Source organism: Bradyrhizobium betae (genome assembly GCF_050632175.1).
GTDB classification, from domain to species: domain Bacteria; phylum Pseudomonadota; class Alphaproteobacteria; order Rhizobiales; family Xanthobacteraceae; genus Bradyrhizobium; species Bradyrhizobium betae_B.
The window spans coordinates 2,550,130-2,774,842 of sequence record NZ_CP192576.1 but is presented as its reverse complement, the minus strand read 5'-3'; the positions used below and the strand labels follow the sequence as shown (position 1 = coordinate 2,774,842).

Here is a 224,713-nt window from a genome sequence, read left to right as displayed (position 1 = left end):
GGCACACGATCCAGATCGGCAGCTTCGGCATCATGCTCGCGATCGCTGGTACGTTCGGCGCATGGCTCGGTGGCAAGCTCGACGATTTCCTGGGGCCGAGGCGCGTGATCGCCGGCAGCTTGCTGCTGCTCCTGCTCGCGGTGGCGGCGATCCTTCTGGTCGACAAGGACAGCGTGCTGTTCGTCAAGGTCGCGCCGCCGCAGCCGGGCGCTCCCCTGTTCTCGAGCGCGGCCGAGCGCGCCTATCTCGTGCTGGGCTGTCTGATCGGTGCCGCCGGTGGGCCATTGCAGGCGGCTTCGCGCACGCTGCTGATCCGGCTCGCGCCGAAGGATCGCATCGCGCAGTATTTTGGGCTGTTTGCGCTGACGGGGAAAGTGACGTCCTTCATCGGTCCGCTGTTGATCGGCATGATTACCGCGGTGACGGCGAGCCAGAAGGCCGGCATGGCCGTGCTTGTGGTGTTCTTCGTCGCGGGGCTGGGACTGCTGATGCGGGTGCGGGAGGAGCAAAGCTCCGCCGTCGTCCCGTAGCCCGGATGGAGCGCAGCGCAATCCGGGACAGTCATCGTGAGGTGACGAGCTCCCGGATTTCGCTTCGCTCCATCCGGGCTACTCTGTCGTCGAGAAATCAATGCCTGAAGTGCCGTGTCCCCGTGAACACCATGGCGATGCCGTGCTCGTCGGCGGCCTTGATCACCTCGTCGTCGCGCATCGAGCCGCCGGGCTGCACCACGGCGGTGGCGCCGGCTTCGATGCAGGCGAGCATGCCGTCGGCGAACGGGAAGAATGCATCCGACGCCACCACCGAGCCCTTGGTGAGCGGCTCGGCGAGCTTCAGCTCGGCCGCCGCATCCTGGGCCTTGCGCGCCGCGATCCGGGCTGAATCCACCCGGCTCATCTGGCCCGCGCCGATGCCGACGGTAGCGAGATCCTTGGCGTAGATGATGGTGTTGGACTTGACGTGTTTTGCGACACGGAACGCGAATTTGAGGTCGCGCATCTCGGCTTCGGTCGGCGCGCGCTTGGTCACGACCTTGAAGGTCATGTCGTCGACCACGGCGTTGTCGCGGCTCTGCACCAGCAGGCCGCCGGCCACCGTCTTGGCGGTGAGGCCGGGCGCGCGCGGATCTGGCAGGCTGCCGGCGAGAAGCAGCCGCAGGTTCTTTTTCCCGCCGATGATGGCGATCGCCTCCTCGCTGGCATCCGGCGCGATGATCACCTCGGTGAAGATCTTCGTGATCTCGCGCGCGGTGTCGGCATCCAGTGCACGGTTCATCGCGATGATTCCGCCGAAGGCCGAGGTGGAATCGCAAGCCAGCGCCTTGCGATACGCGCTGACGAGGTCGGCCCCCTCCGCGACGCCGCAGGGATTGGCGTGCTTGACGATCACGCAGGCCGCAGTGCGCTTGGCGTCGAACTCGCCGATGCATTCATAAGCCGCATCGGTGTCGTTGATGTTGTTGTAGGAGAGCTCCTTGCCCTGCAGCTGCCGCGCGGTGGAGACGCCCGGGCGCTTGTCCGGCGTCGCATAGAATGCGGCGGTCTGGTGCGGATTCTCGCCATAGCGCAGCGACTGGATCAGCTTGCCGCCGAACGCACGGAAGTCGGGCGCGTCAATCTCGAGCTGGCGATTGAACCAGTTCGAGATCGCGGCATCATAAGCGCCGGTGCGCGCATAGGCCTTTGCGGCAAGCCGTCTGCGCAGTTTTAGCGTGGTTGCGCCGTTGTTGGCAGCGAGCTCGTCGAGCACGGCCTGATAGTCCTGCGCCTCGACCACGACGGCGACGTCGTCGTGGTTCTTGGCGGCGGCGCGGATCATCGCGGGGCCGCCGATGTCGATGTTCTCGATGCAATCCTCGAAGCCGGCGCCTTTGTCGACGGTCGCTTCGAATGGGTAGAGATTGACGACGAGGAGATCGATCGGCGCGATGCCGTGCGTCTTCATCGCTTCCGCATGCTCCTTGTTGTCGCGGATAGCGAGCAGGCCGCCATGCACTTTCGGATGCAGCGTCTTGACGCGGCCATCCATCATTTCGGGGAAGCCGGTGAGGTCGGAAACGTCTTTCACCTTCAAGCCTGCCGCGGCGATCGCCTTGGCGGTGCCGCCGGTCGAGATCAGCTCGACATCATGCGCGGCAAGTGCCTTGGCGAACTCGATCAGGCCGGTTTTGTCGGAGACGGAAAGCAGAGCACGGGTGACGCGGCGGGGATGGTCAGTCATGAGCAAGATCCTCTGTCTTAGGAGTGTCTATGCCCAGGCGCGCGGCAGATATGTGTCGCGCTTCCCGATGGTGCTCCATCCAAGGTCGCCAGTCGCGCGAACGAGGGCTCGATAGCAGCTTTTGGCCGTTTTCACAACGACGAGATGGGGCCGGATCGAGCGCGTCTACAGCGGAAGTTCCGGCTCGCGACGGGCGTTGCGGCGGGCGTTGGTGATCGCCGGCGACGCGGTGGAGCGGACAAAGCTCCAGCGGATCGAGGGCGCCTGGCGGGCATCCTGCCGGATCACGATCTGCGCGGTGCGGCGCGGCCCGTCGTTACCGGCCAGGAACACGCTGTCCTCGAGGTCGACCTTGTCGTCCAATGCTTCGAAAGTCCAGACGTCGCGGTTCGGCAGCACCAGCATGACGCCGCGGGCATCCGACAGCCGGCTCGCCTTCACCGCGGGATGCAGATGGAAGCGCAGGGCGAAATCGGCGTCCGCGCCCTTGAAACGTCCGCCCTGCGGCGGCGACAGCGTATCCTCGCCGTCGATCCGCGCACCGTCATTGGCGATCATCAGCACGCGGCGATGGATTGCGCCGAACTTGGCGAGATAACCGTCATGCGACGTCGTGAGCAGCGTGCCGTTCTGCACGATCTCGCGATAGCTCTCGACCTCGACCGGGCCGCTGGTGACCGGCGAGCCGTGCAACAGGCGCTTCATCGCCGACATCTCGACGAACTGGCATGAGGACGTCTCGTGATAGGTCAGCGTCGAATGCGCCGCGGTGCCGCGCGCGAACGGACGCCAATTGTCCCGGCCGGTGGTGGGCATGCCGCAATTGGTGACGATGCGGCTGATGCCGGAGGACAGTTCGAACGACAGGCAGCCGGCATGGGCGTCGTGGCTGACACCGGCCGGCGGCGGTGGGCCCGTGTCGATGATCACGGTGGTCTGGCCGGCATCGAGGCGCTGGAAACCGGTATGCGGCATGTTCGCCATTGGCGCGCCGTGAGTGTCGTCATAGGCGAGCAGCGTCGCGAGCAGATCCGAGGGCGTCGCGCTCATGCCGTTGAACAGCGCAAAATTGCCGTCGCCGTGCCGGAAAAAACGCAGCATCGGCATCATGCGGTCGATCGCGTTGAGCAGCGCCGGCGGCGGCGCGATGTTGCGTGCGGCGAAGGTCTGCCGCAGCGGCAACAGGTCGATCAGGAGCTCGATCAGCGCACCGGGATTGCGCGATATGTGTCCGCCATCGGGCAGGATCTGCCGCTGCAACTCGTCCGAAAGCTTTTTCGACGCGCTGCGGATCTGGCCCGCCTGGTTGGCAAGGCACAGTGAAGCATAGCACAGCGCGATCAGAACCTGCAGCTTCGGCACACCATCGGGAATGTCGACCATGGTGTAGCGCAGAAGGCGGATTTCGCGTGCCAGCGCGCGCAGATAACGGCGGTAGAATTTGTTGTCGGTGTCGTTGAGCACCAGGGGTGCCTGCGATAGCAGCGAGATCACGCGCCGCGCCAGCACGTCGGCGCGCCGCGCGACAGCGCGGCGTTTGTTGCTCGGATTGGCGATCCAGTCCTCGACCAGCGCGCGCGCATTGGCGCGCGTCAGCGCGGTGTCGGCGGCACGCAAATGGCGCAGCCAGCCGAAGCCGAGCAGCGCGACTTCCCAGTCCTCCGACGGCGGTTCGAGATCGAAGATCGAGCGGCCGTGGCAATTGACGATCTTGCCGGCGAAGACGAAGCGGCCGGCATAGATCTCGGCGGCCCGCGTCGCATCCGCGGTGCGCAAATCATGCGGCGCGATGATCAGCCGATCAGTGCGGCCGGGCCAGACCCGCGACAGCGCAACGGAACCGCCGCTCGCGCGCGCGAGCATGTTCCGCGCGAAGCGGTTCATCACCAGCGTCGAGATACGTCTGCGTTGAGCGACCGACACGCCTTGCCTTGAAGGGGGAGAGGATGAGCGACGAATCCTTATTAATCCCAAAATCGGACGGCTGACACCACCTTGAAAGGGTGCGAATCAGCGCCGCCGCAAAAACCGGTGCAAAATCAGGATTTAACGAGCCGGGCCGCGTAGAATCCGTCGAGCCCGCCGAGCTTGGGATCTGCGTTCGGCAAGTGGCTGGGCAGGGTGCGCAGGTCGCCGTCAGCGGTGATGATCTCGCCGAGCCCAAACACCTCGGAAGCGTCGATCGGGACGCGTCGCAGGCCGGGCTCCGCTTGCAGCAGCGCGGCGATCGCCTGCTCACCCTCTTCGGGTTCCAGCGAACAGGTGCAATAGATCAATGTTCCGCCGGGCTTGAGCAGCGAGACGGATTTCTTCAGCAGCCGCTGCTGGAGCGTGCTCAAAGCGGCGATGTCCGATTCCTGCCGGAGCCATGCGACGTCGGGATGTCGTCGGATCGTGCCGGTCGAGGTGCAGGGCGCGTCGATCAGGACGCCGTCGAAACCCTCGGCCGGGCCGGCCCAGTCCACAGCGTCAGCGACGACGGTCTCGGCCTGGAGCGACAACCGCGCCAGATTCTCGCGCAGACGTGCCACCCGGGCAGGTGAGCGGTCGATCGCCGTGACATGCGCGCCTGCCAGCGCCAGTTGCGCGGTCTTGCCACCGGGGGCAGCGCACAGATCGGCGATGGACTTGCCTTTGATGTCGCCGAACAGTCGCGCCGGCAGCGCTGCGGCGGCGTCCTGCACCCACCATTGTCCCTCGGCAAAGCCGGGCAGCACCGTCACCGAACCGTGCAGCACCGTACGCACCGATCCGGTCGGCAGCACCTCGCCATGCAGCCGGCTCGCCCATTGTGCGGCGTCCGACTTCACGGTGAGATCGAGCGAAGGTTCATGGCCGAGCGCCATCGCCATGTCTCTAGCGGTAGCCTCGCCGTAATGCGCGCTCCAGCGCGCGACCATCCAGGGCGGCAGGTCCAGCGATTGCCCGGCGACTTCATCGACCAGCGCCTTGCCCTCGCGCGCGCAGCGGCGCAGCACGGCATTGACGAGGCCGGCATAGCGCGCGGCGCGCCGGTCGGATTGCACGAGGCGGACGGAGAGATCGACCGCGGCGTGATCGGGAACATCCATCCAGAGAATCTGCGCGGCGCCGATCAGGAGTGCGCTTTGCGCGCGCGGCGCGTCGGAGGGAACGCCCTTGTCGAGCAGGCGGGACAGCACATGGCCGAGCGTGCCGAGCCGGCGCAGCACCGTCGCGACCATGCGCCGCATCAGCGCGCGGTCGCGGTCGGCGAGTGTCTTCAGCGCGGGATGGGCACCGCTGCCGTCGAGCTGGTCGTCGAGCGTGCGGTGCTTGTGCAGCACGCCGTCGACGATGTCGGCGGCAATCCGCCGCGCCGCGAGACCGGGCACTTCGGACGGAGGAGCGAAACGTTGAGATGGCATGCGGCTTAAGGTTCTTAGCGAGCGGCAGTTCCGCCGATGGGGCGCATGCCTTAACAAACAAGCTGTGGCACGCGAATATGCCAAATGTAAGAATGGCCTGCCGCGTTTACATCCCGTCGGGACCATTTCAGCAATGCGTTATTGGACGTCGCAGGCCTTCCGATCCTGCGCTAGGAACCCGGACGATGAGTGACGAGCCCTCCGTTCCCGATCGCAAGCAGCTCCCGCCAGCCGCCCAGCGCGCGCTGGCCGAAGCCGAGGCGCGCCGGCAGGCCGCGGCGGCGCATGCCGAAGCGGCACCGAAGGAATTACAGGGACCGAAGGGCCCCGAACCCACGCGCTATGGCGACTGGGAACGCAAGGGCATCGCCTCGGACTTTTGAGGCACCGGCTCTCGGCACCCTTGCCGGCCCGGCCGACTCAGCCCTAGCGTGCGCGGATGCCGCGTTTCGACCCCAGCCATCCCTATCGTCCCTCCTATGGTGGTTCGCCATTCGGCCGACATTTCTCGGGGCTGTTGCCGTGGATGTTCGTCGTCGGGGTCATTGTGGCGAGCGTGCTGGTCTGCCGGCACGGGGCCGGTTGGCCCATTCCGCATGCCAATTACGGACAATCGCGCGATGCCGAGATCATTCTGCAGCAGTCCGGCAGCTCCGACATGCGTCACCCGGTCGACGTCGTCCGCACCATCGATGGCGACACTTTCCTCGCGCGTGTGCACCAGCGCGACGGCCGCGACCTGATCGCGCGTGTCAGGCTGCGGGGCATCGATGCGCCCGAGATGAAAGCATCCTGCCAGGATGAGCTGGACAAGGCCGAAGCCGCCAGCGACGCGCTGCGCAATTTGCTCGGCCAGGGCGGCGTCACGATCACCAATCTAGGCCAGGACAAATACGGTCGCGTTCTCGCCGACGTCGCGACCAGACGCACCGCCAATGTCTCGGCGGCGCTGCTCGCGGGCGGTCATGTGCGCAGCTACAATGGCGGTCACCGCGACGGCTGGTGTGCCCGGGGCTGGCGCTTCTGGTGACAAAAAAGCCGCGTCGTCGGACGCGGCTTTTGCAACTCCGTGCCGATGTTGGCGATCAGCGCGTCACGACCACCGTCGTGCCGACGGAAACGCGGCCGTAGAGGTCGGTGATGTCGTCGTTGAGCATGCGGATGCAGCCGTAGGAGACGAAGCCGCCGATCGAGCCCGGCACGTTGGTGCCGTGGATCGCATATTCGCCGCCGGCCAGCGTCATCGCCGCGACGCCCATCGGATTGCGCGGCGAACCGCCGGGAATGACATCGGGAATGCTCGGCTTGTCGCGCTTCACCTCGGCGGGCGGTGACCAGGCCGGGTTGCGATATTTGCCGTCGATGCGGGTGGTCCCGGCCCACTGCTTGCCGGACTTGCCGACACCGACCGGATAGCGCACCGCGTGGCCGCTATCGAGGATGAGATAGAGCCGCCGCTCGTTGGTTTTCACCACGATGGTGCCCGGCGAATAATCGGCCAGGTGCGCCCCCACCATTTCCGGCCGCGCCTGCGCCGCCGTCGACATCAAGATCCCGGCCCCGATGGTGGCGGCAAGCGCCACTGCAATCCTCATCGACATCAATTTTCCCCCTCGCCCCGAACGGGTCGTCCAAATTCACGCAAAACCGGCAATTGCCAGCTTGCCCAGACATTCTTAACCGCGCCTGTTAACCGGATGGTTTCCACACACAGCTGCCAAGGGCCAGCCAGCAGGGGGAACAAAGGAAAAGTTCGAAATAAAGTAAATGACCTGAAAACAACACTCGGCGGGAAAGGTGCGGCCGTGACGGTGCGCGCCCTGACAAATGCGTGAGGGTGTGAACGGCTGTTATTCTTGAAGGCGCGAAACGCAGTGTCGTGTCCCGGACGCAGATCCGAGACCCAGCTCTTCTTTCTACCGATCGGTGAGCCCCGGCCCTGCAGCGCGCCGCGACTGGACGATGCTTCGCATCGCCAGGAGTGCGCGCTGCGCTACGTCCGGGGGACGAGGCTCGGGCTTATGCCGGCTTCTTGTTCTGCCGGTGCTTGACGAGATCATCGACCACGCCAGGATCGGCCAGGGTCGAGGTGTCGCCGAGGCTGCCCGGCTCGTCTTCGGCGATCTTGCGCAGGATGCGGCGCATGATCTTGCCGGAGCGCGTTTTGGGCAGGCCGGGTGCGAACTGGATCTGGTCGGGCGAGGCGATCGGTCCGATCTCCTTGCGCACCCAGGTGACGAGCTCCTTGCGCAGTTCGTCGGTCGGCTCGATGCCGGACATCAGGGTGACGTAGGCGTAGATGCCCTGGCCCTTGATGTCGTGCGGGAAGCCGACCACGGCGGCTTCCGACACCTTCTCATGCGCGACCAGCGCGCTCTCGACTTCGGCCGTTCCCATGCGATGGCCGGAGACGTTGATGACGTCGTCGACGCGGCCGGTGATCCAGTAATAGCCGTCGGCATCGCGCCGGCAGCCGTCGCCGGTGAAATACTTGCCCGGGTATGTCGAGAAGTAGGTCTGCTCGAAACGGGCGTGATCACCATAGACCGTGCGCATCTGACCCGGCCAGGAACGCGTGAGACAGAGATTTCCGGTGGTCGCGCCTTCCAGCGTCTTGCCGTCGGCATCGACGATTTCAGGCACCACGCCGAAGAACGGCTGCGTCGCCGAGCCCGGCTTGAGTTTGGTCGCACCCGGCAGCGGCGTGATCAGGATGCCGCCGGTTTCGGTCTGCCACCAGGTATCGACGATCGGGCAGCGGTCGTCGCCGACGACGCGGTGATACCACTCCCACGCTTCGGGATTGATGGGTTCGCCGACCGAGCCGAGCAGGCGCAAGCTCGCGCGCGAGGTCTTCTTCACGGGTTCGTCGCCGCTCTGCATCAGCGCGCGGATCGCGGTCGGTGCGGTGTAGAAGATGTTGACCTTGTGCTTGTCGATCACGTTCCAGAACCGCGAATTGTCCGGGTAGTTCGGCACGCCTTCGAACATCAGCGTGGTCGCGCCGTTGGCGAGCGGTCCGTACAGAATGTAGCTGTGGCCGGTGACCCAGCCGACGTCGGCGGTGCACCAGTAGATGTCGCCGTCATGATAGTCGAACACGTATTGATGCGTCATCGACGCGAACACGAGGTAGCCACCCGAGGTGTGCAGCACGCCCTTGGGCTGGCCGGTCGAGCCCGAGGTGTAGAGGATGAACAGCGGATCCTCGGCGTGCATATGCTCGGCCGGGCATTCCGTCGTCACCATCGCAGCGGCCTCGTGATACCAGAGGTCGCGGGTGGGGTTCATGTCGACCTTGCCGCCGGTGCGCTTGACCACGACGACCCAGTCGACGCCGTCGGCCTTGGCGAGCGCCGCATCCACATTGGCCTTCAGCGGCACCTTCTTGCCGCCGCGCAGGCCTTCGTCCGCCGTGATGACGATCTTGGATTGGCAGTCGTTGATGCGCTGGGCGAGGCTGTCGGGCGAGAAGCCCGCGAACACCACGGAATGGATCGCGCCGATCCGTGCGCAGGCCAGCATCGCGTAGGCCGCTTCCGGGATCATCGGCAGGTAGATGGTGACGCGGTCGCCCTTCTTGACGTTGCGGGTGCGCAGGATGTTGGCCATCCGGCAGACCTCGTCGTGAAGCTCCTGATAGGTGATGTGCTTCGACTGCGAGGGATCGTCGCCTTCCCAGATGATCGCGGTCTGGTTGGCGCGCGTGTGCAAATGCCGGTCGATGCAGTTATGGGCGACGTTGAGGACTCCGTCCTCGAACCATTTGATCGAGATGTTGCCGGGCGCGAAGGAGACGTTCTCGATCTTGGTCGGCGCGTGCATCCAGTCGATGCGCTTGGCCTGCTCCGCCCAGAAGGCGTTCGGGTCCGAGATCGAGCGCGCGTACATGTCCTTGTACTTGGCCTGGTCGATCCAGGCGCGCTTGGCCCATTCCGCGGGGACGTCGTAGATCTTCTCGGACATATCTTCCCTCCACCTGCGGCAAGCCGGGGCAAAGGCCGCCAGCCAGCCCGCTTGATCGTTGAACCGATTATGCGTCGGGCTAACCGGACCCGACAAGGAGCACAAGCTGGACCTTCGGCGAGCGGCCGGCCATGCGGAGGATCAAGGCACCGGGTGTGGCTGTCGTAAATCTGAAGCAGCCTGAGGGGAGGGCCTCGAGGGTCTTTACCGAGATCCTGGGAATGGGCCGGCGCAGGACGCCCATGCTCCCTCGACGGTATCCAGGGACCGGCTGTCACTGATTCGGGACTCGCAATGCCGTTCGGAACACCCTAAGTGGCTAATCCGGGTCCCAAAGAGACCCTCCAAGGGCTCCTTGGAACAAACATCAGAACAGCGGCATTACCGACAACGGACAGGGCTAAGGCTTAAGACCATGATGGATCAGCAGAATCTCGGGACGATACGGCCCGCTTCGGCCGATCCGACTGCTGTTGCTCTAGCCAAAGCCCTCGGACAATGGCCGAAGCCCGCCGTTTCGGGGCGCCCCAGCCCGAAAAAGACCTTCGACACGGCCTCCCCAACCTCGGTTGAGGAGATCGCCAAGGAGCTGGGCTTGCGGCTCGGCGACCAGAACGAGCTGAAGATCCGGCGCATCAAGCGCGGCAAGGGCTACTCCTTCGTCCGCCCCAACGGCGCGCATATTCGTGACGCCCGCACCATCCGACGGCTGCATGCCATGGCGGTGCCGCCCGCCTATCGGGAGGTGCGCTACTCGGCCGATCCGAGCTCGCATCTCCAGGCCGTGGGGCGCGATGCCGCGGGACGGCTGCAATATCGCTATCACGCCGATTGGGAGAAGGTCCGCGAGCACCGCAAGGCGCATCGACTGGAAAAGCTCGTTGGTGCGCTGCCGAAGATCCGGCGCAAGGTTTCCGCGTTTCTCTCCGGCGACGAGCCGACGCGCGAGTTCGCGCTCTCGGCCGTGATCGAGCTGATCGCGCGCACCGCGATCCGCCCCGGCAATGAATCCTACGCTCGCCTCAACGGCACCCGCGGCGCGACCACGCTGCTGAAATCCAACGTCTCGCTGGAAGACGATTGCTTCGTGCTGACGTTCAAGGCGAAGGGCGGCAAGGCAGTGCGGAAGGAATGCGACGCGGCCAAGCTGGTGCGCGCCATCGGCATTCTGCAGGGCGTACCGGGAAAGCGCATGTTCCAGTACCGCGACGCCTACGGCATCGTGCGCGCGGTCAGCACCACGCAGGTGAACGCGTTCCTGCGCGAGATCGCAGGCATCAAGATTTCACTGAAGGATTTCCGCACCCTGATGGCCTCCGCCGTCGTCGTCGAATCGCTGTCGCGGATCACGCCGGCGACCAGCCAGCGCGGCCGCAAGAAGCAGGTGCTGGATGCGATCCGCGCCGCTGCCGACAAACTCTCGAATACGCCGGCAATCTGCCGCAAGAGCTACGTCCACGACACCATCGTCACCGCCTTCGAGGACGGCATTCTGGAGCGCTTTGCAGCCACGATGAAGGGCCAGCGTTCGCAGGCGCGGCGTGAGCAGTTGTTGCAGCAGGTGGTTGCGACCGCGGCGGTGTGAGCAAGCTTCAGCAGCGGCGAGCTACAGCCCGCCCATCTTGCAGACGAGCTTCCACTCCTCCGCGGTCACCGGCTGCACCGACAGCCGCGAATATTTCACCAGCGCCATGTCGGCGAGCTTCTTCTCCGCCTTGATCGCGGCCATCGTCACCGGCGTCTTCAAGGGCTTGTCGGCCTTGATGTCGACGCAGACGAACTTCTCGGTCTTGTCGGTCGGATCGGGATAGGCTTCCTTGATGATCTCCGCGATGCCGACGATCTCCTTGCCCTCGTTGGAATGATAGAAGAACGCCTTGTCGCCCTTCTTCATGTTCACGAGGTTGATGCGCGCGGTGTAGTTCCGCACGCCGGTCCAGGCCTCGCCCTTGGCACCCTTCGCCACCTGCTGGTCCCAGGACCACACCGACGGTTCGGATTTCACCAGCCAATAGTTCATCGCGCGCCCCGTCTGTTCGTCATGGCCGGGCTCGTCCCGGCCATCCACGCCTTCTTCGATCGTCCAATATCAAGACGTGGATGCCCGCGACAAGCGCGGGCATGACGAAAGTCCGTCATTCCTCTGCCTTGAAGGGCCGCATCAGCAACCCCGAGATCGCGGCGTCGATCGTGCTCCTGCCGCTCAGGATCGAAGCGACCGCCTCCGAGACCGGCATCTCGATGTTGTGCGAAGCCGCGAGCTCGATCAGCACCGGCGCGGTGAACTCACCCTCGGCAAGCTTGCCGGCTGGCGGCTGCTCGCCACGGCCGAGTGCGAGGCCGAGTGCGAAATTGCGTGATTGCGGGCTCGCGCAGGTCAGGATCAAGTCGCCGAGACCGGACAGGCCGGTGAGTGTTTCGCTGCGCGCACCCAGCGCGCGGCCGAGCCGCGTCAGCTCGGCAAAGCCGCGGGTCGTGAGCGCGGCCTGGGCGGAGGCGCCGAGCTTGCGCCCGGCAGCGATGCCGACCGCGATCGCCAGCACGTTCTTGGCGGCGCCGCCGATCTCTACGCCGCGGATGTCGGTGGAATGATAGGGCCGAAACGTCGGCGAGCCCAATGCCTTCACCATCGCGCTTGCCAGCGCGTCGTCCTTCGCCGCCAGCGTCACCGCCGTCGGCAAGCCGCGCGCGACGTCGTCGGCAAAGCTTGGGCCAGACAGGATCGCCGGCTGCGCATGCGGCGCGGCTTCGGCGATCACGTCGGTCATGAACTTGTGGGTGCCGTGCTCGATGCCCTTGGCGCAGGCGACGATCGGGACCGACTTTGCCAGATGCGAGGCCAGCATGTTGACCGCGCCGCGCAGATGCTGCGCCGGCGTCGCGATCAGCAGCATGTCCGCGCCCGCGGCTTCCGCGAGCTCGTGCGTGACGACGATCTCCGGCGCCAGCCGAACGCCAGGCAGCCGTGGATTATCGCGGGTCGATGCGATCCGCGTCGCATGCTCCGTATTGCGCGCCCACAGCGTCACGCTCCGCCCGGCGCGCGCCGCCATCGTCGCCAGCGCCGTGCCCCAGGCACCCGCCCCGATCACCCCGACCGAGTCGAACGCAGCCATCGTCAATATCCCGCCCGCGTCTTGCCGTAGCCCGCCGGCGCGGTGGCGTTCGCGTCGAGCATCCAGCGCGCGCGGGGCTGCGCTTCCATCGTATCGGTCAGGCCGAGTGCGAGGCGTTCGGCGCCGGCCCATGCGATCATCGCGCCGTTGTCGGTGCAGAGCGCGGGCGGCGGCATGATCAATTGCGTCCCGGCCTGCCGCGCCACGTCATGCAGCGCGCCACGGATCGCCTGATTGGCGGCGACGCCGCCGGCCGCCACCAGCGCATGCGGCGCGCCGAACCGTTCGCGGAAAAGCCTCAAGCCAACCCGCAGCCGGTCGGCGGTGGAGTCCAGCACGGCAGCCTGGAAGCTTGCGCAGAGGTCGCTGATGTCCTGCGGCGTGATCTCGGCGAGCCGGCTCGCTTCGTTGCGCACCGCCGTCTTCAATCCTGATAGCGAGAAGTTGGCATCGGGGCGCCCCTGCATCGGCCGCGGAAACGCAAAGCGCGTAGCATCGCCATGGGCCGCGGCGCGTTCGACCTGCGGCCCGCCCGGGTAGGGCAGGCCCAGCATCTTCGCGACCTTGTCGAAGGCCTCGCCGATGGCGTCGTCGACCGTGGTGCCGAGTCGCACATACTGGCCGACGCCGGTGACCGCGACGATCTGGGTATGGCCGCCGGAGGCGAGGAACAGGCAGTAGGGAAATTCAACCCCGTCGGTCAGGCGCGGCGTCAGCGCGTGTGCTTCGAGATGGTTTACCGCGACCAGCGGCGTGTCATGAACCATTGCGATCGCTTTCGCGGTGGTGAGCCCCACGATGACGCCGCCGATCAGCCCCGGCCCCGCGGCCGCCGCGACCCCGTCGAGCTGGGCGAAGCCGATGCCGGCCTCGCGCATCGCGCGGTCGATGATGCCGTCGAGCAGGTCGACATGTGCGCGTGCGGCGATCTCGGGCACGACGCCGCCGAAGCGGGCGTGCTCCTCGACCTGCGACCGGACGATGTTGGACAAAATCTTCCCGCTGCCGTCAGGCGCGCGCTCGATCACGGCCGCGGCGGTCTCGTCACAGGTGGTCTCGATGCCCAGTACCAGCATTGGCGAATTGTTATCCAATTTGCGCCCTTCTCACCCCCTTGCGCTCATCCGCAAAGCAGAGTTCTGGTACGTCCGGTAGCATTCCGGGGTCGGCCTGCGCAATCGTCACGCGCATCCATCCTCGTCAATGCGTCACCGCCACGTGATTCGGGAACACCTGCGATGTCCATTCTTGTCACACGGCCGCATCCCGACAACGAGGCGACGGCGGAGAATTTGCGCGCGCGGGGTCACGTGGTGCTGCTCGCGCCGGTGCTCAAGTTCGAGCCGGTCGCCTTCCATGACGAGAGTGAAGCGAACTACAGCGCCATCATCGTCACATCGGGAAATGCGATCCGGGCCGTTGCGCCGCAATTGCAGGACCATGGCTTGAAGAACCTTGGGCTGCTGAAGCTGCCGCTGTTCGCGGTCGGCGAGCACACGGCTGCCGCGGCGCGCGCCGCCGGTTTTGCCGAGGTGATCGTCGCGGCCGGCGATGCCGCAGCCTTGCGCGACAGAGTGATGCAGAGCGCGCGCGACAAGATGCTGAAGAAGAAAAGCACGCTGCTGTATCTGGCGGGTGCTGATCTGTCGCGCGATCTCGGCGCGGAACTTGGCGCCGAAGGATTCAACGTGGTGACGCAGACGACCTATCGCATGGCTCCGGTCACGGTGCTGCCGCGCGAGGTATGCGACGGCTTTGCCATCCATGGGATCGAGGCGGTGCTGCATTACTCCCGGCGCAGCGCGCGAGCTTTCCTGGATGCCGCGCGGGACGAAGGCGTCGAAATCTCGGCGCTGGCGATTCCGCAATGTTGCCTGTCCGAGACGGTCGCCAGCGTGCTGCGCGATGCCGGCGCGTCACAGGTTCTGGTGGCCGCAAGCCCGGACGAAAATGCCTTGTTTGACGCCTTGGAGCGTGCTTTGCGCACCCGTTTGGCGTAAGAGGTCGGGCCGAATCCGACGCAATCGGGTCCGTTTAGGGCATGTAAGTGTGAGGAACCGTCACGATGGCCGACGACAAGCCTGAAGACGCAGGGAAGCCTGAAGACTTACAATTGGCTCCCGAATCCGGCCGCGCCAAGCGCCCGCCGCCCACCATCGAGCTTGAGGCGACCGAAGTCTCCACCCAGCCGCGGGCGGTGGCGGGCGAGCCCGAGGCTCAGCCGTCGCCCGAGCAGGCCGCGCATGAGCAGGCCAGCGTCGACGAGGCCAAGCCTGACCTGGCCGAGCCTGACCAGCAACCGGAACCTGCCGAGGTGCAGGCCTCAGCTGCGGTCGTACCCCCGTCCGCGCCGGTGTCACCATGGGTCGTCGCTCCATTCGCCGGAGCGGCCGGAGCTGCGATCGTGATCGCGGTCGGCTGGATGCTGGGCTGGCCTTCTGTGCAGGCGCCGCCCGACGCGCCGCAGGTGACGAGCACGACGGTGGACGCGCTGAGTGGACGCGTTGCAGCGATCGAAACCAGAATTGGCAAGCCCGCGGCCGATCCGGCCATGGCGGCGCGGATCGATGCTCTGGAAAAATCGGTCGGCGCGTTGCGCGGCGACATCGCCAATCTGCGGGCGCAATCCGACAAGACCGCGAGCGCGTTGAACGATGCGAAATCCGCGCCGCGCGATGTTGCAGCATCTTCCGATCTCGCCAACCGCGTCGCGCAGCTCGAGCGCGCAAGCAAGACCGAACGCGCCGAGCTCGCACAACAGGGCGAGAAGATGGACGACAAGCCGCTGCGGCATGTGGTGGCGGCGACCCTGCTCGACGTTGCCGTTCGCCATGGCGACCCCTATCAGTCGCAGCTGTCCGCAGCGCGGTCGCTGGCGAGCAAGCCGGATGTGCTGAAGCCCCTCGACGCGTTCGCATCGTCGGGCATCCCGACGCCGGTCGCGCTGAGCCGCGAACTGCTCAACATCGTGCCGAAGCTCTCTCCGCCGGCAGAGGCTCCCGCCGCTGGTGCCGGCATCGTCGAGCGTCTCCAGGCAGGGGCATCGAAACTCGTCCGCATCGAGCGTACCGATGGTGTCGGCAACGACCGCGGCGCCATCGTCGCGCGGTTGACGGCCTCCGCACTGCGCAATGACTTTGTCGAAGCGCGGCGCGAGCTCAAGACGTTGCCCGAGGCCGATCGCGCGCCGGCGCAGGCCTGGCTCGACAAGGCCGATGCCCGCGATGCCGCGCTCGCCGCGTCCCGCAAATTCGCCGACGAAGCCATGGCGGATCTCGTCAAGCCCGCTCAATAAAGGTTCGCGCAACAATCTGCGCGTATAGGGATCGTCATGCTTCGCATCGTCCTCTTTCTCGTTCTGATCGCGCTGGCGGGCGCCGGCGCGGCCTGGGTTGCCGATCAGCCCGGCGATCTCGTCCTGACGGCTGGCAATCTCCGCGTATCGACGACGCTTCCCAGGTTCGTCTTCCTGCTCGGCATCTTTGCCGCGGCCGTCGTGCTGGCCTGGAGCATCCTGACGACGCTCTGGCGCACGCCGGGCCGTCTGCGCCGTCGTCGTCATGAGAAGCGCCATGCGCGCGGGCGCCACGCCATCACCCACGGCCTGCTTGCGATCGGTCACGGCGATACGGCGCTCGCCCGTCGGCACGCCGACACCGCGCGGCGGCTTGCCGCAAACGATCCGCTCGCGCTGCTGCTCCATGCACAGTCGGCGCAGCTCGAAGGCAATCGCGACGAGGCGCAGCGCGCCTTCCGCGCCATGGCCGAGCGCGAGGATACCCGCCTGCTCGGCCTGCGTGGCCTGTTCATCGAAGCGCAGCGCTCCGACGATGCGGTCGGCGCCGTGATGATCGCCGAGGAAGCCATCAAGTTGTCGCCGTCCTCGACCTGGGCTTCTCATGCCGTGCTCGGCTTCCGCTGCGCGCGCGGCGACTGGAGCGGCGCGCTTGCGATCCTCGATTCGAACCTGTCCGCGGGACTGATCGACAGGCAGGCCTATCGCCGTCAGCGCGGCGTGCTGCTCACCGCGCGGGCCCTGCAGCTGGAGACCATGGACCGCGACGTCGCGCGCGAGAGCGTGATGGAAGCGATCAAGCTCGCACCGACCCTGGTGCCGGCCGCGGTGCTTGCCGCGAAATTCGAGAGCGAGGCGCATCAGGTGCGCCGCGCGATGAAACTGGTCGAAACCGCTTGGCTCGCTAACCCGCATCCCGATCTCGCGGATGCCTATGCGCATGTGAAGCTCGGCGATTCCGCGCGGCAGCGCTTGCAGCGGGTGGAGACGCTTGCCGCCAAGACGCCTGCCGACAAGGCCGGCCATGTCGAGGGCCAGCTCGCGATCGCGCGCGCCGCGATCGATGCCTCCGAGTTCGACCGTGCGCGCGCGGTGCTGGCGCCTTACGTCAACGATCCGACCCAGCGCGTTGCGCTCTTGATGGCCGAAATCGAGCGCACCGAACATGGCGATGGCGGCCGCGCACGCGCCTGGACCTTGCGGGCGGTGCGCGCCCGCCACGATCCGGCCTGGACCGCGGACGGCTATGTCAGCGACCGCTGGCGTCCGGTCTCGCCGGTCACCGGCCGGCTCGATGCCTTCCAGTGGCAGACGCCGGTCGCGAGCCTGCCCTCCGACAGGGGGACGACAATCGAATCCTCGGCGTTCGAGGAAGCCATGCTGGCAGCCCCGCCGCCCAAGCGGGTGACGGCCGCGCCGAGCGAAAATCCGGAACCGGCTCCGGCTGCGACGCTCCCTGCCGCACAGGACAATTCGCCTGCGGCCGCGCTGGAAGAGCCGTCGGTCACGCCCGCCGAGCCGGTCGATCCGGCCCCCGCGCCCTCCGAATCACCGCCCGTGGCGGCAACTCCTGTCTTCAGGACCCGAGCCGACCTCGGCAAGCCTGCCCCCTCCCCGATCCCTGCCGTCGTCCCGATCATCCGCGCTCCTGATGATCCGGGGATCGACGACGAGGGTCCGAGCGATGAATTTACGGAACAAATCGGCACGCCCAAAGCCCAGGCCGGCGGCTGGCGCGGATTCTGGTCCCGCTGGGGCGCGTGAGGCGCATTTCGCGCCCCGCTTGTCCTTGCCAATTCGGGCCATGCCCGATATCAGAAGCGCGCGTATCGGGGCCGGCATCGCCCGGGCCCCGGCAGGGTTAGCCGCAATAGCTCAGTTGGTAGAGCACGTCATTCGTAATGACGGGGTCGGGGGTTCGAATCCCTCTTGCGGCACCAGCGCTCCAATTCATCCAATCGTCATAAGCCGGCATGTGCAGCCGCGTTGCACGCGCTGACGGTGTCACTACGATGCGCTGGCGACGAACTGCGCGTGATGGGGCAAGTGGTGGGCACCGACAACAGGGACGGGACAACGGGCCGGAACGCATGGTTGCGACTGTCTGGTCTCGCCATTCTCGCCTTGGGCATCACCGCCATCGTCGCTTCGCGGTCGATCGAAGCCTCGCAGTTGCACGGCCGGCTATCCGTTCCTCCGCTCTATGATGACATTTCATATTTTCTCGACGCCGTGCAGTGGATGAATGCTGCAAAAGATCAGAGTATCTTCGCCAGCTTCTGGGACTTGCTGCGTCAGCACGCGCCTTTCTCGTCGCTGGTGGCCATCATCGGCCTCGGGCTTTTTCCCGGCAGCTTCATTGGCCCCTATCTGGTCCACGCCGTGGTCGTCCTTGCATTCCTGCCCGGGATCGTCTGCCTGATCTGGCGCAGACCCGTGCTAGAAATCGCGGCGGGCTTGATTGCGGCATCTTGCGTGCCGGTCGTGTGGCACACGGTCACCGAAGCACGCCCCGATCTGCCCTCGGGTCTTGCCATTGGCCTTGCCGCCGGAGCGATCGTTCATCGCGGCGTGCTCGATCGCAGCGTACGGTCGCTCGCCGCCCTTGGCGTCGCCTGTGGGCTGGCCGCCAGCATCAAGCCGACGGCGTTCCCCGCCGCACTCGCATTGCTCGGCAGCGCATTTGCGATTCGGCTGTTCGTCGATTGCATCCAGGCCGGGGGATTGCGGTTATCGAGCCGTGCTGCGTTCAGCGCGCTGCTGTGGTTCGTGGTGCTATTGATTGCAACCACGGCGGCGTTGATCGGGCCCGCTTTGGTCGAGACCGTCACCTACATCTTCAATGTATTCGTCGGTCAGCGTGACCTCTGGGCTACGGGCGAAAGCTTCTGGACCGGATTGCTACGCTTCTCGATCGGTGGCGAAGGACAGTTCGGCCTGCACTATTGGTTCGCCATCGGGCTGATCTTGATGCTGCTGCGCCTCGTGCTCGCGGCCATTCACGGTAAGGCCGCACTGCTGGATGCAATCGTTCTGCTCGCGGCTGTTCTGATCTCCTACGCCATTCCCTCGGTGGCGGAGATCAAGACCTATTATTTCGGCGCGATGTTCTATGGCCTGTTCATCGTCGCAATAGTGCTCAATGGCTGCGTGAGTTTCGCGCTTGTTGAAGAGCTCCTTGCCCGTTTCGGTTTCGGAAACGACATCCGCCGCACCACGCTCACGGTTGCTCGGGTGCTGGTGCTGGTAATTGCTGCCCAGTTTTTTGTCCGGCACGTGGTCATCGGCCAGATCAGTACGGCGACGCGGCTGAGCGCGCAGCAGCAGGAGAGCATACGCGCTGCGACCGAGCGTCTGTGGTCGCTGCTGCGCGACATGAAGTCGGAGCAGCCCGGTCCTCTCATCGTCGGCTTCTCGAGCCCCTATCCGGTCACGTCAGCGACCATTCACCTCTATGCGGCCCAGGCGAAAATGAATCTCGTCATACGTAACGAGCTGTTTCACCGGAACGCGCAGGCGACCGGGGATGCGCTGTTGAAGTCGGAGGTCCTCGTGCTCTCAAGCTCGATTCCGCACACACTGGTCGGGCCGCGCGTCGGCGACGAACTCATTGCCCGCATGGATGCGCAAAAGGGGCTCTGCCTGCTCGACTCCATGACATTTCCGGACGTGACCCTGCGGGTCTACCGGCGCGGATGTTGACCGCGGCCGGGCCGGTTCGAACGGACTGGCAGTTCGTGTGAGGCTGATCACATAATCCCGGCCGCATCTCCCGTAATGTCCCGGTTACGCAAACACGGGGAGATTTCACATGCGCAAGATCATTCTGGTTGCCGCCATGGTCCTGGCTTCCGCGTCTGCCCATGCGGGCGACCGCAGCCTGTCGACCTCCGCGGCGACGGACCACAGCGCCGCTTCGCAAGCTGCGTCGACATCGGGCACCACGACGCAGATCAGCGAAGTCGCGCCTGCCGCCGAGGCTCCGAAATATGTCGATCGTCCGCCGGCAATCCCGGCTCCTCCGGCCGCGACTCCCGCCGCTGCCCCTGCGCCCGCTGCAACGGCCGCTCCTGCCGTGACGACGACGGCTTCAGCGCCGACCACAACTCAGCCTGCGACGAAGGCATCGGCGAAATCCAGCAAGCCTAAGCACCAGCGCGCCTGGACCGAGCGCCGAATCATCAGCGAGCTGCATCGCCACGGCATCTATTGGTAAGTCGCCACTTCCTCCCAAAGCAAATGGCCGGGCGAAAGCCCGGCCATGCGCGTGTCGAAGCGGTGGTCTCGTTACTGCGAAACCGTCTGCACAACGCTTGAGATCGGACGCGTGGTCGTGTTTGCGGTCGGCACCTTCATATCCTTCAGCACCGCCTCGTCATATTCCGGCAGCGACTGGAAGGTCGTCTTGGCCTTGATCTGCACGATCTTGTAACCGCCGGCCTTCAGCCGCGCGAGCAGCGTCGGCAGCGCCTCGCCCGTGTGCTTCTGGAAGTCGTGCATCAGGATAATTCCCTTGCCGCGCTTGTCGAGCTTGGTCATCACCGTCTCGACGATCTTTTCCGGGGTGGCGCCCTTCCTGAAGTCGAAGGAATCCAGATCGGTCGACCACATCGCGACGTTGCGGGTGCCGAGATAGCTCACCATGGCCGGATTGTGCTGAAGCTGCGGGAAGCGGAAGAACGGCGCGGGGTTGGTGCCGAGTGCGAGCTTCACGGCGCTGAACCCCTTCTCGATCTCGTCCTTGGCCTGCTGCTCCGTCAGCTTCTTGCTGTTGAGATTGAGATGCGACCAGGTGTGCGTGCCGACCGTATGGCCCTGGGCCAGCACCTGGCGCAGGATTTCCGGATGCCAGGACGCGTGCTTGCCGACCGAGAAGAACAGGCCCTTGGTGCATTCATCCGCGAGCGCCTTCAGCACCGCAGGCGTGTTCACCGGCCAGGGGCTGTCGTCGAAGGTCAGCACGACCTCCTTGTCGGTCAGGAAGTCGAATTGCTTGAAAGTTTCGAAGCCGAAGCCGGGGCCGCCGGTGGTGTCGATCTCGACCACGCGGGAAACGCCCAGCGCGTTCGGATTGGCGCAGGCCTGCTTCGGCTGCACCGGCATGGCCGGAGCGGGCGCAGGGACCGCTGCCTGAGCCATTGCCGTCGGTTTGGCCGCGATCGTCGCGGTGGTTGAGACGTCATCCTTGGCGGCGAGCTTGGCCGGTGCCGGCAATGGATCGGCGGCACGGGCGGCAATTGTCTTGGGAGCGCCCTGATCGGCGATCGAGGAATAATAAAACCAACCGCCGGCGGCGATCACGACCGCCGCAACTACACTGGCCAGCATCAGGCCCAACGCATTACGCATCGCTACTCTTTCCAATTACGCAACCAAACCGGCGGATTTTCCCGCGCGCCCGGTTATTAATGCGAAGGAACAGTTAACGTGACACCAACACGACACCGTTTGCGCCGGTTTTTCAGCAGGGTGCGCCAACGTGACCGATGTCACAGTTGAACGGTGGCCCGTGACCGTCATCACAGTCGAAAGTGTTTTGCTGGAGCATCGTCAGTCCCATCAACAACGGGCGTTCGCCACGGCGGCGCCAATGGGAGCTTCAAATGACCACCTCGCTGAACACCAAGTCGTTCTCTACCAAGTCCCTGACCAGCAAGATCCGCGATACCAGCCTGGCTCTGGGTTTTGCCGCCATCGTCTCGATCGTCGCGACGACCTCGAGCTTCGCCTTCTCGGCCGAAGCGCAGCAGCAGTGCACGGGCGATGCCTTCCGCCTGTGTTCGGCGGAAATCCCCAACATCCCGAAGATTACGGCGTGCATGATGAAGCACCGCTCGGATCTGAGCGCCGGCTGCCGCGCCGTGATGGACAAGGATCTCGCCAAGGGCGCCTCACGCAAGGTCGCTGACGCCCAGGACAGTCAGTAAGAGACAGTCAGTAAGACACAGTCAGTAGAAGACAGCCAATAAGCGCGCGCGACGCATCGCGCATCGTCATCGAGCTCCCCTCGCGATGTGCCCCGGCGTCAAGCCGGAGCCACGCGGCGGCGCCACGCAGCCTGCCAATAAAGCCGTTGCGGCTGACAGATCGTCGCACTAGCTTCGCCCGCACATCTTCCGGGTAAGAGGCATTACGCGATGACCAGATTTCTTTTCATTGTTTCTTTGCTCCTGTGCGCATCGGGCGCATCGGCGCAGCACCAGCCAGGACAGGACGCCTGCGCGCGCGATGTCACGCGCTTCTGCCGTGCCGTGATGAACAATGGCGATGGCGCCGTGCTCGCCTGCCTGAAGCAGAATCGCGCGAAGCTGAGCAAGGGCTGCGAAAAGGTGCTGACCGATCACGGGCAGTGATCGTCATTTCGGGCTCGCGCCTGACGGCGCGCCCCGGAGTGGCAAGACCTACGTGCTGCTGCCCGCCGCGGTCGCGACCACGGGCAGCACCTCGGCGCTGGCGCGATCCGGCGTCTCTTCCTTCCAGCGCACCGATCCAAACGGACGCTCCAGCATGCGGCGGATCCGCACCGGATCGGGGCCGACGTGGAAATCGATCGCCTGCTGATGCAGCGCGCGCTCGGATTGGGTCGAGCGATTGCGCTGGCGCAGATAGTCGAACCAGGTCGGGCAGTGATAGCGCTCGGTCCACAATTCGGGATCTGCGATGTCGCGTGCGATCGACCAGCCATAGGCGCCGTTGCGCTGCCGGGAGAGCTGCACGTCCTGCATCACGTTGTGGAAGGCGCGCGCGTTCTCCTGGGCGACCCGGTATTCGATCTCGACCACCAGGGGGCCGCTGCGGCCGGTGAGCGACAGCTTCACCTCTGGATCGGCCAGCACATCGGCGTCCTCGTTGCGGGCGCCGACGCGCGGCATCGTGAGCCAGAGTCCGAGCAGCGGCGAGATCAGCATCAGGCCGGCGGCCGTCAGGAGCGCGATTTCGACGCCGGCATAGTCGGTGAGATGGCCCCAGCCCCAGGCGCCGATCGCGATGCCGCCGGAGATCGAGGCCTGGAACGCCGCGAGCGAGCGGCCTGCGACCCAGCGCGGCGCCGAGAGCTGCACGCCGATATTGAACAGTGCGATCGCGGCCATCCAGACCGCGCCCGCGAGCACCAGCGCCGCTGCGGTGAGCACCGGCTCGTTGCTGACCGCGAGCGCTGCCATCGCGAACGCCATCGAGATGGTGCAGGCGCGGATCGCGGCCTCGCCGCTCATGCGCTTGCGCAGTTCGTGAATGTTGAGCGCGCCGATGACGGCGCCCATGCCGAAGGCGCCGAGCATGATGCCGTAAGTCTGCGCGCCGCCATGGAGCAGGTCGCGCGCGACCAGCGGCATCAGCGCCATCACGGCGCCGCCGATCAGCCCCATCACCAATGTGCGCAACAGCACGATCTTGATCGGCGGCGAATTGGTGATGTAGCGGAAGCCCGAGACCATGGCGCGGTTGAGCTTTTCCCGCGGCAGGCGCGACGGCTCGGTGTTGCGCCGCCACAGCAGCAACACCACCAGCAGCGGCAAATAGAGGATCGCATTGCAGGCGAAGGCGGCCACCGCGCCGAGCGAGGCGACGATGACGCCGCCGACCGCGGGACCGAAGCTGCGCGCGATATTGTAGCTGATGCCGTTCAGCGCGACGGCCGACGGCAAGGCTTCGGGCGGAACCTGCTCGCTGACCGAGGATTGCCACGCGGGTCCGAACAGCGCATTGCCGCTGCCCACCACGAAGCAGAAGACGAGCAGCGTTTCCGGGGTGGTCAGTTGGAACCAGGCCAGCACCGTCAGCGCGGTCGCACCGATCAGCGCGATCGCGAGCGAAATCAAGGTCACGATACGGCGGTCATACATGTCGGCGATGGCGCCGGCCGGCATCGAGATCAGCATGATCGGCAGCATCAGCGCGGTCTGCACCAGTGCGACCTTGTCGGCTGAGGCCGCCATCTGCGTCATCGCCCAGGCCGCGCCCACGCCCTGGATCAGCAGGCCGAGATTGGAGAGCAGGCTGGCGAGCCAGATGCGCCGGAACAAGGTGTACCGCAGCGGGGCGGTGATGCCGTCGGCCGCAATTTTCTGACGGTTCGTCTGCTCGGTCATATCCCCTTCCATATCGGATGGCAGAAGTGCTCTGGGAGCGGTCCTTGGGTGATTCCGGCAGGTTCAGTGATGCCTGTGAAAGTCCTTCGCTGTCCAGTGGTTAGGCCGGTATAAGCGGTGCAAAGACTCGAGCTTTCCCGGGAGGAACACATGAAGCTGTCGCGACGCACAATTCTGCAGGGAGCGGGCAGCTTGCCCTTCGCAATTGCGAGCTTGCGGACAGGCGCGCTGGCCCAGACCGCGCCCGCCGCGCAAAGCGCCGAGGTGCCGCCCATCCTGTTCGTTCACGGCAATGGCGACTACGACGCGCTCTGGATGACGACGCTGTGGCGGATGGAATCCAACGGCATTGCGCGCGATCGCATGATGGCGATCAATTTCACCGATCCCAATGCGCGCAGCGACGACAAGGTCGAGCAGGCGAACCGCTCCTCGACCGAGGACCAGCGCCGCGAGCTCGCCGCCGCCATCGCCGAGTTGAAGCGGCGCACGGGCGCGTCCCGCGTGGCGCTGGTTGGCAGTTCGCGCGGCGGCTATGCCATCCGCAATGTCATCAAGAACGGCGGTGCCGCGGATGTCAGCCACGCCGTCCTGTGCGGCACGCCCAATCACGGGGTGTTCGCGACCGACGACCAGCCCAACAGCGAATTCAACGGCCGCGGTGCGTTCCTGCGCGGTTTGAACGAGGGCGAGAGCGAGGTCACGCCGGGCACGGCCTTCCTCACCCTGCGCAGTGACGGCATGGACAAGTACGCGCAAGCCGACGGCCGCTTCATCGGCAAGCCCGGCACATCGACCGGCGTCACCGTTGAAGGCCCCGAACTGAAGGGCGCGACCAATCTGGTGCTCGGCGCTCTCGATCATCGCGAGGTGGCGTTCCACCCCAGAGCCTTCCGCGAGATCTACAAGTTCATCGTGGGGCGCGAGCCCGCACGGATCGCGATTGTGCCGGCGCAGAGCGTCGGGTTGAGCGGTCTCGTCACGGGCACGCCGGGCGGCGTGCCGACCAATCGGCCGGTGGCGGGCGCAACCGTCGACATCTTCCGCGTCGACCCCGAAACCGGTGAGCGCAAGGGCAATGCCGTGCATAGCGCGAAGACCGGCGCGGACGGCCGCTGGGGTCCTGCGCAGGTCGAGCCGTCGTGGTCGCTCGAATTCGTCCTGACGTCGCCGGATGCGCCGATCACGCATATCTACCGCTCGCCCTTCGCGCGCTCGTCGGACGTTGTCCATCTGCGCGCCGCGCGCCCGCTCGGGACGGCGGACAAGGACGCCGGGGCGGTCGTGATCATGTCGCGGCCGCGCGGCTATTTCGGGCTGCCGCGGGACGTCGTGCTGCTGGACGGCAAGGAGCCCAAGGACGTCAAGCCGGGCGTGCCCACGGATTCGGCAACGACCCTGCGCCTTCCGGCGAGCGAGATCGGGCGTAACATCGTGGCCCAGTTCGGTGAAGAACGAATTGTGGCACGTCCCTGGCCTGCCTCCGAGAACAGGATTGCGATTGCCGAACTGACTTATTAGCTATTTAACTGCGTCACATCCCTCGGGAGGGAGCCATGAATATCGCCAGTGTGCGCCGGCCCATCGTCCCTCCGACCCCGCCGCGTGCGCCCGATGACATGTCGTTCCTCGGCCGGATCGCGCTCCTCCGGCAGAACATGATCGCGACCTGGGGGCAGCGCGCCTATGAGGAAGACGTCATCAAGGGACGCTTCTTCCTGCAACACAGCTTCATCCTGAATCGTCCGGATGCGATCCGGCACGTGCTGCTCGGCAACTATGAGAACTACACGCGCACGCCGGCCGGCATCCGCATGCTGCGTCCCGTGCTCGGCGAAGGCCTCCTGATCGCGGAAGGCCAGGCCTGGACATTTCAGCGCCGCACGCTCGCGCCGGCCTTCACGCCGCGCGCGACCGCGAACCTCGTTCCGCACATGACGGCGGTGCTGGACGAGACCATTGTGAAGCTCGATGCGCAGTCGGGCGCGCCGGTCGACCTGCGCGAAATCATGCAACGCATGACGCTCGAGATCGCCGGGCGTACGATGTTCTCGTTCGGCATGGACCGGCACGGCCCGACCTTGCGCAACTTCGTCGTGGAATATGGCGAGCGGCTGGGACGGCCGTATTTCCTCGACATGCTGCTGCCGGTGTCCTGGCCGAGCCCGATGGATTTTCCGCGCGCTCGTTTCCGCAAGCGCTGGACCGAATTCGTTGCGATGCTGATCGCCGAGCGGCGGGCCGCGGGCAAGAAGGACGGCGCGCCGCCGCGCGATCTGTTCGATCTCATGGACGCGGCGCGTGACCCCGAAACCGGCAAGGGCTTTTCCGACGACCAGCTCGTCGACGAGGTCGCGACCATGATTCTCGCCGGTCACGAGACCACCGCGACGGCGCTGTTCTGGGCGCTCTATCTGCTCGCGCTCGATCCGGACACGCAGGAAGAGGTGGCGTCCGAGACAGGCGGCGAACATCTCGACAGCATGGCCGACATCGATCGTCAGAAATTCACCCGTGCGGTGATCGACGAGACGATGCGGCTCTATCCGCCCGCCTTCCTGGTCGCGCGGGCCGCGCGGGAGAAAGACAACGCGGCCGGCGTCGAGATCGGCAAGGGCGACATCGTCATGATCGCACCCTGGCTTCTGCACCGGCACGAGAAGCTGTGGGACCAGCCGAACGCGTTCATTCCGAAGCGTTTCATGTCGAAAGAGGCGCCCGATCGTTTTGCCTATTTGCCGTTCGGCGCCGGCCCGCGCGTCTGCATCGGCGCGCCGTTCGCACAGGCCGAATCCGTGCTGGCGCTGGCGCGTCTGATCGGCGCGTTCCGCGTCGAGCTTGCCGACAGCATTCCCGTGATCCCGCATGGCGTCGTCACGACCCAGCCGGATCGTTCACCCCTCTTTCGCATCACGCGTCGGTGACGGACGTTGGTCTGGCCGACGGCGTGATCCATCTTGATAGAGTTACGCCATGAGCGACATCCAGGCCCAGTTCTCCGTTCTGAAGCAGACCGCCGACGCGAAGGTGGTCGATGCGATCGCGCGTCTTATCGACGATGGCGAGGATCACGAGCTCAACCGCGTCAATGTCCTCGATTTTTCCAGGAAGCACGATCTGGACGAGGAGCGGGCGATCTCGGGCTTCCTGCATTCGGCGCGGCTCGGGCTGTTCGATCTCGGCTGGAATGTGCTGTGCCCGGGCTGCGGGGGCGTGCTGGGAGCGCATTCGACCCTGAAGGCGCTCAAGCCCGACGACTATCACTGCGCGCTCTGCGCCTGTGGCTACAAGGCCTCGGTCGACGATCAGGTCGAGGTCTCCTTCACCGTGAACCCGCGCGTGCGGCGCATCGCGGCGCACGATCCTGATACGCTTCCCGTGTGGGATTATTTCAGGCAGGTGTTCTGGAGTTCCGGCGTCGATTTCAACAAGGACTCGTTCGCGACGCTCGCCAACGAGGTGACGCTCGATACGATGGAGCTGCCGGCGGGCGAAAAGGCGACCATGTCGCTGCAGCTGCCGAACGATTTCATCATCATCTTCGAGCCGGTGACGCACGCCGCTCATTTCATCGACATTCAGGGGGAGCCGACCAAGGACCGTCAGCAGCTCGCCATCATGTACAACAAGGTGCAGGCCCCGACGGGGACCACGACCATGCGGCCGGGACCGTTGCGGCTGTCGCTGGAGAACCAGGCCGGCGTGCGCGTGCTGCCGTCGGTGTTCATCGCGGCCGAGGCGCTTCATCATCTCATCGGCAAGCGCAAGCCGTTCCTCACCGCCAAGCGGATGCTGTCGAACCAGACCTTTCGCGACGTCTTCAAGGCGGACAATCTCAGCCTCGACCAGCGCCTGCAGATCACGTCGCTCACCTTCCTGTTCACCGATCTGAAGGGCTCGACCGCGCTCTACGAGCGCGTCGGTGATCTTGCCGCCTTCGATCTCGTGCGCGCGCATTTCCACGCGCTGCTCGAGATCATCTCTTCCGAGAAGGGCGCGGTGGTGAAGACGATCGGCGATGCCGTGATGGCGACCTTCGTTCGCCCCGAGCACGCGATCGTCGCCGGCTTGCGGATGCGCGCGGCGATGGACGAGCTCAACAAGAAGCGCGGCACCGACGATCTCATCGTCAAGATCGGCATCCATGAAGGCCCGTGCCTTGCTGTGATGCTCAACGAGCGGCAGGATTATTTCGGTCAGACCGTCAACATCGCCGCCCGCGTGCAGAGCCTGTCGACTGCGCAGGAAATCCACATCACCGGCCCGGTGCTGGATGCACCGGCCGTGGCGGAGGTGCTGAAGCAGCACGAAATCAGGCCGATCCAGAAGCAGGCCGCGCTACGCGGCATCGCCGACAAGATGGTGGTGTACGAGATCCCGTGAGCCTTAACCGGTCATTCCGGGTTCGCGCTTCGCGCGCCCCGGGATGGCGGTGCCCGGATTGCCGAAACGTAATGCAGCGCGCGGAACTGACGCACGTTGCGCCGGTTGAGTTTCCTGCTCATATAATGCTGGTAACGCCGCACTCCAGCGGCTTCATCGATTTCGGGTGGACCCCATGCTCGACGGCCTGCGCCAATTCATCGCCGACATTGTTGCGCCCCAGGACGGGGACCGCGCATTCGGCGACAGCGACTACCGGCTGGCGGCGACCGCGTTGCTGGTTCACGTGGTCTCGCTGGACGGTCAGCCGACGGCGGCCGAGCAGCGCAAGCTGCACAATTTGATCGAAAGCCATTTCGGGCTCGATCGCGGCACTGCGGATCGGCTGATCGCGGATGCGACCCAGGTCGAGGGCGAGGCGGTCGACCTCTATCACTTCACCAGCGTCATCATGCGCTCGCTCGACGAAGACGGCCGCAAGCGCATCGTCCAGATGATGTGGGAGCTGGTCTATGCCGACGGCCAGGTCACGGAGTTCGAGGACAACGTGGTCTGGCGGGCCTCCGACCTGCTCGGGATTTCGCAGCGCGACCGGATCGACCTGAAGCATGCGGTCGCGGACCGGGTCGGTGGCCAGGTCAAGGACGGCGCTGTCGGCGGCTGAACCGCGCCACCCCGGCCATATTGCCGGTTGTGCAGACCACATGACGAAACTTTAATGTAGCTCGGGCCGCGGGGGTTCCGGATTCGCTTCCGAATCCGCCGTTTTCCTGCTTTCCCTGTCGCCCGCTCAAGCCGCCATGCTGTCAGCGCCGCTTGCCTGTCGCGCACGGCCTATGCTCTCGTTCCGTCATTGCCGGGCCAAAAAACTTCAATTCAAGAGACTTGGATCAAGAGACTTCGATCGTGACTGAACGGGTAACATTGATCACTGGTGCCTCTGCGGGCATAGGCACGGAGCTGGCGCGTGTGTTCGCCGCGAACGGACACCGACTGGCGCTGACGGCGCGGCGGGCGGACCGACTGGAGACGCTCGCGAACGAGCTCGCTGCCAAGGGCGGCAAGAAGCCGATCGTGATCGCCTGCGATCTCCAGCAAGCCGACGCCGGCGAGAAGATCGCCGCCGCGCTCGCCGCCGAAGGCGTCGAGCTCGATCATCTCGTCAACAATGCCGGCTTCGGCGTGTTCGGCGATGCGATCGAGTGCGATCGCGCCGAACAGGTTGGCATCGTCGATGTCAACGTCCGGGCTCTGACGGATCTGTCGCTGCGATTTGCCGATCAGCTTATCAGGAACAAGGGCGGTCTTCTCAACGTCGGATCTGTCGCCGGCTTTCTGCCCGGCCCCGGCATGGCCGTCTACTACGCGTCCAAGGCCTATGTGATTTCTCTCACCGAGGCTTTGCGGGCGGAGCTCGCGCCGCGCGGCGTTCGTGTCACGGTGCTTTGCCCGGGTCCGGTGCCCACCGAATTCCAGGCGCGCGCCCGGGTCGGGTCCGGACACAATACGGCGCTTCTCAATGTTTCCGCCGCCGATGTTGCGCGCGAGGCCTATCGTGGGCTGATGGCCAACAAACGGGCAGTGCTGCCCGGCCTCGGCATCAAAATCGTGCCGTTCGCGCTGCGTTTCTTCCCGCGCGGCTTCATCCTGTCCGCCACCAGTCGGTTCCAGCGGCAGAGGCACTGAAGCGTCCGGCGTGGCCCGGAGCTTGCTTCGTATCGAGCGTGTGTGCGCGAACTCACACGTTGTTAACCATCGCTTAGCTATGCTGATGGTCTGAACCGATAGCACTCGCAGAGGCCATGTCGTTCCGGACGGACAGGTTTGTTGGCGCAGAGGTGGTGCCCTTCGCGAAAAGGACGCCGGGCACGGCCGCCTCCGAAACGAAGTTGCCGGTTCTCATCATTCTGCATCAGGAATCTTCGACGCCCGGCCGCGTGGGCAATGCGCTCCGCGCGCTCGGCCATCGCCTCGACATCCGCCGTCCCCGCTTCGGCGATCCCCTGCCCGAGACGCTCGACCGGCATGCCGGCGCCGTGGTCTTCGGCGGCCCGATGAGCGCGAACGATCCCGACGACTACGTCCGCCGGGAGATCGACTGGATCGAAATTCCGCTTCGCGAGCAGCGCCTGTTCCTCGGCATCTGCCTTGGCGCGCAGATGCTGGCGATGCAGTTAGGGGCCCGCGTCGCGCCGCATGCGCAGGCGCTGACCCAGATCGGCTACTACCCGATCCGCCCGACCGCCGCGGGGCACGCGCTCTGCCCGGCCTGGCCGGCGCAGGTCTACCACTGGCATCGCGAAGGCTTCGAGCTGCCCGCTGGCACTGAGCTGCTTGCGGAAGGCGATGATTTTCCGGTTCAGGCGTTCCGAACGAGCAATGCCTTTGGCGTGCAGTTTCATCCTGATGTGACCTACGCGATGATGCATCGCTGGACCACGCGCGGCTATGACGGTCTGAGCGCGCCGGGCGCGCGGCAGCGGCATCATCATTTCGCAGATCGTGCCGTCTACGATGCCGCCGAACGCGCCTGGCTCGCCCATTTCATCGACGGCTGGCTGGCGTGCCGGCCGGTGCTGGCCCAAGCCGCCGAGTGATCGCGGCTTCGCGCAGATCCTTCGCCCAAGTCCTACGCATAAGTCCTTGGCGCAAGCCCTTGCCTCATCCCTGGATATGCTAGGCTCGCTGCCAACGAGCGCGCGCGAACGCGTGCCGGCAGGCAAAGGGAGAGCGTCATGGCCTATGAACACATTCTCTATGAGGTGAGCGACAAGATCGCGACCATCACGCTCAACCGTCCCGACCGCATGAATGCGTGGACGCCGATCATGGAGCGCGACGTGCGCCATGCGATGGAGTCGTCAAGTGCCGACGACAATGTCCGCGTCATCGTGCTCACCGGCGCGGGCCGCGCCTTCTGCGCCGGCGCCGACATGGATGCGCTGAAGGGACTCGATCCCAATGACGTCAGGCGCGCGTCGAATTTGCCGCCCTTCGACATGAACCGCCGTCCGGACTGGCAGACGCGCTACGGCTTCTATCCGTCGATTGGAAAACCGGTCATCGCCATGCTCAACGGCGCCACCGCCGGCATCGGCCTCGTCCACGCGCTCTATTGTGACCTGCGCTTTGCCGCCGACAACACCGTGTTCACGACGGCCTTCGCGCGGCGCGGCCTGATTGCCGAACACGGCATGTCCTGGATGCTGCCGCACATCGTCGGCCACGCCAATGCGATGGACCTGTTGCTCTCGGCCCGCCGCGTGGGAAGCGACGAGGCGCTGCGGATCGGCCTGGTCAACCGGCTCTGCTCGCCCGAGAAACTGCGCGAGGAGACCTATGCCTATGCGCGTGACCTCGCGGACATGGTTTCCCCGAGCGCGATGGCCGTGATCAAGCGGCAGCTCTACGAGGTGCCGTTCCAAACCCTGGCCGAGGCGACGATCGAGGCCAACCGGGAGATGATGGTGGCGCTGAACGGCAGCGATTTCCGGGAGGGCGTCGCCAGCTTCATGGAGAAGCGGCCGCCGAGGTTCACGGGGAAGTAGAGGGGAACTTCGAACAGTCCGTCTTTGCCCTTTGGGCTTCGCCGGACACCACGCTTCGCCCTTCAGGCTCCGTCGTGGCTGCGCCACGCGTAGCCCGAAGGGCGAAGCGTGGTGGAGCCAGGCGGGATCGAACCGCCGACCTCGTCATTGCGAACGACGCGCTCTCCCAGCTGAGCTATGGCCCCTTTGCTGGCCGCTCTGGTTAATGCGGCCGACAACCGGGCGCCATTTAAGTCCCCGGCAAGGTCAAGTCAAGGACGGGTGTAAGGGCGGTTTTAGCCCTCCCGGCACCGACTTCCCTTGTTTGGGTCGGGGGGAACCGATATCTAGCAAAAGGCGTCAATCCTGACCGCAGCCAGAGTTTTCAAAAGCCAGAGTCTGCAAAAATCATGCGTGCCGTTCTCGACATCGTCATCATCGTGCTCGACCTCTATGTCTGGCTGCTGATCGCCTCCGCGATCCTGTCCTGGCTGATCGCCTTCAACGTGGTGAACACCCGCAACCAGTTCGTTTCGGCGGTGGCGGAGTTCCTGTACCGGATCACCGAGCCGGTGCTGGCGCCGATTCGCAACTTCCTGCCCAGCCTCGGCGGCCTCGACATCTCGCCGATCATCCTGATCCTGCTCATCATGTTCATCGAGCGGGTGATCCTGTATTACATCTACCCGAACGTGATCTAAGCAGGCGGGAGCGCCTTGGTTGCGAAAGAAGCTTTCAAGGAGCCCTGGCGCTATGCGGCCTCAGGAATCAGCATCGCGCTGCGGGTGACGCCGCGCGGCGGCCGGGACGCCATCGACGGGATCGAGCAGTTGGCCGACGGCCGCAGCGTGCTCAAGGTGCGGGTGCGCGCAATCGCCGATGGCGGCGAGGCCAACAAGGCCGTTCTGGTGCTGCTGGCGAAATCGCTTGGCGTGCCCAAGGCCGCTGTAAGACTGCTATCCGGAGCGACATCGCGGCTGAAGCAGATCGCGGTCGACGGAGATCCGGCGCGGCTCGGCGAAGCCCTGCGCCAGCTCGCATCAGCCAAATCGACCGACTGAGGGAACCGCCATGGCCGCCAAGATCATCGATGGAAAAGTCATTGCCGCGGAGCTCCGTGGCCGCGTCGCCGACGAGGTCGCCCGCGTCAACCGCGAGCACAATCTGGTGCCGGGTCTGGCGGTGGTCCTGGTCGGCAATGATCCCGCCAGCGAGGTCTATGTCCGCTCCAAGCACACCCAGACCCAGGCCGCGGGTATGGCCTCGTTCGAGCACAAGCTGCCGGCCGACGTATCGCAGGCCGACCTGCTGGCCCTCGTTGCAAAGCTCAACCGTGATCCCGCCGTGCACGGCATCCTGGTGCAGTTGCCGCTGCCGAAGGGGCTGAACACCGAGGCCGTCATCAACGCCATCGACCCCGCCAAGGATGTCGATGGCCTGCATCCGAACAACGCCGGCCGGCTGGCGGGCGGCTTCGAGGCGCTGTCACCCTGCACGCCGCTCGGCTCGATCATCCTGACCAAGAGCGTTCACGCTTCGCTCGAAGGCATGAACGCGATCGTCATCGGCCGCTCCAATCTGGTCGGCCGCCCCTTGGTGCAATTGCTGCTGAACGAGAACGCCACGGTGACCATCGCGCATTCGCGTTCACGCGATCTGCCCGGGCTCGTGAAGCGCGCCGACCTCGTCTATGCCGCTGTCGGCAAGCCGGAGATGGTGCGTGGCGACTGGCTGAAGCCGGGCGCGACCGTGATCGACATCGGCATCAACCGGATTCCGAAGGAGGATGGCAAGACCCGCCTCGTCGGCGACGTCGCCTATCAGGAAGCACTCGCTGTCGCCGGCGCGATCACGCCGGTGCCGGGCGGCGTCGGCCAGATGACCGTGGCGTGCCTGCTGGTGAATACGCTGCGCGCGGCCTGCGCGATCGCCGGGCTGCCGAAGCCGACGGTGTAGGTTTTTCCCCTCGCCCCGCAAGCGGGGCGAGGAAGCAGGCCTCAGCCCTTCTTTTTCTTCTCGCGCTCGATGCCTTCGAGGATCAGCTTCTGCGCGTCTTCCGGGCCGCCCCAGCGCAGGATCTTGACCCACTTGCCTGGCTCGAGATCCTTGTAGTGCTCGAAGAAATGCTGGATCTGCTGCAGCGTGATGTCGGGCAGATCGGAGTACGACTTCACCTTGTCGTAGCGCTGCGTCAGCTTCGACGACGGCACCGCCAGGATCTTCTCGTCGCCGCCGGCTTCGTCCTCCATGAACAGCACGCCGACCGGGCGCACGCTCATGACGGCGCCGGGAATGATGGCGCGGGTGTTGATGATCAGCACGTCGCAGGGGTCGCCGTCATCGGACAGCGTGTGCGGGATGAAGCCGTAGTTACCGGGGTAACGCATCGGCGTGTAGAGGAAGCGGTCGACCACCAGCGTACCGGCTTCCTTGTCCATCTCGTATTTGATCGGTTCGCCGCCCACGGGGACTTCGATGATCACGTTGACGTCGTGGGGGACATTTTTCCCGATCGAGACCGCATCGATACGCATTCAAGGCTCCGTTGTTGCCGAGGTTAAATCGCGCCCGGCAGCGATTTTGGCGCTGTCATACGCGGGCTTGGCCCGCCGATCCATCGCGTTTTTGTGAAATAATGAATCCGGCGATCACCGGCTCAAGAGGCAACGGTGTCGACAGATGGGGAACGCTGCCGGCCAGAGTTTCAGCAGCTCAATTGGTCCAGGCGAAGGCAACCTTGTCGAGCGGCTTCGTCCCGAACCGCTCCGACGAGCGCGCCACCATGCGGCCGCCCAGCGCCCGATAAAACTCGGTGGCGGGATCGTTGTCCGAGAGCGCCCACACCACCATGCTCTTGAGGCCGCTCTGCATCAGGTCGCGGCGCGCGGCGGTGAACAGACGACGGCCGAAGCCGAGGCCCTGAAATTCGGGACGCAAGTACAGCTCGTAGATCTCGCCGTCGAAATGCAGGCTGCGGGCGCGGTTGCGGCCGTAATTGGCGTAGCCGGCGATCTTGTCTCCGAATACGAGCACGCTGACGCGGCTGCCCTTGCGGATGGCGCTGTCCCACCACTGCGGACCGCGGCGATTGATCAGCTTCTCCAGCTCCCCGCCGGGAATGATGCCCTGATAGGCGGAACGCCAGGCTTCGTCATGGGTGGACGCCACCGCAGTTGCATCTGCAGCTTTGGCCGGCCGGACCTCGATCAGGGTTGTGCTCATGGGCGTGATCAAACCAAGTCGCCGCGCCGGCGGCAAGACCTATCGTTAATTATCGGTTAACCTGTGGACTTTCTGCATCAGTCTCTGGTCTTTGTGTACCGAAAAAAGACAAGGCGCCATTTCGAATGGTACCGGCCTGCCATGCGTCGGTCCAAAACGGCCTTGCCGCAACGAATGAACGGCGATGACGACGCAGAAAGTCCGCCCGGAATGATTCGTTCCGACTAGTCTGGATGTCGCGTCCATATTCGCCCTTCGGCAATTCATGCGGCTCTTCAACGCACTTCCACTCCTGCCTCTGCTGTTCCTGCTGAATGCGCCGCCTCTGTGCGCACAGGTCACGCTTGGGTCATCGGGAGCGGAGGGCGAACCGTTTCGCCGGCAAGAGTGGCGTGTGCCGTCACCTGATGCCGACACCGCCGCGCATGCGCTGCTGTTCCGACCGCCCGGCACGGGTCCGTTTCGGCTCGCGGTCATCGCGCATGCCACGACGCAGAACGTGCTCCGTCGCGCGCAAATGCCGCAGCCGGAATACCGTGCGCTTGCGGCGTTTCTGGTCACGCGCGGCTTCGCCGTGCTGGTGCCGGAGCGGCTCGGCCATGGCGCAACCGGCGGGCGCTATGTCGAGGACCAGGGCGGCTGCGACGACGCGGATTATGCGCGTTCTGCGCGCGCCACCGCCGACGCGATTTCGCGCGCACTGGAGTTTTTGCAAAAGCAGGATTTTGTTCGCAAGGATGCCGCCGTCGTGATCGGCCATTCCGCCGGCGGCTGGGGCGCGCTGGCGCTGGCCGGCGCCGATCCAAAGATGATCTCCGCGATCATCGCGTTTGCGCCGGGGCGCGGCGGCCATGCCAATGATGAAGCAAACCGGATCTGCGCGCCGCAAACGCTGCTTGCGGCCGCGGCCGGGTTCGGCAAGGCGGCGCGCATTCCGGTCACATGGCTCGTTGCGGCCAATGACAGTTATTTTGCGCCGGTGTTTTCGCAAAAATTGGCGGATGCGTTTCGCAGCGCTGGCGGCAAGGTCGATTTCCGTACGCTCCCAGCCGCGGGCAGCGAAGGCCATTGGATGATCGAACTCGAGGCCGGCGTCAAAGCCGCCACCGGCGCGCTCGACGCCGCTCTTAGCCAAGCCACGTCTGCGAGGTCGAACAAGCCGTGATGCCAAAATGGCCCGACGATGACGTGATCCTGTTCGACGGTGTCTGCATCTTCTGCTCGCGCTGGGTTCGGTTCGTCGCGAAGCGCGATAAAGCCAAGCAGTTTCGTTTCACGCCGATCCAGTCGGACTACGGCGCGAAGCTCGCGCGCAATCTCGGTATCGATCCCGATGACCCCGACACCAATGCCGTGGTCCATGGCGGCGAGGTGTACATGAAGTCGGACGCTGCGCTGACGGTGTTGTCGCAGCTCCCCGGTTGGGGTTGGGTACGCACGCTGTTCGCCGTGCCAAAATCGCTGCGGGACCCCGTCTACAGCCTCATCGCGCGCAACCGCTACCGCATCTTTGGAAAGTACGATGCGTGCCTCATTCCCGATGCAGATTTGCGGGCGCGAGTGATCGAGTAACCCGCCATTGCGAGCGCTGCACTCGCAATGACGGAGTGTGTGGCTACGGCCTGCTCAGAGCGGCGAGCACTTCCTGTGCCGCCCGCTCCCCGCTATCCTTCGCCCCATGCGCCGTCGTGAAAAAATTCGGCGACGTCGCTTCTCCCGCGAAGAACAATCGCCCCTCCACCGGCGCAGCCAGCACCGCGCGATTCCCCGCATGCCCGGGCAGCGCGTGCGAATACGAGCCTCTCGCAAACGGATCATGGGCCCAGCGTGACTCGTAGAGCGGCTTCAGCTTGCGGCGGATGTCGTTGCCGAGAAAGCCGGCGATCTCGTCGATGCTGTGTGCCGCGATGGCGCCTTCGCCGGCGTCTTCGAGTTGGCGGGCAAAACTTCCGCCGAAAAAGCCTTCGATGCAGGGCTGGCCGAACGGGCGGATGTGATAGGTGCCCATCTCGGTGCGCATGGTGGCACCGCGCAGGTTTCCTTCTTTCGGGAAAGCCTCGGCGTCGCTGAGCGCCAGCGTCACCTTGTCGTCGACGCCGAGCGGTAGGCCGGCCGCCGCGTCGACCTTGGCGGGCAGTGGCGGCGAAAAGCGGATTGCCTCTCCCGCAATGAGATTCGTGGGCACCGTGACGATCACCTTGTTGGCCGCGAGCGTGCCTTGCGATGTCTCGAGACGGACGCGCTGGCCAGAATGATCGATCAGCGTGACGTTGCAGTTGAGCGCCACCGGGCAGCGTGCGCCATAGGCCGTAACAAGCGCGCCGTAGCCGCGGCGGACGCGCCAGTTGAGGTCGGTGTCCTCATAGGCGTCCCAGTCCAGCGTCGACATGTCCTTCAGTTCGCAGCCGTTGATGTAGGTGGAGACCGCGTCGATCATCGGATTCCAGCGATTGCCGGGCTCCAGGCTCCGGCTCGCGGGCTCGTCCATGCCCTTTTGCGCGGTCTGCCAGAGACGCTGATAGAAGGCGTCCATGGCGCGCATGAAATCGTCGCGCTCGCCTTTCGGAAACGCATTGCCGAAAGCGCGCTCACGCCAGGGCGGCAGGTCCTTGTTGATCTCGAAATCAAGCTCGCGCGCGATCGCGACGAAGGAGTTCTTGTCGGCCGAGTGTAGCCAGCCGCAGCCGACGTCGAAAGTGACTTCCGGAGAGGCCTGTACGGTCCAGGCCCGGCCGCCGAGACGGTCGCGCGCCTCCAGCACGATCACGGAGAGGCCGGTGTCTCGCAGCGCATGCGCTGCGCCGAGGCCGGCGGCACCGGCGCCGATGATGGCGACGTCAACGGATGACGGGAGGGAGCCCATGGGCGGGCTCTAGCACGTTCGCGGAGAGTGCTGAAGTCACCACAAGGCGAACTGTCAGCGCCCGCCTTGTGCGCTTTTGCACACTGGGGCGGGCGATCCAGTATCCAGAGGCAGTTACTATAGAAGCGAGAGGCCGCGGCGTACTGGATTCCCGGCTTGCGCGGGGAATCCAGAGAGCGAGAACCGCAGCTTAAGCCACCGCTTCCTTGGACTTCTCCGCGCGCTTGCGCTCGTTCGGATCGAGGTGCTTCTTGCGAAGGCGGATCGACTTCGGGGTGATCTCCACCAGCTCGTCGTCCTCGATATAGGCCAGCGCCTTTTCCAGCGTCATCCGGATCGGCGGGGTCAGCCTGACGGCTTCGTCCTTCGAGGTGGTGCGGATGTTGGTGAGCTGCTTGCCCTTCAGCACGTTGATCTCGAGGTCGTTGTCGCGGGTGTGCTCGCCGACGATCATGCCCTTGTAGACCTTCCAGCCCGGCTCGATCATCATCGGGCCGCGGTCTTCCAGTTTGAACATGGCATAGGCCACCGCCTCGCCCTGGTCGTTGGAGATCAGCACGCCGTTGCGGCGGCCCTGGATCGCGCCCTTGTAAGGCAGGTAGTTGTGGAACAGGCGGTTCATGATCGCCGTGCCCTTGGTATCGGTCATCAGCTCGCCCTGGTAGCCGATCAGGCCACGGGTCGGCGAGTAGAACACCAGCCGCAGGCGGTTGCCGCCGGACGGACGCATCTCGATCAGCTCGGCCTTGCGTTCGCTCATCTTCTGCACGACGACGCCGGAGTGCTCCTCGTCGACGTCGATCACGACTTCCTCGATCGGCTCCAGGGTCTGCCCGGTCTCCGGGTCCTTCTGGAACACGACGCGCGGACGCGACACGGAGAGCTCAAAGCCCTCGCGGCGCATGGTCTCGATCAGGATCGCGAGCTGCAATTCGCCGCGGCCGGACACTTCCATCGCGTCCTTGTCCTGGGCTTCGACCACGCGCAGCGCGACGTTGCCCTCGGCCTCGCGCAGCAGACGGTCACGGATCAGGCGGCTGGTGACCTTGTCGCCTTCGGTGCCGGCGAGCGGTGAGTTGTTGACGATGAACGACATCGACACCGTCGGCGGATCGATCGGCTGGGCCTGGATCGGGGTCTCGACCGTGGGATCGCAGAAGGTGTCGGCCACGGTGCCCTTGGGCAGGCCGGCGATGGCGACGATGTCGCCGGCTTCCGCGATCTCGACCGGCTGACGCTCAAGGCCGCGGAACGCCAGAATCTTGGAGATGCGGCCGGTTTCCACCAGCTTGCCGTCACGCGACAGCACCTTCACGGCCTGGTTCGGCTTCACGGTGCCGGACGCGATACGTCCGGTGATGATGCGGCCGAGATAGGGGTTGGCTTCGAGAATGGTGCCGAGCAGCCGGAACGGGCCTTCCTCGACCACCGGCGGCGCCACGTGCTTGATGACGAGATCGAACAGCGGCTGCATGCCGACGTCGTGGGAGGCGTCGGGCGATTCGGCCATCCAGCCGTTCTTGCCCGACCCGTAGAGGATCGGGAAATCGAGCTGCTCGTCGGTGGCGTCGAGCGCCGCGAACAGGTCGAACACCTCGTTGACGACTTCGGAGATGCGCGCGTCGGGGCGGTCGACCTTGTTGATGGCGACGATCGGCTTCAGGCCGAGCTTGAGCGCCTTGCCGACCACGAATTTGGTCTGTGGCATTGGGCCTTCAGCGGCGTCGACCAGCACGATCACGCCGTCGACCATCGACAGGATGCGCTCGACCTCGCCGCCGAAATCGGCGTGGCCGGGGGTGTCGACGATGTTGATCTGGGTGTCTTTCCATTGCACCGAGGTGCATTTTGCCAGAATGGTGATGCCGCGCTCGCGTTCCAGATCGTTGGAATCCATGGCGCGCTCAACCTGGCGCTGGTTGTCGCGATAGGTGCCGGATTGCTGTAGCAGCTTGTCGACCAGTGTCGTCTTGCCGTGGTCGACGTGGGCGATGATGGCGATGTTGCGGAGGTTCATGCGTGAGCTTCTTTGCGGTCGGACAATGGGTTAAGCGCGATCTCGCCGGTCAAGCCGGGACCTCTTCACGGACAACGCTGAAACGTGGAAAACGGGGCCTATTACGCCCAAAAGGGCCGCTCGGCTAGATCAGCCGGGCACCCTGTACGTTTGCAGCGCAATATAGGCAAAAACCGCCAAAAAACAATGCGTTCTTTCGGGGTTGGTTGATCGAATTTTGCCCGGGAATCCCCGGGACTTAAGGGCAAACCCGTCCGAAACCGGCCATTCCACCGGGGACGGGCACCTCGATCAGCCCTATACCGGGCTGGGGGCCGCTCCCTCCGTCGGGTAGACCCCGCGCAGCACTTCCTCGAAATGCAGCTTCACGGCGTCGTTGCAGAGGCAGGCGCGCAGGCGCAGGCCATCGTGGTTGCGGACCAGGATCGAACCGCGCCGGGTGTCGAGCACACCCTCGGCCTTGAACGACTGCAGCACGCGGCTGGCATAGCTGCGGCCGACGCCGAGCAATGTCGCGAGCTGCTCATGCGTCAGCGGCACGCTGCTCTCGTCGCCGGTCCGTTCCATTGCCGCGAGGATCCACTTCGCCGTGCGCTGCTCGATCGAGTGAATGGCGTTGCAGGCGGTGGACTGGAAGATCTGCGCCAGCATGCAGTCCGCGTAGCGGGCGAAGATGTTGCGCAGCGACGGGGAGCGGAGCTTGGCCGCTTCCAGCTTGGCGACGTTGATGCGCGCAAACGGCCCGCCGAACTTCACGCAGATGCGGGTGTAGGCCGGCAAAAAGCCTTCGCTGACGATGCCGCCCACCGCGCCTTCGCGGCCGACAAGAATGGTCTCGACATCGCGGCCGTCTTCATTGGGGACGAGAAATGTCGCGAGCGCCGGTCCGCATGGAAAGTGCACGACCTGGACATCGTCGCCGGGACTGTAGAGCAGCTCGTTGGCCGCAGTGTCGTCCACGATGATATGCGGCGCGAGCAGCGCGTAGTCCGCCGGGTTCAAACGCCGCAGCAGATTGTTGGCCGGACGGCTGCCGACCTCGGTTGTCTTGCTGGTACGCACGTCCATCGTCATCCTCTGCTCTCCTTGCGACAGTAGCGAGTTCCGTTCTTCGGCTGTGTGCACAAGTGGACAGACGGGGAAACTGTTGTGTGGTGAGTTTCGTTCCGGGAACCCTCCGATGCGCCGGTCTCGGGCGTCGGAGCGAGGCTGTCCTGATCGGAAAATGATGCAGACCTCGATAGCCAGGATCATGATACCTGCTTCCCCGGACGGCTTGGCCGATGTCCCCGCCGATGTTCTCATCGTCGAGGACGATCCGATCATTGCGATCGATTTCGAGGATCGCCTGCTCGGATTTGGCGTGACGAGTGTGCGCACCGTGGGATCGGTGGCGCAGGCGCTGGCCGCGATTGCGGCCCGTGCGCCGGACTTCGCGCTGCTCGACGTCGAGCTTGGTCGCGAGAAGAGCTTTGCCGTCGCCGAGCGGTTGACGGCGGCGCAAATTCCCTTCGTCTTCGTGACTGGCTACGGCGCCGAGACCAGCATCCCGGCCCCCTTCAAGGCGCGATCGCGGCTGCAGAAGCCCTGTTCGAGTGACGCCCTGGAGACCGCGCTCCGCACGCGCGGCGCCTGATCACCCGTTGCGAGCGGCCGGGTTCCCTCGAAGCTTCAGGCCAATTTTGGATCGAGCGTGGTCGACCACAGCGCGACGTCGGCGCGGTCGCGCAGTGTCACCGTCATCTGGCCCGAAGCGCCGTCGATCTTGACGTGACCGAAGAACTGCATGCCGGCGGACGGCGGCAGGTTCTGGTTGTCCTTGCCTGGGGCTTTGACGAACCGCACCTCAGGCCCAAAGGTGTTGTCGAGCGCGTTCGGGCCGAACGTGCCCGCATGCAGCGGGCCCGAGACGAACTCCCAGAACGGCTCGAAATCCTGGAATTGCGCCTTGTTGGGATCGTAATAATGCGCGGCGGCGTAGTGTACGTCCGCGGTCAGCCATACCGTGTTGCTGATCGGCGCCATCTTGATGAAGCGCAGGAGGTCGGCGATCTCGAACTCGCGGCCGCGCACCGGGCCGTCGCCCTGCGCCAACGCTTCAGATCCGCCCTTCGGCGTGTCTGAGACGACGAGGCTGAGCGGCATGTCGGAGGCGATCACCTTCCATGTCGCGCGCGAATTCAGCAAGCCGCGCTTGAGCCAGGCGATCTGGTCCGGGCCGAGGAAATAGCTCGCGGGACCGTAAGTGGTTTCGAGATTGGGGCCGTTCGGGCCGCGATAGCTGCGCTCGTCGAGCATGAACACGTCGAGATGCGGGCCGTAGGAAATCTGGCGGTAAACGCGGCCCGGCTCATTGATGCTCTCGCGCATCGGATACATCTCGTGGAAGGCGCGGGCGCCGCGCGCGGCGAGCAGCGCGATGTCGCGCTCCTTGTAGGTCGCCGGCAGCTCCTTCGACAGCGACCAGTTGTTGGTCACCTCGTGGTCGTCCCACTGCACGAAGATCGGCACGTCGGCATTGAAGGCGCGCAGATTGTCGTCGGTGAGATTGTATTTGTGCGCGGCGCGGTACTCGTCCAGCGTCTCGGCGACCTTGGCCTTCTCCGGGATCGTGACGTTCTTCCAGATCTTGCCGTCGGCGAGCTTCACCTCGGATGCAATCGGGCCGTCGGCGTAGATCGTGTCGCCGGAGTGCAGGAAGAAATCCGGACGATGCTTGCGCATCGCGGAGAAGGTGAACATGCCGCCGTCATCCGGATTGATGCCCCAGCCTTGTCCGGCAACGTCGCCGCCCCAGACGAAGCTGACATCGCGGCGGTCGGCGGGCGCAGTGCGGAAGCGGCCGATCACCGGCTCGCCCTCGACCGCGGTGTGCGAGAGGTCGCGGAAGCGGATTCGGTAGAAGATGTCCTGTCCGGCCGGCAGGTTCTCGATGAGCATCTTTGCGGTGAAGTCGCTTTCGGGCAGCGCGGCGATCGGCGGCAGCGCGCGGGCGTCCTTGAACGACTCGGTCGTCGCCACGTCGACCAGCATCTGCGCGGGTCTGTCGGTGCGCGCCCACACCACGCCGCCATCGACGGTGACATCGCCCGACTGAACGCCATGCGTCACCGCCGGCCGGTCTGCCGCGCGCGACAGATGCGGCATCGCGATCGCGCCAAGTGCCCCGGCGCTGGTGGTGAGGAAGCGGCGGCGGGAGAATTTGATCTTCATGGAGGCGGTCTCGATATCGCGTGGAGCGGCCGCCGAGGCGGCAGCCAGCTAAACGCTATAATGAGGCAGTGTGACGCAGCAATTACGCGCAAGCCGTCACGCGTTGCCGGCGGCGCGGAATTGCGGGCCTGTGCGCTGCGGGTTCTGCGGCATCGTGAACAGCACCGCCTTGCGATCGGCAACGGCCGCGTGGAACTGGTCCAGCACGATGTTGAAGGCTGTGAGCGCACCCTCCTCAATCGCGCCGTGATCGTAGCAGCGCAGCGTGTCGCGCAAGATCTCGTCGGCTTCGGTCTGCATCTGGTCGAGATCTTCGGTCGTATCGCTCCTGCGCGCCGCCGCGATCATGTCGAACAGGCGTTCGCGCAGGTGACTGTTGTTGTCGCGCTCGTCCTTCTTGAGGTAACCGGCGAACCACGCGCCGATCGAGCCCATGGCCGAGAGGGCCATCAGGCTCCACCAGATGTAATCGCTGTACTTGTCGAGGAATGTCTTTTCTTCGCCGTCGACGAAGGCGGCGGCGCCGGGATGCACGGGGATCACCGCATCCTTGTCGGTGTCGGGCGTCTCGATCTTCGCCGCCAGCGGGAATTCCGCCACCAGTTGCTGCCGCACGGCAAAGAGCTGGCGCGTGAACGCCGCGATGGTGGTTTCGGGTACGCCTTTGCGCGCCACGATGTGGTGCGCGAAGCTGATGGTCTTGACCTCATCCTCCGGCCGGGCGGGCGAGCCGCCATAGGTGCCGGCGGGAATTTCCGAGGCTTCGTAGATCGGATGGTTCTGCGCGATGGCGTCGGCGGAATCGATGGCGAGGAAGATCGGCGAGCCGCCATCCTTGGCGGAAGCCGCGATCGCCTCCGATGTAATCTTGCTGTTGACCGGACCTGCCGCGAGATACGCATCGGCCTTCTGAGCCTTGATCGCCTCGGCGGCCTCACTGGCCGGGAACTGGATGATCTCGACCTTGGCGGGGTCGACGCCGTATTGCTGCAGGATCACCTTGAGCAAATTGACGTTGGCCTGCGTCTTGCCCACCACGCCGACGCGATGGCCGGCGAGTTGCGGGATCTTGGAGATCTTCGCGCCCTTCTTCTTGCCTTTGCCAGGCACCGACCACAGCACCACGACGTTCTTGCGCAGGGTCGCAACCGCCTGCGCATTCTTTGGCACGTCGACGTCGCCTCGCACGATGGCGAGATCGACCTTGCCTTCCGCGAGTGCCTCCGCACTGGCGGTGGCACCGTCGGTCTGGATCGGCCGCAGCCGCACGAAGCTCTTGTTCTGAGCGAACGCCTGCGTCAGCGCCTGCACCACCTTGAGGTCATCGCTGTTGGCCGGACCGACCGCGATCTTCAGCGCCACAGGCCGCATCGCGAAATAATAGCCGCCGGTCATCGCGCCGATGATGGCGAGCACCAATGCGAGCGAGACGAGCGCGGTCCGCCGCGCCGCGGATCGCGGCGACGTCGGGACGGGCGTTTCGGCCAGGTCCAATCCCCCGGTCATCGATCTCCCAAACAGGCGCTTCAGGCTCAGTTTCATCTTGGCCGGCGATTTACGCCCGCAATTGTAGCAAATTTCTTGTCCGGCGGGGTTACATCTCCGTCATGGTTAGCGGATGGGGCAAATCCCGGTTGAACCCGGGCCCTACGCACGGTGTTAGGGTAAAGTTCCCCCAGAAATGGAGGCCATCATGGCAGAGCGGCTGACGGCGGACGCACGCAAGCAGGCGCTGGTCGCCATCCCGGGCTGGGCTGAAGTCCAGGGCCGGGACGCCATCGGGAAAACCTTCGTCTTCAAGGATTTCAACGAGGCTTTCGGCTTCATGACCCGTGCGGCGCTGGTCGCCGAGAAGATGGACCATCACCCCGAATGGCGTAACGTCTACAAGACGGTGGAAGTGGTGCTGTCGACCCATGACGCCGGCGGCGTCACCAGGCGCGACATCGAACTCGCCAAAGCCATGGACGCCTTCGCCAGGCGGACACCCGCAAGCTGACATCCGGCTGACATCTTGCGGAGACCGGTGGCATCCCCATGTTGTGATCGACACCGGATGCGGCCACCGGCCACGCCGGGTCAATGGAGAGTTTTGGACCATGGCTGCCGAACACAGCGTCGGTTTCGAGCCGGCCGATCGGCTCGCGGAAGATCGCGAGAGCGTTCGCCGCCGCTTCTGGCGCAAGTTGAAGCGCGTCGCCGCGCACCTGCCCTTCGCGGAAGATCTGCTCGCTGCCTATTATTGTGCATTCGATCGGCAGACGCCGCGTCATGTCCAGGCGTCGCTGCTGGGTGCGATCGCCTATTTCATCCTGCCGTTCGATTTCGTCCCCGACGTGATGCCGATCCTCGGCTTCACCGATGACGCCGCCGTGCTCGCCACCGCGCTCCGCATGGTCGCCAGCCACATCACGTCGGAGCACCGCGAAGCCGCCCGCGCCGCGCTGAAGCGCGGGGTGGATGAGGACGTCTCGGAAGGGGACGCGGAAGCCGCGTAGTGCGCTGTTGGCCGCTTCGCGGCCACACCCACCGCTGTCATGCCCCGGCTTGACCGGGGCATGCAGTACGCCGAGGCCTCTCAATCAACAACAACTGTCCCTGGAATACTGAATCGCCCGGCCAAGCCGGGCGATGACAGCTGAGTGTGTGGTGGCGAACTCGCGACACCATTCGCCACGGCTTCAGATTACGGATGCAGGATCACCTTGCCCATGGCCTGGCGACCCGCCAGCACCTTCAGCGCGTCGGCGGTCTGCGCCAGCGGGAACGTGCGGTCGACATGCGATGAAATCTTTCCTTCCGCGGTCCACTTCACGAGCTTCTCGAGATTGGCGCGGTTCTTCTCCGGATTCTGCCGGGTCCAGGCGCCCCAGAACACGCCGCGGATGTCGCAGCCCTTCAAGAGCGCGAGGTTGAGCGGCATCTTCGGAATGTCGCCGGCGGCAAAGCCGATCACGAGGAAGCGCCCTTCCCAGGCGATCGAGCGCAGCGCCTGCTCGGCATACGCGCCGCCCACGGGATCGAAGATGATGTCGACGCCCTTGCCGCCGGTGAGCTTGCGCAGGCCTTCCTTCAGATCTTCCTTGCCGTAGTTCAGAGTCAGCTCGGCGCCATGTGCTTTCGCGAATTCGAGCTTCTCGTCCGACGAGGCGCAGGCAATGACTTTCAAGCCCATCAGCTTGCCGAGCTCGCAGGCGGCAAGTCCGGTGCCGCCGGCAGCGCCGAGCACTGCGAGCGTCTCGCCGGGCTTGGGACTGGCGCGATCTTCCAGCGCATGCAGCGCGGTGCCATAGATGATGATGATGCCGGCCGCGCGGTCATAGTCGAGATTGTCGGGGATTTTCACGATCGACGCCGCCGGCAGCGCGATCTTCTCGCGCGCGCCGTTGTGGCCGCAGGAGGCGACGACGCGGTCGCCGACCTTCACCTCGGTCACGCCGGGACCGACGCTCTCGATCACGCCGGCGACTTCGGCGGCCGGCGAGAACGGGAACGGCGGCTTGATCTGGTACTTGCCCTGAATCATCAGGATGTCGAAGAAGTTCAGCGCCGCCGCCTTGATCGCGATCACCGCTTCGCCTGGGCCTGCCACCGGATCCGGAATGTCGGCGAGCACGAGGTCGTCGGGCTGGCAATATTGCGAGCAGAGGATGGCTTTCATGGTGACACCTAAGCGTTTCGAGGCAGAATTATAGTTGGCCCGTTTCTGCCGGATTTAGGCACGGGCGACAATCCAGATTCTTTGTCTAAGGCTACACGCCGGCCTATCCTCGTCATTGCGAGCGAAGCGAAGCAATCCAGACTATTTCCGCAGGACGGACTCTGGATTGCTTCGCTGCGCTAGGAAGAAACAGTTGGTGATTTAGGGTCAGGCGGCCTCCGCGGTTTGCTGGAGTTGGACGGTGAAGCCGAGCTTTTTGAGGCGCGCGACCAAGCGGCTTGCCTTGACCTCGGTGGGCCGGCGGTCGAAGTAGTCGGCGCCGAGGTCGTGGTGCTCCGTGCCATTTTTGAGGATGTGGTAGATGGCGGTGAGGATCGAAGCGGCGACAGCGCAGATGGCTTTTTGAGGTCCGCGTCTGGCCTGCAGGCGGAAGAACTGCGCTCGGTAGTAACTGTTCTTTGAACGCTTGGCGGCCCAGGCGCATTGAACGAGCATCGTCTTGAGCCATGGCGCCCCCTTGCGCAGGCGGGAGGATTTGCGCTTGCCAGCGCTCTCGTTCTGTCCGGGGCAAAGGCCCGACCAGGCGACGAGATGGCCGGCAGTCTGGAAGCGGCTCATATCGGCACCGATCTCGGACAAAATTGCCGGCGCTGCCACCGCGCTGATCCCAGGGATCGTGGTCAGCAATCCGATCAAGTGGCGAAAGGGGGTCTTGCCACCACCTGCCTCCGCTTCCATGGCCTCGATCCGCTGAGCGATTTCGACATCAAGCTTGCGAATCGTCTCATCCAGACCATCCCGTTGCTTCAGGTGAAGCGCCAGCAGAAAGCGATGGTGATCCGTCAGGCGCCCATGCAACGCGTCGTAAAGCTCCTTTGGCGACGCCTTGATCTGCTTGCCGGCAAGCTCGGCCAGCTTGTTCGGCTGCCGGACGCCCTCGATCATCGCCTGGATGATCCGCCGCCCGCTCGCGCCCATGATGTCGGAGATCACTGAACCGAGCTTGATGTTGGCCTCCGCCAGCGTCTTGTCGATCCGCTGCACGTGCCGCGTCTGCTCGCGAACCAGTTGCTTGCGCGTCCGCGTCAGCGCGCGCAGCTCCTGAACCTTCTCCTCCGGAATGAAGCTGCCCTTGATCAGCCCGCAGGCCAACAGATCGGCGATCCACATCGCATCGTTCATGTCGGTCTTGCGCCCCGGCACATTCTTGATATGCGCCGCATTGGCGACGATCAATTCGAAGGCGCCTTCGCCCAAAATCCGGAACACCGGCATCCAGTAGACGCCCGTCGCCTCCATCGCCACATGCGTGCACCTGCTTTCTTCCAGCCACCTTCTCAGCTCAACAAGCTGCTCCGTCGTGGCCGCAAAAGTCCGGCACTCCCGCTGCGCCTTGCCATCGGCCATGATCCGTACACAGGCCACGACCGTGTCTCTGTGCACATCCAGTCCCGCCACCCTCTCGTACAAAATATCCATGTTCTCCTCCTCAACAGTGGCGCCGGCGGCGTAGGCGCCTGTCAGAAAAGAATGCTAGGAAGCGTGCTCCAGGGCCATAAATACCCCTCCGCGCCAGTGTGGGTCATCCAGGCAACCCGGGTCCAACTCGCAACCGGGCTCTCGCGCACCAGAGAGCAATCGACCTCTTTGCCGACGGCCCCCCAAAATACCGCACTTGCCCACGCGCTGAAAGTTTCATTCAGCGCGCGTCGGCCCCTCGAGGCCGGTCCCAACTCGCAATGACGGAGCAAGAACAACAAGAAAGGATTCAAACGATGTTTGAAACAGGTCTGCTCAGGAACAAGCGCATCCTCGTCACCGGCGGCGGCTCGGGTCTCGGCGCGGCGATGGGAACGCGGTTTCTCGCGCTTGGCGCCGAACTCGTGATCTGCGGTCGCAAACTCGATCGGCTCGAGGCCACGGCGAGCGAGATGCGCGCGCAGACCGGCGGCAAGGTCGCCACCATCGCCTGTGATGTTCGCGACGGGGCTGCGGTCGAGAACATGATGGACACGATCTGGCGCGAGGCGCCGCTCGATATCCTCGTCAACAATGCTGCGGCGACCTTCATCGCGCAGAGCGAGCACCTGTCTTTCCGCGCGGCCGACGCGATCCTCGCGCCGACGCTGCACGGCGCGATGTACTGCACGCTCGCCGCCGGCAAGCGCTGGATCGACGGCGGGCACAACGGCGTCGTGCTCTCGATCCTCTCGACCTCGACCATCACCGGCCGCGCCTTCACCGTGCCGTCGGCAATGGCGAAGTCGGCGGTGCTGGCGATGACGAAGAGCCTCGCGGTCGAGTGGGGTCCGAAGGGCATCCGCACCGTTGCGATCGCGCCGGGTCCGTTCCCGACAGCCGGCGCATCTGGACAGCTTCGCCCGGAGGGCCGCGACGAAGGCTGGACCGCGCGTAACCCGATGGGCCGTACCGGCGAGCACGGCGAACTCGCCGACCTCGCCAGTTTCCTGGTTTCGGACCGCGCCGGCTACATCAATGGCGAGATGGTGGTGATCGACGGTGGCGCGCATTTGCGCAGTTCCGGCGCCGAGGATCTGTTGCGCTGGACCGACGCGCAATGGTCCGAGCAGCGCGCCGCGCGATCCAAGGGCTGACGAACTGCTGACCCGCTAACTGCCTTCCCAAATTGGGCTTTCCCGGCTATCCCTGCTGTGGGGACAACGCGCGACCGAGCCATCTTCCAGTCACAATATTGAGGGAACCACTCCAGCATGTGGCGGGCGCTTTTTTGGGCTTTGATGATTGGCGTGACGGCGTGGGGAATCACTGATTCCGCGCGGGCTCAGACGGCGCAACCGGCGCCCAAAGCTGCACCGAAAGCAGCAGCGCCGGCCCATACGACGGCCAAATCGGCAGCAAAGCCCGAGAGCAAACCGGTGGCCCCGCCCGCGACGGTTGCGGGCGGCGCGGAGCCGACCCTGATCGGCCAGTTCGGCACCTGGGGCGCCTATTCGGCCGCGCCCAACGGCAAGAAAGTCTGCTTTGCGCTGGCCAAGCCGTCGTCCTCGAAGACCAACCCGCCGAACCGGCCGCGCGATCCCGCCTATGCCTTCGTTTCGACCCGGCCGTCGGAGAAGGTGAACAATGAAGTGTCGGTCATGATCGGCTACGCGCTGAAGCCGGGCTCGGAATCGTCGGTCGAGGTCGGCGGCGCCGCCTTCGCGATGTACACGCAGGGCGACGGGCTCTGGATCAAGAACGCGGCCGAGGAGGACCGCATGGTCGAAGCCATGCGCAAATCCGCCGATCTCGTGGTCAAGGGCGTTTCGGCCAAGGGCACGGAGACGACCGATACGTTTTCGCTGAAGGGTCTCGCCCAGGCGCTGGACCGGATCTCGCAGGATTGCCGGCGTTAAGGCTGCGCGCGGGATCACGGTCGCAATCGGCGGTTTCGGTTGCTATATAGGGCAGGTTCCAGATTTTCTTCCGTCTCGGCCGGGCTAAAGCGCGAAGCGCGTCTTCGTACCAGATGTCCCGGCCATCCACGTGCTAACCACGGGCGAAAAAGAACGTGGATGCCGGGAACAAGCCCGGACATGACGAACAGCAGCAATCTCAGGCAACCAATGCAACCGACGACCGAGCCGCACAACGCAATCCTGGTGGAGAAGACTCCGCTCGAAACCTATGTGCCGCCGGCCAAGCCGTCGCTGGTCGGCCTGTCGCGCGCCGAGCTTGCCGACCGCCTCGGCGAGATCGGCGTCGCCCCGGCGCAGCGCAAGATGCGGGTGCAGCAGCTGTGGCACTGGATGTATTTCCGCGGGGCCCAGAATTTCGACGAGATGTCGTCGGTCTCGAAGGGCATTCGCGGCGAGCTCGCGCAGCACTTCACGGTCGACCGCCCCGAAGTCGTGGCCGAGCAGATCTCCAACGACGGCACCCGCAAATGGCTGCTGCGGCTGCCGAGCGGCGACAATGTCCAGAAGGCGCATGAAGTCGAGTGCGTCTACATCCCCGAGACCGATCGCGGCACGCTGTGTGTGTCCTCGCAGGTCGGCTGCACGCTGAACTGTTCGTTCTGCCACACCGGCACGCAGCGGCTGGTGCGCAACCTCACGGCGGGCGAGATCGTGGGTCAGATCATGGTCGCGCGGGATCGTCTCAACGATTGGGCCGATCGCGAGGACGGTACGCGCCGCGTCACCAATGTCGTGATGATGGGAATGGGCGAGCCGCTCTACAATTTCGACGCGGTGCGCGACGCGTTGCTCATCGTCGGCGACAATGAAGGCATCGGCATCTCCCGCCGTCGCATCACGCTGTCGACCTCGGGCGTGGTGCCGAACATCGTGCGCGCCGGCGAGGAGATCGGCGTCATGCTCGCGATCTCGCTGCATGCCGTGCGCGACGAATTGCGCAACGAGCTGGTGCCGCTCAACCGCAAATATCCGATCAAGGAACTGCTGCAGGCCTGCCGCGACTATCCCGGTGCCTCGAACGCCCGCCGCATCACCTTCGAATATGTGATGCTCAAGGGCGTCAACGATTCTGCTCGACGATGCCAAGCTGCTGGTGAAGATGCTCAAGGGCATTCACGCCAAGATCAACCTGATTCCGTTCAATCCCTGGCCCGGCACGGCCTATGAATGCTCGGACTGGGACCAGATCGAGAAGTTCTCCGAATACATCTTCAATGCCGGCTATTCCTCGCCGGTGCGCACCCCGCGCGGCCGCGACATCCTCGCCGCCTGCGGCCAGCTCAAATCGGAGACCGAAAAGCTCAGCGTCCGCGAACGCGAGGCGCTGCGCGCCATGGCGATGACGGATTGATCATGGCGACGCCCTCAAGGTTCGTCATGGCCGGGTCAAGCCCGGACAGGACGGTTGATAGCGTGGCGATGCCATCGAGCGACAATCTGCTAAAGTCATGTCCCTGATCGGTCGCCTCATCGTCATCTTCTTCGGCTTTCTCGCCGCCTGCTTCGTCGGCGGTATGATCGTGGTCGTCGCGCTGCTGTTTCCGGAGTTCGCCGATCTCGGCGCAGGTCCCGTCGACCGGGGCACGATCGACATCCTGCTCGGCTTTGGCTTCATCTTCGTCTCTGGCTTCGCGCTGGTGCCGGCGGCGGTGATCGTCGCGATCACCGAAGCGCTCTACATCCGCAGTGCGCTCGCTTATGCTCTCGGTGGCGGCCTTGTCGGGCTCGCCTGTTATCTCGGCCTCGTCCCCTTCCACTCCGACACGTTCCAGTTCGAAGGCATCGTGCGGCGTCACCTGGAGATCATGACCGGTGCCGGCATCGTCGCGGGCGTCGTCTACTGGATGATTGCCGGCCGCAACGCCGGCGCCTGGCGCAATCCGCCGCCCCCGCGCAATCCGCCCCCGCCGCTGCCGTCGAACTCAAGGCCGGAGGCGCGGTGATTTCTTGCCCTGCCCTCGAGGGGAGGATGGGCACTTCGCCCGGGGTTTTCATCCCCTCTCCACTCCGCTAAACCGCGCGCCATGAACCGTACCGGACTTTTCATCGCCCTCGCGCTGTGGCTCGTGATCGGCGTCGTTTTCGGCCTCTATCCCGAGCTGGACCTCAAGCTCGCCGCGCTGTTCTTCGACCCTGATACGAAGACGTTTCCGCTCAAGCTGAACGGCTGGGCGGCCTTCGCGCGTGACGCTGCGATGTGGGTGGCCTGGGCGTTCGTGCTGCCGCCGTTGGTCGCGCTCGTGGTCAAGATGATCCGGCCCGACCGTCCGCTGATGGTATCGGGGCGCGCGATCGTGTTCCTGCTGGTCACGATCATCCTGTCGGCTGGCATTCTCACCAACCTCACCTTCAAGACCTATTGGGGCCGGCCGCGGCCGGTGGTGGTGACGCAGTTCGCCGGCGACCAGCAATTCGTGCCGTGGTGGGACCCGCGCGGCGACTGTGCACGCAACTGCTCGTTCTTCTCGGGCGAGGGCGCGACCGCGTTCTGGACGCTGGCGCCGGCCGCGCTGGCGCCGCCGGCCTGGCGGCCACTCGCCCATGCGGCAGCCGTGGTGTTCGGTCTCGTCACCAGCGGGCTCCGCATGGCGTTCGGCGGGCACTTCTTCACCGACGTGTCGATCGCCGGCCTCGTCACCTTCGTCGTGATCTGGTTTGCCTACGCGCTGATTTACCGCTGGCCGCGGACCCGGTTCTCGGACGCTGCGGTCGATGCCGCCCTGACCCGGCTGAACATGCCGGCCTACCGGCTCCGCCAGCGGCTGTTCGGCCGCAAGACGGACCCCGAGCCCTCGGCTTGAGGCATTAAATGCGTGCCGAGCCCCGCGAAATTTGATATTCGCGCGGTCAAACCCGCCCCGACCTCAGCCCTTAGAGACCCGATTGGAAGCGCCATGACCACGATCCTGAAAAGCCTGCCCAAGGGTGAGAAAGTCGGCATCGCTTTTTCCGGCGGTCTCGATACCAGCGCGGCGCTGCTCTGGATGAAGCAGAAAGGCGCGCGCTGCTACGCTTATACCGCCAATCTCGGCCAGCCTGACGAGGCCGATTACAACGAGATCCCGCGCAAGGCGATGGAGTTCGGTGCCGAGAAAGCCCGTCTCGTCGATTGCCGCACGCAGCTCGTCCACGAAGGCATCGCCGCGATCCAGTCCGGCGCCTTCCACATCTCGACCGGCGGCATCACCTATTTCAACACCACGCCGCTCGGGCGCGCGGTCACGGGCACGATGCTGGTCGCGGCGATGAAGGAAGATGGCGTCAACATCTGGGGCGACGGCTCGACCTTCAAGGGCAACGACATCGAGCGCTTCTACCGCTACGGCCTGCTCACCAATCCGGGCCTGAAGATCTACAAGCCCTGGCTCGACCAGCAGTTCATCGACGAACTCGGCGGCCGCGCCGAGATGTCGGCCTTCATGACCGCGCAGGGCTTTGCTTACAAGATGAGCGCCGAGAAGGCCTATTCAACCGACAGCAATCTGCTCGGCGCTACGCACGAGGCGAAGGATCTCGAAAGCCTCGACAGCGGCATCAAGATCGTCAACCCGATCATGGGCGTGCCGTTCTGGCGCGACGACTGCAACGTCAAGGCCGAGACCGTCGTGGTGCGTTTCGAGGAAGGCCAGCCCGTCGCGCTGAACGGGCAGACCTTCGCCGATCCCGTCGCGCTGTTCCTCGAAGCCAACGCCATCGGCGGTCGGCACGGCCTCGGCATGAGCGACCAGATCGAGAACCGCATCATCGAGGCCAAGAGCCGCGGCATCTATGAAGCGCCGGGCATGGCGCTGCTGCACATCGCCTATGAGCGCCTCGTCACGGGTATCCACAACGAGGACACCATCGAGCAGTACCGCATCAGCGGCATGCGCCTCGGCCGCCTGCTCTACCAGGGCCGCTGGTTCGATTCGCAGGCCTTGATGCTGCGTGAAACCGCGCAGCGCTGGGTCGCGCGCGCCGTCACCGGCGAGGTCACGCTCGAGCTGCGCCGCGGCAACGACTACTCGATCCTCAACACCGAGAGCCCCAACCTCACCTATGCGCCTGAAAGGCTCAGCATGGAGAAGGTTGAAGACGCCGCCTTCTCGCCGGCCGACCGCATCGGCCAGCTCACGATGCGCAACCTCGACATCGCCGACACGCGCACCAAGCTGAAGCTCTACACCGACACCGGCCTGTTGTCGGGCAGCGAAGGCTCGCAGATCTTCCGGCTCGAGAACGACAAGGGCTGATGGTCCTGCAGCCCGGATGGAGCGCAGCGAAATCCGGGACGTCTCGCCAAGCCGATAGATTCCCGGATTACGCTGCGCTCCATCCGGGCTACTCGTTTAATGACGGTGTCATGCGCGATCGCTAGGCTTCCGCTCCCATCCGGAATGAAATTGCGGAGCATCGCGCATGGTCAAGGGATCGGCACTCGCCTCTCTCATCGTCCTCTGTTGGACGTCGTCATTGTCGGCGCAGACGATCTATCCCATCGATCGCGCCGAGATTCTGGCCGGTGCCCAATTCGACTTCAAGGTTGAACTTCCGGGGCTGGTCGATCCGGCCAGGCTGAAGGTGACGGTGAACGGCGCGGACTATGCCGAAACGTTCGGCCGTGCCGGGACCTTCGTCGCGCGCGAGGATGGCAAGGACCAGTCGGCGCTGATCCTGCGCGACGTCACGCTGGCCAGGCCGGGCAGCGTCACGGTGGACGTGAGCGACGGCACCAACCAGCGCAGCATCGCATGGACGGTTTACGAGACCGGGCCGCGCAAGGCGAAGAACGTCATCCTGTTCATCGGTGACGGCATGTCCCCAGCGCATCGGGTCGCGGCGCGAATCCTGTCCAAGGGCATTGCGGAGGGCAAGAGCCGCGGCAAGCTCGCGATCGACGACATGCCTCATATGGCGCTGGTGGCGACCGCCGGCTCGGACTCGATCATCACGGACTCCGCGAACTCGGCCAGCGCCTACGCGACCGGCCACAAGAGCGCCGTCAACGCGCTCGGCGTCTATGCGGACCGCACTGCCAGCCCGTTCGACGACCCCCGGGTCGAAACCATCACCAGCCTCGCCAGGCGGCGGCACGGCATGGCGATCGGCATCGTCACCAACACCGAGATTGAAGACGCGACGCCGGCCGCGATGGTCGGGCACACGCGCCGGCGCGCCGCCTATGACGAGATCGTCGAACAGTACTTCGCCGCGAAGCCGGATGTGCTGATGGGCGGCGGCAGCGCGAATTTCCTGCCGAAGTCAGCGACGGGCTCCAAACGCAAGGACGAAGCCGACTACATCGTGAAGTTTCACGAAGCCGGCTACCAGATCGCGACCACCGCAAGCGAGCTCAGCGCTTCCGCCGCGAAGTCGGAGACGGGCAGGCTGCTCGGGCTGTTCGCCACCGGAAACATGGATGGCGTGCTCGATCGCAAATTTCTTGGGGGCGGCGGCGTGAAGAAGTTTCCGGAACAGCCCGACCTGACCGAGCAGGTGCAGGCGGCGCTGAACATCCTTTCGAAGAACGAGACCGGCTTCTTCCTGATGGTCGAATCCGGGCTGATCGACAAATACGCGCATCTGCTCGACATGGAGCGCGCGGTCTACGACACGATCATGCTCGACAATGCAGTGCGCCAGACCCGCGAGTGGGCGCGTGCGCGCGGCGACGATACTCTGATCCTGGTGCTGGCCGACCACAACCATCCCAACAGCCTTGTCGGCACCGTCAACGACGACATGGGCTCGACGCCCAACGTGCCGCTGCGCGAGCGCGTCGGCGTTTATGAGCAGGCCGGATTTCCCAATTATCCGGCTCCGGATGCGGAGGGCTATCCTTCGCGCGTCGATGTGAGCCGGCGGCTCGCCATCTTCTCGGCCAGTCTGCCGGACCACTACGAAACCTTCCGCCCCAAGCTCGACAATCCGAACGAGCCGACCGTCAAGGCCGCTGACGGCGGGACGTTCAAGGCCAACGAGAAATACCGGGATGTCCCGGGCGCGGTGCTGCGTCCCGGCAATCTGTCGGCGATGATCGGCGCCAGCGTGCATTCGGGCGAGGATGTCATCCTGACGGCGACCGGGCCGGGCAGCGAGCGGGTGCACGGCTCGATGGACAATACCGAAGTCTTCCGCGTCATGGTCGAAGCGCTCGGCCTCGCCGCCGGGCAATAGCGCGCCGCGCCGCTCAAACGAAAATGGCCGGGATCGCTCCCGGCCATTTTGCAGTCGTGTGCTTCGACTCAGCGCGGCGGCGCGGTGCCGGGCGGGGGCGGCGGCAGCGAGGCCTGACCGCCGTTGAGCAGCGGCGTGATATTTCGCACGGTAACGCGCCGGTTGATCGCGCTCGGTCCCTGCGTCTGCTCCTTCAGATACTGCTCGCCATAGCCCTGCGACGTCAGGTTCTCGGCGGGCACACCGAATTGCTGGGTCAGCAATTCGGCCGCGGACTGCGCACGACGGTCCGACAATGACAGATTGTCGACGTCGTTGCCGACCGCGTCGGTGTGACCTTCGATCAGGAACACCACGCGCGGGTTGGCCTGGATCGCACGGTTGAGGCCGTCGGCGATCGACTGCAGCTTCGCCGCCTGGTCCGGCGGAATGGCCCACGATCCCGTTTCGAAGTTGATCGTGTCGAGATCGATGCTCGGCATCTGCATGCGAACATTGGGGCTGTAGCGGATCTCGTCGAGCGTATAGCGACGATTGATCCGTTGCACCGGCGGCGCCACCATCGTCTGGTAGATCACGTCCGGCGACGCTTCCTGCGCGTCGACGATATAGCGATCGTAGGGAATGTTCACGACCGGAGGCGGCGCGTCGACATAGAAGCCGCCGACCGACTGCGGATCACGATAGCTGTTGTCGATGATGATGATCTCGCGCCCGGCGGGATCCCTGCGGATACGCCGCAGCAACCGGCCGTCCGGACCGACCACGGTGATGATCTCGCTGCCGTCGGGGCGGATCACGACGGTGCGGGTGTCGCCGCCGACGGTGTCGGTGCGGATGTCGCGGGCGCCATAGCGGAAGCGATAGAGATCATTGCCGCGGACATAGGTCTGCCCGCCCGGATCGCGGATGATGATGCGATCCGGCTCGGTGTAGACGGTGCGGCCGCCTTCGACGGTCTCGCGGCGCTGGTTGCGGTAGTCGGCGATGGTCGCGCCGATCACGGCGCCGGCGACGACACCTGCACCGATCGCGAGCGGCGTCAGGTCACGCTGCGGCGGCCGCGGCGGCGGCGGCAGCGGTGCGGAAACCGTGGGCGCCGCGCGGAAGGCCGGTGCGACCGTCGGCGGAGTAAATTGAGCCTTGCCGGGCGGCGGCGTTGCGGCCGCCGAACCCGGGACCGTGCTTGGAGCTGCGACACCTGCGGGAGGCGCTGGCGGCCGGGGCGGGAGGCCCGCAGCAGGTCCGGTTGCGGGGGCACCGGCGGCGGGTCCGCCGGGCGGCGGCGCGCCAGGGCCACCCTGGCGTCCCGGAGGCGGGGTCGGAGCACCACCAGCAGGCGGCGTGCCCGCGGGCACGGGTGTTGCGCTGGGCGCAGGCGTCGGTGATCCCGCCGGAGCAGGCGGTTGGCCTGGACGTCCGCCAGCCGGGGGCGTGCCGGTCGGCAAAGGCGTCGCGCCCGGAACGGTTTTCGGTGCGCCGGCCGGCGGCGGGCCGGAGCGGCCCGGCGGCGTGGTTCCCGGAGCCGGCGTTGCCGTCGGAGCGGGCGCGGCACTCGGCGCCGGCGTCGGCGCCGGCGGCGTTCGTCCTGGCGGCGGTGAAGCCGGGGGCGGCGGCGGGGTCGGAGTTGCGTGCGTGGTCGGAGGCGGCGGAGCAACACGCGCGGGCGGTGCCGCTGAAGGCGGCGGCGCCGGAGGCGGCGAATGCTGCTGCGGAGCGGCGGCCGGAGGCGGAGTTTGCGCCTTCGGTGCAGCCGGAGGTGGAGGCGGCGGAGGTGTCGGGCGCGTCGCCGCCGGCGGGGGAGGCGGCGTCGGACGTGACGGTGCAGGGGGCGGCGGAGGCGGCGCGGCCGGGCGCGGGGGCGGCGGTGGAGCAGCCGTGGGCGGCGGCGCGGTCGGACGTTGCGGCGGAGCTGCCGCGGGCGGCGGAGCGGGAGGCTTGGCTGCGGGCGGCGGCGGCGCCGCAGGTCCCTTCGGCGCCTGTTTCGGTTTTCCGTCAGGGCCGACTTCGCCTGCCGGCCCGCCCTGCGCGATCACGATGGGTGCTGCGGTGCTTTGTGCATGCGACGAGGAGCTTGCGAATGGCATCGCGGTGAGAGCCGTCGTGGCAAGCAGCACGAAGCGAAGATGAGTCATGAGAATGAATCCCCGGAAGGTTCTTGAACGAAGTCGGGTGAATGGTCGTTCGACGATGAACGGATATGCGTTAGGCCGGATTGTGGCGGTGGGGCGCGGCGCTGCTCGATTTATTTCTTCACGCGAAGCGATTCAAAACATCACCGTTCATTACGCATTCACATGATCTTGCAATCGCTTCACGCGCGCGCCTGCGACATTTCGGAGTCCGTGGCAGGATTCGGCGTCAGCGGCCCGTTCGGGCCGCGCGACGGAATCTCCTCTGGGACACGTCCCGGCAGTTCGTCGGGCTGCGGTGATTCGCCGGGCTCGCGCACCGGCGACGGGATTTCCGGCTGCGGATTGCCCGGCGGAATTGCAGGTGGCGGCTCGGTCGGTGTGCCGGGCGTCGAGGGCGGAATCTCGGGCGGTTCGATCGGCATTACAGCGACACCTTGCGGTTCTCGCCAAGATCGGGACGCGTGTTCGTCACCGCCGCAGCCGCCATCTTGACGTAGGAAATCACCGTTCCCGGCGAATCCCAATATTCAGCGTCGTCAGGCGTGATCTCGAGCACGCGGATGTTGGGATCTTCGGCGCTGTCCCACCAGGCCTTCGCCGGTGTCGAGAACAGCTCCTTGATCTTGGCGCGGTCGTCGGACACCACCGCCGTGCCCGTCAGCGACACATATTTCTGACTGCCGGCATCTGCGAATGACAGATTGATCGAGGGATTGCGTTCGATCTCCTCGTCCTTGTGTCGCCGTGCGTCCGTGAGGAAGAAAATCGTGTTGGCGTCGCGGTCGAGATGGGCGCTCATCGGTCGCGCGCGCAACTTGTCGCCGTCGCGCGTCACCAGCATCGCGAACCCGATCTTTTTCATCAAATCCCAGACGCGATCCGTGTCGCGCGCATTGTCGTTGGCCATATCGTTCTCCTTCACTCAGGGAAAGATAACCGCCTGCGCGGAACGATGTTCCTGACGAGCGACGGAACCCGTCTATTCCGGGGCGTGGCAGACGGCCTCGATGTTGTGGCCATCGGGGTCGCGCACGAAGGCGCCGTAATAGTTCGGATGATAATGCGGGCGGATGCCTGGTGCGCCATTGTCGCTTCCGCCCGCCGCCATGGCCGCCTTGTAGAAGGCGTCGACCGTGGCGCGATCCCTGGCGAGAATCGCGACATGCACCGGCTTGTTCATCGCGCCTTCGCCGCCGATCCAGAAATCGGGCTTGCCGTCGGCACCGAAGCCGGCTGCCGCGGCGTGGCCGGTCTGCTCCGCGGTGACCTCCATGATCAGGCTGTAGCCGAGCGGTGCCAGCGCCGCGATGTAGAACGCTTTCGCGCGCTCATAGTCGGAGACGGAGAAGCCCATGTGATCGATCATCGCAAACCTCCGTAGGTGTTCTCGTCAGCGCGACAGAAATGTATTGCTCCGCGTCTTGCGCGCGATCGCAAAGCCGCGCCCGATCATGTCGGCAATACAATCCTGTTGCCACTCGTTTTGTGACAGATGCTCGATCACCACCGCGCGCGGCCACAGCGCTTGCGGGACATCGCGGAAGAAGCCGATCAGCACGCGGTCCTCGAACCCCTCGACGTCGATCTTGAGCGAATCGACATGACCGACGCCGGCCTCGTCGAGGATGCGCGTCAGCCGCAGTGACGGGACCTTGATGGCTTCCGCGCTCGCCGTGCCGGTGACGACGTGGGTGGCGCCGAGATTGCCGCCGCCGCTTTCGATCATCAACTCGCCGTCGCTGTCGCCGGCCGCGGCCTGCACCAGGCGCACCTGAATTGCCTTTGATGCGGCGTGATTGAACGCGAGCCGTCCAAAGGTCAGCGGGTGCGGCTCGATCGCGACCACCTTGCCTGATGGCCCGACATGCCGTGCCATCACCAGTGCAAAAGTCCCCACATTGGCGCCGACGTCGACGAACGTGCCGCCCGCCGGAGTGTGCTGGCGCAGGAAGTCGAGTTCGTCGAGATTGTAGTCGGGGTTGAGCAACGCGCCGCGCTCGGTCGCGCTGCCCTGGTGATAGAAGCGAAACGAGGCGCCCTGGTACTGCGCGTCGACGGGGCCGCCGCGCAAGCGATCGACCAGCCGCGACATCCACGGACGAAACGCGCCCCGCTTCAGACCCGACCGCTGCGCAAGGCGGATGATCGCAGCCTGCGCCGCGTTCGGCGCAAACGCGCCGAACGGCGCGGACGATGGGGCGGTGTCGGGCGTCAACCAAGGGTCCTCATGGCAAGCGGCGCATGCATAGCCGGTTTTGCAGGGGACTCCAACGGGCTACAGAGTCACGCCGCCTTCTTCGGCGGCGCCTTGCGCTGCCGCAGGAATCGCCCGAGCAGCTTGCGCTTGCCCTTGCGCGGGATCAGCTCGATGTCGCTGACGAGCTTGGCGCCGCCTTTGCGGCGCTCCAGCACGATCTTTCGGCTGTGGAAGGCTTCCAGCTCGACGCGGTGCGCGACGCTGACGATGGTCGCCTTCGGCAGCTCGTCGGTGACCATCTGCATCATTTTGTCCTGGCTCTTCTCGTCGAGCGCGGAGGTCGCTTCATCCAGCACGACGATATCGGGGTTGTGCAAGAGCAGCCGCGCAAAGGCGAGGCGCTGCTTCTCGCCGCCGGACAGCGTCTGGTCCCACGGCGCTTCTTCCTCGATCTTTTCCTTGAGATGATCGAGCCCGACCTTGTGCAAGGCCTCGCCGATCTCGTCGATGGTCCAGTCGTCTTCGGCGCCGGGATAGGCGACGGCTCGGCGTAAGGATCCGGACGGCACGTAGGGCCGCTGCGGCAGCATGAACAGCCGCCGGTCCGGATGGAAATTGACGCTGCCGCCGCCCCATGGCCAGAGACCGGCGATGGCGCGCACCAGCGTGCTCTTGCCGGTACCGGATTCGCCGGCGACCAGCAGGCGTTCACCGGGCGCGATCGCGACCTCGGTCTCGCCGACCACGGCCGTGCCGTCGTCAAGCGTGACCGAGAGGTCCTTCAGTTCAAGCATCGTCTCATTGCTGGTCTCGCCGCGCTTGATGCGGCCGAGGCCATCGCCCCGCTCGGCGCGCTCGAGACCGTCGAGCGACATCATCAGCGAGGCGATGCGGCGCGCGCAGGCGTTCCAGTCCGCCAGCCGCGGATAATTGTCGACCAGCCAGCCGAACGCGCTCTGCACGATGGTGAAGGCCGAGGCCGCTTGCATCACCTGTCCGAGCGTCATGCTGCCGTCGAGGAATTTGGGTGCGCAGAGCAACAGCGGCACCACCGGCGCAACCAGGCTCGATCCCTGCGACACCAGCGTGGTGCGCATGTGTTGCCCGGCGAGCCGCGCCCATTGCCGCAGCACGCCGGTGAAATTGCGGTCGATGCCGTCGCGCTCTTCCTCCTCGCCGCCGAGCAGCGCGATGCTCTCGCCGTTCTCGCGCACGCGCGTCAGCGTGTAGCGGAAATCCGCCTCGGCCTGGTTCTTGTCCTCGGAGACCTGCACGAATTGGCGGCCGATCACCAGGATCGAGCCGGAGGCGATCGCGGCATAGAGAATCGCGGCAATCACGAGAAAGCCGGGAATGGTGACGGCCGATCCACCGAGCGTGACGGTGAGCGCGCCGCCGATCGTCCAGAGCACCACGATGAAGGTCGCGGCCGACAGCAGTGCCGAGGTGACGCCGGCGAGAAAATCGACCGGCGAGTCGGTCGCGATGCGCAGATCCTCGGCAATCCGGTATTCGGGGTTCTTGTGGTCGCCGCCAACGAGGTTGAGCTGGTAGTAGCGCCCGTTCGCGAGCCAGCGCGTCAACACGCTGTTGGTCAGCCACGCGCGCCAGCGCCGCTGGATGCCCATCCGCGCGAACACTTGCGCGACGCCGAGCACGATGCTGCCGATCGCGAGCGGGAAGAACACCGCTGTGAGATGAAACACGGTGGCCGCATCGCGCTTCTCGATCGCGTCGAAGATCGCGCGGTTCCAGACATTGATGCCGTATTGGAAGGCGACGGTGAGGACGATCAGCACGACGAGGCCGATCGAGAACGGCCAGGCCAACCGATCACCATTGCGGCCCCAGAAACCGCGTGCGCTGATCCAGAACCGCGTCAGCAGATAATTCTTGCGCGCCTGCTCGGCCTCCTCGGGCGACAGCTCCGGGTCAGGCTCGACCAGCTCGGGCGGCGGCGGTGTGATCTCGTCGCCGTCCTCACCCTTGATTTCGACGATGGGCGGCTTCTTGCCCCCTGTTCGCGCTTTCCGGCCGGCTTTTGCATGGCCGGATAACGCGTGGGAAATCAACCGGTTCCCTTGTGGTTCCAGGGCGAGCCGTCCCCTTGCATCATTGGGCAAGGGGCGGCAATTCGCAAGACATGCCGAGAGAAGGAATGGACGCCGGCGCATCCTCTGTCTGCCGCGCTAGCGGCGGTCAGATGCCGTGTTCGTCGCGGAGCGCGCGGGCCGCGTTCTCTCCGATGATGACGCATGGCGCCATCGTGTTTCCCGTGGTGATCCGCGGCATGACCGAGCCGTCGGCGATGCGAAGCCGATCGATGCCGTACACCCTGAGCTTGCTGTCGACCACGGACATTGCATCGCGGCCCATCTTCGCCGAGCAGGTCTGGTGCCAGTAGGTCACTGCGGAGTCGCGCACGAAGCGCTCCATCTCGGCGGCGCCGAGAGGGCCAGGCATTGACTCGCGCGCCACCAGCGGCTCGAAGGCACGGGTATTGCCGAGCGCACGGCAAACATCGACGCAGGCGATCGCTGTCTTCACATCGTCAGGATGTGACAGCATGTTGGCTTCGATCCGCGGCGTTGCAAGCGGCTCGGCGTTTCGAAGCCTTACCCTGCCTCGGCTCTTCGGCAAAGCGAGGCCGGCGAACATAGTCCAGCCGTGCGCCGGCGCCCGGTCAGCCGTCTCGGGGCTCGGCACCGGAAATTCGACCTGGCAGAACAGCAGGTCGGGGGAGCGGAGAGCGGCATCGGATTTCCAGTACAGCGTCGCCGCGTTGCCGGTGTTGCGCGGCGCAATCGGCTCGCGATATTCCCAAATGCATCCGAACGACACGTGATCCTGCAGGTTACGACCGACACCCGGCAGGTGCTGGACCACGGGGATATCAAACGGTCGAAGCTCGTTCTCATCGCCAATGCCGGAGCGCATCAGCACCGATGGCGTCTGGATTGCCCCGAGCGAGAGGACAACTTCCCGGGACGCGTTGAACCGCAGCGTCCGACCGTCGCGCAAAGCCTCGACGCCGACGGCCCTTCCGCGGCTCGAGCAGAATGCGGGAGACCTGCGTGCCGGTCAGCAGAGTGAGATTGGGCCGATCGAGAAATGGATAGGCATAGGCGCGGAAGATGGAGTGGCGCCTGCCGTTACGGACAAGGATATCTGTGATGGCGCAGCCACCTTCGCCCTCCATCATCTCGCCGTTGGGGCTTTCGAAAGTCGGAATCCCTATCTCTTTCGCTGCGCCGAGCATCGCCATCGCGGCGGGTCCGGGATCGGGTGACGGCTGCACGAAGACCGGGCCTCCGGTGCCGCGATGGCGCGGATCGGGCGTGCCTTGCCAGTTCTCGATCTCCTGGAAGATCTTCGAGACGGCATCATAACCCCAGGATTCGTCGCCGGCCTCCTGGGCGAAGAAGTCCCAATCGCTGCGGTGCCCGCGCGCCCACAGCATCACGTTGATGCTCGATCCGCCGCCGAGAACCTTGCCCATCGACATCGGAAGCGCGCGCCCGTTCAGATGCGGGTTGGGTTCCGCAACAAAGCCCCAGTCGGTCGCGCTGCCGAGGTTGCCGGGCCACGCCGCCGGCTCCATGACGGTCGGCACATCGTCTCCGCCGCCGGCTTCGATCAGCAGGACCTCGACCGACGGATTTTCGGCAAGGCGCCGTGCGACGACCGAGCCGGAGCTGCCGGCGCCGCAGACGATGAAGTCGTAGCTGCTGCGGGGGTTTTCGCTGAGCCGGTGCTGATTGGCGGCAACGCGATCGGCAAACTCCGGAAGATCAGAAGGCAGGACGTCGTTCATAAGATTGCTCCATGAAAATGCGTTGCTGGAACGCGACGTTCCGGCAGACGCGGGTGAGGAAGGGGAATGGGGCCGTCGGCGGTCCTTCCGGGACCGGTAGAGAAGAGGTCTTGGCTCGCGTCGGTCCTTCAGCTGGAGACCCGCGCGCTGGTTGGTCGTGGCGGGCTCATGCTTGTGAGAGGACGGCTCTCCGTTTGGGCGGGAAGGACGGGCGGTTGGGCCGTCGGACCATGGTTTGCTCCTTCGAGAGGGATGGGCCTTGGCATGGCGCATCTGCCAGGCAGTACGCAGCCACACTATCAGATTTATCAAATCTATCATTATCATCAGATTTATCAAAATAGGAGCAGCCGCCCCTTGTCAACGGTAGCCGGAGCACGACATTGTGAGGTCGGGGACGGGCTCGGCCGCTGAGCGGCCGTGGGGCAAAGATGGACTCTATGGTCAAGGACATCCTGACGACGGCGGAGGCTGCCAAGATTTTGGGGGTCTCGGTCCGCACGGCGCAGCTGCTGATCGAAGGCGGTTCGATCCCCTCCTGGAAAACTCCGGGCGGGCATCGACGTGTCTACCGCCGCGACGTTCTCGCACAGATCACCGGGCCCGGACCGACAGCGATGTCTGCTTCCGCGCGGGTGATCGTCATTGCGCGCCCGGAACGCATGGCGGCCTACGAGACAGCTCTCGCGAAGGTCGAATACTGCGTCGTCGAGCGCTACACGGACGTCAACGCGGCGCTGCTTGCGATCGGCTCCCGGTTGCCGGCGGCCGTTGTCATCGAAGCCGAACCATCGGATTCCGACAGGTTGGCCGTCGTCGAGAGCTTGCGCTCCGATCCAGCGCTCGGAGGTACCCGGATTCTGGTTGTCGGCAGCGCGGCAGCAGAACAGCCGATCGGCACGGTCGGGCTCGACATCGGGACGACGCGCTTCATCGACGGATTGCCCGCTCTACCCGAGGCGATCGAATCCGCGATCAGGGGCGTCGTCGAGCCTCCTGCCCCGTTCGAGACGCCGCCGTCTTTTCCATTTCCGGCAAACGAGGGCCAGCGGCTTCTAGCACTCGAACGCTCCGGCCTTGTCGACACGCCTCCGGAGGATTCCTTCGATCGCCTGACGTGGTTGGCGGCGCGCAGCCTGGATGCTCCTGTCGCATTGCTGACGCTGCTCACGCCGACCCGGCAATGGTTCAAGTCGCGCTACGGGCTCGATATGGCCGATACGCCGCGCGGCTGGGCGTTCTGCAATTACACAATTCTACAGAGGGATCTCATGGTCGCCGAGAACCTGGCGACCGACCAGCGCTTCGCGGAGAATCCGGCCGTGACAGGTGAGCTTGGATTTCGGTTTTACGCAGGCTGTCCGGTGCTCGATCCCGACGGCTTCACGCTCGGCTCGCTCTGCGTCATCGACACCAAGCCCCGCACGCTCGACGATATCCAGAAGCGGATCCTCGCCAGTCTCGCCGCGCTTGCCTCGGACGAGATCAAGCTGCGCGTCACCGACCGTCAATTGCGCCGGGCGGTCGATAAAGGCACTTCGAGGGCAAGCGCGCCGGCAACGCCTGCTCGGCCCGACGACAAGCGTGGCGCCGAGCCTCGGCAGGGCATCGCGAAACACAAGGCGGGCGTCACCCAAGATTAGGTGAGTGTCACCTCAGGCCAATCAGATCTGCCGCTCGACCATCTTGAGCTTGAGCTCGGCGATGGCTTCCGCCGGGTTCAGGCCCTTCGGGCAGGCCTTGGCGCAGTTCATGATGGTGTGGCAGCGATAGAGGCGGAACGGGTCCTCAAGATTGTCGAGGCGCTCGCCGGTGGCTTCGTCGCGCGAATCCGAGACCCATCGGTTGGCCTGGAGCAGCGCGGCGGGGCCGAGATAACGGTCGCTGTTCCACCAGTAGCTCGGGCATGAGGTCGAGCAGCAGGCGCAGAGGATGCACTCGTAGAGGCCGTCGAGCTTCTCGCGGTCCTCGTGGCTCTGGCGCCATTCCTTCTGCGGCGTCGGCGATGTCGTCTTCAGCCACGGCTCGATCGAAGCATACTGCGCGTAGAAATTGGTGAGGTCGGGGACGAGGTCCTTCACGACGGGCTGATGCGGCAGCGGGTTGACCTTGACCGCGCCGTCCTTGACGTCGTGCATCGAGCGGGTGCAGGCCAGCGTGTTCTGGCCGTCGATGTTCATGGCGCAGGAGCCGCAGACGCCTTCGCGGCAGGAGCGGCGGAACGTCAGCGACGGATCGATGTGGTTCTTGATCCAGATCAGGCCGTCCAGGACCATCGGGCCGCAATCGTTGGTGTCGACGTAATAGGTGTCGACGCTCGGATTCTTGCCGTCGTCCGGATTCCAGCGATAGACGCGAAATTCGCGAGTCTCGGTCGCGCCCGCAGGCTTCGGCCAGGTCTTGCCGCCTGATATCTTGGAGTTCTTCGGAAGTGCGAATTCAACCATTAGTCCTGCCTCTGGTTTTCCGCGTCATTGCCGGGCTTGACCCGGCAATCCATCGCCTTGGAAAGATGGATGCGCGGGTCAAGCCCGCGCATGACGAATCCTGATCAGTACACGCGCGCTTTCGGCGGAATGTACTGCACGTCGTTGGTCATGGTGTAGTCGTGAACCGGGCGGTACTCGATCTTGACCTTGCAGGCATCATCCAGCCAGGCCAGCGTGTGCTTCATCCAGTTCTTGTCGTCGCGATCGGAGAAGTCCTCGCGCGCATGCGCGCCGCGGCTCTCGGTGCGGTTGGCGGCGGAGTTCATCGTCACCACCGCCTGCGCGATCAGATTGTCGAATTCCAGCGTCTCGACGAGGTCTGAATTCCACACCAGCGAGCGGTCTGAGACCCCGATGTCCGTGATGCCGCTATGGACCTTCTCGATCAGGTTCTGGCCTTCGCTCAGGATGTCGCCGGTGCGGAACACCGCGCAATTGTTCTGCATCACGTGCTGCATGCCTTCGCGCAGCTTCGCGGTCGGCGTGCCGCCGGAGGCGTAGCGGTAACGGTCGAGACGGCCGAGCGCGAGCTCGGACGAGTTCGCCGGCAGCTCCGGCTGCTTGGCATTGGGCGTGAGCTTTTCGGCGAGGCGCAGCGCCGCGGCGCGGCCGAACACGACGAGGTCGATCAGCGAGTTGGAGCCGAGGCGGTTGGCGCCGTGCACGGACACGCAGGCGGCTTCGCCGATCGCCATCAGGCCGGGGATCGTGGCGTTGTCGTCGCCGTCCCTCTTGGTCAGCACTTCGCCGTGATAATTCGTCGGGATGCCGCCCATGTTGTAGTGGACCGTCGGCACGATCGGGATCGGCTCGCGCGTCACGTCGACATTGGCGAAGATCTTCGCGGATTCGGAGATGCCCGGCAGGCGCTCGGCGAGCACCGCGGGATCGAGATGGTCGAGGTGAAGGAAGATGTGGTCCTTCTTCTTGCCGACGCCGCGTCCTTCGCGGATCTCGATGGTCATCGCGCGCGAGACGACGTCGCGCGATGCCAGATCCTTCGCGGAGGGCGCATAACGCTCCATGAAGCGCTCGCCCTCGGCGTTGACGAGATAGCCGCCTTCGCCGCGGGCGCCTTCGGTGACGAGACAGCCCGAGCCGTAGATGCCGGTCGGGTGGAACTGCACGAACTCCATGTCCTGCATCGGCAGGCCGGCGCGCAGCACCATGCCGCCACCGTCGCCGGTGCAGGTATGCGCCGAGGTGCAGGAGGCGTAGGCGCGGCCGTAGCCGCCGGTGGCGAGAATCACGGTCTGGGCGCGGAAGCGGTGCAGCGTGCCGTCGTCGAGCTTGAGCGCGATGACGCCGCGGCAGGTGCCCTGGTCGTCCATGATCAGGTCGATGGCGAAGAACTCGATGAAGAACTCGGCCGCGTGGCGCAGCGACTGGCCGTACATCGTGTGCAGCATGGCGTGGCCGGTGCGGTCGGCGGCGGCGCAGGTGCGCTGCGCCTGGCCCTTGCCGAAGTCCATGGTCATGCCGCCGAACGGACGCTGGTAGATCTTGCCGTCCTCGGTGCGCGAGAACGGCACGCCCCAATGCTCGAGCTCGTAGACCGCGTCGGGCGCGTTGCGCACCATGTATTCGATCGCGTCCTGGTCGCCGAGCCAGTCCGACCCCTTCACGGTGTCGTACATGTGCCAGCGCCAGTCGTCCTTGTGCATGTTGCCGAGCGAGGCGGAAATGCCGCCCTGCGCCGCAACCGTGTGCGAGCGGGTCGGAAACACCTTGGTGATGCAGGCGGTTTTCAGGCCGGCCTCGCTGCAGCCGACGGTGGCGCGCAGGCCCGCACCGCCGGCGCCGACCACGACGACGTCATAGGTGTGGTCTTCGATCGGATAGGCTTTTCCGTTGGTGGCGGGAGCGCCGTTGCCCTTGCCATTTGTCTCAGCGGCCATGGCTTACACTCCGGAAGAAAGCTTCACGATCGCGTAAGTCGAGGCGAGCGCGACGGCGACCGAGAAGAAATTGTTGAGCATGATCGAGACGAGCTTCAGCTTCTCGTTGTGGACGTAGTCCTCGATCACGACCTGCATGCCGATCTTCATGTGCCAGGTGCTGGCGACGATGAAGAGCAGCATGATGATCGCGATCGGCAGCGAACCGAGGGTCTGCGCCGCGAAGGCCTGGTTGCGGCCGAACAGCATCATGATGACCACGATCACCGGGATCATCAGCAGCGTCATCGCGACCGCGGTGAGGCGCTGGCGCCAGAAATCGGAGGTGCCGGAATGGGCGGCGCCGAGACTGCGGACGCGGCCAAGCGGGGTGCGCATGCTGCGCTTCGGCGTATCGGCTGCGCTCATTTTCCACCTCCGACCGCGTAGGCGATGATCCAGACCAGCACCGTCAGCGCGATGCCGCCGACCGCTGCGCCCCAGGTCAATGCCTCCCGCTCGTTGGCCTTGAAGCCGTAGCCGAGGTCCCACACGAAGTGGCGGATGCCGCTCAACATATGGTGCATCAGCGCCCAGGTGTAGCCGAACACGATCAGGCGCCCGATGATGCTGCCGGTGAAGGCCTGGACATGGGCATAGGCGGCGGGACCGGAGGCCGCCGCAACCAGCCACCAGACCAACAGCAGGGTTCCGACGTAAAGGGCGATACCGGTGGCGCGATGGACGATGGACAGCGCCATCGTCAGCGTCCAGCGGTAGACTTGCATGTGGGGTGAGAGCGGTCGTTCGATCCGTGCGGTCATGGGCTTTTGATGTTTATTGCGGCCCAGCGAGGGGCACATGGGGATCGCGGAAGGTCGGCTCTATTTACGGAGTCGATTTCGCCTGCGCAATCACCAATTCGCCATAAATCGAACGAGGGTTCAGCACTAGAGCCTTGACGAACCAAGCCCAATCAGAGGCTTGGTATACCAGCAGGTCCGCCGGTCAACCAAGCAAGGAATTCAAATTCATATGTTCCAGCAGTGTGCGATGCATTGAAATTACTGTTGGAACGCCTCTAAGCCGACCCTGCCGTCCAAGCCGGTCGAGCGGCCCGTCCCCCCGCCGGTGGGCGCTGGGTTTGCCTCCTGCCAATCCCGTCCGCTCGCCGGGGGATATGCGCGTCCTGCAATCCACCCCAGCCGGGAGGTGGAGCGTGTCGACCGCGGGAGTCAGATCGCCTAAAGCTCCGCACGCAGCCCCCGGCATCGACGAATCGGAGAGGCTGCGGCCAGTCGCCGGGGCAGGTCAGGGGTGATTGCAGGTCTTGATATCAGGGAGATCGTCGAGCTCGCGCTGTTGCTGATCGCAACCGGCGCGCTCTCCGGATTCCTGGCCGGCGTGTTCGGCATCGGCGGCGGCGCGATCCTGGTGCCGGTGTTCTACGAATGCTTCCGAATCGCCGGCGTGCCGCTCGAGGTGCGCATGCCGCTCTGTATCGGCACCTCGCTCGCGGTGATCATCCCGACCTCGATCCGTTCGTTCCAGGCGCACTACAAGCGCGGCGCCGTCGACATCACGATCCTGCGCGTGTGGTGGCTGCCGATCGTGATCGGCGTCGTCGCCGGCAGCGTGATCGCACGCTACGCGCCGGAGCGCCTGTTCAAGATCGTCTTCGTCTGCGTCGCCTGGTTGGCCGCTGCGCGGCTCATCTTCGCCCGCGACACCTGGAAGCTCGGCGATGATCTGCCGAAGGGGCCGCTGATGCGAATCTACGGCTTCTGCGTCGGCATTCTCTCGACGCTGATGGGCATCGGCGGCGGCCTGTTCTCGAATCTGCTGATGACCTTCTACGGCCGCCCGATCCACCAGGCGGTCGCGACCTCGTCGGCGCTGGCCGTGCTGATCTCGATCCCCGGTGCGCTCGGCTACATCTATGCCGGCTGGCCGGCGGCCGCGAGCTATCCCGGCGTCGCCGCGCTGCAAGTCCCGTTCGCGCTGGGCTATGTGTCGCTGATCGGCGCCGTGTTGGTGATGCCGATGAGCCTCGTCACCGCACCGCTCGGCGTGAGAGCCGCGCATGCAATGTCGAAGCGGACGCTGGAGGTCGCGTTTGGGTGTTATCTGTTTATCGTGGGGAGCAGGTTCGTGATGAGTTTGGTGGGTGGGCAATAGTCGCTCGTCCAAGCCTCTGATTATCAAACCACTAGTTCGAAAAGACCAGCCTCGGCCGACTCCCGTCTTTCAGGCGCACCTCACTATGGCGCCAACAACGCAGGTCGCCCTGGCCTTCCAACCGATCGGCTTCGACCAAGGCGTGGATACGAGCCGCAAACATAGCATCGCTGATGGGCAGGGCGGCCTTATCTGACGCTTTGATAGAGTCCCACAGGATCTTGGCCATCTTCTGCCATCTCGGTGTCATCTGGGCAAAGATGATTTGATCGAGGTCATTCTCAGACACCAAAGGGGGAAGCGAAACGGCTTCCCAGCGAAGCGTACTGCTGATGGCGGGAAATTCCTTGTAAGGCATCAAGTCAGCAAATCGCTCAAACATCCCGTCGAGGAGCTCGGAGTTCAACCTGACGAGCAATTGTTCAAGTGAACCAGCGTCCTCGTCTTGTTCTCCCAACACAGAAGCGGCTGCTCTAGCTTCGTCGAGCTCGCGTGCAGCTTCGAGCAAATAGTCGAGAATTTCCTCTGATTGCTCTCGGTTCATGTCCCCCCAGCCCGGAGCAGTTGCGCCCCTACTTCTTCGCATAAATATCCTTGTACGTATCCCGCAGCACGTTCTTCTGCACCTTGCCCATGGTGTTGCGCGGCAGCTCGTCGACAACGAACACTCGCTTCGGCATCTTGAATTTGGCGAGCCGGCCATCGAGCGCCTTCAGCACCGCGGCTTCGCTCACATCGGCGCCCTTGTTGCAGACCAGCACCGCCGTGACGCCCTCGCCGAAATCGGCATGGGGCACGCCGATCACGGCGGATTCGATCACGCCCGGCATGGCGTCGATCTCGCTCTCGATTTCCTTGGGGTAAACGTTGAAGCCGCCGGAGATCACGAGATCCTTGCCGCGGCCGAGAATGTGGACGTAGCCCTTGCCGTCGATCTTGCCGAGATCGCCGGTGATGAAGAAACCGTCGTCGCGGAATTCCGACTTGGTCTTCTCCGGCATGCGCCAATAACCCCTAAATACGTTGGGGCCCTTGACCTCGATCATGCCGATCTCCTCGCGCGGCAATTCCTTGCCCGTCTCGGGCTCGGTCACGCGCACGGAGACGCCCGGCAGCGGAAAGCCGACCGCGCCGGGCACGCGCTCGCCGTCATAGGGGTTCGACGTGTTCATGTTGGTCTCGGTCATGCCGTAGCGGCTCGAGCACGGCATGGCCCGTGCGCGCGGACCATTCACGATGGGTCTCGGCGAGCAGCGGCGCCGAGCCGGAGATGAACAGCCGCATGTGTTTCGCGGTGTCGCGCGACAGCGCGGGGTTTTGCAGGAGTCGCGTGTAGAAGGTCGGCACGCCCATCAGCACGGTGGCGCGCGCCATCAGCTTGATGATGAGATCCGGATCGAGCTTCGGCAGGAAGATCATCGACGCACGCGAAAACAGCGTCACGTTGGTGGCCACGAACAGACCGTGGGTGTGGTAGATCGGCAGTGCGTGGATCAGCACGTCCTTGTCGGTGAAGCGCCAGTAGCCAACGAGGCTGAGCGAGTTCGACGCCAGATTATCGTGCGTCAGCATCGCGCCCTTGGAGCGCCCCGTCGTGCCGGAGGTGTAGAGGATTGCGGCGAGATCATCGTTCGCCCGCGCCACGGTCGCGAATTCAGGGCTGGCCTTGTCGGCGGCGTCCGTGAGCGAGCCCTTGCCGACGGGCCCCAGCGTCTCGACCTTGGCCTTCACCTTGGCGGCGATCGGGGCGAGGCCCTCGGCCCTGGAGGGATCGCAGACCACCAGCGACGGCTCGGCATCGCCGATGAAATAGTCGAGCTCGTTGAGCGTATAGGCCGTGTTGAGCGGCAGATAGACCGCGCCGGCCCTGACAGTGCCGAGATACAGCACGATGTTGGCCGCGGATTTCTCGACCTGCACCGCAACGCGATCACCAGGCTTGACGCCGCGCGCGACCAGCACGTTCGCCATTTGCCCGGCCCGCGCGATCAGCTCGCCGTAGCTGATATGGACGCCGTCCTGCGTCTCGATCGCGAGGCGCGCAGGGTCATCGAGGCCGTCGAACAGGCGGGAAAACAAATTGGCGTTGGCAGCTTGGTTCATGCAAGATTTCCTCGACCGCAAGGCTTGTACTTCATGGCTTGGAGGACAAGGCCGGTCAAAACCGAGGGCTGGATTAGCAAAAACCGCCCCGATGAAGCAACGGAGACAGTTTGCATGACCAAGAACGGGAAACGCGTGGCCTGGGTCACCGGCGGTGGCAGCGGGATCGGGGAGGCCGGCGCTGAGGCGTTGGCTGCCGAAGGCTGGACGGTGGTGGTGTCGGGCCGCCGCAAGGATGCCCTGGATACCGTGGTTGCGAAGATCAACGGGGCGGGCGGGGTGGCCGAGGCCATCGCGCTGGACGTCTCCAACGCCGCCGAGGCCCAGAAGGCGGCCGATCAGATCGTCGCCAGGCACGGCCGGATCGACCTCCTCGTCAACAATGCCGGCATCAACGTCCCCAAACGCAGCTGGAAGGACATGGAGCTGGAGGGCTGGGACAAGCTCGTCCAGGTCAATCTCAATGGCGTGCTCTATTGCATGCGCGCGGTGCTGCCGACGATGCGCAAGCAGCAGGACGGCTCGATCATCAACGTCTCGTCCTGGGCCGGCCGCCACGTCTCGAAGATGCCGGGCCCGGCCTACACCACCACCAAACATGCGGTGCTCGCACTGACCCATTCCTTCAACATGGACGAATGCGTCAACGGCCTGCGCGCCTGCTGCCTGATGCCGGGCGAGGTGGCGACGCCGATCCTGAAACTCCGCCCGGTGGTGCCGAGCGAGGCGGAACAGGCCAGGATGCTACAGTCCGAAGATCTCGGCCGCACCATCGCCTTCATCGCGTCGATGCCGCCGCGCGTCTGCATCAACGAGCTGCTGATCAGCCCGACGCATAATCGCGGCTTCATCCAGACGCCGAACAACAGGGATTAGCCCGGGTTGTCGCCGCGGGTTCGTCATTGCGAGCGAAGCGAAGCAATCCAGAGATGTATCCTCGGAGACAGACTGGATTGCTTCGTCGCTCCGCTCCTCGCAATGACGCGGGCGAGGGACCGCACGGACGCGCCGTCCCATAGTTTCACGCATCACAAAGAATTTTTGTCCGAAACCACTTCGCAAACCCTCCCGTAGTTCGATCAACGACGCGCCATTGCTTCACGTCAAACTGTCGCAGGCGCCGTTGTTGTCCAACGCAAACACCGGCCGTCGCCGGTCATAATCCAATCGGGAGTTTCTCCATGTCGAAGCGCATTGCCTATCTCACCGCCGCTGCCTTCAGCGCCCTGGCCATCACCGCGACCGTCGTCGCGCCCGCGCGTGCCGAGGAAAAGACCGTCATGGTTGGCGGCGCCGCGATGTTCCCGTCGAAGAACATCGTCCAGAACGCGGTCAACTCGAAGGACCACACCACGCTGGTGGCGGCGGTGAAGGCGGCCGGTCTCGTCCCGACGCTGGAAGGCAAGGGCCCGTTCACGGTGTTCGCGCCGACCAACGCCGCCTTCGGCAAGCTGCCGGCCGGCACCGTCGACAACCTGGTCAAGCCTGAGAACAAGGCGACGCTCACCAAGATCCTCACCTACCATGTCGTGCCCGGCAAGCTCGAGGCTTCCGACCTCACCGACGGCAAGAAGCTGAAGACCGTCGAGGGCGAGGAGTTGACCGTCAAGAAGTCCGGCAGCTCCGTGATGATCGTCGACGCCAAGGGCGGCTCCTCGACCGTGACGATCCCCAACGTCAACCAGTCGAACGGCGTCATTCACGTCGTCGACACAGTGTTGATGCCGGCGACCTGACACCGCGAAGACCGGTTTCATCCCCACACCGGATGCGACGAAACTGCGAGCCGGGGGTGCCCGGCTCGCTTTATTGTTACCACGATAGCCCGCGGGCATCGATTCGATGGCCGGCCGGGCGTAACGAAAGCGGAAACATCGGCGTATAATGGCTGTCACACGACGTTCAGGACGGAACCGCCATGTCGAGCCTCTCAGTCACCGACGAACAGGTCAGCGCCACACCGGCCAAAGTGATCCAGCCGGTCTGGGTCCGGGTCATGCACTGGACCAACGCCGTCGCCATGGTCCTGATGATCCTGTCGGGCTGGCAGATCTACAATGCCTCGCCCTTGTTCGGCTTCAGCTTCCCGCGCGAGTACACGCTGGGCGGCTGGCTCGGCGGCGGGCTGCTCTGGCATTTTGCCGCGATGTGGCTGCTCATGATCAACGGCCTGGCCTATCTCGTCACCGGCTTTGCCACCGGCCGCTTCCGCAAGAAGCTGCTCCCGATCACGCCCTCTGGCGTGCTGCATGACGTCAGGGCGGCGCTGACCTTCAAGCTCGGCCATGACGATCTCAGCGTCTACAATTACGTGCAGCGCACGCTCTACGCCGGCATCATCCTGGTCGGCGTGCTGATCGTGCTGTCGGGCCTCGGGATGTGGAAACCGGTTCAGCTGCATTGGCTCGTCATGCTGTTCGGCGATTATCCCACCGCGCGCTACGTCCACTTCTTCTGCATGGCCGCGATCTGCGCCTTCCTCGTCATTCATGTGATCCTTGCGCTGCTTGTGCCGAAGAGCCTGCGCGCGATGATCATCGGCCGTTGAGCAGGAGAACCGTCATGGCCAAGCGCTCATTCCTGATCCCCAGCGTCGACAAGCGGCTGCTGATCAAGGACTCCATCAAGACCATGCCCGATTTCACCCGTCGCCGCTTCATCGCCGGCGGCGCCAGCCTCGGCGCGCTGACGCTGCTGACCGGCTGCGATGTGGTCGATTCGTCCTCGGCCGAGACGCTGCTGGCGAAGATCTCGAAATTCAACGACGCGGTGCAGTCCTTCATCTTCAATCCCGACGCGCTGGCGCCGACATTTTCCGAGCGCGACATCACAAAGCCGTTTCCGTTCAACGCCTATTACGATCTCGACGACGCGCCGGAGGTCTCGGCGGCGGATTGGAAACTCGAGGTGCGCGGCCTCGTCGACAACAAGAAGTCCTGGACACTGGACGAACTCTACAAGCTGCCGCAGGTGACGCAGATCACCCGCCACATCTGCGTCGAGGGCTGGAGTGCGATCGGCAGCTGGACCGGCACGCCCCTGCGCGATTTCCTCAAGCTGATCGGCGCCGACACCCGCGCGAAATATGTCTGGTTCCAGTGCGCCGACAAGGACGGCTATAATTCGCCGCTCGACATGCGCACCGCACTGCATCCGCAGACCCAGATGACGTTCAAATATGCGAACGAGATCCTGCCGCGCGCCTATGGTTTCCCGATGAAGATCCGCGTGCCGACCAAGCTCGGCTTCAAGAACCCGAAATACGTGGTGTCGATGGAAGTCACCAACGACTACAAGGGCGGCTATTGGGAAGACCAGGGCTACAATTCGTTCAGCGGGAGCTGACGAATAGCTCCGCTGCCGCAGGGTGGATTAGCGAAGCGTAATCCACCTCTTTGATTTCCGTCGTGACAGAAGTGGTGGGTTACGCCTACGGCTAACCCACCCTACAGCACCGATGATTTCGCCGGCCCGACCTTCCGCTGGCACAACGCCAGCACGGCCCCGAGCGCCAGCAGCGCCGCCGAGACGTTCAACGCGTAGCTCAAGCTCCCGAGCGCATCGGTGATCGCGCCGACCACGATCGGACCCAGCGTCTGGCCGATACCGAACGAGATCGTCATTGCCGCGATCGCCGTCGGCCACACCTCGTGCGGATAGTTGAAGCGGACGAAGGCGGTGGTCGAGTTGACCACGGCGAAGAAGCCGATGCCGAAGACGACCGCGGAGACGGCCAGCCATGCGGTCGAATGTCCCAGCATCGGCAGGCCGGCGCCGATGGCGTTGGTGCCGAGGATGATGGCGGTGGCGAGCCCGCCGCGGTCGAGCGCCAGCACGCCGCGCCAGACCCAGGGTGTGACGAAGGCGCTGACGCCGATCAGGCCCCAGAACGCGGCCTGTGCCGTCGCATCGCCGCCGCCGTCGCGGACATAGGCGATCATGAAGGTCATGTAGGCGATGTAGCCTGCGCCAAACAGGAAGTAGCCGGCCAGATAGATCAGCACCGGGAGAATCGAAAATGAGGCGCGGCTTGCTTCGGCGAAGCGCGCCTGGCTCTCGATGCGGATCATGAACAGCGGCGCCGCCATCACCAGTGACAGCAATGTCAGCGCCCACCACACGATCCACCACGAGCCCGGCCCGAACCATTGCAGCGTGAACGGTGCGATCAGCCCGGAGGAGAGAATGCCGACGCCCGGACCGGCATAGAACAGGCTGAGCAGGAAATTGGCGCGCTCGGGATAGGATTGCGCGATGGTCGCGGCCAGGGCGCCGCCGGCAACGAAGGCGACCGCGGCGCCGATGCCCAGCACCAGCCGCGCCAGGCTGAGCGCGACAAAATTTCCGGTCAGTGCGCAAGTAGCGAGCGCGGCCAGGCAAACCAGGGTTCCGCCGCGGATGGCGACAGACCAGCCGAGCCGCCGGATCAGCCGGGACGCGACCAGCGCGCCCGCGAGGTAGCCGACGGCATTGATGGTGTTCATGAAACCGGCCGCGGAGTAGGACCAGCCGAGGTCCTCCCGCATGTCGGGCAGCACCAGCGCATAGGCAAAGCGGCCGATGCCGAGCCCGACCGTCGCGGCCAGCGACAGGGTCAGGATCATCCGCGCGGGATGGGCGTCGGGCGGGGGGCGACGGTCTCGAGTGGAAGAATCTTGGGCGTGCAAGGGATACTCCGGCACGCGCAGTGTGGCAGGCCCTGCCCGTCTTGCACAGCCGCGAGGCGGCAATGGTGTCTTGCCAAGCGCGCAACGCCGCTCTAGCACTCCGCCCGAAATCACGAGACGCCGTCATGCCCGGCCTTGTGCGGGCATCCACGTCTTCTGAGTTGTTGAGCCAAGACGTGGATGGCCGGATCAAGCCCGGCCATGTCGAAACGGAGGAATAAGGAAAATGGCGACCCACAAACTGCTTCTGCTCCCCGGCGACGGTATCGGCCCCGAGGTGATGGGCGAGGTGAAGCGGCTAATCGACTGGCTCAATACGGCCGGGATCGCCAAGCTCGAGACCGACACCGGCCTCGTCGGCGGCTCCGCCTATGACGCGCACAAGGTGTCGATCTCCGAGGGCGACATGGCCAAGGCGCTTGCCGCCGACGCTATCATCTTCGGCGCGGTCGGCGGTCCCAAATGGGATGCCGTGCCTTACGAGGTGCGTCCCGAAGCCGGCCTCCTGCGCCTGCGCAAGGACCTCGCCTTGTTTGCCAATCTCCGTCCCGCCGTGTGCTATCCGGCGCTCGCGGACGCCTCGAGCCTGAAGCGCGAGGCGGTCGAGGGTCTCGACATCATGATCGTGCGCGAGCTCACCGGCGGCGTCTATTTCGGCGAGCCCAAGACCATCACCGATCTCGGCAACGGCCAGAAGCGCGCCATCGATACCCAGGTCTACGACACCTATGAGATCGAGCGCATCGGCCGCGTCGCCTTCGAGCTTGCCAGGAAGCGCAAGAACAAGGTGACGTCGATGGAGAAGCGCAACGTCATGAAGTCGGGCGTGCTCTGGAACGAGGTCATGACGGCGGTTCACAAGCGCGAATACCCCGATGTCACGCTCGAGCATCAGCTCGCAGATTCCGGCGGCATGATGCTGGTGAAGGCGCCGAAGCAGTTCGACGTCATCGTCACCGACAATCTGTTCGGCGACATGCTGTCCGACATTGCGGCGATGCTGACCGGATCGCTCGGCATGCTGCCCTCGGCCTCGCTGGGCGAGGTCGACGTCAAGAGCAAGAAGCGCAAGGCGCTGTACGAGCCGGTGCACGGCTCGGCGCCCGACATCGCCGGCCAGGGCCTCGCCAATCCGATCGCGATGATCTCGTCCTTCGGCATGGCGCTGCGCTATTCCTTCGACATGGGCGCGCTCGCCGACAAGGTGGATGCCGCGATCGCCGCCGTGCTCGCCAGTGGCCTTCGTACCGCCGACATCAAGTCGGAAGGCACCACGGCCGCCTCGACCACGCAGATGGGCGAAGCGATCCTGAAGGAATTGCAGAAGCTGCACGCGTAAGGCTTGCACGGCTCTCGTAGGGTGGGCAAAGCGAAGCGTGCCCACCACTTCCGGGCTATTGGATAAAGATGGTGGGCACGGCGCGTTGCGCCTTTGCCCACCCTACGGCACGACCCGTAAGGAGCCACCTCATGGATGCCTCGCCCCGCCCCAAGATCGCGGAAACCATCATCCATGACACGGTCCGCCAGCGCGAAGCGCAGATCGGACGCCGCTGCGAAATCCTGAGCAACACGCGCATCGAATATGCCGCGCTCGGCGATTACTCGTATCTCGGTGAGAATTGCGACGTCGCCGATGCGGTGATCGGAAAATTCACGGCCATCGCGAATTCGGTACGGATCGGCGCGCCGAACCATCCGATGGGCCGGCCGTCCCAGCATCGCTTCACCTATTGCCCTGAATATTATGATGCGAGCGCGACCCGTGACCGCGACTTCTTCGCGGATCGCCGTGGCGACCGGGTGATCGTCGGCAATGATGTCTGGATCGGGCACGCCGCGATCCTGCTGCCGGGCGTCACCGTCGGCGACGGTGCGGTGATCGCCGCGGGCGCTGTCGTCAGCCGCGATGTGCCGCCCTACACGATCGTCGGTGGCGTTCCCGCGCGCGCCATCCGCAAGCGCTTTGACGATTCCGTCGCGGAAAGCCTGCGCCGCATTGCCTGGTGGGATTGGCCCGACGAGCTCATCTTCGAGCGCCTCTCCGATTTCCGCTCCGAGGCGATCGAGGACTTTTGCAGGCGCTATGATCCGGCAGCCAACGCGTAAGGCGGACGCATCTCTCTCGAACAAAAATGGCCGGGCGTGAGCCCGGCCATTTTGATTCGGTCTATAGCTCCGCGCTCAGTACAGCGGGAAATTCTGCGGATAGCCGCCGACGTCGGACGGCGGGCTCAGCGGCTGGCGATCGATCGGGCGATTGAGGTTTTCGCGCGCGAAGGACGGATAGCCGACGGCCGGCGGGAAGGCGTAGTCGGAGAACTTGCGGTCGCCCGGATTGACCTCGGTGCCGCCATCGAGCCATGAGCGCTTGCTCACATAGAGGCGGGTGCGGCCCTGCTGATAGACCGCGTTGGGACCGCTCGGGCCGTAATAGTGCCGGCCGCTGTCGTTGCGCTGCTTCTTGGTGTCGGCCGAAGCCGATGTCGCCAGGCCCAAAGAAGCGGTCATGGCAATCGCGGCGCCCGCCGCAAGCCAGGTCGCCAATTTGTTCGCGGCAGAGAAATTCGAGCTCATCACGTCCCCTTCAGGCGGCACGCCGCCAGTCGATATCGTCCCATACTAGCCCGGCCGGGGTCTCCGCAACTAGGTCAATTGGGTCACACCAGCTCGGAATAATCGTGCGCGCCGGCAAAAGTTGCATGAATACCAGCTACTTGAGCTTGATGCGGATCAAAGCGCGCCGCGCAATTGCGCGTTCGCGGCGCCCAGCAGCCAGTCTGGCGAGCCCACAGGCGCGCAACCGCTGCGCCTGAGCTCGGCATGGGCGAACAATTCCGCCAGCTTCGGCTCGTTGCCGGAGGCCAGCAGCGTCAGCCGGTTCAGCGTGCAGGCGATCGCCGTGCGTCGCGCAGGCAGGGTCTCGCCCTGACAGGTGAACCCGGAGATCTGGAGCGGCGGCTCCTCGCTGCGCTTGAGGTAGCCGAGGCAAGCCTGGGTCCCTTCCGCTGCACCCGTTGGCCGGAACAGGGCGACGGGGCCAAATTTGGTGTCGATCAGGCCGGCCTGCTCGAGCGGGGTGGCCGGACTCAGTCCCATCCGGACGGCCAGATCCGCTGTCGCCGGACGGGTCACGTCAAATTCGCCGCCCTCCCGGTAAATCTCGAGCTCGGCAACGGGCCTGTTGGTCTCGCCCGCCCAGCGCATCACATCCCTGCGGCCGCCTTCGGGATGCCGAAGAATGAGGTAAGAGGTTGTTTTTTCGGATGAATCGGGACGACTGAGGGCGAAGGCCGGGTGCGAACGGGCGGCGACACTCCACCCCGGCTTGTCCGCGGGGTCATCGTCGCGCAGGCTGGGCAGCTGGCCGAGCGCCGCAACCGCGAGGATGGCAAACAGCGCGAGCGCCCCCACATAGGCGAACAGGCGCGCCAGCGTTCCGACGACCTCGTCGGCGAAGGCTGCAAGCGCCAGATGGATCTGGGTGGGGCTAACGGCCGTGCCGGCCTCAGGCGATTGCATCCACGTCCCTAAGGCAGGGTCCAACGTTGTCTTGAGCCCGGTTCTCGCATAGAAGCGCTGCTCTTCCTGTTTAAGCATCAGCTTCAGGAACGGGCTTTTTCATCGGAGAGTGAACGATGGGTTACAAAGTCGCAGTCGTCGGCGCGACCGGCAATGTCGGACGGGAAATGCTCAACATTCTCGATGAGCGCAAATTTCCGGCGGACGAGGTCGTGGCCCTGGCGTCGCGCCGCAGCATCGGCGTCGAGGTCTCCTATGGCGACCGCACCCTGAAGTGCAAGGCGCTCGAGCATTACGACTTCTCCGACGTCGACATCTGCCTGATGTCGGCAGGCGGCACGGTGTCGAAGGAATGGTCGCCGAAGATCGGCGCCGCCGGCACGGTCGTGATCGACAATTCCTCGGCCTGGCGCATGGATCCGGACGTGCCGCTGATCGTGCCTGAGGTGAACGCGGATGCGACGGCGGGCTTCAAGACGAAGAACATCATCGCCAACCCGAACTGCTCGACCGCGCAGCTCGTGGTCGCGCTGAAGCCCTTGCACGACAAGGCGACGATCAAGCGCGTCGTCGTCTCGACCTATCAATCCGTGTCGGGCGCCGGCAAGGACGCGATGGACGAATTGTTCTCGCAGACCAAGGCCGTCTACACCAACCAGGAGCTGGTCAACAATAAATTCCCCAAGCGCATCGCCTTCAACGTCATTCCCCAGATCGACGTCTTCATGGAGGACGGCTACACCAAGGAAGAGTGGAAGATGATGGCGGAGACCAAGAAGATTCTTGATCCCAAGATCAAGCTCTCCGCGACCTGCGTGCGCGTTCCGGTGTTCGTCGGCCACTCCGAGGCCGTCAACATCGAGTTCGAGAACCCGATCAGCGCGGATGAAGCGCGTGACATCCTGCGCAAGGCGCCCGGCTGCCTCGTCATCGACAAGCATGAGCCCGGCGGCTACGCCACGCCGTATGAAGCCGCCGGCGAGGACGCCACCTACATCAGCCGTATCCGCGAGGACGCGACGGTGGAGAACGGCCTCGTGCTGTGGTGCGTGTCCGACAATCTGCGCAAGGGCGCCGCGCTCAACGCGATCCAGATCGCGGAAGTCCTGATCAACCGCAAGCTGATCAGCGCGAAGAAGAAGGCGGCGTAACTCCGGCGCCGCAGGGTGGATTAGCCGAAGGCGTAATCCACCTCTTCCGTCTATGCTGATACGAACAGCGGCGGATTACGCTTCGCTAATCCGCCCTACGCGTAACGAATTCACGCCCCCTCGCGCACGCTCTTGAATTCCTTGCTCGTCTTGTCCAGCACGAACAGCGATCCCTCCGCGACGCCGAAATAGGCGCCGTGGGTCTGCATCTGGCCGCTCTCGACCGCCTTCTGCACGAACGGGAAGGTCATCAGGTTCTCCAGGCTGCGGAACACCGCGGCCTTCTCGATGCGCTCGACGAACTGCGCCATGGTCTCTCGCTCGCGCTGCTCGACCACTTCGCCGGGCTTGATGAACATCTGCATCCATTTGCCGATGAAGTCGCCCGGCGTGAGCGGCTCGATCTTGTCGACGAAGGCGCGGATGCCACCGCATTGCGCGTGGCCGAGGATGACGATGTGCTTCACCTTCAGCACCGTCACGGCATATTCCAGCGCGGCCGAGACGCCGTGCGCGTTGCCGTCGGGCTGATACACCGGCACCAGATTGGCGATGTTGCGAACGACGAACAATTCGCCCGGGCCGACGTCGAAGATGACCTCGGGCGAGACGCGGCTGTCGCAGCAGCCGATCACCATCACTTCCGGGAACTGCCCCTTCACCGACAGTTCGCGATAGCGGGTCTGCTCGGTCGGCAGCCGCTGGGTGGCGAAGGCCTGGTAGCCTTCCAGCAAATGCTCAGGGAATGTGATCATGGCCTATGCCTAACCATAGACCGCAGGGGCGAACAAGCCTTTCGAACAGGCATGCCAGATGCTATCGGCTTCGGTCAGAATCCACCTGGAAACCGGAAGGAACGCTTGCATGACCCGCCCGCGCCGCAGCCATCTGTTCATGCCAGGCTCCAATCCGCGCGCGCTGGAAAAAGCGCGAATTCTGGCCGCCGACGGCCTGATCCTCGATCTGGAGGATTCCGTCGCGCCCGACGCCAAGGCTGTGGCGCGCGATGGAATCGCCGCCGCGATCGCGGCCAAGGGATTCGGCAGGCGCGAGATCCTGATCCGGACCAACGGTCTCGATACGCAATGGTGGGCCGAGGACGTCGCGATGGCCGCCAAGGCCTCGCCGGACGGCATCCTGGTTCCAAAAGTTTCAAGCATCGAGGATCTCCAGACCATCGGCCGCGATCTCGCCGGACTCGGCGCCGCGCCGACGGTGAAAGTCTGGGCCATGATCGAGACCGCGCGCGCGGTGCTGCATGCCGAGGAGTTGGCCGCGGCCGGACGCGATTTATCGAGCCGCCTGGCAGGCTTCGTGTTCGGGCCGAACGACATCTCGCGCGAGACCCGGATCAAGATGCTGCCCGGCCGTGCCGCGATGATCCCGATGATCACCCACTGCATCCTGGCGACGCGCGCGGCCGGCCTCGAAATCCTCGACGGCCCTTACAGCGACATCAACAATCCCGACGGCTTCGCCACCGAATGCGCGCAGGGCCGCGACCTCGGTTTCGACGGCAAGACGCTGATCCATCCCTCGCAGATCGACGCCTGCAACGTGATCTTCACGCCGCCCGAAGAGGACATCGCGCGCGCGCGAAAAATCATCGCGGCGTTCGAGCTGCCGGAAAACGTCTCGCGCGGAGCGATCCGGCTCGACGGCGCGATGGTGGAGCGCCTGCACGCCGACATGGCGAAGCGCACGATCGAGATCGCGGATGCGATTGCCGCGATGGGGAAGAGCTGAACAGTGTCCCTGGCCCCTTCCGTCCTTCTGGATCTGGACGGAACGCTGGTCGATTCGAAGGCGGGCATTGTCGCGAGCTGCTCGGCCGCCTTGCGTGTGCTCGGGCATGATCCCGGCAAGGCGCCAGACATAGCGATCGGGCCGCCACTCGAAGACATCTTGCGGACGTTGCTGCAGGCCTATGACGACGACAGGGTCGACGAAGCCGTCGTCGCCTATCGTCAGCACTACGGCGAAACCGGTCTGCTTGGAAGCGAGACCTATCCTGGAATTGGTGACGCGCTCGAGACGATGCGTCGTGCCGGATTGGGGATCTACCTCGCGACTTCGAAGCGCGAAGTCTTTGCGCGTCGGATTCTGGAGAACCAGGGCCTGGCGATACATTTCGACGGAATCCACGGCTCGGTGCCGGGCGGCAAGCTCGATCTTAAGCCGGAGCTGCTCGCCCATATCCTGTCTGAACACGGCATCGCCGCATCGCACAGCCTCATGGTCGGCGATCGCAGCCACGACATCGTCGGCGCCCGCGCCGTCAGGATGCGCGGCCTCGGCGTGCTCTGGGGATATGGCAGTCGCGACGAACTCGAAGCGGCCGGTGCGGACCAACTGGTGGAGCAGCCTGCCGATCTTGCAAGCGCGGTGTTATCGATGTTGGGCGTTTAGCCTCCGCTCTGTGTGAGGTCATTCACATTCATCCGCGGCGATATTCAGCATGGTCCCATTCACGCGCTGCACGGTGCAGCTCAAGAAAACGGGATAACAACCATGACCTCTCGCGTCGCGCTTTTCGCCCTCGCTGCCATCATCGGCTTCGGCTCGCTGGTCGGCTCCACCTCCAGCTCGCACGCTTACACCACCGATTTTCGCTGGGCCAACAATTCGGGCTACGTCAGCTGCGTGCGCGGCGTGAACCAGCGTGCGCAAGCGATGCGCCCCCAAATGCGCGGCGCGTACGTGGCCGATGGCACCAGCGGCTGCAACCGGATTTTCTACGGCCACAACTGAGCCCCAGTTTTCGTTCGCCAATTCAAACTACGAACCGATCGCCCGCCTCGCGCGGGCGATTTGCTTGGTGGTCAGCGATTCAGTCAAGCTGCGTCGGCGTTGCCGCCGCTCAGTGGTGAGCGTGATCGGCGCGATCGAGCGATTCCAGCGTCGATGCGTTGGCGCAATAGCCGTGGTAGTTCTCCGCGGCGGTGCCGTCGGCGAGGTCGCGATCGCACTGCGCCTTGTGCGCACAGAGCGAACAGACCCGTTCCATGTCGCGCAGCAGCAGCGGCTGTACGCGGCCCAGTCCTTCCGCGCTGATGCCGAGTTGTTCCAGCATTTTCGGCAGCTCGTCGGCGGCGTGCCGGCCGTGCCGGACCAGTTGCTCAAGATCGTCAGGCGCGATCCTGAGATCGCCTGCGATCCGATCGAACTCGGAGCGATCGAGCTGCCGCATCTCGTTCAGCTCACGGCGATGCTTCAGCCACGCGGCAAAGGACTCGATGAGGTCCTGGACGCGGGGATATGGCCTGTTTGCTGTGCTCATGAGGAGCTCCATTGGATCAGCGGAACTGGAGCAAGATTAGGCACAATGATGCAGGAGCGCGTTGCGCTGGATCAAATAGCGATAATCCGGCCGCGGCCTCCGCTCCACCTCTCCCGCTTGCGGGAGAGGTCGGCGCGTCCCGGGCGATGCGAAGCATCGTCCCGCGCGCCGGGCGAGGGCTCTTTGCTCTGGGGGATTGTCCCGTTGTGGAGACACCCTCTCCCCAACCCTCCCCCGCGGCAACTAACCAAATCGCTCCGCCGCCCACGCATACAGGCTGCCCGGAATCGGCTTCTCGCCGCCACGGCCCTTGGGGGAGATGTGCAGGCCGATGATGTCAGGATTGGTGACGAGGCCGAGATAACTCGAGGGATCGAAGAACAGTTTTGGCTCGGCATGCACGGCGTAGAACGACTGCTTCGGCAGCGCGCATCCCAACTCGCCGGTGCGGCGCGCGAGCGCGGTCAGCGCTGCCGGCCCGAAGATGGCAACGCGAATATCCGCAAGCCGGTTCGAGCCGCCGCGCAGGCGGCGCATCATGAAGGTGACGCGGTGGCGCACCGACAGCCAGTTCGGCGTCAGCTCCTCCTGCGCCATCAGCTCCTCGAAGGCGGCAACGATGCGGTGCGCGGGCGGCAGATAGATCACGGAATTGCCGAGCTGCCGGGGGCGCTCCCAGGCAAAGTAAGGCTTTGCCGGATCGATCTCGACGGGCTTCAGCAGCAGCACGTCCGCATCGAGCCAGAGGCCGAGGCCCTTCGCCATCAGCTTCATGCGGAAGAAATCGCTGAACTGCAGCGTGGTCCAGTCGCGCCAGCTGCCGTCCGGCTGCGGCGGCCGCAAGCGTTCGGAGAAGACGTGCGGCAGGATCGCCTCGGCATCCGCATTCTCGATGCCCGCGGGCAGGCCGGGAATGGTATCGAAGCTGTACACCGTGACCTTGTGGCCTGCCGCCAGCTGCGAGCGCAGACAGGTCTGGCGCAGTGCGTCCATCGGGCCGTGCCAGAAGGTGGCGATCTCGGGCAGCATGAGGCACAGCTTAGAGCATGATCCGGAAAAGTGTGCAGCGGTTTTCCGCGAAGATCATGCTCAAACAAAGAGGGAGAACGAGGGCAAATAAAAAGTCCCGGCACGCGTAGCGCCGGGACTCCAAACGAAAACCTGCGATCAGGCCCAGGCGCGTTCGCGCTTGAGCTTGTCCTCGTAGGTGTCGATGGACGACTTCTTCTCCATCGTCAGACCGATGTCGTCGAGGCCGTTGATCAGGCAGTGCTTGCGGAACGGGTCGATCTCGAACTTGACCTTGCCGCCGTCGGGACCGCGGATCTCCTGGTTCGGCAGGTCGATCGTGAGCGTCGCGTTGGCGCCGCGCTCGGCGTCGTCGAACAGCTTGTCGAGGTCTTCCTGCGACACGCGGATCGGCAGAATGCCGTTCTTGAAGCAGTTGTTGTAGAAGATGTCGCCGAACGAGGTCGAGATCACGCAGCGGATGCCGAAATCCAGCAGCGCCCAGGGCGCATGCTCGCGGCTCGAGCCGCAGCCGAAATTATCGCCGGCCACCAGCACCTTCGAATTGCGATAGGCGGGCTGGTTGAGGACGAAATCAGGATTCTCGCTGCCGTCGTCCTTGTAGCGCTGCTCGGAGAAGAGCCCCTTGCCAAGGCCGGTGCGCTTGATGGTCTTGAGGTACTGCTTCGGAATGATCATGTCGGTGTCGACATTGATGATCTTCAGCGGCGCCGCGACGCCTTCCAGCGTGGTGAACTTGTCCATGGTTGGGCTTTCCCGGGGTGGTTCTGGGGAACTGGTATCTATCGCGATCGGGGGCCGAATCCTAGGCCGAATTCGGCAGGTCTCGTCTGCTCGCAGCCCAAAAGGAAGTAGGCTCCCTCTCCCGCTTGCGGGAGAGGGTCGGGGAGAGGGCTCTCCCCTCACGGGGAATCATTGTGGTCGAGACACCCTCTCCTCAACCCTCCCCCGCGTGCGGGGAGGGAGCGCACCACCTTTGTCGGCGCCTACTCTGCCTGCGCCTCAATTGCCGCCATATCGTCGTCGGAGAGGCCGAAATGGTGGCCGATCTCGTGGATCAGGACGTGGCGGACGATGTGGCCGAGGCTCTCGTCGTGCTCGGCCCAGTAATCCAGGATCGGCCGCCGGTAGAGCCAGACCATGTTGGGCAGCCGCGCCACGTCGCCGAAACTCTGCTGGGGCAGGCCGACGCCCTGGAACAGGCCGAGCAGGTCGAACTCGCTCTCGCACGCCATCTCGTCCATGACTTCCTCGGTGGGGAAGTCGTCGACGCGGAGGATCACGCCCTCGCAGAGGGCGCGAAACTCCGCCGGCAGGCGATCGAAGATGTCATGCGCGGTCGCTTCCATCTCGGCCAGCGAGGGCGCTTTCAGGTCAGTCCACATGCGTTCCTCTTAGCGCGGGTTCCCCGTTGATGCATCCGGCTTTATAACCGCGGCAAGGTTGACGGGCGCCGCCAAAACGGGGACCGTGGAGCCTCGAATGGGGACGTTTCAGGTGGGCGGTGAAATGCGAGCGAGAACAGCGCTGACGCTACTGTGCATGGGGTTGTTTTCGACTTTTTGTGTCGGCGGCCAAGCCGGCGCGCAGGCGCAGACGGCCGCTCCTGAAATACGGCTGGCCCAGGCGGCCTCGCCCGATGCTCCGCCGCCGCGCAAGCGGCGCCCGCCCCGGCTCCGCGTCACGCCCTATTACAGCCCGGACGGCGTCTATCCGCGTTACAACCCGGGGCCGGATGCGGTCCGCGAGTGCAACGCCACCTATGTGCAGGAATACCGGCCGAGCGGCACGGTGATCGTGCCGCGGATGAGTTGCTATTGGCGCCGCGGCTGAGCGCTCGCAGTTCCCGCGCAGTACGCCGATGATGCCCCATGTTGCAGGCGGAGGTCGTCGTCATGACGAGATGGATCGCATGGATCATTGCTGTCGGGCTTGCCACAGGCCTGCCTCACGCGTCCGCTGCGCACAGAGTGACGAAGCTGCCGGATGCTGCCGCGGGGCGCGCTGTGTTCGATGGGCGCCACCATGTGCGGACCGGCACCGTGCGGTACTCTCCGCGACCTGATCCGCATTATTACGCGCGGCCCGTCTCCTACCGTCCCTATCCCTACGCTGTGCCCGCGCCGTTCGTGTTCGGCTTCGGGCCGTGGTGGTGACGTCGCGCGCGTTGCGAAGGCGCCGTTCATTCATGAGGCGTTCACGTCGCTGTCCCTAATTTCATGTTGGGAGCGACCGCAATGAACAGTGGTGGCGCGAGCCGAGACGCTGCGCCGCAGTTCCGCTGTTCAGATTCAGGGAGAATTCCATGCTGAGAGTTTTAGGTCTCGGGACCAGCCCGATGCGCTTGCTCGGGCTTGCGGCCGTGGCCACGCTGTTGCTGTCGGCGGGAACCGCGCGCCGTGCAGAAGCGATGACGCCGATCAATCCGACGGCGTTGCCGGCGGCGAAGGCCGCAGGCGACGACATGATCACGCAGGTGCGCCACGGCGGTGGTGGGCCTGGCGGGCATGGCGGCGGCTTCCACGGCGGCGGAGGTTTCCGCGGCGGTGGCTTCCATGGTGGTGGCTTCCACGGCGGCGGGTCGCATTTCGGTGGCTTCCGCGGCGGCGGCTTTCGCGCTGCGCCCGCCTTTCATGGTGGCGGCTATCGCTATGGCGGAATGCATCGCCACGGCGGATTTCACCGCTACGGAGTCTATCGGCCGCACTACTATGGCCATCGCCATTTCCACCGGCGCTATTACGGCGGCTACTATCCCTATTACAGCTATCCGCGCCGCTGCCGCGTGATCTGGACCTACTACGGCCCGCGCCGCGTCTGCCGCTGGCATCGCTGGCACCATCCGTACCGCTATTGGTGAGCACGGTTCGAAATGAAAAGGGCGCCTCGACGGCGCCCTTTTTGCGTTAGTGCCTTCGGAGGAAGTGGCTCAGCGCCACTCCCTGACGTCGACGAAGTGGCCCGCGATCGCCGCAGCCGCGGCCATCGCTGGCGACACCAGATGGGTGCGGCCCTTGAAACCCTGACGGCCTTCGAAATTGCGATTCGAGGTCGAGGCGCAGCGCTCTTCCGGCGCCAGCTTGTCCGGGTTCATCGCAAGGCACATCGAGCAACCGGGCTCTCGCCATTCGAAGCCGGCCTTGATGAAGATCTTGTCCAGACCTTCGGCCTCGGCCTGCTCCTTCACGAGGCCGGAGCCCGGCACGACCATGGCGTTGACATGCCCTGAAACGGTCTTGCCTTCGGCAATCTTCGCCGCTGCGCGCAGATCCTCGATGCGGCCATTGGTGCAGGAGCCGATGAAGATGCGATCGACCTTGATGTCGGTGATCTTCGTGCCGGCGGTCAGGCCCATATATTTCAGTGCGCGATGCTTCGACAGACGCTTGGCTTCGTCCGCGATCTTGTCGGGATCCGGAACGAAGCCGGTCACCGAGATGACGTCCTCAGGCGAGGTGCCCCAGGTCACGATCGGCGGCAGCTTGGCCGCATCGAGGCGCAGCTCGTGGTCGAAATGCGCGCCCTCGTCGGAGCGCAGTTTCTCCCAGTAGCGCATCGCTGCATCCCAGTCCGCACCCTTCGGCGCCTTCGGGCGGCCGCGCAGGAAGTCGAACGCCTTCTGGTCCGGCGCGACCAGGCCGGCGCGCGCGCCGCCTTCGATCGACATGTTGCAGACCGTCATGCGGCCTTCCATCGACAGCGCCTGGATCGCGTCGCCGGCGTATTCGAGCACGTAGCCGGTGCCGCCGGCGGTGCCGATCTCGCCGATGATGGCCAGGATGATGTCCTTGCCCGTCACGCCGTCCGGCAATTTGCCGTCGACGGTGACGCGCATGTTCTTCGCCTTCTTCTGGATCAGCGTCTGCGTCGCCAGCACGTGCTCGACCTCGGACGTGCCGATGCCGTGCGCGAGCGCGCCGAACGCGCCATGCGTCGAGGTGTGGCTGTCACCGCAGACGATGGTGGTGCCGGGCAGCGTAAAACCCTGCTCGGGGCCGATGACGTGGACGACGCCCTGGCGCTTGTCGAACTCGTTGTAATATTCGATACCGAATTCCCTGGCGTTGTCGGCGAGCGCCTTGATCTGCTCGATGCTTTCAGGATCGGGATTCGGCTTGGTGCGGTCGGTGGTCGGCACGTTGTGGTCGACGACGGCGAGCGTCTTCTCGGGCGCGTGCACCTTGCGGCCGGTCATGCGCAGTCCTTCGAACGCCTGCGGCGAGGTCACCTCGTGCACCAGATGGCGGTCGATATAGAGCAGGCAGGTGCCGTCGTCGGCTTCGTGCACCAGATGGTCGTTCCAGATCTTGTCGTACAGGGTGGTCGGCTTGGACATGAGCTTGAGCTCCGAACAATGTGTGTGAGCGAAGAGCGCGGGTCACGCGCGGGGCAACAAAATCGTCTCAGCGCAGCCTTTAAGCTGCGGGACTAAGCTCTGACGTTGCCGAAGTCGCGAAGCGCCCGAAGAACCGGCCAGGCAGCCGCGAGCGATCGTCGATGACGACGCGCTTGACGGGCTCCATGCTGGTCCGATCTGGAAACATTCTACGAATATATAGCAGGCCGAACCGGAATCGCGAGGGCTTTGACGCGCACGGCTGACGCAACAAAAAAGCGCGGGGTTTTGCCCCGCGCTTTCCAGAACTCGACTGTAAGCAGAGCTTACTCGTTGACGGCCTTGGCGTGCTCGGTCTTCTCGACGATACGAGCCGACTTGCCGCGCAGCTGGCGCAGGTAATAGAGCTTGGCGCGACGCACCTTGCCGCGGCGCACCACCTTGATCGAGTCGATCATCGGCGACATCACCGGGAACACGCGCTCCACGCCCTCGCCATAGGAGATCTTGCGGACGGTGAAGCTCTCGTTGAGGCCACCGCCGGAACGGCCGATGCAGACACCTTCATAGGCCTGCACGCGGCTACGGTCGCCTTCGACCACCTTCACGTTGACGATCACGGTGTCGCCGGGGCCGAACTCGGGAATCTCCTTGTTGGCGGAGAGCTTGTCGAATTGCTCTTTTTCGAGCTGTTGGATCAGGTTCATGGGTAAATCTCCATCGGCGCGCCCAGCCTTGGAAACGGGGGCTGCGCGAAATTCGTTTATCCAGCCATTGCGGATGTGGCCGCTCCTATAAGGCAAGCCGGAGCGTTTGTCACCCGTCTGTCTTGTCTTTTGGCGTTTTTGGCGGCCGGCCCGATTCGGGGCCTTGTTCGGGATTTGGGCCCACAGATCGGGCCGCCGGGCCGCTGTCAGCGCCTCGGATTGCGCCCGCCGCCAGGCCGCGACCCTGGCGTGGTCGCCGGAGGTCAGGATCTCCGGGATCGGAGCCCCCTCGAACAGCTGCGGGCGGGTGTATTGGGGGTATTCGAGCAGGCCGTCCGAAAAGCTCTCCTCGGCGCCCGAGGCTTCCTTGCCCATCACGCCCGGCAGCAGCCGGACGCAGGCGTCGATCAGCGCCAGGGCGGCGATTTCGCCCCCGAGAGCACGTAATCGCCGATCGAGACCTCCTCCAGGCCCCGCCCGTCGATCACCCGCTGGTCCACCCCCTCGAACCGCCCGCAGACGATCAGGGGGCCGGGGCCCTTCGCGAGCTCCGTGACGCGGGCCTGGGTCAATGGCCGACCCCGCGGGCTCATCAGGAGCCGGGGCCGCTGAGGGCCGATCTCCGCGGCATCGATCGCTGCGGCCAGAACGTCCGCCCGCAGCACCATGCCCGGCCCGCCGCCTGCGGGGGTGTCGTCGACGCTGCGGTGGCGATCGGTGGCCGAGGCCCGGATGTCCCGGGCCTCGATCTCCCACAGCCCGGAGGCCAGCGCCCGGCCGGCCAGGCTCACGCCGAGCGGTCCCGGAAACATCTCCGGAAACAGCGTCAGCACCGTCGCGCGCCAGGGTGAGGGATCGATCATTGGATCTCGGTTGTTGTCGTCCCGGACAAGCGCAGCGAAGCGGAGCGCAGATCCGGGGTCCATAACCACCGCATTTCGTTTTGCGATGGCTGGAGCTATCAGCTTAGCCAAAAACCACGTGTCGTGGTTATGGGTCCCCGCTTTCGCGGGGACGACCCGGAGAGGCACCTTCGTCCTCCCCTCGATCTCCTCCGGCAGCGCGATCACCACGCGGCCGCCAGCGAGATCGACCTCGGGCACCACCGCGTTGGTGAACGGCAGCAGCATCGTCGCGCCTTTCGGCGGGGCGATCTCGATGATGTCGCCGGCGCCGAAATTATGGATCGCAAGCACGCGGCCGAGCGCATCGCCGTCCGTGGAGAAGGCGGCGAGCCCGATCAGATCGGTGTGGTAATATTCGTCCGCGTCGGTCGCAGGCAGCTTGTCGCGTACGACGTAAAGCTCGATGCCGTTGAGCCGTTCGGCCTCATCGCGGGTCGCGACACCCTTGAACGTCGCGACCAGATGGTCTTTCGCTTCGCGCGCCGTTGCTACCTCGAACTGGCGCTTGCCGTCCTTGGACAGCAGCGGACCATAGCGCTTCACGGCAAAGGGATCTTCGGTGAAGGTCCACAGCTTGACCGCGCCGCGCACACCATGCGCGGCGCCGATCCGCGCGACGCAGACCAGCGCCGACATGGTCTGGCCTTAACCCTTCGCGGCGGCTTCGGCCTGCGCCTTGCGCTCCTTGCGCGGCACGGCCTTTTCCGGGTTGTTGCGCGCTTCGCGCTTCTTGACGCCGGCGGCGTCGAGGAAACGCGACACGCGGTCCGACGGCTGCGCGCCCTTGGCGAGCCAGGCCTTCACCTTGTCCATGTCGAGCTTCAGGCGGGTCTCGTTGTCCTTCGGCAGCAGCGGGTTGAAATAGCCGAGACGCTCGATGAAGCGGCCATCGCGGGGAAACCGCGAATCGGCGACGACGACGTGATAGACGGGACGCTTCTTGGTGCCGGCACGGGCGAGGCGGATAACGACGGACATTCAGTTCTCCTGAGGTGTTGTCAATTCAAAGGTTGATTTGATTCGTCATTGCGAGGAGCGAAGCGACGAAGCAATCCAGACTGCTTCTGCGGAAGCATCTCTGGATTGCTTCGCTTCGCTCGCAATGACGGACGAGAGAGCCTTCATTTTTTCTTCCCCGATCCGGGAAAACCGCCGAGCCCCGGCAGGGTCGGCTTGCCGCTGAGGCCCGTAAGCCCCGGCAAATTCGGCAGGCCCGAGCGAAGACCGGGCGGCAGATCCTTCGGCAGGCTGGGCAGACCCTGTCCGCCGCCGCCCTGCATCTTGTCCTGCATGGCCTTCATCTCTTCCGGCGAAGGCATCTTCATGCCGCCGCCAAAGCCCATCGCCTGCGCGATCCCGGCGAGCGGGCCGCGCTTGCCCGAGCCCATCGCCTTCATCACGTCGGCCATGTTCCGGTGCATCTTGAGCAGCTTGTTGACCTGCTCGACGCTCTGGCCAGAGCCCGCGGCGATGCGCTTCTTGCGGCTGGCCTTGAGCAAATCGGGATGACGCCGCTCGTCGCGCGTCATGGAATCGATCACCGCGACCTGGCGCTTCAAAATCTTGTCGTCGATGCCGGCGGCCGCGATCTGGTTCTTCATCTTGGCGATGCCGGGCATCATGCCCATCAGGCCGCTGATGCCGCCCATGTTCGCCATCTGCGTGAGCTGCTCGCGCATGTCGTTGAGGTCGAACTGACCCTTGCGCATGCGCTCGGCGGTGCGCGCGGCCTTTTCGGCGTCGATATTGGCGGCGGCCCGTTCGACCAGCGACACCACGTCGCCCATGCCGAGGATGCGGCCGGCGATACGATCGGGGTGGAAATCTTCCAGCGCGTCGGTCTTTTCGCCGGTGCCGATCAGCTTGATCGGCTTGCCGGTGACGGCGCGCATCGACAGCGCGGCGCCGCCGCGGCCGTCGCCGTCGACTCGTGTCAGCACGATGCCGGTGAGGCCGACGCGCTCGTCGAAGGCGCGCGCAAGGTTCACGGCGTCCTGGCCGGTCAGGCTGTCGGCGACCAGCAGCACTTCATGCGGGTTGGCGGCGGCTTTGATCGCGGCCGCCTCCGCCATCATGTCTTCGTCGAGCGTGGTGCGGCCGGCGGTGTCGAGCAGCACGACGTCGTAGCCGCCGAGCTTGCCGGCCTCCAGCGCGCGCTTGGCGATCTGCGCCGGCTGCTGGCCGGCAACGATAGGCAGCGTCGGAATGTCGAGATCGCGGCCGAGCACGGCCAATTGCTCCATCGCCGCCGGGCGATAGATGTCGAGCGATGCCATCAGCACCTTGCGCTTGTCGCGCTGGACCAGGCGGCGGGCGAGCTTCGCGGTGGTGGTGGTTTTACCCGAACCCTGCAGGCCGACCATCATGATCGGCACCGGCGGCACGGAATTGATGTCGATGGTCTGGCTTTCCGCGCCGAGCGTGTTGATCAGCTCGTCGTGGACGATCTTGACCACCATCTGGCCAGGTGTGACCGACTTGACGACGGTGGCGCCGATCGCCTGTTCGCGAACGCGTTCCGTGAAGCTGCGGACCACTTCGAGCGCGACGTCGGCTTCCAGCAGCGCGCGGCGCACCTCGCGCATCGCGGCATCGACGTCCTTTTCGGTCAGCGCACCGCGCCCCGTCAGACGATCGAGAATGCCACCAAGCCGTTCCGACAGATTGTCGAACAATGCAATTGTCCCTTGTCCTGCTCGTCAGAAAGACGATCTTCCAAACACCTTTGCGCCCGAGGGCGCATCGCGCTGTCGGGCGTTGGCCTCTGGCCTCGAGAGCCAGTCGGCGTGTCGAAAAGAAAGCCTTTCCGAGAAAGTGGCGGGGTTAAACGCCGCTCCCGCCCAAAAGTCAAGGAAAGTTAGGGTGGCGGAGTGCGATTGGGAGAGCAAGGCATTGAAAATGCAAACCTTCCCGCCACGGGTTCCTTTTCCTCCAGCCCCGCCCATATAGCCGGTGATGCCTTACCGCTCCGACCATCCCTGAAGCCACTCCGTGCCAATCACCCGCCGCCGTATTTTTGGACTGCTAGCCGGGGCCGGCGCGATGGTCGGCGTGCCCTCTCTGGATCTCCCGCATGAAACCCTATGATGGCCCCGTCTCCGACCATTTCGATGGCTTGAACTTCTTCGATCCGGACGGCGTGCCGCCGAAATCGCTTGGCGAGGTGCTGCGCTGGCAGTTCGGCGGCGGACGGAAGCGCGAGACCTGGCCGGAGTGGGCTCCGAGCCCCCATGCCGATACCCCGCCGGCCCGCGTCGAGGGCGACAAGGTCCGCCTCTCATTTGTCGGCCACGCCAGTTGGCTGATCCAGGCCGGCGGCCTCAATATCCTGGTCGATCCCGTCTGGTCCGAGCGGGTGTCCCCCGTCAGCTTCGCCGGGCCGAAGCGGCACAACGATCCCGGCATCGCTTTCGACGCGCTGCCGAAGATCGACGTCGTGCTGGTTTCGCACGGCCATTACGACCATCTCGACATCGCGACGCTGTCGCGGCTCGCCAAGAATTTTGCCCCGCGCGTGGTGACGCCGCTCGGCAACGATGTGACGATGCGCAGCACCGACTCTTCGATCAAGGTGGAGGCCTTCGACTGGCATGATCGCGTCGAACTCGGCAACGGCATTGCCGTGCATCTTGTCGCGACCCGGCACTGGACGGCGCGCGGCATGTTCGACCGCAACAAGGCGCTGTGGGCGAGTTTTGTGCTGGAGACGCCTGCGGGGAAAATCTACGTGGTCTGCGATTCCGGCTATGGCGACGGCACGCATTTTCGTCGCGTCGCGGAGAAGCATGGGGATCTGCGCCTGGCCATCCTCCCGATCGGTGCCTACGAGCCACGCTGGTTCATGCGCGACCAGCACATGAATCCGGAAGATGCGGTGAAGGCGCTATTGGATTGCGGCGCGCAACAAGCGCTCGGGCATCATCATGGTACGTTCCAGCTGACGGACGAGGCGATCGATGCGCCGGCCAAGGCGCTGGTGGATGCGCTCGATGCCGCGAAGATTCCGCAGGAGCGGTTCGTGGCGATGAAGCCCGGACAAGTGGTGGAGATTTAGCAGAGATCCAGCGTCGTCCACCGCTGTCATCCCGGACAAGCGAAGCGCAGATCCGGGATCCATAGCCACAGGAAGACGTTTGGCGAGGACTCGGAGTGACCTGCTTCGCGCCACAACCGCTCCCTGTGGTTATGGGTCCCCGCATTCGCGGGACGACAGTGGAATTTGCAGCAGGCAGCGTGCCTCTTGCGGCTTATTGCTCTTTCGCCTTGATCGCCCAGCTCACATTCACCGTCACGGACAGCGTTTCCTCGCCCGGCGCAACGGCTGCGGGCGCGGCCATCGGCGCGGCGGCCATGCGGCCCTTGAACAACGGCATCGGAGCGCCGCCCTCGGAGACGCTCAGCGGTGCCCCCAGCGTCACGCCGGTGGCCCTGGCGTAGATCTCGGCCTTGCGGCGCGCATCGGCGACCGCCTGCTCACGCGCGCCATCGAGCAGCTTCGAGGCCTGCGTCACCTCGAAGGAGATGTTGCCGATGTCGTTGGCGCCGGCACCGACCAGCGCGTCGATGATGCCGGCGACCTTGGTCACGTCGCGAATTTTGACGGTGACGCGGTTGGAGGCGCGGAAGCCTGTTACGGGCGAGGCGCCGGTGGATTTGTTCTGGCCGTATTGCGGCTGCAGCGACAGGCGCGAGGTCTGGTAGTCCTTCTCGGCGATGCCGGCGCCCTTCAGTGCCAGCAGCACCTTGCCCATCGCGGCATTATTGGCGTCGGACGCTTCCTTCGCCGTCCTGGCGTCGTTGGCGACACCCGCATCGATCTGCGCGAGGTCGGGCGCCACGGAGACGGTGGCCTCGCCGCTCACCGTAATGGCGGCTGGAAAATCGTCGGCGCGTGCGGGCGTTGCCAGCAGGATGGCGGTGAAAGCGGTGGCGAGTAAGGCAGGCTTCTTCATCATTCTCACTTCAGCGGCACGAATACGTTGATCACGAGCTTGTCCTCGGCCGTCTTCAGGGGATCGGTGAGGTACTCCTCGATAAAGGTGTCCTTGGCTTCCAGTCGCTTGTCGTCGAGGTGATTGGTGATCGCCTCATAGGTGTTGTCCATGTTGTCGTAGGAGCCGCGATGGACGAATTTCAGTGCCTTGCCCTCCGGCGATTTGCCGATGCTCATATCCTTGGGCAGGTTCTTGGGGTCCTGATCGACCGGGATCTCGGCAAGGAATGTAAAGCCGGTGTCGTCGGTCGAGGTGTAGACGATCATTGAATTGCCGGCGTGCTTGATGCCCTGCTTGTCCAGCAGCGTGTTCAGCGCCTTGAAGGCGTCGACCAGGGTGTCGAAGGCCGAGTCCCAATTGGCGGTGCCCTTGACCATCACGACCTTCCTGGGCTCGAGCGTGGTCTCGATGCCAAAGGGATCGGCGGTCTGCACCGGGGCGGGGGTGGCGGCCACGGCAGGCGGGGGCGCCGTCGGGCTGGGTGAGGCACTTGCTGCGGGCGATGGCGAGGCCGCCGGAGCCGGCGAGGCGCTGGCCGCTGGCGACGGGGTCGCCGCGGGTGCAGGTGAAGCGCTCGTGGCCGGGGAAGGCGAAGCCGACGGGGCCGGCGCTGGGCTTGTCTGGGAGGGGCTAGCCGAGGCGGCCGGCGCCGGGCTCGGGCTCTGTGCCAGAACCCCTGATAGCCCAAACGACAGGGCCGCTGCCGGGATCAGCGCGGCCAGAGCAAGACGACGAAAAGTATTCATTTTATTCTCCCCAGACCTTGTCCACCAAGGCCTTCACCCGGTCGCGCATCCCGGCTCGCGCGAACCGCGCCGTTCTAACACGCGAGCGCCGAATTCGTCCCATGACAGATGCGTCATGGCCTTCCACCTTGGCTGCGGATTCCAAATCACTGGCCAAGCCGCCAAGTATCGCCATATAAGGCGGGCGAAATTCAGGAATTTTCATGAGCGCGCTGGCCAACCACGCATTTGCCAAGATGAACGGCATCGGCAACGAGATCGTTGTCGTCGACATGCGCGATTCCGCCTCACCAGTGACGCCGGACGACGCCCGCGCGGTGGCCTCCGCACAAGGCGGCGTGCCTTACGACCAGCTCATGGTGCTGCAGAAGCCGCGGCTGGACGGCACCGAAGCCTTCATCCGCATCTACAACAATGACGGCTCCGAGGCCGGCGCCTGTGGCAACGGCATGCGCTGTGTCGTGCGCCGCATCTTCGAGACGAATGGCCAGACCAGTGCGACGTTCGAGACGGCGGCGGGTCTGCTCAATGCCTGGCAGGGTCCGGCGCCGGATCTCTACACCGTCGACATGGGCGTGCCGAAGTTCGGCTGGCAGGACATTCCGCTGGCGGAAGAGTTTCGCGACACCCGCTACATCGAACTGCAGATCGGGCCGATCGACAATCCGATCCTGCATTCGCCCTCGGTGGTGAGCATGGGCAATCCGCATGCGATCTTCTGGGTCGAGGACGTCAACGCCTACGATCTCGAGCGCTTCGGTCCGCTGCTGGAAAATCACCCGATCTTCCCCGAGCGTGCCAACATTACGCTCGCCCGGATCGTCGATCGCGAGCACATCACGATGCGCACCTGGGAGCGCGGTGCCGGCCTGACCAGGGCCTGCGGTTCGGCGGCCTGCGCGACCGCCGTTGCGGCGGCGCGGCTGAAGCGCACCGAGCGCAAGGTCGAGATGACGCTTCCCGGCGGCAAGCTCGGCATCGAATGGCGCGAGCGCGACGACCACGTGCTGATGACGGGCACGGCGACCTTCGAATACGAAGGCACCTTCGATCCGGCGCTGTTCGCGCCGGTCGGCTGATGCCCGTCGACATCGTCACCTTCGGCTGCCGCCTCAACGCCTTCGAGGCCGAGGTAATCCGCCGCGAGGCCGAAGGCGCGGGGCTCGAGGATACCATCGTCATCAACAGCTGCGCCGTCACCAACGAGGCGGTGGCGCAGGCGCGCCAGTCGATCCGCAAATTGAAGCGCGGGCGGCCCGGTGCGCGCATCGTCGTCACCGGCTGCGCCGCGCAGACGCAGAGCGGCATGTTCGCCGGGATGGCCGAGGTCGATCGCGTCGTCGGCAATGACGACAAGATGCGTGGCAGCGCATGGCGCGAGGCGCGCGATGCCTTCGATCTCGGCGCCAGCGAGAAGATCGCCGTCAGCGACATCATGGCTGTCAGGGAGATGGCGCCGCATCTGATCGACGGATTTGCGGCCGGCCTGCCGCGCGTGTTCGTGCAGGTGCAGAACGGCTGCGACCATCGCTGCACCTTCTGCATCATTCCCTATGGTCGCGGCAATTCGCGCTCGGTGCCGATGGGCGCGGTGGTCGATCAGGTGCGGGCGCTGGTTGAACGCGGCCACGCCGAGATCGTGCTGACCGGCGTCGACCTCACCAGCTACGGCGCCGACCTGCCGGGCACACCGAAGCTCGGCATGCTGACCAAGCAGATCCTGCGGCATGTGCCGGAGCTGAAGCGTCTGCGCATCTCCTCGATCGATTCGATCGAGGCGGATGCCGATCTGCTCGACGCCATCGCAGACGATGCGCGTCTGATGCCGCATCTGCATCTGTCGCTGCAATCCGGCGACGACATGATCCTGAAGCGCATGAAGCGGCGGCATTCGCGGCAGGACGCGATCGCGTTCTGCGATCAGGTCCGCCGCCTGCGCCCGGACATCGCCTTCGGCGCAGACATCATCGCGGGATTTCCGACCGAGACGGAAGAGATGTTTTCGCGCTCGCTCGATCTGGTCGAGGAATGCGGCCTGACGTTCCTGCACGTGTTCCCCTATTCGCCCCGCCCCGGCACACCCGCCGCGCGGATGCCGCAGGTCGCGGGGCCCGCGATCAAGCAGCGCGCGAAGCGGCTGCGTGCGGCGGGAGAGGCAGCGTTACGGCGGCGACTGCATGCGGAAGTCGGGGCGACGCGCGATGTGCTGATCGAGAGCGACGGCCAGGGCCGCACGGAGCACTATCTGCCGGTGGCGATTGCGGGTGAGCGTGTGGGACGCATCATGCTGCTGCTGATCGCCGGCAGTGATGGCGAGCGCCTCACGGCATAGTCAGTGTCGTCGCCCGGCTTGACCGGGCGACCCAGTACGCCGCGGCTTCTCCGTATTGCACCGATGTCTCTGGAATACTGGATCCCCGCTTTCGCGGAGGATGACACCGTTAGTTTGGTGAAAGCGTGCGCTACGACGCCCTGACCTGCCAGAATCGCAGTGTCCGCCGCGCGTCCTCCGACGTCATCCTCGCGTAATTTCCCTGCGCCCTCGCGATATCAGCCGGCTTCATCGCACCCGTGGCGAAGCGGCTTTCGAGTACGGCGGCGGTCGTTTCCCAGCAGAGCTGCGCCGCCTTGCACGGCACCAGCAGGCCGTCTTCGCGCAGGCTCTGCATCAGCGGACGAATCACCTCGACGGTCGATCCGGACAGCGCGGCCAGCGCGGCCACGGCCTCTTCATAGCGTCGTTGCCTGGCGAAGCCGAGCAGCACCGCCTCGGTGAGCTGGCCATTGGCCTTGAGATTTGCGATGGCGCGCTTGGCCCCTTCGAAATCGCGGGCGCCGGACATCTCGCGCTCGACGCCGACCGTGACGGCGGCGATCGCGCTCTGGATTTCCTCGAACAGATGCGGCGGCGCGCGCGACAGCAGGCGGGTGCGAACGGCATCCGTCGCCGAGCGCAGCAACTGGCGGCGCAGCTCCGACGGCAGATCGACCCGGACCCCGACGCTGATGGCCAGCTCCGGATCGCTTTCGGCCTGGCCGACGATGACAGCGAAACCCTTCGAAGAGACGCGTGCGCCGGGATTGGCGGCGAGGCGCCGGCTAACGCTCGGGTAGCGGCGCGCCAGCAGCGCGTCGGTGACGATCTCCTTCAGCCACCAGCGGCCGGCGACCGCGAGCAGATGCGGCTCGCCCTTGGATGCTGCGATCTTGACCAGCTCGCCATCGTCGAGGCGCGCGGATTCCTGGAGCACGGGGCCGGCGATGCGAATCTCGTCATTGTTGGCGAGGCGGCGGATCACGGACGGCGGTGCCTGGGCGATCGGCGCGAGCTGCGTGCTGATCTCGGCCAGCGCAATGCGCGCGCCCATGTCGGCGATGGCGCGCAGCTCGATCGTGCCGATCAGGCGCTCGAGCACGTCGTCGAATAGCGCGATCTGCTCGTCGTCAAAACTGCCGGCGGAGGACAGGAACAGGTCGGTGACGCGCCGGGCCGTTTCCACGCCTTTTTCCGCCGAGCCGAGCCGAATCGCGGATTCGACTTCGTCGATGATCGATAACTCGGCCGTGGACATGACGCGCAGCTCGTCCTGAGCAGATTGACGGAAGCTTGTTCTAAGCAACTGCCATCATTAGCGACGAGCACTGAAGGTTTCGTAAACCAAGGCCCAGATGCGCTCCCTCGCACGCAAGCGGGAGAGGTGAACAACCGTACCGCTACTCCCCATTCCAGCCGCAGGCCCGGAGCTTCTCGTGCATGTGAGGCGGGGCCGGCGCGACCACGCGGACCGGCTCCTTGTTTCGCGAGATCGGGACCACGATCTCGCGGGAATGCAAATGCAGCTTCGGCTCACCGAAGCGGGGGCCGTTGCCGTAAATGTTGTCGCCGAAGATCGGCCAGCCGGTGGCCGACGAATGCACCCGCAATTGATGGGTCCGGCCAGTTACCGGTTCCATGGCGAGCCAGGTCAGGCCCTCGCCCCGGCCCATCACTTTCCAGTTGGTGATCGCCTTCTGGCCTTCCGGGTCGGGCTTCTGCCACCAGCCGCGTTCGGCATTGAGCCGGCCGAGCGGCATGTCGATGGTGCCTTCATCTTCGGCGGGGCCGCCCTCGACCACGGTCCAGTAGGTCTTGCCGATCTTGCCGTGCTTGAACAGGAGGCCGAGCGAGGCGGTGGCCTTGCGATGGCGGCCGAGCACGAGGCAACCGGAGGTGTCCTTGTCCAGCCGGTGGGCCAGCACCGGCGGCCGGGGCAGGCCGAAACACAGCGCCCCAAAGGATGCTTCCAGATTGGCGCCGCCCTTCGGGCCGCGATGCACCGGCAGGCCGGACGGCTTGTCGATGACCAGCATCAGCCCGTCGCGATGGAGCACGCGGCCCAGGATCTCCTCGGCGGTCAATTCGGGAACATCGAGCAATTGCAGGACTTTCGTTGTCGGCGAGACTTTCGGTCAAGACTTTCGTTTGGGGGCGGGAACGGCTAACACACCGCCATCATGAACGATACCACGTCAGATCCCCCCAAGCTGAGCTGGTGGCGCCGCCTGTCCGACGGGCTGAAGCGCACCTCGTCCTCGCTCGGGACCGCGGTCGCCGACCTCGTCACCAAGCGCAAGCTCGACCGCGCCATGCTCGACGACATCGAGGACGTGCTGCTGCGCGCCGACCTCGGCACCTCCGTCGCGGTGCGGATCGCGGACGCGGTCGGCACCGGGCGCTACGACAAGGCGATCTCGGCGGAGGAGGTGAAGGACGTCGTCGCGACCGAGGTCGAGAAGGTGCTGACGGCGGTGGCCAAGCCGCTCGTGATCGATGCGGCCAGGAAGCCATTCGTGATCCTCGTGGTCGGCGTCAACGGCTCCGGCAAGACCACGACCATCGGAAAACTCTCGCAGAAATTCGCCTCCGAAGGCCGCAAGGTGATGCTGGCCGCGGGCGACACCTTTCGCGCGGCCGCCATCGAGCAGCTCAAGGTCTGGGGTGAGCGCACCAGGACGCCGGTGATATCAGGGGCGCAGGGCTCGGATTCGGCGAGCCTCGCCTTCAACGCGCTGACGGCGGCGAAGGAGCAGGGCGTCGACGTGCTGCTGATCGACACCGCCGGGCGCCTGCAGAACAAGGCCGAGCTGATGAACGAGCTCGAAAAGGTCGTGCGCGTGATCCGCAAGGTGGACGACACTGCGCCGCATGCGGTGCTGCTGGTGCTGGACGCCACGGTCGGCCAGAATGCGCTTTCGCAGGTCGAAGCCTTCCATCGCACCGCCGGGGTGACCGGCCTCGTGATGACCAAGCTCGACGGCACCGCGCGCGGCGGCATCCTGGTGGCGCTCGCGGAGAAATTCAAACTGCCGGTGCATTTCATCGGCGTCGGCGAAGGCGTCGACGATCTCGCGCCGTTCACCGCGCGCGATTTCGCCCGTGCCATTGCCGGAATCGAAAGCTAGAGAATGGACAAGACCCAGCCGCATCCGATGTTCAAGCTTGCGACCGAGCTCGGTCCGCTGCTCGTCTTCTTCTTCGTCAATGCGAAGTTCAATCTGTTCGCTGCGACCGGCGCCTTCATGGTCGCGATCGTGGCCGCGATGATCGCCTCCTATGTGGTCACGCGCCACATCCCGATCATGGCGATCGTGACGGGCGTGGTCGTGCTGGTGTTCGGCACGCTGACGCTGGTGCTGCACGACGAGACCTTCATCAAGGTCAAGCCGACCATCATCTATGCCCTGTTCGCCGCGATCCTCGGCGGCGGCCTCCTGTTCGGCCGTTCCTTCATCGCTGTGATGTTCGACCAGATGTTCAATTTGACGCCGCAGGGCTGGCGCATCCTCACGCTGCGCTGGGCGCTGTTCTTCGCCGGCATGGCGGTGCTGAACGAGATCGTCTGGCGCACCCAGAGCACGGATTTCTGGGTGAATTTCAAGGTGTTCGGCGTTACGCCGCTGACGATGGTGTTCGCCATCGCCCAGATGCCGCTGACCAAGCGCTATGGTGTCGAGCCGGTCTCGCTTGAGGAGAGCGAGGCGGATGCGGGGGATGTGCGGAAGGGGTAGGTCTATCCACTCGTCATTGCGAGCGCGATGACGGTCTTGGCTAAGACCCCGCCCCCAGCGCCTTCTCCATCTGCGGCAACAGTACCGTCCGCAGATTGTCCGGCGTGATCGGCCCGACCAGCTTGTAGACGATGGTGCCTTCACGCCCGACGACGAATGTCTCGGGCACGCCATAGACGCCCCATTCGATCGAGGCGCGGCCGTTGGCGTCGACGCCGACGCGGCCGAACGGGTTGCCGTAGCGCCCCAGGAAGCGGCGGGCGTTGTCGGCCGCGTCTTTGTAGTTGATGCCGACGAGCTGGAAGCGCTTGTCCTTGGCGAGCTCGGTCAGGAGTGGCGCCTCGTCGTGGCAGGGCACGCACCAGGACGCCCAGACATTGACCAGACTGACCTTGCCCTTGAATGCGGCGGGGTCGAGACCCGGCACCTGCGCGGTGTCGGCCCGCAATCCTTCGAGCTGCGGCAACGCGGTCTGCGGCGCCGGCCGTCCGATCAGCGCGGACGGAATCCGCGAGGGATCGCCGCTGCCGAGCCGGAACCAGAACAGCAGCGCCAGCGCAATGAAGGCGAGCAGCGGCAGCACCATCAGGAAGGTGCGGCGCTGCGGGGATGCGGACGTCGATTGCTCGCTCATGGTGTTTCGGTCGCGCTGCGGCCCGAGCGGCGGGTGATGCCGCTGCGGTCGAGCTCGCGCAGGCGCCGCGTCTGGCTGCGATAGTCGAGAACGATCCAACCGACCAGGACCGCGACCACGAGCGCCGCCGCGGCATACGACGTCACGATGAAGGAGGCGTAGGGACCTAGCGACATCATCCTGCGGCCCCGGCTTCCTTCGACACGTTGCCCTGACGTGAACCGGTGTCCGAAAACGCAACGCGGCTCGCCTGCATCATCTGCAGCGAACGGACGCGGCGGCGCAAAATCTCGTTGCGCATCGCCGCCAGGTGCAGCGTGACGAACAGCAGGGTGAATGCCACCGCCATCACCAGTAGCGGAATCAGGAACGATTTGTCGAGCGCCGAGCCGCCCATGCGCATCACCGAGGCCGGCTGGTGCAGCGTGTTCCACCAGTCGACGGAGAACTTGATGATGGGCAGGTTGATGGCGCCGACGAGCGTCAGCACCGCGGCGGCGCGCGCCGCGCGGGAGGGATCGTCGACCGCGCGCCACAGCGCCATCAGGCCGAGATACATCAGGAAGAGAATCAGCACCGAGGTCAGCCGCGCGTCCCACTCCCAATAGGTGCCCCACATCGGCCGGCCCCACAGCGATCCCGTGAGAAGCGCGAGGAAGGTGAAGGCGGCGCCGATCGGCGCTGCCGCCTTCGCGGCGACGTCGGCGAGCGGGTGCCGCCACACCAGCGTGCCCAATGAGGCGATGCTCATCACGCCCCACACGAACATCGACAGCCAGGCATTGGGCACGTGGATGAACATGATCTTGACGGTCGCGCCCTGCTGATAGTCGTCGGGCGCGGCGGCGGATTGATAGAGGCCGATCGCGAGCAGGACGACGGTCGCGGCCGCGAGCCACGGCAACACCCGCGCCGTCAGCGCGAGGAACCGGGTCGGGTTGGCGAGGTCGATCAGCGTCATGGTATCCTGATAATCACAGGTAAGCGCTCACGCAATCAGCACGAAAGCCCGCAGCGAAAATTGATCGGGGTCAAGGTCGGTCGAGCCCTTGGTCAGTCAAGCCCTCGGTCAGTCGAGTCCTTGCCGCAGGCTCGCCGCCGCCGCGAACGGTCCGATCACCAGGCTGACCAGCGACAGCGCGCACAGGATCGAGAACGGCGCGCCGAAATTCATGGGGCCGACGATCACGGCCTGGGAGGCCGCGACCCCGAAAATCAGGACGGGAATCGACAGGGGCAGCACCAGCACCGCCATCAACAGCCCGCCGCGATGCAGCGTCACCGCCAGCGCCGCGCCGATCATGCCGGTAAAGGTCAGCGCCGGGGTGCCGGCCAGCAGCGTCAGGGCCACCGCACCGGTCGCGACCATGTCGAGGTTGAGGAGGAGGCCCAGCACGGGGGTTGCGACAATCAGCGGCAGCCCCGCCGCCAGCCAATGCGCCAGCGCCTTGCCGGCGCAGGCGAGTTCCAGCGGCGTCCGGCTCATCGTGATCAGGTCGAGCGAGCCGTCCTCATGGTCGGCCATGAACATCCGGTCCAGGGTGAGCAGGCTCGCCAGCAGCGCCCCGAGCCACAGGATCGCCGGTCCGAGCCGCGACAGCAGCGCCAGGTCCGGCCCGACCGCGAACGGCATCAGCACCACCACGGTGAGGAAAAACAGCACGCCGATCAGCGCCCCGCCGCCGACGCGGAGCGCGATCCGGATGTCCCGGCGGATGAGGGCGGAAAGGGCGGTCATGGGGTGGCTCCGTCGCGCCCCGAGGGCGGTGCGCTCCCTCCCCGCTTGCGGGGAGGGTTGGGGAGAGGGTGCCTCGACAACGAAGATTCCCCTAGAGGAGAGAACCCTCACCCGGCGCTGTGCGCCGACCTCTCCCGCAAGCGGGAGAGGCGAGGGAGCCCGGAGCGACATCTGTGGCCGCTCGAAAAGCTGAGGGTCGATGCGCATCACGCCATCCCCCGATCCGCAGCTCTCGCGAATCAATCCCCAGCGCAGCGTGCGTCGCCGCGATGATCATCCCGCCGCGGGCGAGGTGGTCGCGCATCAGGCCGCAGAACATGTCCTGCCCGGCGACGTCGAGCGCCGTGGTCGGTTCGTCCAGCAGCCAGACCGGCCGGCGGACCGTCAGCAGCCGGGCCAGCGAGAGCCGTCGTCGCTGGCCGGCGGACAGGAAGCCGGCCGGCAGGTGGGTGGCATGGTCGAGCCCGACGGTGGCGAGGCTTTCGACGGCCTCGCAGCGTTCGCCGCCGAGGAAATCGGCCCAGAATGACAGGTTTTCCGCCACGCTCAGTGCCGGCTTCAGGGCGTCGCGATGGCCGAGATAGTGGCACTGCTCCGGCAGCGTCAGCTCGGCATCGCCCCCTCCAGCGCGATTGTGCCGCCGGCCGGAACGAGCAGGCCCGCGATCAGCCGCAGCAGCGAGGTCTTGCCCGAGCCGTTGCGACCCATCACCGCCACGGCCTCGCCGGACCTGGCCGCGAAATCGAGCCCGGCGAACACCTCGCGGCCGCCCCGCACGCAAACCACCCCGTGTCCGGAAAGCTGCATCCTGCCTTGGTCCGATCCTTGGTCCGATCCGCTCAAAGCAGGCCTCAGGAAATCTTGGGGTAGCGCATGGGAATTTTTGGCTCGCAAATTGCTGCGGTACGATTGTGGCTGTGGCGGCGCGGTTAGAAAGCTTCTATAAGCCCGGAACTACTTGATGCAGCAACTCAACCTGCCCCTGCAAGCGATCCAGCCTGATACGCTGACGGTGTTAAAATACCCCGCCGGGTATAACTAACAATTGGGATTTCCTACATGACCTCGCTCGACAGCTTCAAATGCAAAAAGACCCTCAAGGTCGGCGCCAAGACCTATGTCTATTACAGCCTGCCCACGGCCGAGAAGAATGGTCTGAAGGGAATTTCGAAGCTTCCCTATTCGATGAAGGTCCTGCTCGAAAACCTCCTTCGCAACGAGGACGGCCGCACGGTCAAGAAGGCAGACATCGTCGCGGTGTCGAAGTGGCTGCGCAAGAGGTCGCTGGAGCATGAGATCGCGTTCCGCCCCGCGCGCGTGCTGATGCAGGACTTCACCGGCGTTCCCGCGGTGGTCGATCTCGCCGCGATGCGCAACGCGATGCAGAAGCTCGGCGGCGATGCCGAGAAGATCAACCCGCTGGTACCGGTCGACCTCGTCATCGACCACTCCGTGATCGTGAACTTCTTCGGGGACAACAAGGCGTTCGGCAAGAACGTCACCGAGGAATACAAGCAGAACCAGGAGCGCTACGAGTTCCTGAAGTGGGGCCAGAAGGCGTTCTCGAACTTCTCCGTCGTGCCGCCCGGCACCGGCATCTGCCACCAGGTCAATCTCGAATATCTCTCCCAGACGGTCTGGACCAAGAAGGAGAAGATGACGGTCGGCAAGAAGACCGGCACCTTCGAGGTCGCCTATCCCGACTCGCTGGTCGGCACCGACTCGCACACCACCATGGTCAACGGTCTCGCCGTGCTCGGCTGGGGCGTCGGCGGCATCGAGGCGGAAGCCTGCATGCTCGGCCAGCCGCTGTCGATGCTGCTGCCCACCGTCGTCGGCTTCAAGCTGAAGGGCGCGATGAAGGAAGGCGTCACCGCGACCGACCTGGTTCTCACGGTCACGCAGATGCTGCGCAAGCTCGGCGTGGTCGGCAAGTTCGTCGAGTTCTTCGGCCCCGGCCTCGACCATCTCTCCGTCGCCGACAAGGCCACCATCGCCAACATGGCGCCCGAATATGGCGCGACCTGCGGCTTCTTCCCGGTCGACGCTGCCGCGATCGATTATCTCAAGACCTCCGGCCGCGCTCCGGCGCGCGTCGCGCTGGTGCAGGCCTATGCCAAGGCGCAGGGCCTGTTCCGCACCGCCAAGTCGGCTGATCCGGTATTCACCGAGACTCTGACGCTCGATCTCGGCGACGTCGTGCCCTCGATGGCAGGTCCGAAGCGTCCCGAGGGCCGCATCGCGCTGCCGTCGGTGGCCGAAGGCTTCTCGCTGGCGCTCGGCACCGAGTACAAGAAGACCGAGGAGCCGAACAAGCGTTTTGCGGTCGAAGGCAAGAACTTCGAGATCGGCCATGGCGACGTCGTCATTGCCGCCATCACCTCCTGCACCAACACCTCGAACCCGAGCGTGCTGATCGGCGCCGGCCTCCTGGCCCGGAACGCAGCCGCGAAGGGCCTCAAGGCCAAGCCGTGGGTGAAGACCTCGCTTGCGCCGGGCAGCCAGGTGGTCGCGGCCTATCTTGCCGATTCCGGTCTCCAGAAAGATCTCGACAAGGTCGGCTTCAACCTGGTCGGCTTCGGCTGCACCACCTGCATCGGCAATTCCGGTCCGCTGCCGGAGGAGATCTCGAAGTCGATCAACGACAACGGCATCGTCGCGGCCGCCGTGCTCTCCGGTAATCGCAACTTCGAAGGCCGCGTCTCGCCGGACGTGCAGGCGAACTATCTCGCTTCGCCGCCGCTGGTCGTCGCCCACGCGCTGGCGGGCAGCGTCACCAAGAATCTCGCTGTCGAGCCGCTCGGCGAAGGCAAGGACGGCAAGCCGGTCTACCTGAAGGACATCTGGCCGACGACCAAGGAGATCAACGCGTTCATGAAGAAGTTCGTGACCGCGGCGATCTTCAAGAAGAAGTATGCCGACGTGTTCAAGGGCGACACCAACTGGCGCAAGATCAAGACCGTCGAGAGCGAGACCTATCGCTGGAACATGAGCTCGACCTACGTGCAGAACCCGCCCTATTTCGAAGGCATGAAGAAGGAGCCGGAGCCGGTCACCGACATCGTCGAGGCTCGCATCCTCGCCATGTTCGGCGACAAGATCACCACCGACCACATCTCGCCGGCCGGTTCGATCAAGCTCACCTCGCCGGCGGGCAAATATCTCAGCGAGCACCAGGTGCGTCCCGCCGACTTCAACCAGTACGGCACGCGGCGCGGCGACCATGAAGTCATGATGCGCGGCACCTTCGCCAACATCCGCATCAAGAACTTCATGCTCAAGGGCGCCGACGGCAACATTCCGGAAGGCGGTCTCACCAAGCACTGGCCCGACGGCGAACAGATGTCGATCTACGACGCCGCGATGAAGTACCAGCAGGAGCAGGTGCCGCTGGTGGTGTTCGCAGGCGCCGAATACGGCAACGGCTCCTCACGCGACTGGGCTGCGAAGGGCACGCGTCTGCTCGGCGTGCGCGCCGTGATCTGCCAGAGCTTCGAGCGCATCCATCGCTCCAACCTGGTCGGCATGGGCGTGCTGCCCCTGACCTTCGAGGAGGGCACCTCATGGTCGTCGCTCGGCCTGAAGGGCGACGAGAAGGTCACGCTGCGCGGCCTCGTCGGCGATCTGAAGCCCCGTCAGAAGCTGACCGCGGAAATCGTCTCCGGAGACGGTTCGTTGCAGCGCGTTTCGCTGCTCTGCCGCATCGATACGCTGGACGAGCTCGATTACTATCGAAACGGCGGCATTCTGCACTACGTGCTGCGCAAGCTCGCGGCTTAAGCGCGAATTTGTGAACGGTGGCTCACTGCGACGTGAGTAGAAGGTTAAACGAGGGCGGCCTATCACAAGGCCGCCTTCGTGCGTTAAGGCGCGCTTTCGATGGCCCCGCCCGGCGGAAAACCTCGCCCTGGACGGTTTGATGTGTGATGCCCGTAAGACTACGGTGACCATCAGGCGATAGGATATTCCGCAACGCGTGCGAGGTGTGACGTTCGACATGACTGCAATGGCCTCTAATCTGGTTTCGCGCTGGTCCGGTGCACTCTGGTCGGGAGCGCTCGGCATCTGCGCTATCGTCGCCGTCATTCGTCCCGCGCATGCCGATCCTCGTGCCGTTGTCGAATTGTTTACCTCGCAGGGCTGCTCGTCCTGCCCGCCCGCCGACAAGATCATCGGCGACCTTGCCAAGGATCCCTCCGTCATCGCGCTGAGCATGCCGATCGACTATTGGGACTATCTCGGCTGGAAGGACACGCTGGCGGATTCCCGCTTCTCGGCGCGGCAGCGCGCCTATTCGCGCATGCGCGGCGACCGCGAGGTCTACACGCCGCAGGTCGTCGTCAACGGTGCCACGCATGTCATCGGCAGCGACCGTGCCGGCATCGAGAATGCGATCGGCAAAACTGACAAGGGCACGGGCGTGATGAGCGTGCCGGTGACGATGTCGCTCTCGGGCAAGCAGATCAACGTTTCGGTGGCCGCGAGCAATGAGCCGGCGGTGTCGCATGGCGAGGTCTGGATCTGCTCGATCGCAAGGTCGGTGCCGATCGCGATCAGCCGCGGCGAGAATCGCGGACAGCAGGTCACCTATCACAACGTTGTGCGCAACCTGCTGAAGGTCGGCGACTGGACTGGCCGTCCGGAGAGCTGGACCGTGCCGATCGAGAACCTCACGCGCGACGGCGTCGACGGCGCGGTGGTCTACGTCCAGGACGGCAGCCGCGAGAAGCCGGGGCCGATGCTCGGCGCGGCATACACGTCGCTGCGCTGAAGCGCAGCGCACTCAAGATCATCTCAGAAGCCAGTCTCTCGTCATTCCGGGGCGCGCCTCTTGGCGCGAGCCCGGAATCCATTTCTCATCTCGAAAATCGGATCGATGGATTCTCAGGTGCGCAATTGCGCACCATAGCACGCGCCCTGCGCGCCCCGGGATGACGGCGCGTCGGAAACATCCCGACACAAACAAAAAGGACCAACTTGCGTTGGCCCTCCTTGTCGTGCGTACAGACCCGATCCTGTTCGACCCCGGGGGCTGGGGGCTGAGGAATCCGGAACCGAAAGGACCGGGTCAACGCACACAAGTCTTTTCGCAATGCAGGGCGGCGGGCGCTTGGCGGAAAAGCGGCGATACTATGATTCCTGCTAACGATCCCGTGACGGTTCGTCGCGACAGAGTTCCACTCCTGCGTGTGCTGTGATTCGCACGCGATTCAATGAGTTGAGTGAGGAGCCTCTTGCGGCCGGGAACAGTTGGCGCAATCATGCAACTGTCATGATCCGCGGTTCCGGGGACGGTCTTCGCGGGCGCGATCATGCTGATGCGACAGGAGGCGTTCCATGAGTCTGTCGGAGGATGCCGATCCGAGCGAGCAGCGGGCGGCGCGCCCCGCGGCTGCGAACACGCAGCCGACCCGGGTGACCTTCAACCGGCTCGAGCTGCACCGTATTCTCAATCTCTACGGCCGCATGGTCGCCGACGGCGAGTGGCGCGACTACGCCATCGACTTCCTCAGGGACCGCGCCGTGTTCTCGGTCTACCGACGAGCCTCGGAAGTGCCGATCTATCGCATCGAAAAGGATCCGCGGCTCGCGCGCAAGCAGGGCATGTACAGCGTGATCTCGGCGACCGGCCTGATCCTGCGCCGTGGCCACGAACTCGAACGCGTGCTGCTGGTGATCGATCGGAAATTGGCGGTGGTGTAGCGGCATCATTCCGATGCCGTAGGGTGGGTTAGCCGAAGGCGTAACCCACCACTTCTGTCGACGTGGAAATACAGGAGGTGGGTTACGCTTCGCTAACCCACCCTACGACACTCGATTACTTCCCAGGCACCGTGCTTGCGCCCTCGCCGAGGTCGCGCTGCATCATCACCGTGTCCAGCCAGCGGCCGAATTTCAGCCCGACACTGGGATGCGTGCCGATCATCTTGAAGCCGCCCTTGGTGTGCACGCCGATCGACCCGGCATTGGCGGAGTCGCCGATCACCGCGATCATCTGGCGGAAGCCGCGCGCCTCGCATTCGGTGATCAGCCGCTCCAGCAGAAGCGCCCCAATGCCGCGGCGGTGGAAGCCGGGGTCGAGATAGATCGAGTTCTCGACCGTGAAGCGATAGGCCGGCCGCGGCCGGTAGGCGCCGGCATAGGCGTAGCCCGCGAGGCGGCCCTCGAGGATGGCGACGAAATAGGGATAGCCGCCGTCGATCAGCGCGCGATAGCGCCGCGTCATCTCGGCAAGGTCAGGAGGCTCCAGCTCGAACGTCGCGGTGCCCTCGCGGACAGCCTGCTGGTAGATGGCAGTGATGGCGGGGAGGTCGGCCTCGAGCGTGGGCCTAATTTCGGGTGCGGACATGGGGCAAGATTAGAGCTTTCCCGCGACGGCTGGAAGAGGCAACGACGCTGCCCCACCCGTCATCGCGCGCGCAGCGAAGCAAGCCAGGAATGCGTCCGCGGAGGGACTCTGGATGGCTTCTTCGCAAGAGCTCCTCGCAACGACGGTCGCTTGTGGTCGCGCCCGGCCCAAACAAAAACCCGGCCTCTCGGCCGGGGTTCGTGTCCATTCTCTCAGGCTGGCGCTTAGTCGCGCTGGCCGAGGAGCTGCAGCAGCAGCGTGAACAGGTTGATGAAGTTCAGGTACAGCGACAGTGCGCCGGTGATGGCCGCACGCTCTGCGATGTCACCGCCGGCCGAAGCGTAGCCGTAGATGTAGTCGTTCTTCAGCCGCTGGGTATCCCAGGCGGTGAGGCCCGCGAACACCAGCACGCCGACCACCGAGACGATGAACTGCAGCATCGTGCTCGCCAGGAACAGGTTGACCAGGCTCGCGAGGATGATGCCGATCAGGCCCATGAACAGGAACGAGCCCATCCCGGTGAGGTCACGCTTGGTGGTGTAGCCATAGAGGCTGAGTGCGCCGAAGGTCGCCGCCGTGATGAAGAACACCCGAACGATCGAGGTGTGCGTGAACACCAGGAAGATCGACGACAGCGAGATGCCCATCAGCGCCGCGAACACCCAGAACAGGATCTGGGCGGTCGACGGGGCCAGGCGGTTGATGCCTGCCGAGATCACGAACACCATGGCGAGCGGCGCGAGCATGAACAGCCACTTCAGGGGGCTGACGAACATCGCGTAGCCGAACGGCGTCAGGAACATCTTGCCGACGCGGACGGCGTCCGCGGTCGGGACGTCGGTCACGGCAGCCATGTAGACGCCGAGCGCGGCCAGGCCGGTGATGGCCAGGCCAATGCTCATGTAATTGTAGATGCGCAGCATGTAGGCGCGCAGGCCGGCGTCGACCGTCGCGGCGTCAACACGCCCGGCGGCCCTGCCGAAAGGAGAAGCGTAATTACGGTCTAGGTCCGACATGGTCGAATTCCCGTTGGTTAGCCCGGTTCGGCATGAAGGGTGCCATGCCGCCGGTTCGTCATATTCTATCTCGGATACCGTCGTGGGCCGATATTAAATTTGGCTCACAATCCGGGCTCCGAACCCATCTGATATGTGGGAAACTAACACATCCGCTGCAACGGTCCACGCGCGGCTGAATGTCGCCCTCTCCTGCAATCTCGACGAGCGGGCGTGGTTAATCGCAGGAATCGTGCGATTTCGCTCCCACAAGGACAGCCGCTACCATTTGTCACAAATTGCGCAACACCGTGGCGGGCTTTTTGTTCAACGCCAGCAGCGTGCCGGCGAGCCCAAGCCCGACCGTAACGATGAGGGCGGCCGCAACCACGCCGGCCGCGCTGCCGGCCTGCCAGACGAATGTGAGCGTCATCAGCCGCGTCACGATCATCCAGGCGGCGATGCTGCCGGCGATCACGCCGAACACCGCGGTCGCGAGCCCGATCAGGAGGTATTCGAGCGCGTAGGCGCCGAGCAGGCGCAGCCGTGTCGCGCCCAGGGTCTTGAGGATCACCGCGTCATAGACCCGGTGGCGATGGCCGGCGGCGAGCGCCCCGCCCAGCACCAGGATCGCCGAGATCAGGGTCACGGCGCTGGCGCCGCGGATTGCCAGCGCCAGATTGGTCACGACCGCGCCGACCGTTTCCATTACCTCGCGCACGCGCACGCTCGTCACCATCGGATAGGCGTCGGCGACCTGCTTGATGATCTTGCCGTCGCCCGCTGCAGTGCCGCCGGCTTCCGTCAGGGTCGCGATATGGGTGTGCGGCGCGCCCTTGAAGGCGTTCGGCGAGAACACCAGCACGAAATTGATGCCCATCCCCTGCCAGTCGATGGTGCGCAGATTGCCGATCCTGGCGGGAATGTCGCGGCCGAGCACGTTGACCACGACCTCGTCGCCGAGCTTCAGACCGAGGCCGTCGGCGATCTTCTTCTCCATCGAGACCAGCGGCGGACCGGAATAGTCGGCGGGCCACCATTCGCCCTCGACCACCTTGGAGCCCTTCGGCAGTTCGGCGGTATAGGTCAGGCCGCGGTCGCTCTGCAGCACCCACTCCGAATCAGTGGTCGGCTTGAGTTCTTCGGCGCGCAACCCGCGCGCTCCGACGATGCGCCCGCGCAGCATCGGGACGTCCTCGACCTTTGCGCCCGGCGCGATCCGGCGCAGATAGCCGTCGAACTCGGCGGCCTGCGTGCTCGGGATGTCGATGAAGAAGAACGACGGCGCCTGGTCGGGCAGGGCCGCGAGAAACTGCCGGCGCAGATTGCCGTCGATCTGGGTGATGGTGACGAGCACGGCGAGCCCGAGCCCCAGCGACAGCACGACGGAGGGCGTCAGCGCGCCCGGCCGGTGGATATTGGCGATCGCAAGCCGCAGCATCGGCAGCCGCGTCCGCGGCAGCCGCCGCGCGATCGTCATCAGCAGCGCGGCGATGCCGCGGAGCAAAGCGAACACGACGACGGAGGAGGCCACGAACACCGCGGCGATGCGCTTGTCGAAAGACAGGCCGATCACGACCGCGATCAGCAGCGCGACCACGACGGCCATGAAGACGAGGTAGCTCCAGCGCGGCCGGTGCCAATCCGAGCTGATGGTGTCGCGGAACAGGGCCGCCACCGGCACGTCGTGCACGCGTCCGAGCGGCCACAGACCGAAGGCCAGCGCGGTCAGGATGCCATAGACGAAGGACAGCGCAAGCTCGTCGGCATGCACCGCCGCCACCACCGGCAGCGGCAGCATCTTCCCGAACAATCCGACGATGGCGAAGGGCATGGCGGCGCCGAGCACCAATCCGATCACGGAGCCGATCGCCGCGAGCAGGATGACCTGCGCGAGATAGATGCCGAACACGTCGCGGCCGGTGGCTCCGACGGCCTTGAAGGCCGCGATCACCTCGAGCTTGCGGTCGATATGGCTCTTCACGGCGTTGGCGACGCCGACACCACCGACCAGCAGCGCGGCGAGGCCGACCAGCGTCAGGAATTGCGTGAAACGGCTGATGTTGCGCTCGAGCTGCGGCGAGGCATTGGAGCGGCTGCGGATTTCCCAGCCGGCCTGCGGCGCCGCAGCTCGCGCATCCGCAATGAAAGCGTCGGTGGCGCGCTCGCTGTTGGCGGCATCAGGCAGTTTCACCCGGTAGACCCAACGCACCAGGCTGCCGGGCTGGATCAGGCCGGTGGCGCGCAGGCCCGCCTCGCTGATCAGGAAGCGCGGTCCGAAGCCGATGCCGCCGGCGAGCTTGTCCGGCTCGGCCTCGACCGTGCTGCGGATCTGGAAAGTCGCCGAGCCAATGGTGACGCGGTCGCCGGTCTTGAGGGAGAGACGGGCAAGAAGCGTCGGATCGGCGGCCGCACCGAACGCGCCGTCGCGCTCCGCAAGGATGTCGGACATCGGCAGCGGCGGCGCCAGCGTCAATTGCCCGAGCATCGGATAGGTGTCGTCGACCGCCTTCATCTCGACCAGCGCCAACTGGCCGTCGGCCGCGCGCGCCATGCCGCGCAGGGTGGCGGCGGTCGAGACGGCGCCACGCGAGCGCAGGAAGGCGACCTCCTCGGGCTTGGCCTCGCGCTGAAACAGCACGAAGGAGACGTCGCCGCCGAGCAGCGTGCGGCCTTCGCGGGCGAGACCGTCGCTGAGGCTTGCCGACACCGAGCCGACGCCGGCGATCGCCATCACGCCGAGCGCGATGCAGGCAATGAAGACGTAGAAGCCGCGCAGGCCGCCGCGCAATTCGCGCAACGCGTAACGCAGCGACAGCGCCACGGCGCTCGGCCGCGCGAACGGTTCGACAGCAGCGCTCATGCCGGCGCAGACTGGGTGTCGATGCGCCCGGAGCGCAGCCGGATCACGCGATCGCAGCGATGCGCGAGCGAGGAATCGTGGGTGACCAGCACCAGCGTCATGCCGCGCTCGGCATGCTTGCCGAACAAGAGGTCGACGATCTGTTTTCCGGTGGTCTCGTCGAGATTGCCGGTCGGCTCGTCGGCGACGAGGATGGCGGGATCGGGCGCCAGCGCGCGGGCGAGCGCGACGCGCTGCTGCTCGCCGCCGGAGAGCTGTGTCGGATAATGATGCAAGCGGTCGCCGAGCCCGACTGATTGCAGCTCCTGCGCCGCGCGTCTGGCGGCATCGGGATTGCCGGCAAGCTCGAGCGGCACGGCGACGTTCTCTAGCGCCGTCATGGTCGGGATCAGATGAAACGACTGGAAGACGATGCCGACCTGGCGGCCGCGGAAGCGGGCGAGCGCGTCCTCGTCGAGGGCATTGAAAGGCGTGCCATTGACCACCACCTCTCCGCTATCAGGACGCTCCAGCCCCGCCATCACCATCAGCAGCGTGGATTTGCCCGAGCCTGACGGGCCAATCAGGCCGATCGTCTCGCCCGAGCCGACGCGCAAGCTGATATCCTTGAGGATGTGAACGCGTGCCGCCCCCGTCCCCAATGAGAGATTGACGTTGGAGATGGCAATGGTGTCCGGCGTGGTGCCGGCGAGCGAAGAGGATTCGATGCGAGTGTCCATGGTCCGGTCATATGGCAACTCCGCTAGCGCGGTCGAGAGGCGTTACGGATTCTTCATGCACATAGCCGTGTTGATGCTCGCTTTGATGACAGTCGCGGGGCCGGCTTGGGCGCAAGCGACAAAACCGCTCAAGCTTGTCGTTCTCGGCGATTCCTTGAGTGCCGGTCTCGGCCTCCCGGCCCAGCAGGCGTTCCCGGCAAAGCTCCAAAAAGCGTTGCAGGCCAAAGGTATAGCGGTCGACATGACGAACGCCGGAGTGTCCGGCGACACTTCTTCCGGCGGCCGCGACCGGCTCGACTGGTCGGTCCCTGACGGAACCGAAGGCGTCATCGTCGAGCTTGGCGCCAACGACGCGCTGCGCGGCATCGATCCCGATTTGACCCGCGCCGCGCTGACCGACATCGTCCAGCGTCTGAAGGCGCGCAAGATCCCCGTGATGTTGTGCGGCATGCTGGCGCCGCCGAATTACGGCGCAGAATACGCTAAGCGCTTCAATTCGATTTATCCGGATCTGGGGAAAAAATTCGACGTGCCGCTCTATCCTTTCTTCCTCGACGGTGTCGCGGCCGACGCCAAGCTCAACCAGGCTGACGGCATTCATCCGACCGCTGAAGGCGTCGACATCATCGTCGGCCACATGATGCCCACGGTGGAGGCATTCCTGCGCAATATTAGCGAGCAGCGATGATGAAAAGCAGGCAGCGCTAACCCTAATTCCCAGGGTTTTACCGGGGCGAGGCGCGCGACGCTTGCAGAGTCACACAAGTGCGATAGGAATCAAGGTACAGATGATTCGTCGCCGGCTCTAAAATTTGGATATGATCTTCCTCAAGCGGATCATGCCCAAGCATCGGGAGTGCGAAACGATGCCGCGTTTGTTCACAGGTCTGGAAATTCCAGCCGAGGTCTGCCAGACGCTGTCCAATTTGCGAGGTGGCCTTCCAGGCGCCCGCTGGATCGATCCCGAAAATTATCACGTCACCTTGCGCTTCATCGGCGATATCGACGGCATCTCCGCCAACGAGATCGCATCGATGCTGTTTCGCGTCGACCGCAAGCCGTTCGAGGTGAAGGTGCAGGGGCTGACGAGTTTTGGCGGCCGCAAACCGCGGGCGGTCGTTGCGACGATTGCGCCGAACAAGCCGCTGATGGACTTGCAGGCCGAGCTCGAGCGCATGATGCAGCGGATCGGTCTCGATCCCGAGGGACGCAAATTCATCCCGCACGTCACGCTGGCCCGCCTGCACGACGCCACCGACCGCGACGTCGCCGACTATCTCTCGCTCCGCGGCTACTTCCCGAGCAAGGCATTTACGGCCGAACGGTTCGTTCTGTTCTCCTCGCGCGCCTCCACCGGCGGCGGCCCGTATGTCGTCGAGGATGCCTACGAGCTGTGTGAGTGAGCTTGGCTCGCAAGAAGATCGGGCCATAGGGCGCGTAAACGCGTAGCGTCTCTCGCGGTCAGAATGGCAATCCGTGTTTGTCGTAGGCAACAATTTCTTTGGCCGTCTGGTCGGCTATCAAAGGCAGCTCGCTCCAACGTCGGCGAATCGCAGCCATATCCTCCAAGAGAGCAGTCTTGTGGTGCTGATTATCGATCCGGCCAAGCCGTTCCTCGATGGCTCGCTTCGTCGCGACCACAACGGTCTCGCCGGTGAGTTGCGCCAGCCTCCACGCGAGATGCTCGGTCTCGGGGTCCTCGATACTAAGAGCCATGTCAGGAACCTCAAAGTAACCGCTTTAATTCACTGATATTTCAATTGTCCACCCGCACCCACGTGGATGAGGGTAAGCGCATACGCCCCTTGCGCCAATATACCGTTGCAATTTCCGCCGGTCTCTGGCGGTAAAGGGCCATGCTCTCCACGCCCGGTTCCACATTCCGCGAGGCATACCAGGCCCAGATCGCCTCCGGCGCGATCGAGCCCGATGCCGCACAGGCCGAGGTCGCCGAGGCCTATACGGCGCTCGACCAGCGGCTCGCGGACTACAAGCCGCAGCGCAAGCAGGGCCTGCTCGCGCGCCTGTTCAGCAGCGACAAGGACGAGGCGCCGCACGGGCTCTACATCCATGGCGAGGTCGGCCGCGGCAAGACCATGCTGATGGACCTATTCTTCCAGCACTCCACCGTGGAGCACAAGCGCCGCGCGCATTTCCACGAATTCATGGCCGACGTGCACGAGCGCATCTACGACTATCGCCAGGGCATCGCGCGCGGCGAGATCGCCGATGGCGACGTCATCGCGCTGACCGCGAACGCGATCTTCGAGGAGAGCTGGCTGCTCTGCTTCGACGAATTCCACGTCACCGACATCGCCGACGCGATGATCCTGGGGCGCCTGTTCGCCAAATTGTTCGAGCTCGGCACCGTGGTGGTCGCGACCTCCAACGTCGCGCCGGACGATCTCTACAAGGGCGGCTTGAACCGCTCACTGTTCCTGCCCTTCATCAAGCAGATCACCGACCATATGGACGTGGCGCGGCTCGATGCGCGCACCGACTTCCGGCTGGAGAAGCTTCAGGGCGTGCCGATGTGGCTGACTCCGGCCGACAGCGATGCGGACGCCGCGCTCGACCGCGCCTGGTCGAGGATGTCGGGCGGCGCCAAATGCAAGTCGCGCGATATTTCGATCAAGGGCCGCATCCTGCACGTGCCGTGCTCGGCCCATGGCGTGGCACGGTTCTCGTTCGCCGACCTCTGCGAGAAGCCGCTCGGCGCATCTGATTACCTCAGGCTCGCGCACGACTACCACACCATCCTGGTCGACCATATTCCAGTGATGGACGTCTCCCAGCGCAATTCCGCCAAGCGCTTCATCACGCTGATCGACGCGCTCTATGACAATGCCGTGAAGCTGATGGCCTCGGCCGACGCCAATCCGATTTCGCTCTACCTCGCCCACGAGGGCAACGAGGCCAACGAGTTCAAGCGGACGGCTTCGCGTCTGATCGAGATGAGCTCGGAATCCTATCTGGCGCTGGCGCATGGCCGCAAGGATTCCGCTGCCAGCGGCTCGACCAAGGGTCTGGTGGAGACTTAAGTCCTATTTCACCATTTCTCCGGTGTCATTCCGGGGCGCGCGAAGCGCGAGCCCGGAATCCATCGCGCCACCAACTCTGCCGCCCGTTGGATTCCGGGCCTGCGCCTGTCGGCGCATCCCGGAATGACAACCAGGGGAGGCTGGCTGCTGGCTCGGCAAGCCCGACAATTGGGCATCCGGCGACTTGAACGGGGAAAGCGAAAGGGATAACCACCCACTCAGTTTTCCCTCCTGGATGTCTAGAGGACAGGTTCACATGGCGCGCGACAAGATTGCTTTGATTGGCTCCGGTCAGATCGGCGGAACGCTGGCTCATCTCATCGGGCTGAAAGAACTGGGCGACGTGGTGATGTTCGACATCGCCGAGGGCGTGCCGCAGGGCAAGGCGCTCGACATCGCGCAGTCCTCGCCGGTCGACGGTTTTGACGCGCACTTCACCGGCGCCAATTCCTACGAAGCCCTCGACAACGCCAAAGTCTGCATCGTCACCGCCGGCGTGCCGCGCAAGCCCGGCATGAGCCGCGACGATCTCCTCTCCATCAACCTCAAGGTCATGGAGCAGGTCGGCGCCGGCATCAAGAAATACGCCCCCGACGCTTTCGTCATCTGCATCACCAACCCGCTCGATGCGATGGTCTGGGCGCTCCAGAAGGCCTCGGGCCTGCCGCACAAGAAGGTCGTCGGCATGGCCGGCGTGCTGGATTCCTCGCGCTTCCGCTACTTCCTGGCCGACGAGTTCAATGTCTCGGTCGAGGACGTCACCGCCTTCGTGCTCGGCGGCCACGGTGATACCATGGTGCCGTTGGTGAAGTATTCCACCGTCGCCGGCATCCCGCTGCCCGACCTCGTCAAGATGGGCTGGACCTCGCAGGCGCGCCTTGACGAGATCGTCGATCGCACCCGCAACGGCGGCGCCGAGATCGTCAACCTGCTCAAGACCGGCTCGGCCTTCTACGCGCCGGCGGCCTCCGCGATCGCGATGGCCGAGAGCTATCTGCGCGACAAGAAGCGCGTGCTGGCCTCGGCTGCCTACCTCAACGGCGAATACGGCGTGAAGGACATGTATGTCGGCGTGCCCGTCGTGATCGGCGCCAAGGGCGTCGAGCGCGTCGTCGAGATCGAGCTTGCCGGCAAGGACCGCGAGGCCTTCGACAAATCGGTCGGCGCTGTGCAGGGTCTGGTAGACGCCTGCAAGAAGATCGCACCCGATCTTCTCGGCCGCTAAGGCGCAAACAATCCCGCCGAAGATCGCAAACCGGTCTTCGGCGGTTTCATTTCCGGGGCCCGTCTCGGGCGGGCTCACGGTTCGGCAAAGATCTCGATGTCAACGAATCCGGATTGCAGTTCCTGTGGTATATGGTATGCCAGCCACGAGACTGAGGTGGGCCTCCGAGGTCACCGCCCGCGGGTTCAGGGAGCGACCATATGAATATCCATGAATATCAGGCCAAAGCGCTGCTCAACGAGTTCGGCGTCGCGATCTCCAAAGGCGTTCCGGTCCTGAAGGCGGCTGACGCGGAAGCCGCCGCCAAAGCGCTCCCGGGTCCGGTCTGGGTGGTGAAGAGCCAGATCCACGCCGGTGGCCGCGGCAAGGGCAAGTTCAAGGAAGCCTCCGCCGGCGACAAGGGCGGCGTCCGCATCGCCAAGTCGGCCGCCGAGGTCACCGAATTCGCCAAGCAGATGCTCGGCGCCACCCTGGTGACGATCCAGACTGGCCCCGCCGGCAAGCAGGTCAACCGCCTCTACATCGAGGACGGCTCGGACATCGACAAGGAATTCTACCTCTCGCTCCTGGTCGACCGCGAGACCTCGCGCGTCTCGTTCGTCGTCTCGACAGAAGGCGGCGTCAACATCGAGGACGTCGCGCACAACAGCCCTGAGAAGATCGTCACCTTCTCAGTCGATCCCGCGACCGGCGTCATGGGCCATCACGGCCGCACGGTTGCGAACGCGCTGAAGCTCACCGGCGATCTCGCCAAGCAGGCCGAGAAGCTCACCACGCAGCTCTATGCCGCGTTCGTCGCCAAGGACATGGCGATGCTGGAGATCAACCCGCTGGTCGTGACCAAGCAGGGCCAGCTCCGCGTGCTCGACGCCAAGGTGTCGTTCGACGACAATTCGCTGTTCCGTCACCCCGAAGTGCTCGCGCTGCGCGACGAGACCGAGGAAGACGCTAAGGAAATCGAGGCGTCCAAGCACGATCTCAACTACGTCACGCTCGATGGCAACATCGGCTGCATGGTCAACGGCGCCGGTCTCGCCATGGCGACGATGGACATCATCAAGCTCTACGGCATGGCGCCCGCGAACTTCCTCGACGTCGGCGGCAGCGCCAGCAAGGAGAAGGTCGCGGCCGCGTTCAAGATCATCACCGCGGATCCCAACGTGAAAGGCATCCTGGTCAACATCTTCGGCGGCATCATGAAATGCGACGTGATCGCCGAGGGCGTCACGGCTGCCGTGCGCGAGGTCGGCCTCAGCGTGCCGCTGGTGGTCCGCCTCGAAGGCACCAATGTCGAGCTCGGCAAGAAGATCATCAATGAGTCCGGCCTGAACGTGGTGCCGGCCGACAATCTCGACGACGCCGCGCAGAAGATCGTGAAGGCCGTCAAGGGAGGCTAAGGCCATGACCCAGGACCATCTCGCTGCATCGTCCCCGCTCGCAGAGCACGCGCGTCTTTCCGCGTTCGCCGGCGAATGGGATGGCGAGGAGATGGTCTTTCCGTCACGCTGGACGGAGGGCGGGCCGGCCACTTCGCGCGTCGTCGCGCGCATGGACCTGAACGGGTTCTACCTGATCCAGGACGCGGTGCAGTTGCGCGGCGGCCAGCAGAGCTTCGCCACGCACGGCCTCTTCACCTACGACCGCGAGGACCGGACCTACAAACTGTTCTGGTACGATTCGCTCGGCTACACGCCGCCCTCGCCCGCCTCCGGCGGCTGGGTCGGCAAGACCCTGACGCTGGTGCGCGGCTCGCTGCGCGGCAATGCGCGCCACGTCTACGACATCATCGACGACAATTCCTACGCGCTGAAGATCCAGTTCTCCCCGGACGCGGAAGGCTGGGCCGACGTGCTCACCGGCGTCTACCGCCGAATCCACTGACCTCTCACTCGTTAGTTTCGCGAAAGCAGACCTCATGTCCATCCTGATCGACAAGAACACCAAGGTCATCTGCCAGGGCTTCACCGGCAAGAACGGCACCTTCCATTCGGAGGCCGCGATCGCCTACGGCACCAAGATGGTCGGCGGCACCTCGCCGGGCAAAGGCGGCTCGACGCATCTGAACCTGCCGGTGTTCGACACGGTGCGTGAAGCCCGCGAGAAGACCGGTGCGGATGCGTCGGTGATCTATGTGCCGCCGCCGGGCGCGGCGGACGCGATCTGCGAAGCCATCGATGCCGAGATCCCGCTGATCGTCTGCATCACCGAGGGCATTCCGGTCCTCGACATGGTGCGCGTGAAGCGTTCGCTGGCGGGCTCCAAGTCCCGCCTGATCGGGCCGAACTGCCCGGGCGTCATGACCGCCGGCGAGTGCAAGATCGGAATCATGCCCGCCAACATCTTCAAGACCGGCTCGGTCGGCATCGTCTCCCGCTCGGGCACGCTGACCTATGAAGCCGTGTTCCAGACCTCCCAGGAAGGCCTCGGCCAGACCACGGCGGTCGGCATCGGCGGCGACCCGGTCAAGGGCACCGAGTTCATCGACGTCCTGGAAATGCTGCTCGGCGACCCCAAGACCGAATCGATCATCATGATCGGCGAGATCGGCGGTTCCGCCGAGGAAGACGCCGCCCAGTTCCTCAAGGACGAAGCCAAGCGCGGCCGCAAGAAGCCGATGGTCGGTTTCATCGCCGGCGTGACCGCACCTCCCGGCCGCCGCATGGGCCATGCCGGCGCGATCATTTCGGGCGGCAAGGGCGACGCCGGTTCCAAGACCGACGCGATGAAATCGGCAGGGATTACAGTCTCGCCGTCTCCCGCCCGCCTCGGTCACACGCTTGCCGAAAAATTGAAAGGCTAATTCACTTCTTCGTACTTTTCCGGGCGAAGTTTCGCAGCAAATAGGGTAAAGGGTGCCTGTCGCGTCGGGTCCTGTCGGGGGAGCTCGGCGCCAGCGCCGTTTGTTATGCGCGAACCGAAATCGCCAGGAACTCAAGTATGTCTCGCCAGGACGCGAACGCAGCCTTTGCCTTGTCATCATTTTTGCAGGGCACCAACGCCACCTACATCGACGAAATCTACGCCCGCTACGAGAAGGATCCGTCCTCGGTGGATGCCGAGTGGCAGGAGTTCTTCAAGAGCCTGAAGGACCAGCCGGACGACGTCCGCAAGAACGCCCAGGGACCGTCCTGGGAGCGTGACAACTGGCCGCTGACCCCGCAGGACGATCTGACCTCCGCCCTCGACGGCAATTGGGCCGAAGTCGAGAAGAAGGTCGGCGCCAAGATCGCCGCCAAGGCCCAGGCAGCCAACAAGGGCGCTGATTTCTCCTCCGCCGACATGCTGCAGGCCACGCGCGACTCCGTCCGCGCGTTGATGCTGATCCGCGCCTACCGCATGCGTGGTCACTTCCACGCCAAGCTCGATCCGCTCGGCATCGAAGCTCCGCGCAATCGCGAGGAACTCGACCCGCGCACCTACGGCTTCAGCGAAGCCGATTTCGACCGCAAGATCTTCCTCGATCACGTGCTCGGTCTCGAATACGCCAACTTGCGCGAAATCACCGCGATCTGCGAGCGGACCTACTGCCAGACGCTCGGCGTCGAGTTCATGCACATCAGCAACGCCGCGCAGAAGGCGTGGATCCAGGAGCGCATCGAGGGGCCGGACAAGGAGATCTCGTTCACCCGCGAAGGCCGCCGCGCCATCCTGATGAAGCTGGTCGAAGCCGAAGGCTTCGAGAAGTTCTGCGACACCAAGTTTACCGGCACCAAGCGCTTCGGCCTCGACGGCGGCGAAGCGCTGATCCCCGCGCTCGAGCAGATCATCAAGCGCGGCGGCAATCTCGGCGTGAAGGAAGTCGTGCTCGGCATGCCGCATCGCGGCCGCCTCAACGTGCTGACGCAGGTGATGGGTAAGGCCCATCGCGCGCTGTTCCACGAATTCAAGGGCGGCTCGGCCAATCCTGACGCGGTCGAAGGCTCGGGCGACGTCAAGTACCATCTCGGCGCGTCCTCGGACCGCGAGTTCGACGGCAACCGCATCCATCTGTCGCTCACCGCCAACCCCTCGCATCTCGAGATCGTCGATCCCGTCGTGCTCGGAAAAGTCCGCGCCAAGCAGGACCAGCATGGCGATCCGCCGGACCAGCGCATCTCGGTGATGCCGCTGCTGATGCACGGCGACGCCGCGTTCGCCGGCCAGGGCGTGGTGGCTGAGTGCTTCGGCCTGTCGGACCTGAAGGGCTACCGCACCGGCGGCTCCGTGCACTTCATCGTCAACAACCAGATCGGCTTCACCACCTATCCGCGCTACTCGCGCTCCTCGCCCTATCCGTCGGATGTGGCGAAGATGATCGATGCTCCGATCTTCCACGTGAACGGCGACGATCCCGAGGCCGTCGTGTTCGCGGCCAAGGTCGCGACCGAGTTCCGGCAGAAATTCCACAAGCCCGTCGTCATCGACATGTTCTGCTACCGCAGGCATGGCCATAACGAGGGCGACGAGCCGGCTTTCACCCAGCCGGTGATGTACAAGAAGATCGCGGCCCATCCGTCCACGCTCGAGCTCTATTCCCGCCGCCTCGTCAGCGAAGGCGTGATGACCCAGGGCGAGGTCGACAAGGCCAAGGCCGACTGGCGCGCACGGCTCGATGCCGAGTTCGAAGCCGGCACCTCCTACAAGCCGAACAAGGCCGACTGGCTCGACGGCAAGTGGGCCGGCTTCAAGATCGCTGACCAGGAAGAGGACGCGCGTCGCGGCGTCACCGGCGTCGACCTGCCGGTCCTGAAGGACATCGGCCGCAAGATCACCAAGGTGCCGGACGGTTTCCGCGTCCACCGCACCATCCAGCGCTTCCTCGAAAACCGCTCCAAGGCGATCGACGGCGGCACGGGTATCGATTGGGCGACCGGCGAGGCGCTGGCGTTCTGCACGCTGCTCAACGAGAACCACCACGTCCGCCTGTCGGGCCAGGATTCGGAGCGCGGCACCTTCTCGCAGCGCCACTCGGTCCTGATCGACCAGGAGGACGAGAGCCGCTACACGCCGTTCAATCATCTCGGCAACGAGCAGGGCCATTACGAGGTCATCAACTCGCTGCTGTCGGAAGAAGCCGTGCTCGGCTTCGAATACGGCTACTCGCTCGCCGAGCCGAACACGCTGACGCTGTGGGAAGCCCAGTTCGGCGACTTCGCCAACGGCGCGCAGGTCGTGTTCGACCAGTTCATCTCCTCGGGCGAGCGCAAATGGCTGCGCATGTCCGGTCTCGTCTGCCTCTTGCCGCACGGCTATGAGGGCCAGGGACCGGAGCACTCCTCGGCGCGTCTGGAGCGTTTTCTGCAGATGTGCGCCGAAGACAACATGCAGGTGGTCTATCCCACCACGCCGGCGAATTACTTCCACGTGCTGCGCCGCCAGCTGCATCGCGAGATCCGCAAGCCGCTGATCGTGATGACGCCGAAGTCGCTGCTGCGTCACAAGCGGGCGGTCTCGCGTCTCGAGGAGCTCGCCAAGGGAACGACCTTCCATCGCATCCTGTATGATGACGCCCAGATGCTTCCGAGCGAGGCGGTCAAGCTCGTCCCCGACGAGAAGATCCGCCGTATCGTGCTGTGCTCCGGCAAGGTCTATTACGACCTCTACGAGGAGCGCGAGAAGCGCGGCATCGACGACATCTACCTGATGCGCGTCGAACAGCTCTATCCGGTGCCGCTGAAGGCGCTGGTGGCCGAGCTGTCCCGCTTCAAGAAGGCGGAAGTGATCTGGTGCCAGGAAGAGCCGCGCAACATGGGGGCGTGGCACTTCATCGAGCCGTATCTGGAATGGGTGCTGAACCAGGTGAACGGCGTCAGCCGGCGTCCGCGTTATGTCGGCCGCGCCGCTTCCGCCGCGACCGCCACTGGTCTGATGTCCAAGCATCAGGCGCAGTTGAAGGCGTTTTTGGACGAAGCACTGAGCTGAGAAGTTCTTTAGGACGCTGTCATGCCCCGCGAAGGCGGGGCATCCAGTACTCCGCGGCGTTCGTTCAAAATACGAAGGTCACGGCGTACTGGATTGCCCGCCTTCGCGGGCAATGACGTTGAAATTCACGACCGCATTGGCGATCTCCTTAAGGAAAAGACCATGACTGAAATTCGTGTGCCGACGCTCGGCGAATCCGTCACCGAGGCCACCATCGGCCGCTGGTTCAAGAAGGCCGGCGATGCCGTCGCCGTCGACGAGCCCCTGGTGGAGCTCGAGACCGACAAGGTCACCATCGAAGTCCCGGCACCCTCTGCCGGCACGCTGAGCGAGATCATCGCCGCCGATGGCACGACCGTCGCGGTCGGCGCGCTGCTGGGCCAGATCACGGAAGGTGCCGCCGGCGCTGCAAAGCCCGCCGCCGCGCCCGCAAAGCCCGCTGCCGCTGCTCCCGCCGCCGCGGCTGCTGCTCCCGCACCGGCGCCCAGCGCGCCGAAGGCGCCGCCGGCCGACGCCCCGCTCGCGCCCTCCGTGCGAAAACTCTCCGCCGAGACCGGCGTCGATGCCTCGACCGTTCCGGGCTCCGGCAAGGACGGCCGCGTCACCAAGGGCGACATGCTCGCCGCGATCGAGCGCGCGGCCTCAGCGCCGACCCCGGTCAACCAGCCCGCCGCCGCCGTGCAGGTCCGTACCGCCTCGCCGGCCGATGACGCCGCGCGCGAAGAGCGCGTCAAGATGACCCGCCTGCGCCAGACCATCGCGCGCCGCCTCAAGGACGTGCAGAATACCGCTGCGATGCTCACGACCTTCAACGAGGTCGACATGACCAACGTCATGGCGCTGCGGGCGCATTACAAGGATGCATTCGAGAAGAAGCACGGCAGCAAGCTCGGCTTCATGGGCTTCTTCACCAAGGCCGTCGTGCAGGCGCTGAAGGACATCCCGGCGGTCAACGCCGAGATCGACGGCACCGATCTGATCTACAAGAACTACTACCACATCGGCGTTGCCGTCGGCACCGACAAGGGCCTCGTCGTGCCCGTGGTGCGCGACTGCGACAACAAGTCGATTGCCGACATCGAGAAGGGCATCGCCGATTTCGGCCGCCGCGCCCGTGACGGTCAGCTCAAGATCGACGAGATGCAGGGCGGCACCTTCACCATCACCAATGGCGGCATCTACGGCTCGCTGATGTCGACCCCGATCCTGAACGCGCCGCAGTCCGGCATCCTCGGCATGCACAAGATCCAGGAGCGGCCGATGGTCGTCGGCGGCAAGGTCGAGGTTCGCCCGATGATGTATCTGGCGCTGTCCTACGATCACCGCGTCATCGACGGCAAGGAAGCCGTCACCTTCCTGGTGCGCGTCAAGGAGAGCCTGGAAGATCCGGCGCGCCTCGTGCTCGATCTCTGATCCCTAGTGCTTTGCGAGCGCCGTCGCCTGTAGGGGCGACGGCGTTTGTCGAAAGATGGAGGCGCGCGTGACGGATAAAGTCGTTGTCATCACCGGTGGCAGCCGCGGCATCGGGCGGGCGACCGCGATTGCGGCGGCCGCGCGCGGCTATCGCGTCGTGGTCGGCTATGCCAGCAACAAGGCGGCCGCCGACGAGGTCGTCAGCCTGATCGAGGCCAGCAACGGCAAGGCCATCGCGGTGAAATGCGATGTCGCCGAGGAGCGCGACATCGTCGACCTGTTCAAGCAAGCCGACAAGTTCGGCACGCTCGGTGCGCTGGTCAACAATGGCGGCATCGTCGGCACCAGCGGCGTACGCGTCGACGAGATGTCAGCCGAGCGTATCCAGCGCGTCATGGCGGTCAACGTCACCGGCTCTATCCTCTGCGCACGCGAGGCCGTGAAGCGGATGTCGACCAAACATGGCGGCAAGGGCGGCGTCATCGTCAATCTGTCATCGGTTGCGGCCAAGCTCGGTGCGCCCAATACCTATGTCGACTATGCCGCGTCCAAGGGCGCGATCGATTCCTTCACGACCGGACTCGGCTACGAGGTCGCCGGCGAAGGCATTCGCGTTGCGGGCATTCGCCCCGGCCTGATCGACACCGAAATCCACGCCTCCGGCGGCGAGCCGGACCGACACCATCGCCTCGCGCATATGGTGCCGATGAAGCGCGTCGGCACCGCGGACGAAATCGCAAATGCCATCGTCTGGCTGATGTCGGACGAGGCCTCCTACGTTACCGCAGCCACGCTCGATGTGTCCGGCGGACGCTGACGCGCCGCGCGGACGCTGCACATCCTCATTAGTTTAAACTTACGGGACTTTCTCTCATGGCATCCTACGATCTCGTCATCATCGGCACCGGGCCTGGCGGTTATGTCTGCGCGGTGCGCGCCAGCCAGCTCGGCATGAAAGTCGCCGTGGTCGAAAAGAACGCCACGCTCGGCGGCACCTGCCTCAACGTCGGCTGCATGCCGTCGAAGGCGCTGCTGCACGCCTCCGAGATGTTCGAGGAAGCCGGGCATTCCTTCGCCAAGATGGGCGTCAGCGTCTCCGCGCCGAAGCTCGAATTGCCGGCGATGATGAACTTCAAGCAGCAGGGCATCGACGGCAACGTCAAGGGCGTCGAGTTCCTGATGAAGAAGAACAAGATCGACGTGCTCAAGGGCACTGGCAAGATCCTCGGCACCGGCAAGGTGGAAGTCTCCGCGGACGGCAAGTCGCAGGTCGTCGAGACCAAGAACATCGTGATCGCCACCGGCTCGGACATCGCGCGTCTCAAGGGCATCGAGATCGACGAGAAGCGCATCGTGTCGTCGACCGGCGCGCTGTCGCTCGACAAGGTCCCCGGCAAGCTTCTGATCGTCGGCGCCGGCGTGATCGGCCTCGAGCTCGGCTCGGTGTGGAAGCGCCTCGGCGCCGAAGTCGTCGTCGTCGAATTTTTGGATCGCATCCTGCCCGGCATGGACGGCGAAGTCGCAAAACAATTCCAGCGCATCCTCGAGAAGCAGGGCTTTGCGTTCAAGCTCGGCGCCAAGGTCACCGCCGTCGACACCTCGGGCAAGACGCTGAAGGCGACGATCGAGCCTGCTGCCGGTGGTGCCGCCGAGACGCTGGAGGCCGACGTCGTGCTCGTCGCGATCGGCCGCGTGCCCTACACCGATGGCCTCGGCCTGAAGGAAGCAGGTGTCGCGCTCGACCCCGCGGCCGCGTGCAGATCGATCCGCACTTCGCCACCAGCGTGAAGGGCGTCTATGCCATCGGCGACGTCGTCGCAGGCCCCATGCTCGCGCACAAGGCCGAGGATGAAGGCGTTGCTGTTGCGGAGATCATCGCAGGCCAGGCCGGCCACGTGAACTACGATGTGATTCCGGGCGTCGTGTATACCACGCCGGAAGTGTCCTCCGTCGGCAAGACCGAGGAGGAACTGAAGCAGGCCGGTGTGGCTTATACGGTTGGGAAGTTTCCCTTTACCGCCAACGGCCGTTCCAAGGTCAACCAGACCACCGACGGCTTTGTGAAGATTCTCGCAGATGCGAAGACCGATCGCGTGCTCGGCGTGCACATCATCGGTCGCGAAGCTGGTGAAATGATCCATGAAGCGTGCGTTCTCATGGAATTTGGCGGCAGCGCGGAGGATCTCGCGCGCACCTGCCACGCCCATCCGACCCGCTCCGAGGCCGTCAAGGAAGCCGCGCTTGCAGTGGGCAAGCGGGCCATCCATATGTAGGCCACGGCCCGAGCCGAATCGGGCGGGACAACACATGCTGCGCCGCCTTCTTCAACCGGTCTGGGTCCTGCTGGCGATCATCTTCCTGATCGAAGCCTGGCTGTGGGACCATCTCGAGCCGATCGTCGCGCGGGTTGTCGCCATCATCCCGCTCGCCCGCTTCAAGCAATGGCTGACCGAGCGTGTCGATGCGCTGCCGCCGGCCATGACGCTGATCGTGTTCGCGGTGCCGATCCTTCCGCTGTTTCCGCTCAAGCTGGTCGGCCTGTATCTGCTCACGCATGAATACTGGCTCACCGGCATGTCCACCTTCCTGTTCGCCAAGATGGTCGGCGTCGGCGTCACCGCCTTCGTGTTCGACGTCACGCGCGACAAGCTGCTCGAGATGCGCTGGTTCGAGCGAATCTACGATATCGTGCTGAAGCTGCGCGCCAAGGCCACCGAGCTGGTCGCGCCGATCAAGCAGCGCATCCGCGAGCTGATCTCCGGCAACGGCGAAGGCTGGTCGTCACGGACGCTGCGCCTGATCCAGCGGTTCCGGAAGAGCGTGCACGAAGCGCGGTGAACGTTCGGGCCGATTTCGCCTGCCTCACCCGTCATTGCGAGCGAAGCGAAGCAATCCAGAATCTTTCCGTGGAGGCAGTCTGGATTGGGTCGTCGCTTCGCTCCTCGCAATGACGTGGAGGGATCAGCCACAACCCCTCAATGCAGATGCAGCAGATGCGGCCACCACAGGCCGAGCGCGGTCATAAGGATGCCGCCCAGTGTCAAAACCCCGGCGACATAGGCGAGCGCGAACATGCCGGTGATGATGGTGGCCGACGCCAGCACGATGCCGATCTGGAAGGCGGCCGACGCCAGCTCGAAATGATGGTACTTCGCGGTGGCCTCGTCGCGCTCGTGTTCGGCATGCTTGGCCTTCTCGGCGAGCTGCTCGGTGCCTTCGCCGGTCTCGGGCTCGGAGCGGTAGCGCTGCGCGGTCTTGGTCCAGTCGTCGATCTGCTTCTGCACCGTCGCCTTCAGGGCGTCGTCGGTCGTGTTGGCCAGCGTCAGCTTGCCCTGCTCGGCCGCAGTCACCACCACGGTGCGGCGGATGCTCTTGGCCTGGAAGAACGCCCAGAGATTGGCGCCCTCGACATTCTTGCTGATCGATTCGGTCTGGGCGCCCTTGCCCAGCGTCTCGGAGATCGCCAGGAACAGCGCCAGCACGGCGATCAGAAGGGCGATCTTCTTGTTCGAGCCGGACGCGTGCTCGGCGTGCTCCGCATGCTCCATGCTTTCATGTGCACTCATGATTCCATTCCCCTCCGGTTCGGTTCCGCAACGATTGACCGAACCGCGCGCCCTGCGCAAGAGGCACACACGTCATGACAGCTTCATGTCAGGATTCACCGCCGCGGATGGGCGCTGGCATAGACTTCCAGCAGTCGCTCGGAATCGATGCCGGTATAGATCTGCGTGGTCGAGAGCGAGGAATGGCCGAGCAATTCCTGGATCGCGCGCAGATCGCCGCCGCGCGAGAGCAGATGCGTCGCGAAGGAATGCCGGAGTGCGTGCGGCGTGGCGCTGTCGGGCAATCCCAGCGCGCCGCGCAGCCGCTCCATCGCGAGCTGGATGATGCGCGGACTGAGGGGGCCGCCGCGTGCGCCAAGGAAGATTGGGCCCTCGGCGGGCAGCGGATACGGGCACATCGAAACATAGTCCTGCACCAGCGCGAGCACGTTCTGTAGCACCGGCACCATGCGGGTCTTGTTGCCTTTGCCGGTGACGATCAGCACGTCGCCTTCGCCGGGCCGCGGCACCTCGCGGCGCTTCAGGCCGAGCGCCTCGGAGATGCGCAGGCCCGAGCCGTACAGCAGCGCCATCACCGCGGCGTCGCGCGCCAGAATCCAGGTCTCGCGGTCCTCGCCGGCACGCTCGTCGGCATCCGCCAGGCGCTTTGCCGACGCCATCGGCAATGGCTTCGGCAGGCTTTTTGCTACCTTCGGCGCGCGGATCGCCGACAATGCGCCGACCTTGCCCTTGCCCTCGCGTTCGAGGAAACGGCCGAACGAGCGCAGCCCCGCGAGCGCGCGCATCAGCGAGCGGCCGGCGATGTCGTCGGCGCGGCGCATCGCCATGAAGGCGCGAATATCGGTGGCTTCCAGCTGGGCGAACCGCTTCAGCGTGACGCGTTCGCCCCAATGGGCGCAGAGGAAATCCAGGCACTGCCGCAAATCGCGGGCATAGGCCTCCAGCGTCTTCGGCGACAGCCGCCGCTCGGCGCCGAGATGCGACAGCCAGCGCGTCATCTCCTGGGCGATGTCAGGATCGGCGCTGGCGAGCTCGATGGGTGGGGCGGCCGCTTTGCTCATGCGCTCTGGACGTGGTGATTCCACCCAGTATATCGCATCACACCCGTTTACTGTTCGCTAAGGCGCGCCCGTGGCGCTAGCCTCCAAACGTCAGGTTCCGATTCTCCCTTCATGGATCATACGTCGCGCAGCAACGCCGCCCCCGCCAACGCGACCCGCATGGTCGACGTGCTGGTGCCGGTCGCGCTCGACCAGACCTATTCCTACAAGGTGCCGCGCGGCATGGAGCTGAAGGCGGGCGATCTGGTCGGCGTGCCGCTCGGGCCCCGCGAGGTGCTCGCCGTGGTCTGGGCCGAGAACGCCAACCCCGATCCGCGCCTGCACAATCGCCTCAAGGAGGTCAGCGAGAAGCTCGACCTTCCGCCCCTGAAGCCCGAGCTGCGCTCGGTGGTCGACTGGGTCGCCAATTACACGCTCAGCCCGCGCGGCATGGTGCTGCGCATGTGCCTGCGGATGGGCGAGAACCTCGGCCCCGAGCGGATGCGCGCCGGCGTGCGCCTGGTCGGCGATCCCCCGCGGCGGCTGACGCCGGCGCGGCAGCGCCTGCTCGAGGTGCTGTCGGACCGCCTTCTTCACGGCAAGTCCGAGGCGGCGAAGGAAGCCGGGGTCTCCGCCGGCGTGATCGATGGCCTTGTCGACGAGGGCACGCTCACGGTCGAGCCGATGCCTCCGCCCCCACCTCCGCCCGCGCCCGATCCGGATTTCGGCCGGCCGGATTTTTCGCCGCTGCAGCGCGCCGCCGCCGATACGATGCGCGCGCTCGCGGCCAATGGCTCGTTCCACGTCGCGCTGCTCGACGGTGTCACCGGTTCGGGCAAGACCGAGGTCTATTTCGAGGCCATTGCGGAGTGCATCCGCCGCGGCAAACAGACTCTGATCCTGATGCCGGAGATCGCGCTCACCGGCCAGTTTCTCGACCGCTTCGCGCAGCGTTTTGGCGTGCGGCCGATCGAATGGCATTCGGAACTAACGCCGCGCACCCGCGCGCGCAACTGGGCGGCGATCTCCGCGGGCACGGCGCCGGTCGTGGTCGGCGCGCGCTCGGCGCTGTTCCTGCCTTACGGCAATCTCGGCCTCATCGTCGTCGATGAAGAGCACGACCAGGCCTACAAGCAGGACGAGGGCGTGCACTACCACGCCCGCGACATGGCGGTGGTGCGCGCACATATCGCAAAGATTCCGATCGTGCTGGCGTCCGCCACACCCTCGGTCGAGTCCGAAGTCAACGCGCGAAAAAACCGCTATCAGCGCATCGCGCTGCCCTCCCGCTTCGGCGGCCAGCACATGCCGCATATCGAAGCCATCGACATGCGCCGCGAGCCGCCCGCGCGCGGCCGCTTCATCTCGCCGCGGCTCGCCTCCGAGATCAGAGCCGCGATCGAGAAGCGCGAGCAGGCGCTTCTGTTCCTCAATCGCCGCGGCTACGCGCCGCTGACGCTGTGCCGGGCCTGCGGCCATCGCTTTGCCTGCACCATCTGCGACGCCTGGCTGGTCGATCATCGCTTTCGCCAGCGGCTGGTCTGTCACCATTGCGGCTTCTCGATGCCGCGCCCGCAGACCTGCCCGCATTGCGCGGCCGAGGAATCCCTCGTGGCGGTCGGACCCGGCGTCGAGCGCCTGCAGGAAGAGGCCGCCGCGCTCTTCCCGGATGCGCGCACCATGGTGCTGTCGAGCGATCTCATCACCTCGATCGAGACGATGCGCTCCGAGCTCAATGAGATTGCCGAAGGCCGCGTCGACGTCATCATCGGCACGCAGCTCGTCGCCAAGGGCCATAACTTTCCCCGGCTCAATCTGGTCGGCGTGGTCGATGCCGATCTCGGCCTGTCCAATGGCGATCCCAGGGCGTCGGAACGCACCTGGCAATTGCTCAACCAGGTGATCGGCCGCGCCGGACGCGAGCAGGGCCGCGGCGTCGGCTATTTGCAGACCCACCAGCCCGATCATCCCGTGATGAAGGCGCTGATCGCCTGCGACCGCGAGGCCTTCTACGACAGCGAGATCGACCTGCGCGAGCGCACGCTCTATCCGCCGTTCGGCCGGCTCGCGAGCCTGATCATCTCCGCAGGCGATCGTCCGAGCGCCGAGGGCTTTGGCCGGAGGCTCGTTGCGCTCGCGCCGCGCGACGAGCGCGTGGTGGTGCTGGGGCCGGCGGAAGCGCCGCTCGCGGTCATCAAGGGCCGCTATCGCTTCCGCATCCTGGTGAAATCCGCGCGCGGCTTCGACCTGTCGGATTATTTGCGCAACTGGCTTGCTGTGTGTCCGAAGCCGAAGGGCAATCAGAAGCTGGAAGTGGACGTCGATCCGCAGAGCTTCTTGTAGGCCCGACTGTCATTCCGGGGCACGCGAAGCGTGAGCTTTGGTGCGCAATTGCGCACCATAGCTCGCGACTTCGTCGCGCCCCGGAATGCCAGCACGTAAAAAGCCCGCCGTCCCCCAAGACGGCGGGCTTGTTTCGCCCGTGCTGATCTCGCCGCTCACATGTCCGCAGACAATGACGAGACCTGCGCTTTGACGCTGGAGCGCTTAGGAGACCACTTCCGCGGTGACGCGGCCGACGCCGCGGCCGGTGAGGCCGATGGCGCGGGCTGCGCCCGTGGAGAGGTCGAGCACACGGCCGCGAATGAACGGGCCACGGTCATTGATGGTGACGATGACGCTCGAGCCGCCGTGGGTGACGCGCAGCTTGGTGCCGAACGGCAGCGAGCGGTGCGCTGCGGTCATGGCGTTCTGGTTGAAGCGCTGGCCCGACGCGGTCCGGCTGCCGGACTCGTTGCCGTAATAGGAAGCCATGCCGGAAAAGGAGCGCCCGGTGCCCGATGATGGCGTCATCGACGCATTGGCGTTGCGCCAATCAGGGGTCGCGTTGGTGTCGTTCTGGGCGTGGTGGCGGTGATGGTGGTGAGAATACCGGTGGTGATGCCTGGATTTGGCGGAAGCCTCGGTGGCAGTCCCACCGACGAGGAGAGTTGCGGCAACAAAAGCGATCGCCGTACGCGGCCGGGTCACAGAGCCCAGCGTCAACAAAGACAGCATATAGTGGTCCCTAAGCTAGTATTGCCACATATGTGGCCAGTGGAGCCCCCATCAGTTTGCGAGCGGATTGGCGTTTGGTTTCGCAATGAGGCATGAATTGGGCAGTAAATCCGTTCTGTGTCGTCATGTAACATCTTGTTATTGGCACCGATGTTGCAGCTGATGTTTCGTATTCTTGCATTTTAACAATTTATTAACCTCGTAATTACTTATGAATACTGAAGAGCGAAGTCATCACACTCAGTGTTTAGAATTGGGTAAGTATTCGGCGGCCGGCGTAGTCAGTCACGGTTTCACGCCTCAGCGATCCGTGTTCATGGCGGCTATGCGCTGAGGGCAGGAACGAATAGGCGCAATGGCGCGGTTAAGGCTCACGGCAATTCCGTGGCGTGGCACGTCGTCGTCCAAGATGGGGCAGGGTGGTCGAACGTGTGGTCGCTACGCTGCAAGCTGCGACGAACTGGCGAGAAACAGCCAAGCCTTTAAGTTGCCGTCATGTTGCACGTGCGCGCCTGCTATGTTAGCAAAGCCGCGATTTTAACGGACCCGACACGTCCCGTGTCGGCCGAAAATCGAAGTCCCGCTTGAATTCCAAGGGCTTGGATCGCTAGGCGCCGCTCTGTGGCGACGGTTTTTCCCTTGCGAGTTTGACAGCAAAAAGAGCGCGTCTGTGGCTGCAGAAGATACGTCCGTTTCCGGTGTGTCGGGCCGTTATGCAACGGCCTTGTTTGAACTGGCCCGCGACCAGAAAGCGGTCGACGAGGTCAAAGCCGATCTCGAAAGGTTCGAGGGCCTGCTGAACGAAAGCGCCGATCTCAGGCGCCTCGTCCGCAGTCCGGTATTTGCCGCCGAGACCCAGTCCAGGGCCCTCTCGGCCGTGCTGGACAAGGCCGGTATCGCCGGCATCTCCGCCAATTTCCTGAAGGTGCTGACCGCCAACCGCCGCCTGTTCGTGGTGACGGACGTCATCCGCGCCTACCGCGCCCTCGTCGCCAGGTTCAAGGGTGAGGCGACCGCGGACGTGACAGTGGCGGAAGCGCTCTCGGACAAGAATCTCGACGCCCTCAAGGTTGCCCTGAAGTCGGTGACCGGCAAGGACGTCGCGCTGAACGTGAATGTCGATCCCTCGATCATCGGTGGCCTCGTCGTGAAGCTTGGCAGCCGCATGATCGATAGTTCGCTTCGCACCAAACTCAATTCGATCAAGCACGCGATGAAAGAGGCAGGCTGATGGACATCCGCGCCGCGGAAATTTCCGCGATCCTCAAGGACCAGATCAAGAATTTCGGCCAGGAAGCTGAAGTCTCCGAAGTCGGACAGGTGCTGTCCGTCGGCGACGGCATCGCCCGCGTCTACGGTCTGGACAACGTCCAGGCCGGTGAAATGGTTGAGTTCGAGAACGGCACCCGCGGCATGGCGCTGAACCTCGAAACCGACAACGTCGGTATCGTTATTTTCGGTGCCGACCGCGAGATCAAGGAAGGCCAGACCGTCAAGCGCACCCGCGCCATCGTGGACGCGCCGGTCGGCAAGGGCCTGCTCGGCCGCGTCGTCGACGCGCTCGGCAACCCGATCGACGGCAAGGGCCCGATCCAGGCTGACAAGCGCATGCGCGTCGACGTCAAGGCGCCCGGCATCATCCCGCGCAAGTCGGTGAACGAGCCGATGGCGACCGGCCTCAAGGCGATCGACGCCCTGATCCCGATCGGCCGCGGCCAGCGCGAGCTGATCATCGGCGACCGTCAGACCGGCAAGACCGCGATCGCGCTCGACACCATCCTGAACCAGAAGCCGCTCAACGCGCAGCCCGACGAGAACATCAAGCTGTACTGCGTCTACGTCGCGGTCGGCCAGAAGCGTTCGACCGTCGCCCAGTTCGTGAAGGTGCTGGAAGAGCAGGGCGCGCTCGAGTACTCGATCATCGTCGCCGCCACCGCTTCGGATCCGGCGCCGATGCAGTACATCGCGCCGTTCACCGGCTGCACCATGGGCGAGTATTTCCGCGACAACGGAATGCACGCGGTCATCATCTATGACGATCTGTCCAAGCAGGCCGTCGCCTACCGCCAGATGTCGCTGCTGCTGCGCCGCCCGCCGGGCCGCGAAGCCTATCCCGGCGACGTGTTCTATCTGCATTCCCGCCTGCTCGAGCGCGCGGCGAAGCTGAACAAGGACCAGGGCTCGGGCTCGCTGACGGCGCTGCCGGTCATCGAAACCCAGGCCAACGACGTGTCGGCCTACATTCCGACCAACGTCATCTCGATCACCGACGGCCAGATCTTCCTGGAAACCGACCTGTTCTTCCAGGGCATCCGTCCCGCCGTGAACGTCGGTCTGTCGGTGTCGCGCGTCGGCTCCTCGGCGCAGACCAAGGCCACCAAGAAGGTCGCCGGCAAGATCAAGGGCGAGCTCGCGCAGTACCGCGAAATGGCGGCGTTCGCGCAGTTCGGTTCCGACCTCGACGCCTCGACCCAGCGCCTGCTGAACCGCGGTTCGCGCCTGACCGAGCTCCTGAAGCAGCCGCAGTTCGCGCCTCTGAAGATGGAAGAGCAGGTCTGCGTGATCTGGGCCGGCACCAACGGCTATCTCGATCCGCTTCCGGTCAGCAAGGTGCGCGCGTTCGAGGACGGTCTGCTCTCGCTGCTGCGCGGCAAGAACGTCGAGATCCTCAATTCGATCCGCGACACCCGCGACCTCACCGACGACACCGCTGCCAAGCTGAAGTCGGTGGTCGAAGGTTTCGCCAAGAGCTTCGCTTAAGAACGCCGTCATGGCCGGGCTTGTCCCGGCCATCCACGCGTTTCGACTTGCAAGATAGAACGTGGATGCCCGGGACAAGCCCGGGCATGACGACTGGGATAGTCAGCGGCTCGATCATAAGGGTCGAACCGCCGGGGTGAACGAAGAATGGCGTCACTTAAAGACATGCGCGTCCGCATCGCCTCCACCAAGGCGACGCAAAAGATCACCAAGGCGATGCAGATGGTCGCTGCGTCCCGGTTACGCCGTGCCCAGCAGGCGGCAGAGGCGGCGCGGCCCTACGCCGACAAGATGGGCGCGGTGATCTCCAACATCGCCAGCGCTGCCGCGGGTTCGCCCGGCGCACCGGCGCTGCTCGCCGGTACCGGCAAGGACCAGGTCCACCTGCTGCTGGTCTGCACCGGCGAGCGCGGCCTCTCCGGCGCCTTCAACTCGTCGATCGTGCGCCTGGCGCGCGATCGCGCCCAGGCGCTGATGGCGCAGGGCAAGGACGTGAAATTCTTCTGCGTCGGCCGCAAGGGCTACGAGCAGCTCCGCCGCCTGTTCGACAAGCAGATCGTCGAGCATCTCGACCTGCGCAGCGTTCGCCAGCTCGGCTTCGTCAACGCCGAGGACATCGCCAGGAAAGTGCTGGCCCGTTTCGACAACGGCGAGTTCGATGTCTGCACGCTGTTCTACGCGCAGTTCAAGTCGGTGATCGCCCAGGTCCCGACCGCCCAGCAGATCATTCCGCTGGCGGTGGAAGAAAAGGCGGCGAACGCGCCGGCGACCTCCTATGAATACGAGCCGGAGGAGGACGAACTCCTCTCCCGCCTGCTGCCGCGCAACATCGCGGTGCAGATCTTCCGCGCGCTGCTGGAAAACAACGCCTCGTTCTATGGCGCGCAGATGAGCTCGATGGACAACGCCACCCGCAACGCTGGCGAAATGATCCGCAAGCAAACCCAGATCTACAACCGAACCCGTCAAGCCCAGATCACCAAGGAGCTGATCGAGATCATCTCCGGCGCCGAGGCGGTCTGACGCACGAACTCACGACGGTCGTTCAAGTAAAGAATTTCGAAGGAGAGCTTCATGGCTACAGCAGCTAACCAGGTCGGTCGCGTCACCCAGGTGATGGGCGCCGTTGTCGACGTTCAGTTCGATGGCGGCCACCTCCCGGCCATTCTCAATTCGCTGGAAACCAGGAACGGCAACATCCGCCTCGTGCTGGAGGTTGCGCAGCATCTTGGTGAGTCCACCGTGCGCACGATCGCAATGGACGTGACCGAAGGTCTGGTGCGCGGCCAGGAAGTGACCGACACCGGCCAGCCGATCCGCGTTCCGGTCGGCGAAGGCACGCTCGGCCGCATCATCAACGTGATCGGCGAGCCGATCGACGAAGCCGGCCCGGTCAAGACCGAAGGTCTGCGCCCCATCCACCAGGAAGCGCCGAGCTACACCGACCAGTCGACCGAAGCTGAAATTCTCGTCACCGGCATCAAGGTCGTCGACCTCTTGGCTCCATATGCGAAGGGCGGCAAGATCGGCCTGTTCGGCGGCGCCGGCGTCGGCAAGACCGTGCTGATTCAGGAGCTGATCAACAACGTCGCGAAGGCGCACGGTGGTTACTCCGTGTTCGCCGGCGTCGGCGAGCGTACCCGCGAGGGCAACGACCTCTATCACGAGTTCATCGAGTCCAAGGTCAACGCCGACCCGAAGAATCCGGATCCGAGCGTCAAGTCGAAGTGCGCGCTGGTGTTCGGCCAGATGAACGAGCCGCCGGGCGCCCGCGCCCGCGTCGCGCTCACCGGTCTGACCATCGCGGAAGACTTCCGCGACAAGGGCCAGGACGTGCTGTTCTTCGTCGACAACATCTTCCGCTTCACCCAGGCCGGTTCGGAAGTGTCGGCGCTCTTGGGTCGTATTCCTTCGGCGGTGGGTTATCAGCCGACGCTCGCGACCGACATGGGCGCGCTGCAGGAGCGCATCACCACCACGCAGAAGGGCTCGATCACCTCGGTGCAGGCCATCTACGTTCCGGCCGACGACTTGACCGACCCGGCTCCCGCGACCTCGTTCGCGCATTTGGACGCGACCACCACGCTGTCGCGCTCGATCGCCGAAAAGGGCATCTATCCGGCGGTGGACCCGCTCGACTCGACCTCGCGCATGCTCTCCCCGCTGGTCGTCGGCGAGGAGCACTATGCGGTCGCCCGTCAGGTCCAGCAGGTGCTGCAGCGTTACAAGGCGCTCCAGGACATCATCGCCATTCTCGGCATGGACGAGCTTTCGGAAGAGGACAAGCTGACCGTGGCCCGCGCCCGCAAGGTCGAGCGCTTCATGTCGCAGCCGTTCCACGTCGCCGAAATCTTCACGGGATCGCCGGGCAAGTTCGTCGACCTCGCCGACACCATCAAGGGCTTCAAGGGCCTGGTGGAAGGCAAGTACGATCACCTGCCGGAAGCCGCCTTCTACATGGTCGGCACCATCGAAGAAGCCGTCGAGAAGGGCAAGAAGCTGGCGGCGGAAGCTGCCTAAGCATCTCGTCATCGCCGGACTTGATCCGGCGATCCATCGAGACATTGCTTTGATGCATGGACCCGCGGGTCAAACCCGCGGGTGACAAGCGGAAAACAACGGATAGCCCATGGCCACGTTCCACTTCGATCTCGTCTCGCCGGAAAAGCTCGCATTCTCGGGTGAGGTCGATCAGGTCGACATTCCCGGCGTCGAGGGTGATTTCGGCGTGCTGGCGGGGCATGCGCCGGTCGTGGCTGCGATCCGCCCCGGCATTCTCACCGTTACCAGCGGCGGCAAGCACGAGAAGATCATCGTGCTCGGCGGCATCGCCGAGGTTTCCGAGAACGGCCTGACCGTGCTCGCCGACGTCGCGACGTCGCTGGCCGAGCTCGACCGCGCCCAGTTCGCCGCGACCGTCTCGGAGATGGAAGAAGGCCTGAAGGAGCACGAAGGCAACGAGCTCGACCAGGCCATCGCGCGGCTCGACCACTTCAAGAGCATCCAGCAGCAGCTCAGCAGCACCGCTATGCACTAAGCCCCGGGGCAACGCTCCGGAGCTCGCATCGATAGTCCTGCAAAATTCCTGGCCCGCGATAAATTTCCGAATACGCTCAGCGCACGTCACGGCCGTGGCGGGCGCTGAAATGTCGATCCGCCCGGGCGGTCGATATTTTATAGTGCTCGACGCATCATCCCTGGAAGCGCGTTGGCAACGACCCTGACGATGATCATGGCGACGATTGCGCGGCCCGCCGATTCCTTCCGACGCTTCAGTGCCTTCGCCCCAACGACAGAGCGCCACGCCTGCGGTGGCCGGCTACTGTGCATGGGGTTATTTTCGCAGTTTTAGTTTCCGAACGACGCAAACTCGCGCGCCACGGCCCGATAAACCTCGCGCCGGAACGGCACGACCACATCGGGGACGCGGTCGAGGCGCTCCCAACGCCATGCGTCGAATTCCGCGGGCTGGTCGTTGCGCGGCGTCAGGGGATCGATCTCGTCGTCCTTGCCGGTGAAGCGCAGTGCGAACCACTTTTGGCGCTGGCCGCGGAACTTCGCCAGCCGGTGCGTTTGCGGTCCGTCGTAGGGCGGGAATTCATAGGTCAGCCAGTCGGTCTCGCCGAGATAGCTCGCACTCTTGACGCTGGTCTCCTCCCAGAGCTCGCGCATCGCCGCATCGCGCAGATCCTCGCCCTCGTCGACCCCGCCCTGCGGCATCTGCCAGTCGAGGCCCGGCAGGATGATCTCGGGTCCGTCGCCCTTGAAGCGATGGCCGATCAGCACGCGGCCGTCGGCATTGAAGAGGGCGATGCCCACGTTGGGGCGGTAGGGCTTTTGCTCGGTCAAGCGCGCGTCTTTCATTGTCATCCAGGCCATGCGTTAGCACCGAACCCGGAATGACAATTTGATTTATTCATCCGCCAGCGCGGAAAATTCCTTCACCACGCGCTCATACACCGGGCGCTTGAAGGGAATGATCAGCCCGGTCAAATTCTTCATCGGTTCCCAGCGCCAGCTCACGAACTCGGCCTTGTGGCCGCCGCCGGGGTGCTCGACGTTGATCTCGCTGTCCTCGCCGGTGAAGCGCACTGCGAACCATTTCTGGCGCTGGCCGCGGTAACGGCCCTTCCAGGCGCGGCCTGCGACCGTGCGCGGAATGTCGTAAGTAAGCCAGTCCGGGACCTCGCCGAGCCGCTCGACCGAGCGCACGCTGGTCTCCTCATAGAGCTCGCGCCTCGCCGCGTCCCAGGTGTCCTCGCCGGGATCGACGCCGCCCTGCGGCATCTGCCAGACATGGCTGTCGTCGACATGCTCGATGCCGCCGGCGCGGCGGCCGATGAACACCAGTCCCTTCCGGTTGATCAGCATCACGCCGACGCAGGTCCGGTAGGGCAAATCCTCGTAACGCGCCATTCCGCCAGGCCTCTCGCGTGCTTTTGGCGGGCATGCCGGCCCCCGCGGGACCCGTGCCGTACCAATCCGTTGATTTAGCTGGATTTTGATTTCAGCATCGCGGTTGTCAATGGCACCAAAAGGATACCCCGGTCGCTCAATGTCTTGGTCCAGGCGCCGATGCGCTCAATCGAGACCGGCAGGGCCGAGGCGGTGCCCACGGCCGTGCCGCGCTCGCGCGCCATCGATTCGAGCTTGTTCAGGGCGCGGTCGATCTCGGCCGGTGTCGGCACCGCGTCGATTGCGATGTCGCCCTTGCCGAACGGCATCGCCGCGCCGGCCGCGGCCTGCGGCGCGATGCTACGGGGCGAGGAGCCGTCGTCGAAGAAGCCGAGGCCGCGCTTGGCCGCCTCGCGGATGATCGGCTGCATCGCCGGCTCCGTCGCCACGAAGCGGGCGCCCATGAAATTGGTGAGGCCGGCATAGCCCTGCATCCGGCTGAGGTGCCAGTACAGGCGGTCCATGTTCTGGTCGGCAGTAAGCGAGGTCAGCAGCGTCTGTGGCCCCGGGTCGTTGTCCGGAAAGTCGTAGGGCTCCATCGGGATCTGGAGGAAGATCTCGTGGCGCTGGGCGCGGGCCCGTTCGGCCAGCTTGCCGGGGTCGGCACCGTAGGGCGTGAAGGCGAGCGTCACGGCCGGCGGCAGCCGCATGATTGCATCGGTGGTCTTGGCGGCGCCGACGCCGAGGCCGCCGATCAGGATCGCGACCACGGGCATCTTGGCGGCCTTGGCGCGGTCGGCATCCGCGGCATAGACGTTGAACGGCTTCAGGTCTCCGGCCACCACCGGGATCATGCCGTAGCGCGACTTCTCAAGCAGTTTCGGGTCGATGCCGGCCATGACGGGCGGCGGTGCATTCGCGGCCGCAGCTTCCCCCTTGTCCGCCGAGTCCCCGCCACCGATCACCACGTCGCGGCGCGTGCCGGTGGAACCGTCGATCATGGTGACGGTCTTCTGCTCGCCCGCTTGCTTCGGCGCTTCCTTGGCCTCCTGCTTGCTCTCCTGGCCATGGCCGGCAGCGGCGGGCTTCTCGTCGGTGGCTTTGGGCTCACGGATCGCGAGCCGCGTCATCGGCTCGCCGCCGAGCGGGTCCTTGTTGAAGATGGCGAAGCCGGCAAAGGCGGCCAGGAACAGGCCGAGCATGGCGGCCAGCGCCTGCATGGCCGTGAACGGCAGCCGCAGCCGGCGCTTCCGGCGCGGCTTGTCCTGTCCGAGCGGGGCGCTCAGATCATCGGCCGTTTCAGTCATGCGAGATCCCGAATCACTCCCGCCGACGATACCACGCCGAGGTCAAGCGGCGGCAGGCCGGGATGCGCCGGGGATTGCGCAAGACCAAGCAAAAGGGCGGCTCCGGGAGCCGCCCTTTGCTGGATCGCGTGATGCGCCCGACCTAGTTCGCCGCTTTGGGCTTGTCGGTGGTCGCGCCCTTGTTGTCGCCCGGCGTGGGCGCCGCGGAGGCGCTGTTCTTGATGCCGTGGAGCAGGTCGCCGGCGAGCTTGAGCGCCTTGTCGTCCTTGGCGTCCGGCGGAACATAGGATTGCGAGCCGGTCTTCTCGTCGCCATCGTTCTTCAGATGGCCGCGCAGCGAAGCTTCGCCCTTGGTGTCGGTGCGCGACTTCAACTCGTCCGGCACGTCCTGCAGCACTTCGATGTCGGGCACGATGCCCTTGGCCTGGATCGACTTGCCCGACGGCGTGTAGTAGCGCGCCGTGGTCAGACGCAGCGCGCCATTGCCCGAGCCGAGCGGGATGATGGTCTGCACCGAGCCCTTGCCGAACGAGCGCGTGCCGACGATGGTCGCACGCTTGTGGTCCTGCAGCGCGCCGGCGACGATTTCCGACGCCGAGGCCGAGCCGCCATTGACCAGGACGATGACCGGCTTGCCCTTGGTGAGATCGCCCGCATGCGCGGTGCGACGCTGCGTCTCCTCGGCATTGCGGCCGCGAGTCGAGACGATCTCGCCCTTCTCCAGGAACGAGTCGGAGACGGTGACCGCTTCCTCGAGCAGGCCACCCGGGTTGTTTCTGAGGTCGATGATGTAGCCCTTCAGCTTGTCGCCGATCTGATTCGAGAGGTTGGCGACCTCGCGCTTCAGGCCTTCGGTGGTCTGCTCGTTGAAGGTGGTGATGCGGATATAGGCGATGTCGTCGGTCTCGACGCGCGCGCGCACCGAGCGGACGCGGATGTTGTCGCGCACCAGCGTGACGTCGATCGGATTGTCCTGGCCCTTGCGGATGATCTTCAGCTTGATCTTGGTGTTGACCGGACCGCGCATCTTCTCGACGGCCTGGTTCAGGGTCAGGCCCTGCACCGCTTCCTCGTCGAGATTGGTGATGATGTCATTGGCCATGACGCCGGCGCGCGAGGCTGGCGTGTCGTCGATCGGCGAGACCACCTTGATCAGGCCGTCCTCCATCGTCACCTCGATGCCGAGGCCGCCGAACTCACCGCGGGTCTGCACCTGCATGTCGCGGAAGCTCTTCGCGTCCATGTAGCTCGAATGCGGATCGAGGCCTGTGAGCATGCCGCTGATGGCGGATTCGATCAGCTTGGTGTCGTCGGGCTTCTCGACATAGTCCGAGCGCACGCGCTCGAAGACGTCGCCGAAAAGGTTGAGCTGGCGATAGGTGTCCGCGGTGGCGGCCCGTGCGCTCGAGCCCATGAAGACCGCGCGCGGCTGGGTCACGAACAGCGTCAGCGCCGCACCCGTGGCCGCGCTGAGGAGGATAACTGAAGTCTTGCGCATCATCCGCGAACCTTCTCGCCTTCATTTGCGGCCCACCATGGGCCTGGATCGATTGGAGTGCCGTCCTTACGGAACTCGACATACAGCACAGGTTGACTCGCGTTCGTGGCGAGAATGGAGGCGACTTGAGAGGTCGACCCCATGGTCGCGACAGGCTCGCCCGTGAGCACGAACTGTCCGATGTTGACCGAAATGCGCTCCATCCCGGCGATCAGGACATGATACCCGCCCCCGGCATTGAGGATCAAGAGTTGTCCATAACTGCGGAACGGGCCGGCATAGACCACCCAGCCATCACACGGCGTCGTGATCTGGGAGCCGGGCTTGGTGGCCAGCGAAATGCCCTTCTGGACCCCGCCGACCCCGTCGGAACCGCCAAAATCCCTGATCTTGTTACCGTTAACCGGGAACGGCAGCAGGCCCTTGGCCGAGGCGAAGGCGATGGCCGGGGTGGTCCGGGACCGATCCTTGAAAGCGCCGGGACCGGGCTTGGCGCTGGCGACTGCGTTTGCAGCTGCCAGCTTGGCCTCCTTGGCCTCGGCCTGTCTTGCGGCGTCGGCCGCTTTCTCAGCGGCCTTGGCGGCGCTCTGCAGATCCTGCTCCATCTTGGCGATCAGTCCTTGGAGATCGCCGACCTGCTTTGACAGCGCAATCGCGCGCGAGCTCTCGGCGCTGAGGTCCTTTTCCCGCGACGCCTGCTGGCGCTGCCGCTCGTCGACGAGGGCCGCGAGCCGGGTCTGGTCGTTGCGAATCCTGTCGCGGTCGGTGGCGAGCTGGTCCCGCTCGGCGGCGATGCTCCGGCGCAAGGCGACGAGTTCGCCGAGTTCGCCTGCGATCTTCTCCGCGCGGCCGCGCAGGTCCGGAACCACGGCGCCGAGCAGCATGGCGGTGCGCAGCGATTGCAGCGCGTCCTCGGGCCGTACCAGCAGCGCCGGCGGCGTCCGCCGGCCGGCGCGCTGCAAGGCGGCCAGCACCTCGACGATGTCGGCGCGGCGCGAATCCAGCGAGGTGCGCATCTGCTGCTCGCGGCCGTTCAGCGACCGCAGCCGTGCTTCGGCTTCGTCGACCTTGGTTTCGACGGCGCGCACATTGGCGGCGGTGTCGATCAATTGCTGGTTGAGCTGGGTGCGATCCTGGCCGAGCGAGATGATCTCGGCCTTGAGCTTGGCCTGCGCCTCTTCCGCGCTCTTCTGCCTGGCGCGCGCGGCTTCCAGTTCCTGCTCGCGCTGCTTGACCGCATCGGCTGAGACGGCCGCGGCCTGCTGTGCCGGCGTTGTCGTCTGAGCTTGCGCGAGGCTTGCGCCCGAGACGCTCGCGATCAGCAGCAGGTTGATGACGGGCGCTCGCATCGCTTTAAGCAAAAGTGCTCGTTGTGGCGCGCATCACGCGCGGTGATAGGGGTGGCCGGCCAGAATGGTGGCGGCCCGATAAAGCTGTTCCAGAAGCATGACGCGGACCATTTGATGCGGCCAGGTCGCCGAGCCGAACGCAATCGCGAGCTTGACCTTACGGCGCAATTCGGGCGAAAGTCCGTCCGCCCCTCCGATTACGAAGATCGTATGACCGGCACCCTCGTCGCGCCAGCGCCCGAGATTCCGTGCGAATACGGTGGAATCGAGGTTCTGGCCGCGCTCGTCCAGCGCCACCAGGATCGACTTGTCCGGAACATGCGCGGAGATGGCCGCGGCCTCTTCGGCCATCCGTGTCGCGGTGTCGCGCGCGCGGCTCTCGGGAATTTCGTGGATGGCGAGCTCGCGGAATCCGAGCTTGCGTCCGGCCTCGTCGAACCGCTCGAAATAGCGATCGGCAAGCTCCCGTTCGGGACCCTGCTTCAGCCGGCCCACCGCAATGACTGCAACACGCATGATGTTTTCAGGGTCGTGTTTTCAAGACCGCGCGCAGGTTGCGCGCGCACGACGCTAGCATGCGCGTCAGCCGATTCGAAATCGGCCCGTCGCCTCTAGATCGCCTTCGCCGCGATCGCTTTCGCCGCCCCTGGGCCCTGCGTGTACAATCGCTCGAGATTGTAGAATTCGCGAACCTCGGGTCTGAACACGTGCACGATCACATCGCCGGAATCGATCAGCACCCAGTCGCAATTGGGCAAGCCCTCGACGTGGATGTTCTTGATACCGTTTTCCTTGAGGCCCTTGGCGACGTTTTCCGCGATCGCGCCAACGTGCCGGTTCACCCGGCCGGTGGTGACGATCATGTAGTCCGAGTACGCCGATTTGCCGCGAAGGTCGATGGTGACCGTCTCCTCCGCCTTCATGTCGTCGAGGCGGGAGAGGATCAGGCTCAGCGTCTTGTCGGCGTCGGGTTGCGCCTTCAAGGCCGCAGCTTTGGTCGATGTTTTACGCGCCGGTTTTGCGTTGGGTAAAACAGACTTCGTTGAAGCTGACTTCGGTGAAGCTGACTTGGACAATACAGATGTGGTCAGGGACCATTCCTTTCACTGTATCGCGAACGCCGAATCCGGCGCCCACTGGTTACACTACATCATGTGGGGTTAAGGGTTTCAATATGCCAGAGAGCCCAAAATCCACACGTCGTCCGCACAGTCTGACTCACTTCGTACCTTTCCAGCTCCCATCCGGGTTCCGCAGGCGGGTCGAGGAGAGATCCAGCTTCAATCCGGTCAGGAAAACCCAGGCCGGTGCCGGCTGATCGGCAAGCAGTGCTGCCTTATTCTCGGGCAGGCGGTAGCGCGCGAGCGCCTTGGCGGCGGGAGAGGCAAGGGCACGAAAACTCTGCGGCGGGCGGTCGATGACCGCGATCGGCACCTGGCCGGCGATGCGGCGCCAATCCTGCCAACGATGGAATTGAGCGAGGTTGTCGGCGCCCATGATCCAGACAAAGCGCAAGCCGCGGAGGCGGCGGCGCAGGGTGTTGATCGTGTCGATAGTGTAGCGCGTACGGATGACGGATTCGAGACAGCTCACCTCGATCCTGGGGTCGTTGGCGACCTCGCGCGCAGCCTGCATCCGTTCGCCGAGCTCATGCAGCGTACCGTTCTCTTTCAGCGGATTGCCCGGCGTCACCAGCCACCACACGCGATCGAGTTGCAATCGCTTGAGCGCGAACTGGCTGATGGCGCGATGGGCCTGATGCGGCGGATTGAAGGAGCCGCCGAGCAGGCCGATGCGCATGCCCTCCGTATAGGGCGGGATCGCTTGTGCCGGGAAACGCGGCACGACGAAATTGTTACTCAAGGCCCGCGCCCCACGACGTTGCTTACGGCCGCGTCTGCCCGGTACCGTGAACGCGATACTTGAAGCTGGTCAATTGCTCCGCGCCAACCGGGCCACGCGCGTGGAAGCGGCCGGTGGCGATGCCGATCTCGGCGCCGAAGCCGAACTCACCCCCGTCGGCGAACTGCGTCGATGCGTTGTGCAGCACGATCGCGGAATCGACTTCGCTGAGGAATTTCTTCGCCGCGAGCTCGTCCGCGCTCACGATCGCATCGGTGTGATGCGAGCCGTGGGTCTGGATGTGCGCGATCGCGCCGTCAACGCCGTCGACGACCTTCGCCGCAATGATCGCGTCGAGATATTCGGTGTCCCAATCGTCCGGGCTGGCGGCCTTGACGCGGCTGTCCACCTTCTGCACGGCGTCGTCGCCGCGCACTTCGCATCCGGCCTCGATCAGCATCTCGACCAGCGGCTTCAGGTTCTTGCCGGCAGCGGCGCGGATCGACCAGCAGCGTCTCGGCGGCGCCGCAGACACCGGTGCGGCGCATTTTTGCGTTGAGCACGATCGACTTCGCCATGGCGAGGTCGGCGCTGGCGTCGATATAGACGTGGTTGACACCTTCGAGATGCGCGAACACAGGGACGCGTGCTTCGGCTTCGACGCGCGCCACGAGGCTCTTGCCGCCGCGCGGCACGATGACGTCGACGGCGCCGTTCAATCCGGACAGCATCATGCCGACCGCCGCGCGGTCGCGCGTCGGCACCAGCGTGATCGCGGCTTCGGGCAGGCCGGCTTCGCTCAGGCCCTGTACCAGGCATTCATGGATGGCGCGGCAGGAGCGGAAACTGTCGGAGCCACCGCGCAGGATGACGGCGTTGCCGGATTTCAGGCACAGCACGCCGGCATCGGCGGCAACGTTCGGCCGGCTCTCGAAAATCACGCCGACGACGCCGAGCGGCACGCGCACGCGCTCGATGGTCATCCCGTTGGGCCGCTGCCAGCTCTCGGTGACGATGCCGACGGGATCGGCGATGCCACGCACGATGCCGATTCCCTCGGCCATCGCTTCGACCCGCGCCGGCGTCAGCGTCAGGCGATCGATGAAGGACGCCGTCATGTTGCTCGACGCGCGGGCCTCCGCGACGTCCTCGGCGTTGGCGGCGAGAATCGCTGCAGAGCTCGCGCGGATCGCCCGCTCCATGGCTTCCAGCGCCCGATTCTTCTGCTCCGGCGGCGCCAGCGCCAGCACGCGCGCTGCAGCGCGGGCACGGGTTCCGAGATCGGACATGAGCGCCTGAAGATCGGCAGTGCCGTCGACGGCTTTGAGGGGGCGGCCATGGGGTTTTCAACCTTTGCTAAGGCGGTGTCCTAGCACGGAAATCCTGCTTTTGCGAAGGGCGGGGAGGGTATGGCAGGGGTTCGGTTCGCGCCGCCGGGTCGGCCAATGGCTCAGCCCAGCGTCATGGCCGGGCCCGTCCCGGCCATCCACGACCTTCGCGCGGCAGCAAAAACGTGGACGCCCTGGACAAGCCCGGGCATGACGGAAAAAGCGCTACCCGCCCATCACCAGATCGTCGCGGTGGATCATCTCCGAGCGGCCGCTGATGCCGAGGATGGCCATCACGTCCGGGGAGGAGCGGCCCTTGATCCGCTCGGCGTCGTCGGCGTCGTAGGCGATCAGGCCGCGGCCGACCTCGCTGGTGTCGGGGCCGCGCACGATCACGGCGTCGCCGCGGGCGAACTGGCCCTCGACCTTGATCACGCCGGCCGGCAGCAGGCTGGCGCCGGCGCGCAACGCCGTAACCGCGCCGGCGTCGATGGTCAGCGTGCCCTTCGGCTCCAGCGAGCCTGCGATCCAGCGCTTTCGCGAGGTGATCGGATTGGCCGGCGTCAGGAACCAGGTGCAGCGGCCGCCATCGGCGATCGCCTGCAGCGGATGCTCGATCTTGCCGGAGGCGATCAGCATGTGCGTGCCGCCTGTGGTGGCGATCTTGGCCGCCTCGACCTTGGTTCGCATGCCGCCGCGCGACAGCTCGGACTCGGCGTCACCTGCGACGGCCTCGATTTCCGAGGAGATGCTCTCGACCACCGGAATGAGTTTGGCGTTCGGATTGTTCTTCGGCGGGGCATCGTAGAGCCCGTCGATGTCGGACAGCAGCACCAGCAGGTCCGCGCTCGCCATGGTGGCGACGCGCGCGGCGAGGCGGTCGTTGTCGCCGTAGCGGATTTCGTTGGTGGCGACCGTGTCATTCTCGTTGATCACGGGGATCGCGCGCCATTCCAGCAGCTTGCCGATGGTGGAGCGGGCATTGAGATAGCGGCGGCGCTCCTCGGTATCCTGGAGCGTCACCAGGATCTGGCCGGCGCCGATGCCGTGCGCGCCGAGCACCTCCGACCAGATCCGCGCCAGCGCGATCTGGCCGACGGCGGCGGCGGCTTGGCTCTCTTCCAGCTTCAGCGGGCCGCGCGGCAGCTTGAGCCGGCTGCGGCCGAGCGCGATCGAGCCGGAGGAGACGACGAGGACGTCGCGGCCTTCCTTGTGCAGCTTGGCCATGTCGTCGGCGAGCGCGGCGAGCCAGGACGCCCGCACCTCGCCCTTGTCGGAATCGACCAGCAGCGCGGAGCCGACCTTGACGACGATGCGGCGGAATTGACTGAGTTCGGGGCTGGCCATGTGGCTATGTGCTGGCGCTTTGGTGCGAATTGCTCTGCATCGGAAACGGCGGAGCGGAGACCGGCGCCGGGAAGGCCTGCTTTTGCAGCAGGACGATGGCCGGCGCAAGGCGGCCGGGATGGTAAACGGCACCATTGTCGGCCTTGTGTCGGGCGCCGGGCCGGCTCTAATTGCCGGCAACGAAAAAGGGCGGAAAGGGGAAACGAATGGATCGCCGCAAATTCATGGCCGGATGTGTCGGACTACCGCTGCTGGCGCAGGCGGGTGGCGTGCAAGCGCAGGCCGGATTGACAAAAATCATCTTCCCGTTCGCAGCGGGGGCGGGCGGCGACACACTGTGCCGGCTGATCGCGCAGGAGATGGCCCCGCTGCTGCAACGGACCGTCGTGGTCGAGAACCGCACCGGCGGCGACGGTCTGATCGGTATCAAGGCGGTGAAGGGCGGCAGCCCCGACGGCAGCATGGTGCTGGTGACCACGGGGCCCACTATGTACCTGCTGCCGATGGTGGAGACGACGCCGAGCTTCGATACGGCCAGGGATTTCACGCCGGTGTCGCTGCTGGCGCGGTTCGAATTTGCCGTCGTGATCGGTCCGGGCGTCGATGCCGCCGATTTCAAGGGATTTGCCGCCTGGCTGAAGGCGCATCCCGACAAGACGTCGTTCGGCGTGCCGAGCAACGGCACCATTCCGCATTTCATGGGCTCCCGGCTCGAGAAGGATCTCGGCATTCCCCTGACCCGCGTGCCCTATCGCGGCAGCGCGCCGATCCTCAACGATCTCGTCGGCGGCCATGTCTCGTTCGGCATCGTGACATTGGCTGATGCGCTGCCGCAGCATCGCGCCAAGGGCGTGAAGATCATCGCGGTGAGCAGCGCGGAACGTTCGCCGTTTGCGCCTGAGGTCCCGACGCTGAAGGAGAGCGGCATCGCTCTCGTGGCGGACGGCTGGTACGGCATGTGGCTTCCAGCCGGCAGCCCGCCGGACTTCGCCAGCAAGCTCGGCGCCGCCGCGAGCGCTGCACTCGCCAAGCCCGAGGTGAAGGAGAAGCTCACCGCGATCGGCCTGATCCCGGTCGGCAGCAATGCGGATGGATTGTCGAAGGAACTCGCCGCGAACACGGCGTTCTGGCAGCCGATCGTGACGGCGACGGGATACAAGATCGAGAATTAGAGTTCTCTCACCCGCCAGGCACTCCGCCGCCGTCATGGCCGGGCTTGTCCCGGCCATCCACGAGCTTCCGCGATTGACGCAAGACGTGGATGCCCGGGGCAAGCCCGGGCACGACGAACTGAGGGAGCTTCGCTCCCTCCCTCACAGCTTTGCGCGCTGCGCGATGCCGTCCTTGATCGACGCCAGCTCTTTCTCGTCCCAGATGCCGATCAGGATCCCGCCCTTCACCTGGAGCTGGTTGTCGGCATAGTTGGCGATCTTCTCGCGTGGCGTCGTGATGTGGTCGTTCGGATGCAGCGCCCAGTCGAACAGCTCGGCCTTGAGCCGCGCGATGATGCCGGCGCATTCCGGATCGTCGCCGCGATCCAGAAATTCGTCCGGATCGGTTTCGAGGTCGTACAGCATCGGGCGGAAGCCGGAAGCATGGATGTATTTCCAGCGGCCGTCGAACACCATGAACAGGCGGCAGCGCTCGATCGGCTGGTTCAGCTTCAGCCGCACATCCTGCATGGCATAGTCGTATTCGGAGAACGCGACCTTGCGCCAATCGGCAGGTGTTGGGCCGCGCAGCAGCGGCAGCAGCGAGCGTCCTTCGAGGATGTGGCCCGGCACCTTGCCGCCGAAATAATCGACGAAGGTCGGCGCAAGATCGATGGCCTCCACCAGCGCATCGCTGCGCGTGCCGCGCGTCGCATCGGCTTCGCTGGACGGATCGATGACGATCAGCGGGATCTTCGCCGACTGTTCGTGGAACAGATCCTTTTCGCCCATCCAGTGATCGCCGAGATAGTCGCCATGATCGGAGGTGAACACGATCATCGTTGTTTCCAGCAGGCCGCGCGCCTCCAGGAATTTCATCAGCACGCCCATCTGGTCGTCGATCTGGGTGATCAGGCCCATATAGGTCGGGATCACCTTCTCCCGGGCATCGTCGCGCGCCATGTTGCGGGAGTAGCGCATGTCCATGTAGGCGCCGAACACCGGATGCGGATTCTGCCGCTCGCGCTCGGAGCGGATCACCGGGATCATGTCGTCGGTCGAATACATGCTGGCGTAGGGTTCTGGCGCGATATAGGGCCAGTGCGGCTTGATGTAGGACAGATGCAGGCACCACGGCCTGCCGTCGGTCTCGGCTTCGCTGATGAAGTCCATCGCGCGGCGCGTCATGTAGGGCGTTTCGGAATGCTCGTCCGGCACACGGGCGGCCTTGTCGGCGTGCACCAGCAGCCAGCCGTTCTGCAAGCTACCGTCGTCCGCGGCGCCGGAATTGGCCCAATGCTCCCAGGGATTTGCGGCTTCAAAGCCCTGCTGGCGCAGGTACTCATCGTATTTCGGACGCGGTCGCCCGGTCGGATGCAGCCCGTCGTCGCGCTCGTATGGCTCGAACCCGCACTCGGCGACATGCACGCCGATGACAGACTCCGGCGGGATGCCGAGCGCCTTCATGCCTTCGAGATCGGGCGCCATGTGGGTCTTGCCGACCAGCACGTTGCGCACGCCGATCGTCTTGAGGTGATCGCCGAGCGTGGGCTCGCCGACGCGCAGCGGCCAGCCGTTCCAGTGCGAGCCGTGCGAGCGCATGTAGCGGCCGGTGTAGAACGACATCCGCGACGGCCCGCAGATCGGCGACTGCACATAGGCCTTGCTGAACAGCACGCCGCGCTTCGCCATGGCGTCGATGTTCGGCGTCTTCAGCGTCGGATGGCCGGTGCAGCCGAGATAGTCATAGCGAAGCTGGTCGCACATGATCCAGAGAACGTTCTTCGCGCGCGCCATGCTTCCTCGCTCCGGCATTTCCTGATGTGCCGGATGCTGCGCCATCAATGGCGCGAAGACAACCTCTCCCCGCTGGAGAGAGGTGGCGAGAGAGCGTCGCCCGACGACGCCTCAGGCCGACCAGGGCTCCGCTTCGGCCGTGCTCTTGGCCTTGGCGGACACCGGGGCTTCGCCGATCACATCCACCAGCGCGCGCAGCGCTTCCTTGACGCCTTCTCCGGTCGCCCCTGACATCAGCAGCGGCGTCTTCTTGGCCGCGCGCTTGAGCCGGTCCTTCTGCTTCTTCAACTCGTCCGGCGCGACCGCGTCGATCTTGTTCAGCGCGACGATCTCGATCTTGTCGGTCAGCAGCCCGCCATAGGCGTCGAGCTCGTTGCGCACCGTCTTGTAGGCCTTGCCGGCATGCTCGCAGGTCGCGTCGATGAGATGCAGCAGCACACGGCAGCGCTCGACATGCCCGAGGAAGCGGTCGCCGAGGCCGGTGCCTTCATGCGCGCCCTCGATGAGACCGGGAATGTCGGCCAGCACGAACTCGCGGCCGTCGGCATTCACGACGCCGAGCTGCGGATGCAGCGTGGTGAAGGGATAGTCGGCGATCTTCGGCTTGGCAGCGCTGACCTTGCTGAGGAAGGTCGACTTGCCGGCATTGGGCAGGCCGACCAAGCCGGCATCCGCGATCAGCTTCAGCCGCAGCCAGATCCAGCGCTCTTCGCCGGGCTGGCCGGGATTGGCGTTGCGCGGCGCGCGGTTGGTCGACGACTTGAAATGCGCGTTGCCGAAGCCGCCATTGCCGCCTTCGGAGAGCACGAATTTCTCGCCGACATCGGTGAAGTCGTGGATCAGCGTCTCGCGGTCCTCGTCGAAGATCTGCGTGCCCAGGGGCACCTTCAGCACGATCGACTTGCCGTTGGCGCCGTGGCGGTCCGAGCCTGAACCGTTCTCGCCCTTCTGGGCCTTGAAATGCTGCTGGTAGCGGTAATCGATCAGCGTGTTGAGGCCGTCGGCGACCTCGATGATGACATTGCCGCCGCGGCCGCCATTGCCGCCGGAAGGACCGCCGAATTCGATGAACTTCTCGCGGCGGAACGCCACGCAGCCGTTCCCGCCGTCACCGGAGCGGATATAGACCTTTGCTTCGTCGAGGAATTTCATGGGCCATAGGTAGGCCAGCCGGTCCCGCGCGGCAACCCGGGGTTACCCCTGAATCGGCCGAATTTCCGCGAATATCGGCCCTTGCTTAACCAGTCGGCCGGCGCCGGATCAGGAATTTCTGCATGCCCTCCAGCACCAGCTCCTTGCGCTGGTTGAACACGGTGCTTTTCAGCGTCACCACGCCGGTCGTGCGTCCCGGCACCAGCTCGGTGACCTCCAGCGCTGGATAGATGGTGTCGTCGGCGAACACCGGCTTGAGGAACCGGCTTGATTGCTCGAGGAAGCCGACCAGGAGTCCTCGACCATGAACGGAAACAGGCCGGCGCCGGGCGCGGTGTGGATCAGGGTCTGGAATCCGTGCGCCAGCAGATGCGGCATGCCGCGGCTGCGGCAATACTCGACATCGTAATGCACCGGATGGGTGTCGCCGCTCGCGGTCTGGAACGCGGCGAACACCGCCGGGGTCTGGGTGCGGCTCGGGATCACGAAGCGCTCGCCGACGACGAAATCCTCAAACCAGCGTTGCGCGGGGATCATGCGATGCCGGGCAGGGTCGAAGTCGGTCATGGCTTGGCTCTTTCGTTCGCGAGGGCGCCTATCGCTACCGCGCCGCGAAGAGTGCGACAATCCGTTCAATTCGGCACGAGCGGGGTTGTCGCGGCCGCCAGCCTGATTAAAACCACCGCAAGCGGCTCTGGCCGCTTGCTCGCAACGCTCTCTCCGTCCGTCATTGCGAGGAGCGAAGCGACGAAGCAATCCAGACTGCCGCCGCGGAGACACTCTGGATTGCTTCGCTTCGCTCGCAATGACGAGCCCTCACACTCAGATTACACCATGCCTCTCTTCAAGAATCTCTCCGCCTATGACGACCGCTCCGCGCGCCTTGCCGGCATCGCGTTGATGCTGCTGTCGATCTTCATGTTCTCGTTCGGCGATGCCATGGGCAAGTTCCTGGTCGGGACGTATTCGGTGGGGCAATTGCTGTTCCTGCGCGCCTGCGCGGCGCTGCTGCTGCTGTCGCCGATGATCTGGACGCAGCGTCACCAGTTCCTGCATCTGGAGCGGCCGCACCTGCAGCTGTTTCGCGTCGTGCTCTCGACGCTGGAAGTGGCGGCGTTCTTCCTCGCGACGGTCTATCTGCCGCTCGCGGACGTCATCACCTACTATCTCGCCGGCCCCATCTTCGTCACCGCGATGTCGGCGATCTTCCTGCGCGAGAAGGTCGGCTGGCGGCGCTGGACCGCGATCCTGGTCGGCTTCTGCGGCGTGCTGATCGCGCTGCGGCCGTCGGCGCAGACCGTCAGCCTGCCGGCCCTGATCGCGCTCGGCGGCAGCCTCTCCTTCGCGACCCTGATGCTGATCACCCGCAGCCTGCGCAAGACGCCGGACATCGTGATGGCATCCTCGCAATTCGTCGGCACGTTCCTGCTCGGCGCAGTGCTGTCGGCCTTCAACTGGGTGCCGCCGACGCCGGGCAGCCTCGTGATCTTCGCGGCGGCCGGGCTCATTTCGGTCACCGCGCTGTTCTGCGTCAACCGCTCGCTGAAGCTGGCGCCGGCGAGCGTCGTGGTGCCGTATCAATATTCGATGATCGTCTGGGCCGTGATCTTCGGCTTCGTCGTGTTCGGCGACGTGCCTGAGATCGCCACCATCGTCGGCGCCGCCATCATCATCGGCGCCGGGTTCTATATCTATCTGCGCGAGCGCGATCTGGGGCGCGCCGGCGGTGAGGTAAATCCGCCGGCGTAGAGTAGCTACCTCACGCGCCGCGCGCTGCTCCAGCTCTTCAGCGACGACCACACCCCGCGTGACAGCCGGAAGCAGTCGACCGGCGTCGACGATCCCAGCGCCAGGAAGCGGTGAAGCTGCACGCCGCTCCACTGGAAGCCGCACTTCTCCAGCACGTTGCGCGAGGCCGGGTTGGTGACGCGCGCGCCGGCATAGAGATGATCGTCCTCGAACTCCTCGAAGAAGAAGTCGATCGCGCCGCGCGCGGCCTCGGTGGCAAAGCCCTGGCCCCAATGCGCGACGCCGAGCCAGTAGCCGAGCTCGGCATTGCCGGGCGCCGAGCAATCGATCCCGACCATGCCGACCGGTCCGCTGTCGTGCTCGATCAGGAACACGGTCTCGCTGCCGAGTGCGGCGGTGGCGCGGATGAAGGCGACGGCATCGTCCTGCGAATAGGGATGCGGCAGCCGGCGGGTGTTTTCGGCGACACGGCGGTCGTTGGCGAGCTGGGCGATGGTCCTGACGTCGGCGAGGGTCGGCCGCCGCAAGGTCAGCCGTTCGGTGGCGACGACGCTCGGTCTCGCCTCTGCCAAGGTCACGCTCGAGAAATCCTGCAACATGTCCGGCTCCGTCAAAGTCACTAAGTGAAAAGTGAACTCGTCAAACGAAAGGGGAGGCCGGTTTCCCTGCCTCCCCTGGAGCCTTCGATCGCTATGATCTCAAGGACTCCGCCGGTTCGGTCTAGGGACCCGGCGGACTCCAAATTTGGTCCACCGTCTATTCGGCCGCCTCTGCGAGCGGGAGTACCGATACGAAAGTGCGGCCGTTGGCTTTGGCCTGGAACGTGACACGACCCTCGATCTTGGCGAACAGAGTGTGGTCGGTGCCCATGCCGACATTAAGGCCGGGATGCCAGGTGGTGCCGCGCTGACGCGCAATGATGTTGCCGGGAATGACGACTTCCCCGCCGAACGCCTTGATCCCGAGGCGCTTGCCCTTGGAATCGCGACCGTTGCGCGATGAACCGCCTGCTTTTTTGTGAGCCATGGCTCGTCTCCAAATCCTGCGTAGTTCTAGATCAATTCCTTGACGGAATCATTTCACAATTTCTCACGCATCAATTCTCGTGAATTGGCGTGATCAATTTATGCGGCGTCGGCTTCGTCCTTGGCCGTCTCCTTGACGACCTTCTCCCGCTTCGGACGCGGCCCCTTGGTGGGCTTGGCGCCGTCGGTCAGGATCTCGCTGATACGCAGCACCGTGATCTCGTCGCGGTAGCCGCGCTTGCGGCGTGAATTCTTGCGGCGGCGCTTCTTGAAAGCGATGACCTTCGGTCCGCGCTTGTGATCGAGCACCTCGACGGCCACGGAGGCGCCTGCCACCGTCGGCAGACCCAGGACCGGCGTGTCGCCGCCCACCATCAGAACGTCGGTCAGCTGAATGATCGTGCCGACTTCGCCTTCGATCTTGCCTACTTCCAGGACATCATCCGGAACGACGCGGTACTGCCGGCCGCCGGTTTTGATGACTGCGAACATCGTTGTTTTCCTTCGTGTTCATTCCCGGCCTCGCGACAGTTTGTCGGGGTCGGCTTTTTGTCAGTCGCTATGGGTTTATTGCGAGTTTTGTGCGGGCGGGAGTTATCCCTTTGAAAACCCACGCAAAAACAAGCGGCGCGAGAAACGCCCCGCGCCGGTTGTGGGACTTATAGCCGCCGAACGCCGGGAGTCAAGGAAAACTCCCGAAAACCGCCCGGATTTGAAGGATTTGGGCGGGTTGCGGGGCCGGCCGAATCCACGCCTCGCTTTGCAACCAACCGGTTCCCCCGCCGTTGTCGTCCGCAAATACGGACACGGGCAAACGGGCAAGGGGCTTTTCATGGCAACGGACGAGCTGGTCAAGACGACGACGGGCATCGCCCATCACGGCGCCGAGCGGCTGCCGTCGGTGGACGTCGACAGTTTCAACATCGAGATGAAGGACGAGGACGGTTTCCTCGGCGACCGCGCCAGCAAGGGCGCGTTCCGGGACATGCTCGACCGCTGGCGCAAACCGCTGCGCAAATCCGGCGAGGACCCGTTCGGCGACGAGCCCTCGGAGGAGATCAGCAAGAAGACCCTGGATGACATCCTGGCCGGTGACGACGTCAAGGCGGCGGCTCTGGTCCACAGCGCGATCGAGGAGTTCGCCCAGGAGCTGGCTTATGTCACCCGGCGTTTCCTCAAGACCAAGGCCTGGGCCAAGACCGAGCGCATCGTCGTCGGCGGCGGCTTTCGCGATTCCAAGCTCGGCGAGCTTGCGATCGCGCGCACCGAGATCATCCTCCGGCACGAGGACCTCAAGATCGAGATGGTGCCGATCCGCCATCATCCGGATGAAGCCGGCCTGATCGGCGCGCTGCATCTGGCGCCGTCCTGGATCTTCGAGGCCCATGACAGCATCCTTGCCGTCGATATCGGCGGCACCAACATCCGCTGCGGTCTCGTCGAGACCAGCTGGAAGAAGGCAAAAGACCTCTCGAAGGCCAAGGTCGTGAAATCCGAGCTGTGGCGCCATGCCGACGACGAGCCGACCCGCGAAGGCGCGGTGAAGCGCCTCACCAAGATGCTGAAGGGGCTGATCGCCGTAGCCGACAAGGAAGGTTACAAGCTCGCGCCCTTCATCGGCATCGCCTGTCCCGGCGTGATCAACGCCGACGGCTCCATCGAAAAGGGCGCGCAGAACCTGCCGGGCAATTGGGAGAGCAGCAAGTTCAACCTGCCGGCGAGCTTGATCGAGGGCATCCCCGAGATCGGCGAGCACGACACCGCGATCCTGATGCACAATGACGGCGTGGTTCAGGGCCTCTCCGAAGTGCCGTTCATGCAGGATGTCGATCGCTGGGGCGTGCTCACCATCGGCACCGGTCTCGGCAATGCCCGCTTCACCAACCGCAAGAAGGATAGCGGCAACGGCAAGGACTCCGAGAACGGGAAGAAGAAGGGCAAGGACAGCAAGGGCGATTGACGCCGGATGCTCGCGTTGGGCTTCCGGCCGTGCGGTCGCTGCCGTGAATCCCCCGAGTAACCTTGACTGGTTAGGTTAAGGACCGGATTGCGTTGCGGCGCACGGGACGCACGCTACGGTCGAATCGTCGCCTCACCTGGCCGGCGAAGCCGCCCTTCCTGGTCAGTTTTTCAATGAGCGGCACCGGGACCGCCAGTGTTTACCGCGTCTGGCGGTCCCACCCCGTCTTCAGCTCCAGCCGATCCGCGCAAAGAACGCCGCGATCTCCGCGGCCGCGCGATCCGGGTCTTCCCGATGCGGGAAGTGGCCGACATCGGGAAACATCGCGACATCGACATTGCCAAACGTCTCGCCCAGCCGGTCGGTCCAGGCATAGGGAAACAGCGGATCGTGCTCGGCCCAGCGCACGCAGGTCGGCACCTCGATCGGCGGCAGCCTCGAGGCCTCGCCCTTCATCATCGCGATCCGCCCGGCATGCGACGCCCGATAATGCGCAAAGCCGCCGGCGAGGTTGCCCGGCTTGAAGAAATTGTCGGCGAAGGCGTCGAGCACGTCGTCGAAGGCGTCCTTGCGATGCGCCCAGCCCTGCAGGAAGTGGCTGATATAAAGCCGGCAGCTTCGCGGCTCGCGCCGACCAGCGCGGGCGCCATCTCCATCTGGTGGAAGGACTGATACCAGATGTGGTTGAGCCGATCAGGCGCCGCCATGCGCGGCCCGATGCCCGGATAGACGAAATCGAAGAACAACAGTCCCGCCAGCCGCTCGGGCGCCGCGCGCGCCAGCGGCTGCATCACCGCGCCGCCGACGTCATGGCCGACCACCCCGAATCGCTCGATGCCGAGGGCGTCCATCAGCGCCAGCATGTCCGCCGCATGGCCGTCCGGCCCGAAAGGCCCGTCCGGCTTGGCGCTGTCGCCGAAGCCGCGCAGATCGGGCGCGACCAGCATGAAGCGGTCGGCCAGCCTGGATATCACCGGCTCCCAGGTCAGCCAGAATTCCGGCCAGCCATGCAGCAACAGCAGCGGTTTGCCGCGTCCGGCCCGGACCAGGTGGAAATCGGCGCCGTTGGCCGGTAGCGTCAGGTGCTCCATGGCAGTTCCTCCCGGGCGACAGGGACAGCGAGCGAAAGATGCAGCGGATTTTCCCCTTTCGCGCCTTGTCTGGCCAGCCATCCTCGCCTATTAACGCCCCCAACCACAGGGGCCCTGCTCCTACCATGGCGCCTTCAGGAGAGGTGGCAGAGTGGTTGAATGCACCGCACTCGAAATGCGGCATAGGTGCAAGCCTATCGGGGGTTCGAATCCCTCCCTCTCCGCCAGCTTTTCAGGTCCTATCCGCAGCTTGGAAAAATTCGAACTGCCCAAGGAGATCGAATTGTCGATTTTGGAGCACTTGGATACGAAGCAATCGCGCCAACCCAGAGTATCGCACAAAGACTGTATTTCTCCGATTTTGTTCGGCTGAAGTCTTTTTAGTTGCAAAACGAGGCGCTATAGGTTCCGCATCCGTTGATCGGATCTGGAATGGGTGGAAAACAGCGGAAAAGGCCCAACGCGGCTACGAAAAAGGCCAAGTTGGGCCGCCCGAAGAGCCTTTCCTGTGTAGATCTTTTCGCAGGGGCGGGTGGATTCTCGCTTGCCGCCGACCGCGCGGGCCTGTCGGTGAAGCTCGCTGTCGAGCACGACCGACATGCTTGCGCCACCTACCGATACAATTTCCGCCGCCGAAAGACTGAGCTGAAGGAGGGTGACATTACTTTGATGTCGCCGCGCAAGATCGCCAGAGAGTTGTTTGGGGCTCGCGATTTTTGCGATCTTCTCCTCGGCGGCCCGCCCTGTCAGGGTTTCTCCGCACATAGGCTTAATGATGCTGGCGTCGAGGATCCGCGCAATCATCTCATCCACACGTACTTCGACTTCGTGAAGGCCTTCGAGCCGTCGATGTTCTTGATGGAGAACGTGCCGGGAATGCTATGGAGCCGGCATGCCGATTTCCTTGCAGAGTTCTACCGCAAGGCTAAATCGTCCGGTTACGACGTTCGCGAGCCGGTCACGATCGACGCCCGGGACCATGGCGTGCCGCAACGTCGCAAGCGCGTATTCATACTCGGCATCAAGAAGGGCGTCGACACCGGGGGATTGACTTGGCCTCCTGTGCGGACGCACGGCAGTCCAGGCGCCCGCTCGAAGGACAAGAGCCTGAAGGCGTGGGTGTCTTGCGCGTCCGTCTTCCGTCACTTTCCGGACGAGGACGAGAACAGCGTCTTCATGAATAGCACTCAGGAACTCGTCGAAATCTTTCGCGCCACTCCGCTGAACGGCGGGAGCCGAAAGGATTCGGGAAGAATGCTCGACTGTCACAGGGATCATGATGGACACAAGGACGTCTACGGCAGGATCGACCCGCGCCAACCCGCGCCGACAATGACGACCGCCTGCATCAATCCTTCGAAGGGACGTTTCGTCCACCCTCGCCAGCACCACGGCATCACTGTCAGGCAGGCCGCGAGAATCCAGACGTTTCCTGACGATTTCGTCTTCAAGGGTGGTCTGATGGCGGCTGGCGTCCAGATCGGAAATGCTGTCCCGGTCAGGCTTGGTGAGATCCTCGTGCGGGCTCTCCGTCCCTTCATTCGAAAGGCTAGGCAGCAAAGGGAAGACGGAGCCGACTAAAAGCCAGTACTGCGCGCACGTCACTCCGTATCGGCCGACTCCACCTGGTCCGATCCGATGAAGTCAAGACCGACGCGGGTGAAGGTCGATCCAAGCATCTGAGCGAGATTGATCGCGTACTCGTAGCGCAATTGCGCGACCACCTTCGCCTGATGCTCCTCCGTCACAACCTTGCCGGCCTTGATGCCGAGCTTCGTGAACGAGAAGTTCTTCTCGTCGTCCAACTGTCCCTTGTTTGCCGCGTGCAGCGGGTACCAGTGAGGAGACGAATTCGGATGATCCGGTTCGTTGATGCAGAGAATTGTCGACTTGCCCTTCTCGTCGAGAAAGACGTACCGGTTAGATTGGACGTCCGGCGGTTTCTCGGCATTCTTATACCGCTTAAGTTTTACAGCCAGAAAAGGCATCACGTCGGACATGTCCTTGTAATGGCCGGTCTTTCTTTGCCCGGGGACGAGATCGCAGGAGGGCGAGAGGCATACCCAATACGCTCTCGCCGCCGTGAAGATGTGGCCGGTCTGCAGGTGCCAGCCCTGGGGCTTCTTGGTGCACGCGAAGACATTGTGGTCCTCGTCGGCCTTGTTGCTCGACGCCTTGTCGTCAAGGTCAATCTTGAAATGATCCTTGACGAGCGCATTGCCGACAAGCGGCCCCGCGGAATCGGCGATGATCAGCCTTTCAGCGAAGGATCGAACGCTGTCCTGAACAAAATCTAGAAGCTGCTCCGAATGACGCGCGATCGCGGTTCCGATCAAGGTTTTACGATCAAGGTTGTTGCCTTTCAGCAATTCACTGTACCATCGGGCGAGAACGTAGTCGTTTCCGAGCGCGGCATCCTCCGCCGCGACCCCAAATTGCTCGAGTTCCGACCGAAGCTTTGTCAGGAACAGCCGCGATGGCTTCGGGCTCCATTTGATCAGAGAGCGCCAAAGCTCGTCGAGAATATCGACATCGTTCGTTTTGTTAGTGAACGCGATGAATCCCGATTTGGACCGGATCCAGAGGTCGCCCTCGCTCCATTGCGGCAGCGCCTCCTCGGTCGCGGGCTGCATCTTGGCCGCTGAACGCGTTTCGAAGTCCTCGATCATCCACCTGAACATGAATTTGAGCGAGGCGCCTTCCCATTTTTCTTTCGTGCAAATGTCCAACGCGTCCGTGAATGGCTGTTCTCCCTTGCGGAAGGCCAGGAAAGCCGCTTTCGAGTCCTTCCTGTAGGGGAAGTATTGCTCTTCTCGGAACGCCTTGCGAAGTCGATCGAGGATCGTGTCGTCGTCTAGTTCCGCCTGCTGGATCAGCTTGTCGCGCTGAGTCCTCTCGTGCTCCGACCCCTTCCCGGCGCAAGGCGACATGAGCCCCAGCAGCATCTCCCTGAAGGCGTCGTCTAATTTTGCAGTGGTATGAACCATCACAAGATTGAAATGATTGTTCGCCATCACGCGCCGCGCGATCTCGATCGCGCGGGTCCCGTCGCCGCTGTTGCCGTTGAGCTGATAATCCAGGACGAGAAGATCCGACTGGTGGAGGTGATACGCAAGGTCCTCCTCCGATCCGTCTCCCCCTCGGCCATCATGAATGTCCACGAGCAGGGGACGTGCCCGCTTCCGGAAGCTCTCGACAACCTTCTTGATCTTCGTGGGAGTCGCAAGCCAAGACTTTATGGATTCCGGCGCTTTTCCTTCCTGGAGTAACGCGCTCTGCCTATCGAGGATCTCGGAATAGGTCGGATAGTCGTCGTCGATAATCAAAACGGATCTGATGGGTTCGATGAAGGCGTCCCTGATGAACTCGTGGTACCCCTCATTACTCGGCATACTCGGCGCCCCTGAATTCGATGACGAAGCTCGCGCCGGGCAGCTCCGGTCCTCCCGAAGGCCCGCGTGAATAGCTAATTTTGTGTCCGCCAGCCGCCAGATTGGCGCGGCAGAGGTAGAGTCCGACGCCTCGCCCGCCGCGGAGCTTGCGAGTAAAGAACAGACTAAAGAGGCTTCCGACGTCGTCTTCATCGACTCCAGGACCGGTGTCCGATACGATCACCTTGGCCTTGTTGACCGAGAGCAGTATCCGGCGGGGAGGCTCCTTGATGCCAACCCAGTACAGACTGTTGTTTACCAAGTTTATAAAAACTGGAAAAAGCCTTGAGGGTTGATCGTAGACGCGGAATGCTTTGAATTCGGCGGTCGCCTCGAAGGACACCGACGCCCGCACGAACTTAGGTCCGAAGAATTCCCGGATGTAGTCGAATATCTGCTCGCCGGTAATCCAACTCTGCGGCCGGTGGCCGGAAAGCTTGAGCGGGGATAGGAAGCGAAGCTGCTCGGTAAGGCCCTCGGCGCCGAATGCAATGTCCTTCGCGGCCGATCCCGACTTGACGTCCAGCGGTAATCGATCGAGGCCCGCTCTGATCATGTCGTCGTAGGATTCCAGTTCGTGTCCGATGATCTCGACGGCGATACCTAGTTGAGCAAGGCCGTTCAGACGATCCAACTCCTGCCGAAGTTCGTTGACCTCTTCCATGCCAAAATTCGCCAAATGCTCGAGGTCGATGCTCTCGCTCAGGCTTTCAAGTGCACCTATGTAAGGCTCGAACAGGTTGGCATTCTCGGTGTCCATCCGCTCGCGCAGCTCGTTCATCATGCCAACGAGCATGGGCACGGTCAGTTCGTCTCGGCCGAGCGACTCCAGCAGCGGTGAAGTTTGAACGTGAAAGGCCTTGTTTCGCTGGTCGATCAGCGCGTGCATGCGGTCGAATTCTTCCTTTTGTAGCGCGTCGATCCGCTTGCGCCACCCCGTGATCCGGCGGGAAAGCATGGTGCTGTTGCGCGCCAGTTGCCTTTCCGCGAATTCCCGCGGCTTGGCTGGCGCGAGGTTCTTAACCGCCTCCTGGATACGATCGTCGAGTCCGGATATCATTGCTTGGGCCGACTGGATGTCGCTTCGGTATTGCTTGTATGCCGACTCCAAACTTCCTAAGTTCGGCGGTGTCTCTCCCAACCTGAAGCCGACGCGGCGATCCTTAAGCTCGCCGATCAGCGCTTGAGCGGCTTCGACGCCCTTCTCGGAACGTAGCTCAAGTGATTGTTCGGCCCGACGAACTTGCTCGACGAACGCGGGAAGTTCCTTGTTGAACTGCTTCAATTTGGTACCGAACTGGGACCGTTGCTTGCGTCGTAGTTTGTTGCGCTCCTCATTCGCCTTCGCTTTTTTATTGACCTCCTGAATCTCCGGCAGCTCGTCGATGCGGATGTCCGACGCAGAACCGAAGAATTCGCGCGCCAATTTCATCAGGATATTCGACACCAAGATTTTGAGAGTTTTGGCGGCGTTGTTGTCGAGCAGGCCTTCTCGGCCCGCCTTGTCCTTCAGGTTAGGATTGCGCGCCCGGCTAATGCCGAGCCGACCGAACATTTGGCGGTGATTCCAAAATTCGCGGCCAGCGCTCTTCGAGCGGCGCATTTCGATCTCGAAGAAGTCGTTGTCCAGGCGGCCGTAAGGCATGATGCGCAATCCGTCGCGAAACATCATAAAGCCTGCGTATCGTTCAGCGAGGTCCTTGAATTTCGTAAACTGTGCGACGGTCAAGGTCGTGTTTTTGGATTCGAATTCCATCGATGCGATGTACAGATCTACCGGGCCCAACGTGCTGTCCGCCCGCACGGGCATCAAAAGATCCTTAGGGGGCATTATCTCGAAATTTTCGGCGCGCAACTTACCGAACGCCTTTACTCGGCCACGGAAAACACCGTTTACGTCGATAATTCCATCGATGATATGCTCAATAGGATCGAGCATATGCCGGTTGAACTCCTTTCCGACGCCGACGATTGTCGTCGGCGTGCTATCCTCCCAGGCCCGGACCGAATAGGAAAATTGCGGATCCTTGGCACTTATCTGGAGACCCTCGGGTGTTACATAGGGATCCACAAAATTCGATAGCGTCTGAAAGAATTTCTCTTTGGATGCCGTAGAAGCGGCGTCCGGTATCCGCGACGGCAGTTGGGCAAGAAGATCGAAATTGATCTGCGACACCAGCAAAGCAGTGCCATGGCCGGACTCTCCGTTCCAAACCTGCCAATTTGATATGTGCCTTTCCTCGAAAGAGGAATTGATGAGCGTGCCGGCGATGGTGGTTGAGGGAGCGGGACGCGCTTTGTCCTCCCGGGCCCACATCGCGTCGTAGTCGGCCCATGCTGTCTGGATGCGGCGCTTCCTATCTTCGTCCTTTCCTCCCCAGACGTTTTCCATCAGCTGATCGAACAGACCGTCCAGCTGCCGAAAGAGCTCGGTCTTCGCAGCGAATTCCACGATCGGAATTTTTACATCAGCTAAATTAAGGAACGGGTTCTCGAATAGCCGCCAATCGAGCAGTGCGGCGATGAAATCGTCATCCGTCCGCTTCGAGACGAAAAGCAGCAGCGGTCCGAGATTTGCGCAGGAGAGCCGCCCGATACCTTTTTGACCCTGTTTGGGACGGAAGTTAAGACCGTTGCGATCGGCAAGATCGGTCGGGCTATCAACAGCCTTCGACTCCGTGCCGACCACCAGCCACTTGCCGACGAACTCGGCCCGGTTCATGCCATGGCCGTCATCCACGAGCGCCGCTACAGGCTGCTCGCCATCGTAGATGTCCAGATATACCGAACGGGCGTAAGCGTCGAAGCTGTTCTTCCACAATTCCGAGATGGCGGTCGGGCAGTCAGCGATCTGCTCCCGACCAAGGTGGTCGAGCGTACGGGCTTTCGTCTCGAAAGCTATACTTTCAATCACAAGTGAAATCCGACCCGGCCGATGGAAGATAATTGGGAATGAGCCATGTGTGGTTTTAATCGGCGGCGAACGTAGAACGCGGCGAAGCAAGGAACACGGGGAGTTAGGCCTATACCTGGGTGGTCGAGCGATCGCGATTTGAACCAAACCATAGTAGCAAGATTGGGTCTCGACAACCTGCGGCAGGTCATCGCCGCGGGTCCCGGCTTGGATGTTCGGCTTCATGTTTAATAGTCCGAACCGCGAGAGGCAACGGACCGCTTTGCTTGCGGCGTCGACCGGCTCCCAAGCTAGGGATGCGGTCGAGCGCGGCTGCGGCCGCTGCCGCATCTGGGATATCGCACTGCCAGATAACTTCGACGTGCCACCCCAGATCAGTCAATTTCCGATAGTTCCGGTGGTCTCGTTCGACGTTACCCGACAGCTTCGTCCGCCAGAATTTCGTATTAGAAGAGGGTAGCTTCGCCTTGCGGCAGCCGTCGTGGCCATGCCAAAAGCACCCGTTAACGAAAACAACTGTCCGCCATTTCGAGAAGACCAAATCTGGCTTTCCGGGAAGATCCTTATGGTGCAGCCGGAAGCGCAGACCGAGCCGGTGAGCGGCCTTCCGAACCGCCAGTTCGGGGCTCGTATGCTTCCCCCGAACAGCCCGCATGTTCGCGGATCTTTGAGTTTTCGAGATCTTATCCATGCCGAAAAGGCTAGGGACCCCCTGGCCCGATCGCAAGACCCTGCAAATCTTGCGCGGCCACAGCCATGCGAGGTTCCAGGCCTTTGTCCGCTTTGATTTCCACAAGATTGTGCTGAAGCGTCAGCCGCTTGCGGAGACCACCGCGTGCACCACGTCGCCGCCGATTCACCTTTCGGTTTCGGCTCGATCAAGTCGCCACGAAAGCGCTTCCTCAGCTGTCATTCGAGCTCTACCTCGCCTCCCTGAGAGCGCTGTGACCCTCGTAAACCTTCCGGCGGGAATCTTTGACCTGCCGCCATAGTCTCGAACAAGGGCATCGGCAGCGCCGTTCAACACGTCCCACTTAGGACCTCGTAACCCCTTGATCTTCCTACTCCCGTCTACTGTGCATGGGGTTGTTTTCGACGTTCGTGTTGTCCAGCCTCGGAAACCTTCCGCAAAGCGCACCCAGCTTGAACCTGCCGCCGCCACGCTCCGACCAACAGCATCCCGCCGGCCGGCTGGGAGCAAGGTGACTCACCACGATGTTCGACAAGACCTACCGGCTGCGCCTCGAAGCTGATCTGGCGCAATGGGAGGCCGATGGCGTGATCGCGCCGGCGGCGGCGCTCTCCATCCGCAATGCGCTGCCGCCGCTGGCGCCCGGCATCAACATCGCGGTGGTCGTCGGCATCGTCGGCGGGCTGCTGATCGCCGCCGCCTTCCTGGCCTTCGTCGCGGCGCACTGGACCGAGATCGCGCGGCTGGCGCGGTTCGCGATCCTGCTTGCCGGCATGGTCGTTGCCGGCGGCCTCGGGGCGTGGTTCGCCGCGACCGGCCGCAGCGTGCTGGCCGATCTCTGCGCCAGCATCGGCGCCATCATCTTCGGCGCCGGCATCGCGCTGGTCGGGCAGATGTATCATCTCGGCGACGATTTTGCCGGCGGCATGCTGCTGTGGTCGATCGGCGCGTTTGCCACCGCGCTGCTGACCGGCTCGCGCGGCGCGCTCGCGGTCGGCCTGGTGGCCGCCTGCATCTGGAGCTGCATGCGCATCTACGATGCGCCGGATGTGCTGCATCTTCCGTTTGTCGTGGTCTGGCTGATCGCGGCCGCGCTGGCGCTGGCGTGGAATTCCCGCGTCGCCGCCCACCTCGTCGCGCTGGCCGTGCTGCCGTGGTGGATCGCGACGTCGGTCCGCTTCGACCTCGACGGCGCCCAGCCGTCCTTCGTGCTCGCGAACGGCGCGGCCCTGCTGTTCGGTGCCGGGCTCGCGATCGCGGCCGCGCCGTCGCCGCGGGCGCTCCGGCTCGGCAGCGTTCTGTCGATCTACGGCGCGTTTGCGCTGGCCGTGGTCGCCTTCCTGGAGGTGACGACGGTCGACGATCTCTTCCGCTTCCGGACCCGCACGGAGTCAGCCCAGCCGCTATGGGCGATCCTGTGCGGGGCTGCGGGCGTGTTCCTCGCCCTCGGGTCTGCCGCGCTCACCAGGCGCGCCGGTGAAGTATTGGCGGGATGTTCGATCGGGCTCGTGCTGCTCGCGGCGCCGATCTGGCCGGCCTCCGCGGCCGGCGAGCCCTGGTTCGCCTATGCCGCGCTGCTCTGCGCCATGCTGTGCCTCGTCGTCTCCGGCATGCTCGACGATGTCCGTCCGCGCATCGTCGCCGGCTGGCTCGGCATTGCCGGCGTCATCGCTGGGATCACCTGGGCGGTGAAGGGCTCGCTGCTGCGCCGCTCGGCCTTCCTTGCCGCGGCCGGCATCGTCGCCGTCGTGTTTGCCACCGCGCTCAATCGCGCGCTGCCGAGGGCTGAGCGATGAACGAGATGATCACGTCCGTCACGAGGCTCTGGCAGCGCATCCCGAAAGCCGTGCTGTTCGGCGCCGCCATCCTGCTGCAATGCCTGTTGCTGGTCCTGATGGTCGCCGATCGCATGCAGATCCTGCGCGAGGGACGCGAGGTGACCCTGCAGACGCAGCCGGTCGATCCGCGTGATCTCCTGCGCGGCGACTATGTCGTGCTCCAGTACGACATCTCGCGACTGCCGTCCGGCGCGCTCGCCGGCACGCCTGCCCCCGAGCGCAAGCCCGTCGTGTTCGTCAAGCTCGCGCCCAATGCCAATGGACTTTACGAGGCCGTCTCGGTGCATGCCGCACCTGTCCCGGTCACGGCTCCCGAAGTGCTGATCCGCGGCCGCGTCAATTATTCCTGCGGCTCCGGTCGCACCTTCTGCGACAAGCTCACGATCAAGTACGGACTCGAAAGCTATTTCGTGCCCGAAGGCGAAGGCAAGAGGCTCGAGCAGGCCCGCAACCAGCAGAAGCTGCGTGTGGTCGCCTCCGTGCTTCCCTCGGGCCGCGCCGCCATCAAGCGCCTGCTGCTCGACGGCGAACCGGTATACGAAGAACCATTGTACTGACTGCAGACTATTTCCGGCGCGCCTTCAGAGCTCGCCGCAGCGCGCCCCACATCCGCGGATGGCTCAGCCCCAGGCTGCGGAGATACGCTTCGAGATACCGGTTGATGTCGGGTATCAACGACGCGCCGACGCGCGGATTGATCTCCAGCAGCATCGGCCGGCCGTTGTCCATCTTGTAGTCGATGCAGCACGTTCCGCAGTAGCCGATCCTCGTCAGCAGCCGTGCAAAGACCGCGAGGTGATCACCGGCCGGAAGGTAGACGATGCTCACCGGCACCGCCCGCTCGCCCTTGATGTCGCCCCCGGGCTCCATCTCGTATCTGACGGTCTGGGCGTACGCGACCTTGTTGTCGACCATCAGAAAATGCACCGCGTATTCCTCGCGGCCGGCGATATAGGCCTGACGGAAATAGTCCGGCGAGCCGATCAGCTCCGCCGCCATCCGCTCCTCCTCGATGGTTCGGATGACGAAGGAGTTGCGGCCCCACGCATCCCGGCGTTTTTTCAGCACATAGGGAAACTGGCCGGTGGCGTCGTCATGCAGCGGCGGCACCAGAGCGGCGAATTCGCTGTCGAGCACGAACCGGTTCAACAAGAGCTTGTCGCCACAGAGCGCCACGTGATCCGGGTGCGGTGACCAGAACCTCCGTCCCCAATAGCCCTCGTTCCAGCGGGCCTCGTCATAATCGGGCAGGTCCAGAGGGACGACGCAGTCGAAACGCGACATGTCCGCCGCGCCGAGCTCGCCGAATTCGTAGTCGAACCGGGCCCGATCGATATGGACGGGCATCTCCCGGGCCCGATCGTCCTGCTTGCCAAACCGGACGTGCCACATCAGCGCGAATCTCTATCGCAAACCGGAGCAGCCTGGACTGCTGCCGGCCGATTCCGGTTCGACATCGCGCCGGCAGTCCCCGGATGGTCGCTCACGTCGGCCGCGCCTGCAGCACCCGCCGCAGCACGTCCCATATCCGCGCATCGTTCATGTGGGCGACGTTGAACCGCATGAATCCGGCCGCCGTCTGCGACACGCTGAACACGTTGCCGGGCGCCAGCACCACGTTCTCCTCCAGCGCCGCGCGCGCGACGGCCGCGGCGTCTTGTCCCCCGGCGAGGCGGCACCACAGGAAGAAGCCGCCGCGAGGAAGCAGCCATGGCTCGATACCGAGCGCCTGAAGCTTTCGCGCGACGTCGCGGCGCGCGCGGGTGAGCTTTTGCCTCAGCTCATCCATGTGCTTGCGATAGCTGCCGCCGGCCAGCACGTTGGCGATGATGTCGGTCGCAACCGGGCTCGGTCCGCCGAAATGGGTGGCGACCTGGAGGTCGACGAGATGCTCGATCCAGTCGGCGCGCGCGGCGATGTAGCCGCAGCGCACCGAGGCCGACAGCGTCTTGGAGAAGCTGCCGATGCGGATGACGCGGTTCAGTCCGTCGAGCGCGACAAGACGCGGCGAGCGCTCCGGCTCGAAGTCGCCGAAGATGTCGTCCTCGATGATGGTGAGGTCGTGAGCGGCCGCGGCGGTCAGGACCCGGTGCGCGGTTTGAAGCGAGATCGTCGCGCCGGTCGGGTTGTGCAACGCCGAATTGGTGATGTAGAGCCGGGGACGTTCGCTGCCGAGAATCTGCTCGAAGCGCGCAACGTCCGGTCCCGACGGCGTGTACGGCACGCTGACGATCCTGGCCTGATGCGCCCGCAGCAATGCGCGAAAATTGAAGTAGCAGGGATCGTCGACCAGCACAGTGTCGCCGGGACGGAGCAGGAAGCGGCAGATCAGGTCGGTGGCCTGCGTGCCCGAGCCCGTCAACATCAGCTGGCTGGTCGAGGCCTCGAGCCCGTCCTCGCTGAGGCGCGCCAGCAGCAGCCGGCGTAGCGCAGGCGACCCCGAGGTCGAGCCGTAATTCGTCAGCACGCGCGCGTCGGCCCGGGCGATCGCGCGGGTGGCGCGTCGCAAGGCGTCCTCCGGCATCCAGTGCGGCTGCAGCCAGCCGCAGCCGGGCTTGAGTACGGTATCGTCGGCATCGAGCGACTGCCGCGAGACCCAGAATGGATCCACCGCCCGGTCGCGGCGCGGCTCGACGGCGGTCAGCGCAAGCGGCGCGAGGGCCGTCGGCGAGACATAGAAGCCGGAGCCGCGCCGGGCGCGGATCAGGCCCTCCGCGGCGAGCCGATCATAGGCTTCGACCACTGTGGAGGGTGAAACACCCAGCGCTGCGGCCAGGCTGCGGATCGACGGCAAGCGGTCGCCGGCGCCGAGCGTCCGGCCCGCGACCTTGGCGCGAATCGCGCTCATCACGTCGAGGGTCCGCGTCCCGCCGCTGCCCCCGGTTTGAACCCCGCCATCCAAAGCGTATGACCTCCCGTACCCATACAGTTTTGCCGGATTGTACTGAATTGTGGCTGGCCCCGCCACCGGCGAGCCCCGACTATGCCTGTTCGAAACAGCGGGACGGACATGCGATCTTCAGGCGGCGCCGGGCTTCTCAACGGCCTTCTGGGCGTCATCATCTTCAGCGGCTCGCTGCCGGCGACGCGGGTTGCTGTCGGGGGCTTCTCCGCGCTGTTCCTGACCTCGGTGCGCGCGGTCATCGCGGCGCTGATCGGTTTTGCCGTGCTCTTCCTGCTTCGTCAGGTGCGGCCGCAGCGCGGCGATCTCGTCCCGCTCGCCATCGTCTCGCTCGGCGTCGTGGTCGGTTTCCCGCTGCTGACCGCGCTCGCGCTTTTGCACATCACCTCCGCGCATTCGATCGTCTTCATCGGCCTGCTGCCGCTGTCGACCGCGATCTTCGCGGTGCTGCGCGGCGGCGAGCGGCCGCAGCCGATGTTCTGGCTGTTCGCGATCCTCGGCAGCGCCACGGTGGCGGGCTTTGCCCTGTCCAATGACGGCACGGCGTCGGTCACCGGCGACCTGCTGATGGTCGCCGCGATCGTGCTGTGCGGCCTCGGCTATGCCGAAAGCGCCGCGCTGTCGCGCCGCCTCGGCGGCTGGCAGGTGATCTCCTGGGCGCTGCTGCTCGCCTTGCCGCTGATGCTGCCGGTCGCGCTTCTGACCTGGCCGCCGACATGGAGCGGCGTCGGCGTGCCGGCCTGGATCGGGCTCGCCTACGTCTCCGTCTTCAGCATGTTCGTCGGCTTCATCTTCTGGTATCGCGGGCTCGCGATCGGCGGCATCGCGCGCGTCGGCCAGTTGCAGCAGCTTCAACCATTCTTCGGCCTCGCGCTCGCCGGTTTCCTGCTGCACGAGCCCGTCGCATGGAGCATGATTGCCGCGACCGCGCTCGTGGTGGTCTGCGTCTTCTTCGCGCGGCGGTATGCCTGAGGCTGCATCTCACGCCTGTCCCATCACCGTCTTCGTCAGCGCACCCTTCGCGAACTTCTTCAGCGGCATCGGCTTGCCGAACAGGAACCCCTGCACGAAGTCGAAGCCGAGCTCGTTCGCGGCGACGAGGTCGGCGCGGCTCTCGACGCCTTCGGCCACGGCATGCGCGCCATAGCCATGTGAAAGCTCGACGATGTGACGGCACACCGTACGCTTGAGGCGGTCACTGCCGCTGCCGGTGACGAAGTGCCGGTCGGCCTTCAGCTTGATGAAGGGGATCTTATCCAGATCCATCAGCGACGGCCAGTTGGCGCCGAGATTGTCGATCGACAGCCCGATATTGTTCAGGCGCATCTCGCGTGCGACCTCGGTGAGGAGATCGAGGTCGCGGATCGCCTCCTCGCTGTCGATCTCGATCGTCAGTCCGCCGAAGGCCGGATGCGTCGGCACGCGCCGGCAGAGATCGCGCACGGCGCGCGGCTCCTTCAGATACGACGCGGGCAGGTTGATGGAGAGATCGACCTGGCTCTGCCGCTCCAGCAGATAATGCCAGTCCTGCAGGGCGCGCTCGATCACGAACTCCGAGAGGTCGCGCAGGTGCGGATCGTGCTCTTCGGGGATGAAATAGGCCGGCGGCACCACGCCCCAGGTCGGATGCCGCATCCGCACCAGCGCCTCGGCGCCGCTGCGGATCAGCGTGCGCGCGTCGATCTTGGGCTGGTACCAGAGCTCGAGCCAGCCGGCATGCAGGGCCTCGCCGACATGCACGGCCGGGCTCGGCGCCGGCTCGTCCGGCAGCAGCATCGCGACGCGATCGCGCAGCGTCTCTGCGGCAAAGGGCGTCGTCAGCGGCGGCAGCATGGCAAGGCCATATTCCTCGCCGACCTGCTGCACCGCCCTGACGATGATCGACTCGCGGGCGCCGACGGCCAGAACCTTGCCGTCGAACGCCTCGCGCACGAGGGTCTCCAGAAACTGGCCGGGCTCGATGCCGTCGGCAGCAATGCCGAGCAGGATCAGGTCCGGCAGGTCGCTCGTCAGCACGGCCTGCAGCTCGTCGGCGCTGGCGCATTCGCTGGTGACGAAGCCGAGATCCTCCAGGACCTCGGCGAGGAAAGCGCGCAGATGGCGCTTGCCGTCGGCGACGCATGCGCGCGGCGTTACCTTTCGCCGTCCGAAGGTTTTGGGCCTCCGTCCGGCGAGCTCGACAATTTCATCGTTCATCGCAAACCACTCCCGTTCCGCGACCGGTGTTAGCGATGGGAGCAGTTTCAAATATGGAGGGCTTCAGCCGATCGTCGAATTATCTGGGTAACGTTAAAGCCCGCATCACGTCTAAAATTGTCCGGGTCTCGTTGCGGAAGTTTTTACGTCTGCCCGCGTGCCGGCGCGCCGGCGTGTGACAATCATGTGAGATTTTCATGCGGCGCAGTTTTCCAGCGTGTGTGTGTAGTGTCCTGCAATTGGACGGGGCGGGGCGCGCTTCGCCCAATTGAATAACGCCCGCCCCAATTGCTGGTCGTCTTGTCGTGCTGAACGGTGCGGCCGCCTGGTCGTCGGACTCATTCCACGCGATCCGGCGCTGCGCGTGACGGATCCGCGACAGCGCGTCCGGGCGTTCGGACGCAAATGTGAAACACATCACATGCGTATTGCTGCACCTGCGCTAATGCTCCGCGCAGCCGGTGGTGGGCTGTCGAGGATTACAGCTATGTCGATGCGGCGAATGATGTATTGGTGGTTTAGATTCGTGTTGTCAGGGCGATTTCTCGATCGCTTCCTGTGCCTGCCGCGTTAGCTATGCGGTATCAGGTCTGCCCGATCAATTTGCGAAACGCCGCTGCGCCATCCTGCACCGCGTCGCGTCCCTTCCAGGCCAGATAGGACAGCTTGCCGCCAAGCGTGTCGTGACTGCGCAGCCGGCGTGAGCCGAGAATGTGTCCGACATTGGCGGGGAAGCGGCTGACCTCGGCGGACACCAGCGTCGCGATCGCATCCATCAATTGCTGCAGCCGGACACCCCATTCGCAACTCTCGATGCCGTCGATGCGGACCTTGAGCGCATATTCGGTGTCGTAGATTTCGGTGAGCAGGTCGCGGGCGACCAGCACCCGGTTGTGCCGGAGCGCAACCCTGAGAGCGAGGCGCTTGTCGTCGAGCCGGTCGAGCACCATGGCAACGACGCAGGCATAGGGCGCGGCGGCGACGTCGGCCGCGCTCTTGCTTGCCGCGGCTTTGGTGGCGAGCCGCACCAATTGCCATGAGGTCTTGAGGCGCCTCGCCACCAGCGTCAGCGCGAAGGGCAACGCCTCGGGATGGGACTTCTTGAAGGCGTCGAGCTGTGTGGTGATCTGGGCAACCTGACCGTCGTCGAACTTCGCGATTGTCGCGGGCAGCTTCTCGTTGAACTTCGGCAGCGCGTCGCCGGCGCGCAACACCTGCTGCATCTTCCTGACATCGTCGAAGGCGGTGCGCGAGGCCGTATATTGCGCGAGCTTGCCACGTGCGAACTCGGTGCTCTCCGCGGATGCGAAGGTGTTCTCGAGCACCTTGACGACCTTGGTCTGAAACGTCGATGCGACCTTGAGGACTTCCTTCGGGTTGTTGGCTGTGACCTGGTCGTTGATCGCCTTGATGTAGTCGCGCGCCATGGTCGGCAGCAGGTCACGGCAGATCCACTCCCAGATCGGGGTGAGCGTGTTGCGCGAGATCCGCCCCATATTGGGATGCTCAGGCGCGCCGTCGATCAGCAGCAGCTCGAGCCGGGGCGAAGAAGTAGCGTGAGGGGCCGGTGGCGCGCGTCTGGGTCGATCCGTCCTTGCGGAACTCGGCGCGCAAGCGGGCCTGGACGGCGGCCGAGCCCGGCATGTCGATGCCGCACAGCTCGAGCCGCTCGAGTTCGCTGAGCAGACAGCTGCGCGACAGCGGCGTCAGCTTCTGCAAGAACTCCGATAGCTGGTTGATCTCGTTCATGGCACGCAATCTTCCGCAACGATTCCAGCAGACCTACCGGCCTAATGCGTGGAGGCATTTGCGCGCTCTCAATTGTGACATAGAGAAGCAAGGGGCGGTTAATTTATCCGTAAAATCCGGGGCCCGCGGACGTCCGGTCTGGAGGCGACTGTTAAGGAGGCTTTCGCCCGATTGCCGATGATTTGAGCAAATTTATCAACCCTGGCATAGTCAAGGGCGGCGTCCCACAAGCACAAATTGTGCCTTCTCCAACCTTTCAGCACAGAACTGCCAAAATTACCGTAGTCTTACGGAGGAAAAAGTTAACCACAGAAGGCCCTGAGTTCCGCTAAACGAATCACATGGGGTCACAGAACGATACGGCCACTGATTCGCGGCCGTCGGAATGGTTCGAAAGCAGCGCCGCTCCGAGCGAAGAGCTCGACTACGTTCGCCTGAACGCAGCCCGCGCCAAGGCTGCCGACGAAATGGCCGCCGCCATCGCCCGTGAACTCAACGGCCCCCTGACCGCGCTTCTGCTCTACATGGGTGAGATCAAGCATCACAGCGATCAGCTCGCGCCCGTGGCGGGCGACCGAGCCTATCTGCAGCGAGTGATCGAGAACGCGCTGACGCAGACCGAGCGCGTTTGCGGCGTGGTCAAACAGCTTGCCGGTCCTCACAAGGCCGGCTTGCCGATCCCGTCCAGAACCGAGGACGCCGAAACGCAGGTCGTCCGTGCACCGCAGCCGCAGCGTACGCCCAACGCGGAGTTGTCGGGCCAGAAACGGCTGACCAAGCGCGAACGCGAGGTGCTGAGGCTGATCAGCGAGGGTTACTCGAACAAGCAGGGCGCGCTGCGGATGCAGATCAGCCCGCGTACCTTCGAGAGCCATCGCGCCGAGGCGATGCGCAAGCTCGGAGCGCGCAACACCGCGGACCTCGTCCGTGCGGCGCTGCTCTATTCGATCGATTGAAGGTCAGTCGTTGCGCCGCCGCTGGCGGCGCAGGCCGGCTCCGAACTCGCTTGCTCAGAGATAGTCTTCGGCGAAGGGACGCAACCGCGAGCCGGGCCGCAGCGGCTTGATCGCTTCCCTCGGCGCGTTCGGGATGATCGTGATGGTCCAGCGCGGAGGGGTGCTCGATTCCTGCTCCAGCACCGAGCGCACGAAGCCTGTCACCGTCGACTCGCCTGCCTTCACCGTGGCCATCCGGCCGTTGAACTGGGCGATGCGGAAGCGGCGAACCTCTTTCTGGTCCGCGGTCTCGTAGGTGAACATGGAAACCCTCCTGGTTTCCGGTGAATATCGCCGCCCATGATTAGCCATCTGTGAAAATCCCAAACCGTAGAAGTACGGCGGGTTTTGCACGTGTCGCTCTAGGCCTGCGGCTCCTGGACGCGCCCGGCGGCATAGGCGGCATCCATCAGATCGAGGAGATCGCAGAATTCGGTCTCGCCGAGCGCCTCTGCGGACGCCTCCAGCCGCAACGCCAGCGCCGCCAGCCTGAGATAGCCGAACGTCCCGGCAGCGCTCTTCAGCGAATGCGCTTCGCGCGCGATCCTGGCGTGGTGTTGCGCGAGCGAGAGCGTGCGGAACAATTGCAGGCGCGCGCTGGTCTCGCTCCAGAACACGGCTCGAACTTCGCCGGCGCCCTCGTCGCCGATCTCGCGCACCAGTGCCTGGTATGCGCCCGGCTCGCGCGCGGGTTCGGCATCGAGCGCCATTTGCTCGGGTGCAACGGTCACTTCAAACATGGCTTTGTCGATCTTGATCACGGTTGTTCTGTCGCGCCGCCCGTCCGGCGCGAGGCACGCCCATGTCTACGGCATTCGGATTTCAGTTCCGGTAGCAGGACAGCAGGTGTTTGCGGGCTCGCGTTAGCTGCCGGTTTACCACGCAGCCCTGCTGGTCAGCGCGCCCCGAGCAGCCGATCGTACTGGCCCTTCACGGTGGCGTAACATTCGCACGCCGTCTGGCGCAGGCCCTCCAGGTTGAGGATCTGGATGTGCCCGCGGCTGTAGTGAATGAAATTCGCCTGCTGCAGCGTATTGGCGACCAGTGACACGCTGTTGCGCCGCGCTCCGATCATCTGCGCCATCGCCTCCTGGGTCAGCAGCAGCCGGTAGTCGCCCGACAGGTCGTGGGTGTGCAGCAGGCAGCGCGACAGCCGCGCTTCCACCGGATGGGCGGCGTTGCAGCCCGCGGTCTGCTGGACCTGCGCGTAGACCGCCAGCCCGTGACGCGTGAGCAGCGTCCGCAGTGTGGTGCTCTGGTCGGCTATGACCCGCAGCCGGTCGAGGTCCATCACGGAGGCGGCGCCCGGAACCAGCACGATCGCCGTGTTCAGCGCGCAGGCATCGCCCATGGTCGAGAGCGTGCCAAGCAGGCTGTCGCGGCCGATCATGGCCACCTGCACATGTTCGCCCTTGGCGAGTTTCACCACCAGCGAGATGACCCCGCGGTGGGGAAAGTAGGCGCGCTTGAGCGTTTCGCCGGTTTCGACCAGGAGCGCTTCATGCGGAAGATCAATCGTGCGCAGATGCGGGCGGATCAACTCGTAATCGTCTGCCGACAACGCAGACAGGAAACCGTTGGATGGGCGAACTATCGTTTCCAAAGCTGCCTCCCGTCTCGTCAGCGAAGCGGAGTTTGACGATCCCCTGCACTGGTAAGTTTCATCATGTTCACGTCGGGATATATTGGCAATTGGTACTTTGTTATCCGGGCAATTACGCAATCGTCAGATACTTCCTGTGTGCACGGCGGCATGCAGCCGGGTGCGTCCTCCGCCAGCGTCATTGCCGGATTCCGATCAAGGCTGCCTGGCGGGCCTTCGCGGCTGCATGGCAATGACAGGACGTCGTCTCCAGCGCGCGCAGGTCGATGATCTCGATCTGGCCGCGGGTGTAGTGAATGATGCCAGCGCGCTGGAGTGCGTTTGCGACGAGGGAAATCGCGTTGCGCCGTACGCCCAACATCTGCGCCAGTGTCTCTTGAGTTAGCGGGAGGGTTTTGCTGTCGGAGAGATCGCTGGCGCGCAGCAGCCAGCGCGCCAGCCGGGCTTCGACCGGATGCAGCGTATTGCAGAGCAACGATTGCTGCGCGTGCGCGAGCATGACCTGCTCATGGCGCACCATCAGGTTGCGAAACCGCGCGCTTGCGGCAGCGATCGCGCGGAAAGCCGGGATTTCCACCATGGATGCAGCACCGGGAAACAGCACGACGGCGTCGGCCGAGGCCACGCCATCGGCGAGTGCCGCTCCGCCGCCCACGACGCCGTCACGGCCCAGCATGGCAATCTCGATCATCTGTCCTTCGGAAAGGCTCACCGTGATCGAGACCGATCCGCTGTGCGGAAAGTAGGCGTGGCGTAACGTCGCGCCCGCTTCTCCCAAGACAGTATCTCTGGCCAATTCAACCGTTGCGAGGTGAGGCCGCAGCAGATCAAAATCTGCAAGGTCGAGCATTTGCAGCAACTGGTTCGACGGCTGGCTTGCGCGCATGCAGAGATCCATCCGAAGCGTTCATCGACAAATCGATGTCACGCACCCCTCGTTGTTAAGTTGTGCATCTGCTGTGAGATATTGTAAAGGTTGCAGTGCTGCCATATGCCTGTTGGGAGGCAGACAGGCCGTCGCATTTGCGGCCGAAATAAGAACGGCGCGCTGATTCGCGGAGCGCTCATCTTCTTTGGAGTTGACGGGACAAAGCGGCAAGGGGGGCCTCGTGAGCCGGGAGCATCGCATCCGTGCCGTCTACGGGCGCCGGCTGACGCAGGCGGCCTTACGTCCCGAGCAAGCATTTTATCATCAGGGACCGGTCAGCAACGCAGCGGCTTCTCGGTACCGCGAATGTCGCACCCCACTCCCTCTTTTTCGACGCGTCGACGACGTTTGCGGTCATCAATGTTTGGATTCCAGCCAGAGGAGAACGGCGTGCCCCACGGTTCAATTCTTGAATCGCCAAAACGGGAAGCTCAAACGGGGGCAGGAGAACTGCACCATATTCTCGTTGTCGACGACGATCCGATGGTGTGCATGGCCATCGAGATCTATCTCCAGCGGCATAATTTCCAGGTGACGATCGCCGAAGGAGGAGAAGCCGGATTGCGCGCTCTCGAAAACGGGCGATTCGATCTCATGATGATCGACATCTTCATGCCCCACATGCGAGGTTTCGAGTCGATCCGGATCTTCCACGAGCGTGTGCCGGCCATTCCGCTCATCGCGATGTCCGGCTATGCCTTCGCGAATCTGAACTCGCCCGCTCCCGACTTCCTCCGAATGGCGCTGGAGCTCGGTGCGGCGCGTTGCCTTCGCAAGCCGTTCACGCCGGATGCTTTGCTCGCAGCAATCAACAATTGCCTTGCCGAGTACCGCGCCGCCGCGGCGCGACTGGGCTAGCGCGTTATCAATCGCGACTTTCGCGTAATAAGTTTTTCGTTTACCGCAAGCGCGTGTCTTGCGGATTTAGGCAAGCAGCGGCGCGAGCGTCTCTGATTGCGCGTGATTTGATTCAATTCGCGCGGTCCGTGCATAGGCTGCCGCGACGACAGGATTTTTCGGGCACGTCGAAACGCCGTTATCGGTGCGTTTACCTAAGGCACCGATGCGAGAGATGTCCCGCGGCTCCTGCCGGAAAACGCTATCGGATGCGGTCGAACGGCAAACTTCGCTTCAATATCCGTATTAGCACGGAGGCTGAAATTAACGCGACCGTGAAAGGGGATGTCTAACGATCCAGTCGAGGACTTCCGTCTGATCCATGTGCGGCCCAGGCATCGAAGTCCAGCTCATTTAAGGCGTAGCTCATGGATGATCTGTTGCGGGAGTTTTTGACGGAGACCAGCGAGAGCCTGGACACCGTCGATAATCAGCTGGTGAAGTTCGAGCAGGAGCCGAACAACGCCAAGATCCTGGATAACATCTTCCGCCTGGTCCACACCATCAAGGGCACCTGCGGCTTCCTCGGACTGCCGCGGCTGGAAGCGCTGGCGCATGCCGGCGAGACCCTGATGGACAAATTCCGCTGTGGCATGCCGGTGACGGCGGACGCAGTGTCGCTGATTCTGGCTTCGATCGATCGCATCAAGGAGATCCTCGCGGGTCTCGAGGCGACCGAAGCCGAGCCCGAGGGCACCGACCGCGATCTCATCGACAAGCTGGAGGCGATGGTCGTGCAGGGCATGGCGGCGATGTCAGCGTCGGCTTCGCCGATCGCGTCAGGCTCGGCGCAGCCGATGCCGAGCGCTGCAGCCGCTGCTCCCGTTGCGGAAGCGCCGCCGCTTGCGCCCGAAGCTCCGGACGAAGCCATGGTTGAGACCGAGACTTCCTCGAAGGAAAAGGAAATGACGCAGGGTTCGCTGATCGACCAGACTTTGGAGCGTCCGCTGCGTCCAGGCGAAGTGTCGCTCGACGAGCTCGAGCGCGCCTTCCGCGAGACTCCGATCGAAGCGCCCGTTGCCGAGGTCAAGGCCGAGCCCGCCGCTGAAGCGCCGGCGCCGGTTGCCAAGGAAGTCACCAAGGACATCGTCAAGGAAGCCAAAGCTTCCAACGACAAGGCGCCGAAGGAGAAGGCCGCGAGGAAGCCGGTGGCCGACGAGGCCGCAGGCGAGGGCGACCGCGTCGCCAACCAGTCGATCCGCGTCAACGTGGATACGCTGGAGCATTTGATGACCATGGTCTCCGAGCTGGTGCTGACCCGCAACCAGCTCCTGGAGATCTCCCGCCGCAACGAGGACACCGAGTTCAAGGTGCCGTTGCAGCGCCTGTCCAACGTCACCGCCGAGCTGCAGGAAGGCGTCATGAAGACGCGCATGCAGCCGATCGGCAATGCCTGGCAGAAGCTGCCCCGCATCGTCCGCGACCTCTCGAGCGAACTCGGCAAGCAGATCGATCTGGAGATGCACGGCGCCGACACCGAGCTCGACCGCCAGGTGCTCGACCTGATCAAGGACCCGCTCACCCACATGGTGCGCAACTCCGCCGACCATGGCCTGGAGACCCCGGCCGAGCGGCTGGCGAGCGGCAAGGGCGAGCAGGGCACCATCCGCCTGTCCGCCTATCACGAGGGCGGCCACATCATCATCTGCATCGCCGACAACGGCCGCGGCCTCAACACCGACAAGATCAAGGCCAAGGCGATCTCTTCCGGTCTCGTCACCGAGGCCGAGCTCGAGAAGATGAGCGAAGCCCAGATCCACAAGTTCATCTTCGCGCCGGGCTTCTCGACCGCGGCCGCCATCACCTCGGTCTCCGGCCGCGGCGTCGGCATGGACGTGGTCCGCACCAATATCGACCAGATCGGCGGCACCATCGACATCAAGTCGGTGGCCGGCGAGGGCTCCTCGGTCACCATCAAGATCCCGCTGACGCTGGCCATCGTCTCGGCGCTGATCGTGGAAGCGGCCGGCGACCGCTTTGCGATCCCGCAGCTCTCGGTGGTCGAGCTCGTCCGTGCCCGCGCCAACAGCGAGCACCGCATCGAGCGCATCAAGGACACCGCGGTGCTTCGCCTGCGCAACAAGCTGCTGCCGCTGATCCACCTCAAGAAGCTGCTCAAGATCGACGACGGCGCGGCCAGCGATCCGGAGAACGGCTTCATCGTGGTGACCCAGGTCGGCAGCCAGACCTTCGGCATCGTCGTCGACGGCGTGTTCCACACCGAAGAAATCGTGGTCAAGCCGATGTCGACCAAGCTGCGTCACATCGACATGTTCTCGGGCAACACCATTCTGGGCGATGGCGCCGTGATCATGATCATCGACCCCAACGGCATCGCCAAGGCGCTCGGCGCCGCCGGCTCCTCGGCTCACGAGATGGGCGACGAGGCCTCGGCCCACCACGCCTCCTCGGGCGAGCAGACCACCTCGCTCCTCGTCTTCCGCGCCGGCTCCAGCCAGCCCAAGGCGGTCCCGCTCGGGCTTGTCACGCGCCTCGAAGAACTCCCCGCCGACAAGATCGAGTTCTCCAACGGCCGCTACATGGTGCAGTACCGCGAGCAGCTGATGCCGCTGGTTGCCATGGAAAGCGTCACCATCGCCTCACAGGGCGCCCAGCCGATCCTGGTGTTCTCCGATGACGGCCGCTCGATGGGCCTGGTCGTCGACGAGATCATCGACATCGTCGAGGAGCGGCTCAACATCGAGGTCGGCGGCGCCAGCCAGGGCATCCTGGGCTCGGCCGTGATCAAGGGCCAGGCGACCGAAGTGATCGACGTCGGTCACTTCCTGCCGATGGCGTTCTCCGACTGGTTCACCCGCAAGGAGATGAAGCCGTCGCTGCACTCGCAGTCGGTGCTGCTGGTCGACGACAGCGCGTTCTTCCGCAACATGCTGGCCCCGGTGCTCAAGGCCGCCGGCTACCGTGTCCGCACCGCGCCGACCGCGCAGGAGGGCCTGGCTGCGCTGCGTGCGCAGAGCTTCGACGTGGTCCTGACCGACATCGAGATGCCCGACATGAACGGGTTCGAGTTCGCCGAGACCATCCGCTCGGACAACAATCTGGGTTCGATGCCGATCATCGGCCTCTCCGCCCTGGTGTCGCCGGCGGCGATCGAGCGCGGCCGTCAGGCCGGCTTCCACGATTATGTCGCCAAGTTCGACCGTCCCGGTCTGATCGCGGCGCTGAAGGAACAGACCGCGAGCGCCGCCGGCGCCTCCGATCTGAGCCGGGCAGCAGCGTAAGAGCATGATCCGGAAAAGTGTGAAGCGGTTTTCCGGCGAGATCATGCTCCAACAAAAGAGACTTGGGGATCAGGAGATACGCACATGACCAACAAGACCCAGACCGGCGAAGGCGCGATGGTCGAATACGTCACCGCGATGATCGGCGGGCAGCTGTTCGGGCTGCCGATCTCCCGCGTCCAGGACGTGTTCATGCCCGAGCGCGTCACCCGCGTTCCGTTGTCCTCGCGCGAGATCGCGGGCGTGCTGAACCTGCGCGGCCGCATCGTCACCGTGGTCGACATGCGCGCCCGGCTCGGCCTGCCCAAGCCCGAGGACGGCAAGACCCCGATGGCGGTCGGCGTCGACCTCCGCGGTGAATCCTACGGCCTGCTGATCGACCAGATCGGCGAAGTGCTGCGCCTGTCCGAGAGCGGCATGGAAGAGAACCCGGTCAATCTCGACCCCGGCATGGCGAAGTTCGCTGGCGGTGTCCACCGCCTCGACGGACAGCTCATGGTCGTCCTCGACGTCGATCGCGTCCTCGAGCTCAAGACCGAAGTGCAATTGGCTGCCTGAACTTTCACAAAAGAAATTTAAGCGGGAGATCAAAGATGAAGACGTGTTTGGTGGTTGACGATTCCAGCATCGTGCGAAAAGTCGCGCGCCGTATCGTCGAAGCGCTCGGCTTTCAGGTCATCGAAGCGGAAGACGGCGTCGAGGCGCTGGTCCACTGCAAGAAGGCGATGCCGGAAGCCATTCTGCTCGACTGGAACATGCCGGTCATGGACGGCTTCCAGTTCCTCGGCACGCTGCGCCGCATGCCCGGCGGCGAGGAACCCATGGTCGTATTCTGCACCACCGAGACCGGTATCGACCACATCACGCGTGCGATGGGCGGCGGTGCGAACGAATACATCATGAAGCCGTTCGACAAGGACATCGTGATGGCGAAGTTCCAGGAAGTGGGGCTGATTGCGCTTGGCGAAGAAACTGCTGCCTGAAGCTCATTCGCTAACGCCAAGAGGTCTTCCGTGAACCCGACCGAGTACGAGTACCTGCGTAAGTTTCTAAAGGATAGTTCCGGTCTCGACCTGTCTGCTGACAAGCAGTATCTGATCGAAAGCCGCTTGCTGCCGCTCGCGCGGAAGGCCGGACTCTCCGGCATCGGCGAGCTCGTGCAAAAGCTTCAGGCCGGCTCGAGCGCGCTGGTCGGCAGCGTGGTCGAGGCCATGACCACGAACGAGACTTTTTCTTCCGCGACAAGGTCCCGTTCGATCATTTCCGCGACACCATCATGCCCGAGGTGATCAAAGCGCGCGCCGGCAAACGCAGCGTGCGCATCTGGTGTGCCGCCGGCTCGACCGGGCAGGAGCCCTATTCGCTGGCGATGTGCCTGAAGGAGATGGGGGCGGCCCTCACCGGCTGGCGCGTCGAAATCATCGCGACCGACCTGTCGCAGGAGGTGCTGGAGAAGGCCAAGTCCGGCATCTACAGCCAGTTCGAAGTGCAGCGCGGGCTGCCGATCCAGATGCTGATGAAATATTTCAAGCAGAACGGCGAGACCTGGCAGATCAATCCCGAACTGCGGGCGATGATCCAGCACCGGCAACTCAACCTGCTGCACGATTTCGCCCAGCTCGGTACGTTCGACGTCATCTTCTGCCGCAACGTGCTGATTTATTTCGACCAGGACACCAAGATCAACATCTTCAACCGCCTGGCACGCCAGATCGAGCCCGACGGCTTCCTGGTGCTCGGTGCGGCGGAGACTGTGGTCGGCCTGACCGACACGTTCCGGCCGCTCCCCGAAAAGCGCGGCCTCTACAAGCCGAACGACCCGCGCGCGGCGGCGGCCAAGCCGGCTGCCGCCGGTGCCGGGCCGCCGCGCATCGCGGTGATGGCAGGACGATAAGCATGGCCGAGGATGGCAAAGGTGCCGAGCGCGTCACGTTCAGTCGCGGCTATGATGTCTGCATCATGGCCATCGACGGCACGTGGCGGCGCGACTGCAAGCTCAACGCGATCTCCGACACCGACGCGATCCTCACGGTCGAAGGTTCGATCCAGGGATTGAACCTGAAGGAGTTCTTCCTGCTGCTGTCGTCGACGGGGCTCGCCTATCGCCGCTGCGAACTGGTGCGCGTCAACGGCGCCGAAATGGACATCCAGTTCCTGCGCGGCAAGAACCGGAAGAAGGGCGGTGCCTCCGGCAGCCGTGACGAAGCGGCGTGATCCTGACGCAGACCGCCTCGCCGCTTTCCGGGACGTTGGTTCACAATTGCTGAAATTTCCGGGTGAATTCGCCGCGTCGGCTTTACGTCGCCTAAGCGCGATCCGTGTATCCATGAATGGTCTCAATCCCAGGATACGGAAATGCCCAGAAGTTCCCTCTCCCCATCTCGTCAAACCTGCCCGACGTTGCCGAGCGGCGCGCGCTTCAGCTCCTTGTCGTCGACGACGACGCCACGCAGCGCAGCCTGATCACCGTCGCCGCCAAGCAGGCCGGCCACGAGGTCACGGTGGCGCCGTCCGTCGCAGAGGCGATCGAAAAGCTACGCGCCTCGCGCTTCGACTGCGTGACGCTCGACCTCGTGCTGGAGGATGGCGACGGCATCGAGGTGCTTGGCGAGATGGCGAAGGTGAAGTTCGCCGGCGCGGTGATCGTCATCAGCGGCATGGATGGCAAGCGCCGCAGTGCCGCCCGTAGCTTCGCCCGCTCTGTCGGCATCGAGCTCCAGAGCCTGCCGAAGCCGCTGGATCTCGCGGCCCTGCGCATTAGCCTCGCCAATCTCGGCAAGACGGCGATGGGCCTCCCGGCGATACACACGTGGGGCGGCGTCGCCACCGACGCGATCGTGGGGCGGCACCGGGCCTGACGCGGATGTCATGCAGTCAGACGCGGCAGGTCAGCCGCGCTGATTGCGGCTCAGGCCGAGTTGCTGAATTCCGATAGTTGCTGCAGGGCGCGGCCAAGGCCCGCCCGGCAGGCGTTGAGGGTGGCGCTCGCGGTGGCATAACGGGGTGTCACGTCGTCGAGCGCGACCACATCGATGGAACCTGCGGCACTGCCCGTATCGTCCCGCTCCATGGCTGCGTCGATCAGGCGCATGCGATATCGATGCGCGCGATCAGAGAGCGAAGGTCCGCTGCGATCAAGTGACGTCTGTCAGTTTCAGGCGCCGCCACGAGCGAGGGCGTGCCAGCAAAATTTAGCATGGATATTCTGCGTGTCCCGCAAATAGGCCCCATGCCGCTACTTGTGCGTTAAGTCCATGTCCCGTACAAATACGGGTGGGCCGAATCTGCGCCGAACGCCATAACGAAAGGCGCGGACGCAGTCCTTTAATGTCGGATGGACATGGCACATGGTCGAACAAACCTCCCGTGGTGAGATCTTCGTGGTCGATGACGACCCTGCCGTTCGCGACACCTTGTCGATGGTGTTGAAGGCGGCGGGCTATGAAGTGATTTGTTTCGCGGACGGCGCGGCACTGCTCTCCGTCGCGCGAAGCCGCACACCGGCGGCGATCCTGCTTGACGTTAACATTCCCGGAAAATCGGGTCTCGACATTCTCGACGAGCTGCACGGCGAGGACTATCCGGCGCCGATCTTCATGATCTCCGGACAGGGCGACATCGCGATGGCGGTGGGTGCGATCAAGAGCGGCGCGCTCGATTTCATCGAGAAGCCGTTCCGCGGCAGTGAGATCGTCGGCCGGCTCGACGAGGCGATCGGAGCCTATGCACGCAGGCAGGCAGAGAGTGCGTCGCCGAAATTCAACGCGCTGCATTTCCCCGGCCGCGAGCCGTTGACGCGGCGCGAACGGGAGGTGCTCGAACAGTTCGCTTCCGGTGCGTCCAACAAGGAGGCCGGCCGCACGCTCGGCATCAGCCCGCGCACCATCGAGGACCACCGCGCCAACATCATGAAGAAGCTCGGCGCGCGCAATGCCGCCGACCTGATCCGCATCGTGATGACCGCGGCCCAGCGCGCGTCGTAGCCCGATAGTCAGATGTCGCAGCCCGGGTGAGCGCAGCGACACCCGGGACCGACGTCGACAAGTCCCCGGATGTTGCTGCGCTCATCCGGGCTACGGACTCGGCTCAGCCCTGCAGCGCCTTGCGGATGATCCGCGCCAGATCCGATTTGCGATACGGCTTCGCGAGCAGCAGCACGCCCAAATCGAGCCGGCCGTGATGGATGATCGCGTTCTCGGTATAGCCGGACGTGTAGACCACCCTGAGATCGGGGCGCGTCTTCGAGACTTCGTCGGCCAGCTGCCGTCCGTTCATCTTGCCGGGCATGATGATGTCGGTGAAGAGGAGGTCGAACGGCTCTCCGCTCGCGACGATTGCGAGCGCATCTGCGGCATTCGCGGCCTGCAAGGTGACGTAGCCGAGCGAATGCAGCTGAGCCAGCACGTACTCGCGGACCAGCCGGTCGTCCTCGACCACGAGGATGGTCTCGTGTCCACCCTCGACAGCCGCCTGGGTCACGCCTTCGCCCACCGCCGTCGGCGTCTTGCCTGGGGGCAGGTACATCTTGATCGTGGTGCCGTGGCTCTCCTCGCTGTAGATCTTGATGTGGCCCGCGGACTGCTTGATGAAGCCGTAGACCATCGAGAGCCCGAGCCCGGTGCCCTTGCCTGGTCCCTTCGAGGTGAAGAAGGGATCGAACACCCTGGCCAGGATGTTGGCGGGAATGCCGGTGCCGGTGTCGCTCACGGCGATCAGGACATAGTGGCCGGGCCGGACGTCGTTGACGTTGGCATAGGCCTCGTCGAGATAGGCAATCCCCGTCTCCACGATCAGCTTGCCACCTCCGGGCATGGCGTCGCGGGCATTGAGCGCAAGATTGAGCAACGCTGTGGTCAGCTGGTTGGGATCGACGATCGCGACGACGCTTTCGTCCTCGAACACCGATTCGATGTGAATCTGCTCGCCCAGAGTCGGCCGCAGCAGCTTCGCGGTGTCGATGATTAGCGAATTGATGTCGATCTCGCGCGGCTGCAGCGGTTGCTTGCGCGCGAAGGCGAGCAGGTGCTGGGTCAGCTCTGCGCCGCGCCCGGCGGCCTCGTCGATCATCTTCGTGATCGCCGCAAGTTCCGGCTCCTTCGCCACCGCGTCGCTCAGGATCTCGATTGTCCCGGTGATGACGGTGAGGATGTTGTTGAAGTCATGCGCCACGCCGCCGGTGAGCTGGCCGACCGCCTCCATCTTCTCGGCTTGGCGGATGCGCTCCTCGGACGCGATCTTGTCGGTCAGGTCGCGGTAAAACACGTTGAACAGGACGCCTTCGCGGCGCCGCAGCGCGGTGACGCTTAGCTCGGCCTTGAAGTCCTTGCCGTCTCGGCGGCGGCACATGAGCTCGCGGCGGCGATTGAGTGTCTGACCCTCCGCAGACTCGAGGAACCGCGCGAGGCCGGCCTTGACCCTTCCCCGCTCAGCCTCGGCGACGATGAGATCGATCGCGTTCCGGCCCAGCACCTCGTCGCGGCGCCAGCCAAACAGCTCTTCGGCCCGCGAGCTCCAGTTCAGGATGGTGCTGCGGTCGTCGGTCTGGACGAAGGCATCGAGTGCGGTCTCGACGATGTTGCGGGCCAGATGCTCGCTCTCACGCAGGGATTCCTCCGCGAGCCTCGCCTCGGTCATGTCGCGCCCGACGAAGAAGAAGCGCCGGGCTTGATCCGACCAGTTGGCCAGCCAGGACAGCCAGACTTCGTGTCCGTCCTTGTGGAAGCAGCGGGTGTCGGCGAGCTTCGGGGTACCGCCGCGGCGGAGCGCGCGCATCTCCTCGCGAGACTGTTCGAGATGGTCGGGATGGATGAAATCGACGCCGCTGCGGCCGATCATCTCGTCTGGCCGGTAGCCGAGAATGGTCTCGCTGCTCGGACTGATCTGCACGATATGGCCCTGCGAGTTCATGATCATGATCAGATCCTGCGAAGCATCGAACAGCTGCCGCCGTTCCTCGAGCTGCTGCTGCAAGGCCCGTTCGGTCCGCCGCGCATCGGTGAGGCGGCGCGCCGAGCCGGACGCGCCGATGATATCGCCCGAGGTGCCCCTGATCGGTGAAAGGCTCACCGATATCTCGACCGGACTGCCGTCCTTGTGCACCCGCATGGTCTCGAAGTGCTCGATCCGCTCACCCCTCGCAATCCGGGCAAGATAGTCCTTACCCTCCTCGCGGCGATCGAGCGGCAGGATGATCGAGGTCGGTTGTCCGACCGCTTCCTCGGCCGGATAGCCATAGAGCCGCTCGGCCGCTCCGTTCCAGCCGATGATGGTGCCGTCGAGCGTCTGCAGGACGATCGAATCGTCGGAGGACTCGACCGCCGCGCTGAACAGGCGCTCGCGGACGGCGAGCTGGTCGCGTGCGGCCTCGGTGCGCCGCCGCTCCTCGACCTCATGCTCCAGTGCCGATGTCTTTGCTTTCGTCTCCTCGACCATGCGGGCAAAGGCCCGGGCCAGCATGCCGGTCTCGCCGGATGCGTCGGTCGGAATGTCGGCGTGGTCACCGCGCCCGATCGCCTCGACCGCGGTCGTGAGCCGTCCGATCGGCCGGGTCAGCGACCGCGCCAGCAGCACGGCAAGCAGGGCAGCGACCATGACCGCGACGAGACCGATCGTGATGGTGGTGCGTTCGATGATGACGGCGGGTGCCATGAAGACGGCGTTGGGGACGACGCGGATGATGCCGACCCACTGCCCTTCGGCCAGGATCGCGGGCGCGATCGTGGTTCCGCTCGGCTTGCCGTCGCCGTCCGGCACGATCTGGGTAGAGCTCAAGGTCGATCCGGTGGCGGCAGCGAAATAGGGAAAGTCGTCCTGCCAGTGCGTCGGTGTCCCCAGTTGCGAACCGAACTCGCGGGTACGATCGGGATTCACGAGGTAATCGCCGTTGCGGCCGACGACATAGACCGACTCGCCCCGCCGGACCGATATGCGAATGCGATCGAACACCTGGCGCATGTCGATATTGACGACGACGATGCCGAACAGCCGGTGATCGGACCCGAACAGCGGCGTCGCGACGCGCAATGTCGGAACATAGGGCATCTGAATGACGCCGTCGTCGACGTTGAGATCGACCGGAGAGACGTAGACCTGGTTCTCGGCCAGCTTGATCGCGTCCTGGAAGAAGAAGCGCTCGTCCTTGTTCTGCAACGCCTCGTCGGGAACGACGCGCACCGATCCGCCCGGTCCCGATCGGTCGACGCGCAGATATTCGCGGCCGTCAGCGCCGATCACGCGAAACTTTGCGTAGGCCGGATGGGCCCCGACATCGGCCAGGAGGCGCGTCAGCAGCCGCTCGCGCCAGGTCTTTTCCGAGAGGTGATCGATCGGATCGACGCCGCCGTTGAAATGGGCATCGATCATGCCACGCACGGCGGCATCGGCGTGGAATGTCACGATGTCGGCACGCGCGCCGGTGGTCTGGGCTTCGAGTTGGGAGGCGAGCAGCCGTGATTGGCTCTCGATGCGTTCGAGCACGCGCGGCAGGAAAGCCTGCTCCAGGCTGTAATGGCTCAGCCATCCGACGGCGGCGACCGCCACCGCGACCAGCAGGATCATTGCGATGGCCAGTCGGGTTGCGAGGGTCATGTCGGCCTTTGCGCCGCGTCGAGAACAGTCTGGAAGCCTCTGCCGCGCTGTAACATGGAGCTTTCAGCCATCAGCAGCCGCAACCGGCATTGGGTTGCGGCGGGGACGACGATTGCGCCGATCCGAGGCAGCTGTCGACAGCCGCAAGCAGCGCGTCGCGCCGAAACGGCTTTTGCAGGCTGGCGACCGCGCCGAGCTTGGTCGCCATCTTCAGGAAGTCCGGCTCCGCGTAAGTGTCCGGCGTAACCGAGCGGCCGGAAATGACGATGATCGGAATCCCCGGCTGCCGCGCCCGGATGTGGCGCATCGTCTCCAGGCCGTCCATGCCGGGCATGAAGATGTCGAGGAACAGCAATTCGAACTGGCTGGCTTCGAACAGCACCAGTCCCGTGCGGCCATCGCCGGCGACGCTGACGTGATGACCGGCTTTCTCCAGGATCAGCCGGATCGTGAGCTGCACGGCCGGGTCGTCATCCACGATCAGGATGTTGGCCACGTCTAAAATCCTCCGGATCGAACGGGATGTTCCCGCCGATCCAAATCAAAGTTTCAAATGAGAAATTGTCGCGCGGATTGTGCCCATCCTGCAAGCACTTCGCGGTCATTCAGCGTTCGCTTCGCGCGGTTCCGACGGCGGCGCTCATATGCATGTTTGCGTGCACATGGAGGTGCGGGCAGGCCTAATCGGTCAGGTATTCCGGATGGTGGCTTCGGATCTTGTCGAGCTCGCTGAGCGTACCTGACAGGTGCTTGCGCAGATGCTGCTGCGCCGCATCGGCGTCTCCGGCCTCGATCGCGCGTGCGATCAGCTTGTGATGGCGGACGATGTTCTGGGCCTTGCCGGGCGAGGGCAGATGCAGCCGGCGCAGCCGGTCGATATGTCCGCTGCGGCTGCGCACCAGCGTCCAAAGCTCCTGCTTGCCCGCGGCGGCGTAGAGCTGGGCATGGAAATCATTGTCGCCGGCCATGAACGCCTCGAAGTCACCGGCCTTGGCAAATTGCTGTTGCAGTGCAATGGCATGGTCCAGACGGGCCATCAGTGCGGCGTCGCAGTTGCCCGCTAGCAGGCGCACGATCTCCAGCTCCAGGGCCTGGCGCAGGAAATGCGCCTGCTCGGCGCGGCTGATGTCGATCCGGCTGACCACGGTCGCGTGCTGCGGAAAGACGTCGACCAGGCCTTCTTCCTCGAGCCGCATCAGCGCATCGCGCACCGGCGTCAAGCTGACGCCAAACTGCCCGGCGAGCTCGGCGCGTGACAGCGGCGCGCCCGGCGGCAGCTCCAGGGCGATGATCGCATTGCGCAGGCGCTCGAACACCTGCGGCGCGGCTTGGCGGGCGCGATCGAGCCGGGCCGCGCGAGGCGCGGTATGGGTTGCTTCCATGTCGGGTCCCGCGGGCTTGCCTCCGCTTCACTAATATATTAGTGCATCACCGGGGTCAACGCGGCGCGACGCTGGCCGGAGGAAACACACAACAATGATCAAGCATCGTCGTAGCAGGCTTGCGGTTGCTGCCGTCATCGCCACAACCGCCTTCACATTATCCGCGGCACATGGGCAGCAGAAGTCCGAGATCTCGCTGTCGCGCCAGCCCGGCATTTTCTACATGCCGAGCCACATCATGGAAAAGCAGAAGCTGATCGAGAAGCATGCGGCCGCTCTCGGCGTGCCGGGTGTCACCACCAAATGGGTCACCTTCTCGGGCGGCGGGGCGCAGACCGATGCGCTGCTGGCCGGCGGCGTCGACATCCTCAACACCGGCACCGGCAATCTGCTGCTGCTGTGGGATCGGACCCGCGGCGGGGTGAAGGGCATCGTCGCGACCTCGGCGCAGCCGATGACGCTGATCAGCCGCGATGCCAACATCAAGTCGATCAGGGATTTCGGCCCGGGCGACAAGATCGCGGTACCGACGGTGAAGGTCTCGACCCAGGCGATCGTGCTTCAGATCGCGGCGGCCGAGGCCTTCGGCGCCGATCAATGGGCGAAGCTCGATACCAACACCGTGCAGCTCGGTCATCCCGACGCCTATGCGGCGCTCGCCAATCCCAAGCACGAGGTGCACACCCATTTCTCGATCCCGCCGTTCTCCTTCCTGGAGCTGAAAAACGTGCCGGGCGCGCATGTCGTGCTGTCGTCGCCCGACGTGATGGGCGGGCCGCTCAGCCAGGCGCAGTTCTTCACCACGACGAAATTCGCCGATGCCAATCCGAAGATCATCCAGGCCGTGCGCGACGCGACCAGGGAAGCGCAGGATCTGATCCGCAGCGACACCAGGCAGGCCGTCGAGATCTACAAGGAGATCACCGGCGACAAGACTTCCGTGGAGGAGCTGCTCGCCCTACTCAAGGAACCCGGCATGATGGAGTGGAATCTCGAGCCGCAGGGCACGATGAAGTTCGCGGCGCATCTGTTCAAGGCCGGCACGCTGAAGAACCAGCCCAAGGCCTGGACCGATTATTATCTCCCTGTCGCGCACGATCTGAAGGGCAACTGATGGCGCTGCTCGACGTCAGCTCCGTGACGCTGCGCTACAAGACCTCCAGCGCGGTCGTCACCGCCACCGAAAGGGTGAGCTTCACTGTCGACAAGTCCGACCGCTTCGTGCTGCTCGGGCCCTCCGGCTGCGGCAAGTCGACCTTGCTCAAGGCCGTCGGCGGTTACATGACGCCGAGCGAGGGCCGCATGAGCATCAACGACCGCGAGATCCGCGGTCCCGGTGCCGACCGCATGATGATCTTCCAGGAGTTCGACCAGCTGCTGCCCTGGAAGAGCGTGCTTGCGAACGTGATGTTTCCGCTGCTGACCGCGCGAAAGCTGTCGCGCAAGGAGGCAGAGGCGCGGGCGCGGGCCTATATCGAGAAGGTCGGCCTCACCCGTGTCGTCGATGCCTATCCGCACACGCTGTCCGGCGGCATGAAGCAGCGGGTTGCGATCGCGCGTGGCATGGCGATGGAGCCGGACATCCTCCTGATGGACGAGCCGTTCGCGGCGCTCGACGCGCTGACGCGCCGGACCTGCCAGGACGAGCTGCTCCAGCTCTGGAGCGAGACCAGGTTCACCGTGCTGTTCGTGACCCATTCGATTGCGGAGGCGATCCGCATCGGCAACCGCATCCTGCTGCTGTCGCCGCATCCCGGCCGCGTCAAGGCCGAGGTGGTCGACGTCGACAAGGTGTCGAGCGAAGACGGCAGTGCCGGCCGGCTGGAGAAGGAGATCCACGATCTCCTGTTCGCGGCCGAAGCCACCGCGCATTGACAGGGTAATCGCTCATGAATTGCGCATTTTGGCACCAATCGCCTCCACAACGTCATGGCCGGGCTTGTCCCGGCCATCCACGCCTTACGGCGCGGTACAAAGAACGTGGATGCCCGGGACAAGCCCGGGCATGACGACCTCTCGCGAGCATTCAGATACGATGCCCTGCCGCATCGAGGGGGCTTCTCATGGCTGAAGCGAGAATATTGCTGCGCAATGCGCCGGTCGCCGCCGCCGCGGAGGTCGAGCGCAAGCTGAGTGTCCTCGAGCTGTTGTGGAACGACGGTTTCGTCCGCAAGACCGTCATCATCCTGTTTCTCGCCGCGGTCTGGGAGGCCTACGGCGTCACTCTCGACAATCCCCTGCTGTTTCCGACGCTGCACGATACGATCGTCACGCTCTGGGACCGCGTCAGGGACGGCTCGATCCCGATGCGGGCCTGGGCCTCGCTCAAGGTCCTGTTCATGGGTTATTCGGCGGGCATCGCGCTCGCCGCCATCTTCACCGTGCTTGCGATCTCCACCCGCATCGGGACAGACTTCCTGGAGACGGTCACGGCGATGTTCAACCCGTTGCCGGCGATCGCGCTGCTGCCGCTGGCCCTGATCTGGTTCGGTCTCGGCAATGGCAGCCTGGTCTTCGTGTTGATCCATTCGGTGCTGTGGCCGGTCGCGCTCAACACCCATTCCGGCTTCAAGAGCGTGTCCAATACGCTGCGCATGGTCGGCCGCAATTACGGCCTGCGCGGATTGCCCTATGTGGCGAAAATCCTGATCCCCGCCGCCTTCGGCTCGATCCTCACCGGCCTGAAGATCGGCTGGGCCTTTGCCTGGCGCACGCTGATCGCAGCCGAACTGGTGTTCGGCGTGTCCTCGGGACAGGGCGGGCTCGGCTGGTTCATCTTCGAAAACCGCAACCTGCTCGACATACCTGCGGTCTTCGCAGGCCTCTTGACGGTGATTATCATCGGGCTCTTTGTCGAGAACCTGATCTTCCGCGCCATCGAGCGGAACACCGTGCAGAAATGGGGCACCCAATCATGACCAAGACCAAGAAGAAAACACCCGACCAGCTCCGCAGCGCCCGCTGGTTCGCGCCCGACGATCTCCGCTCGTTCGGCCACCGTTCCCGCGCCATGCAGATGGGCTATGCGCCGGAGGAGTGGAAGGACCGCCCTGTTATCGCGATCCTCAACACCTGGTCGGACGCGCAGCCCTGCCACATGCACTTCAAGTCGCGCGTCGACGACGTCAAGCGCGGGATCCTGATGGCGGGCGGCCTGCCGCTCGAGTTGCCGGCCCTGTCGCTCTCGGAATCGCTGCTGAAGCCGACCACCATGCTCTACCGCAACCTGCTGGCGATGGACGCCGAGGAGCTGCTGCGCAGCCATCCCGTCGACGGCGTGGTGCTGATGGGCGGATGCGACAAGACCACGCCGGCGCTGCTGCTGGGCGCGACTTCGATGAACATCCCGGCGATCTATCTGCCGGCCGGTCCGATGCTGCGCGGCAACTGGAAGGGCAAGACGCTCGGCTCCGGCTCCGACGGCTGGAAATATTGGGATGAGCGGCGCGCCGGAAAGATCTCCGAGAAGGACTGGCTCGACATCGAAGCCGGTATCGCCCGCAGCTACGGCACCTGCATGACCATGGGCACGGCCTCGACCATGACCGCGATCGCGGAAGCGATCGGCATGACGCTGCCCGGTGCCTCCTCGATCCCTGCGGCGGATGCCAACCACATTCGCATGGCCAGCGAATGCGGCCGCCGCATCGTCGATATGGTCTGGGAGGATCTCACGCCGAAGGCGATCCAGACCCGCAAGGCGTTCGAGAACGCCATTGCGGTCGCTATGGCGATGGGCTGCTCGACCAACGCGATCATCCATCTGATCGCGCAGGCCCGCCGCGCCGGCCAGGACATCGGCCTCGACGATTTCGAGATCGCCAGCCGCAAGGTGCCTGTCATCGCCAATGTGCGGCCGAGCGGCGATGCCTATCTGATGGAGGACTTCTTCTATGCCGGCGGCCTGCCGGCGCTGATGGGCCAGATCAAGCAGCATCTGCATCTCGACTGCATCACTGTCACCGGCCAGACTGTGGCTGAGAACATCGAGGGCGCGCAGGTCCACAATGACGACGTGATCCGCTCGGTCGAAAATCCCATCTACAAGGAGGGCGCGCTCGCCGTGCTCAAGGGCAATCTCGCGCCCGACGGCTGCGTCATCAAGCCCTCCGCCTGCGCGCCGCGCTTCCTTAAGCACACGGGACCCGCGCTGGTGTTCGATGACTATCCCTCGATGAAGAAGGCGGTCGACGATCCCGATCTGGACGTCACCGAGGACCACATCCTGATCCTGCGCAATGCCGGGCCGCAGGGTGGGCCCGGCATGCCGGAATGGGGCATGCTGCCGATCCCGACCAAGCTCGTGAAGCAGGGCGTGCGCGACATGGTGCGCCTGTCCGATGCGCGCATGAGCGGCACCAGCTACGGCGCCTGCATCCTGCACGTCTCGCCCGAGTCCTACATCGGCGGCCCGCTGGCGCTGGTGCGGAACGGCGACCGCATCACGCTCGATGTCGCCGCGCGCACCATCAACCTCGACGTATCGGAAGCCGAGCTCGACAAGCGCCGCGCCGCCTGGAAACAGCCCGAGCGCCGCTTCGAGCGCGGCTATGGCTGGATGTTCACCAAGCACATCAAGCAGGCCAATGAAGGCTGCGACTTCGACTTCCTCGAGACCGATTTCGGCGCGCCGATCGGCGAGCCGTCGATTTACTAGCCCCGTCATTCCGGGGCATCGCGAAGCGATGAGCCCGGAATCCATCGTGCAGCAGTCTGTGCCGCCCCATGGATTCCGGGTTCGCGCTACGCGCGCCCCGGAATGACAAAAGAGAGTGTCCCATGTCCAAACTGTCCGAAGCCACCCGCACCAAGCTCAAGACCGTCTCCACCGCCACCGTCGCCACCGCTCTGTTCAAGCGCGGCCTGCGCATCCAGATGATCCAGGATGTGCACCCCCTGGGCGCGGACCAGCCGACCATGGTCGGGGAAGCCTTCACGCTGCGCTACATGCCGGCGCGCGAGGACCTCAACACCATCGATGTCTTCAGGGATCGCTCGCATCCGCAGCGCAAGGCGATCGAGGATTGCCCGCCCGGTTCGGTGCTGGTGATGGACAGCCGCAAGGACGCGCGCGCGGCTTCGGCCGGGGCGATCCTGGTGACGCGGTTGATGAAGCGCGGCGTTGCCGGCGTCGTCACCGACGGCGGCTTTCGCGATTCCGCCGAGATCGCAAGACTCGGCATTCCCGCCTACCACCATCGCCCCTCGGCGCCGACCAACCTGACGCTGCACCAGGCGATCGAGATCAACGTGCCGATCGGCTGCGGCGACGCGCCGGTGTTTCCCGGCGACGTCATCCTCGGCGATGCCGACGGCGTCATCGTGATCCCCGCACATCTCACTGAGGAGATCGCCAACGAAGCCTTCGAGATGACCGCGTTCGAGGATTTCGTCACCGAGGAAGTCGGCAAGGGCCGCGGCATTTTCGGTCTCTATCCCGCGACAGATCCGCAGACGCTCACCGAGTTTGCGGAATGGCGGAAGAAGAACGGGCGATAGCAGGCGCCGGTCGCGGAACGGTCAGAGCATTCCGGGCCGGAACAGCTTGCGGTATTTGCGTGTCTCGGCGCCGGAGATCATGAACTCGCCGTCGCCGCGATAGTGGATGGTCTTCGGCAGCTTCGGTGCCGTCGCCACGTGCGCCTTGACCACCTCGAAGATGAACATGTTGTACTTTTTCACCTGGCTTGCGTCGGCAAGCTGGCATTCGAAGCTGGCATAGCACTCGTCGATCAGCGGCGCCCGGACATGCATGCCCGGCTTGGGCGTCAGGCCGAATTCGCCGAACTTGTCGATATCGCGCCCTGAGCTGTTCCCGATTTTCACGACCGTCGTTGCGAGGTCGGCGGTCGGGATGTTGATCACGCATTGGCGACTGCTGCGGATCAGATCGAAACTGTGGTTCGCGCTCGAGATGATGCAGGCCACCAGCGCCGGCGAGAACTCCATCATCATGTGCCAGCCCATCGTCATGATGTTGGTCTGGTCCTTGTGGGCCGAGCTCACAAGGACGATGGGCCCCGGCTCGAGCAGGCGGCGGACGTTCGAGGTCGGAAAATCCCGCTTGATGTAACGTCGCATGCTTGCTCCTGTAGCCCGGATGGAGCGAAGCGCAATCCGGGGCGGTGCTCGTTTTGAGTAAGGTCCCGGATTTCGCTGCGCTCCATCCGGGCTACGGGATTACACCCCGGCTTCCGCCATCCCCGCCGCCCACAGCGCGAACGCGTAGACGATCGCGACCTCATCGAGGCGGTCGAAGCGCCCCGATGCGCCGCCGTGCCCGGCGCCCATGTTGGTGCGCAGGAGCACCGGACCGCCGCCGCTCATGGTGGCGCGCAGGCGGGCGATCCACTTGGCCGGCTCCCAATAGGTGACGCGCGGATCGGTCAAGCCGCCCATCGCCAGGATCGCCGGATATTCCTTCGCGGCGACGTTGTCGTAGGGCGAGTAGGACAGGATCGTTCGAAAATCCTTCTCGCTCTCGATCGGGTTGCCCCATTCGGGCCATTCCGGAGGCGTCAGGGGCAGCGTGTCGTCGAGCATGGTGTTGAGCACGTCGACGAACGGCACCTCGGCGACGATGCCCGCGAACAGCTCGCCGGCGCGGTTGGCCACCGCGCCCATCAGCATGCCGCCGGCCGAGCCGCCATGGCCGACGATGCGCTTGGCGCTGGTGTACTTCGCGTCGATCAGCGCGCGGGCGCTGGCCGAGAAATCGTCGAAGCTGTTGGTCTTCTTCTCGCGCTTGCCGTCGAGATACCAGCCCCAGCCCTTGTCGGCGCCGCCGCGGATATGGGCGATGGCGTAGACGAAGCCGCGATCGACCAGGGACAGGCGATTGGCATTGAACGAGGCCGGCATCGCCATGCCGTAGGAGCCGTAGCCGTAGAGCAGCAGCGGCGCCGATCCGTCGAGCTTGAGGCCGCGACGATAGAGGATCGACACCGGCACCTCGGCGCCGTCATGCGCTTTCGCCATGATGCGCGTGGTGACGTAGTCGGCCGCATTGTGGCCGGACGGAATCTCCTGGCGCTTGCGCAGGTTGCGCGTGCGCTTGGCCATGTCGTAGTCGTAGACTTCCGACGGCGTCGTCATCGACGAATAGGCGAATCGCAAATTCGTCGTCTCGAATTCGTAGGAGCCCATCGTGTCGAGCGAATAGGCGGCTTCGTCGAAGGCGATGGCGTGCTCTTCCTTCGTCACGAGATCGCGGATCACGATTGCCGGCAGCGCATTGGCACGCTCCAGCCGCACCAGATGGCCGGCATAGAGGTCGAGATCGATCATGTAGATGCCCGGTCGATACGGGATCAGGTCGCGCCAGTTCGCGCGCTCGGGCGCGGAGAGCGGCGCGGTGACGATCTTGAAGTCGATGGCGTCGTCGGCATTGGTGAGGATGAAGAGCTCGTCGCCGCGGTCGGCCAGCGAATACTGCACGCCTTCCTCGCGCGCCGCGACCAGCCGCGGCGGCGCTTCGGGATGGGCGAGATCGATCAGCCGCTGCTCGGAGGTCTCGTGGTCGCCGCCCGCGATCACGCAGAAGCGGCCGCTGGTGCTCTCGTGCAGATGGGTGAACCAGCCGGCATCCTGCTCTTCGTAGACGAGCGTGTCGCCGGCCTGCTTGGTGCCGAGCGTGTGCAGCCACACCTGCATCGGCCGGTGATTGTCGTCGAGCTTCACGTAAAAGAAGGACTTGGCGTCCGCAGCCCAGACCACGCCGCCATCGGTCTCCTCGACAACGTCGTCGAGATCCTTGCCCGTGGCCCAGTCGCGGACACGGATCGAAAAATATTCGGAACCCTTGGTGTCCGCGCTCCAGGCCTGCAGCTTGTGATCGTTGGAGTGACGGCTGCCGCCGAACTTGAAATAGGTGTGGTCCTTGGCCAGGGCATCGCCGTCGAGCACGATCTGGCCCTCACCGCCGTCACGCGGCATGCGGCCGAACAGCTCGTGCTGCCCGCCTTCGCGGAACTTGCGGAAATAGGCGAACGGCCCATCCGGCGAGGGGACGCTGGAATCGTCCTCCTTGATCCGCCCGCGCATCTCGCGCACCAGCGTCTTCTGGAGGGCTCCGGTATGGCCGAGCAGGCTCTCGGTGTAGACGTTCTCTTCATCGAGATATTTGCGGATGTCCGGATCGAGCACTTTGGGGTCGCGCAGCACCTCCTGCCATTTCTCGTCCTTCAACCAGGCGTAGTCGTCGGTCACGGTGATGCCGTGCCGCGTAAAGGAATGCGGCCGGCGCGGGGCGACGGGGGCTGGGAGGGGGTCTTGGTCTGGGGCACTCGATCCTCATTCAGATGTCTGTCTCGTCTTATATCGTCCCGATCCGACGAATTGCCAGCGACCGCACCAACCCGCCGGGTTGTTGATCGCCCGCTGGTATGCTTTAGGGACGATATCCCGCCGCCGGTCCAGCCTGATGCTGTTCAATTCCTATCCGTTCATCCTGCTGTTCCTGCCGATCGTGCTGGCCGGGTATTTCTGGCCCGGGCTGCGCAGCAATCTGGCCCCGGTGATCTGGCTGGCGGCGGCTTCGCTCGCCTTCTACGCCATCGGCAACTGGCAGTTCGTGGCGCTGCTGCTGCTGTCGATCGCCTTCAACTACGGCGTCGGCCATCTCCTCATCGTGGCGAAGCTCACCCCGCCGCAGCGAAAGGCCGCGCTCGCGCTCGGGGTCGTCGGCGATCTGCTCGTGCTCGGCATCTTCAAATATGCCGGCTTTGCCACCGACAACATCAACGCGCTGTTCGGCACGCATGCCGCGATCCACATCCTGCTGCCGGTCGGCATCTCTTTCTACACCTTCACCCAGATCGCGTTCCTGGTCGATGCGTATCGCGGCCAGGTCGCTGCCTATGCGCTGCCGCATTATGCGCTGTTCGTGACTTATTTTCCGCATCTGATCGCCGGGCCGATCCTCCACCACAAGGACATGATCCCGCAATTCGAGCGGGAGGAGTCCAAGCATCCGGACCCGCATCTGATGCTGTGCGGAATCATCATCTTCGCCATCGGCCTGTTCAAGAAGACCTGCCTTGCCGACGGCATCCAGCCGCTGGTCGCGCTCGCCTTCGACGCGCGCGCGCCGAGCTTTGACCAGGCCTGGCTCGGCGCACTCGCCTACACGTTCCAACTCTATTTCGATTTCTCGGGCTATTCGGACATGGCGATCGGGATCTCGCTGATGTTCGGCATCTTCCTGCCGGTCAATTTCAACTCGCCCTACAAGGCGACCAGCATCGTCGAGTTCTGGCGGCGCTGGCACATGACCTTGTCTCAGTTCTTGCGCGACTATCTCTACATCCCGCTCGGCGGCAACCGTCGCGGCCGCGTGCTGCGCTATGTCAACCTGCTGCTCACGATGCTGCTCGGCGGCCTCTGGCACGGCGCGGCCTGGACGTTTGTCATTTGGGGCGTGCTGCACGGCGCCTATCTCTGCGTCAATCACGCCTTCAATGCCCTGGTGCCTGATGTTCCGGCATCGCTTGCGTGGCCGGTCCGCATTGCCGGAGCCGCGTTGACCTTCCTCGCCGTCGTCGTCGCCTGGGTGTTTTTTCGCGCCGAGAGCGTTGCATGGGCGCTGCGGGTCCTCCGCGCCATGGCGGATCCCGCGAACATCGTCTTCGGCCGCGATGAGATCGCGGCGCTGGTGATGGTATCGATTTACGCGGCACTGGTGTGGTTGGCGCCGAACACGCAAGCGATCATGGGATATGATCACGGCAATCGCCGGGTCGGCGAGGCCTTGTGGGCAGGACGCATGCGGCCGCTAGTCCTCTACGGCGCGTCACTGGTGCTCGCGTTCGGCATTCTGGGCATCCAGAGCCACAGCGAATTCATCTACTTCCGGTTCTGATGCGCCGCGCCTTCACCAGCCTGAAGCGTCTCATCCTCGCGAGCATCACCTGCGTGCTGGGCGCGGCTGCGCTCACTTATCTGGTCGATCCCCTGCAACTGTTTCGCCCGTCGCGTCTCGTCGCAGCCGGTTACTCCGAAGACACGCGCGTGCAGAATGCCGGGCTGATCCGCAGCCAGCTGTTCGACACTGCCTTCATGGGCACCTCGCTGGCGATTCATTTTCGCCAGAGCGACATCGACCGCGCGCTCGGCGTCCGCTCGCTCAAGCTGGCGATGACCGGCTCCAATTCGCGCCAGCAGGGCCTCGTGCTGGAGCAGGCGATCGACCACGGCGCCCGGCGCGTGATCTGGGAGATGGACGATTTCATCTTCGTCGATGCCGCGGACATCGAGGCCGATCCTTATCTATCGGTCGATCTCTATCGCCGGACAACAAAGGGCATCGCGTCCTATCTGTTCAGTGCCGCGATGGCGAAGGAATCCCTGTTCGGGCTATTGCGGTCCATTCCGCCGCTGCGGGACCCGCTGACACGGGCTGCACCTTATCTCCCCGTCAAGTTCGCGCTGTCCGATGTCGACGACATCTACGCGCTGCCGCGAAATTTCGACGTCGCGCGCGGCTACAATGCGCAGAGGACGCTTGCCGCCTTCGCCTATATCACCGATCCCGCTCGCAGCCGTTTCCTCGGCGAAGGCTATGGCTATGAGGCCATGGTCCGGCATTTCGAGCAGGATGCGGTCGCTCTGATCACGCGCCATCCCGATGTGACCTTCGACATCTACTTCCCGCCCTATTCGATCCTGCAATTCGTCGCGATGCGCGATGCCTCGCCGGAGACGCTGAAGATCGTCACCGATCTCACCGCACATATCGCGCAACGCCTGTCCCAGCTTTCCAACGTCCGTCTCCACGATTTTCGCGCAATCAAGGCGGTGACGCACGACCTCGACAATTACGCCGACGTCATCCACCACTCGCCGGCGGTGGACGCGATGGTGCTGGGATGGCTGGCGCGTGGGGAATACCGCGTCGACCCGAACGCGCCGCTTGTGTCGCTGGAGGAGCTGAAGGCGCAGGTGGAAGCGTATCGCGTGCCACAGCCTTAACCAGATGCTCCGCTGTCGTCCCGGACAAGCGATGCGCGCCCCGGGACGACAGCGGAGGGGGCGCGGGCTGTCGGCCTACGCCGCCACCTCGTCGCCGAGATACGCGACCGCCGCCTCGAGCCCGCCCTTGCCGTGCGGAATCTTCAGCGCGTTCAGGCCGACCTCGATGACACCGAGCGTGCCGAGCAGCATCGGCGCATTGACGTGGCCCATATGGGCGATGCGGAACGCCTGGCCGGAGAGATCGCCGATGCCGGTGCCGAGCACGACGCCGCATTTCTCCTTGCAATAGCGTTGCAGGATTGCTGGATCATGTCCGTTGCTCATGGTCACCGTGGTCACGGTGTTGGAGCGTTCGCTCGCTTCCGCGATGTTGAAGCCGAGCACCTGGCCTTCCGACCATGCGGAGACCGCGCGGCGCGTGGCTTCGCCGAGCAGGGAGTGGCGGCGGAAGGCGTTCTCCAGCCCTTCCTCGTGCAGCAGGTCGATCGCCTGGCGCAGCGCGAACAGCAAGTGCACCGGCGCGGTGCCGGCATATTTGCGATAGTGCTCGCTGCCCTCGCGCTCGCTCCAGCTCCAATAGGGGGTCGACATGTTCGCCGTCTTCTGCACCTCGCGCGCGCGCGCGTTGGCGGCGACGAAGCCGAGGCCGGGCGGCGTCATCAGGCCCTTCTGCGAGCCGGACATCGCGACGTCGACGCCCCATTTGTCCATCTCGAACGGCATGCAGCCGAGCGAGGCCACGGTGTCGACCATGTACAGGGCGGGATGGCCGCTCGCCTTGATCGCCTTGCCGATCGCCTCGATGTCGTTCTGCACGCCGGACGCGGTATCGACCTGGACGACGACGACGGCCTTGATCGCGTGCTCCTTGTCGCGGCGCAGGCGCTCCTCGACCTCTTGCGGACGCACCGCGCGGCGCCAGTCGCCCGTGAGCACCTCGACCTCGGCGCCCATCAGGGCTGCCGCATGGCCCCAGCCGATCGCGAAGCGGCCGCTCTCCAGCACCAGCACCTTGTCGCCGCGCGACAGCACGTTGCTCAGCGCGGCCTCCCAGGCGCCGTGGCCGTTGGCGATATAGATGTAGGACTTACCCTTGGTGGCAAACAGGCCCGAGATGTCGCGGAGCAGGCTCTCGGTCAGGTCGGTCATCTGTTTGGAGTAGATGTCGATCGCCGGACGATGCATCGCCTGCAGCACGGCGTCGGGCATCGTGGTCGGCCCGGGGATGGCCAGAAATTCCCGGCCCGCGCGAACGGTCATTGCTGTCAGTCCTTGTTGCTTGAGAACAGGTGGTGGGTCGCTCGCTGCACTTTTACGCCGCGCTGCAGTGCAAGAAAAGGCCGGAAAACGCAGGTCTGAGGTGGGCTAACGTTTCGTCTCGCGGCAGCCCGCGGCCTCCGCCTCCTCGACCGAACAGAACCAGCGAGTGCCCTTGCTGATCCGCATCTTGATCTGGGTGTACCAGCGGCTGGTCGGCTGGTGAAAAATGCACTCGCCGGCGCTGTTCACGTTGCCCTTGATGGTGCAGTCGGGCGAGGGCGCGACCGGCCCCGAGGCCGAGGCGAGCAGCACAGCATGCGCCCCGTCCGGCGGCTTGGTGGCACCCAATATCGTCGTCTTCTTGTTGCGAACGCGCCAGTCCCAGGGGGCAATGAAAGCCCCCTGCCACATGCCGGCCTTTGCCTCGCGTGCGGCGGCCTCGTCGGCGTCGTAATCGTGGGAGACGCGGGTGTAGGCCAGCGCCCAGCCGCTGCGCACGAGCCATTTCTGGATATCCTCGCCGCCGACCTCGCAGCGCGCCACGGTCCGGCCGCGCCGGTCGATCGAGCGGGCATGGCAGAGCCAATTCTTGCCCTCGGCATGTTTGGCAAGTTCGTCGCGGGCGGCGATGCCGCAGGTCCAGCGCTCGCTCTTGGTGTTGAGGCAGAGCTGGTCGACCTGTGGCGCGTCGATGCCGCCGAGCCGGACGCGTGTGTTGCCGATCATGACGGCATCGCCGGAGCGAACCTTGGCCGTGCCGGAGATGTCGGCGGCCGCAGCCGGCGAGGGCGGGGTGAGCTGGGACAGGCCGAGCAATGACAGCGCAATCAGGAATTTTCGCAACATACCGATCCGCGTGTGAACAAATCTCGATAGAGCCTGCAATTGTGGTCGGCTTTTGTCCGCGCGGCCAGCGCCTGCCTGACAGATAGGCTTTCAACTTCCTGTCATTGGGCGCGTCTTGCTTACCTCCGCCCGGCCATCGCCCGCTTCGCCACCGCCAGTCCCATCAGCACGAACGCCGAGGTCACCTCGGGCCCGCCGACCAGAATCCGCGTCGGCGTCTTCATCTTGTTCCACTCATAGGCGCGGAACGGACCGCGGCGGCCGCCTTCGCCGAGGCTGGCGACGATCACGTTCAGCGCCGGCGCAAACGCACGCGGGTCGGCGCCGAGATGGCCGAGCGCGATCAGCGCCAGCGCCGCGTCGAACACGTTCATCTCGGCGGCCATCAGCTCGCCCTTCACATAGGAGAGCACGCGGTGGCGGATGAAGTCGAAATCGCCGTCGGGGTCGATCACAGCCTGCGCCGCCAGCGGCAGCGCCAGGAAGGCCGCATAGCAGCGGCCGAAATAGGCGCTGTAGAGCTCCGGCAGATAATAGATGTGCGAGCGCGGATTGGCGAAGGCGCCTGAGGCGGCGAGCCGCTTCTGGAAGCCGATGATGCGATGCACGGTGGCTAGCCGCGCCGGATTCTCCAGGATCTGCCAGCGCGCAAGGTTACGAAAGCTCACCTCGAGAATATCGAGATTGAGGGTCGGATCGAGATCGTTGCCATAGGGCCGCTCGCCTTTGAGATTGTCGATCCAGGTCGCGACCCCGCCCTCGTAGTCGATATTGTCGTTGATCGGCACGGTCACGCGCGGCTCGTTGACGCCGGCGCGCACCTGGTAGCCCGCATAGAAATCCAGCAGCGGCTGGTCGATGATCGGATCGGTGCAGCCGGCCTGCGTTGCCGCCGAGATCGAGCATGCCGTGGTGTCGCAATCCGGCACGTAGACGCCGAAGCCGAGCTCCTGCTTGATCTGCGCGAAGAAGCGCGAAAAGCGCGGATGCGGCGCCGGCGCCAGTGCGGTGATGACGTTGAACCGCGCGCCGTCCAGGCCCTCGACCTCCTCGCGGCTGATGTTGACGCAGAAATCCACCATGTCGGCGATGGCGCGCTCTGCCGCGATCTTGTCGGCCGGCGAGGCGAGCCCGGTCTCGGCATAGCTCAGCAGCGCCTCGATGAAGAACGCGTCGTAATAGGCCGAGCGGTGTCGGATCTGCACCGGCTCCCACATCGGTTCGGCAATGCCGGTCCAGGGTGGATTGATCACGTCGGCTGCCTTCGAGCGCGCGATGAAGACGCGGGCAAGGTTGAACATCAGCGAGGAGTTCTTGTAGCCGCGCGCGTTCAGCCCCGTCAGCGCCATGATCAGCTCGCGCCCGCGAAAATCGGGGTCGCCGATCAAATTGAAGGCGGCATAGGTCGGCAGAAAGCCGTTTCGGCGGTACGAGCCGAGCAGATGCTGCGCGCAGTCGCGGATCACGCCGTCGATCTGGGCCTGCGGCGGCGCCGAGCCCGTGAACATTGCGGGGGCGGTTTCGGATGGTCGAGCGCGATGCTGTCGACGAGATCGGCGACGGGCTGGCCGACCGCCGCCCAGTCGGGCTCGGCCTCGTCGCGGGCGTGCGCGAGCGCCGCGCGCAGTTTGCCGAGCTTCGCCTCGTCACGCAGCTCCGGCAGGCCAGCACGTCGCAACAGCACCCGCAGTGCGGGATTGCCGAGCGCGGTCTTGTAGAACTTGGCCAGATGCGGATCGCCGCTGGTGGTCGCAGACAATACGGGATCGCAGACGTCATAAAGAGAGGGGCCGTCCTTCGGCGCCAGCAGCGCCCGGCAGGCGGCGCCGGCAAAATAATGAAAGCTCATGAAATACCTGGTCGCGGGGCCTCGGCCGGGGGCCGGCCGGCACGCTCCCACCTGCGTGCCACCCCCTGCAAGTCTTTGAAAAAGCTACCCGGATTCGCAGGAAATACAAATGTGAGGGATCTCACGGAAAAATCCGGCACGAGGGCTGCATATTTGACCCCCGGAAGGCTACGGGGATCGCGAAAATGCGCAAATTGTGGTCGCTGAATTAATTAATCTATTCAGCGACTTAGCTCAAATTTTGGGCAATCTATTGCCGGGGAGGCGATATCCGGTTAAGGGTTTGTTTGGTGCGGCGCCGCAAATTGCGCGCAATTCGGGGGCACACCCCCGGCCAATCCCTCAAACCTGAAGACGCTATCGCGCTACTTAATCTGTGTGCGCGCGCTTGGCTGGTCTTTGGCACTGACAGGAATGAAGCGAGATGAATGTAAGGCAGCTCGACATTTCCCGACGCACGATCGCGGTGGCCGCAGCCCTCATCGGGACGGTCTCGCTCGTGATCGGCGCCCACGCTGCCCTCAACATGCGTGCGCTCGATGCCGCCAAGGCCGTTACGACCGACCAGGTCACCGGCTCGATCGGCCATGCTTCGCGCCTCGCTCTCGTCATCGGCAATGGACATTATCCCGACGCCGGCGTGCCGCTGACGCAGTCGATCAACGATGCCCGCGCGCTGTCCTCGTCGCTGCGCAAGAACGGCTTTGACGTCGACATGGTGGAAGACGCGACCAAGGACGACATGGTCCGCGCCGTCAACCGCCTGAAGTCGCGGATCAAGCGCGACACCGTCGTCATGCTGTTCTTCGGCGGCTTCGGCGTGCAGGCAGGCCGCCAGAGCTACATGCTTCCGGTCGATGCCGTGATCTGGAAGGAAAGCGACGTCCGCCGTCAGGGCGTCTCCATCGACGGCGTGCTCGACATGATGAAGGAGCAGGGCGCCAAGGCCAAGCTCGTCGTGGTCGACGCCTCCCGCCGTAACCCCTACGAGCGCCGCTTCCGCTCCTACAGCCACGGCCTCGCGCCGATCAGTGCGCCCGACAATGCGCTGATCCTCACCTCGGCCTCGCCCGGCAAGGTCGCCGACGACGGCAAGGGCGACCACAGCACGCTGGTCAGCGAACTCCTCGGCAATCTCAATGCGCAGGGCAGCGCCGAAAGCGTCTTCAACAAGACCCGCGTCGCCATCTCCCGCGCCTCCGAAGGCGACCAGGTCCCGACCGTGTCGTCGTCGCTGCTCGAAGACGTCCATTTCGACGCAGCCGGCGGCTGATTTTTCACGGCTGTCGTAGGGTGGATTGCGAAGCGTAATCCACCAATTCTCTGTCAACTCGGACGGCAAATAGGTGGATTACGCCTTCGGCTAATCCACCCTACGGCGTGCTTAGCTTGGCTGCTACTTCGCGGCTTCCGCGGCCATCACCGGGCGCACCGGATCGCCTTCGCGGAGCAGCGCGCCGGCGCGGGCGACGACGATATCGCCTTCGTTGAGGCCTTCCCGTACCTCGATATTGCCGCCTGACATCAAGCCGATCTCGACGCGCTTGGTCTCGACGCGGTTGCGGCGAATCACCTGCACCACGGTGCCGGCGGTCGAATATTGCACCGAGGTCAGCGGCACCGCGACGTTGCAGCTCTGACCGGTCTTGATCAGCGCGCGTCCGCTCGCATTCAGCAGCAGCCGCTTCTGCGAGGAGATGCCGATATAAACCAGGCCCTGTTGGATGTTGGGTTCGACGGTCGGCCCGATGCGGCGCACCTTGCCGTCGATGTCGCCGGCACCGGCAATGCGCACGGTCGTCGGCTGATTGATCGCCAGCTTTCGGATATCGGTGGTCGCGACCAGGCCGACCAGATCGTATTCGCTGCGTGCCACGATCGTGAACAGCGCTTCGCCCTTGGCCGAGGCGAGATTACCGATCTGCGCGGTCGACGTCGCGATCACGCCCGCGACGGGGGCGGTGACCTGAAGCGAGCCGCCTTCCGGCAGCGCCAGCCGCGCCAGCACCTGGCCGGCCGTGGTGGTGTCGCCGGCCTCCGCCAGCACGTCCGTGACCTTCAGGCCCGGACGCTCCGGCCGCACCGAGGTCTCCTCGCGCGCGATGATCGTGCCGGTCGCCTCGACAATGTCAGAGAAGCAGGATTTTGCGACCTTCAGCACCGTGACCGCCGGCCCCTTGGGCGCGTCGTCATCGGCGGCGAGCACGGGCTGGGCGCACAGCAGCAGCCCGGTGAGCGCAACGAGATGTCGGGAAAAGGAACGCGCAGGCAATGGACGCATCGGTCATTCCGGTTGGGGCCTTGACGGCCTCATCGTTAGCAGAAGCGACAGCGGCGAGCCATGGTCCGGCCGGATGAGAATGCCGCAGCAGCAGGCGGCGCGATGCCTCCTGTTGAATTAGTCGCCGCCAAGGCCGCGAGGTTCGCTGGAGCGTTTGCCCTCCCCTGGAGGGCGATCGATACCGAATTCGCATCGGTCGCGAATGCTAGCGCACCGCTGCGGTCAAGTCGCGGGAGGGCGGACGCGGACCGGTCGGGTGGTCAGGCGGTCCGAGCACTGTCCACACGGCCACCGCGACCAGGGCTGAGGTCAGGATGGTCCAGGCAACGAGTCGGTCCCGCATCAAGCCAAATCCGTCGATGAAAGCTCGATCAATCGTGCACCGCAAACAGCGGCGGTCCTATGAACTCGTTCACAGCCGAAAACAGCGCATGCGATACGAACAATTGCCGCGCCGGCGCATTGACTCGGCATGTCCCGTGACAACGATCTCGAAGGCAAGCCCGACATGGGCGGCAAGCATGGCGGCCAGGCCGGCCAGCCCAAACCCCCGCCGCGCCCGCGCGAAGGCGCGCGGGATGAAGACGTCGTGGCAAAGCGCCACACCGGTCAAACCGATCGCACGCCCCCGCCGACCAACAAAAAATAGCGCCGCGCTTCGCCCGCGCCACACCGTGCCGCAATCGCGCCGGGAACGGCAGCGTTGGCTTGCCGTTACCTTGATCCCCGCGGGCGGTGGAGATCGAACGGAGGCTGGCATGTTTTGGATTTATTGGAACACAGCCTGGTCGCTGATCATCAGCGGCATCATGGTCGCCACCATCGTCAGCCATCCCGACTCCGAATTCGCCGAAGTGCGTGCCGCTAAGCGGCTGATGTGAACTCCGGGGCCGCCTGAGACGTTAGCTGTCCGATCGTTGCGTCACCTTCACGGTGAAGTTGCGGTCCGAGGTCCGGTTTGGATTCGCCTCCGTTTCCGGGCCTCGTCTCCGCCGGAGGGGCGGACGTTTTCAGCGGCGGCTGGCGTCGGTCGATGCCGAAGGGGCAGAGACCGCAAGGGCGGCCGGCGTGTTGTGGTCTGGTACACGTTCGGTGACCGCACGTGCCGGCTACCTCGCGGGCGAAGATATTCGAAGGCCGGCATGAACACCGCGACCGCGTCCACACCAGGAAAACATGCAATCGTTCAGGTCGATTTCTTGGTGGAGACAGTATGAGAGCTGCGGGCCCGCTTCGACCGCTTTCGCCAAATTGGAACTTTATTGATCTCAGGACCGTTGTCGGGAAAAAGATGTAACCATCCCTTTGATCGCCTGGGTTGTCGACAACAGATAAAAATTGAATGATGGACGACAAGAAATCGATCGAGGATATTCTCTCAGGCTTGAGGAGAGAATCCCCTGCCAAAGCCGTCCAGGCCCCCGTCAGGAATTTCGAGCATCTCAGCGACGAGGCCGTTCTGCGTCTCTACGACGGGATCCGCCGTCAGGTCGACGCCGACAAGGCGCTCGGTGACAAGTATCGACTGGTCGGTGCCGCGGCCAGGGAACGAGCGGAACGCCTTCGCGAGGAAATCCTCGAACGCGGGTTGAAATTCACCCCCATCGTCTGGTAGCCGGCGCTGTGCGCGTCTCGATGGCGTGCGCGCCCGCTTGATCTAAATCATCCGCACACGGCCGATTTGATGGAGAATCCGTGAATCCAGAGAGGTTCACGTGCCCATTGATCGTTCGCGCATCGCGTCGCCGGCCCTTCGTTCGAAAATCATGTCGGCTGATGATGCCGCCGCGCTCGTGCCGCACGGCGCGAATGTGGGCATGAGCGGCTTTACCGGATCGGGTCACCCGAAGGCGGTCCCGACGGCACTGGCGCGCCGGATCGAGCAGGCGCATGCGCGCGGCGAACCATTCCGGATCGGCGTGTGGACCGGCGCTTCGACTGCGCCCGAGCTGGATGGTGCGCTGGCCAAGGTCAACGGTGTTCAGCTGCGCTTGCCCTACCAGTCCGATCCGGTCACGCGCGAGCGCATCAACGCCGGCGCGATGGACTACGTCGACATTCACCTCAGCCATGTCGCGCAGTTCGTCTGGTTCGGCTTTCTCGGACATCTGGATGTGGCGCTGATCGAGGTCACGGCCATCCTGCCGGATGGCAGCCTGGTGCCCTCGAAGTCCATCGGCAACAACAAGACCTGGCTCGATCAGGCCGATCGCATCATTCTCGAAGTCAATTCGGGGATGAGCACGGCCCTGCAGGGCATGCACGACGTCTACTACGGCACCCGGCTGCCGCCGCACCGCAAGCCCATCCCCATCATCGCGCCCGGAGACAGGATCGGCGAAACCACGTTTCGCTGCGATCCCGCCAAGGTCATTGCCGTGGTCGAGACCAATGCTCCGGATCGCGACACCAGCTTCGCCGCACCCGATGCGACATCCGAGGCGATCGCCGGCCACATCCTCGAATTTCTGGGGCACGAGGTTCGCCGCGGCCGGCTGCCGCCGGAATTGCTGCCGATCCAGTCCGGTGTCGGCAACGTGGCCAATGCCGTGATGGCGGGACTCGAGAACGGCCCGTTCTCAGGGCTCACCGCCTATACCGAAGTGCTGCAGGACGGCATGCTGAACCTGGTTCGCTCCGGCCGGATGGTGCTTGCCTCCGCCACCGCGCTGTCGCTCAGTGCCGACGCGACCCGGCAATTCGATCGCGACATCGAAAGCCTCAAGACGAAAATCGTGCTGCGCACGCAGGAGATCTCCAACCATCCCGAGGTGATCCGGCGGCTGGGGGTGATCGCAATGAACGGATTGATCGAGGCCGACATCTACGGCAACGTCAACTCGACCCACATTCGCGGCACCACCATCATGAACGGGATCGGCGGCTCCGGCGATTTCGCGCGCAACGCCTATCTCTCGATCTTCATGACGCCGTCGACCGCCAAGGGCGGATCAATCTCGGCGATCGTGCCGATGGTGACGCATGTCGATCACACCGAGCACGACGTGCAGATCATCGTGACGGAGCATGGTCTCGCCGATTTGCGCGGCCTGTCTCCGAAACAGCGGGCCGCGGTCGTCATCGGCAATGCAGCGCACCCCTCGTTCCGGCCGGCATTGAAGGATTATTTCGACCGTGCGTGCCGGCTCTCCCCTGGAAAGCACACGCCGCATCTGCTGGACGAAGCCTTCCGCATGGTCGATCCCTTGCGCTGAGGAGCGGAACCGTCGGGGCGGCTGCGTTCAGCTCGCGGGCCTTGCGGTCTGCGGCAAGCCGGGCTTGCGCTCCGGAAGCTTCTTTTTCGGAGGCGCAGGAAGCAGGCCCTCCCTGATCATCTGCTTGCGGGCGAGCTTGCGGGCCCGACGAATGGCCTCGCCTTTCTCGCGCGTTTTCTTCTCGGAAGGCTTCTCGTAGGACCGCCGCTGCTTCATCTCGCGAAAAACGCCTTCGCGCTGCATCTTCTTCTTCAGAACACGAAGCGCCTGATCGATGTTGTTGTCGCGGACGAGGACCTGCAATTGAGATTCCTTGGCTAGGCTGCGAAATGAGGCAGTCCTGCACGCAGCCGATTGCGCAGGAGTTTCATTGCGATCGTGAGGGTGACAGCAACGGCGATCTGGTCCGCCGGCCTCGAACACGCGAGCGACTTGGCATCGCGATACAGTTCGGGGGCGACGTGAACACTCCCGGGCGGCCGTGTCAATCGATAAGGCGTTCCTGGACGTCAATTCGCGGTCCGGAACCCGCGCGGGGCGCTAGGCGGCCACCGCCTGCGCGGCCAACAATTGTTTCAGCTTTGCCGCCGGCACCGCCGGGCTGAACAGCCAGCCCTGCATCTGGCTGCATCCGAGCTGACGCAGCACGTCACGCTGGGCTTCGGTCTCGACGCCTTCGGCCGTCGTCGCCATGCGGCGGGCGGCGGCCATGTGCACCACCGCCTGCACGATCGGAGATGAATCCTCGGGCTCGCCGATGTCGCTGATGAAGCTGCGGTCGATCTTGATCTTGTCGAAGGGGAAACGGTGCAGATAGCTCAGCGACGAATAGCCGGTGCCGAAATCGTCGAGCGCGATTCGCACGCCGAGTTCGCGCAGCTGCTGCAGGATCGTCAGCGCCTCCTCGTCGTCGCGGATTAGCACGGTTTCGGTGACCTCGAGCTCGAGCCGGCCGGGCGCGAGGCCTGATTCCGCGAGCGCGGCGGCAACCTTGAGCGCCAGCGTCCGGGCACGGAACTGCACCGGCGAGACGTTGACGGCGACATGGATGTTGCCCGGCCAGCTGGCGGCTTCGGTACAGGCCTGCTTCAGCACCCATTCGCCGATCTCGCCGATCAGTCCGGTCTCTTCCGCGACCGGGATGAAGTCGGCTGGCGAGATCATGCCGCGTTCGGGGTGGCGCCAGCGCAGCAGCGCCTCGCAGCCGGTGACGACATTGGCCGCAAGGTCGACCAGCGGCTGGTAATGCACCTCGAATTCGCCGCGGGCGAGCGCCTGGCGCAGATCGAGCTCGAGCTGCCGGCGCAGCCGCGCCTTGGCGTCGTATTCGGGCACGAACAGGCGGAAGGTGCGGCGGCCCTCCGACTTCGCCGCATACATCGCCAGATCGGCGCGCTTGAGCAGGTCGTCGAGATTGTCGCCATGATCGGGCGCGATCGCGATGCCGATGCTGGCGTCGGTCGGAATCTCCTGGCCCTTGCAGTTCACGGGCGAGCGCAGCGCCTTGAGGATATCTTCAGCCAATGCCGTCAGTTCGGCCGGGTCGCTGGTTCCGGCCTTGACGATGGCGAACTCGTCGCCGCCGAGACGCGCGACGAGATCGTTGCCGCTGACGCAGGCGCGCAGGCGGCTCGCGACCTGGCGCAGCAATTCGTCGCCGACCTCGTGGCCGAGCGAATCGTTGACGCCCTTGAACTCGTCGACGTCGATATAGAGGATCGCGAACGGCTTGCCCTGGGCCAGCTCCGCCACGCGGCGCTCCAGATGGCCGCGCATCAGCACGCGGTTGGGCAGGTCGGTCAGCGCGTCGTAGTGCGCCATGTGGGCGATGCGCTCGTCGGCGCGGATGCGCTCGGTGACGTCGTCATGGGTGGCGAGCCAGCCGCCGGAAGCGCCGGGCTGGTTCTTGATCTCGATCAGGCGGCCGTCGGAAGTCTCCACGATGGCGCTCTGCGTCAGTCCGACCCGGCTCAGGATCCCGTCGCAATAGGCATCGACGTCGCCCTCGAACGAGCCGGTGTCGAAGCGATGCTGGATCACGTCGCGGAAATAGGCGCCGGGCTTCACCACGTCGGTGGAGAGGCCGTACATCTCGATGTAACGTCTGTTGCAGACGATCAGCTGCTCGTCCTGATCGAACATCAGAAGGCCCTGCGTCATCGTGTTCAGGGCGGTGTCGAGCCGCTGCTTCTCGATCGACAGCCGGCGCGTCATCTGGCGGAAGATCAGATAGAGCGTGAGCACGAGCAGGCCGATCGACAGCACCGCGACGGCGACGAAGAATTTGGTCTGTGAGCGCCAGGTGGCGAGCGTCGCGTCCAGCGATCGGGTGGCGACCACGACCAGCGGTTCGCCGGTCAGCATGCGCGAGGCGACGATGCGGTCCTTGCCGTCCATCGGGCTGGCGAGCTGGGTCGTGACGAAAGTTCGCTCGAACACCGCCATCTGCTCGGGCGTGCCCTTGCGGTAGTTCTGCCCGATCATCGCGTCGACATGCGGAATGCGTGCGAGCAACTGGCCGCTCTGGTGGTGCATCGCGATCGAGGAATCCTCGCCGAGCCCGCTCGATGCGAAGAAGGATTCCAGTTGCTCGGGCGCGATCGCGCGCGACACCATGCCGAGGAATTCGCCGTGCGGACCGGAGATGCGGCGTGCGAACACGATCGCGGGTCCGTCGCCGAACCGGCCGGGCACGACCTCGATCTCTTCCTGTGCGGCGGGATCGTTCATGAGGCGGTTGAAATAACCGCGGTCCGATACCGAGATGTCGGCGACCGGCCAGCGCTTCGACGAATTGATCAGCACGCCCCTGGAATCGAACAAATTGGCGCCGGCGATGTCGGACCAGCCGCTGGCCTTGGCGCGCAGCACCTCGTGCATCGCGAGGGTGCCCATCTCGCTGCGGAAGATCTCGGTGGATTCGATGCCGTGGCTTTCGAGCTCGGCGATGATGCTCTTCTGCAGCACCGCGAAGTCCTCGAACTCGCGGTCGAAATGCCGGGCCAGCAGCCGCACGGCGCTCTCCAGACTGGCGCGGCCGCTCTCGATCGCGTTCTGCCGGAAGCGGTCGACGGTGAGCGCGGTGCCGATGGCCATCGCGACCATCAGCACGACGCCGCCGGCGATCAGCCACGTCAACGGCGCGCCCTGCCAACGTCGGAGCGACGCGCGCATGCGCGCGGTCCATCGGATCGATGTGCCCATCCAGCCCTCCCGTGGGATGCAAGATGCAGCAAAACCGCCAAGACCCCGTTACCGACAAGGGTTAGGAAATGATGAATCGGCACTGAATCAGTGGGTTGGTGCGCCGTCCGGCGCTCACCGCCGAATTTCCCATTTCAACGCTTCCGCGTTCCCCTTCGCGAACATCGCCGGCACGTCGAACTTGCCGGTCTTGAGGTCGTAACGACATTTCCAGTCGGCGAGCCCCTTCACGGCGACGTTCTTCGGATGCTTGTCCATTTCGCCCGACAGCGAGATCACGAGGTAGCGGTTGGCGGGCCAGTCGACGCCGAGCCAGCGATAGGCATCTTCGGTGCCTTTCATCAGATTGGCCGAGATGTGGTAGTCGAGCTTCATCCTGGTGTCCGGCCGGCTGCGGAAATAGGCCCAGGCGAGATCGCTGAGCGACGTCTTGGTCGCGTTCACGAACGCGCCGTTCTCGACATGATAGAGAAACAGGTCCTGCGCGCCGGAGCCGGTCTTTTGCATCCGCACCAGCCATTGCGAGTCCGGGGTGAAGCGGAAGCCGGCGCCATAGCCCTGCTCCGGCCTCAGCTCGGTCATCGCCTCGCCGTGCCGCGCCCAGGCCTGCCATTTGACGTCGAAATTCCCGCCGTCCTTCATGTATTGCTCGATCCGGGTGGCGCCGTCCGGCGAGGTGAAGGCAAGATCGGCATTGTCGGTGAGAACGTAGTCCGGCGGCGGGCCGGATGCAGCAAGGACCGGCGAGACGGCCAGTGTCAGGGCAAGCGCCAGCCATGGTGCGGGGCGAAAAAGCGCGGTCACGGGAAAATTCCCTGAAAAATGCCGCAGCGCGGCCTCGCTCATTTGACGCCGAGGGGGCTGCGCCGGTTCATCCCATCGACCGTCTTGCTGCCGCAGCCAAATCGGCGCAATTTGCCGCCTACGGCCGATTTGCCACCCAAGGGTTCATGTCCTGATGATCACCGCGACCAAGGCCTTCATTGCATTCTGTCTGCTCGCATTGGTCGGCACCGTGCTGGTGATCGGCCCGACCGAGCTGCGCCGCCTCATGCCGGGTGGGACGAAGACCGAAATCGCGGCAGCCACGAAGCCGGAAACCAGGCCGGAGCCGAGGGCCGAGGCCAAAGTCGAGGCCAAAGTCGAAACCAAGACGGCGGCCAAACCTGAAGCCAAACCTGAAGCCAAGACCGACGAGCCAAAGCTCGCCGCCACGGCGCCGTCCGCGCCATCCGCCCCGAAGGCGGATGCGATGGCCGAGACGCAGAAGCAGGTGACGGCGCTGGCCGATCTCGTGCCGGCCAAGCCGCCGGCGGCAGCGACCGACGCGGGCCCCCGTTTCGACGTTGCGCGCGTCGACGATCATGGCGAGGCCGCGGTGATTGCGGGCGTGGCCGTGCCGGGCGCCAGGGTCGAGCTGCTGCGCGACGGCCAGCCGCTCGATGCTGTGGTGGCCGATGCCTCCGGCCAGTTCGTGATGACCCCGCCGAAACTTCCCGCCGGCTCCTATGAACTGACGCTGCGGGCGAAAGCGCCTGACGGCACCGTCACGCAGTCCGCCCGCACCATGCCGGTGACCGTCGCCGAATTGGCGCCCCCGCCCGCGCGCCAAGCGCCGGCCGCCCGGCCGGAGGCGAAGCAGGCCGAGAAGCCGGATGAGAAGTCGGATATCGTCGCGGCTCTTGCCGCGCCGCGCCTGTCGACCGCATCGGAAAAATCAGCGGCGCGGCCGCGGCTGACGGGCGCACCGAAACCACGGCTGATGGCACATGCGCCGGCCGCGCCTGCGGCCACGACGGTCGTATCGGCGTCGACGGCGGACGTCTTCAACACCGCGCCCGCAGGGACCGGCAGCCGGGTGATCACCCGCGGCGACAGCCTGTGGACCCTGAGCCGGCTCGCTTACGGCGACGGCGCCCGCTACGCCGTGATCTTCAACGCCAACCGCGACAAGATCCACAATCCCAATCTGATCTATCCCGGCCAGACCTTCGTGCTGCCGCAGAAGGCGGAGTGAGCTCTCCCTTCGTCATGCCCGGGCTTGTCCCGGGCATCCACGTTCTTCGTGGGGCGGATCAAGGCGTGGATGGCCGGGACATGCCCGGCCATGACGTCGCTGAGAGAGCCAGCCCTCTCTATGCGATTGCCCTGTCGCTGGCGGAAAACGAGCCTCCATCGATGGCTCCTCTTGCGACGCTTTGACCGCCGCCCGCCCGGAACCTTTGGTTCCGCTCCGCGTCTCATTCCTGCGACGCGATGCGCGTGGAGGGCCAGGACGTGGTCAACTCTTTGCTCAGCTCGAACTCACGCATGCGACTGGCGCTGGCGGCGGCGGCCCTCGCGAGTCTGGCTTTGCTGCTGCCGACGACAGCCGAGGCGCAGTTCGGGATCCGCGGCGGTCCGCTCGGCGTCGCACGGTTCGCCGTCGGCCACGTCCTCAGCATGTCGCGCCTGCACCATTCCCGCATGGCGGTGCGGAGCGGACGATACCGCGCCGCCGCGTTGCGGTCGCAAGATCCCCGCGGTGCCGGGCGCGGCCAACTCTCCAATCCCACCATTCTGCGCGCCGCGCTCACGGCGCAGGCCGCTTTGTCCGGCTGGCATGGTGGGCGGCGTTCGCAGGGCTGGTGGCGTCATCCTGACGGAAGCTACGGATGGGTCGGCCCGGTGTTCTGGCCGTTCGCGCATGACGATCTCACCAATGCGATCATCCTTGGCGATGCGACCAGCCTCTCGCTCTATGGCTACGGCGACATCTATGCCGCGATCTTCGCGCCCTATGCGGCGAGGGAGCTCGCCGCCTACACCGCACCGCCAGCCAGGCGCGGGCGAAGGGTACCGACGCTGGACGCCGTTTGCGATGCCAGCGACAGCGGCGGCCTGCCGGTCGACCGCATCGCTGCCGCCGTGCAGCCGAACGAAGTGCAGCGCACCGCGCTCGACGATCTCGCCGCCGCGTGGCTGGCTGCGCGCGACACCATCCGCACCACCTGCCCGGCGCAGCCGCCGGCCAACGCCGCAGAACGCCTCGGCCTGATGCAGACGCGCGTGGAGGCCATGATCAAGGCCACCGACGCGCTCGCGCCGCCGCTCGCCAAATTCGAAGCTCTCCTCGACGACGGCCAGAAAGCAAAGCTCGAGTCCCTCTCCCATGAGCGCCGCGCCGCACTCGCGGCAATCCAGCGCAAGGACGCGCAAGCCGCCAGAGCCTGCGAGCCCGATCATGATCCCCGCTTTGACGTGCAGGCCCAGCGTCAATACGAGCAACTCGTGCAGCAGCAATGGCCGGCCGCCGAGATCGCCTCCACGCTTGGGCTCGACGAGGTGGCCCGCGCGCGGCTCGACGTGCTCCAGGACACCACGCTGCGCACCATGCAGACGCTCAGCGCCTGCCCGACCAAACCCGCCGCGACCCCGCAGGCCCGTCTCGCAACGGTGAAGGCGCGGCTGGAGACGATGCAGCAAGCGGTGAAAGGAGTCGCCGACGCACTCGACGATTTCGAGGCCGATCTGAGCGACGAGCAGAAGGCGGGGTTCGAGACGATCGGGCCGAAGCGGGGGGCGTGAAGGCACGCGGACGCAAACGAACCAACGCCTGACGACCAGAAGTCCGGCGCAGTCGCCCGATGTTGCCATTATGCCGGTGTTTTGCCCGACGCGTCAACGTAAAATTCGCTAAATCCGCATTGGCGGCGAAAATACGCCGTGCCGCCAGTCCCTTGGCTACTGTGCATGGGGTTGTTTTCGACTTTCATGTTCGAAGGTATCTGTTTCGCGAGTCGGTCGGCTGGTCGCGAACATCAGTTGTCAAGGATTCCTTGACCGCTGATCTTGGTGATGGAAGCGCGCTCAGCCTCTCCGCCGCGCCGCCGCCGCGTCCACCACGTTCTCCACTTCCTCGCGCCAGTTCAGAATCTCCATCGCCAGCACGGGATGATTGAACCCCTTGAGCTGGAGATCGTCGAGCGGCTGCGCTTCGACCCATTCCTCCACGATGCCGTAGACGCGGCGGCTGACCACGATCTGGTTGGGCTTGGCCTCGCCGCAGAGGCGGGAGGCGAGGTTGGTGACACTGCCGATCGCGGCATATTCCAGCCGCTGCTCGAAGCCGACCTGGCCGAGCGTGGCATAGCCGAGCGCGATGCCGATGCCGAACCCCAGGCTGTGGCCGCGGTTGCGCCAGCGCTCGGTCAGCGGGCCGATCGTGTCGCGCATCTCCACCGCCATCTTCACGGCGCGCTTGGTGTGGTCCTCGAACTGGATCGGCGCGTTGAACAGGATCATCACGCCGTCGCCGGCATATTTGTCGAGCGTGCCCTCGTATTTGAAGATCAGCGTGCCGAGCGCGGCGTGATATTCGCGCAGCACGTTCATCGCCTCTTCCGGCTCGGTCGCCTCGGTGAAGGCGGTGAAGCCGCGCAGGTCGCAGAACACCACGGTCACTTCGCGGCGCTGGCTGGTGAGCAGCCCCTCGGGGCTGTCGGACGAGGCGATCAGCTGCGCCACCTGCGGCGCCAGGAAGCGCTCGAGCTTGCGGATGCGCTCGATCTCGCCGAGCTGGGTCTCGACACGCTCCTCCAGCGACTTGTTCCAGTCCTTGAGCTGCTCGGTCTGTTGCTTGAGCTTGTCGGCCTGGGCGCGAACGGTCTCGTTCGCAGCCGCGAGCTCGCGGCCCTTGGCATCGACCTCGGTGAACAGCCGCGCGTTGCGCATCGCCAGCACGGCCTGGTTGGCAAAGGTGCGCATCAGGCCGATGATGCTGGCGGCGAATTCACCACTGGCGCGGCGCAGCACGACGAGCGAGCCGAGCGTGCCCTGCTGGTCCACCAGCGGCACCACCAGCACCGAATGGAAGCCGGCCTCGACCGCGACGTCGCGCAGCGGCTGCTCGGCGGCCTGGTCGAGATCGGCCAGCGCGATCGGCTCACAGCTATCGGCGGCCTCGCTGAGGATGTTGTCGCCTTCCTCGATCGTGACATGCGCGCCATCGGCCGATTTGTCGATGCCGCCAGCCTCGACTAGGTTGAAGCGTCGCGTCGCGGCATCATAGCCGTAGATCAGCACCGCATCGGCATGGGTGATCTCGATCGCGCGCGCGGCGATGGTCGGCAGCACGGCGTTGAGATCGAGCGAGGAGGCAACGGCGCGGCCGACCTCTTCCAGCACCTTCAGCTCGTTGATCGACTGGGCGAGATCGCGGGTGCGCTCGTCGACCTTGGTTTCGAGATTTGAATAAGTTTCCTGGATCTGGCCGGCCATGCGGTTGAACTGGCCGGCGAGGTCTTCCAGCTCGTCGGAGGTGTGGACGTCGATGCGGTGGCTGAAATCGCCCTCGCCGAGCTTGTGCGCGCCGTCGCGCAGCGCAGTGATCGGGATGATCATGCGGCGCGCAAGCAGCGTGCCGGCGAGGATCGCGACCATCAGGCCCATCCCGATCAAAAGCGCGATACGCACCAGCTGGTCGCGGATCGGCATCAGCGCCTGCGTGGTCGGCTGCTCGAACATCACGTTCCAGCCGAGCTTCGGCACGGTGCTGGCCGCGCTCATCACCGAATGGCCGTTGAAATCGGTGCCCGACGTGTCCGGCGCGCGCCCGGGCGCGATCGCGGCCGCCACCTGCGGCAGCTTCGACAGATCCTTGCCGACATCGGGCCCCTTCGACGACGTCGCCAGCACGCGGCCGCGCGGATCGACCACATAGGCGAAG

General features: G+C 64.7%; 196 protein-coding genes, 3 tRNA genes, 13 pseudogenes and 1 riboswitch (2 of these 213 running past the window's edge). Of the genes and pseudogenes, 106 read left to right on the top strand and 106 right to left on the bottom strand.

Going from position 1 to position 224,713, the window contains the following annotated elements; translation table 11 throughout:
* Positions 1–530 carry the end of an MFS transporter gene (locus tag ACQ86E_RS13415; RefSeq protein WP_431205786.1) on the top strand. Its footprint begins 880 nt before the window's first position, so only the last 530 of its 1,410 coding nucleotides appear in the window; its start codon lies off the left edge, out of view; the stop codon is at positions 528–530.
* Positions 531–627: 97 nt separating this feature from the next.
* On the opposite strand, the gene purH is transcribed toward ACQ86E_RS13415, so the two are convergent.
* From purH to ACQ86E_RS13400, 3 genes are all read right to left on the bottom strand, one after another.
* Entirely contained in the window at positions 628–2,220 is a 1,593-nt protein-coding gene (gene purH, locus ACQ86E_RS13410; RefSeq protein WP_431205785.1) for a bifunctional phosphoribosylaminoimidazolecarboxamide formyltransferase/IMP cyclohydrolase, read from the bottom strand.
* 24 nt (positions 2,221–2,244) lie between these two features.
* Positions 2,245–2,326, bottom strand: a riboswitch (ZMP/ZTP riboswitch).
* 59 nt (positions 2,327–2,385) lie between these two features.
* On the bottom strand, positions 2,386–4,104 hold the full coding sequence (locus ACQ86E_RS13405; protein ID WP_431206467.1) for a heparinase II/III family protein: 1,719 nt from the start codon (positions 4,102–4,104) through the stop codon (positions 2,386–2,388).
* A gap of 155 nt (positions 4,105–4,259) precedes the next feature.
* Positions 4,260–5,606 (bottom strand): RsmB/NOP family class I SAM-dependent RNA methyltransferase, encoded by a 1,347-nt coding sequence (locus ACQ86E_RS13400; RefSeq protein ID WP_431205784.1) that lies wholly within the window; start codon positions 5,604–5,606, stop codon positions 4,260–4,262.
* 185 nt (positions 5,607–5,791) lie between these two features.
* Between ACQ86E_RS13400 and ACQ86E_RS13395 the strand changes: the two genes are divergently transcribed.
* Complete coding sequence (locus ACQ86E_RS13395; RefSeq protein WP_014438893.1) at positions 5,792–5,989, top strand: DUF1674 domain-containing protein; 198 nt, start codon at positions 5,792–5,794, stop codon at positions 5,987–5,989.
* 56 nt (positions 5,990–6,045) lie between these two features.
* Complete coding sequence (locus tag ACQ86E_RS13390; protein WP_431205783.1) at positions 6,046–6,636, top strand: thermonuclease family protein; 591 nt, start codon at positions 6,046–6,048, stop codon at positions 6,634–6,636.
* A gap of 55 nt (positions 6,637–6,691) precedes the next feature.
* On the opposite strand, the gene ACQ86E_RS13385 is transcribed toward ACQ86E_RS13390, so the two are convergent.
* Together ACQ86E_RS13385 and acs are read right to left on the bottom strand one after the other, a co-directional pair.
* Positions 6,692–7,207: a L,D-transpeptidase gene (locus ACQ86E_RS13385; RefSeq protein WP_431205782.1), complete on the bottom strand. Its 516-nt coding sequence runs from the start codon at positions 7,205–7,207 to the stop codon at positions 6,692–6,694.
* Between the two features lie 418 nt (positions 7,208–7,625).
* Entirely contained in the window at positions 7,626–9,572 is a 1,947-nt protein-coding gene (acs, locus tag ACQ86E_RS13380; protein ID WP_431205781.1) for an acetate--CoA ligase, read from the bottom strand.
* Positions 9,573–9,987: 415 nt separating this feature from the next.
* On the opposite strand from acs, the gene ACQ86E_RS13375 reads away from it, so the two are divergent.
* On the top strand, positions 9,988–11,157 hold the full coding sequence (locus ACQ86E_RS13375) for a DNA topoisomerase IB (RefSeq protein WP_431205780.1): 1,170 nt from the start codon (positions 9,988–9,990) through the stop codon (positions 11,155–11,157).
* 21 nt (positions 11,158–11,178) lie between these two features.
* Here the strand turns inward: ACQ86E_RS13375 and ACQ86E_RS13370 are convergent, their stop codons facing one another.
* From ACQ86E_RS13370 to tsaD, 3 genes are all read right to left on the bottom strand, one after another.
* A complete protein-coding gene (locus tag ACQ86E_RS13370; protein ID WP_431206466.1) occupies positions 11,179–11,592 on the bottom strand; it encodes an EVE domain-containing protein in 414 nt (137 codons plus the stop codon).
* 115 nt (positions 11,593–11,707) lie between these two features.
* On the bottom strand, positions 11,708–12,688 hold the full coding sequence (locus tag ACQ86E_RS13365) for an NAD(P)H-dependent glycerol-3-phosphate dehydrogenase (protein WP_431205779.1): 981 nt from the start codon (positions 12,686–12,688) through the stop codon (positions 11,708–11,710).
* 2 nt (positions 12,689–12,690) lie between these two features.
* A complete protein-coding gene (tsaD, locus tag ACQ86E_RS13360; protein ID WP_431205778.1) occupies positions 12,691–13,764 on the bottom strand; it encodes a tRNA (adenosine(37)-N6)-threonylcarbamoyltransferase complex transferase subunit TsaD in 1,074 nt (357 codons plus the stop codon).
* A 162-nt stretch (positions 13,765–13,926) separates the two neighbouring features.
* On the opposite strand from tsaD, the gene ACQ86E_RS13355 reads away from it, so the two are divergent.
* The 6 genes from ACQ86E_RS13355 (at position 13,927) to ACQ86E_RS13330 (ending at position 20,199) form a co-directional block, all read left to right on the top strand.
* Positions 13,927–14,688, top strand: a complete 762-nt coding sequence (locus tag ACQ86E_RS13355) for a uroporphyrinogen-III synthase (RefSeq protein WP_431205777.1) — start codon at positions 13,927–13,929, stop codon at positions 14,686–14,688.
* Between the two features lie 65 nt (positions 14,689–14,753).
* Complete coding sequence (locus tag ACQ86E_RS13350) at positions 14,754–15,983, top strand: hypothetical protein (RefSeq protein WP_431205776.1); 1,230 nt, start codon at positions 14,754–14,756, stop codon at positions 15,981–15,983.
* A 36-nt stretch (positions 15,984–16,019) separates the two neighbouring features.
* A complete protein-coding gene (locus ACQ86E_RS13345) occupies positions 16,020–17,747 on the top strand; it encodes a heme biosynthesis protein HemY (RefSeq protein WP_431205775.1) in 1,728 nt (575 codons plus the stop codon).
* Positions 17,748–17,847: 100 nt separating this feature from the next.
* Positions 17,848–17,923 (top strand) — tRNA-Thr (locus ACQ86E_RS13340).
* Between the two features lie 46 nt (positions 17,924–17,969).
* Positions 17,970–19,685, top strand: a complete 1,716-nt coding sequence (locus ACQ86E_RS13335; RefSeq protein WP_431205774.1) for a hypothetical protein — start codon at positions 17,970–17,972, stop codon at positions 19,683–19,685.
* A gap of 109 nt (positions 19,686–19,794) precedes the next feature.
* Entirely contained in the window at positions 19,795–20,199 is a 405-nt protein-coding gene (locus tag ACQ86E_RS13330; protein WP_431205773.1) for a hypothetical protein, read from the top strand.
* Between the two features lie 71 nt (positions 20,200–20,270).
* On the opposite strand, the gene ACQ86E_RS13325 is transcribed toward ACQ86E_RS13330, so the two are convergent.
* Positions 20,271–21,332, bottom strand: a complete 1,062-nt coding sequence (locus tag ACQ86E_RS13325; protein WP_431205772.1) for a polysaccharide deacetylase family protein — start codon at positions 21,330–21,332, stop codon at positions 20,271–20,273.
* A 254-nt stretch (positions 21,333–21,586) separates the two neighbouring features.
* Here ACQ86E_RS13325 and ACQ86E_RS13320 point away from each other — a divergent pair, with 254 nt between their 5' ends.
* Both ACQ86E_RS13320 and ACQ86E_RS13315 read left to right on the top strand, forming a co-directional pair.
* A complete protein-coding gene (locus ACQ86E_RS13320; RefSeq protein ID WP_431205771.1) occupies positions 21,587–21,910 on the top strand; it encodes a hypothetical protein in 324 nt (107 codons plus the stop codon).
* A gap of 210 nt (positions 21,911–22,120) precedes the next feature.
* A complete protein-coding gene (locus tag ACQ86E_RS13315) occupies positions 22,121–22,336 on the top strand; it encodes a cysteine rich repeat-containing protein (RefSeq protein WP_431205770.1) in 216 nt (71 codons plus the stop codon).
* Positions 22,337–22,384: 48 nt separating this feature from the next.
* Here ACQ86E_RS13315 and ACQ86E_RS13310 read toward each other — a convergent pair whose 3' ends face one another.
* Positions 22,385–24,073, bottom strand: coding sequence for an MFS transporter (locus ACQ86E_RS13310; protein WP_431205769.1), 1,689 nt, complete (start codon positions 24,071–24,073; stop codon positions 22,385–22,387).
* A 150-nt stretch (positions 24,074–24,223) separates the two neighbouring features.
* Here ACQ86E_RS13310 and ACQ86E_RS13305 point away from each other — a divergent pair, with 150 nt between their 5' ends.
* From ACQ86E_RS13305 to ACQ86E_RS13275, 7 genes are all read left to right on the top strand, one after another.
* Complete coding sequence (locus tag ACQ86E_RS13305; RefSeq protein ID WP_431205768.1) at positions 24,224–25,594, top strand: hydrolase; 1,371 nt, start codon at positions 24,224–24,226, stop codon at positions 25,592–25,594.
* Positions 25,595–25,629: 35 nt separating this feature from the next.
* Entirely contained in the window at positions 25,630–26,997 is a 1,368-nt protein-coding gene (locus ACQ86E_RS13300; protein WP_431205767.1) for a cytochrome P450, read from the top strand.
* Between the two features lie 49 nt (positions 26,998–27,046).
* Positions 27,047–28,456 carry an adenylate/guanylate cyclase domain-containing protein gene (locus ACQ86E_RS13295; protein WP_431205766.1) on the top strand — a complete coding sequence of 470 codons (1,410 nt, stop codon included), beginning with the start codon at positions 27,047–27,049 and terminating at the stop codon, positions 28,454–28,456.
* A gap of 175 nt (positions 28,457–28,631) precedes the next feature.
* Complete coding sequence (locus ACQ86E_RS13290) at positions 28,632–29,120, top strand: TerB family tellurite resistance protein (protein ID WP_431205765.1); 489 nt, start codon at positions 28,632–28,634, stop codon at positions 29,118–29,120.
* A 242-nt stretch (positions 29,121–29,362) separates the two neighbouring features.
* Positions 29,363–30,142: an SDR family NAD(P)-dependent oxidoreductase gene (locus ACQ86E_RS13285; protein ID WP_014438914.1), complete on the top strand. Its 780-nt coding sequence runs from the start codon at positions 29,363–29,365 to the stop codon at positions 30,140–30,142.
* 116 nt (positions 30,143–30,258) lie between these two features.
* On the top strand, positions 30,259–31,053 hold the full coding sequence (locus tag ACQ86E_RS13280; protein WP_431205764.1) for a glutamine amidotransferase: 795 nt from the start codon (positions 30,259–30,261) through the stop codon (positions 31,051–31,053).
* 138 nt (positions 31,054–31,191) lie between these two features.
* The gene (locus ACQ86E_RS13275; RefSeq protein ID WP_431205763.1) at positions 31,192–32,004 is read left to right on the top strand and encodes an enoyl-CoA hydratase; all 813 of its coding nucleotides are present in this window, start codon (positions 31,192–31,194) and stop codon (positions 32,002–32,004) included.
* A 109-nt stretch (positions 32,005–32,113) separates the two neighbouring features.
* Here ACQ86E_RS13275 and ACQ86E_RS13270 read toward each other — a convergent pair.
* Positions 32,114–32,189 (bottom strand) — tRNA-Ala (locus tag ACQ86E_RS13270).
* Between the two features lie 204 nt (positions 32,190–32,393).
* Here ACQ86E_RS13270 and ACQ86E_RS13265 point away from each other — a divergent pair.
* The 3 genes from ACQ86E_RS13265 to folD are packed head-to-tail and all read left to right on the top strand — an operon-like array spanning position 32,394 to position 33,939.
* On the top strand, positions 32,394–32,684 hold the full coding sequence (locus ACQ86E_RS13265; protein ID WP_007598721.1) for a YggT family protein: 291 nt from the start codon (positions 32,394–32,396) through the stop codon (positions 32,682–32,684).
* Positions 32,685–32,699: 15 nt separating this feature from the next.
* A complete protein-coding gene (locus ACQ86E_RS13260) occupies positions 32,700–33,044 on the top strand; it encodes a DUF167 domain-containing protein (RefSeq protein WP_431205762.1) in 345 nt (114 codons plus the stop codon).
* A gap of 10 nt (positions 33,045–33,054) precedes the next feature.
* Positions 33,055–33,939: a bifunctional methylenetetrahydrofolate dehydrogenase/methenyltetrahydrofolate cyclohydrolase FolD gene (gene folD, locus ACQ86E_RS13255; RefSeq protein ID WP_431205761.1), complete on the top strand. Its 885-nt coding sequence runs from the start codon at positions 33,055–33,057 to the stop codon at positions 33,937–33,939.
* Between the two features lie 41 nt (positions 33,940–33,980).
* Here folD and ppa read toward each other — a convergent pair whose 3' ends face one another.
* Entirely contained in the window at positions 33,981–34,517 is a 537-nt protein-coding gene (ppa, locus tag ACQ86E_RS13250) for an inorganic diphosphatase (protein ID WP_014438919.1), read from the bottom strand.
* Between the two features lie 178 nt (positions 34,518–34,695).
* Positions 34,696–35,205, bottom strand: a complete 510-nt coding sequence (locus tag ACQ86E_RS13245) for a GNAT family N-acetyltransferase (protein WP_431205760.1) — start codon at positions 35,203–35,205, stop codon at positions 34,696–34,698.
* 265 nt (positions 35,206–35,470) lie between these two features.
* Here ACQ86E_RS13245 and ACQ86E_RS13240 point away from each other — a divergent pair, with 265 nt between their 5' ends.
* Together ACQ86E_RS13240 and ACQ86E_RS13235 are read left to right on the top strand one after the other, a co-directional pair.
* Positions 35,471–36,370, top strand: a complete 900-nt coding sequence (locus tag ACQ86E_RS13240) for an alpha/beta hydrolase family protein (protein WP_431205759.1) — start codon at positions 35,471–35,473, stop codon at positions 36,368–36,370.
* Entirely contained in the window at positions 36,370–36,777 is a 408-nt protein-coding gene (locus tag ACQ86E_RS13235; protein ID WP_431205758.1) for a thiol-disulfide oxidoreductase DCC family protein, read from the top strand. The genes ACQ86E_RS13240 and ACQ86E_RS13235 overlap by 1 nt, the downstream gene beginning before the upstream one ends.
* Positions 36,778–36,820: 43 nt before the next feature.
* Here ACQ86E_RS13235 and ACQ86E_RS13230 read toward each other — a convergent pair whose 3' ends face one another.
* From ACQ86E_RS13230 to ACQ86E_RS13220, 3 genes are all read right to left on the bottom strand, one after another.
* Complete coding sequence (locus ACQ86E_RS13230; protein WP_431205757.1) at positions 36,821–38,068, bottom strand: flavin monoamine oxidase family protein; 1,248 nt, start codon at positions 38,066–38,068, stop codon at positions 36,821–36,823.
* A gap of 190 nt (positions 38,069–38,258) precedes the next feature.
* On the bottom strand, positions 38,259–40,085 hold the full coding sequence (typA, locus tag ACQ86E_RS13225; protein WP_431205756.1) for a translational GTPase TypA: 1,827 nt from the start codon (positions 40,083–40,085) through the stop codon (positions 38,259–38,261).
* Positions 40,086–40,382: 297 nt separating this feature from the next.
* Complete coding sequence (locus ACQ86E_RS13220) at positions 40,383–41,153, bottom strand: Crp/Fnr family transcriptional regulator (protein ID WP_431206465.1); 771 nt, start codon at positions 41,151–41,153, stop codon at positions 40,383–40,385.
* A gap of 184 nt (positions 41,154–41,337) precedes the next feature.
* Here ACQ86E_RS13220 and ACQ86E_RS13215 point away from each other — a divergent pair, with 184 nt between their 5' ends.
* Positions 41,338–41,721: a response regulator gene (locus tag ACQ86E_RS13215; protein ID WP_431205755.1), complete on the top strand. Its 384-nt coding sequence runs from the start codon at positions 41,338–41,340 to the stop codon at positions 41,719–41,721.
* Between the two features lie 35 nt (positions 41,722–41,756).
* On the opposite strand, the gene ACQ86E_RS13210 is transcribed toward ACQ86E_RS13215, so the two are convergent.
* A complete protein-coding gene (locus ACQ86E_RS13210) occupies positions 41,757–43,298 on the bottom strand; it encodes an alkaline phosphatase D family protein (protein WP_431205754.1) in 1,542 nt (513 codons plus the stop codon).
* Between the two features lie 96 nt (positions 43,299–43,394).
* Entirely contained in the window at positions 43,395–44,840 is a 1,446-nt protein-coding gene (locus tag ACQ86E_RS13205; protein ID WP_431205753.1) for a TAXI family TRAP transporter solute-binding subunit, read from the bottom strand.
* 151 nt (positions 44,841–44,991) lie between these two features.
* On the opposite strand from ACQ86E_RS13205, the gene ACQ86E_RS13200 reads away from it, so the two are divergent.
* Together ACQ86E_RS13200 and ACQ86E_RS13195 are read left to right on the top strand one after the other, a co-directional pair.
* A complete protein-coding gene (locus tag ACQ86E_RS13200; protein WP_431205752.1) occupies positions 44,992–45,297 on the top strand; it encodes a 4a-hydroxytetrahydrobiopterin dehydratase in 306 nt (101 codons plus the stop codon).
* Between the two features lie 100 nt (positions 45,298–45,397).
* Positions 45,398–45,796: a YkvA family protein gene (locus tag ACQ86E_RS13195; RefSeq protein ID WP_431205751.1), complete on the top strand. Its 399-nt coding sequence runs from the start codon at positions 45,398–45,400 to the stop codon at positions 45,794–45,796.
* 188 nt (positions 45,797–45,984) lie between these two features.
* On the opposite strand, the gene ACQ86E_RS13190 is transcribed toward ACQ86E_RS13195, so the two are convergent.
* Positions 45,985–46,959, bottom strand: a complete 975-nt coding sequence (locus tag ACQ86E_RS13190; RefSeq protein WP_431205750.1) for an NADPH:quinone oxidoreductase family protein — start codon at positions 46,957–46,959, stop codon at positions 45,985–45,987.
* Positions 46,960–47,166: 207 nt separating this feature from the next.
* Positions 47,167–48,438: an IS110 family transposase gene (locus ACQ86E_RS13185; RefSeq protein WP_431205749.1), complete on the bottom strand. Its 1,272-nt coding sequence runs from the start codon at positions 48,436–48,438 to the stop codon at positions 47,167–47,169.
* A 296-nt stretch (positions 48,439–48,734) separates the two neighbouring features.
* On the opposite strand from ACQ86E_RS13185, the gene ACQ86E_RS13180 reads away from it, so the two are divergent.
* From ACQ86E_RS13180 to ACQ86E_RS13150, 7 genes and pseudogenes are all read left to right on the top strand, one after another.
* Positions 48,735–49,574 (top strand): SDR family oxidoreductase, encoded by an 840-nt coding sequence (locus ACQ86E_RS13180; RefSeq protein ID WP_431205748.1) that lies wholly within the window; start codon positions 48,735–48,737, stop codon positions 49,572–49,574.
* Positions 49,575–49,691: 117 nt separating this feature from the next.
* Positions 49,692–50,336, top strand: a complete 645-nt coding sequence (locus tag ACQ86E_RS13175) for an invasion associated locus B family protein (protein ID WP_431205747.1) — start codon at positions 49,692–49,694, stop codon at positions 50,334–50,336.
* A 210-nt stretch (positions 50,337–50,546) separates the two neighbouring features.
* A pseudogene (rlmN, locus tag ACQ86E_RS13170) lies at positions 50,547–51,750 on the top strand (23S rRNA (adenine(2503)-C(2))-methyltransferase RlmN).
* A 97-nt stretch (positions 51,751–51,847) separates the two neighbouring features.
* Entirely contained in the window at positions 51,848–52,342 is a 495-nt protein-coding gene (locus tag ACQ86E_RS13165) for a hypothetical protein (protein ID WP_431205746.1), read from the top strand.
* Between the two features lie 81 nt (positions 52,343–52,423).
* The gene (locus ACQ86E_RS13160; protein ID WP_431205745.1) at positions 52,424–53,200 is read left to right on the top strand and encodes a phosphatase PAP2 family protein; all 777 of its coding nucleotides are present in this window, start codon (positions 52,424–52,426) and stop codon (positions 53,198–53,200) included.
* Between the two features lie 93 nt (positions 53,201–53,293).
* Entirely contained in the window at positions 53,294–54,631 is a 1,338-nt protein-coding gene (gene argG / locus ACQ86E_RS13155; RefSeq protein WP_431205744.1) for an argininosuccinate synthase, read from the top strand.
* A gap of 166 nt (positions 54,632–54,797) precedes the next feature.
* On the top strand, positions 54,798–56,555 hold the full coding sequence (locus ACQ86E_RS13150; RefSeq protein ID WP_431205743.1) for an alkaline phosphatase: 1,758 nt from the start codon (positions 54,798–54,800) through the stop codon (positions 56,553–56,555).
* 68 nt (positions 56,556–56,623) lie between these two features.
* Here the strand turns inward: ACQ86E_RS13150 and ACQ86E_RS13145 are convergent, their stop codons facing one another.
* The 7 genes and pseudogenes from ACQ86E_RS13145 to ACQ86E_RS13115 form a co-directional block, all read right to left on the bottom strand.
* Complete coding sequence (locus tag ACQ86E_RS13145; RefSeq protein ID WP_431205742.1) at positions 56,624–58,690, bottom strand: OmpA family protein; 2,067 nt, start codon at positions 58,688–58,690, stop codon at positions 56,624–56,626.
* A gap of 179 nt (positions 58,691–58,869) precedes the next feature.
* Positions 58,870–59,112, bottom strand: a complete 243-nt coding sequence (locus ACQ86E_RS13140; RefSeq protein WP_431205741.1) for a hypothetical protein — start codon at positions 59,110–59,112, stop codon at positions 58,870–58,872.
* Complete coding sequence (locus ACQ86E_RS13135) at positions 59,112–59,597, bottom strand: pyridoxamine 5'-phosphate oxidase family protein (protein ID WP_431205740.1); 486 nt, start codon at positions 59,595–59,597, stop codon at positions 59,112–59,114. The genes ACQ86E_RS13140 and ACQ86E_RS13135 overlap by 1 nt, the downstream gene beginning before the upstream one ends.
* 72 nt (positions 59,598–59,669) lie before the next feature.
* Positions 59,670–60,056 (bottom strand): VOC family protein, encoded by a 387-nt coding sequence (locus ACQ86E_RS13130; RefSeq protein WP_431205739.1) that lies wholly within the window; start codon positions 60,054–60,056, stop codon positions 59,670–59,672.
* A gap of 24 nt (positions 60,057–60,080) precedes the next feature.
* On the bottom strand, positions 60,081–60,905 hold the full coding sequence (locus ACQ86E_RS13125) for an FkbM family methyltransferase (protein WP_431205738.1): 825 nt from the start codon (positions 60,903–60,905) through the stop codon (positions 60,081–60,083).
* 68 nt (positions 60,906–60,973) lie between these two features.
* Complete coding sequence (locus ACQ86E_RS13120; protein ID WP_431206464.1) at positions 60,974–62,887, bottom strand: ABC transporter ATP-binding protein/permease; 1,914 nt, start codon at positions 62,885–62,887, stop codon at positions 60,974–60,976.
* Positions 62,888–63,086: 199 nt separating this feature from the next.
* A pseudogene (locus tag ACQ86E_RS13115) lies at positions 63,087–64,701 on the bottom strand (GMC family oxidoreductase).
* A 431-nt stretch (positions 64,702–65,132) separates the two neighbouring features.
* On the opposite strand from ACQ86E_RS13115, the gene ACQ86E_RS13110 reads away from it, so the two are divergent.
* Positions 65,133–66,344: a GAF domain-containing protein gene (locus tag ACQ86E_RS13110; RefSeq protein ID WP_431205737.1), complete on the top strand. Its 1,212-nt coding sequence runs from the start codon at positions 65,133–65,135 to the stop codon at positions 66,342–66,344.
* A gap of 21 nt (positions 66,345–66,365) precedes the next feature.
* Here the strand turns inward: ACQ86E_RS13110 and ACQ86E_RS13105 are convergent, their stop codons facing one another.
* The 4 genes from ACQ86E_RS13105 to sdhC form a co-directional block, all read right to left on the bottom strand.
* A complete protein-coding gene (locus ACQ86E_RS13105; RefSeq protein WP_431205736.1) occupies positions 66,366–67,148 on the bottom strand; it encodes a succinate dehydrogenase iron-sulfur subunit in 783 nt (260 codons plus the stop codon).
* Between the two features lie 104 nt (positions 67,149–67,252).
* On the bottom strand, positions 67,253–69,088 hold the full coding sequence (gene sdhA, locus ACQ86E_RS13100) for a succinate dehydrogenase flavoprotein subunit (protein WP_431205735.1): 1,836 nt from the start codon (positions 69,086–69,088) through the stop codon (positions 67,253–67,255).
* Positions 69,089–69,091: 3 nt separating this feature from the next.
* Positions 69,092–69,496 carry a succinate dehydrogenase, hydrophobic membrane anchor protein gene (gene sdhD, locus ACQ86E_RS13095; RefSeq protein WP_431205734.1) on the bottom strand — a complete coding sequence of 135 codons (405 nt, stop codon included), beginning with the start codon at positions 69,494–69,496 and terminating at the stop codon, positions 69,092–69,094.
* Positions 69,493–69,891 (bottom strand): succinate dehydrogenase, cytochrome b556 subunit, encoded by a 399-nt coding sequence (sdhC, locus tag ACQ86E_RS13090; protein WP_431205733.1) that lies wholly within the window; start codon positions 69,889–69,891, stop codon positions 69,493–69,495. The genes sdhD and sdhC overlap by 4 nt, the downstream gene beginning before the upstream one ends.
* Before the next feature lie 493 nt (positions 69,892–70,384).
* On the opposite strand from sdhC, the gene ACQ86E_RS13085 reads away from it, so the two are divergent.
* Entirely contained in the window at positions 70,385–71,245 is an 861-nt protein-coding gene (locus ACQ86E_RS13085; protein ID WP_431205732.1) for a sulfite exporter TauE/SafE family protein, read from the top strand.
* A 31-nt stretch (positions 71,246–71,276) separates the two neighbouring features.
* Here the strand turns inward: ACQ86E_RS13085 and ACQ86E_RS13080 are convergent, their stop codons facing one another.
* Together ACQ86E_RS13080 and ACQ86E_RS13075 are read right to left on the bottom strand one after the other, a co-directional pair.
* Positions 71,277–71,789, bottom strand: a complete 513-nt coding sequence (locus tag ACQ86E_RS13080) for a DUF3658 domain-containing protein (protein WP_431205731.1) — start codon at positions 71,787–71,789, stop codon at positions 71,277–71,279.
* Between the two features lie 28 nt (positions 71,790–71,817).
* A pseudogene (locus tag ACQ86E_RS13075) lies at positions 71,818–73,348 on the bottom strand (malonate--CoA ligase).
* Between the two features lie 114 nt (positions 73,349–73,462).
* On the opposite strand from ACQ86E_RS13075, the gene ACQ86E_RS13070 reads away from it, so the two are divergent.
* The 4 genes from ACQ86E_RS13070 to ACQ86E_RS13055 all read left to right on the top strand — a co-directional run bounded on the left by ACQ86E_RS13070 (position 73,463) and on the right by ACQ86E_RS13055 (position 76,693).
* The gene (locus ACQ86E_RS13070; protein ID WP_431205730.1) at positions 73,463–74,224 is read left to right on the top strand and encodes an SDR family oxidoreductase; all 762 of its coding nucleotides are present in this window, start codon (positions 73,463–73,465) and stop codon (positions 74,222–74,224) included.
* A 305-nt stretch (positions 74,225–74,529) separates the two neighbouring features.
* Complete coding sequence (locus ACQ86E_RS13065) at positions 74,530–75,084, top strand: fasciclin domain-containing protein (RefSeq protein WP_431205729.1); 555 nt, start codon at positions 74,530–74,532, stop codon at positions 75,082–75,084.
* A gap of 182 nt (positions 75,085–75,266) precedes the next feature.
* A complete protein-coding gene (locus ACQ86E_RS13060) occupies positions 75,267–75,896 on the top strand; it encodes a cytochrome b/b6 domain-containing protein (RefSeq protein ID WP_431205728.1) in 630 nt (209 codons plus the stop codon).
* A gap of 14 nt (positions 75,897–75,910) precedes the next feature.
* Positions 75,911–76,693, top strand: coding sequence for a molybdopterin-binding protein (locus ACQ86E_RS13055; protein WP_431205727.1), 783 nt, complete (start codon positions 75,911–75,913; stop codon positions 76,691–76,693).
* A 101-nt stretch (positions 76,694–76,794) separates the two neighbouring features.
* On the opposite strand, the gene ACQ86E_RS13050 is transcribed toward ACQ86E_RS13055, so the two are convergent.
* Positions 76,795–77,952, bottom strand: a complete 1,158-nt coding sequence (locus tag ACQ86E_RS13050) for a YbfB/YjiJ family MFS transporter (protein WP_431205726.1) — start codon at positions 77,950–77,952, stop codon at positions 76,795–76,797.
* 289 nt (positions 77,953–78,241) lie between these two features.
* Here ACQ86E_RS13050 and leuB point away from each other — a divergent pair, with 289 nt between their 5' ends.
* Together leuB and ACQ86E_RS13040 are read left to right on the top strand one after the other, a co-directional pair.
* Positions 78,242–79,354, top strand: coding sequence for a 3-isopropylmalate dehydrogenase (leuB, locus tag ACQ86E_RS13045; protein ID WP_431205725.1), 1,113 nt, complete (start codon positions 78,242–78,244; stop codon positions 79,352–79,354).
* Positions 79,355–79,485: 131 nt separating this feature from the next.
* Entirely contained in the window at positions 79,486–80,124 is a 639-nt protein-coding gene (locus ACQ86E_RS13040) for a DapH/DapD/GlmU-related protein (protein ID WP_431205724.1), read from the top strand.
* Between the two features lie 75 nt (positions 80,125–80,199).
* On the opposite strand, the gene ACQ86E_RS13035 is transcribed toward ACQ86E_RS13040, so the two are convergent.
* Positions 80,200–80,592 carry a hypothetical protein gene (locus tag ACQ86E_RS13035; protein ID WP_431205723.1) on the bottom strand — a complete coding sequence of 131 codons (393 nt, stop codon included), beginning with the start codon at positions 80,590–80,592 and terminating at the stop codon, positions 80,200–80,202.
* Positions 80,593–80,748: 156 nt separating this feature from the next.
* The gene (locus ACQ86E_RS13030) at positions 80,749–81,537 is read right to left on the bottom strand and encodes a hypothetical protein (RefSeq protein WP_431206463.1); all 789 of its coding nucleotides are present in this window, start codon (positions 81,535–81,537) and stop codon (positions 80,749–80,751) included.
* A gap of 116 nt (positions 81,538–81,653) precedes the next feature.
* Here ACQ86E_RS13030 and ACQ86E_RS13025 point away from each other — a divergent pair, with 116 nt between their 5' ends.
* Positions 81,654–82,688 (top strand): aspartate-semialdehyde dehydrogenase, encoded by a 1,035-nt coding sequence (locus ACQ86E_RS13025; RefSeq protein ID WP_431205722.1) that lies wholly within the window; start codon positions 81,654–81,656, stop codon positions 82,686–82,688.
* A 110-nt stretch (positions 82,689–82,798) separates the two neighbouring features.
* Here the strand turns inward: ACQ86E_RS13025 and ACQ86E_RS13020 are convergent, their stop codons facing one another.
* Positions 82,799–83,443, bottom strand: a complete 645-nt coding sequence (locus ACQ86E_RS13020; protein WP_431205721.1) for a carbonic anhydrase — start codon at positions 83,441–83,443, stop codon at positions 82,799–82,801.
* Positions 83,444–83,552: 109 nt separating this feature from the next.
* On the opposite strand from ACQ86E_RS13020, the gene ACQ86E_RS13015 reads away from it, so the two are divergent.
* The 3 genes from ACQ86E_RS13015 (at position 83,553) to ACQ86E_RS13005 (ending at position 85,439) form a co-directional block, all read left to right on the top strand.
* Positions 83,553–84,434: an HpcH/HpaI aldolase/citrate lyase family protein gene (locus tag ACQ86E_RS13015; protein WP_431205720.1), complete on the top strand. Its 882-nt coding sequence runs from the start codon at positions 83,553–83,555 to the stop codon at positions 84,432–84,434.
* A 3-nt stretch (positions 84,435–84,437) separates the two neighbouring features.
* On the top strand, positions 84,438–85,097 hold the full coding sequence (locus ACQ86E_RS13010; RefSeq protein WP_431205719.1) for an HAD hydrolase-like protein: 660 nt from the start codon (positions 84,438–84,440) through the stop codon (positions 85,095–85,097).
* Between the two features lie 102 nt (positions 85,098–85,199).
* On the top strand, positions 85,200–85,439 hold the full coding sequence (locus ACQ86E_RS13005; protein ID WP_431205718.1) for a hypothetical protein: 240 nt from the start codon (positions 85,200–85,202) through the stop codon (positions 85,437–85,439).
* A 109-nt stretch (positions 85,440–85,548) separates the two neighbouring features.
* On the opposite strand, the gene ACQ86E_RS13000 is transcribed toward ACQ86E_RS13005, so the two are convergent.
* The 4 genes from ACQ86E_RS13000 to ACQ86E_RS12985 form a co-directional block, all read right to left on the bottom strand.
* Positions 85,549–85,968: a hypothetical protein gene (locus ACQ86E_RS13000; RefSeq protein WP_431205717.1), complete on the bottom strand. Its 420-nt coding sequence runs from the start codon at positions 85,966–85,968 to the stop codon at positions 85,549–85,551.
* A gap of 243 nt (positions 85,969–86,211) precedes the next feature.
* Positions 86,212–86,997 (bottom strand): hypothetical protein, encoded by a 786-nt coding sequence (locus tag ACQ86E_RS12995; RefSeq protein ID WP_431205716.1) that lies wholly within the window; start codon positions 86,995–86,997, stop codon positions 86,212–86,214.
* A gap of 138 nt (positions 86,998–87,135) precedes the next feature.
* Complete coding sequence (gene leuD, locus ACQ86E_RS12990) at positions 87,136–87,741, bottom strand: 3-isopropylmalate dehydratase small subunit (protein WP_094972712.1); 606 nt, start codon at positions 87,739–87,741, stop codon at positions 87,136–87,138.
* Positions 87,742–87,983: 242 nt separating this feature from the next.
* Positions 87,984–88,382 (bottom strand): metallopeptidase family protein, encoded by a 399-nt coding sequence (locus tag ACQ86E_RS12985; RefSeq protein ID WP_431205715.1) that lies wholly within the window; start codon positions 88,380–88,382, stop codon positions 87,984–87,986.
* Between the two features lie 157 nt (positions 88,383–88,539).
* Here ACQ86E_RS12985 and ACQ86E_RS12980 point away from each other — a divergent pair, with 157 nt between their 5' ends.
* The 3 genes from ACQ86E_RS12980 (at position 88,540) to ACQ86E_RS12970 (ending at position 89,857) form a co-directional block, all read left to right on the top strand.
* Positions 88,540–88,830: a hypothetical protein gene (locus ACQ86E_RS12980; protein ID WP_431205714.1), complete on the top strand. Its 291-nt coding sequence runs from the start codon at positions 88,540–88,542 to the stop codon at positions 88,828–88,830.
* A 62-nt stretch (positions 88,831–88,892) separates the two neighbouring features.
* Complete coding sequence (locus ACQ86E_RS12975) at positions 88,893–89,153, top strand: hypothetical protein (RefSeq protein WP_431205713.1); 261 nt, start codon at positions 88,893–88,895, stop codon at positions 89,151–89,153.
* Between the two features lie 149 nt (positions 89,154–89,302).
* Positions 89,303–89,857, top strand: coding sequence for a hypothetical protein (locus tag ACQ86E_RS12970; protein ID WP_431205712.1), 555 nt, complete (start codon positions 89,303–89,305; stop codon positions 89,855–89,857).
* Positions 89,858–89,926: 69 nt separating this feature from the next.
* On the opposite strand, the gene leuC is transcribed toward ACQ86E_RS12970, so the two are convergent.
* From leuC to ffh, 6 genes and pseudogenes are all read right to left on the bottom strand, one after another.
* On the bottom strand, positions 89,927–91,333 hold the full coding sequence (leuC, locus tag ACQ86E_RS12965; RefSeq protein ID WP_431205711.1) for a 3-isopropylmalate dehydratase large subunit: 1,407 nt from the start codon (positions 91,331–91,333) through the stop codon (positions 89,927–89,929).
* A gap of 326 nt (positions 91,334–91,659) precedes the next feature.
* The gene (gene rplS / locus ACQ86E_RS12960) at positions 91,660–92,040 is read right to left on the bottom strand and encodes a 50S ribosomal protein L19 (protein ID WP_375311697.1); all 381 of its coding nucleotides are present in this window, start codon (positions 92,038–92,040) and stop codon (positions 91,660–91,662) included.
* 109 nt (positions 92,041–92,149) lie between these two features.
* Positions 92,150–92,903 (bottom strand): annotated as a pseudogene (trmD, locus tag ACQ86E_RS12955) (tRNA (guanosine(37)-N1)-methyltransferase TrmD).
* A 127-nt stretch (positions 92,904–93,030) separates the two neighbouring features.
* A pseudogene (rimM, locus tag ACQ86E_RS12950) lies at positions 93,031–93,581 on the bottom strand (ribosome maturation factor RimM).
* 9 nt (positions 93,582–93,590) lie between these two features.
* On the bottom strand, positions 93,591–93,923 hold the full coding sequence (gene rpsP, locus ACQ86E_RS12945) for a 30S ribosomal protein S16 (protein ID WP_014438992.1): 333 nt from the start codon (positions 93,921–93,923) through the stop codon (positions 93,591–93,593).
* Between the two features lie 143 nt (positions 93,924–94,066).
* Positions 94,067–95,620, bottom strand: coding sequence for a signal recognition particle protein (gene ffh, locus ACQ86E_RS12940; protein WP_431205710.1), 1,554 nt, complete (start codon positions 95,618–95,620; stop codon positions 94,067–94,069).
* A 398-nt stretch (positions 95,621–96,018) separates the two neighbouring features.
* On the opposite strand from ffh, the gene ACQ86E_RS12935 reads away from it, so the two are divergent.
* A complete protein-coding gene (locus tag ACQ86E_RS12935; protein WP_431205709.1) occupies positions 96,019–96,999 on the top strand; it encodes an MBL fold metallo-hydrolase in 981 nt (326 codons plus the stop codon).
* Between the two features lie 193 nt (positions 97,000–97,192).
* Here ACQ86E_RS12935 and ACQ86E_RS12930 read toward each other — a convergent pair whose 3' ends face one another.
* A complete protein-coding gene (locus ACQ86E_RS12930) occupies positions 97,193–97,897 on the bottom strand; it encodes an SIMPL domain-containing protein (protein ID WP_431206462.1) in 705 nt (234 codons plus the stop codon).
* A gap of 5 nt (positions 97,898–97,902) precedes the next feature.
* The gene (locus tag ACQ86E_RS12925; RefSeq protein WP_431205708.1) at positions 97,903–98,685 is read right to left on the bottom strand and encodes a GyrI-like domain-containing protein; all 783 of its coding nucleotides are present in this window, start codon (positions 98,683–98,685) and stop codon (positions 97,903–97,905) included.
* Positions 98,686–98,888: 203 nt separating this feature from the next.
* Here ACQ86E_RS12925 and dapF point away from each other — a divergent pair, with 203 nt between their 5' ends.
* Both dapF and mtaB read left to right on the top strand, forming a co-directional pair.
* Positions 98,889–99,764, top strand: coding sequence for a diaminopimelate epimerase (dapF, locus tag ACQ86E_RS12920; RefSeq protein WP_431205707.1), 876 nt, complete (start codon positions 98,889–98,891; stop codon positions 99,762–99,764).
* Positions 99,764–101,017, top strand: coding sequence for a tRNA (N(6)-L-threonylcarbamoyladenosine(37)-C(2))-methylthiotransferase MtaB (mtaB, locus tag ACQ86E_RS12915; RefSeq protein WP_431205706.1), 1,254 nt, complete (start codon positions 99,764–99,766; stop codon positions 101,015–101,017). Before dapF ends, mtaB begins: the two co-directional genes overlap by 1 nt.
* Before the next feature lie 130 nt (positions 101,018–101,147).
* On the opposite strand, the gene ACQ86E_RS12910 is transcribed toward mtaB, so the two are convergent.
* Together ACQ86E_RS12910 and ACQ86E_RS12905 are read right to left on the bottom strand one after the other, a co-directional pair.
* Positions 101,148–102,257: a DUF2336 domain-containing protein gene (locus tag ACQ86E_RS12910; RefSeq protein WP_431205705.1), complete on the bottom strand. Its 1,110-nt coding sequence runs from the start codon at positions 102,255–102,257 to the stop codon at positions 101,148–101,150.
* Positions 102,258–102,399: 142 nt separating this feature from the next.
* Entirely contained in the window at positions 102,400–103,101 is a 702-nt protein-coding gene (locus tag ACQ86E_RS12905; RefSeq protein ID WP_431205704.1) for an RluA family pseudouridine synthase, read from the bottom strand.
* 78 nt (positions 103,102–103,179) lie between these two features.
* On the opposite strand from ACQ86E_RS12905, the gene ftsY reads away from it, so the two are divergent.
* Together ftsY and ACQ86E_RS12895 are read left to right on the top strand one after the other, a co-directional pair.
* Positions 103,180–104,127, top strand: a complete 948-nt coding sequence (ftsY, locus tag ACQ86E_RS12900; protein WP_431205703.1) for a signal recognition particle-docking protein FtsY — start codon at positions 103,180–103,182, stop codon at positions 104,125–104,127.
* 3 nt (positions 104,128–104,130) lie between these two features.
* Positions 104,131–104,733 (top strand): septation protein A, encoded by a 603-nt coding sequence (locus tag ACQ86E_RS12895; protein WP_431205702.1) that lies wholly within the window; start codon positions 104,131–104,133, stop codon positions 104,731–104,733.
* A gap of 40 nt (positions 104,734–104,773) precedes the next feature.
* On the opposite strand, the gene ACQ86E_RS12890 is transcribed toward ACQ86E_RS12895, so the two are convergent.
* From ACQ86E_RS12890 to ccmA, 5 genes and pseudogenes are all read right to left on the bottom strand, one after another.
* Complete coding sequence (locus ACQ86E_RS12890) at positions 104,774–105,367, bottom strand: DsbE family thiol:disulfide interchange protein (RefSeq protein ID WP_431205701.1); 594 nt, start codon at positions 105,365–105,367, stop codon at positions 104,774–104,776.
* Entirely contained in the window at positions 105,364–105,546 is a 183-nt protein-coding gene (gene ccmD, locus ACQ86E_RS12885; RefSeq protein ID WP_431205700.1) for a heme exporter protein CcmD, read from the bottom strand. Before ccmD ends, ACQ86E_RS12890 begins: the two co-directional genes overlap by 4 nt.
* Entirely contained in the window at positions 105,543–106,328 is a 786-nt protein-coding gene (locus tag ACQ86E_RS12880; protein ID WP_431205699.1) for a heme ABC transporter permease, read from the bottom strand. Before ACQ86E_RS12880 ends, ccmD begins: the two co-directional genes overlap by 4 nt.
* A gap of 108 nt (positions 106,329–106,436) precedes the next feature.
* Complete coding sequence (gene ccmB, locus ACQ86E_RS12875) at positions 106,437–107,105, bottom strand: heme exporter protein CcmB (protein ID WP_431205698.1); 669 nt, start codon at positions 107,103–107,105, stop codon at positions 106,437–106,439.
* Between the two features lie 214 nt (positions 107,106–107,319).
* Positions 107,320–107,912: pseudogene (gene ccmA, locus ACQ86E_RS12870) on the bottom strand (heme ABC exporter ATP-binding protein CcmA); the annotation flags it as partial.
* A gap of 252 nt (positions 107,913–108,164) precedes the next feature.
* On the opposite strand from ccmA, the gene acnA reads away from it, so the two are divergent.
* From acnA to ACQ86E_RS12855, 3 genes are all read left to right on the top strand, one after another.
* Positions 108,165–110,885, top strand: a complete 2,721-nt coding sequence (gene acnA, locus ACQ86E_RS12865; protein ID WP_431205697.1) for an aconitate hydratase AcnA — start codon at positions 108,165–108,167, stop codon at positions 110,883–110,885.
* 217 nt (positions 110,886–111,102) lie between these two features.
* Positions 111,103–111,876: a DUF1223 domain-containing protein gene (locus ACQ86E_RS12860; protein ID WP_431205696.1), complete on the top strand. Its 774-nt coding sequence runs from the start codon at positions 111,103–111,105 to the stop codon at positions 111,874–111,876.
* A 566-nt stretch (positions 111,877–112,442) separates the two neighbouring features.
* On the top strand, positions 112,443–112,808 hold the full coding sequence (locus ACQ86E_RS12855) for a DUF2794 domain-containing protein (protein WP_431205695.1): 366 nt from the start codon (positions 112,443–112,445) through the stop codon (positions 112,806–112,808).
* 115 nt (positions 112,809–112,923) lie between these two features.
* Here the strand turns inward: ACQ86E_RS12855 and ACQ86E_RS12850 are convergent, their stop codons facing one another.
* From ACQ86E_RS12850 to ACQ86E_RS12835, 4 genes are all read right to left on the bottom strand, one after another.
* Positions 112,924–113,454, bottom strand: a complete 531-nt coding sequence (locus ACQ86E_RS12850; RefSeq protein ID WP_431205694.1) for a GNAT family N-acetyltransferase — start codon at positions 113,452–113,454, stop codon at positions 112,924–112,926.
* Positions 113,455–113,678: 224 nt separating this feature from the next.
* Complete coding sequence (locus ACQ86E_RS12845) at positions 113,679–114,470, bottom strand: Bax inhibitor-1/YccA family protein (protein ID WP_431205693.1); 792 nt, start codon at positions 114,468–114,470, stop codon at positions 113,679–113,681.
* 271 nt (positions 114,471–114,741) lie between these two features.
* On the bottom strand, positions 114,742–117,312 hold the full coding sequence (locus ACQ86E_RS12840; protein ID WP_431205692.1) for an ABC transporter permease: 2,571 nt from the start codon (positions 117,310–117,312) through the stop codon (positions 114,742–114,744).
* Entirely contained in the window at positions 117,309–118,031 is a 723-nt protein-coding gene (locus ACQ86E_RS12835; RefSeq protein WP_014439015.1) for an ABC transporter ATP-binding protein, read from the bottom strand. The genes ACQ86E_RS12840 and ACQ86E_RS12835 overlap by 4 nt, the downstream gene beginning before the upstream one ends.
* 55 nt (positions 118,032–118,086) lie before the next feature.
* Between ACQ86E_RS12835 and ACQ86E_RS12830 the strand changes: the two genes are divergently transcribed.
* Positions 118,087–118,719 (top strand): GDSL-type esterase/lipase family protein, encoded by a 633-nt coding sequence (locus tag ACQ86E_RS12830; RefSeq protein WP_431206461.1) that lies wholly within the window; start codon positions 118,087–118,089, stop codon positions 118,717–118,719.
* Positions 118,720–118,897: 178 nt separating this feature from the next.
* Positions 118,898–119,434 carry an RNA 2',3'-cyclic phosphodiesterase gene (thpR, locus tag ACQ86E_RS12825; RefSeq protein ID WP_431205691.1) on the top strand — a complete coding sequence of 179 codons (537 nt, stop codon included), beginning with the start codon at positions 118,898–118,900 and terminating at the stop codon, positions 119,432–119,434.
* Between the two features lie 58 nt (positions 119,435–119,492).
* Here the strand turns inward: thpR and ACQ86E_RS12820 are convergent, their stop codons facing one another.
* The gene (locus ACQ86E_RS12820; RefSeq protein ID WP_431205690.1) at positions 119,493–119,747 is read right to left on the bottom strand and encodes a type II toxin-antitoxin system VapB family antitoxin; all 255 of its coding nucleotides are present in this window, start codon (positions 119,745–119,747) and stop codon (positions 119,493–119,495) included.
* A gap of 140 nt (positions 119,748–119,887) precedes the next feature.
* On the opposite strand from ACQ86E_RS12820, the gene zapE reads away from it, so the two are divergent.
* The 10 genes and pseudogenes from zapE (at position 119,888) to ACQ86E_RS12770 (ending at position 132,449) form a co-directional block, all read left to right on the top strand.
* The gene (gene zapE / locus ACQ86E_RS12815; RefSeq protein WP_431205689.1) at positions 119,888–121,072 is read left to right on the top strand and encodes a cell division protein ZapE; all 1,185 of its coding nucleotides are present in this window, start codon (positions 119,888–119,890) and stop codon (positions 121,070–121,072) included.
* Positions 121,073–121,328: 256 nt separating this feature from the next.
* The gene (gene mdh / locus ACQ86E_RS12810) at positions 121,329–122,297 is read left to right on the top strand and encodes a malate dehydrogenase (RefSeq protein WP_431205688.1); all 969 of its coding nucleotides are present in this window, start codon (positions 121,329–121,331) and stop codon (positions 122,295–122,297) included.
* A 200-nt stretch (positions 122,298–122,497) separates the two neighbouring features.
* Entirely contained in the window at positions 122,498–123,694 is a 1,197-nt protein-coding gene (sucC, locus tag ACQ86E_RS12805) for an ADP-forming succinate--CoA ligase subunit beta (RefSeq protein ID WP_431205687.1), read from the top strand.
* A gap of 4 nt (positions 123,695–123,698) precedes the next feature.
* The gene (locus ACQ86E_RS12800; RefSeq protein WP_431205686.1) at positions 123,699–124,178 is read left to right on the top strand and encodes a DUF1579 family protein; all 480 of its coding nucleotides are present in this window, start codon (positions 123,699–123,701) and stop codon (positions 124,176–124,178) included.
* Positions 124,179–124,212: 34 nt separating this feature from the next.
* A complete protein-coding gene (gene sucD, locus ACQ86E_RS12795; RefSeq protein WP_431205685.1) occupies positions 124,213–125,097 on the top strand; it encodes a succinate--CoA ligase subunit alpha in 885 nt (294 codons plus the stop codon).
* A 137-nt stretch (positions 125,098–125,234) separates the two neighbouring features.
* Positions 125,235–128,198: a 2-oxoglutarate dehydrogenase E1 component gene (locus ACQ86E_RS12790; protein ID WP_431205684.1), complete on the top strand. Its 2,964-nt coding sequence runs from the start codon at positions 125,235–125,237 to the stop codon at positions 128,196–128,198.
* A 162-nt stretch (positions 128,199–128,360) separates the two neighbouring features.
* Positions 128,361–129,611, top strand: a complete 1,251-nt coding sequence (gene odhB, locus ACQ86E_RS12785) for a 2-oxoglutarate dehydrogenase complex dihydrolipoyllysine-residue succinyltransferase (protein WP_431205683.1) — start codon at positions 128,361–128,363, stop codon at positions 129,609–129,611.
* A gap of 55 nt (positions 129,612–129,666) precedes the next feature.
* Positions 129,667–130,428: an SDR family oxidoreductase gene (locus ACQ86E_RS12780; RefSeq protein WP_431205682.1), complete on the top strand. Its 762-nt coding sequence runs from the start codon at positions 129,667–129,669 to the stop codon at positions 130,426–130,428.
* Positions 130,429–130,484: 56 nt separating this feature from the next.
* A pseudogene (gene lpdA / locus ACQ86E_RS12775) lies at positions 130,485–131,884 on the top strand (dihydrolipoyl dehydrogenase).
* Between the two features lie 34 nt (positions 131,885–131,918).
* Positions 131,919–132,449 (top strand): hypothetical protein, encoded by a 531-nt coding sequence (locus tag ACQ86E_RS12770; protein ID WP_431205681.1) that lies wholly within the window; start codon positions 131,919–131,921, stop codon positions 132,447–132,449.
* Between the two features lie 137 nt (positions 132,450–132,586).
* Here ACQ86E_RS12770 and ACQ86E_RS12765 read toward each other — a convergent pair whose 3' ends face one another.
* Positions 132,587–133,177 (bottom strand): DUF4337 domain-containing protein, encoded by a 591-nt coding sequence (locus ACQ86E_RS12765; RefSeq protein ID WP_431205680.1) that lies wholly within the window; start codon positions 133,175–133,177, stop codon positions 132,587–132,589.
* A 95-nt stretch (positions 133,178–133,272) separates the two neighbouring features.
* On the bottom strand, positions 133,273–134,238 hold the full coding sequence (locus ACQ86E_RS12760; protein ID WP_431205679.1) for a tyrosine recombinase XerC: 966 nt from the start codon (positions 134,236–134,238) through the stop codon (positions 133,273–133,275).
* A 111-nt stretch (positions 134,239–134,349) separates the two neighbouring features.
* Here ACQ86E_RS12760 and ACQ86E_RS12755 point away from each other — a divergent pair, with 111 nt between their 5' ends.
* The gene (locus ACQ86E_RS12755; RefSeq protein ID WP_431205678.1) at positions 134,350–136,560 is read left to right on the top strand and encodes a primosomal protein N'; all 2,211 of its coding nucleotides are present in this window, start codon (positions 134,350–134,352) and stop codon (positions 136,558–136,560) included.
* 204 nt (positions 136,561–136,764) lie between these two features.
* On the opposite strand, the gene ACQ86E_RS12750 is transcribed toward ACQ86E_RS12755, so the two are convergent.
* Positions 136,765–137,274 (bottom strand): septal ring lytic transglycosylase RlpA family protein, encoded by a 510-nt coding sequence (locus ACQ86E_RS12750; protein ID WP_431205677.1) that lies wholly within the window; start codon positions 137,272–137,274, stop codon positions 136,765–136,767.
* A gap of 670 nt (positions 137,275–137,944) precedes the next feature.
* Here ACQ86E_RS12750 and ACQ86E_RS12745 point away from each other — a divergent pair.
* The 5 genes from ACQ86E_RS12745 (at position 137,945) to ACQ86E_RS12725 (ending at position 143,071) form a co-directional block, all read left to right on the top strand.
* Positions 137,945–138,505 carry a F0F1 ATP synthase subunit delta gene (locus tag ACQ86E_RS12745; RefSeq protein WP_431205676.1) on the top strand — a complete coding sequence of 187 codons (561 nt, stop codon included), beginning with the start codon at positions 137,945–137,947 and terminating at the stop codon, positions 138,503–138,505.
* Positions 138,505–140,034 carry a F0F1 ATP synthase subunit alpha gene (gene atpA, locus ACQ86E_RS12740; protein WP_143842456.1) on the top strand — a complete coding sequence of 510 codons (1,530 nt, stop codon included), beginning with the start codon at positions 138,505–138,507 and terminating at the stop codon, positions 140,032–140,034. The genes ACQ86E_RS12745 and atpA overlap by 1 nt, the downstream gene beginning before the upstream one ends.
* A 147-nt stretch (positions 140,035–140,181) precedes the next feature.
* Positions 140,182–141,057, top strand: a complete 876-nt coding sequence (locus ACQ86E_RS12735) for a F0F1 ATP synthase subunit gamma (protein WP_431205675.1) — start codon at positions 140,182–140,184, stop codon at positions 141,055–141,057.
* A gap of 51 nt (positions 141,058–141,108) precedes the next feature.
* Entirely contained in the window at positions 141,109–142,554 is a 1,446-nt protein-coding gene (atpD, locus tag ACQ86E_RS12730; protein ID WP_431205674.1) for a F0F1 ATP synthase subunit beta, read from the top strand.
* A 109-nt stretch (positions 142,555–142,663) separates the two neighbouring features.
* Positions 142,664–143,071, top strand: a complete 408-nt coding sequence (locus ACQ86E_RS12725; protein WP_431205673.1) for a F0F1 ATP synthase subunit epsilon — start codon at positions 142,664–142,666, stop codon at positions 143,069–143,071.
* 311 nt (positions 143,072–143,382) lie between these two features.
* Here the strand turns inward: ACQ86E_RS12725 and ACQ86E_RS12720 are convergent, their stop codons facing one another.
* The 10 genes and pseudogenes from ACQ86E_RS12720 to proB all read right to left on the bottom strand — a co-directional run bounded on the left by ACQ86E_RS12720 (position 143,383) and on the right by proB (position 153,100).
* The gene (locus ACQ86E_RS12720; protein ID WP_431205672.1) at positions 143,383–143,883 is read right to left on the bottom strand and encodes an RNA pyrophosphohydrolase; all 501 of its coding nucleotides are present in this window, start codon (positions 143,881–143,883) and stop codon (positions 143,383–143,385) included.
* A gap of 63 nt (positions 143,884–143,946) precedes the next feature.
* Positions 143,947–144,450 (bottom strand): RNA pyrophosphohydrolase, encoded by a 504-nt coding sequence (locus ACQ86E_RS12715; protein WP_014439042.1) that lies wholly within the window; start codon positions 144,448–144,450, stop codon positions 143,947–143,949.
* Between the two features lie 74 nt (positions 144,451–144,524).
* A complete protein-coding gene (locus ACQ86E_RS12710) occupies positions 144,525–145,736 on the bottom strand; it encodes a divergent polysaccharide deacetylase family protein (protein ID WP_431205671.1) in 1,212 nt (403 codons plus the stop codon).
* 142 nt (positions 145,737–145,878) lie between these two features.
* Positions 145,879–147,237: a S41 family peptidase gene (locus tag ACQ86E_RS12705; protein WP_143842450.1), complete on the bottom strand. Its 1,359-nt coding sequence runs from the start codon at positions 147,235–147,237 to the stop codon at positions 145,879–145,881.
* Positions 147,234–148,583, bottom strand: coding sequence for a murein hydrolase activator EnvC family protein (locus tag ACQ86E_RS12700; RefSeq protein WP_431205670.1), 1,350 nt, complete (start codon positions 148,581–148,583; stop codon positions 147,234–147,236). The genes ACQ86E_RS12705 and ACQ86E_RS12700 overlap by 4 nt, the downstream gene beginning before the upstream one ends.
* A gap of 33 nt (positions 148,584–148,616) precedes the next feature.
* Positions 148,617–149,099, bottom strand: coding sequence for a 23S rRNA (pseudouridine(1915)-N(3))-methyltransferase RlmH (rlmH, locus tag ACQ86E_RS12695; protein ID WP_431205669.1), 483 nt, complete (start codon positions 149,097–149,099; stop codon positions 148,617–148,619).
* A 95-nt stretch (positions 149,100–149,194) separates the two neighbouring features.
* Complete coding sequence (gene rsfS / locus ACQ86E_RS12690; protein ID WP_028139198.1) at positions 149,195–149,566, bottom strand: ribosome silencing factor; 372 nt, start codon at positions 149,564–149,566, stop codon at positions 149,195–149,197.
* Between the two features lie 235 nt (positions 149,567–149,801).
* Complete coding sequence (locus ACQ86E_RS12685; protein WP_431205668.1) at positions 149,802–150,446, bottom strand: nicotinate-nucleotide adenylyltransferase; 645 nt, start codon at positions 150,444–150,446, stop codon at positions 149,802–149,804.
* A gap of 22 nt (positions 150,447–150,468) precedes the next feature.
* Positions 150,469–151,714: pseudogene (locus ACQ86E_RS12680) on the bottom strand (glutamate-5-semialdehyde dehydrogenase).
* Between the two features lie 264 nt (positions 151,715–151,978).
* Entirely contained in the window at positions 151,979–153,100 is a 1,122-nt protein-coding gene (gene proB, locus ACQ86E_RS12675) for a glutamate 5-kinase (RefSeq protein ID WP_431205667.1), read from the bottom strand.
* 206 nt (positions 153,101–153,306) lie between these two features.
* Here proB and ACQ86E_RS12670 point away from each other — a divergent pair, with 206 nt between their 5' ends.
* Positions 153,307–154,272, top strand: coding sequence for a Bug family tripartite tricarboxylate transporter substrate binding protein (locus ACQ86E_RS12670; RefSeq protein WP_431205666.1), 966 nt, complete (start codon positions 153,307–153,309; stop codon positions 154,270–154,272).
* Positions 154,273–154,413: 141 nt separating this feature from the next.
* Here ACQ86E_RS12670 and ACQ86E_RS12665 read toward each other — a convergent pair whose 3' ends face one another.
* From ACQ86E_RS12665 to ACQ86E_RS12655, 3 genes and pseudogenes are all read right to left on the bottom strand, one after another.
* Complete coding sequence (locus ACQ86E_RS12665) at positions 154,414–156,048, bottom strand: alkaline phosphatase family protein (RefSeq protein WP_431205665.1); 1,635 nt, start codon at positions 156,046–156,048, stop codon at positions 154,414–154,416.
* Positions 156,049–156,159: 111 nt separating this feature from the next.
* Complete coding sequence (obgE, locus tag ACQ86E_RS12660; protein ID WP_431205664.1) at positions 156,160–157,200, bottom strand: GTPase ObgE; 1,041 nt, start codon at positions 157,198–157,200, stop codon at positions 156,160–156,162.
* 85 nt (positions 157,201–157,285) lie between these two features.
* A pseudogene (locus ACQ86E_RS12655) lies at positions 157,286–157,767 on the bottom strand (MaoC family dehydratase).
* Positions 157,768–158,034: 267 nt separating this feature from the next.
* On the opposite strand from ACQ86E_RS12655, the gene ACQ86E_RS12650 reads away from it, so the two are divergent.
* Positions 158,035–158,949: a DMT family transporter gene (locus ACQ86E_RS12650; RefSeq protein WP_431205663.1), complete on the top strand. Its 915-nt coding sequence runs from the start codon at positions 158,035–158,037 to the stop codon at positions 158,947–158,949.
* Between the two features lie 5 nt (positions 158,950–158,954).
* Here the strand turns inward: ACQ86E_RS12650 and ACQ86E_RS12645 are convergent, their stop codons facing one another.
* From ACQ86E_RS12645 to rplU, 3 genes are all read right to left on the bottom strand, one after another.
* The gene (locus ACQ86E_RS12645; protein WP_431205662.1) at positions 158,955–159,548 is read right to left on the bottom strand and encodes a GNAT family N-acetyltransferase; all 594 of its coding nucleotides are present in this window, start codon (positions 159,546–159,548) and stop codon (positions 158,955–158,957) included.
* A 157-nt stretch (positions 159,549–159,705) separates the two neighbouring features.
* The gene (rpmA, locus tag ACQ86E_RS12640; RefSeq protein ID WP_008137923.1) at positions 159,706–159,975 is read right to left on the bottom strand and encodes a 50S ribosomal protein L27; all 270 of its coding nucleotides are present in this window, start codon (positions 159,973–159,975) and stop codon (positions 159,706–159,708) included.
* 98 nt (positions 159,976–160,073) lie between these two features.
* Positions 160,074–160,466 carry a 50S ribosomal protein L21 gene (rplU, locus tag ACQ86E_RS12635; RefSeq protein WP_431205661.1) on the bottom strand — a complete coding sequence of 131 codons (393 nt, stop codon included), beginning with the start codon at positions 160,464–160,466 and terminating at the stop codon, positions 160,074–160,076.
* A gap of 340 nt (positions 160,467–160,806) precedes the next feature.
* Here rplU and ACQ86E_RS12630 point away from each other — a divergent pair, with 340 nt between their 5' ends.
* Positions 160,807–161,934 carry an ROK family protein gene (locus ACQ86E_RS12630; protein WP_431205660.1) on the top strand — a complete coding sequence of 376 codons (1,128 nt, stop codon included), beginning with the start codon at positions 160,807–160,809 and terminating at the stop codon, positions 161,932–161,934.
* A gap of 228 nt (positions 161,935–162,162) precedes the next feature.
* Here the strand turns inward: ACQ86E_RS12630 and ACQ86E_RS12625 are convergent.
* Positions 162,163–163,025 (bottom strand): annotated as a pseudogene (locus tag ACQ86E_RS12625) (alpha/beta fold hydrolase).
* A 137-nt stretch (positions 163,026–163,162) separates the two neighbouring features.
* Here ACQ86E_RS12625 and ACQ86E_RS12620 point away from each other — a divergent pair.
* A tRNA-Ser gene (locus tag ACQ86E_RS12620) sits at positions 163,163–163,252 on the top strand.
* A 205-nt stretch (positions 163,253–163,457) separates the two neighbouring features.
* Positions 163,458–164,606, top strand: a complete 1,149-nt coding sequence (locus ACQ86E_RS12615) for a DNA cytosine methyltransferase (RefSeq protein ID WP_431205659.1) — start codon at positions 163,458–163,460, stop codon at positions 164,604–164,606.
* Positions 164,607–164,626: 20 nt separating this feature from the next.
* Here ACQ86E_RS12615 and ACQ86E_RS12610 read toward each other — a convergent pair whose 3' ends face one another.
* The 3 genes from ACQ86E_RS12610 to ACQ86E_RS12600 all read right to left on the bottom strand — a co-directional run bounded on the left by ACQ86E_RS12610 (position 164,627) and on the right by ACQ86E_RS12600 (position 170,061).
* Positions 164,627–166,417, bottom strand: a complete 1,791-nt coding sequence (locus ACQ86E_RS12610) for a response regulator receiver domain (protein ID WP_431205658.1) — start codon at positions 166,415–166,417, stop codon at positions 164,627–164,629.
* The gene (locus tag ACQ86E_RS12605) at positions 166,407–169,370 is read right to left on the bottom strand and encodes an ATP-binding protein (RefSeq protein WP_431205657.1); all 2,964 of its coding nucleotides are present in this window, start codon (positions 169,368–169,370) and stop codon (positions 166,407–166,409) included. The genes ACQ86E_RS12610 and ACQ86E_RS12605 overlap by 11 nt, the downstream gene beginning before the upstream one ends.
* 187 nt (positions 169,371–169,557) lie before the next feature.
* Complete coding sequence (locus ACQ86E_RS12600; protein WP_431205656.1) at positions 169,558–170,061, bottom strand: very short patch repair endonuclease; 504 nt, start codon at positions 170,059–170,061, stop codon at positions 169,558–169,560.
* A gap of 524 nt (positions 170,062–170,585) precedes the next feature.
* Between ACQ86E_RS12600 and ACQ86E_RS12595 the strand changes: the two genes are divergently transcribed.
* Both ACQ86E_RS12595 and ACQ86E_RS12590 read left to right on the top strand, forming a co-directional pair.
* Entirely contained in the window at positions 170,586–171,857 is a 1,272-nt protein-coding gene (locus ACQ86E_RS12595) for a DUF2157 domain-containing protein (protein ID WP_431205655.1), read from the top strand.
* On the top strand, positions 171,854–172,456 hold the full coding sequence (locus ACQ86E_RS12590; protein ID WP_431205654.1) for a GDYXXLXY domain-containing protein: 603 nt from the start codon (positions 171,854–171,856) through the stop codon (positions 172,454–172,456). The genes ACQ86E_RS12595 and ACQ86E_RS12590 overlap by 4 nt, the downstream gene beginning before the upstream one ends.
* 7 nt (positions 172,457–172,463) lie before the next feature.
* On the opposite strand, the gene ACQ86E_RS12585 is transcribed toward ACQ86E_RS12590, so the two are convergent.
* Both ACQ86E_RS12585 and ACQ86E_RS12580 read right to left on the bottom strand, forming a co-directional pair.
* Entirely contained in the window at positions 172,464–173,291 is an 828-nt protein-coding gene (locus ACQ86E_RS12585; protein ID WP_431205653.1) for a hypothetical protein, read from the bottom strand.
* A 91-nt stretch (positions 173,292–173,382) separates the two neighbouring features.
* Entirely contained in the window at positions 173,383–174,747 is a 1,365-nt protein-coding gene (locus ACQ86E_RS12580; RefSeq protein ID WP_431205652.1) for a PLP-dependent aminotransferase family protein, read from the bottom strand.
* A 162-nt stretch (positions 174,748–174,909) separates the two neighbouring features.
* On the opposite strand from ACQ86E_RS12580, the gene ACQ86E_RS12575 reads away from it, so the two are divergent.
* Positions 174,910–175,773 (top strand): DMT family transporter, encoded by an 864-nt coding sequence (locus ACQ86E_RS12575; protein WP_431205651.1) that lies wholly within the window; start codon positions 174,910–174,912, stop codon positions 175,771–175,773.
* A gap of 9 nt (positions 175,774–175,782) precedes the next feature.
* Here the strand turns inward: ACQ86E_RS12575 and ACQ86E_RS12570 are convergent, their stop codons facing one another.
* Positions 175,783–176,997: an EAL domain-containing protein gene (locus ACQ86E_RS12570; RefSeq protein ID WP_431205650.1), complete on the bottom strand. Its 1,215-nt coding sequence runs from the start codon at positions 176,995–176,997 to the stop codon at positions 175,783–175,785.
* Between the two features lie 584 nt (positions 176,998–177,581).
* Positions 177,582–178,746: pseudogene (locus tag ACQ86E_RS12565) on the bottom strand (hypothetical protein).
* A 341-nt stretch (positions 178,747–179,087) separates the two neighbouring features.
* Here ACQ86E_RS12565 and ACQ86E_RS12560 point away from each other — a divergent pair.
* Positions 179,088–179,702 (top strand): LuxR C-terminal-related transcriptional regulator, encoded by a 615-nt coding sequence (locus tag ACQ86E_RS12560; RefSeq protein ID WP_431205649.1) that lies wholly within the window; start codon positions 179,088–179,090, stop codon positions 179,700–179,702.
* Positions 179,703–179,756: 54 nt separating this feature from the next.
* Here the strand turns inward: ACQ86E_RS12560 and ACQ86E_RS12555 are convergent, their stop codons facing one another.
* From ACQ86E_RS12555 to ACQ86E_RS12540, 4 genes are all read right to left on the bottom strand, one after another.
* Positions 179,757–180,005, bottom strand: a complete 249-nt coding sequence (locus ACQ86E_RS12555; protein ID WP_431205648.1) for a hypothetical protein — start codon at positions 180,003–180,005, stop codon at positions 179,757–179,759.
* Positions 180,006–180,103: 98 nt separating this feature from the next.
* Positions 180,104–180,481, bottom strand: coding sequence for an Hpt domain-containing protein (locus tag ACQ86E_RS12550; protein ID WP_431205647.1), 378 nt, complete (start codon positions 180,479–180,481; stop codon positions 180,104–180,106).
* Positions 180,482–180,636: 155 nt separating this feature from the next.
* Positions 180,637–181,344 carry a Crp/Fnr family transcriptional regulator gene (locus tag ACQ86E_RS12545; RefSeq protein ID WP_431205646.1) on the bottom strand — a complete coding sequence of 236 codons (708 nt, stop codon included), beginning with the start codon at positions 181,342–181,344 and terminating at the stop codon, positions 180,637–180,639.
* A gap of 178 nt (positions 181,345–181,522) precedes the next feature.
* Positions 181,523–182,230: a Crp/Fnr family transcriptional regulator gene (locus ACQ86E_RS12540; protein ID WP_431205645.1), complete on the bottom strand. Its 708-nt coding sequence runs from the start codon at positions 182,228–182,230 to the stop codon at positions 181,523–181,525.
* A gap of 492 nt (positions 182,231–182,722) precedes the next feature.
* Between ACQ86E_RS12540 and ACQ86E_RS12535 the strand changes: the two genes are divergently transcribed.
* The 7 genes and pseudogenes from ACQ86E_RS12535 (at position 182,723) to ACQ86E_RS12505 (ending at position 189,269) form a co-directional block, all read left to right on the top strand.
* A complete protein-coding gene (locus tag ACQ86E_RS12535; protein ID WP_431206460.1) occupies positions 182,723–183,130 on the top strand; it encodes a response regulator in 408 nt (135 codons plus the stop codon).
* A gap of 407 nt (positions 183,131–183,537) precedes the next feature.
* The gene (locus ACQ86E_RS12530; protein ID WP_431205644.1) at positions 183,538–186,411 is read left to right on the top strand and encodes a hybrid sensor histidine kinase/response regulator; all 2,874 of its coding nucleotides are present in this window, start codon (positions 183,538–183,540) and stop codon (positions 186,409–186,411) included.
* An 84-nt stretch (positions 186,412–186,495) separates the two neighbouring features.
* Complete coding sequence (locus ACQ86E_RS12525) at positions 186,496–186,969, top strand: chemotaxis protein CheW (RefSeq protein ID WP_431205643.1); 474 nt, start codon at positions 186,496–186,498, stop codon at positions 186,967–186,969.
* Positions 186,970–187,004: 35 nt separating this feature from the next.
* Positions 187,005–187,394, top strand: coding sequence for a response regulator (locus ACQ86E_RS12520; protein ID WP_014439077.1), 390 nt, complete (start codon positions 187,005–187,007; stop codon positions 187,392–187,394).
* Positions 187,395–187,424: 30 nt separating this feature from the next.
* Positions 187,425–188,305: pseudogene (locus tag ACQ86E_RS12515) on the top strand (CheR family methyltransferase).
* Between the two features lie 2 nt (positions 188,306–188,307).
* On the top strand, positions 188,308–188,625 hold the full coding sequence (locus ACQ86E_RS12510) for a PilZ domain-containing protein (protein WP_431205642.1): 318 nt from the start codon (positions 188,308–188,310) through the stop codon (positions 188,623–188,625).
* Between the two features lie 116 nt (positions 188,626–188,741).
* Positions 188,742–189,269 carry a response regulator gene (locus tag ACQ86E_RS12505; RefSeq protein WP_431205641.1) on the top strand — a complete coding sequence of 176 codons (528 nt, stop codon included), beginning with the start codon at positions 188,742–188,744 and terminating at the stop codon, positions 189,267–189,269.
* 50 nt (positions 189,270–189,319) lie between these two features.
* Here ACQ86E_RS12505 and ACQ86E_RS12500 read toward each other — a convergent pair whose 3' ends face one another.
* On the bottom strand, positions 189,320–189,502 hold the full coding sequence (locus ACQ86E_RS12500; protein ID WP_431205640.1) for a hypothetical protein: 183 nt from the start codon (positions 189,500–189,502) through the stop codon (positions 189,320–189,322).
* A gap of 256 nt (positions 189,503–189,758) precedes the next feature.
* Between ACQ86E_RS12500 and ACQ86E_RS12495 the strand changes: the two genes are divergently transcribed.
* A complete protein-coding gene (locus ACQ86E_RS12495) occupies positions 189,759–190,394 on the top strand; it encodes a response regulator transcription factor (RefSeq protein WP_431205639.1) in 636 nt (211 codons plus the stop codon).
* 103 nt (positions 190,395–190,497) lie between these two features.
* Here the strand turns inward: ACQ86E_RS12495 and ACQ86E_RS12490 are convergent, their stop codons facing one another.
* From ACQ86E_RS12490 to ACQ86E_RS12480, 3 genes are all read right to left on the bottom strand, one after another.
* Entirely contained in the window at positions 190,498–193,998 is a 3,501-nt protein-coding gene (locus ACQ86E_RS12490) for a PAS domain S-box protein (protein WP_431205638.1), read from the bottom strand.
* A 70-nt stretch (positions 193,999–194,068) separates the two neighbouring features.
* Positions 194,069–194,494: a response regulator gene (locus ACQ86E_RS12485; protein WP_431205637.1), complete on the bottom strand. Its 426-nt coding sequence runs from the start codon at positions 194,492–194,494 to the stop codon at positions 194,069–194,071.
* A gap of 184 nt (positions 194,495–194,678) precedes the next feature.
* Entirely contained in the window at positions 194,679–195,380 is a 702-nt protein-coding gene (locus ACQ86E_RS12480) for a GntR family transcriptional regulator (protein WP_431205636.1), read from the bottom strand.
* Positions 195,381–195,474: 94 nt separating this feature from the next.
* On the opposite strand from ACQ86E_RS12480, the gene ACQ86E_RS12475 reads away from it, so the two are divergent.
* The 5 genes from ACQ86E_RS12475 (at position 195,475) to ACQ86E_RS12455 (ending at position 200,879) form a co-directional block, all read left to right on the top strand.
* Positions 195,475–196,494, top strand: a complete 1,020-nt coding sequence (locus ACQ86E_RS12475) for an ABC transporter substrate-binding protein (RefSeq protein WP_431205635.1) — start codon at positions 195,475–195,477, stop codon at positions 196,492–196,494.
* The gene (locus ACQ86E_RS12470) at positions 196,494–197,255 is read left to right on the top strand and encodes an ABC transporter ATP-binding protein (RefSeq protein WP_431205634.1); all 762 of its coding nucleotides are present in this window, start codon (positions 196,494–196,496) and stop codon (positions 197,253–197,255) included. The genes ACQ86E_RS12475 and ACQ86E_RS12470 overlap by 1 nt, the downstream gene beginning before the upstream one ends.
* A 188-nt stretch (positions 197,256–197,443) precedes the next feature.
* Entirely contained in the window at positions 197,444–198,298 is an 855-nt protein-coding gene (locus tag ACQ86E_RS12465; protein ID WP_431205633.1) for an ABC transporter permease, read from the top strand.
* Positions 198,295–200,037 carry an L-arabinonate dehydratase gene (araD, locus tag ACQ86E_RS12460; protein ID WP_431205632.1) on the top strand — a complete coding sequence of 581 codons (1,743 nt, stop codon included), beginning with the start codon at positions 198,295–198,297 and terminating at the stop codon, positions 200,035–200,037. The genes ACQ86E_RS12465 and araD overlap by 4 nt, the downstream gene beginning before the upstream one ends.
* A gap of 122 nt (positions 200,038–200,159) precedes the next feature.
* A complete protein-coding gene (locus tag ACQ86E_RS12455; RefSeq protein ID WP_431205631.1) occupies positions 200,160–200,879 on the top strand; it encodes a ribonuclease activity regulator RraA in 720 nt (239 codons plus the stop codon).
* Between the two features lie 21 nt (positions 200,880–200,900).
* Here ACQ86E_RS12455 and ACQ86E_RS12450 read toward each other — a convergent pair whose 3' ends face one another.
* Positions 200,901–201,461, bottom strand: coding sequence for a flavin reductase family protein (locus ACQ86E_RS12450; protein ID WP_431205630.1), 561 nt, complete (start codon positions 201,459–201,461; stop codon positions 200,901–200,903).
* Between the two features lie 99 nt (positions 201,462–201,560).
* Positions 201,561–203,588, bottom strand: a complete 2,028-nt coding sequence (locus tag ACQ86E_RS12445; RefSeq protein ID WP_431205629.1) for a S9 family peptidase — start codon at positions 203,586–203,588, stop codon at positions 201,561–201,563.
* A 214-nt stretch (positions 203,589–203,802) separates the two neighbouring features.
* On the opposite strand from ACQ86E_RS12445, the gene ACQ86E_RS12440 reads away from it, so the two are divergent.
* Complete coding sequence (locus ACQ86E_RS12440; protein ID WP_431205628.1) at positions 203,803–205,239, top strand: MBOAT family O-acyltransferase; 1,437 nt, start codon at positions 203,803–203,805, stop codon at positions 205,237–205,239.
* Positions 205,239–206,348, top strand: a complete 1,110-nt coding sequence (locus ACQ86E_RS12435) for a hypothetical protein (protein ID WP_431205627.1) — start codon at positions 205,239–205,241, stop codon at positions 206,346–206,348. The genes ACQ86E_RS12440 and ACQ86E_RS12435 overlap by 1 nt, the downstream gene beginning before the upstream one ends.
* 75 nt (positions 206,349–206,423) lie before the next feature.
* Here ACQ86E_RS12435 and ACQ86E_RS12430 read toward each other — a convergent pair whose 3' ends face one another.
* The 3 genes and pseudogenes from ACQ86E_RS12430 to ACQ86E_RS12420 form a co-directional block, all read right to left on the bottom strand.
* Entirely contained in the window at positions 206,424–207,611 is a 1,188-nt protein-coding gene (locus ACQ86E_RS12430; protein ID WP_431205626.1) for a pyridoxal-phosphate-dependent aminotransferase family protein, read from the bottom strand.
* Positions 207,612–207,716: 105 nt separating this feature from the next.
* The gene (locus ACQ86E_RS12425; protein ID WP_431205625.1) at positions 207,717–208,457 is read right to left on the bottom strand and encodes a thermonuclease family protein; all 741 of its coding nucleotides are present in this window, start codon (positions 208,455–208,457) and stop codon (positions 207,717–207,719) included.
* Between the two features lie 119 nt (positions 208,458–208,576).
* Positions 208,577–210,306 (bottom strand): annotated as a pseudogene (locus ACQ86E_RS12420) (hypothetical protein).
* 424 nt (positions 210,307–210,730) lie between these two features.
* Between ACQ86E_RS12420 and ACQ86E_RS12415 the strand changes: the two are divergent.
* Complete coding sequence (locus ACQ86E_RS12415) at positions 210,731–211,579, top strand: caspase family protein (protein ID WP_431205624.1); 849 nt, start codon at positions 210,731–210,733, stop codon at positions 211,577–211,579.
* 123 nt (positions 211,580–211,702) lie between these two features.
* Here the strand turns inward: ACQ86E_RS12415 and ACQ86E_RS12410 are convergent, their stop codons facing one another.
* The gene (locus ACQ86E_RS12410) at positions 211,703–212,587 is read right to left on the bottom strand and encodes an efflux RND transporter periplasmic adaptor subunit (RefSeq protein WP_431205623.1); all 885 of its coding nucleotides are present in this window, start codon (positions 212,585–212,587) and stop codon (positions 211,703–211,705) included.
* Between the two features lie 472 nt (positions 212,588–213,059).
* On the opposite strand from ACQ86E_RS12410, the gene ACQ86E_RS12405 reads away from it, so the two are divergent.
* The 4 genes from ACQ86E_RS12405 to ACQ86E_RS12390 all read left to right on the top strand — a co-directional run bounded on the left by ACQ86E_RS12405 (position 213,060) and on the right by ACQ86E_RS12390 (position 215,802).
* Positions 213,060–213,236 carry a hypothetical protein gene (locus tag ACQ86E_RS12405; RefSeq protein ID WP_431205622.1) on the top strand — a complete coding sequence of 59 codons (177 nt, stop codon included), beginning with the start codon at positions 213,060–213,062 and terminating at the stop codon, positions 213,234–213,236.
* 109 nt (positions 213,237–213,345) lie between these two features.
* On the top strand, positions 213,346–213,468 hold the full coding sequence (locus tag ACQ86E_RS12400) for a hypothetical protein (RefSeq protein ID WP_431205621.1): 123 nt from the start codon (positions 213,346–213,348) through the stop codon (positions 213,466–213,468).
* A gap of 461 nt (positions 213,469–213,929) precedes the next feature.
* A complete protein-coding gene (locus ACQ86E_RS12395; RefSeq protein WP_431205620.1) occupies positions 213,930–214,202 on the top strand; it encodes a hypothetical protein in 273 nt (90 codons plus the stop codon).
* A 151-nt stretch (positions 214,203–214,353) separates the two neighbouring features.
* Entirely contained in the window at positions 214,354–215,802 is a 1,449-nt protein-coding gene (locus tag ACQ86E_RS12390; RefSeq protein ID WP_431205619.1) for an acetyl-CoA hydrolase/transferase family protein, read from the top strand.
* Positions 215,803–215,829: 27 nt separating this feature from the next.
* Here ACQ86E_RS12390 and rpsU read toward each other — a convergent pair whose 3' ends face one another.
* The 3 genes from rpsU to ACQ86E_RS12375 form a co-directional block, all read right to left on the bottom strand.
* Positions 215,830–216,105, bottom strand: coding sequence for a 30S ribosomal protein S21 (gene rpsU, locus ACQ86E_RS12385; RefSeq protein WP_431206459.1), 276 nt, complete (start codon positions 216,103–216,105; stop codon positions 215,830–215,832).
* A 237-nt stretch (positions 216,106–216,342) separates the two neighbouring features.
* Positions 216,343–219,006 (bottom strand): bifunctional diguanylate cyclase/phosphodiesterase, encoded by a 2,664-nt coding sequence (locus ACQ86E_RS12380; protein ID WP_431205618.1) that lies wholly within the window; start codon positions 219,004–219,006, stop codon positions 216,343–216,345.
* 114 nt (positions 219,007–219,120) lie between these two features.
* Positions 219,121–219,810, bottom strand: coding sequence for a hypothetical protein (locus ACQ86E_RS12375; RefSeq protein WP_431205617.1), 690 nt, complete (start codon positions 219,808–219,810; stop codon positions 219,121–219,123).
* A 154-nt stretch (positions 219,811–219,964) separates the two neighbouring features.
* Between ACQ86E_RS12375 and ACQ86E_RS12370 the strand changes: the two genes are divergently transcribed.
* A complete protein-coding gene (locus ACQ86E_RS12370) occupies positions 219,965–221,023 on the top strand; it encodes a LysM peptidoglycan-binding domain-containing protein (RefSeq protein WP_431205616.1) in 1,059 nt (352 codons plus the stop codon).
* Positions 221,024–221,316: 293 nt separating this feature from the next.
* The gene (locus tag ACQ86E_RS12365) at positions 221,317–222,573 is read left to right on the top strand and encodes a Spy/CpxP family protein refolding chaperone (protein WP_431206458.1); all 1,257 of its coding nucleotides are present in this window, start codon (positions 221,317–221,319) and stop codon (positions 222,571–222,573) included.
* 282 nt (positions 222,574–222,855) lie between these two features.
* On the opposite strand, the gene ACQ86E_RS12360 is transcribed toward ACQ86E_RS12365, so the two are convergent.
* On the bottom strand, positions 222,856–224,713 hold the 3' portion of the coding sequence (locus ACQ86E_RS12360; RefSeq protein ID WP_431205615.1) for an adenylate/guanylate cyclase domain-containing protein. It continues 590 nt past the right edge of the window; only the last 1,858 of its 2,448 coding nucleotides appear in the window; the start codon falls outside the window, past its right edge; its stop codon occupies positions 222,856–222,858.

What these genes read in the sequence shown, in the direction of transcription:
- purH (WP_431205785.1), bottom strand. Translation starts at nt 2,220, where the DNA reads ATGACTGACCATCCCCGCCGCGTCACCCGTGCTCTGCTTTCCGTCTCC.
- ACQ86E_RS13405 (WP_431206467.1), bottom strand. Translation starts at nt 4,104, where the DNA reads ATGAACCGCTTCGCGCGGAACATGCTCGCGCGCGCGAGCGGCGGTTCC.
- ACQ86E_RS13400 (WP_431205784.1), bottom strand. Translation starts at nt 5,606, where the DNA reads ATGCCATCTCAACGTTTCGCTCCTCCGTCCGAAGTGCCCGGTCTCGCG.
- ACQ86E_RS13395 (WP_014438893.1), top strand. Translation starts at nt 5,792, where the DNA reads ATGAGTGACGAGCCCTCCGTTCCCGATCGCAAGCAGCTCCCGCCAGCC.
- ACQ86E_RS13390 (WP_431205783.1), top strand. Translation starts at nt 6,046, where the DNA reads ATGCCGCGTTTCGACCCCAGCCATCCCTATCGTCCCTCCTATGGTGGT.
- ACQ86E_RS13385 (WP_431205782.1), bottom strand. Translation starts at nt 7,207, where the DNA reads ATGTCGATGAGGATTGCAGTGGCGCTTGCCGCCACCATCGGGGCCGGG.
- acs (WP_431205781.1), bottom strand. Translation starts at nt 9,572, where the DNA reads ATGTCCGAGAAGATCTACGACGTCCCCGCGGAATGGGCCAAGCGCGCC.
- ACQ86E_RS13375 (WP_431205780.1), top strand. Translation starts at nt 9,988, where the DNA reads ATGATGGATCAGCAGAATCTCGGGACGATACGGCCCGCTTCGGCCGAT.
- ACQ86E_RS13370 (WP_431206466.1), bottom strand. Translation starts at nt 11,592, where the DNA reads ATGAACTATTGGCTGGTGAAATCCGAACCGTCGGTGTGGTCCTGGGAC.
- ACQ86E_RS13365 (WP_431205779.1), bottom strand. Translation starts at nt 12,688, where the DNA reads ATGGCTGCGTTCGACTCGGTCGGGGTGATCGGGGCGGGTGCCTGGGGC.
- tsaD (WP_431205778.1), bottom strand. Translation starts at nt 13,764, where the DNA reads ATGCTGGTACTGGGCATCGAGACCACCTGTGACGAGACCGCCGCGGCC.
- ACQ86E_RS13355 (WP_431205777.1), top strand. Translation starts at nt 13,927, where the DNA reads ATGTCCATTCTTGTCACACGGCCGCATCCCGACAACGAGGCGACGGCG.
- ACQ86E_RS13350 (WP_431205776.1), top strand. Translation starts at nt 14,754, where the DNA reads ATGGCCGACGACAAGCCTGAAGACGCAGGGAAGCCTGAAGACTTACAA.
- ACQ86E_RS13345 (WP_431205775.1), top strand. Translation starts at nt 16,020, where the DNA reads ATGCTTCGCATCGTCCTCTTTCTCGTTCTGATCGCGCTGGCGGGCGCC.
- ACQ86E_RS13330 (WP_431205773.1), top strand. Translation starts at nt 19,795, where the DNA reads ATGCGCAAGATCATTCTGGTTGCCGCCATGGTCCTGGCTTCCGCGTCT.
- ACQ86E_RS13325 (WP_431205772.1), bottom strand. Translation starts at nt 21,332, where the DNA reads ATGCGTAATGCGTTGGGCCTGATGCTGGCCAGTGTAGTTGCGGCGGTC.
- ACQ86E_RS13320 (WP_431205771.1), top strand. Translation starts at nt 21,587, where the DNA reads ATGACCACCTCGCTGAACACCAAGTCGTTCTCTACCAAGTCCCTGACC.
- ACQ86E_RS13315 (WP_431205770.1), top strand. Translation starts at nt 22,121, where the DNA reads ATGACCAGATTTCTTTTCATTGTTTCTTTGCTCCTGTGCGCATCGGGC.
- ACQ86E_RS13310 (WP_431205769.1), bottom strand. Translation starts at nt 24,073, where the DNA reads ATGACCGAGCAGACGAACCGTCAGAAAATTGCGGCCGACGGCATCACC.
- ACQ86E_RS13305 (WP_431205768.1), top strand. Translation starts at nt 24,224, where the DNA reads ATGAAGCTGTCGCGACGCACAATTCTGCAGGGAGCGGGCAGCTTGCCC.
- ACQ86E_RS13300 (WP_431205767.1), top strand. Translation starts at nt 25,630, where the DNA reads ATGAATATCGCCAGTGTGCGCCGGCCCATCGTCCCTCCGACCCCGCCG.
- ACQ86E_RS13295 (WP_431205766.1), top strand. Translation starts at nt 27,047, where the DNA reads ATGAGCGACATCCAGGCCCAGTTCTCCGTTCTGAAGCAGACCGCCGAC.
- ACQ86E_RS13290 (WP_431205765.1), top strand. Translation starts at nt 28,632, where the DNA reads ATGCTCGACGGCCTGCGCCAATTCATCGCCGACATTGTTGCGCCCCAG.
- ACQ86E_RS13280 (WP_431205764.1), top strand. Translation starts at nt 30,259, where the DNA reads ATGTCGTTCCGGACGGACAGGTTTGTTGGCGCAGAGGTGGTGCCCTTC.
- ACQ86E_RS13275 (WP_431205763.1), top strand. Translation starts at nt 31,192, where the DNA reads ATGGCCTATGAACACATTCTCTATGAGGTGAGCGACAAGATCGCGACC.
- ACQ86E_RS13265 (WP_007598721.1), top strand. Translation starts at nt 32,394, where the DNA reads ATGCGTGCCGTTCTCGACATCGTCATCATCGTGCTCGACCTCTATGTC.
- folD (WP_431205761.1), top strand. Translation starts at nt 33,055, where the DNA reads ATGGCCGCCAAGATCATCGATGGAAAAGTCATTGCCGCGGAGCTCCGT.
- ppa (WP_014438919.1), bottom strand. Translation starts at nt 34,517, where the DNA reads ATGCGTATCGATGCGGTCTCGATCGGGAAAAATGTCCCCCACGACGTC.
- ACQ86E_RS13245 (WP_431205760.1), bottom strand. Translation starts at nt 35,205, where the DNA reads ATGAGCACAACCCTGATCGAGGTCCGGCCGGCCAAAGCTGCAGATGCA.
- ACQ86E_RS13240 (WP_431205759.1), top strand. Translation starts at nt 35,471, where the DNA reads ATGCGGCTCTTCAACGCACTTCCACTCCTGCCTCTGCTGTTCCTGCTG.
- ACQ86E_RS13235 (WP_431205758.1), top strand. Translation starts at nt 36,370, where the DNA reads ATGCCAAAATGGCCCGACGATGACGTGATCCTGTTCGACGGTGTCTGC.
- ACQ86E_RS13230 (WP_431205757.1), bottom strand. Translation starts at nt 38,068, where the DNA reads ATGGGCTCCCTCCCGTCATCCGTTGACGTCGCCATCATCGGCGCCGGT.
- typA (WP_431205756.1), bottom strand. Translation starts at nt 40,085, where the DNA reads ATGAACCTCCGCAACATCGCCATCATCGCCCACGTCGACCACGGCAAG.
- ACQ86E_RS13220 (WP_431206465.1), bottom strand. Translation starts at nt 41,153, where the DNA reads ATGGACGTGCGTACCAGCAAGACAACCGAGGTCGGCAGCCGTCCGGCC.
- ACQ86E_RS13215 (WP_431205755.1), top strand. Translation starts at nt 41,338, where the DNA reads ATGATACCTGCTTCCCCGGACGGCTTGGCCGATGTCCCCGCCGATGTT.
- ACQ86E_RS13210 (WP_431205754.1), bottom strand. Translation starts at nt 43,298, where the DNA reads ATGAAGATCAAATTCTCCCGCCGCCGCTTCCTCACCACCAGCGCCGGG.
- ACQ86E_RS13205 (WP_431205753.1), bottom strand. Translation starts at nt 44,840, where the DNA reads ATGAAACTGAGCCTGAAGCGCCTGTTTGGGAGATCGATGACCGGGGGA.
- ACQ86E_RS13200 (WP_431205752.1), top strand. Translation starts at nt 44,992, where the DNA reads ATGGCAGAGCGGCTGACGGCGGACGCACGCAAGCAGGCGCTGGTCGCC.
- ACQ86E_RS13195 (WP_431205751.1), top strand. Translation starts at nt 45,398, where the DNA reads ATGGCTGCCGAACACAGCGTCGGTTTCGAGCCGGCCGATCGGCTCGCG.
- ACQ86E_RS13190 (WP_431205750.1), bottom strand. Translation starts at nt 46,959, where the DNA reads ATGAAAGCCATCCTCTGCTCGCAATATTGCCAGCCCGACGACCTCGTG.
- ACQ86E_RS13185 (WP_431205749.1), bottom strand. Translation starts at nt 48,438, where the DNA reads ATGGATATTTTGTACGAGAGGGTGGCGGGACTGGATGTGCACAGAGAC.
- ACQ86E_RS13180 (WP_431205748.1), top strand. Translation starts at nt 48,735, where the DNA reads ATGTTTGAAACAGGTCTGCTCAGGAACAAGCGCATCCTCGTCACCGGC.
- ACQ86E_RS13175 (WP_431205747.1), top strand. Translation starts at nt 49,692, where the DNA reads ATGTGGCGGGCGCTTTTTTGGGCTTTGATGATTGGCGTGACGGCGTGG.
- ACQ86E_RS13165 (WP_431205746.1), top strand. Translation starts at nt 51,848, where the DNA reads ATGTCCCTGATCGGTCGCCTCATCGTCATCTTCTTCGGCTTTCTCGCC.
- ACQ86E_RS13160 (WP_431205745.1), top strand. Translation starts at nt 52,424, where the DNA reads ATGAACCGTACCGGACTTTTCATCGCCCTCGCGCTGTGGCTCGTGATC.
- argG (WP_431205744.1), top strand. Translation starts at nt 53,294, where the DNA reads ATGACCACGATCCTGAAAAGCCTGCCCAAGGGTGAGAAAGTCGGCATC.
- ACQ86E_RS13150 (WP_431205743.1), top strand. Translation starts at nt 54,798, where the DNA reads ATGGTCAAGGGATCGGCACTCGCCTCTCTCATCGTCCTCTGTTGGACG.
- ACQ86E_RS13145 (WP_431205742.1), bottom strand. Translation starts at nt 58,690, where the DNA reads ATGACTCATCTTCGCTTCGTGCTGCTTGCCACGACGGCTCTCACCGCG.
- ACQ86E_RS13140 (WP_431205741.1), bottom strand. Translation starts at nt 59,112, where the DNA reads ATGCCGATCGAACCGCCCGAGATTCCGCCCTCGACGCCCGGCACACCG.
- ACQ86E_RS13135 (WP_431205740.1), bottom strand. Translation starts at nt 59,597, where the DNA reads ATGGCCAACGACAATGCGCGCGACACGGATCGCGTCTGGGATTTGATG.
- ACQ86E_RS13130 (WP_431205739.1), bottom strand. Translation starts at nt 60,056, where the DNA reads ATGATCGATCACATGGGCTTCTCCGTCTCCGACTATGAGCGCGCGAAA.
- ACQ86E_RS13110 (WP_431205737.1), top strand. Translation starts at nt 65,133, where the DNA reads ATGGACTCTATGGTCAAGGACATCCTGACGACGGCGGAGGCTGCCAAG.
- ACQ86E_RS13105 (WP_431205736.1), bottom strand. Translation starts at nt 67,148, where the DNA reads ATGGTTGAATTCGCACTTCCGAAGAACTCCAAGATATCAGGCGGCAAG.
- sdhA (WP_431205735.1), bottom strand. Translation starts at nt 69,088, where the DNA reads ATGGCCGCTGAGACAAATGGCAAGGGCAACGGCGCTCCCGCCACCAAC.
- sdhD (WP_431205734.1), bottom strand. Translation starts at nt 69,496, where the DNA reads ATGAGCGCAGCCGATACGCCGAAGCGCAGCATGCGCACCCCGCTTGGC.
- sdhC (WP_431205733.1), bottom strand. Translation starts at nt 69,891, where the DNA reads ATGACCGCACGGATCGAACGACCGCTCTCACCCCACATGCAAGTCTAC.
- ACQ86E_RS13080 (WP_431205731.1), bottom strand. Translation starts at nt 71,789, where the DNA reads ATGAACCGAGAGCAATCAGAGGAAATTCTCGACTATTTGCTCGAAGCT.
- ACQ86E_RS13070 (WP_431205730.1), top strand. Translation starts at nt 73,463, where the DNA reads ATGACCAAGAACGGGAAACGCGTGGCCTGGGTCACCGGCGGTGGCAGC.
- ACQ86E_RS13065 (WP_431205729.1), top strand. Translation starts at nt 74,530, where the DNA reads ATGTCGAAGCGCATTGCCTATCTCACCGCCGCTGCCTTCAGCGCCCTG.
- ACQ86E_RS13060 (WP_431205728.1), top strand. Translation starts at nt 75,267, where the DNA reads ATGTCGAGCCTCTCAGTCACCGACGAACAGGTCAGCGCCACACCGGCC.
- ACQ86E_RS13055 (WP_431205727.1), top strand. Translation starts at nt 75,911, where the DNA reads ATGGCCAAGCGCTCATTCCTGATCCCCAGCGTCGACAAGCGGCTGCTG.
- ACQ86E_RS13050 (WP_431205726.1), bottom strand. Translation starts at nt 77,952, where the DNA reads ATGATCCTGACCCTGTCGCTGGCCGCGACGGTCGGGCTCGGCATCGGC.
- leuB (WP_431205725.1), top strand. Translation starts at nt 78,242, where the DNA reads ATGGCGACCCACAAACTGCTTCTGCTCCCCGGCGACGGTATCGGCCCC.
- ACQ86E_RS13040 (WP_431205724.1), top strand. Translation starts at nt 79,486, where the DNA reads ATGGATGCCTCGCCCCGCCCCAAGATCGCGGAAACCATCATCCATGAC.
- ACQ86E_RS13035 (WP_431205723.1), bottom strand. Translation starts at nt 80,592, where the DNA reads ATGAGCTCGAATTTCTCTGCCGCGAACAAATTGGCGACCTGGCTTGCG.
- ACQ86E_RS13030 (WP_431206463.1), bottom strand. Translation starts at nt 81,537, where the DNA reads ATGCAATCGCCTGAGGCCGGCACGGCCGTTAGCCCCACCCAGATCCAT.
- ACQ86E_RS13025 (WP_431205722.1), top strand. Translation starts at nt 81,654, where the DNA reads ATGGGTTACAAAGTCGCAGTCGTCGGCGCGACCGGCAATGTCGGACGG.
- ACQ86E_RS13020 (WP_431205721.1), bottom strand. Translation starts at nt 83,443, where the DNA reads ATGATCACATTCCCTGAGCATTTGCTGGAAGGCTACCAGGCCTTCGCC.
- ACQ86E_RS13015 (WP_431205720.1), top strand. Translation starts at nt 83,553, where the DNA reads ATGACCCGCCCGCGCCGCAGCCATCTGTTCATGCCAGGCTCCAATCCG.
- ACQ86E_RS13005 (WP_431205718.1), top strand. Translation starts at nt 85,200, where the DNA reads ATGACCTCTCGCGTCGCGCTTTTCGCCCTCGCTGCCATCATCGGCTTC.
- ACQ86E_RS13000 (WP_431205717.1), bottom strand. Translation starts at nt 85,968, where the DNA reads ATGAGCACAGCAAACAGGCCATATCCCCGCGTCCAGGACCTCATCGAG.
- ACQ86E_RS12995 (WP_431205716.1), bottom strand. Translation starts at nt 86,997, where the DNA reads ATGCTGCCCGAGATCGCCACCTTCTGGCACGGCCCGATGGACGCACTG.
- leuD (WP_094972712.1), bottom strand. Translation starts at nt 87,741, where the DNA reads ATGGACAAGTTCACCACGCTGGAAGGCGTCGCGGCGCCGCTGAAGATC.
- ACQ86E_RS12985 (WP_431205715.1), bottom strand. Translation starts at nt 88,382, where the DNA reads ATGTGGACTGACCTGAAAGCGCCCTCGCTGGCCGAGATGGAAGCGACC.
- ACQ86E_RS12980 (WP_431205714.1), top strand. Translation starts at nt 88,540, where the DNA reads ATGGGGTTGTTTTCGACTTTTTGTGTCGGCGGCCAAGCCGGCGCGCAG.
- ACQ86E_RS12975 (WP_431205713.1), top strand. Translation starts at nt 88,893, where the DNA reads ATGACGAGATGGATCGCATGGATCATTGCTGTCGGGCTTGCCACAGGC.
- ACQ86E_RS12970 (WP_431205712.1), top strand. Translation starts at nt 89,303, where the DNA reads ATGCTGAGAGTTTTAGGTCTCGGGACCAGCCCGATGCGCTTGCTCGGG.
- leuC (WP_431205711.1), bottom strand. Translation starts at nt 91,333, where the DNA reads ATGTCCAAGCCGACCACCCTGTACGACAAGATCTGGAACGACCATCTG.
- rplS (WP_375311697.1), bottom strand. Translation starts at nt 92,040, where the DNA reads ATGAACCTGATCCAACAGCTCGAAAAAGAGCAATTCGACAAGCTCTCC.
- rpsP (WP_014438992.1), bottom strand. Translation starts at nt 93,923, where the DNA reads ATGTCCGTCGTTATCCGCCTCGCCCGTGCCGGCACCAAGAAGCGTCCC.
- ACQ86E_RS12935 (WP_431205709.1), top strand. Translation starts at nt 96,019, where the DNA reads ATGAAACCCTATGATGGCCCCGTCTCCGACCATTTCGATGGCTTGAAC.
- ACQ86E_RS12930 (WP_431206462.1), bottom strand. Translation starts at nt 97,897, where the DNA reads ATGAAGAAGCCTGCCTTACTCGCCACCGCTTTCACCGCCATCCTGCTG.
- ACQ86E_RS12925 (WP_431205708.1), bottom strand. Translation starts at nt 98,685, where the DNA reads ATGAATACTTTTCGTCGTCTTGCTCTGGCCGCGCTGATCCCGGCAGCG.
- dapF (WP_431205707.1), top strand. Translation starts at nt 98,889, where the DNA reads ATGAGCGCGCTGGCCAACCACGCATTTGCCAAGATGAACGGCATCGGC.
- mtaB (WP_431205706.1), top strand. Translation starts at nt 99,764, where the DNA reads ATGCCCGTCGACATCGTCACCTTCGGCTGCCGCCTCAACGCCTTCGAG.
- ACQ86E_RS12910 (WP_431205705.1), bottom strand. Translation starts at nt 102,257, where the DNA reads ATGTCCACGGCCGAGTTATCGATCATCGACGAAGTCGAATCCGCGATT.
- ftsY (WP_431205703.1), top strand. Translation starts at nt 103,180, where the DNA reads ATGAACGATACCACGTCAGATCCCCCCAAGCTGAGCTGGTGGCGCCGC.
- ACQ86E_RS12895 (WP_431205702.1), top strand. Translation starts at nt 104,131, where the DNA reads ATGGACAAGACCCAGCCGCATCCGATGTTCAAGCTTGCGACCGAGCTC.
- ACQ86E_RS12890 (WP_431205701.1), bottom strand. Translation starts at nt 105,367, where the DNA reads ATGAGCGAGCAATCGACGTCCGCATCCCCGCAGCGCCGCACCTTCCTG.
- ccmD (WP_431205700.1), bottom strand. Translation starts at nt 105,546, where the DNA reads ATGATGTCGCTAGGTCCCTACGCCTCCTTCATCGTGACGTCGTATGCC.
- ACQ86E_RS12880 (WP_431205699.1), bottom strand. Translation starts at nt 106,328, where the DNA reads ATGACGCTGATCGACCTCGCCAACCCGACCCGGTTCCTCGCGCTGACG.
- ccmB (WP_431205698.1), bottom strand. Translation starts at nt 107,105, where the DNA reads ATGACCGCCCTTTCCGCCCTCATCCGCCGGGACATCCGGATCGCGCTC.
- acnA (WP_431205697.1), top strand. Translation starts at nt 108,165, where the DNA reads ATGACCTCGCTCGACAGCTTCAAATGCAAAAAGACCCTCAAGGTCGGC.
- ACQ86E_RS12860 (WP_431205696.1), top strand. Translation starts at nt 111,103, where the DNA reads ATGACTGCAATGGCCTCTAATCTGGTTTCGCGCTGGTCCGGTGCACTC.
- ACQ86E_RS12855 (WP_431205695.1), top strand. Translation starts at nt 112,443, where the DNA reads ATGAGTCTGTCGGAGGATGCCGATCCGAGCGAGCAGCGGGCGGCGCGC.
- ACQ86E_RS12850 (WP_431205694.1), bottom strand. Translation starts at nt 113,454, where the DNA reads ATGTCCGCACCCGAAATTAGGCCCACGCTCGAGGCCGACCTCCCCGCC.
- ACQ86E_RS12845 (WP_431205693.1), bottom strand. Translation starts at nt 114,470, where the DNA reads ATGTCGGACCTAGACCGTAATTACGCTTCTCCTTTCGGCAGGGCCGCC.
- ACQ86E_RS12840 (WP_431205692.1), bottom strand. Translation starts at nt 117,312, where the DNA reads ATGAGCGCTGCTGTCGAACCGTTCGCGCGGCCGAGCGCCGTGGCGCTG.
- ACQ86E_RS12835 (WP_014439015.1), bottom strand. Translation starts at nt 118,031, where the DNA reads ATGGACACTCGCATCGAATCCTCTTCGCTCGCCGGCACCACGCCGGAC.
- ACQ86E_RS12830 (WP_431206461.1), top strand. Translation starts at nt 118,087, where the DNA reads ATGCACATAGCCGTGTTGATGCTCGCTTTGATGACAGTCGCGGGGCCG.
- thpR (WP_431205691.1), top strand. Translation starts at nt 118,898, where the DNA reads ATGCCGCGTTTGTTCACAGGTCTGGAAATTCCAGCCGAGGTCTGCCAG.
- ACQ86E_RS12820 (WP_431205690.1), bottom strand. Translation starts at nt 119,747, where the DNA reads ATGGCTCTTAGTATCGAGGACCCCGAGACCGAGCATCTCGCGTGGAGG.
- zapE (WP_431205689.1), top strand. Translation starts at nt 119,888, where the DNA reads ATGCTCTCCACGCCCGGTTCCACATTCCGCGAGGCATACCAGGCCCAG.
- mdh (WP_431205688.1), top strand. Translation starts at nt 121,329, where the DNA reads ATGGCGCGCGACAAGATTGCTTTGATTGGCTCCGGTCAGATCGGCGGA.
- sucC (WP_431205687.1), top strand. Translation starts at nt 122,498, where the DNA reads ATGAATATCCATGAATATCAGGCCAAAGCGCTGCTCAACGAGTTCGGC.
- ACQ86E_RS12800 (WP_431205686.1), top strand. Translation starts at nt 123,699, where the DNA reads ATGACCCAGGACCATCTCGCTGCATCGTCCCCGCTCGCAGAGCACGCG.
- sucD (WP_431205685.1), top strand. Translation starts at nt 124,213, where the DNA reads ATGTCCATCCTGATCGACAAGAACACCAAGGTCATCTGCCAGGGCTTC.
- ACQ86E_RS12790 (WP_431205684.1), top strand. Translation starts at nt 125,235, where the DNA reads ATGTCTCGCCAGGACGCGAACGCAGCCTTTGCCTTGTCATCATTTTTG.
- odhB (WP_431205683.1), top strand. Translation starts at nt 128,361, where the DNA reads ATGACTGAAATTCGTGTGCCGACGCTCGGCGAATCCGTCACCGAGGCC.
- ACQ86E_RS12780 (WP_431205682.1), top strand. Translation starts at nt 129,667, where the DNA reads ATGGAGGCGCGCGTGACGGATAAAGTCGTTGTCATCACCGGTGGCAGC.
- ACQ86E_RS12770 (WP_431205681.1), top strand. Translation starts at nt 131,919, where the DNA reads ATGCTGCGCCGCCTTCTTCAACCGGTCTGGGTCCTGCTGGCGATCATC.
- ACQ86E_RS12765 (WP_431205680.1), bottom strand. Translation starts at nt 133,177, where the DNA reads ATGAGTGCACATGAAAGCATGGAGCATGCGGAGCACGCCGAGCACGCG.
- ACQ86E_RS12760 (WP_431205679.1), bottom strand. Translation starts at nt 134,238, where the DNA reads ATGAGCAAAGCGGCCGCCCCACCCATCGAGCTCGCCAGCGCCGATCCT.
- ACQ86E_RS12755 (WP_431205678.1), top strand. Translation starts at nt 134,350, where the DNA reads ATGGATCATACGTCGCGCAGCAACGCCGCCCCCGCCAACGCGACCCGC.
- ACQ86E_RS12750 (WP_431205677.1), bottom strand. Translation starts at nt 137,274, where the DNA reads ATGCTGTCTTTGTTGACGCTGGGCTCTGTGACCCGGCCGCGTACGGCG.
- atpA (WP_143842456.1), top strand. Translation starts at nt 138,505, where the DNA reads ATGGACATCCGCGCCGCGGAAATTTCCGCGATCCTCAAGGACCAGATC.
- ACQ86E_RS12735 (WP_431205675.1), top strand. Translation starts at nt 140,182, where the DNA reads ATGGCGTCACTTAAAGACATGCGCGTCCGCATCGCCTCCACCAAGGCG.
- atpD (WP_431205674.1), top strand. Translation starts at nt 141,109, where the DNA reads ATGGCTACAGCAGCTAACCAGGTCGGTCGCGTCACCCAGGTGATGGGC.
- ACQ86E_RS12725 (WP_431205673.1), top strand. Translation starts at nt 142,664, where the DNA reads ATGGCCACGTTCCACTTCGATCTCGTCTCGCCGGAAAAGCTCGCATTC.
- ACQ86E_RS12715 (WP_014439042.1), bottom strand. Translation starts at nt 144,450, where the DNA reads ATGGCGCGTTACGAGGATTTGCCCTACCGGACCTGCGTCGGCGTGATG.
- ACQ86E_RS12710 (WP_431205671.1), bottom strand. Translation starts at nt 145,736, where the DNA reads ATGACTGAAACGGCCGATGATCTGAGCGCCCCGCTCGGACAGGACAAG.
- ACQ86E_RS12705 (WP_143842450.1), bottom strand. Translation starts at nt 147,237, where the DNA reads ATGATGCGCAAGACTTCAGTTATCCTCCTCAGCGCGGCCACGGGTGCG.
- ACQ86E_RS12700 (WP_431205670.1), bottom strand. Translation starts at nt 148,583, where the DNA reads ATGCGAGCGCCCGTCATCAACCTGCTGCTGATCGCGAGCGTCTCGGGC.
- rlmH (WP_431205669.1), bottom strand. Translation starts at nt 149,099, where the DNA reads ATGCGTGTTGCAGTCATTGCGGTGGGCCGGCTGAAGCAGGGTCCCGAA.
- proB (WP_431205667.1), bottom strand. Translation starts at nt 153,100, where the DNA reads ATGGCCAGCCCCGAACTCAGTCAATTCCGCCGCATCGTCGTCAAGGTC.
- ACQ86E_RS12670 (WP_431205666.1), top strand. Translation starts at nt 153,307, where the DNA reads ATGGATCGCCGCAAATTCATGGCCGGATGTGTCGGACTACCGCTGCTG.
- ACQ86E_RS12665 (WP_431205665.1), bottom strand. Translation starts at nt 156,048, where the DNA reads ATGGCGCGCGCGAAGAACGTTCTCTGGATCATGTGCGACCAGCTTCGC.
- obgE (WP_431205664.1), bottom strand. Translation starts at nt 157,200, where the DNA reads ATGAAATTCCTCGACGAAGCAAAGGTCTATATCCGCTCCGGTGACGGC.
- ACQ86E_RS12650 (WP_431205663.1), top strand. Translation starts at nt 158,035, where the DNA reads ATGCCTCTCTTCAAGAATCTCTCCGCCTATGACGACCGCTCCGCGCGC.
- ACQ86E_RS12645 (WP_431205662.1), bottom strand. Translation starts at nt 159,548, where the DNA reads ATGTTGCAGGATTTCTCGAGCGTGACCTTGGCAGAGGCGAGACCGAGC.
- rpmA (WP_008137923.1), bottom strand. Translation starts at nt 159,975, where the DNA reads ATGGCTCACAAAAAAGCAGGCGGTTCATCGCGCAACGGTCGCGATTCC.
- rplU (WP_431205661.1), bottom strand. Translation starts at nt 160,466, where the DNA reads ATGTTCGCAGTCATCAAAACCGGCGGCCGGCAGTACCGCGTCGTTCCG.
- ACQ86E_RS12630 (WP_431205660.1), top strand. Translation starts at nt 160,807, where the DNA reads ATGGCAACGGACGAGCTGGTCAAGACGACGACGGGCATCGCCCATCAC.
- ACQ86E_RS12615 (WP_431205659.1), top strand. Translation starts at nt 163,458, where the DNA reads ATGGGTGGAAAACAGCGGAAAAGGCCCAACGCGGCTACGAAAAAGGCC.
- ACQ86E_RS12610 (WP_431205658.1), bottom strand. Translation starts at nt 166,417, where the DNA reads ATGCCGAGTAATGAGGGGTACCACGAGTTCATCAGGGACGCCTTCATC.
- ACQ86E_RS12600 (WP_431205656.1), bottom strand. Translation starts at nt 170,061, where the DNA reads ATGGATAAGATCTCGAAAACTCAAAGATCCGCGAACATGCGGGCTGTT.
- ACQ86E_RS12595 (WP_431205655.1), top strand. Translation starts at nt 170,586, where the DNA reads ATGTTCGACAAGACCTACCGGCTGCGCCTCGAAGCTGATCTGGCGCAA.
- ACQ86E_RS12590 (WP_431205654.1), top strand. Translation starts at nt 171,854, where the DNA reads ATGAACGAGATGATCACGTCCGTCACGAGGCTCTGGCAGCGCATCCCG.
- ACQ86E_RS12585 (WP_431205653.1), bottom strand. Translation starts at nt 173,291, where the DNA reads ATGTGGCACGTCCGGTTTGGCAAGCAGGACGATCGGGCCCGGGAGATG.
- ACQ86E_RS12580 (WP_431205652.1), bottom strand. Translation starts at nt 174,747, where the DNA reads ATGAGCGCGATTCGCGCCAAGGTCGCGGGCCGGACGCTCGGCGCCGGC.
- ACQ86E_RS12575 (WP_431205651.1), top strand. Translation starts at nt 174,910, where the DNA reads ATGCGATCTTCAGGCGGCGCCGGGCTTCTCAACGGCCTTCTGGGCGTC.
- ACQ86E_RS12570 (WP_431205650.1), bottom strand. Translation starts at nt 176,997, where the DNA reads ATGAACGATGAAATTGTCGAGCTCGCCGGACGGAGGCCCAAAACCTTC.
- ACQ86E_RS12560 (WP_431205649.1), top strand. Translation starts at nt 179,088, where the DNA reads ATGGGGTCACAGAACGATACGGCCACTGATTCGCGGCCGTCGGAATGG.
- ACQ86E_RS12555 (WP_431205648.1), bottom strand. Translation starts at nt 180,005, where the DNA reads ATGTTCACCTACGAGACCGCGGACCAGAAAGAGGTTCGCCGCTTCCGC.
- ACQ86E_RS12550 (WP_431205647.1), bottom strand. Translation starts at nt 180,481, where the DNA reads ATGTTTGAAGTGACCGTTGCACCCGAGCAAATGGCGCTCGATGCCGAA.
- ACQ86E_RS12540 (WP_431205645.1), bottom strand. Translation starts at nt 182,230, where the DNA reads ATGCGCGCAAGCCAGCCGTCGAACCAGTTGCTGCAAATGCTCGACCTT.
- ACQ86E_RS12530 (WP_431205644.1), top strand. Translation starts at nt 183,538, where the DNA reads ATGGATGATCTGTTGCGGGAGTTTTTGACGGAGACCAGCGAGAGCCTG.
- ACQ86E_RS12525 (WP_431205643.1), top strand. Translation starts at nt 186,496, where the DNA reads ATGACCAACAAGACCCAGACCGGCGAAGGCGCGATGGTCGAATACGTC.
- ACQ86E_RS12520 (WP_014439077.1), top strand. Translation starts at nt 187,005, where the DNA reads ATGAAGACGTGTTTGGTGGTTGACGATTCCAGCATCGTGCGAAAAGTC.
- ACQ86E_RS12510 (WP_431205642.1), top strand. Translation starts at nt 188,308, where the DNA reads ATGGCCGAGGATGGCAAAGGTGCCGAGCGCGTCACGTTCAGTCGCGGC.
- ACQ86E_RS12505 (WP_431205641.1), top strand. Translation starts at nt 188,742, where the DNA reads ATGGTCTCAATCCCAGGATACGGAAATGCCCAGAAGTTCCCTCTCCCC.
- ACQ86E_RS12500 (WP_431205640.1), bottom strand. Translation starts at nt 189,502, where the DNA reads ATGCGCCTGATCGACGCAGCCATGGAGCGGGACGATACGGGCAGTGCC.
- ACQ86E_RS12495 (WP_431205639.1), top strand. Translation starts at nt 189,759, where the DNA reads ATGGTCGAACAAACCTCCCGTGGTGAGATCTTCGTGGTCGATGACGAC.
- ACQ86E_RS12490 (WP_431205638.1), bottom strand. Translation starts at nt 193,998, where the DNA reads ATGACCCTCGCAACCCGACTGGCCATCGCAATGATCCTGCTGGTCGCG.
- ACQ86E_RS12480 (WP_431205636.1), bottom strand. Translation starts at nt 195,380, where the DNA reads ATGGAAGCAACCCATACCGCGCCTCGCGCGGCCCGGCTCGATCGCGCC.
- ACQ86E_RS12475 (WP_431205635.1), top strand. Translation starts at nt 195,475, where the DNA reads ATGATCAAGCATCGTCGTAGCAGGCTTGCGGTTGCTGCCGTCATCGCC.
- ACQ86E_RS12470 (WP_431205634.1), top strand. Translation starts at nt 196,494, where the DNA reads ATGGCGCTGCTCGACGTCAGCTCCGTGACGCTGCGCTACAAGACCTCC.
- ACQ86E_RS12465 (WP_431205633.1), top strand. Translation starts at nt 197,444, where the DNA reads ATGGCTGAAGCGAGAATATTGCTGCGCAATGCGCCGGTCGCCGCCGCC.
- araD (WP_431205632.1), top strand. Translation starts at nt 198,295, where the DNA reads ATGACCAAGACCAAGAAGAAAACACCCGACCAGCTCCGCAGCGCCCGC.
- ACQ86E_RS12455 (WP_431205631.1), top strand. Translation starts at nt 200,160, where the DNA reads ATGTCCAAACTGTCCGAAGCCACCCGCACCAAGCTCAAGACCGTCTCC.
- ACQ86E_RS12450 (WP_431205630.1), bottom strand. Translation starts at nt 201,461, where the DNA reads ATGCGACGTTACATCAAGCGGGATTTTCCGACCTCGAACGTCCGCCGC.
- ACQ86E_RS12440 (WP_431205628.1), top strand. Translation starts at nt 203,803, where the DNA reads ATGCTGTTCAATTCCTATCCGTTCATCCTGCTGTTCCTGCCGATCGTG.
- ACQ86E_RS12435 (WP_431205627.1), top strand. Translation starts at nt 205,239, where the DNA reads ATGCGCCGCGCCTTCACCAGCCTGAAGCGTCTCATCCTCGCGAGCATC.
- ACQ86E_RS12430 (WP_431205626.1), bottom strand. Translation starts at nt 207,611, where the DNA reads ATGACCGTTCGCGCGGGCCGGGAATTTCTGGCCATCCCCGGGCCGACC.
- ACQ86E_RS12425 (WP_431205625.1), bottom strand. Translation starts at nt 208,457, where the DNA reads ATGTTGCGAAAATTCCTGATTGCGCTGTCATTGCTCGGCCTGTCCCAG.
- ACQ86E_RS12415 (WP_431205624.1), top strand. Translation starts at nt 210,731, where the DNA reads ATGAATGTAAGGCAGCTCGACATTTCCCGACGCACGATCGCGGTGGCC.
- ACQ86E_RS12410 (WP_431205623.1), bottom strand. Translation starts at nt 212,587, where the DNA reads ATGCGTCCATTGCCTGCGCGTTCCTTTTCCCGACATCTCGTTGCGCTC.
- ACQ86E_RS12405 (WP_431205622.1), top strand. Translation starts at nt 213,060, where the DNA reads ATGTCCCGTGACAACGATCTCGAAGGCAAGCCCGACATGGGCGGCAAG.
- ACQ86E_RS12400 (WP_431205621.1), top strand. Translation starts at nt 213,346, where the DNA reads ATGTTTTGGATTTATTGGAACACAGCCTGGTCGCTGATCATCAGCGGC.
- ACQ86E_RS12395 (WP_431205620.1), top strand. Translation starts at nt 213,930, where the DNA reads ATGATGGACGACAAGAAATCGATCGAGGATATTCTCTCAGGCTTGAGG.
- ACQ86E_RS12390 (WP_431205619.1), top strand. Translation starts at nt 214,354, where the DNA reads ATGTCGGCTGATGATGCCGCCGCGCTCGTGCCGCACGGCGCGAATGTG.
- ACQ86E_RS12380 (WP_431205618.1), bottom strand. Translation starts at nt 219,006, where the DNA reads ATGGGCACATCGATCCGATGGACCGCGCGCATGCGCGCGTCGCTCCGA.
- ACQ86E_RS12370 (WP_431205616.1), top strand. Translation starts at nt 219,965, where the DNA reads ATGATCACCGCGACCAAGGCCTTCATTGCATTCTGTCTGCTCGCATTG.
- ACQ86E_RS12365 (WP_431206458.1), top strand. Translation starts at nt 221,317, where the DNA reads ATGCGACTGGCGCTGGCGGCGGCGGCCCTCGCGAGTCTGGCTTTGCTG.